The following is a 221,675-nucleotide window of genomic DNA, read 5'->3' on the forward strand; positions in this document are numbered from 1 at the left end:
AGCGCCGACGACATCCGCCGCGCGATGATCAGCGTGATCGATCCGATGATCAGCATCACCAGCATGGCGGCAATGAACACGCTGCGCTTGCTCTCCCACATCTGGGCTTCGAGATCGTCGACATAGACACCGGTGCCGATGATCCAGCCCCAGGGCTCGAAGCCGGCGACATAGGACATCTTCGGCTGTGGCGCATCCTTGCCGGGCTTCGGCCACATGTAGTCGACGACGCCGGCGCCCTGGCGCTTGACGACGTCGACCATTTCGACGAACAGCCGCTTGCCGGTCGGGTCCTTGTTGTCAGCGAGGTTCTGACCATTCAGCTCCGGCTTGATCGGATGCATGACCATCTTTGGACCCATGTCGTTGATCCAGAAGTAGTCGCCGCTGCCGTAGCGCAGCTTGCCGATCCGCTCGGCCGCCTTCTTCTGCGCGACCTCGGGCGCCACCTTGTCGCGCGCGATCGCGTCATATTCCTCGCGGGCGATGCTGACTGCCGTCTGCGCCAGATGGCTCAGCTCGCTCTGCCGCTGATCCTTGAGAGCGGTCTCGAGGTTCTGGCTCTGCGTTGCGGCGAGCCCGACAAGTCCACAGAACGACAGGCCGATGATCGCGTAGATGCGGAAAGCGAGAGAGAAACGCGGCTGAGCCATGGGGCGGTCCGGGCAAATGAGGGAGCTAGATGCGAGTGATTTTAAGGATTCGCAGTTGATGCCCGGTTAAGTGTGGATGGTAACTAATTGCCGCACCCGCGAGGCGTTCCCGTAGTAGTACGGGCGCCATCTTGTGAGTGAGTTGAGTAGTTGCGTAGTTCTGGGTCAGGACATGTCGGGCCTGATCAGCTCGGTCGCGGTTTCATCCTTCAGTCGTGCGACCAGATTGGCGCGGCGGGTGAGCACCGCGCGCTGGTTGATATAGCCCTTGTCAGTGATCTCGCCGGCATCGAGCAAGGGCGGCTCCGCCATCAACAGCGCACGGGTCGCATAGCGGGAAGAGCCGACCGCCTCGGTGCGAAGCCTGGCCAATCCTCGCGCGATGGCGGTGCGCACCGATGGATGTGCCAGAACGTCGCCGGCCGGGACGGCCTCGGTCATCCCGGCAGCGCCGCGGCACGCTGCGATGTTGGGCACGATGAGAAAGTGCACCTCGTCGGTGCCGTGGCCGGCGATCACGATATCCTGCGCCAACGGCGCCAGCGCCGCGATGCCGGCGACGCGCAGCGCGCCCACGTTCACCCATGTCCCGGAGCTGAGCTTGAAATCCTCGGTGATGCGGCCGTCGAAGAACAGGCCGCGCTCCGGATGCTCGGGATCTGCGAGCTTCACGGCGTCGCCGATCTTGTAGAAGCCCTCCTCGTCGAAAGCCGCGGCCGTGAGTTCGGGCGCCTTCCAATAGCCCGGCATCACGTTCGGCCCGCGCACGCGGACCTCGAGCTTCTCGCCGGTCGGCACCAGCTTGAGCTCTGTGCCGGGGATGGGCACGCCGATGTTGCCGGCGCGCTCGGCGAAAAAGTGGCAGTCGGTCGCGAGCGGCGATGTCTCGGTGGCGCCCCACGCCGACACCAGCGGTGCAGGACGGCCGATCGTGGCCCGGCTCATCTCGTTGAGCGCATCCCACAGATTTTGCGGCAAGGCCGCGGCCGCATAGAGGATGCACCTGACGCCGGAGAAAAATCTGCGGCGCAGATCGTCGTCGGACCTGAGTGCCGCGACCAGCATGTCGAAGCCGCGCGGCACGTTGAAATAGATCGTCGGCACCAGGCTGCGCAGATTGGCGAGCGACGTCTCGAACAGGCCCGGCGCCGGCTTGCCGCCGTCGATGTAGATCGACCCGCCGTGGCTCAGCACCAGGTTGAAATTGTGGTTGGCGCCGAAGGTGTGACTCCATGGCAGCCAGTCGACGATGACGGGGCCGCCCTCGACCTCGCGCAGGAACGTCCACAACTGCGCCTTGGCCTGCTGGCTCATGGTCAGCATCCGGTGCGTGTTGATCACCGCTTTCGGCTGCCCGGTCGAGCCGGAGGTGAACAGCAGCTTGGCCACCGTGTCCGGCGTGACCGCGGCGAAGGCGCGGTCGACCTCCGGCCCGGGCTTTGTCGCGAGCAGGGCCTGCAGCGACAGCGCGCGCGTTGCATCGCCGTCGCCGGCGATGACCGTCGCCCGATGCAGGCCGTCGACAGCGGCGAGCGCGCGCGCGAACGGCTCGCGCTGCGCGACGAAGATGGCGCCGGGATCGAGCAGACGGATCATCGCACGCAGCTTCTCGTGGTCCGTCGACATCAGCGAATAGGCCGGGGAGATCGCGCAGACGGGGATGCCGACGTGCTGCGCGGCGAGCGCCAGCACGGCATGCGCGATGCTGTTGTCGGACAGGATCGCCAGCGGACGCTCGGGACCGAGGCCCTGCGCGAGCATCCAGGCCGCGGCGGCGCGGACCTGCATCAATGTTTCGCCGTAGGTGAGCCAGGTCCAGTTGTCGCCACGACGTTCGGCCAGGAACGTGCGATCCGGGAAATGGCGGCCCCAATGCTCCAGCCATTCGCCGGTGCAGCGCGCGGCCGGCTGCAGCGGCATGCGCGAGCGCAGGATGATCGCGCCGTCGTCGCGCCTGACAGCCTCGATCGACGGCTCGGCGAACATCGCAGGCTCGGAGGCGCGGCGTTCTGCATCAGCCATGGCGTGTCTCCGGGCTGCGGGAGGTGATCGCTGAAGCTGCAGTGCGGGAGGAACACGCTGCGCGGCGGGCGCCGCGATCGGGTGTAATGCGCCGCCGCATTGCGGTTGCAATGCAGGCAACCATCGCCATCGATGACGGCATGCGTTTCCCTCCCATGTTGTATTCGTTGACCGCGAGACTAACAGAATGGTTGTACTTTGCAATTATTGTGGATGTGACCGATTGGAGCGGCTTGCCCCTGCGACGGCATCGGTCTAGGCAGGGATGCCTCATGTCAGCGAGCCAGCATGCCCAAGAGCGCGAGCCCCGGAGCGCAGCGAGACACAACCAGCCAGGATTCCGGGATCGGTCTCGGTGAGCTCGAGAACCATCTCGGCTATTTCGTCCGCCGCCTGCAGCACTGGATTTTCCGCGATGTCAACGCCGCGCTCGCGACGATCGACCTCGACGTCATCCTCTATTCGATCCTGGAGACGATCGCGGCCAATCCCGGCGCCGCGCAGATCGCGATCGCTGGCGCGCTGGGCATCGAGCGCGCGCGCATGGTCGCGCTGCTCGACGACCTGCAGCAGGCCGGCTTGATCGTGCGCGAGCGCTCCGAGCACGACCGCAGGGCCCATGCGCTCGGCCTGACGCCGCGTGGCCGCCTGATGCTCAAGAAGGCCAATGCACTGGTCGCCGCGCACGAGAAGCGGGTGGCACGCCGGCTTGGGGGCGACAATTATCGCCGCGCGCTCACGGCGCTGTCGCAGTTCGAGACGGACTAGGCTCGTCGCGAACGGGCCATGTCGCGAGCCTTCTGCCCCGCAAGCACGCATCGGTCATCACTCACACGGCACCCTTTACGCGGTACCGCGGTAACTCTACCTCAAACGAAGCAAAATGAAAGATGCATCCTGAGGCTGTTGCCATCCGGGATGCATTGCAGCCTCAGCTCGCCGCTTCCAGCCGCTCTTCCGTGAGAAGCCGCATCGCGGCGTCGGCGTCCATCGGCTCGCCGAAGGCGTAGCCCTGGGCGTATTCGCAGCCGAGCTGATAGAGCTCGACGGCATCGGAGTCGGTCTCCGCGCCTTCCGCCACCACGTCCATGCCGAGGTCGTGCGCCAGCGCAATGATCGATTTGAGGATGACGGGACGGGTGCCGCGCGCGGTGGTGCGCACGAACGACTGGTCGATCTTCAAGGTGTCGAACGGGAAGCGCTGCAGATAGGCCAGCGAGGAATGGCCGGTGCCGAAATCGTCGATCGAGAGGCCGACGCCGAGCTCGCGGATGCGCGCCAGCATCTGCGCGGCGTGCTCGGGGTTTTCCATCACCAGCGACTCCGTCAGCTCGATCTTGAGCGAGCCGCGCGCCACCGAAGAGCGCGCCAGCACCGAGCGGATGTCGTGGATCAGGTCGTGGCGCAGGAGCTGGCGGGAGGAGACGTTGACGCTGGCGAAGATCGGCTCGCGCAGCCGTGTCGCGCGCTGCCACACCGAGAGCTGCCGCGCCGTCTGGTCGAGCACGAAGGTGCCGAGATCGACGATCAGGCCGATCTCTTCCGCGATGGTGATGAACTCGATCGGCGACATCCGGCCGAGCTTCGGATGGTCCCAGCGTGCCAACGCCTCGAAGCCGGCGATCGAGCGATCCTCCAGCCGCACGATCGGCTGGTACAGGATGGTGATCTCCTGGCGCTCGATCGAGCGGCGCAGCTCGCTCTCCAGGGTCAGGCGGTCGTTCTTGCGCGCGCGCATCGCCGGCTTGTAGACGTCGATGCGGTCGCCGCCGATGCGCTTGGAATGATACATCGCAAGCTCGGCATCCTTGATGATGTCCTCCGACAGCTGCGTCTGCGGGTCGGACAAAGCGAGGCCGATCGAGGCGGTCAGGAAGATCTCGCGCTCGTTGAAGGCGATCGGCGCGCGGATGGTCTTGCGGATGGTCTCGGCGAAGGCGGTGATGCGGGCGGGGTCCTGCTCGGACAGCAGGATCAGGCCGAACTGATCGCCGGCCAGCCGCGCCAGCGTGTCCTGGGGCTTGAGGATGCGCGACAGCCGCCGCGCCAGGGTCAGCAGAATGGAATCGCCGACCGCGATGCCGACGGAGTCGTTGACCTGCTTGAAGCGGTCGAGATCGATCACCATCAGGGTCGGCCGCATGGCCGGCATCGACTTGGCGAAATTGGCGACCGCGGCAAGACGGTCGATGAACAGCTTGCGGTTGGGCAGGCCGGTCAGATTGTCGTGCACGCTGTCGTGGAGCAGGCGCTCCTCGGCATTCTTGAACTCGGTCACGTCCGTCAAGGTGCCGACCACGCGCGAGACCTCGCCGTCGGAGCCGACCACGGGGCGCGCCTTCAGCGCGAACCACATGAAATGGCCATCGGGCGTGCGCAGCCGGAAGTCCTGCACCAGGCGGCCGCGGCGCTGGTCGAGGACACTGTCGAGCGCGGCGCGGAAGCGGTCCTGATCGAGCGGATGCAGCACCTCGAGCCATTTCGCGGCCGGACCTTCGAGCGTGCCGCGCTTGAGGCCGAGCAGGCTCTCGGTCTCCGGGCTGGTGAACACCTTGTCGGCGGAGACGTCCCAGTCCCAGATCAGGTCGCCGGAGCCGGCGAGCGCCAGTGCGCGGCGCTCGACGTCGGAGACGATGCCGGTGGTGGCGCCGCCGCCGGCGAAGGCGTGCTGCATCACGGTGAAGCCGATCAGCATCACGATCAGCACGAGGCCGCCGAGCAGCGCCGGGCCGACGATGTCGTTGGTGACCTGGCCCGCGACCGTCATGCCGGCGGCGGCGACCCACACCGTGAGCAGGAACCAGGTCGGGATCAGCAGCACCGCGCGGTCGAAGCCGTGGCTGGAGAGATAGACGATCAGCGCAAAGCCCAGCACGGCGATCAAGAGCAACGACATGCGCGCGATGCCCGAGGCCACCGCCGGGTCGAACAGCGCCACCGCGACCAGCGAGCCCAGGAAGAACAGCCAGCCCAGCGTGATGTGCGAGTAGCGAACGTGCCAGCGCGACAAATTGAGATAGGCGAACAGGAACACCAGCAGGGTCGCGGCGAGGATCGCCTCGCCCGCCGCGCGCCAGACGCGCTCGGCATTGTTCGACATGTCCAGGACCTTGCCCCAGAAGCCGAAATCGACGCCGATATAGACCAGCACCGCCCAGGCCAGCGCCGCGGCCGCCGGAAACATGATACTGCCCTTGACCACGAACAGGATCGTGAGAACGAGGGCGAGAAGACCGGAGATGCCGATCACGATGCCCTGGTACAGCGTGAACGAGTTGACCTTGTCCTTGTAGGCCTCGGGCTCCCACAGATAGAGCTGCGGCAGCTTGTCCGTGCGCAGCTCGGCCACGAAGGTGACGACCGAGCCCGGATCGAGGGTGACGCGGAAGACGTCGGCGGTCGGACTCTCCTGCCGCTCCGGCAGGTCGCCGACCGAGGGCGTGATGGTGGCGATGCGCGACAGGCCGAGATCGGGCCACAACACGCCGGAGCCGACCACGCGGTAGTGCGGTGCCACGATCAGGCGGTCGAGCTGGTCGTCGGTGTTGTTGGCCAGTGCGAACACGATCCAGTTCTGGCCGCCCTCGCGCGCCCGCACCTCGATGCGGCGGACGATGCCGTCGGTGCCGGGCGCGGTCGAGACCTGGATGCGGTCGTTCTCACTGCGCTGATGATCGAGGATGCCCGTGAGGTCGATCGCAGGCGCGTCGCTGCGAACGCTGACGGCGTCAACGGCCTGAGCGGGGGCAGCGGCACCACACATCACGAGGCCCAGCGCCGCCAACGACGCAAGGCACCTGATCAGACGCAATGTCAAATCTCCGCGTTCGACACCAATCCAAAGCGAAACAAGCCAAATCGAAAGAGGTCGTCGCCGGGCTAATTGGAGCCGTTCCAGGCACGGTTCAGCTGTGCGCGATCATTGGCACGAAAGCGAGGAGAATCAAAGAGTTTCCAAACACGCTGTGTTTAGACTGCGCCTAGATTTCCAACACAATTTTGCCAATATGTTGGCTCGTCTCCATGCGTGCATGCGCTTTGGCTGCATCTGCGAGGGGAAAGGTCGAGTCCATCAATGGCTTGATGCGGCCCTCGCGCAGGAACGGCATCACCTTGGCCTCGATCGCCGCCACCATCGCCGCCTTGTCGGCGTTGCTGCGCGGGCGCAGCGTGGATCCGGTATGGGTCAGGCGCTTCACCATCAGCTTGACGAAATTGACTGACGCCTTGGGGCTGGCGAGGAAGGCGATCTGGACGATGCGGCCATCGGTGGCCGCGGCGTCGTAGTTGCGCTCGATGTAGTCGCCGCCGACCATGTCGAGGATGACGTTGGCGCCCTTGCCGCCGGTCGCTTCCTTGACCACGGCGACGAAGTCCTCCGTCTTGTAGTTGATGGCGCGGTCGGCGCCGAGCTTCACGCAGGCGTCGGCCTTGTCCTGCGAGCCGACGGTGACCAGCACCTTGGCGCCGAATGCCTTGCCGAGCTGGATCGCCATGGTGCCGATGCCGGAGGAGCCGCCATGCACCAGCAGGGTCTCGCCCGCCTTCAGGCCGCCGCGCTCGAACACGTTGTGCCAGACCGTCATCAGGGTCTCGGGCAGGGCGCCGGCTTCCAGGAGGGACAGCGCCGGCGGCACCGCCATCGCCTGCGCGTCTTGTGCGATGCAATATTGCGCATAGCCGCCGCCGGCGACCAGGGACATCACGGTGTCGCCGAGCTTGTGCCGGACGGCGCCCTCGCCGAGCGCCACGACCTCCCCGGCCACTTCCAGCCCCGGCAGGTCGCTGGCGCCGGGCGGCGGCGGATAGCTGCCGGAGCGCTGGGCGACGTCGGGACGGTTAACGCCGGCGGCCTTCACCTTGATCAGGATCTCGCCGGGGCCGGGCTTGGGCACGGGCCGGGTTTCCGGCTTGAGCACCTCGGGTCCGCCCGGCTGGCTGATGGCGACCACGGTCATTTGCGCGGGCAGCTGTTCCATGAGAAATCCTTCGGCGAGGGCTGAAAGCGGGTGCTGCCGCGTGCTTAAGCCAGCCGGGGCATGGCTGGCAACCGGGAGGAGGGTGAGATGGCGAACGAGGACGACGATCGGCCGCGCAAGGCCGTTTCGCACGAGATCGGGCAGGATCTGTCGATGCTGTCGGTCGAGGAGCTGACCAGCCGGGTGGCGCTGCTCCGCGCCGAGATCGAGCGCATCGAGCAGGCGGTGGCGAAAAAGCGCGCCTCGCGTGATGCCGCCGCCAGCATCTTCAAGTCGTGAACCTCGCGGCCGTAGAAACGCGGTCGGCCAGTGGCCGACATGGCTAACGAAGATTGAAAAATTTTCGCCATTTACGGTTGATTAAGCTTTCGCGTTTACAACCGGAACCGTCCTCGTTTGGACACCGAGTGGCTCCTGTCCACTCTGTTTGACGCCTCCCTGTTATCAACTTCAAAGCCGCCGGAAACGGCGGCTCTTTTTTTGCGCCCGCGCCGAGCCGGGCGAACCGGGCGGTCGCCCGTGGCGCGCTCCCCCATGCGCAGGCGGCGATCGTGGAACGAACGTCGTGCCGGCTCATTGCGCCCGTGCCGGTCTTCGGTCGCCAGCAGGTCAGGCGCGAAAATCCTGTGCGCCGCGGCAGGCGTGACGATCCTCGTTTCGACGACTGCAAACTATTGCCGTGATCATGGTTGCTAGTTGAGCTGATCGTGCGACTCGGCCGCGATCGGCCGTGTTGCAGTCGCAAATGGTACGAGGGCACGGCATGGCCCACGCCGTGGAAACCATAAAAGGCGTTGCTGCTGGACTCTCGAAACCGGCCGCGCAATGATTTGTTCATCATACCGGCGACGTTGCCGGGTTGCGTAAACAGTCGCGTTTAAGAGGCGTTAACCATGTCGGACCGTTTGCTGGGCGATGGCGCTCTGGTTCAGTTCAACGAGCGGCTCACCAATTCTGCTGCATTCGGCGCGCTGTTCCGGGAAGGCATGGATCTGGTCGAGGAGACCGCCGCCTATCTCGATGGCGACGGCCGCAACGAGGCCAAGGCGCTCGACCGCGCCGTCAGCCTGACCTACGCGACCGAGAGCATGCGTCTCACCACCCGCCTGATGCAACTGGCGTCCTGGCTGCTCCTGCACCGCGCGGTGAAGGAGGGCGAGATGACCCTGAGCCAGGCCAACCGCGAGAAGACCAAGGTCAAGCTCACCGCCGCAGATCCCGGGCCGGATGATCTGCTGGAGAAGCTGCCGCAGCAGCTGCAGAGCCTGATCTCGCGCTCGATGAGCCTGCAGGTGCGGGTCCGCCGGCTCGACTCGACCATTCATTCCCCGCCGCCGGACCAGAGCGCGATCGGCAATCCGCTGGTGCCGCATCTCAACCGGCTGAAGGCCGCGTTCGAGCAGTAGGCTCCGGCATCGGGCGGCCCCCGCCGGGGCCGCTCCCCTAGCCGAAGTCTCGTTGCGACCAGCTCAGAAACAAAAACGCCCCCGTTTCCGGGGGCGTTTTGCTGTGAGCTCTCGATCAGGCGCAGGCCAGGAAGGCCGGTGCCGAGGGCAAGAAGGCATCAATCCTTCTTGAGGAAGCCCTGGAACTTCTTCTGGAAGCGCGAGACACGGCCGCCGCGATCCATGATCTGCTGGGTGCCACCGGTCCAGGCCGGGTGCGACTTGGGGTCGATGTCGAGGTTGAGCTTGTCGCCCTCTTTGCCCCAGGTCGAGCGGGTCTGGTACTCGGTGCCATCGGTCATCACGACCGTAATCGTATGATAATTCGGGTGAATGTCGGCTTTCATGGCTGATCCTACGGCACGATGCGAAGACATGATGCGACGCGGCCGCGCCTGATCCTGTCGTCACTGAAGGGGGACAATTGGCGCGCTCTATAGCCCAAGGTTCTGCCCAAAACAAGCCAAGGTCGCGGATGAACACCTTGGTACGTTTCCGGATTTGCCAAGCCCGGCCCGGCGGGCCTATCAGGACGGCAGATCGGTATTTGGAAGAATTCTCAGGTGGCCCATGAGCGCAGTGGAACGGCTTGACGAGCGGCAGGGCGCTGCCCCAGGGCAGGATCCGGTTGGAGATGCCGTTGCGGCCGTCGAGGCATTGGCCGAGCCGGCAAGCCCTGTGCGGCGCTCGAAGCTGCGCCCGCTGCTGGCGCTGTCTCCCTATGTCCTGCGCTATCGCGGCCGCGCCCTGCTGGCGCTGATCGCGCTCACGGTCGCGGCCCTGACCACGCTTCTGGTGCCGATCGCGGTCCGCCGCATGATCGATTTCGGCTTCACGCCGAAAGGCATCGAGCTGATCAACAGCTATTTCAGCGTCATGATCGCCGTCGTGGCGGTGCTCGCGCTGGCAAGCGCGGCCCGCTACTACCTCGTCATGACGATCGGCGAGCGCATCGTCGCCGATCTCCGGCGCGACGTGTTCGCGCATCTGATGTCGCTGTCGCCGTCGTTCTTCGATTCCGCGCGCTCCGGCGAGCTGGTGTCGCGGCTCACCGCCGACACCACCCAGATCAAATCGGCGGCGGGCGCCTCCGTTTCCATCGCGCTGCGCAATCTGCTGCTGTTCATCGGCGCCACCGCGATGATGGTGATCACGAGCCCGAAGCTGTCCGGCTTCGTGCTGCTGGCGATCCCGCTGATCGTGCTGCCGCTGGTGGCGTTCGGGCGCTGGGTCCGGCGGCTGTCGCGCAACGCCCAGGACACGCTCGCCGACGCCTCGGCCTATGCGTCCGAGCTGATCGGCTCGATCAGGACGGTGCAGGCCTATACCAGCGAGAGGCTCGCGGCGGCGCGTTTCGGCGGCGAGGTCGAGCAGGCCTACGAGGCGGCGCGGGTCTCGACCCAGGCGCGCGGCGTGCTCACCGCGATCATCATCTTCATCGTGTTCTCCAGCGTCGTCGCGATCCTCTGGGTCGGCTCCCACGACGTGCTGACCGGTGCGATCAGCGCCGGCCGGCTCGGTCAGTTCGTGCTCTACGCGGCCTTCGCCGCCGCCGGGCTCGGCCAGCTCTCGGAGGTCTGGGGCGAAGTGTCGGCGGCGTCCGGCGCCGCCGAGCGGCTGTTCGAGCTGTTGTACGTGCAGCCGGAAATCACGGCGCCGGCGCAGCCGCGCCCGATGCCGGAGCCGGCGCGTGGCGACCTCGGCTTCGAGCGGGTCAGCTTCGCCTATCCGGGTCGCCCCGATGTCCGCGTCCTCGATGACGTCTCGTTTGCGATCCGCGCCGGTGAGAAGGTCGCGATCGTCGGCCCCTCCGGCGCCGGCAAGAGCACGCTGTTCCATCTTCTGCTGCGCTTCTACGATCCCGCCTCCGGCTCGATCTCGTTCGACGGTGTGCCGGTGCGCGCGGCCGACCCGCGCAGGATGCGCGAGCGCATCGCGCTGGTGCCGCAGGAATCCGTGGTGTTCGCCGCCAGTGCGCGCGAGAACATCCGCTTCGGCCGGCCGGAGGCGACCGACGCCGAGGTCGAGCGCGCCGCCGATCTCGCTCATGCCAGCGAATTCATCCGCCGCTTGCCGGACGGCTTCGACACCTCGCTCGGCGAGCGCGGCGTCACGCTCTCGGGCGGCCAGCGCCAGCGCATCGCCATCGCGCGCGCCATCCTGCGCGATGCGCCGCTGCTGCTGCTCGACGAGGCGACCTCGGCGCTCGACGCCGAGAGCGAGACGCTGGTGCAGACCGCGCTCGAGGGGCTGATGAAGGACCGTACCACCCTGGTGATCGCGCATCGCCTCGCGACGGTGCTGTCCTGCGACCGCATCCTGGTCATGGATCGCGGCCGCATCGTCGAGCAGGGCACCCACACGTCGCTGGTTGCGGCCAACGGCCTCTATGCGCGGCTGGCTCGGCTGCAGTTCGAGGGCGTGTAGTTCCTGCAACACCGTGGACGGCCGGCAACACCCTCGGAATTCTCGTTCCCGACCCTGCAACCTTTCTCCCGCCTTGTACGTTCCCTGCCGGAACAGATGGCGCGCCGCTCGTAGCAGGCGTGCCGGGTCCCAACAGGAGCAACGGACATGCCTTATCGTCGTGGCAGTTTTGCCCTCACGCCGCCCTCGTTCGTCATCTTCGCAATTGCGCTGGTGCTCGCCCTCGTCGCGATGCTCGCGCACTACATGCACGCCTCGGTGCCGCTGCTGTCGGCCGCCCACGCCTTCGACGCGCTGGCGATCGCGTTCGTGGTGCTGACGATCGGTGTGCTGTTTCGCGGCGTTTGAGGACAATACGAAACGGGTCGAGCAGAGAAGTCGTTAGCTCCCTGCGCCAGCAATTGTGTGAATAGAAATCGCGGCGCGCTCGGTGCACCTCGCCCCGCGTGCGGGGAGAGGTCGGATTGCATCGTCAGATGCAATCCGGGTGAGGGGGGCTCTCCGCACGGTCGGTGCGCGTGGCTGCCCCTCACCCCAACACTCTCCCCGTAAGAACGGGGAGAGGGAGCGCAGCGTTATTGCGGCACCATCTCGGATTCAACAGATTGTGTTGGCATCCACACCATCCGCAGCACGGGACGGCCCGAGGTCGGGTTGACGTCCTCGCCGGCTTCAATGAAGCCGTTGCGCTTGTAGAAGCGGATCGCGCGCGCGTTGTCTTTGTTCACAAGCAGCGTGATGCCGTGAGGTGATCGCTCCTTCGCTGCATCGACCAACTGAGTAGCGAGCGGCGAGCCCCAATGCTCGGGCGAGACGACCAGCTGGTCGAGATAGCCCGTCGCATCGATCGTGACGAACCCGGCGAGCACGCCCTCCGCCTCGGCCACGATCACATCGGCCTTCGGCACCAGCTCGCTGCGCCAGCGTTCGCGCCACCACGGCACCCGCGCAGCGAAGTCGATCGCGGGATAGGCGAGCTGCCAGGTCTCCTGCCACAGCGCGATTGCCGCGTCCTCGTCGTCGGCGCGATAGGGGCGCAGGGTGGAGCTCGACGTCACCGCTCCGTCAGCTTCAGCTCGATACGCCGGTTGCGGCGGAAGGCGTCCTCTGTGTTCGCGGGGTCGAGCGGCTGGAATTCGGCGAAGCCCGCCGCGACCAGGCGCTGCGCAGGGACGCCGAGCGAGATCAGATACTGCACCACCGAGATGGCGCGCGCCGAGGACAACTCCCAGTTCGACTTGAACACCGGGCTGTTGATCGGACGAACGTCGGTGTGGCCGTCGACCCGCAGCACCCAGGAGATCTCAGCGGGGATCTGCTTGTCGAGATCGACCAGCGCCGTCGCCACCGAGTTCAGCTCCTGCTGGCCCTCGGGCAGCAGGGTGGCTTGCCCCGTGTCGAAGAAAACCTCGGACTGGAACACGAAGCGGTCGCCGACGACGCGAATGTCGGGACGGTTGCCGAGGATGGCGCGCAGCCGGCCGAAGAACTCCGAGCGGTACCGGGTCAGCTCCTGGACCCGCTGTGCCAGCGCGACGTTGAGGCGCGAGCCGAGATCGGCGATGCGGCTCTGCGATTCCTTGTCGCGCTTCTCCGAGGCATCCAGCGCATCCTCGAGCGCGGCGAGCTGGCGGCGCAGTGCGCTGATCTGCTGGTTGAGCACCTCGATCTGGGCCAGCGCCCGCGCCGTGACCTGCTTCTCGGAATCGAGTGCCCGGTTGAGTTCGTTGGCGCGGCCGGCGGCATTGCTGCCGGCATTGGCGAGCCCGTCATAGAGGCCCTTGACGCGGTCGCGCTCAGCTTCGGCGCTTGCGAGCCCGGCGCGCAGTTGCGCAACCTGGTCGTCGAGCGAGAGCTTGCCGAGCTTCTCCAGGGACAGCATCTCGTTGAGCTGCGCGATCTTGGCGTTGAGCTGCTCCAGCGCCTTGTCCTTGCCGGTGACCTCCTGCGACAGGAAGAACTGCACCACCAGGAACACGGTCAGCAGGAACACGATCGACAGCACCAGCGTCGACAGCGCATCGACGAAGCCCGGCCAGTAGTTGAGGCCGGAATCTCCACGGCGGGTACGGGCAAGCGCCATTCAGCGTCTCCTAGTTCGTCTTCGGCCGGCCGGTCGAGCAGCTCAACTCTTCTCGGTCTGCCGCGCCAGCCGCTCCAGCAGCCGCTTGATCTCGCGGTTCTGCTCGCCCTGGCCGTCGGCCCATTCGCGGATCATCTGCTGCTCGGTGCGCATGTGCCCGACCAGGCCCTGGATCGCCTCGGCGAGGTTGGCCATCGCCGCGGTGGCGCCGCGGTTGGAGCCGTCCTCCATCGCGGTGCGCAGCCGCTCGATGGCAACCGAGAGGTCGGCACCGGTGTCGCCGCTGCCGCCATATTCCCGCACGGTGCCGGCGAGCCAGTCCTCCAGATCAGTATAGAAGCGGTTCTGCGCCTGGCTCGATTGCAGGTCGAGGAAACCGAGGATCAGCGAGCCGGCGAGGCCGAACAGCGAGGACGAGAACGAGATGCCCATGCCGCCCAGCGGCGCGGCAAGGCCGCCCTTCAGCGTATCGAACAGCGCGCCGGCGTCGCCACCGACCTTGAGCCCCTCGATCACCTTGCCGACCGAGCCGACCGTTTCGATCAGGCCCCAGAACGTGCCGAGCAGGCCCAGGAACACCAGGAGGCCGGTCATGTAGCGCGAGATGTCGCGGGCCTCGTCGAGCCGGGTGGCGATCGAGTCGAGCAGGTGGCGCATGGTCTGCTGCGAGATCGACATTCGCCCCGAGCGCTCGCGGCCGAGGATCGCGGCCATCGGCGCCAGCAGGACCGGGTGGCGAGGCACCGCCAGGCCGGGATCGGCGATGCGGAAATTGTTGACCCAGGACACTTCCGGATAGAGCCGGACCACCTGGCGGAACGCCAGGATGACGCCGATCAACAGTACCGCCCCGATCAGCGCGTTCAGGCCGGGATTGGCGAAGAACGCCAGGATGATCTGCTTGTACAGCACGACACCGACCAGGGCGCACAGCACCAGGAAGACCAGCATCCGCACCAGGAAGATCCGGGGCGTGGACAGCTTGGTCGGTTCGAGATCCATCGCGGAGCGGGAAGGGGAGCCTTGAGGCATTGTCGATGACATCCGTTGCGGGGACCGGTCCCTGAAATCCACTATGGCACAGCAGCGGCGGGAAAAAAGCCGCGATCAGCGCAATCCCGTCCCTGCGCGGAACTATGGCTGAAACCGGCGGGCATCCGCGGCGTAGTTAGTCCCGTGGCTCATATCTAACGGGAACGCCCTGGCTTTGTCATGACCGTCGTTGAATATCTGCAGGCGCTGCTGGCGATGGCCGTGGCGATGTCGGTGCTGATGGGGCTCGCCTGGGTCGTGCAGCAGCGCACCGGCAACTCCGGCTGGGTCGACACGATCTGGACATTTTCCGTCGGGCTGGTCGGCGCCGCCGGCGCGATCTGGCCCGCCGGCGGCGCCGCCCCCAACGCGCGGCAGTGGCTGGTCGCGGTGCTGGTGGCGGTCTGGTCGCTGCGGCTCGGCGGCCATGTCGCAGCGCGCAGCCGCGGCATCTCCGACGATCCGCGCTACGCGGAGTTTGCCCGGCAATGGGGTGCGGCCGCACCGCGAAAGATGTTCCTGTTCCTGCAGCAGCAGGCCTGGGGCTCGATCCCGCTGGTGTTCGCGATGTTCGTCGCCGCCCATGCGCCGGCCGCCGAGCTTCGGCTGCAGGACTATCTCGGCATCCTCGTGCTGTTCGCAGGCATCGCCGGCGAGGGCGTCGCCGACGCTCAGCTCAAGGCGTTTCGCGCCGATCCCGCCAACAAGGGCAAGGTGTGCGACGTCGGCCTGTGGCGCTGGTCGCGCCATCCCAACTATTTCTTCGAGTGGGTGTGCTGGCTGTCCTATCCGGTCATCGCGCTGTCGTTCGACCATCCGTGGGGCCTCGCCAGCCTGCTCGCGCCATTGTTCATGTACTGGATCCTGGTCCACGTCACGGGCATCCCGCCGCTGGAACAGCAGATGCTGCGCTCGCGCGGCGATCGTTACCGGGCCTATCAGGCGCGCACCAGCGCATTCTTTCCCCTGCCGCCAAATCCTTTTACGAAGTAACGGAGCCACCGCATGAGCTTCATCTCGACCATCATCGGCGCCGCCGAGCGCGTGCCGCTGCCCGATGCCGTCATCCGCTCCGCGATCTCCGAATTGTGCGCGCGCACGGCGGCGCGGCTCGGCGGGGCCGATGCGATGGGTGACGCGGAGTTCGCCCGCCTGCTGACGACGCGGCCGATCGCCGAGCATACCGACGCGGCGAACAGCCAGCACTATGAGGTGCCGGCGGCGTTCTTCGCCCGCGTGCTCGGGCCGAACCGCAAATACTCCTGCTGCTTCTACAAGGAGCCGGTCTCGACCCTGCGGGAGGCGGAGGAGGAGGCGCTGCGCCAGACCGTCGCCAATGCCGATCTCCAGGATGGCCAGACCATTCTGGAGCTCGGCTGCGGCTGGGGCTCGCTGTCGCTGTTCATGGCCCGGCAGTTCCCGCGTGCGAAGATCACGGCGGTCTCCAACTCGCACTCGCAGCGCCGCGCGATCGAGGAGATGGCGGCCGCGCGCGGCCTGCTCAACCTGCGGGTCGTCACCGCCGACATGAACGGGTTCGCTCCCGACGCGCGCTTTGATCGCATCGTCTCGGTCGAGATGTTCGAGCACATGATGAACTGGCGCGAGCTGCTGTCGCGGGTCCAGTCATGGCTCCTGCCGGACGGCCGCCTGTTCATGCACATCTTCACCCACCGCACCGGATCCTACCTGTTCGACCGCAACGATCGCGAGGACTGGATCGCGCAGCACTTCTTCACCGGCGGCATCATGCCGAGCCACGGCCTGATCCGGCAGTACGCGGATCTGTTCGCGGTCGAGAAGGAATGGCGCTGGAGCGGCACGCATTATCAGCGCACGGCACGGGACTGGCTCGCCAATTTCGATGCCGATTACAACCGCATCCTGCAGGTGCTGCAGCCGGTCTATGGCGACGACACGGCGCTGTGGATGCGCCGCTGGCGCTGGTTCTTCCTCGCCACCGCGGGTCTGTTCGGGCACGACGAAGGCCGTGAATGGGGCGTCAGTCACTACCGCCTGCGGCCGGCGAACTAATTTGTTCGCTGCGGCGGGATGCCGCAGTGCTGGAGGGGGATTCGCGTTTCGCTCCGCGGAACCTGCTGGGAACCTGCTGCCACAAAGCACTCACAATTGGGTGAGTCCCGAAAAAGCTTGATCTATCAGTTATGTAGTTCGTGTGACATCAAGCCGCCCGGGTTTCGCGTTGCGTCGCAGCAGCTCTTTTCTATGTTGCAGCAAGGCGAGCGCCAGAATGGCGCCATGACTGGGCCGTCCGGTCGACTGGTTTTCATCATCATCGAGGGGGCTCCTCCACGCATGTCACGTTTTCGCGCGTCGCTGGTCAGCAGTGCATTGATGCTCGCGGCCGCCGCGCCGCTGCTGGCCGGCTGTAACGACCCCATCCAGGCTCAGGCCTCCGCCAATGAGCAGATCGTCATTCCGGACGTCGGCATCGTGACCGTCGAGCAGAAGGCGCGAGCGATCGTGCGCGAGCTGCCCGGCCGCATCGCGCCGACCCGCGTCTCCGACGTCCGTCCGCGCGTCTCGGGCATCATCGTCGAGCGGCTGTTCCGCCAGGGCAGCGAGGTCAAGGCGGGCGATCCGCTCTATCGCATCGATCCGAAGCCGTTCGAGGTGGAGATCCTGTCGAGCCGGGCGGCGCTGGCCAAGGCCGAGGCGGTGCATGAGCGCGCGGTGCAGCAGGCCCACCGCATCAGCCTGCTGTTCAAGGAGCGCGCAGCCCCGGCGGTCGAGAACGAAAAGGCGATCTCGACCGAGCGCGAGGCAGCGGCCGACATCGAGGCCCGCAAGGCCGATCTTGCGCGTGCCCAGCTCAATCTCGACTATGCGACCGTGCGCGCGCCGATCGACGGCATCGTCGGCGCGGCCCAGGTCAGCGAGGGCGCCATCGCGGTCCAGAACGAGACCTCGCTGGTCACGATCCAGCAGCTCGATCCGATCTATGCCGACTTCACCCAGTCGGTGAGCGAGCTCAACCGCCTGCGCCGGGCGTTCGAGTCCGGCGACCTCGACCAGATCGCGCCCGACGCGATCAAGGTCCGTCTCGTGCTCGACGACGGCACGCCGTATTCGATTCCGGGCAAGCTCCTGTTCTCCGACGCCAAGGTCGATGCCGCCACCGGTCAGGTCACCTTGCGCGGCGAGTTCGCCAATCCGAAGCGCGAGCTCCTGCCGGGCATGTATGTCCGCGTCCGCATCGAGCAGGGCATCGACAGCGACTCCGTCGGCGTGCCGCAGCAGGCGGTGCAGCGCAACGCGGCCGGCGGGTCCGAGGTCTACGTCATCCGCGACGACAACCGCGCGATCGCCAGGCCGGTGCGCACCGGCCCGACCCAGGATGGCCTGGTGCTGATCACCGACGGTCTGCGCGCCGGCGACAAGGTCGTGGTGGACGGCTTCCAGAAGTTCGCCGCCGGCGACAGGGTCGCGCCGCAGGTCTGGACCGAGGTCAGCGCCGCGACGCAGCTCGAATCGAAGTCGGCGACGCGGTAAGTCGCCATGCCGAGCTTCTTCATCGACAGGCCGATCTTCGCCTGGGTGGTCGCGCTGTTCATCTGCCTGATCGGCGCGATCGCGATTCCGCTGCTGGCGGTGGCGCAATATCCGATCATCGCGCCGCCCTCGATCTCGATCTCGACCAGCTACCCCGGCGCGTCGCCGGAGAATCTCTACAACAGCGTGACGCGGCTGATCGAGGAGGAGCTCAACGGCGCCTCCGGCATTCTCAACTTCGAATCCACCAGCGATTCGCTCGGCCAGGTCGAGATCACGGCGAACTTCGTGCCGGGCACGTCGACCAATGACGCCTCGGTCGAGGTGCAGAACCGCCTCAAGCGTGTCGAGGCGCGGCTGCCGCGCGCCGTCATCCAGCAGGGCATCCTGGTCGAGGAAGCCTCCGCCGCCGTGCTGCAGATCATCACGCTGCAGTCGACCGACGGCAGCCTCGACGAGGTCGGCCTCGGCGACTTCATGATCCGCAACGTGCTCGGCGAAGTCAGGCGCATTCCCGGCGTCGGCCGCGCCACGCTGTATTCGACCGAGCGCTCGCTGCGCGTCTGGCTCGATCCCGCCAAGCTGATCGGCTACGGCCTCACTGCCGACGACGTCACCAAGGCGATCGGCGCGCAGAACGCGCAGGTCGCCTCGGGCAGCATCGGCGCCGAGCCCGCGACGACCTCGCAGCGCACCTCGGCTCTGGTGCTGGTCAAGGGCCAGCTCGATTCGCCCGACGAGTTCGGATCGATCATCCTGCGCGCCAATCCCGATGGCTCGACGGTGCGGCTGCGCGATGTCGCGCGCGTCGAAATCGGCGGCCTCAGCTATCAGTTCAACACCCGCCTCAACGGCAGGCCGACCGCGGGTCTCTCGGTGCTGCTGTCGCCGACCGGCAATGCGCTGGCGACCGCGAGCGCGGTCGAGGCCAAGATGAAGGAGCTGTCGCGCTTCTTCCCCTCCAACATCAGCTATGAGATTCCCTACGACATCACGCCGGTGGTGAAGGCGTCGATCAAGCGGGTGCTGATGACCCTGGTCGAAGCCGTGGTGCTGGTGTTCGTGGTGATGTTCCTGTTCCTGCAGAACATCCGTTATACCATCATCCCGACCATCGTCGTCCCCGTGGCGCTGCTCGGCACCTGCGCGACGCTGATGCTGGTCGGCTACTCCATCAACATGCTGACGATGTTCGGCATGGTGCTCGCGGTCGGCATCCTCGTCGACGACGCCATCGTCGTGGTCGAGAACGTCGAGCGCATCATGACCGAGGAGGGGCTGTCGCCGAAGGAGGCGACGCGCAAGGCGATGGGCCAGATCACCGGCGCCATCATCGGCATCACGCTGGTGCTGATGGCGGTGTTCGTGCCGATGGCGTTCTTCCCCGGCTCGGTCGGCATCATCTACCGCCAGTTCTCGGTCACCATGGTGGCGGCGATCGGCTTCTCGGCGCTGCTGGCGCTGTCGCTGACCCCGGCGTTGTGCGCGACGCTGCTGAAGCCGGTCACGGCCGGCCACGGCCACGCGAAGAAGGGCGTGTTCGGCTGGTTCAACCGCTTCATGGACAACAGCCGCAACCGCTACACCGGCGTGGTCGGCGGCGCGCTGAAGCGCACCGGACGGCTGATGCTGATCTATGCGATCTTCCTGGTCGGGCTGACCTTCGCCTTCATTCAGTTGCCCGGCGGCTTCCTGCCGGTCGACGACCAGGGCTTCATCACCACCGACGTCCAGACGCCGGCGGACTCGTCCTACGCGCGGACGCAGGCCGCGGTGGAGGCGGTCGAGAAGTATCTCGCCAAGCGCGAAGGGATCGAGGACGTCACCTTCCTGACCGGCTTCAGCTATGCCGGCCAGGGCGTCAACACCGCGCAGGCCTTCATTTCGCTGAAGGACTGGTCGGAGCGCGGCAAGCGTGACAGTGCCGCGGCGCTGGTCGCCGACATCAATCGCGATCTCGCCGGCTTGCGCGACGCCAAGATCACGGCGCTGCAGCCGCCGCCGATCGACAATCTCGGCAACTCCTCGGGCTTCAGCTTCCGCCTGCAGGACCGCGGCCAGAAGGGCTATGCTGCGCTGACCGCTGCCGCCGACCAGCTGATCGCGGAAGCCAATGCGAGCCCGGTGCTGCAGAAGGTCTATGTCGAGGGTCTGCCGCCGGGACCCCAGGTCAATCTGATGATCGACCGCGAGAAGGCCGGCGCCTTCGGCGTCACCTTCGAGGACATCAACACCACGATCTCGACCAATCTCGGCTCTACTTACGTGAACGACTTCCCGAACCGCGGCCGCATGCAACGCGTCGTGGTGCAGGCCGACCGCATCAGCCGCATGAACGCGGACGACATCCTCAACTACAGCGTCAAGAACGCCAAGGGGCAGCTGGTGCCGTTCTCGTCGTTCGCGACCATCCAATGGGCCAAGGGACCGAGCCAGATCGCCGGCTTCAACTACTATCCGGCGATCCGCATCTCCGGCGAGGCCAAGCCGGGCTACACCTCGGGCGATGCGCTCAAGGAAATGGAGCGGCTCGCCGGCAAGCTGCCGCGTGGCTTCGGCTATGAATGGACCGGACAGTCGCTGCAGGAGAAGCTGTCGGGCTCGCAGGCGCCGCTGCTGCTCGGTCTCTCGGCGCTGGTCGTGTTCCTGTGTCTCGCTGCGCTCTACGAGAGCTGGACGATCCCGCTCGCGGTGCTCTTGACCGTGCCGCTCGGCATCCTCGGCGCCGTCGTCGCCGCCAATCTGCGCGGCCTGTCCAACGACGTGTACTTCACGGTGGCGCTGATCACCATCATCGGTCTCGCCGCCAAGGACGCGATCCTGATCATCGAGTTCGCCAAGGATCTGCGCGCCCACGGCAAGCCGCTGGTCGCGGCGACGATCGAGGCCTGCTCCTTGCGCTTCCGCCCGATCATCATGACCGGTCTCGCCTTCGTCTGCGGCGTGCTGCCGATGTCGATGGCGACGGGCGCCGGCGGTGCCAGCCAGCAGGCGCTCGGCACCAACGTGATGGGCGGCATGATCGCGGTGGTGATCCTGGCGCTGTTGATGGTCCCCGTGTTCTTCGTCTCGGTCCAGCGCGTGCTCGCGGGGGATCGGGAGAAGACGGAGCCGGTGGCGGAGCTTGAGGCTTATGGGCCGCCGGCGCCGGTGAAGCCGTGAGTGAGGTTGAATAGGCCTTTTCGGAGGATTGTGCCGCGGTCTTGCCTCGCAGGCGATCCGCTCCCCTCTCCGCAAGGGGGAGGGGAGCACACCGCTCGTGCCGGGAGAACGGAACTCCACCGACGCCGGCTGGAGTTCGCCGCTCTCCGCGTGTATGCTCCCACAGCATGTAAACGGTCACGGCATGTCGATGGTCTCTCGCAAATCTGTCTTCGCAATCGCGCTTGCTGGTCTCTCCTTCGTCAGCCACGCGGCTCACGCCCAATCAGGTCCCGTCAAATACTGGCTGCCGGGCTGGCCGGTCGGCTTCAGCGATGCCGGCAGCCTCGACTCCTACGGCAACTTTCCGAGCTTCACGACGAACGGCAGCGACAGCGGCTTCTTCGCGCGGCGCTACAGCGTGACGAACAATTGGGCGGCGCTTTCGGGAGTCGGCCTGAGTTCGAACATCGTCAATCGCTATGGGGCGCTCGGCTCGTACACCACCGAGGGCGCGCAGTACGGCTACACGTTCAAGAGCGGGGTCAGCCTCTACGGCGGCTTCGACACGCTGAAATACAATCCCGGCCTGGGCGGCCCGTTCGCAACATTCGACGGACGCTCGACGTCTACGCCGGCCTACGCGATCAATGGCGGCGTCGAGTTCAAGCCGACGTCCAATGTCAGCCTGTCGCTCGGCTTCAGCTATGCCGGCCAGTCGTCCGATCGCATCGACAGCGACATCAATTCCCCGGCATTGCCCGGCGCGACGCCGCAGGCGTTCACCAGCGGGCGCAGATAGCGTTCAGGCTGTAGATAGCTTTCCGGCGGTAGAGCTCGGCCGCCAACTCCATCCTCGGCGTCGTCCCGGACAAGCGCGCGTATGCGCGCGCAGATCCGGGACCCATACCCCCAGGGAGATGTTTGAGGCGCGCAGGTCGCCCCATCTCGCTCCATCAGAACAGCCGGTGGTTATGGGTCCCGGCTCAAGGCCGGGACGACACCGTATGTGACGCGAGCGGTGTGGCATTCTATAAGAAGGCGAACGGCGTGGCCGCGCAGAATCAAAACTACGCCGCCGCCTTCAGCACCTTCACGAGCTCGCGGTGAATGACCTCGTTGCCGCACACGACGTGCCCAGTCGCCAGCGCGTCCTCCTTGCCGTCGATGCCCGATACGGTGCCGCCGGCCTCGCGCACCATGATCAGGCCGGCCGCGATGTCCCAGGGCTGCAGGTCGCGTTCCCAATAGGCGTCGAAGCGACCGGCGGCGACGAAGGCGAGGTCGAGCGAGGCGGCGCCGAAGCGGCGGAGCCCTGCGACCTTGACCTGCAGCGAGGTCATCTCGCGCAGGAACAGCTGGTGGTCGCCGCGGCCGATATGCGGCAGGCCGCAGGCGATGACGCATTCATGGAGCTGGCGCCGTGCGGCGACGCGCAGCCGCTGGTCGTTGAGGAACGCGCCCTTGCCGCGCTCGGCGATGTAGAGCTCGTCATTGGCGGGGTTGTAGATCACGCCGGCGATCACGGTGTCCTCGCGCTGGAGCGCGATCGAGATCGCGAATTGCGGGATGCCGTGCAGGAAGTTGGTGGTGCCGTCGAGCGGATCGACGATCCAGGTGTGCGACTTGTCGCTGCCTTCCCGCTTGCCGCCTTCCTCGCCGAGAAAGCCGTAGCCGGGCCGGGCCTTGGAGAGATCCTCGTACAGCATCTCCTCGGCCTTCTTGTCGGCGCGCGAGACGAAGTTCGCCGGTCCCTTCAGCGACACCTGCAGATGCTCGATCTCGCCGAGATCGCGCTTGAGGTTGCGGCCGGCGCGGCGCGCGGCCTTGACCATGACATTGATGAGGGCGGAATGGATCATGAGCTCGATGCGCTGGGCTGACCGCACCTCGCGGTGCGCGCCTTCCCCGGAAGCGGACGAAGGCGGGTGAAATGGCTGGCTGTGGGTGCCCTGCCGGGGCCGCCGCGTCAAGGCCGGATCAGCGGCCGATCACTTGATGGTGCCCAGCCAGCGCTTGGCGGCCTGTTCGCCCTTGGCGCGGTCTTCGGGGGGCATGTCGGCGAATTTCTCGTCGAGCTTGGGGTCGCCCTTGCCGGCGGTCTTGGCCACCAGGTGCCATTTGTAGGCCTCGACCTTGTCCATCTGGGTGGCGATTCCATACAGCAGCACCCATGCCAGTCGGTTCTGGGCGACCGGGCTGTTCTGCCGCGCGGCCCTGCGCAGCAGCGCGATCGCCGCGGGCTGGTCCTTCGGCACGCCGGTGCCGTTGAATAGCGCGATCGCGTATTCGACCTCGGCGTCGACATTGTCGGCGATCGCCGCGGCCTGCAGCAGGCGAGCGGCCTTCTCGAGGTCTTTCGGCACGCCGGTTCCTTCCTTGTAGAAGGTCGCCAGCGCGTATTGCGCCTCGGCGTTGCCGGCATCCGCAGCAAGGCGCAGCAGCTCGGCCGAGCGTCTGAGGTCCTGCGGAAAGGTCTGGCCGTCGAGATAGAGCAGCGCGAGATTGTAGGCCGCCTTGGGCTCGCCGAGCTTGGCGGCGGAGGCCAGCAGCTTGACCGCCTCGAGCTTGTCGACAGGGCCGCCGCGCCCGGCCAGCCGCATCATCGCCAGCGCGAACATCGCTTCGCGGTCGCCGGCCTCGGCGGCGCGTTTGTACCAGATCGCCGCCTTGTCGTAGTCGCGGCGGATGCCCATGGCGTTTTCGTAGAGCTGGCCGAGCATCGCCATGGCCTTGGGATCGCCGGCCTGCGCCCGCGGCGTGGCGAGATCGAAGGCGGTCTTGTACTGGCCGCGCTGATAGGCGCCGTAGACCACGTCGACATTGGGATCATTGGCGGCGGGCTGTGGCGTCGCGGTCGGCGCCGGGGCGGCCGGCTTGGCCGGCGGGGCAGGAGCAGGCTTCTTCGCAGCGGACGGTGCCGGCGGCTTGGGCCTCTCCGCCGGCCTTTCGACCGGCTTGGGCTTTTCCGTCGGCGGCTGCTGAGCAGGCGGCGTCAACGAGATCTGCGCGGCCGCGCCCGTCGTCGCCATGGCGAGCGCAGCAACAAGACATGTCAAGCGCAGGATCGTCATCGGCAGCGGTTCAGCTCTGTCCCGGCGCGTCGGCCGGCACGGCCGTATGCGCGCTCCGGATCGCGGCGCTGATCTCGTCAAGAGCAGGGGCCGGACCGCGGGCGTCGTTCCAGACGAGGTCGTCGACCAGCACGAAATCGGCTCCCGCGGCGACGAAGTCCGCGGCTTCCTTGAGCGAAATCGCATAGCCCACGCAGGGCGGCTCGAACAGCTCGGCCCACCAGGCCAGGCGCTCATTGACGGCATCCGGCGAGGGCCGCCGTCCCTGCGCGTCGCGCTCGCCGAACAGCACATAGTCGGCGCCGAGCTCACCGGCGCGCATCGAATCATGGCGTGTCGACAGGCCGCCGCAGCCGGCGATGCGGTCCGGCTTCAGGCCGGGCAGCGCCTCCTCCAGCGCGGCGACGCCGGTCAGATGCGCGCCATCGGCGCCGGCGCGGGCCACGATGTCGGGATGGCCGTCGATCAGCAGCGCCGCACCGGCGCCCTGGATCGCCGGCGCCAGCGTCTTGACCGTCGTGATCATGCTGCGGGGATCGCTCTCCTTCAGCCGCACCAGCACCGCCGCCACATCGGCGCTGGCGAGGATCGCCGGCAGGCCGGCGGCCAGCGCCGCCGCGTCGGTTACGACCGGCGTTGCCAGATACAGGCGCGGCGCGGGCCGCGCGGATGTCGTCTTGCCGGACACTAGGCGGCCTCTTTCTCGAGCGCGGCGGTCCACTGGCCGCGGCTGGCAAGCGCGTTCATGCGAGCGCGGTGGGTGAAGGCCCGCTGGCCGACGGGGATGTTCGCCGCCTTGCCGGCCCATGCCTGTTGCGGCGCGGCCTGCAAGGCACGGCCATAGGAGAAGGTCAGCCTCCAGGGCAGCGGACCGAGCCGGTTCATCGCGTCGAGATGCGCGGTCGCGCTCTCGTCGGATTGTCCGCCGGACAGGAAGGCGATGCCGGGCACCGCCGCAGGCACGCATTCCTTCAGCAGTTGGACGGTCCTTTCGGCGACCTCCTGCACCCCGGCCTGGTCCGGCGATTGCTTGCCCGGGACCGCCATGTTGGGCTTCAGGATCATGCCTTCCAACGCGACGCGCTGGATGCGCAATTCACGAAACACCTCGTTCAGGACGCGGCGCGTGACGTCGAAGCAGCGAGCGATGTCATGATCGCCGTCCATCAGCACCTCCGGTTCGACGATCGGCACGATGTTCGCGGCCTGGCACAGGGCGGCATAGCGGCCGAGCGCATGCGCGTTGACATGGATCGCTGTCATCGAAGGGATGTTGTCCTTGTCGATATCGATCACGGCCCGCCATTTGGCGAAGCGCGCACCCAGCGCGTAGTACGTCGCCAGCCGATCCGCAAGCCTGTCGAGCCCGGCCGTGACCCGCTCGCCGGGGCAGCCGGGCAGCGGTTGCGTTCCCTCGTCGACCTTGATGCCGGGAATGGCGCCGGCCGCTTCGATCAGCTTCACCAGCGGGGTGCCGTCGGCGGCGTTCTGCCGGATGGTTTCGTCATAGAGAATGACGCCGGAGATGAACGACATGCCTGCGCTGCGGAACAGCATCTCGCGATAGTCGCGGCGGTTCTGTTCGGTCGATTCGACCTTGATGGCATCGAAGCGCTTCTTGATCGTCCCGGTGGATTCATCGGCGGCGAGAATGCCCTTGCCCGGCGCGACCATGGCAAGGGCCGTGGTGTTCAGTGCGGAGAGGTTCATGCTTGGCTCCAGACGCACCTGCCCTGCCCATCAAAATAGACGGTTCTCGGGCGGTTGCCGAGCAAACATTGGCCGCAGGTGAGGCGGACTCTCGGAGAGGTGAAGGAAGGTTGCTGATGGGGCAACCTTGTCAACTCAGCGGCAGTCCCCTCCCCGCACGGGCAGGGCGATCGCATTTGACGAAATTCGGCAATCGCGGCACGAACTGCTGCCAACGAGTTATTCCCTCATGGCCGGGACAAGCCCGGCCATGACGAAGTGGAAAAAGGCGGGCGCAAGACGTAAAGCGCCAGATGCGATAGCCCTACCCGCAAGGGGGAGGGGAGCACACCGAGTTCAGGGCGAAGGTCGAACTACACGACGAACGCTCACGCGACCTTCGGGGCGAGCTCGCCCTTGGCGTAGCGCTTGGCCATCTCGGCCGTCGTCAGCACGCGCTTGATCTTCGAGGCCTGGCCGGCGGTGTTGAACTCCTGCAGGCGCTGCTTGCACAGCTTGGCCATCGCCTCCATCGCCGGCTTCAGGTACTTGCGCGGATCGAATTCCTCCGGGTGCTCCGACAGCACCTTGCGGATCTGGCCGGTCATCGCCATGCGGTTGTCGGTGTCGATGTTGATTTTGCGGACGCCGTTCTTGATGCCGCGCTGGATCTCGCTGACCGGCACGCCCCAGGTCGGCTTCATCTTGCCGCCATAGGTGTTGATGATCTCCTGCAGATCCTGCGGCACCGAGGACGAGCCGTGCATCACCAGATGCGTGTTCGGCAGCTTGCGGTGGATCTCCTCGATCACGTTCATGGCGAGGATGTCGCCGTCCGGCTTGCGCGTGAATTTGTAAGCACCGTGCGACGTTCCCATTGCGATCGCGAGCGCGTCGACCTGCGTCTCACGCACGAACTTCACGGCCTCGTCCGGATTGGTCAGCAGCTGGTCGTGCGACAGCTTGCCCTCGGCGCCGTGGCCGTCCTCCTTGTCGCCCATGCCGGTCTCGAGCGAGCCGAGCACGCCGAGCTCGCCCTCGACCGAGATGCCGCCGAGATGCGCCATGGTGGCGACCGTCTTGGTGACGCCGACATTGTAGTCCCAGTCAGCCGGGGTCTTGCCGTCGGCCTTCAGCGAGCCGTCCATCATCACCGAGGTGAAGCCGGACTGGATCGCGGTCATGCAGGTGTCGGGACCGTTGCCATGATCGAGATGCACGCACACCGGAATGTGCGGATAGATCTCGGTGACCGCGTCCATCATGTGCTTGAGCATGACGTCGTTGGCATAGGAGCGGGCGCCGCGCGAGGCCTGGATGATGACCGGCGCGTCGACCGCATTGGCCGCCTCCATGATCGCCAGCGCCTGCTCCATGTTGTTGATGTTGAACGCCGGGACGCCGTAGTCATTTTCCGCCGCGTGGTCGAGCAATTGACGCAACGTGATACGAGCCATGGCTGGAACTCCCTGAGATTAAGGATTGGACCGTGCGGCAGGATGCGCACGCGCCGAAACTGCTGCACCGTGCATAACGCGGTGGTGGGCGGATTCCAAGGGCAGTGGCGACGCAGCCTGGAGGAGGAGGCGGTCAGGATACGTCTAGGGTTAGCGCGTAGGGCTGGCGCGTTGCCGGTAGCTCAACGATGGGAGATCAGGTCTTCCTGGCTTCAAGAGCGGTGATGCGTTCCTCGACCTCGGTGACACGCACGTCTAAGTCACCGGCGGCCGCGCGCATCATCACCAGCATGCCGGCAGAGTCCCGACGCTGCCTGCGGATCAAGGCTTCCATGCGCTCGTGCTCGGCTCGATTATCCAGCCTGAACTGTCCGACCTCTGTCCGGAGCGCAGCAATGCTCTCCTGGATCTTGATCAGGATCGAATGGTCTGTCGGAGTCTCGACCATGGATGGAACATAACGGAAACATCCATGGCCGACAAGGTCCGAGAAATCAGATCTTCAGCACCTCGACGCCCGGCAGCGGCTTGCCTTCCATCCACTCCAGGAAGGCGCCGCCGGCGGTCGAGACATAGGTGAAGTCCGAGGCAACTCCGGCCTGGTTGAGCGCGGCGACGGTATCGCCGCCGCCGGCCACCGAAACCAGCTTCTTGGCCTTGGTGCGCTCGGCCGCGTGCTTGGCGGCGACCATCGTGCCGCGGTCGAACGGGGTCAGCTCGAAGGCGCCGAGCGGACCGTTCCACACCAGCGTCGCGGCGTCGTCGATCGCGGCATGGATGCGGGCGGTCGATTGCGGGCCGACGTCGAGGATCATGCTGTCCGGCGGGATGGCGTCGAGGCCATAGGCGAAGGACGGCGAGTTGGCCGCGAAGTGATAGGAGACGGTGGCATCCACCGGCAGGATGATGGCGCAGTTCGAGGCCTCGGCCTTCTCCATGATCCTGAGCGCGGTGGCGGCGAGATCCTTCTCAGCCAGCGACTTGCCGATCTGCACGCCCTGGGCATGCAGGAAGGTGTTGGCCATGCCGCCGCCGATCACCAGTGCATCGACCTTGGTGACGAGGTTTTCCAGCAGGTCGATCTTGGTAGAGACCTTGGCGCCGCCGACGATCGCGATGACCGGCTTGGCCGGCCGTCCCAGCGCCTTGTCGAGCGCGTCGAGCTCGGCCTGCATGGTGCGGCCGGCATAGGCCGGCAGCTTGTGACCGAGGCCTTCGGTCGAGGCGTGGGCGCGGTGCGCGGCGGAGAAGGCGTCGTTGACCCAGATGTCGCCGAGCTTGGCGAGCTCGGCGACGAACGCCGGATCGTTCTTCTCTTCCTCCTTGTGGAAGCGCGTGTTCTCCAGGCACAGCACGTCGCCGTCCTTCATCGCGGCGATCGCGGTCGCCGCCGGCTCGCCGATGCAATCGTCGGCAAAGGCGACGGGACGCTTGATCACCTGCGAGAGCGCAGTGGCGACCGGCTTCAGCGAGTCCTTGGCATCGCGCCCCTTCGGCCGGCCGAAATGCGCGAGCAGGATGACCTTGCCGCCCTTGGTCGCGATCTCATTGATGGTCGGCGCGACGCGCTCCAGGCGCGTCGCATCGCTGACGTGGCCATTCTCCATGGGCACGTTCAGGTCGACGCGCAGCAGCACGCGTTTGCCTTTGACGTCGACGTCGTCGAGGGTGCGGAATTGTTTCATTGAAGCCACCGTTGAACGAGGGACTATCAGGGCTGATTGTAGCCGTTGGTGTTTTCCGGCGGATCGCCTTCCTGCTTCGTCGTCACCCGCATGCCTTGGCGGAAACCATAGGCAATCAGGCCGATCAGCAGCAGCGCGCCGGGGATTCCAAGCCAGTTGGGAAGGGTCATCGCGCTTCCTCAGCCGTCGTTCCGGGACGGTCCGCAGGACCGCACCCGGATCTCGAGATTCCGGGGGCCTCTCTGCAAGGCGCCCCGGAATGACTGGGCGAGAGTTAGAGCAGCTTGCCGATCGCGACGGCGGTGTCGGCCATGCGGTTGGAGAAGCCCCACTCGTTGTCGTACCAGGACATCACGCGCACGAGGTTGCCGTTCATCACCTTGGTCTGGTCCATGTGGAACGTCGAGGAGTGCGGATCGTGGTTGAAGTCGATCGAGACGTTCGGCGCGGTGGTGTAGCCGAGCACGCCCTTGAGCTCCTGCTCGGCGGCGCGCTTCATCGCCTCGTTGATTTCCTTCGGATCGGTGTTGCGCTTGGCGACGATCTTGAGGTCGACGACCGAGACGTTCGGGGTCGGCACGCGGATCGCGACGCCGTCGAGCTTGCCCTTCAGCTCGGGCAGCACCAGGCCGATCGCCTTGGCCGCGCCGGTCGAGGTCGGGATCATCGACATCGCCGCCGCGCGGCCGCGATAGAGATCCTTGTGCATGGTGTCGAGTGTCGGCTGGTCGCCGGTGTAGGCGTGGATCGTGGTCATGAAGCCGGTCTCGATGCCGACGGTGTCGTTCAGCACCTTGGCGATCGGCGCCAGACAGTTGGTGGTGCAGGAGCCGTTGGAGACGACGAGGTGATCCTTGGTCAGCGTCGTGTGATTGACGCCGTAGACGATGGTGGCGTCGGCGCCGTCGGCCGGGGCCGAGACCAGCACGCGCTTGGCGCCGGCGGTCAGATGCGCGGAGGCCTTGTCCTTGGAGGTGAAGATGCCGGTGCATTCCAGCGCGATGTCGACGCCAAGGTCCTTCCAGGGCAGCTTCGACGGATCACGCTCGGCGGTGACCTTGATCTTGCCGTTGCCGATATCGATCGTGTCGCCGTCGACGGTCACGGTATGGGGGAAGCGGCCGTGCACGCTGTCGAAGCGCAGCAGGTGGGCGTTGGTCTCGACCGGGCCGAGATCGTTGATGCCGACCACCACGATGTCCTTGCGACCCGATTCCGCGATGGCGCGCAGAACGTTGCGGCCGATGCGGCCAAACCCGTTGATCCCGACCCGGACTGCCATTTTCGTCTCCTTCAATGACGTTTCTCGTCCCTCGCAGCCGGCCCCTGGCAAGGGCTCTACGAGGGTTTGGACCTGTTGACGCCCGGTTCTGCCGGGCGCGAGCGGACGATATGGCCCTTTCGTAGTCCTTTTTTTGCGCTCGCTCAACCGTCGCGAATCATGTTCGCGCGGCGCTCCTGATTTGGTGAACCGCCGCGCAGGAGCGAGCGGGCTTTACGCCAGCCGCTGTACGGCCGCCGCGACAGCCGCCTCGGCGGTGATGCCGAAATGCTTGTAGAGCTCCTTGGCCGGGCCACTCTCGCCGAACGAATGCATGCCGATGAAGATGCCGTCCTGGCCGATCACCGCACCCCAGCCCCAGCGCACCGCGGCCTCGATGGCGATCTTGACCGGAGCATTGCCGATGATCTTGGCCCTGGCTTCGGCCGGCTGCTCGAGCAGCAGCTCCAGCGACGGCACCGAGACGACGCGGGCTGGGATGCCACGCTCGGCGAGCTGCTTCTGCGCCGCAACGGCGATCTCGACCTCGGAGCCGGTCGCGAACAGCGAGACCTTGGCCTCGCCCTGCGCGGCGACGAGCTCGTAGCCGCCCCGGCTGCAGGGGTTGTCCGCCGGCGCATTGGTGCGCAGCTGCGGCAGGTTCTGCCGCGTCAGCGCCAGCACGGTCGGGCCGTTGGTGCGGTTCAGCGCCAGCTCCCAGCATTCGGCGGTCTCGACCGCGTCGCACGGCCGGAACACGCGCATGTTCGGGATCGCGCGCAGCGCGGCCAGATGCTCGACCGGCTGGTGCGTCGGGCCGTCCTCGCCGAGGCCGATCGAATCATGCGTCAGCACATAGACGACGCCCGCGCCCATCAGCGCCGACAGGCGCATAGCACCGCGCGCGTAGTCCGAGAACACCAGGAAGGTGGCGCCGTTCGGCGCGAAGCCGCCATGCAGGAAGATGCCGTTCATGCAGGCGGCCATGCCGTGCTCGCGGATGCCGTAATGGATGAAGCGTCCCTTCGGCGTCTTGGCCGAGAACGAGACGGCCGACTTCGCCTTGTTGTTGTTGGAGCCGGTGAGGTCGGCGGAGCCGGCCACGAACTCGAACGGCATGGCGGCTGCGATCACCTCGATCGCGGCCTCCGACGATTTGCGGGTGGCGACGTTGAGCGGGGTCTCCAGCAGCGCCTTCTTGTGGTCCTTCAGCGCCTTCGCCAGCGCGGCGGGCCGCTCGTGGCGCAGCCGCCGTTCGAACTCGGCGCGCTTGCGCGGGCCCATCTCGCCGAGCCGGGTCTCCCACTCCGCCCGTGCGGTTGCGCCGCGGCGGCCGGCCTCGCGCCAGGCGGCGAGCACGTCGTCGGGCACGGAGAACGGCTCCTGCGAAATGCCGAGCTTCTCCTTGGCGCCCTTCAATTCCTCCGCGCCGAGCGCCTCGCCATGCACCTTGGAGGTGCCGGCCTTGGTCGGCGCGCCGTAGCCGATGGTGGTCTTGCAGGCGATCAGCGACGGCTTCGACGACTTCTGCGCCCGCGCGATCGCGGCCGCAATCGCCTCGGGATCATGGCCGTCGATCAGCTCGGCGGCCCAGCCGCACGCCTTGAAGCGCTTCACCTGGTCGACCGAGTCGGCGATCGACAGCGGGCCGTCGATCGAGATCCCGTTGTCGTCCCACAGCACGATCAGCTTGTTGAGCTTCCAGTGCCCGGCCATCGCGATCGCTTCCTGGGAGATGCCCTCCATCAGGTCGCCGTCCGAGGCCAGCACATAGGTGTGGTGGTCGACGATCTTCTTGCCGTATTCCGCCTGCAGCATCTTCTCGGCCAGCGCCATGCCGACCGCGGTGGAGATGCCCTGGCCGAGCGGGCCGGTGGTGGTCTCGATGCCCTTGGTGCGGAAATTCTCCGGATGGCCGGGGGTGAGCGAACCGACCTGGCGGAAGCGCTTGATCTGGTCGAGCGTCATCTCCTCGTTGCCGGTCAGATACAGCAGCGCATAGAGCAGCATCGAGCCGTGGCCGGCCGACAGCACGAAGCGGTCGCGGTCCGGCCAGGCGGGCGCTGCGGCATCGTATTTCAGCACGCGGGTGAACAGCACAGTGGCGACGTCCGCCGCGCCCATCGGCAGGCCAGGATGGCCCGATTTCGCCTTCTCGACGGCGTCCATTGCGAGCCCGCGGATGGCGTTGGCCATGCGGGAATGATCGACCTGCGTCATGCTGGAATCCGTCCAAACGTGAAATGCTGATGACAGGAGCGCCGCCGGTATTGCTGGCGGGCCGGGATTTTGCGGGCTGATTAGCACCTCGGTTCCGGGAATCAAAGGTTCTGCAACGCCGGGAACCTCCCAAAAGTTGCTTAGTAGTGCATAGTTTCGGCCGAGCGTTGCGCTTGGCTCGCCCACCACGTAAGATTTTGCCCGTAACCGCTTGCCGGACAGCGCTTTTGTCGCATCCCGCTTGCTCCGAGGGCCTCGCATCCGTGCCATGAACGATCACCCTGCCAATCTTACCGGCCAGGTGGAACCCGGCGCCGCCGATCTCGAGGCGGCGACGCGGCGACTGATGACGGCCCTCGACGCGCTGGAGAGCGCGGTCGAGCGGCGGCGCGAGGCGGATCGTGACGAGGACGAGCTGGCGACGCGCATCCAGGCGCTCGGCGCCGACCGCTCGCGTCTCGCCGACGAGCTCGACGGCTCCCTGATGAAGACGCGCCGGCTCGAGCGTACCAACCGCGAGATCGCCGAACGCCTGGACACCGCGATCGGCACCATCCGCGCGGTGCTCGCTGGTGGCGACGGCCAGGACGCCGCGCATGATGATGAGGACGAGGAATGAGCCACATCAACGTCACCATCAACGGCCGCCAATATCGCATGGCCTGCGAGGAGGGCCAGGAGCTGCGGCTGCTGAAGCTCGCGGAGAGTCTCGAGACGCGCATCACCAATCTGCGCGGCAAGTTCGGCGAGATCGGCGACGCCCGGCTCACCGTGATGGCGGCGCTCACCGTGTGCGATGAGCTGATCGATGCCAATCAGCGCGTCCAGGTGCTGGAGCAGGAGCTCGAAGGCCTGCGCAACGTCCGCAACCAGGCCAGCGACCGCGCCCGTGCCACGCAGGTCGCGGTGGCGAAGGCGCTGAACGCCGCCGCCGAGCGCATCGAGCGCACCACACAGGTGCTGAACCGCACCATCGGCGGTGGTGTGGCGATCGGGTGAGACGATTCAAGCCCTCGCGACAACGTATCATCGTGTTGTGGGTCTCTCCATCAGCGATTGTCTGACCTGCCGCCTCATCCAAGGTGTCGTCCCGGCCTTGAGCCCATTGGGGCGGCTGGTGCCGCCACGCGTTCGCATTCACAGCTGCGCCTCGATTGCGGCCTTGTCGATGACCGACCACACCTCCACGATCTTGCGCTCGCGGAATTCGTAGAACACGTTCTCGGTGAAGGCGACGCGCTGGCCGTCGATGGCGAGCCCGAGAAATTCGCCGGATGGCGTGCAGTCGAAGTACAGCCGGCTCGCGACGCGGGGCGGGTCTGATAGCAGCAGGCCGATGTTGAAACGGAGATCGGGAATGTCGGCGAAGTTTCCGATCAGCATGTCGCGATAGCCGGAGAGTCCGAGCTGCCGGCCGTTGTGAACGACGTGCTCGTGCACGAAATCGCCGAGCTGCGGCCAAGCCTGCGCATTCAGGCACACGATATAGCCGCGATAGTGATTGGCGAGCTCGGGTCCGGTCATGGCGCGGCTGTTTGGACGAACGCGTTGCATCGAACAACACGGGGCCGGCATGGCGGTTCCCAGCCCGTAGCCTCAATGAAGGTCAGCGATATCCGAGACCATCTCGGTGCCCGCGCTTTCCCGGACGTCGCTTCGCTCATGCGGGCTACATGGCCCTCGCGTCAAAGACCCTCCAACAGCGTCGCGATCGTCTCCAGCGGGTAGGCCGCCGCCAGGCTACCGACGCCCAGGCCGATGACGCCGAGGACAATGGCGCCGATCCAGCCATGATAGTGAAAGCCGACGGCTGCGCCGACGAAGGCTCCGGTCGCAAGCGTACAAATGGCCCAGAGCGTGTGAAGGATGAGTCCGATTGTCCTCAGCATGCGTGATCTCGCGTGTCAGCGGTCTCACCCGTCCCCTCCGATTGGTCGCGCGGATACGCCGTTGTGCGGCAGCGAAGCCGATCACGTCATCGCGATGCGATCGTGTTGCGACCGCTTGTCGTTCCTCCCTGTGTCCTCTACTCATTGTCCAGGCGGAGCCATTGAATCCCGTGGCGACAAACGGGATCGCCCGCGCATCAGGGAGTGCCCATGAAGACGCTGCTCAAGGCGGCCGTAGCCACAGCCTTCACCATGATCATCACGCAGCTCGCGGCCGCGCCGCTGCCCGAAGCCAAGCCCGACGAGGTCGGCTTCTCGCCGGCGGGTCTCGCGCGAATGGATGATTTCTTCGCCCGCGAGATCGCCGCCAAGCGCGTGCCCGGCGCGGTCGTGGCGATCGCGCGCGACGGCAAGCTCGTGCATTACAAGGCCTACGGCCAGCTCGATCCGGTCAAGGGCACGCCGATGCCGCTCGACGCGATCTTCGCCCTGGCCTCGATGACCAAGCCGATGACTGCGGTCGGCGGGCTGATGCTGATGGAGCAGGGGCGGCTGCCGCTGCAGGCCAGGCTCGCCGACTACTATCCGGCATTCGCCGACATGAAGGTCGGCGTCACCCAGGAGAACGGAGCGCTGCTGCTGGTGCCGCAGGCTCGCCCCATCCTGATCCATGATCTCTACCGCCACACCTCGGGCCTGATGTATGGCGGCCGGCCGGACAGCTCGAGCGCGGTGGCGCGGCTCTATCCCGACGGCACCGCGCCTGCGATCGAAGGCGACACCCAGGCGTTCATCGAGCGCATCACCAAGCTGCCGCTGGCGCATCAGCCCGGCACGCAGTTCGAATACGGCTTCTCCATCGACGTGCTCGGCGCCGTGATCGAGAAGGTCAGCGAGCAGCGGCTCGGGGAATATCTGTCGGCCAATCTCTGGAAGCCGCTCGGCATGGCCGATGCGACGTTCGCGCCGACCGACGCACAGCGCCCGCGGCTGGCGCATCCGTTTCCGAACAATCCGCTGACCGGCAAGCCGCAGGCGATCAAGCTGCTGGACACGCCGACCAAGTCGGACTGCGGCGGCGTCTGCTCGTTCGCCACCATCGGCGACTACGTCCGCTTCGGCCAGATGCTGCTCAATGGCGGCGAGCTCGACGGCGCGCGCATCCTGAGTCCGAAGACGGTGCACCACATGACCTCCAACCATCTCGGGCCCGAGATCAAGAACACCGTCGCCAATGTGGAGCCGCATCGCGCCGGCTTCAGCTTCGGGCTCGGCGTCGCCGTGCGCGTCAGCGAGGGCCTGTCGGCGGTGCCCGGCAATCCCGGTGAGTTCAGCTGGAACGGCGCCTATGGCACGCAGTTCTTCTGCGATCCCAGGGAGCGTCTCGTCGTCGTGGTCGGCACGGCGGCGCCCGGGGACTTGCGCAAATATTATCGCGAGCAGGTGCAGGACATCGTCTATGGCGCGATGGTGAAATAGCGCATGCTCACGGTTCATCACCTCGGCAAGTCGCAGTCCGAACGTATCGTCTGGCTCTGCGAGGAGCTGGAAATTCCGTACGAACTGAAATGCTACACGCGCGACGCCCGGACGATGCTGGCGCCGCCCGAGTACAAGGCGCTGCATCCGATCGGCGCGGCGCCCGTGATCACCGATGGCGATCTCGTGCTCGCCGAATCCGGCGCGATCGTCGACTACGTTACCGCGACCTACGGCCAAGACCGCTTGCGGCCTGGGCCTGATGATCCCAGCTTCGCGCCGTTCCTCTACTGGCTTCATTTCGCCAACGGTACGTTGCAGGCGGCGATGGGCCGACTGATGATCCTCAACCGGCTGCATCTGCCCGACGACAATCCGGTTCTCGGCGCCATCAGGGCGAGGCTCGACCGTGCCTTCGCGCTGGTCGAGGCGCGTTGCGGCGAGGTGGATTATCTCGCGGGAAACGCGCTCACCACCGCCGACATCATGACCGTGTTCTCGCTTACCACCATGCGCTACTTCCTGCCCTACGATCTCGGACCCTTCCCCAACATCCGCGCCTATCTCGCCCGCATCGCTGCGCGCCCGGCCTATCAGCGCGCGATGGCCAAGGGGGATCCGGGGATGGCGTTGTTGTTGAGCTGATCGTCGCGGGTCGGAAGATCGCTTTGGCGGCTTGCTCGGTGTACCTCGCCCCGCTTGCGGGGAGAGGTCGGATTGCATCGTCAGATGCAATCCGGGTGAGGGAGTACAGGTCTCACGACGTGCACTCCCCGTGCGTCGGCCCCTCACCCCAACCCTCTCCCCGCGAGAACAGGGAGAGAGAGCTGACTGCCCGAGCCGCCATATCTCGTCTCACTATTTTTCAGCGTCTCGCAACACGCCAGCGTTAGGGCGAGAATGCAAATGAACTTATGGTCGACAGCCCACCACCTCGCCCGCTGTCATCAGCCCATCGCCTGCTCACTTCTGCCGCTTGCGGCTCCAGTCCAGGAAGGAGCGATACAGCTCCTCCTTCTCCGCCTTCGAGGTCGGCGCCTTGGCCTGCGATTCGAGAAAGGCATCGAAGCGCTCCTGCTGCGAGAGACTGCCGGCCGCGGCGGGCGGCAGGCCGACATTGGCCTCCTTCTTCATCCGCTCCAGCACGGCGTCGACATACGGATAGCGCTGCCAGCCCGGCACCTGGGCCTCGAGATTGAGATCCTTCCAGCCCGGATGGAACGGCGGCTGCTGCAGCCGCGCGAGGTTGGTGAACAGCGTGTCGACGAAGCGGTTGACGCGGTCGGCGCGGTCGCTGCCGGGCTTCCAGTTGTAGACGGCCAGCACCGACGGCACGGCGATGGTTTCCACGGCGGTGTCGGGTGCGACCAGCCCTGGATAGGTGTCGGCCTTGATGCTGGTCGGATAGTAGAAGTCCGAGAATTGCTGCGTGTACGGCACCGGCACGAAGTGGAATCCAGGATCCGCCTTCTTGCCGCTGAACAGTTCGCCGGGCTTGGAGGCGACATATACCATCGCGGCGATCTCGCCCTTGTGCAGCTTCTCCAGTGCGACGGGGCCACCGACCGCGACCGGCTCGATGTCGATGCCGAGGCGCCGGAAGATCAGTGGGCCGGTGTGGGCGGCGGCCACGCCCGCCGTGCCCACCGCGACCTTCTGGCCCTTCAGGTCCTGCAGCGACTTGAACTCCTCGCGCGCATAGATGTGCACGTCGGAGATGAAGAAGCGCAGCACGTAGCGGATGCGGTCGTTGATGTTGGAAAGGCCTGCCTGCCTGGCATAGAAGTCGAATGCATCGGCATAGGTGATCGCGACGTCGACACCGCGCAGATAGAGCAGGTCGGCGATGTTCGAGGTGGTGCCGCGCGTCACCATCGGGATCAGGCGCATGTTGTCGCCGTCGTCCATGGTCCGCGCCATCTCGCTGGCGAAGCGCACGAAGCCACCGTCGGGCAGGCCCGCGGCCAGGCCGACGGTCCATTGGTTCATGCGCGTCTTGATGGCGGCTTCGTCCGAGGCGCTCCGTGGCTCGGGCGCGCGGGTCTCGGAGACCCGAGGCTCGACGGCCCGCCGTTCCGACGCGCGCGCAGGCTTGATCGAGAGCGGAGCGGCGGACTGCCCTTGCGCAAGCACCGCGCCGACGGGGGTGAGCAAGGCAGCCGAAAGCGTTGCCAGCGCCAGCAGCGCCGGCCGGGCGAGTACTCTGTGCATGTGACTAGTCCCCGATCGCGTCTGCTCGCCATCCCCCGAGCAGACTGATGACACAGCTCAATCCAAGGTCGTATCTCAATGAGCCCTAAAGCTGGCAGTTTTGGGGCAGAAACTACCTAAGGTTTCAGGTAGCTCCAGCCGCTCTCCTGCAGTTCCATCAGCCTGACGGCGCCCGATGGCACCAGGCTCGCTTCGGTGACGATCGCAATCGGATGTCCTTCGCGTTTCTCCATGCCGCGCTTGGTGATGTTGCAGGCGGAGAACTTGATCTTGGCGGGAAAGCTGAGCTCGGCGATCTGCTTGAGCCGGTCCTTCACCGGCGAGGTATCCTCGCGCAGCATGTTCAGCCCGGGTCCATAGGTGACGAGTTCGATCTCGACCTCCTCGCCCTTCTCCTTGAACGTCTCCATGATGTTGGTGGCGTTGTTCAGCGCGAGATTCATGATCGCCGGATCGTTCTGATCGACCTGGATCGAGACGCGATGAATCTTGACGTCGGCGGCGAGGCTCGCAGCAGCCGACGCGATCAGTAGCGCGCAGGCGGCCGTGACGGTTTTGAGATCGAAGCGCATGCCAGGACTCCAATGTACGATACAGGGCATTGGGATGTAGGCATGATCTGCCACAACCTCAGCTCCAAGTCGATGAGCCTGAATCGTGGCAAGACTATGCGCTGCCGACGCGGCGCTGCCGCGGGAGCGCCGTCATCACCACGGCGTCATTGCGAGCGCAGTGGCGAGGCGAAGCAATCCAGGCTGCATCTGCGGAGAGATCCTGAATTGCCTCGGCGCAAGGGCGCGCGAGGCCGGGACGACGGCGGAATGTTGAGCTGGCGGCACGGGAGCAGATGCACGTCGTAAACTGCACGACGGGCAAACCGCGCATGTCGATCATGCGTAAACTGCCCGTCGCGTTACGATGTCGCAGGCCGCATGGCTTGCCGTGTCGGGCAAATCAGGCGGATGCTTCCGCTCGTCCTGCTGCCGCATGAGGGGCGTGTCGCGACCGTCACGAGGCGTTGGCAGTGGGATGCGATGGGCGTGGATTGCCGCAGCGTGAGTTGATCGCGCGGACGAACGGCGATGCACGTACGGTCAAGTCGCGTGGTCCTGACACCCCGATGCTGGTGTCCCGCGCAACGCGCGCAAGCGCGTTGTCGCGCATGGTGGCCAACAAGCCCGGCGCACCAGGGAGATCGCGAAGCAGCCGTTCAAACCGTCGCGCAGGGAAGGCCGGGTGTTTCCGGCTGCACCTGTGGTACCTGCCGCCTGCATTTTTTACGCAGGCGGGCCACGGGCGTCAGCCGACGCCCGGCCTTCCCTGTGCCCTCTGTGTCGAGAGGGCGAGCCAAATGAACAACTCGGACGCCGAGCGCCACGAGGACGCGATGCCATGCCTATTCTGATCTGCTCTGCCGTGTTCGGCCCGGCTCCTACCACCCGACAACTGTCATCGCCCGCGAAAAGCGGGCGATCCGGTACGCCGCGGCCTGTCGGCTCAACCACTGCTGCCTCGGCGTACGGGGGCGCCCGGTCAAGCCGGGCGACGACGCCGAGGTTGGACAACGGCAGCGCGCGTCAATCCGCTTCCACCGCTGGCAAAATCACCCCGCCATGGTTACATTGCGTCAGCGAGGCTGCGACGCGCGTCCGGAACCAACATATCCCCGGGGCCTTATCGATCCTTTAGGGAACTGTCCCTGGCCAGGTCCGTGGACCTGGACATATGGTGCCCACCTACTTTCGTAGGGAACTCCGGGATCGAGCGTTTCAACGGCGATTGCGGCTTCGCGCTTGTCTCTCTCCTCTGGTCTGTCCCCTTGATTGCCGACCTGCTGCGTTTCTGAGAACGTTGGAGTGCCCGCGTCCGCGAGCTCTTGACGGAGATCCCGCCGCATGCCGATGAAGGCCGTCCAGCACACCAAGCAGCAGCTGCGAGCTGCGGCCCTCGCCGCGCGCGACGCGCTGAGCGACGAGGCGCGCAGCGCCGCCGCGCAGGCCATCGCGGCGCGCGGGCTCCCCTTCGCGCTGGAGCCGGGCCAGGTGGTCTCGGGCTATGCGCCGATTCGCAACGAGCTCGATCCGGTGCCGCTGATGCGCGTGCTGGCGGCGAAGGGCGCGCGGCTGGCGCTGCCGGTCATCCTGGCCCGCGGCCATTCGCTCTCCTTCCGGGCGTGGTCGCCGGGTGATCGGCTGACATTGGGCTCGCTCGGTATCCCCGAGCCGTCGCCCGTTGCGGCCGAGCTGGTGCCGGACGTGATGCTGGTCCCGCTCGCCGCCTTCGACCGCACCGGCCATCGCATCGGTTACGGCGGCGGCTACTACGACTACACCTTCTCGCACTTGCGTAAATCGCATCACCTCATCGGCGTCGGCCTCGGCTTTGCCGTGCAGGAAACCGAGGCGATCCCGGCCTTGGCCCACGACGCGGCGCTGGATTATGTGCTAACCGAGCGCGAGACCTTGGATTTCCGGAGCAATTGAGTTGCGAATTCTCTTCGTCGGCGACGTCGTCGGCCGGGCCGGCCGCAGCGCCGTCTCGGACCACCTGCCAGGCCTGATCCGCGATTGGGCGCTCGATCTCGTCATCGTCAATGGCGAGAACGCGGCCGGCGGATTCGGCATCACCGAGGCGATCTATCAGGAGCTGGTCGACGCCGGCGCCGACGCGGTCACGCTCGGCAACCACTCCTGGGACCAGCGCGAGGCGCTGGTGTTCATCGAGCGCGCGCCGCGCCTGGTGCGCCCTGCGAATTATCCGGCGGGCACGCCCGGCCGTGGCGCGGCGCTGGTCGACGCCAAGAACGGCGCCCGCGCGCTGGTGGTCAACGTGCTCGGGCGCGTGTTCATGACGCCGTTCGACGATCCGTTCGCGGCTGTCGGCCGCGAGCTCGGCGCCTGCCCGCTGCGCGAGGCGGCGGATGCGATCGTGGTCGACGTGCATTGCGAGGCCTCCAGCGAGAAGCAGGGGCTGGGCTATTTCTGCGACGGCCGCGCCAGCCTCGTCGTCGGCACCCATACGCATGTGCCAACGGCCGATCACCAGATCCTGCCCGGCGGCACCGCCTACATGACCGATGCCGGCATGACCGGCGATTACGACTCCATCATCGGCATGCAGAAGGACGAGCCGCTGCGCCGCTTCCAGTCTGGCATCCCGTCGGCGCGGTTCGAGCCGGCCTCCGGCGAGGCGACGTTGAGCGGCGTGGCGGTCGAGACCGACAACGGCACCGGGCTTGCGATCAAGATCGCGCCGGTGCGCATCGGCGGCCGGCTGTCGCCGGCGAAGCCTTCGTTCTGGGGAGGATGAGAGCCTGGGTCAGGCCTTGAGCCGAAAACCCATTCGGAACGCGCCCCAATGCCGGCCCTTGATGAAGATCGGCGCCGAGAGGTCCTTCATCAGCACGAACTGCCCGCCGCCCATGTCACGGCGGTAGGTCTGCAGCAGAAACGGCTTGTTGCTGGCGGCGGCGACCTTCTTCACCGCGCGGTCCTCGAACAGCCGGCGGTTGCGGCAGTTGGCGTTGTTCCAGACCGGATCGGGCCCCTGCGGCTTGCGGTAGTTCGGATTGTGCGTCGGCAGGTAGCCGCCGCGCGCCCAGGCGACGCAGAACACGATGCGCGGATCGCTGCCCTGGATCGGGTCCTGGATCGCCGGCAGGACGCGGTCGGTGAATTCGACGTAGCGCGTCATGTACTGCTTGGGATTGGTGCCGGGGATCTCGCGATAGCTCTCGTCCATCAGGTCGGCGAGCGTGATCTCGCCGCGGTCGATCGCCGCCTCGAAGGTCGCCGAGATCTGCCGGGCGGTGTCGACGACGGTCTTGATCAGCGGCGCGTCCGCGGTCTGTACGCCGCTCTCGGCGATCAGCCCGATCAGCGCCTCGGAATGATCGAGCAGCTTGGCGATCCGGCTGTCGGCCTGTTTGAGCTCGACCGAGGACTGGTCGACGCCCTTGGCGAGCTCGTTGAGCTCGCTGATCACGGCGTCGCAATGCGCGAGGTTGGAGGTCGCGGCCTTCGCCACGCCGTCGATCTCCTGGCCGACGCTGGTGAAGCCGTCCTGGACGCGGACGATGATGCCGCCGATCTGCTGGGCGCCTTCACCCGCGGTCTTGGCGCGGGAGGAGGCCTGGCCGCTCTCGCCGAGCAGGCTCTTCACCTGCGAGTCGAGCCCGCGCAGGGTATCGCCGATCTCCTGGGTGGCCTGCCGCGTCGCCTCGGCGAGCGACTTCACCTCGCTCGCGACGACAGCGAAGCCCCGGCCGGCGCTGCCGGCACGGGCCGCCTCGATGGTTGCGTTCAGCGCCAGCAGGTTGGTCTGCTTGGCGATCGCCTCGATCGCGACCGAGACCTTGGCGACCTGCGACAGCGCATCGCCGACCGAGCCGAGCCGCTGCTCGATGCGCTCGACGGACTCGACCAATTCGGCGATGTGCCGCACCGCGGTGTCGACCACGTTGCGCGACTGGGCGATGTCGCCGACCGCGGCGGTCGTGGCCGATTGCACCGCCTGCGAGGCGGTGGCGATGTCGTGATTGGCCGCGACCATGGTCTTGGCGGTGGCCTGGAGATGCCCGAACCGCTGCGACTGGTAGCTGACGCGGTTGGCGACCTCCTGGACGTTGCCGGCGACGTCGGCGAGCTCGACGCCGAGACCGCCGATGCGGTCGGCGATCTCGTCCATCAGCCGTTCGGCGCCGGTGCGCGCGTCGTGACTTTCCAGAATGGCGCGTTGCGCGACCGACATGTCCAGACTCCCGGGCTTGAAAGGATCAGAAAATCACGGCTTGGCTCACAATTTGTAGGCGGTGCGGAAGCCGCCCCAGTGCCGGCCGCGAACCCGGATCGGCACGTCGATTTCGCGCATCATGACGGTGTTGCCGTTGCCCATGTCGCGCGCGTAGCTCTGGATCAGATAGGGCCGCTGGTTGCGGCCTGCCGCGAGCCCGGCCGGATCGTTGAAGATGCGGCGGTTGCGGCTGTTGGCGGTGTTGAAGGCCGTATCGCCCGGCCGCTGCGGATGCGAATAGATCCGGTTGTGCACCGGCAGATAGCCGTTGCGGTCGATCGCCACGCAGAACGCCATGCGCTGGTCCTTGGCAAGGAAGGCCTCCTGGAACGACGGCAGCACGCGCTCGGCCCAGTCGAGGATCCGGCTGCGGTGCTGCTGCGGATTGGTGCCGGGGATCTCGACATAGTTGGTATCGAACATGTCCTCGAGCGTGATCTCGCCGCGCGCAACGGCGCTCTCGAACATCCGGTTCAGCTCGGTGCCGGCTTCCATGGCGCGGGTGACGAACTCGTTGTTCTCCTCGTGCAGCGCCCAGAGCTTGTCCTCGATCTTCTCGCGCAGCTCGGCACTGGGCGCATCGAACCGCGCCTGGGCGCCGGCCTTGACCTGCTCGGTGACGCGCAGGCGGCACGGGCCGACGTCCTCCAGCACGGCGTCGAGACGCTCGTTCACGGGCAGGCGGCTCGCATCCGGACCGGTGATCAGAAGGCCGTCGTTGGAAATCTCATAGACCGGCGCACCGATCGTGCGTGCGCCCGACTTGATCTCGATCCTGAGGTGACAGGGCAGACGCTCGCTGCCGCTGCGCACGGGCCGATCGCCCTGCCGCAGCAGCACGGCGCAGCGCGCCTTCAGCTTCTGGGCGTACATCGTCACGGCGCGGCCGGCGTTCGTGACGCGCTCGCCATAGCTCTCGGCCTGCTGGGTGGCGCTGCTGATGTCGGCGGCGCTGTCGACCACCGAGGATATGAACTGCGAGGCCTGGGCCGCATTGTTCGACATCTCGCCGGTGGTCTGGTTCTGCTCGGCGACGGCGCCGTTGACGTTGGTGAAGACGGGGCGGATCGCCTCGATCGCCTGGACGATGCGGTGGACGGCGTCGGCCGAGCCGGCGGCGTCCTTCTGCAGTGCCTCGATCTTGCGGGTGATTTCCTCGGTCGCGTTCTGGGTCTGGACAGCAAGCGCCTTGACCTCGGTGGCCACCACGGCAAAGCCGCGGCCGGCCTCGCCGGCGCGGGCGGCCTCGATGGTCGAGTTGAGCGCGAGCAAGGTGGTCTGGCGCGCGATCTGGGAGATCAGGTTGACGACGTTGCCGATCGCCGCCGAGGATTCGCGCAGGCGGTCGACGTTGGCCCGGGCTTCCGAGGCGGCGGCGCTGGCCTGGTCGGCGAGCTGGCCGGCGTCCTGGACCTGGGCACGGATACCGTGGGCGGACTGGGTCACCTTCTCTGCGGCGTGGGCGAACGTCGCCGCCGTTCCCTGCGCGGTGCTGCTGCGTCCGCTCAGCGCATCGGCGCGCTGGCGAATGTCCGTCAGCGTCCCCGCCGTCGCCTCGGCGCCGCTGGCGACCGCATCGGCGGCGCGCTCCAGCTGGCGAATCATGCCGCCGAGTTCCAGCTCCAGCAGGTCGAGGATGGCCTTGGCCGAATCGGCATCCGACGACGCCAGCGGCTCCGGCGCGGCTACCGGCTTCGGTTCGGCCACCGGCTCGGGCGCAGAGGCTCGTCTTGCAAAGAAACCAAACGCCATGGGGTAGGCCCCGGTGCGGGTGAAAAGGTGCAGAGGGGCGGCATCGTTGCACTTGACTGTGAAGCCATGGTTAACATTTGGCTTATGGTGCGGGGCAGCCAACTGACTCTCCGAGGCGGGACAGCCACCCTGAAACCACCTCAAATCTTTGATTTTGACGATTCCCGGCCTATAAGGCCGCGCTTCCCCCACTGATCCCCTACGATTGCAAGAGACCTCGCATGGCCGGCCATTCCCAATTCAAGAACATCATGCATCGCAAGGGCCGGCAGGATGCGATGAAGTCCAAGCTGTTCGGCAAGCTGGCGCGCGAAATTACCGTCGCCGCCAAGCTCGGCACGCCCGACCCGGCGATGAACCCGCGGCTGCGCGCCGCCGTGGTCGCCGCCCGGGCCGAGAACATGCCCAAGGACAACATCGAGCGGGCCATCAAGAAGGCGCTCGGCGGCGAGGGCGACAACTATGCCGAGATCCGCTACGAGGGCTACGGCCCGGGCGGCGTCGCCGTCATCGTCGAGGCGCTGACCGACAACCGCAACCGCGCCGCGTCCGACATCCGCTCCTTCTTCACCAAATCAGGCGGCAACCTCGGCGAGACCGGCTCGGTCTCGTTCATGTTCGATCGCGTCGGAATCATTGAATTCGACCGCAGCGTCGCCTCTGACGATGCCGTGTTGGACGCCGCGATCGAGGCCGGCGCCGACGACGTGATCTCGGGCGAGGGCGGCCACGAGGTCTATGCCTCGCCGGACAGTTTCCATGAAGTCGCCAAGAACCTCGAAGCCAAGTTCGGCGAGCCGCGCAAGGCGGCGCTGACCTGGAAGCCGCAGAACACGGTCGCGGTCGACGACGAGACCGGCGAGAAGCTGCTGAAGCTGATGGACCTCCTGAACGAACACGACGACGTTCAGAACGTCTACGCCAATTTCGAGATCTCGGACGCCCTGATGGCGAAGATGGGCGGTTGACGGACGCTCAACCACGTCGTTCGTGCGTTCCGTTTATGTTTCCATCGGTGCGGCGCGAGGCTATCTCTAATCCATGAAAGCCCAGCCGATTCGCGCAGCAATCCGCATCATCGGGATCGATCCCGGCCTCCGCCGCACCGGTTGGGGCGTGATCGAGAGCGAGGGCAACCGGCTGATCTATGTCGGTTGCGGCTCGGTCGAGCCGCCCGATGATCTGCCGCTGGCGAGCCGGCTGCTGGCGATCCATGAGGGGCTCTCGGCGGTACTCGGCCGGTTCGCGCCGATGGAAGCTGCGGTCGAGCAGACATTCGTCAACAAGGACGGCGTCGCCACCCTGAAGCTCGGCCAGGCCCGCGGCATCGCCATGCTGGCGCCGGCGATGTTCGGAATTTCGGTCGCCGAATACGCCCCCAACCAGGTCAAGAAGACCGTGGTCGGCGCCGGTCATGCCGACAAGGGCCAGATCGCGGTGATGCTGAAGATCCTGCTGCCGAAGGCCGAGCCGCCGTCGGCCGACGCGGCGGACGCGCTCGCCATCGCCATCACCCACGCCCATCACCGCCAGGGCCAGGCGCCGCGCATGAAGGTGGCCGGGCTATGATCGGCAAGCTGAAGGGGCTGATCGATTCCTACGCGGAGGATTTCGTCATCCTCGACGTCGGCGGCGTCGGCTACCAGGTGCACTGCTCGGCGCGCACGCTGCAGGCCTTGCCGTCGCCCGGTGAAGCCGCCACATTGTCGATCGAGACCTATGTGCGCGAGGACCAGATCAAGCTGTTCGGTTTTCGCTCGGATGTCGAACGGGAATGGTTTCGCCTTTTGCAGACGGTGCAGGGCGTCGGCGCCAAGGTCGCCCTCGCCGTGCTGGGCACCTTGCCGCCGTCCGATCTCGCCAACGCCATCGCGCTGCGCGACAAGGCCGCGGTGGCGCGCACGCCGGGCGTCGGCCCCAAGGTCGCCGAGCGCATCGTCACGGAGCTGAAGGACAAGGCGCCGGCTTTTGCCGATGTCGATCCCGGTGTCGTCAGGCTGTCCGGCGCCATCGAAGAATCCCGCGCGCCGCAGCCGATCGCGGACGCGATCTCCGCGCTCATCAATCTCGGCTATGGCCAGCCGCAGGCGGCTGCCGCCATTGCCGCCGCGTCACGCGCGGCCGGCGACAAGGCCGAGACCGCGCAACTCATTCGCCTCGGCCTCAAGGAGCTGGCGAAATAGGCTATCGTCGCCCGGCCGGGCGAGCAGAAGGACATCCGTTTCCCCCATGGTGAGCAAGAAGGACAAGGAGCTGATCGAGGCGGCCGCATCAGCGGTCAAGAGCCGCTATCGCAACGATTGGCAGGAGGTCGGCGCCGCCATGCGCACGCGCGACGGCCGCATCATCACTGGCGTCAACATCGATGCCTATCTCGGCCGCAACGCTGTCTGCGCCGAGGCCATCGCGATCGGCCGCGCCATCACCGAGTTTGGCGACCACGGCATCGAGACCATCGTTGCCGTGCGCCATCCCAAGCCCGGCGAGCCCGGCGAGGTCGCCGTGGTCTCGCCCTGCGGCACCTGCCGCGAGCTGATCCACGACTATGATGCCAAGGCGCGCGTCATCGTGCCGTCGAACGGCAAGGGGCCTGCGGCGGTGACCATCGGCGAATTGCTGCCGAACAAATACAGGCGCGGCAACGAATGAAGCCGCCGGCGCGCATGGTCAGTCCGGAGCGGCGCTCCGACGATGTCGGCGACACCGCGCTGCGTCCGCAGCAGCTGTCGGAGTTCGTCGGGCAGCAGCAGGCGCGCGCCAACCTCTCGATCTTCATCGAGGCGGCGCGCAAGCGCGGCGAGGCGCTCGACCATGTGCTGTTCGTCGGTCCGCCCGGACTTGGCAAGACGACGCTGGCGCAGATCGTGGCGCGTGAGCTCGGCGTCGGCTTCCGCGCCACCTCGGGCCCGGTCATCGCCAAGGCCGGCGATCTCGCCGCGCTGCTGACCAATCTCGAAGAGCGCGACGTGCTGTTCATCGACGAGATCCATCGTCTCAGCCCGGCGGTCGAGGAGGTCCTTTATCCGGCGATGGAGGATTTCCAGCTCGATCTCATCATCGGCGAAGGCCCCGCGGCCCGCTCGGTCAAGATCGACCTGTCGAAGTTCACGCTGGTCGGCGCGACGACGCGCGCAGGCCTGCTGACCAATCCGTTGCGTGACCGGTTCGGCATTCCGATCCGACTGAACTTCTACACGGTGGAGGAGCTCGAAGGCATCGTCACGCGCGGTGCCCGCGTGCTCGGGGTCGGCATGACCGCCGACGGCGCCAACGAGATCGCGCGGCGCGCCCGCGGCACGCCACGGATCGCCGGCCGCCTGCTGCGCCGCGTGCGCGACTTCGCGTCGGCGGCCAACGCCAGTGCGATCGATCGTGCCATTGCCGATCACGCGCTGAGCGCGCTCGAAGTGGATGCCGCCGGGCTGGACGCGATGGACCGGCGCTATCTCTCGACCATCGCGCTGAACTACGGCGGCGGGCCGGTCGGCGTCGAGACCATGGCGGCAGCGCTGTCGGAGCCGCGCGATGCCATCGAGGACATCATCGAGCCGTATCTGATCCAATGCGGCTATCTGCAGCGTACGCCGCGCGGCCGGCTGCTGACGTCGCACGCGTTCAGGCATCTTGGCCTGGCCGAGCCTTCGAACCGCGATCCCGGCCAGTTCGGTCTGTTCGGCAGCGAGGACGATGATTAACGAAACTGCTGACAATCTGCACAGACGCACCCGAAATCGGTTGCAATGATCAGGGAGAAGGGAGCCGCTGCGAGGAGTTTATCGATGCTGTCACGCCGTCGCTTTCTGTCATTCTCAGGCGGTCTCGCCGCCACCGGTTTTTCGACCGCGACCTACGGCGTCGGCGTCGAGCCGCTCCGCTTGGGCGTCACCGACTATCACATCCATCCACGCAACTGGCCGGCTGGGCTAAGACTGAAGATCGCGGCCATCGCCGACATCCATGCCTGCGATCCCTGGATGTCGCTCGCTCATATCGACGGGATCGTGCAGCGAACCAACGCGCTTCAGCCGGATCTGATCGTTCTGCTCGGCGACTACGTCGCCGGTCATCGTCATCACATCGGACGCATCGACGCCGATGCCTGGGCGCCGGTGCTCGGTGGCCTGAGGGCGCCGTTGGGCGTGCACGCCATCCTGGGCAATCATGATTATTGGGATGATCGAACCGTGCAGCGTGACGGCCGCGGCGCGCCGTATGCCCAGAAGGCGCTCGAGGCCGCCGGCATTCCCGTCTACGAGAACGACGTCGTGCGTCTCACCAAGAATGGCCATGCCTTCTGGCTTGCCGGCCTTGGCGATCAGTTGGCCTACATGCCAGCGCGGCGCTTCCGGCCGATGCCGCGGATCGGCATCGATGATCTCGCAGGGACGCTGCGCAAGGTGACGGACAGCGCCCCGGTAATTCTGCTGGCGCACGAGCCCGACGTCGCGCTCCGCGTGCCCGCGCGGGTGTCGCTGCAACTGTCCGGGCATACGCATGGCGGCCAGATCCGCGTGCTCGGCTGGTCGCCGGCCGTTCCCGCGCGTAATGGCGTCAATCTGGCCTACGGCCACATCCGCACCCAATGCGACGTGATCGTCTCCGGCGGCCTCGGCTGCAGCATCATGCCAGTCCGGATCGGCATGCCGCCGGAGATCGTGCTGGTCAACGTCGGCAGGGAACCCGTCGAGGTGACGTCCTAGCCGGCTCGTGCTCGCCTGCTCTTGCGCTGGCCGTTGAACTGGGCGAAACGATCGCCATTTCCGGCTATCGAGGGCTTCCCTTGACCCAACGACATCTCGACGGCGCGATCCGCGACGGCCGCCACCACATGCAGGTGCGGGTCTACTACGAGGACACGGATTTCTCCGGAATCGTCTATCACGCCAACTACCTCCGCTTCATGGAGCGCGGCCGCACCAATCATCTGCGGCTGATGGGCGCCGAGCAGCACGCGCTGTTCGCGGAGGCGGCAAGCGAGGCCCCGGGCTTCGCCTTCGTGGTGCGCTCGATGACGCTCGACTTCCTGCGGCCGGCCCGTATGGACGACGTGCTCGACGTCGTCACCTGGCCCGTGGCGGTGAAGGGCGCGTCGATCACGCTGGCGCAGGAGGTCAGGCGCGGCGAGGAGGTGCTCGTCAAGGCCGACGTGAGAGTTGCGTTCGTCAGCGGCGGCAGGGCGCAGCCCATACCGAAAGCGCTGCGCGACCTGATGAAGGCGGACCTCGCCTAAAGACGTCCTAACGGTGGGCGGGCGGAGGGATGAGGATGCGCCCGCCGGCGATCGCGACCTCGCCGCGGTCCAGTCGGCCGCGCCATCTGCGCAGCGAATGCGACGGCAGCTGTATCGCCGCGGCGTAGGCACGGAAGCCATTCCGCTACGGTTCAGCGCAAGCCAGCTGGCGAGCACCGCCGCACTACGGTAGAGCGTAGACGGCGACCTGATCGCCGACCTGGTCCTTGAGGATCGTGTTGCCGCCCGCGATGAAGGCGACGTATTCGCGGCCCTTGTACTCATAGACGGCGGGATTGGCGACCGCGGGGGCCTGGACGATGTCGGACCAGAGCTCCTTGCCGTCGGCCAGCGCGTAGGCCCGCACCTTGGCGTCCATCGAGGCTCCGATGAAGATCACGCCTCCGGCCGTAACCGCCGGGCCGCCGATCGTCACCGATCCCATCGACTCCGGCATGTAGAAGCCCCACTTCTGGGAGGCGCCGATGGGACGGCGCCATTTGATGTCACCGGTGGTCATGTCGATGGCGGCGATCTCGCCGAATGGCGGCTTCCAGCAGGGCATGCCGAGCCAGTTCAGCGCGTTGTCGAGTGACATGCCGTATGGCGCACCCTCTTGAGGATAGAAGCCTTGCTCGTTGCCCGAGCCGGCTGCGCGCTGCTCATATTCTTTCCGGGGGTAGAGCTTGATGGATTGCACCACGTGCGAGAAGTTGACGATCGCGGTCTTGCCGCGCGGATCGAAGGCTACGCCGCCCCATTGCACGCCGCCGGCCGAGTCGGGATAGGCGAGCACGCCGCTGTCCTTGTGAGTCGGCGGCGAGTACATGCCGGCGTAATTGAGGCTCTTCCAGAGCCTCGAGCATTGGCCGAGCCCGAGGGCGTCGGCGACCCACCAGATGGGAGGCTTCTTCGACTGGTCGAGCAGCGGCGCCGGCCTGATCGGAAACGGCTGCGTCGGCGCGTAGATTTCGCCCTGGATCGAGCCGTCGCCACCAGGCACCTTGCGCTCCTCGATCGGCCAGACGTCCTTGCCAGTGCGTCGGTCGACGACGAAGAGGAACCCCATCTTGGTTGCCTGCATCAGCGCTGGGATCTGCTTCCCATCGACGGTGATGTCCATCAACGTCGGCGCGGAGTTGATGTCGTAGTCCCAGATGTCATGGTGCACCCACTGGCGAGACCAAACGACCTCGCCGGTTTCGAGGTTGAGGGCCGTTGTCGATGTGGCCAACGGGATCGGCTCGGTGCGGTTGCCGCCCCAGTAGTTCGGGGAGGGGCTGGAGACCGGGAGATAGACCAATCCAAGTCCCTCGTCGACCGACATGCCCGTCCACACATTGGCGGTGCCGGTGCGGGACGCGATCTTCGGCGGCAGCGTAGCGAAGGACCATTGTCGCTTGCCCGTTTGCGGATCGAGCGAGAATACGGTGCCGGGCGGTGCTTCAGCATAGGCCCAGTCCTTGCCGGCCCAGCCCAGGATCACGTGATTGCCCGCGACCGTCGGCGGCTGAAGCAACGAAAGCGGATATTTGTTGTTCACGTCGTTCCACTGATCGACGTTGAGGACGCCGCCGTTCGCGAAATCACGACAGAGCTTGCCAGTATCCGCGTCCATGGCAAAGAGCTGCGCGTCCATGGTGCCGAGATAGACGATCTTCTGGCACGGCTGGCCCGCGACGGGATTCGCTGCCTCCCAATAGGCGACCCCGCGGTTCTTCAGCGCCGGCTGGGTCAAGGCCTTGAGCGTCGATTTGGAGTCGAAGGTCCATTTGACCTTTCCGGTCGCGGGCTCCAGCGCAACAACGCGATAGAACGGCGTGCCGATGTAGAGCGTGTCATTGGCAAAGATCGGCGTGGCGGACCAGACGCTGGTCGGCAGCTTGCCCGACCCATCCGAAACGTCGCCGGTGTGATACTCCCACACCTTTACCAGCGATCGGACATTGTCGGCTGTGATCTGGGTCAGGGGAGAGTACTTCTGGGCATTGAGCTGACCGTGAAACGTATTCCAGACGGCATGGGTCGGGACGAGCGGGATCGGCTTCGGCGTGGGCAAGCTGCCGGACGGCAGCTGAGCGCCTGCGTCGGCAGCTCCCGATTGCTCGTTGCCCGGTGCTGACGATGCGCGACCGGCATTGCTGTGGGGCTGCTCCGAGTCAGTGCTCGAAGGCCCATGCTGCTCTGGGCCTGGAATGCTTCCGGGGGTGGCAGCCGGATGAGCAGTGTCGTTCTGTGCAATCGCCGGCGGCAGCGCGACCATGACCGCAGCGTGAGCGCCGCAAATGGGGCGCTACGGCAGAATGAACGGATTCTCATGCCACGGCTCTTCTTGGCTGGGGTGGGGCGGCAAGCGTCACAATCAATCCGACGAGTGCGACGACCGTGGCCGCCGCCAGCCACCACGCATGCAGAAAGCAGGCGGCGGTTATTGTGCCGAGCGCGCCGAGCAGCCCGAGGGACCAGAACACCCAGAAGAGCCACCCGCTTCGACCAAACCACAGGACGAAGGCGTCGACGACGAGTGCCAGACTGGATCCGATGACGAGCAACGCGCCCGGGGCGCCAGTGACCCCGGTCAAAGGAGCTAGGTAGTCGTAGAGGCCGAGCAGCGTGCCGGCGGCGGCTGCCACGAGGATGATGATCGGGCCGAGCGGCCTCTGCTCAAATGAGGTCAAGTCAACGCTCCAAGATTCATGGCCGACGAGCGCGGGGCAGCGGCGGTGATTCAACGGACGAGAAAAGAATGTCTCGTCGAAGCAGGGGTTCCACGCGCCGCATCCGTACCCGTTCGGGGCCGAGAAGGGCCCCCATCCGGTTTGCCAACCCAATTCCTCGGCGCATGGCGGACTATCTCTGGCACTGTCGGTATAGCGGGGGGCGTGAGACAATCCGCAGCTCGATACCAAACGGGCCTCGATCGGCCGCGGAGGTCGCTACTTCTTCTCCTTCGAGCCCCGAGTCAGAAGCCACCAGTTCGCCGGGTGGGAAGGAACCCAGGAGCACGGAACTCCGGGCTGCTGACCTTCACGAGCCGTAGACCTCCAGTCGCGTGCCGAGCACGTGTCGGAGGCCGTGGAAATGGCAAGTGTGACGCCGTGCATTCCAACCTGCCAAGACGCGATCGAAATCGTATCGGCCTTGGCGGCCGCGATAAGCCCCTGGCCGAGCGACAGACCTCGCATCGGCGCAATCGTGAAATACCCGCTGCGCAAGGCGCATCGGAGAGGCTGCCGGGGATCACGCTGCGCTGACCCGCCAGACGGACTGCCGCTCAATCAGACCGTGGCCGGGGAGGAACTCGCGCGTTGAAACCGTCAGTATCGCCCGCCGCTGCGCTCTTGTTGCTTGATCCAATCCGACAAGGTCCGGGGCGACGATCCTTGTCCGGGGCGCGATGGCTTCGCGGTGGCAGTCCTGTTGCTCCGGTTCGTCGTCTCCGTCGGCCCGCGCGGGCGCGTCGCGGCATGGGCGCCAGAGACGCCCCTCGGCGCCGTTGTGAGCTTCTCCGCTTCCTCCTTCTCCAGCCGCAGCTTGCGCAGCCGCTCCATCTTCTCGCGCTCCGGATCGACGGGCGGCGGTGGCAGCTCGCGCTGGCGGGCTTCCTCGGCGGAGATCAGCAGACCCATGATGGCGCTTTCGCCGAGGGCCTTGCAGGCTTCGAGGCGGTGCAGACCTTCGACCAGGACAAAATGGTCCTTGTCGCGGCGGACGAGGATCGGCTCGCGCTGGCCGACCTCCAAAATGCTTTCGGCCAGCGCGTCGACCGCGTCCTGCTTCAGCGCCTTGCGCTTCTTGTCGGGGATGTGGATCTTGTCGATGGGGAAGCTTTCCGGTGCGGACACAGTCGAAACTCCGTCGTGGGCGCGCCGTCCGGCGTCAGGGTCGGAGGGGGCACGATCCCCGGATCCGCACCGCAGGGCGGAGGGAGGCAGACCGGGCACGTGCGGCTACAATAGAGACATTCGCCATCTCGCCGCAAGGAGCGGTGATGGGGCGTGATGGCTCCTGTCAGACCGCAAGGTGGATCATGCCGCTGTGATCGGCGCCCAATCGGCCGCGCTCGAAAATCGCTCACGCGTCAATTCATGCTGCTATGCTGCATCGCTCATACAGGAGGACGCCGCTCATGACGATACGCACACTCGTTGCCGCGCTGGCCGGGATTGCTCTCGCGCTGCCCGCCGCTGCCCTCGCGCAGGAACCGCCGGTCGAGGAGCAACTCGTCAACGCGATGAACAAGGTGTTCGGCGTGCACGCCGGCTTTCGCGCCAATCACGCCAAGGGCGTCGTGGTCGAGGGCAAGTTCAAGCCGTCGACCGAGGCGACGACCTTGAGCAAGGCGTCGCTGTTCAGCGGCGGCGAGATTCCGGTGACGGTGCGGTTCTCGGACTCCACCGGCGTGCCGAACCTGCCGGACGGATCCGGCGACGCCAATCCGCACGGCATGGCGGTGAAGTTTCATCTCGCCGACGGCAGCGACATGGACCTCGTGATCAACTCGCTGAAATTCTTCCCCGTCTCGACCGGTGCGGAGCTGCGCGATCTGTTCCTGGCGATCGCGGACTCTGGACCGAACGCGGCCAAGCCGACCAGGCTCGAGCAGTTCGTCGCCAGCCATCCCTCGGTGCCGGCGGCGCTCGGCACCATCGCGACGCCGGACAGTCTTGCCGACGAGGCCTATTTCGGCGTCAACGCCTTCGTCCTCGTCAACAGGGCCGGCGAGAAGCAGGCGGTGCGCTGGCAGATGCTGCCGGAGAAGGTCGTGCATATCGACCAGGAGGACGCGGCGAAACGCGCGCCGGACTTCCTGATGGCCGAGCTGCCGGCGCGGCTGAAGCAGGGGCCGGTGACGTTCCGCTTCAAGGCGCAGCTCGCCGCGGCCGGCGACGACACCAAGGATCCGGCAAAGCCGTGGCCTGACGATCGCAAGCTGGTCGAGCTCGGCGTGCTGACGATCGACAAGGCGGTCGAAGACAGTGACGCCGCGCAGAAGAAGCTGCTGTTCCTGCCGGGCCAGCTCACCGACGGCATCGAGGCCTCCGACGATCCGATGATCGACATCCGCAACGGCGCCTATGCCATCTCGTTCTCCCGGCGCAATCCGTGATGATGGTGGCATGACACGCCATGTGCCGTGCGCACCGCGCGGTGCGGCGGATCACGCTGCGCTGATCCGCCTGACGGGCCTCAGTCTGTCGTCATGGCCGAGGCGAGCCCCGCCATGATGCTGCGCGCCGCAGGCGGCGCTTGTGCTGATGACCGGACGATTTGGCGGCGAGCTCAAATCCGTATTTCCGGACGCGATCGGCCGTGACCTAGCTTCGTTCCATCCTCATCGCAATCCAGAACGAGCGGAAATGGGTGCATCTCTTCGGAGTGCAGGATCGGATCGACACCCTCTGCGGGGCCTTCGAGCCCGGCGAGTGAGCACGACACAACCGGCCGCAATTATGGATGCTTCGCGGCACGCGCCCCCGATGAGTTGCCGCAACGTTGACGAAGCCACGCCTCATTCGGTGCGATTGCGGCGGCGTCCGCCGCTTTCTCTCCCGATCGATGACGTCGCACAAGCTGCGCGATAACGGCGAAACCAAGAGCAGGGGTTGTCGACACGCATGGACCGCCGAGCGTCGGCGCGTCGAAGACGATGGCGACCGTGCAGCCGATGTGCCGCCCCGCTCGATGTGATGCAATCGAGGCGTGTAGTAGATGTGAAGGACGACGATCGCGAGGTGCGCGCGATCAGGAAGCATGCCGTCGAGCGCGGGGCCGCGCGCTGCGCCTCCAGTGAGTTCGGTGCGCACGTTCGTCTACGAATGAACTCATGAGCCGCGACGGCATCGCGCATCGCGCCGTTTGTCGCAATCGTGTCGCGCGCTGCTTCTTTTCGCCAGAATCCTGCATCTTGCGTGCAACAGTCAAAGCCGAATCTCGATCGCGTCGGGGGCCCGATCTGCATTCCTTCCGAATGACATTTTTCAATTCAGTTCGCGACACAATCTCACCCTCCTGATGCGGCCGCCGTTTGTTGCGGCACGTGTTCAGGAGTTGTGAGTTCGATGCGTCGCGTATTTGGCGTATGCCTTTGCCTATCTACTTTCGCAGGAAGTACGACATCGGTCTGGGCGACTGATCTCGCCCTGCCTCCCCCGCTCCCGCCGCCTGACGTCTTCGCCTACAGGTGGAGTGGCTGCCATGCCGGCGCGAATGCCGGGATGGCCTGGTCGCGCCAGCAGCAGACGTGGAGCCAGGTCGCCAATGCCGCCGCCGCGCCCGTTCAGCCCGTGCAGCAGCCGGTCGGCAACGCGAACAACCCGCCTGTGGTCAAACCGCCTGTGGTTGCAAACCCTGCGCCGAACCCGCCGCCGCCGAACAACCCCGGCGGGAATAACGGCGGATGGAAGCCGCCGCATAAGCCGCCGCAAAAGCCCCCGATCTGTGAGCGCGGCGACAAGGGCTGGTGGCAGCCCGGCAAGCCGTACGGCGACAAGGATCACGACTGGCCAAAGGTTGGATCGAAAGGCGGCGACAACAAGTCGTCCTGGCCGTCGGCGCCATCCAAGAACAAGGACAACAACTACAACGACGTCAAATATGGTGGCGGCTGGTTCGACAAGCATCACGACGACGACCATGACAAGTCGAGCGGCTGGTCGCAGCTGCATTCAAACGGCTACTCCGACAGATCGGCTTGGCTGCACCGTGATCGGCAGGACGATCACGACAAGCCGGCTTCCGGATGGGGTGGGAAGAAGGACGACGGATACGACAAGCCACTCGGTTTCGGCTGGTCGAAGCAGCCGCTGAAAAGCGAGCGTGACAGCTACGCCTGGCTGAAGCCGGATCAACGCGACGACGACAAGCATGGCGGCTATGGCTGGGGCGGCAAGCCGCGCGACAATGATGACGGCAAGGGCGGCTATGGCGACAAGCAGCCCGACAAGGATCATTGGCAGCAGCAGGGCGGCAACTACCATCATGGCGGATGGCCGTATCATCCGGACAAGCCCTGGCCGCCGAAGAATCCGCCGCCGAACAATGGCGGCGGCCAGCCGAACCCGCCGCCGCAGGGCAACAATGGCAACCCGCCGCCGCAGAACCAGCCGCCGGTGGCAGGCGGCGGCAACGTGGCGCCGCTGCCCGTCGCTGCCGTGCAGATTCCGACCGCCATCTCGAGCAATGGCAGCGACGTCATCGGCGGCCTGCAGCTCGGCTGCGATTATCAGATGGACCGCTTCGTCGTCGGCATCCAGGCCATGGCCGATATCGGCATCATCAACGCGTCGAGCCCGCTCGGGCCGGCGCTGACGATGAACACGCGGACGAGCAACCTCTACACCGCCACGGTGCGTGCCGGCTATCTCGTGACACCTGAGATCCTGGCCTACGTGCGCGGTGGTGCGGCGTGGACACGGACCAACGTTTCGGTCGTCAACACCGCCACCGGGCAGTCGGCGAGCGTGGCGTTCAACCGCAGCGGATGGACGGTCGGCGCCGGCGTCGAGTGGATGTTCGCCCGCAACTGGTCGGCCTTCGCCGAATATGATTACGCCGATTTCGGCACCGTGACCGGCACGCTGCCGGGAGCAGCCGCGATCACCGGAGGGCCGAACGTCGTCAGCCAGAAGACCCAGCTCCACACGGCGATGGTCGGTGTCAACTACCGCTTCGAGATGCTGTCGCGCGGCGGCCGCTGAGATCAGCAGCAGACGCATTGCATCCCACACGACAAAGGCCGCCTGGCTCATCCAGGCGGCCTTTTCGGTTTTGGTCGGCCGGCGCTCAGCTCGCGCGGACCGAGCTCAGGAACTTGCCGACCTCGTCCCTCAGGCGGCCACTGTCACGCGACAGCAGCTTCGCGGCCGACAGCACCTCGGAGGACGCGGTCCCGGTGCTGCTTGCGCCGCGCTGCACATCGGTGATGTTCGAGGAGACCTGCTGCGTGCCCTGGGCCGCCTGCTGGACGTTGCGTGAGATCTCCTGCGTCGCCGCGCCCTGTTGCTCGACTGCGGCGGCGATGGTGGCCGAGATCTCCGACAGGCGTTCGATGGTCTCGCTGATCTCGCGGATCGCGCCGACGGACTCCTGGGTGGCGGTCTGGATGCCCGCGATCTGCTGGCCGATGTCGCCGGTCGCCTTCGCGGTCTGCTCGGCAAGCGCCTTGACCTCGGTGGCGACCACGGCAAAGCCGCGTCCGGCGTCGCCCGCCCGTGCCGCCTCGATGGTGGCGTTGAGGGCGAGCAGGTTGGTCTGGCCGGCGATGCTGTTGATGAGCTCGACGACGTCGCCGATCCGCGCGGCCGCCTTCGACAGCTCGCCGACCCGCCCCGTGGTGGAGCGTGCCTGCGTGACGGCCTCGTTGGCCATGCGCGCGGACTGCTGCACCTGGCGGCTGATCTCGGTCACCGAGGAGGCCATCTCCTCGGTCGCGGACGCCACCGACTGCACGTTGGTGGACGCCTGCTCCGATGCCACGGCGACCGTCGTAGCCAGCGTCTGCGCCCGCTCCGCGGTGGCGCTCAACGAGCCGGCCGACGTCTCCAGCGTGCTCGAGGCAGCCGACACGGTTTCGACGATGCTGCCGACGGACGCCTCGAACTGATCCGCCATCTGGCTCATCTCGTGGCGACGCTGGGCGTCGGCGGCGGCCTGGTCCTCGGCGCGCTGCGCGATGCTCTGCTTCAGGTCGCCCTGCATGGCTTTCAGGGAGGTGGCGAGGGCTCCGACCTCGTCGGCCTGCTCGATGGTGAGGGTCTGGTTGAAGTCGCCTTTGGCGATGCCATTGGCAAACGCGGCGCAATCCTGGATCGGACGGGCAATGCCCCGTGCCGCCACCCAGATGAGGAAGATCGCAAGCGCCGTGATCACCGTTCCGACCCCGAGCTGCCACAGCGTGTTGTTGGTCGAGCGGCCGCTGAGCGAGGCGTCGAGCTGCCGTGCGGAGGCGAGAACGACGTCGCGCGGGACGGAGATCACGACCGACCAGGGCGTGTCGGTGAGACCGAATGTGATCGGGGCGTAGATGTCGACGTTGGGATTGTTGGGCTCGTCGAGAACGGTGCCCTTGCGGGTTCGAACGATGGCGGCGCTGTCGGCCCAGCGCGAGTCGGCCTCGGCGGCGGATTTGCCGATGACGTTCTGGTCGGCGCTGTCGGCGACGACGAGGCCGGTGTCGTTGAGGATCACGACCTTGCCCTTGCCGTCGAACAGCGAGGTGTTGATCTTGACCGCCAGCTTCTGCACGAAGTCGAGATTGTAGTCGGCGCCGGCGAGACCGCGGAATTTGCCGTCAATCATGACGGGAACGGACATCGTGGCCAGGAACACCGGCTTGCCCTGGACGATGTAGGGCAGCGGTCCTAGGATGTTCTCCCTCCCGGTGGTGCTCGGGTTGATGTACCAGGCGCCCTTCACGAGGCCATTCTGATGGCGCTCGCTGCTGTCGTATTCGACCAGCGGCTGCACGGCGATTGCGCCGCCGGCGCTTCGCGTCCAATAGGGGAGGAAGCGGCCGGTGTGGTCGGAGCCCATTTCCTTGTTGGCCTTGAAGGCCGCATCGTTGCCGTCCAGCCCGTCGGGCTCCCAGGCCGAATAGGTGCCGTTGAAGGCGGGATTGAGCTCCAGCACGTGCCGCAGCACGGCGTTGAGCTGCGCGCGGCGGGCGCTCGTGGCGGTCCCGTTCTTGGCGTCAGCCAACACCGCAAAGGACTGCGCCAGCGTGCGCGCGGCGTCGAACCCGACCTCCAGCTCGGCCTTGATGACGTTGGCCTCGGTGGAGGCCCGGTTCATCAGGCTCTCCTTGGTCTGGCGATCGACCAGCTGCATCACCTCGTGGTTGACGTACTGGTTCATGCTCTGCGTCGAGAACAGACCGTAGCCGATCAGGATGACGCAGGTGAGCGCCAGGCAGAAGCCGGCGATCAAGGCGATCTTGGTCTGGATGGAGCGTATTGCCGCAAAGTATAGGCGCATGTTTCCCTCTCATGGTTGCCTCGCGACACCGGGCAATGACGTTCGTCGGTGCGAAGCGCGTGCGGGAACCATCCGGACTGAGGATTAATGCGCTTTAAGGCACCGGCTCCATTTCAGGGCGCACGGACCAGTTCGGGCGAGGGAGTGTCGCAGTGTTGCGACACCCCCGTAGTCGTCCGGGGAAAGTGAGGCATCGGTCGCGGCCCCGGCGGCGAGCGAAGGATTGCAGCCTGGTCGGCGTTCCTTGACGCCGGTCAAACCGCGGTGCTGTAGTTGCGCTAGTCTAGCAGTAAGCTGCGCCAACGCGGGCAGAGCCGGGAGGAGGGACATGGGGCGTTCGCCCGGGAATGCCCATTCGGATCGCGTCCTGGCGGCCTTGGCCAAGGGGGATGCGAAGGCTGACGCTGACAGCAGAGCCGACAGAGGCGCGCCGGCGGTCTCGGCGCTCGCGGCATCATGGCGCCGCTCCGGCCATCTCCATGCGCTCGATCCCGCCACGCCGAAGCTGCCGGCTCGCCTGACGGCCGCCGAAATCGCGGACGCGCGCGCGCGGCTCGGGCGGCTGCTCGCGATCGCGCAGGCGAGCCTCGACCGGCTGTTCCTGGCGGTTGGGGGCGTCGGCTGCTCGGTGCTGCTCGCCGATGCCGACGGCACCGTGCTCGAGCGCCGCGGCGCCCGCGGGGACGACGCCACCTTCGAATCCTGGGGCCTGTGGACCGGCGCGGTGTGGAGCGAGCGGCGCGAGGGCACCAACGCCATCGGCACCTGCCTGGTCGAGAAGCGGCCGCTGACCATCGACCGAGATCAGCACTACCTGTCGCGCAACGCGCGCCTGTTCTGCACCACGGCGCCGATCTTCGACGAGCACGGTCAGCTCAAGGCCGCGCTCGACGTCTCCTCCTGTCGTGCCGATCTGACCGAAGGCTTCAGCCGGCTGATCGCGACCACCGTCGCGGATGCCGCGCGCCTGATCGAGGCGGAGAATTTCCGCCAGGCCTTTCCGCACGCCCGCATCGTGCTCACGCCGGACAGCGAGCGCGAGATCAACTCGCTGCTGGCAGTCGATCGCAACGACCTCGTCATCGGTGCCACACGGGCGGCGCGCCGTGCGCTCAACCTTTCTTCGTCCGCGCTGGCGCGCCCGGTGCCAGCCGGCGACCTGATCAAGGACGCAACCACCGAGGGCGACGACATCGACGCCGCCGAGCGTGCTGTTCTGAAGCGCGCGCTGGCGCGCGCCGGCGGCAACGTCTCGAAGGCGGCGAAGGAGCTCGACATGTCGCGCGCCACCCTGCACCGGAAGATGAAGCGGCTCGGGCTCGAGCGGTGAACGCGCCGCGGCTGTCGAATCGCAGCCAAGATGTCGCAGAACTGCGACACTTCCTCGGACGCGCTCGCTCCGGCCTCTGGTCTGTTGCGTCGGTTTGATCGAGCCTGTCTCCAACGCCGTGTGCATCGGCGTGAATGGGAGAGACAGATGACCAAGGTTGACGTCAATGCGGCGTTCAAGCCGCCGTTCGCTGCGCGTTACGACAATTTCATCGGCGGCGCCTGGAAGGCCCCCAACGCCGGCAAATATTTCGACAACATCTCGCCGATCACCGGCCAGCCGGTGTGCCAGATCGCGCGCTCCGATGCCTCTGACATCGAGGCCGCGCTCGACGCCGCGCATGCCGCCAAGGACGGCTGGGCCCGCGCCAGCGTCACCGAGCGCGCGATGGTCCTCAACCGGATCGCCGACCGCATGGAGGCCAATCTCGACAAGCTCGCGCTCGCCGAGACCTGGGACAATGGCAAGCCGATCCGCGAGACGACCGCCGCCGATATCCCGCTCGCCATCGATCACTTCCGCTATTTCGCCGGCGTGATCCGCGCGCAGGAAGGCTCGATCGCCGAGATCGACCACGATACCATCGCCTATCACTTCCACGAGCCGCTCGGCGTCGTCGGCCAGATCATTCCGTGGAATTTCCCGATCCTGATGGCGGCCTGGAAGCTCGCGCCCGCGCTCGCCGCCGGCAACTGCGTCGTGCTCAAGCCGGCCGAGCAGACACCGGCCTCGATCCTCGTGCTGATGGAGATCGTCGGCGACCTGCTGCCGCCGGGCGTGCTCAACGTCGTCAACGGGTTCGGCCTCGAAGCAGGCAAGCCGCTGGCATCGTCGAACCGCATCGCCAAGATCGCCTTCACCGGCGAGACCTCGACGGGGCGGCTGATCATGCAATACGCGTCGCAGAACCTGATCCCGGTTACCCTCGAGCTCGGCGGCAAGTCGCCCAACATCTTCTTCAAGGACGTCTGCGCCGAGGACGACGACTTCCTCGACAAGGCGATCGAGGGCTTCGTGATGTTCGCGCTCAACCAGGGCGAGGTCTGCACCTGCCCGAGCCGCGCGCTGATCCATGAATCGATCTATGAACGCTTCATGGAGCGTGCGCTCAAGCGCGTCGGAGCGATCGTGCAGGGCAGCCCGCTCGATCCCGCCACCATGATCGGCGCGCAGGCCTCCTCGGAGCAGCTCACCAAGATCCTGTCCTACATCGACATCGGCAAGAACGAGGGTGCGCAGCTCCTGATCGGCGGCGAGCGCAACATGCTCGGCGGCGATCTCGCCGGCGGCTATTACGTCAAGCCGACGGTGTTCAAGGGACACAACAAGATGCGCGTGTTCCAGGAGGAGATCTTCGGACCCGTCGTCTCGGTCACGACCTTCAAGACCGAGGACGAGGCGCTGGCGATCGCCAACGACACGCTCTACGGCCTGGGGGCCGGCGTGTGGAGCCGCGACGCCAACACATGCTACCGCTTCGGCCGCAACATCCAGGCGGGGCGCGTCTGGACCAACTGCTATCACGCCTATCCGGCGCATGCGGCGTTCGGCGGTTACAAGCAGTCCGGCGTCGGACGCGAGACCCACAAGGTGATGCTCGACCACTACCAGCAGACCAAGAACATGCTGGTCAGCTACAGCCCGAAGAAGCTCGGCTTCTTCTGAGGCAGGGGGCGCCGGGCCGGTCGGGCATGAGCGCCCCGACCGGCCCGTGCGCGTCTCACGAGGTTGCGTGGCGTCACGTACGCACCTCCTGGTCCTTGTGCCACATCTTCCGACAAGGCGACGGCCGATGCGATCCTCCGGCCAGCGGTCCAGACCCAACGCCGACCATCGAGCCGGCGCGTCCCGTCCCTGCCGCGGGCGGTCTCTGTCGTTTGGCGGACCTCCCGGTTAACGCGATGTTTGACAGTTAACGTCAGATTGAGGCCGGTGAGGCGGACAGCCTTTTTCCTGAGCCGACGAAAGCCGGTCGATGGGGGTCTCGGCGACACCCGGCCGCATGCCGGACGACGCCGGTTCCGCCAGCGCGTCGACCGGACCGTCCGTGAAGGCCGGGACATCCCGTCTGTCCGCCCCGCATCGTGATGACCGCAAGGAGGACCAGCCATGGCCCACGTTGTGAAGCCGACGGGAATCGAGCACATGCTCGGCGAAGAAGACCTGATCGTCTCGAAGACCGACCGCAAGGGACGCATCACCTACGCCAACGACGTCTTCGTTCGCATGGCCAGGTATAGCTATGACGAGCTCCTGGGAGCGCCTCACAGCCTGATCCGCCATCCCGAGATGCCGCGCTGCGTCTTCAAGCTGCTGTGGGACACGCTGGAGGCCAAGCGCGAGATCTTCGCCTATGTCGTCAACCTGGCCAAGGACGGCAGCCATTATTGGGTGCTCGCCCATGTGACGCCGACGCTGGACGACCAGGGCAATATCATCGGCTACCATTCCAACCGCCGCAGACCCGAGCGTGCGCCGATCGAGCGGCTCAAGTCCATCTACAAGGCGCTGTGCGACGAAGAGGCGCGCCACGCCAATGCCAAGGACGGCCTGCGCGCAAGCTTTGACATGATGGTCGCGGTGATCAAACAACAAGGCGTTGAATATGATGAGTTCGTGCTCTCTCTCTAAGGCGCAGATCGCGATCGCGGCCGCTGCGCTGCTGGCGCTTGGCGCGCTGGCCTGGCTCGTCGTCGCCGGCGCGACCCCGCCCGCGGCAGGCGGAGCGCTGCTCATCGCGGTCGCGCTGCTGCTCGGCCTTGCCCTGTGGCAGCTGCGCTTGGCGGCCGCCGTGGTCGCGGAGGCGGCCATGGTGTGTCACAGCGCGGCCAAAGGCAACCTTGAGCCGCGGGTGCTGAGCCGGCGCCAGCACGGCGACATCGGTTTGTTGCAGAAATCGATCAACGACATGCTCGACATCACCGACGCCTTCGTGCGCGAAGCGTCGGCCTCGATGGACTATGCCAGCCGCGGCAAGCATTTCCGCAAGATCATGGCGCGAGGCCTGCCTGGCGCATTCCGCCGGTCCGCGGCGATCATCAACCAGGGCACCGACAGCCTGGGCCGCCGGGTGGTCGACATTGCGGGTCTGGCCCGGCAGTTCGGCACCCAACTCGATCAGATCGTCGTCAGCCTCGTCGGTGCGGCGGAGGATCTCGAGTCCGATGCCGGCCACGTCGCGACGGCCGCGACGGAAACCAGCCGCCAGACCGAGGATGTGATCGCCGCCTCGGGGCGCGCGTCGTCCAATGTTCAGACGGCGGCGGGCGCGGCCGATCAGCTCGCGTCCTCGATCGCCGAAATTGGCCGGCAGGTTTCACGCTCCACCGAAAGTGCCGGGCGTGCGGTCAGCGAGGCCAATCGTGCCGGCGGGGAGATCCGCGAACTTGCCGATGCCGCGGTCCGGATCGGCGACGTGGTCAAGCTGATCAGCGAGATCGCTGAACAGACCAATCTCCTGGCGCTGAATGCGTCGATCGAAGCGGCGCGGGCCGGCGACGCCGGGCGTGGTTTTTCCGTCGTTGCGGCCGAGGTCAAGAGTCTTGCCGATCAGACCGCCAAGGCGACCGAAGAGATCAGCGCCAAGGTCAACGAGATGCAGCACTCGACCTCCACGTCGGTCGCGTCGGTCGAGGCGATCGCGCGAACGATCGCCGAGATCGACGAGATCGCTTCCGCCATTTCGGCCGCGGTCGACCAGCAGGCGGCGGCGACGCGAGACATCGCGCACAACGTTCAGGAAGCCTCGTCCGGCACGGCACGGGTCGCGTCCAATGTCGGCGCGATCAGCAGCGCTGCCGCCGACACCGGCCGGATCGCGGCGCGGGTCAACAATGCCTCCGAGCGGGTCCATGGTGAGGTCGAGACGCTGCGTCGCGAGGTCGACCAGTTCATGAAGCGGCTGATGGCAACGGGATAGCTGCGGCGGCGTGCGGGCAGGTGTCTGCCGCGCGACCGTCGAGCGCCCCGCGGCCGGCCTGGGCCCGATCAGCTCGCGGCGCGCGCCGGCTTCACCGGCCCGACATCCACCTGGATCTCATCGCCCTCGACCTGCAGCGGGTAGGCGTGCAGCGCATTGCGGACGAGATGGGTGACGCACTTGCCATGGGTGGCGTCGAAGCCCCATTGATGGTGCGGGCAGGTGATCGTCCGGCCGTCGAAGGTCGCTTCCGCCAGCGGCACGTCGGCATGCGGGCAGCGGCCGCGATAGGCCTTCAGCTCGCCGCCACGGGGCCAGAGCAGCAGCACGCTCTTCTTGCCGACCTGGTACAGGCCCATGCCGCCTTCGGTCATGGCGCTTGTCGGACAGACTGCGGTGAAAGCCATCGGATCGCCTGCTGATTGATGCCGTCAGGCAGGCCCACGCAAGTTCCGGACCAGCGGAAAGCGGGGACAAACAGGGGAGTCTTGTCGCAAACGCGACAGGGCGCTGATTGAGCGCGGTCCTATGCGCGGCCGAGCGCGGCGAGGAATTCCTGCTGTGGAATGGAACAGGCCCTGCGCCCGCACCAGGCCGCGGCCGAGATCGTCGAGCTTGGCAGCCATCCCCGGGAGGAACCGCCAGCTCCAATGCCACCAGCGCAGGTTGAATTCCGCCGTCGAGAACGTTGATTGCCACATCTGCCATCGACGCGCGAGTCCGCGGCGATCGGTCGTTGAGGGCACGCCGACGAGACAGAATGTGGTTCCAAGCACAACGCCGCCCCAGAGAGGGCGGCGCTTCTCGATGCTTTCAATCAGATGCGGGTCGACGATCGAACTCTATTCCTTCCGCTCCGAGGTCCAACCCTTGTACTCGCCGACATTGTCGCGCGTGATCAGCTTGGAGGGCAGCAGCTCGACCGTCGAGGCCGGCTTCTGGCCATTGAGCAGGCCGACGCCGATCTGCACGGCGCGGCGGGCCATGAAGAACGGATCCTGCGAGGCCGAGGCTTGGATCTGCTGCGAGGCCGGATCCTTCAGCGCCGCCTCGATGTCGGGGGCGCCGTCGACCGCGGTGATGATGATGCCGGTGCGCTGCTGCTGACGCGCAGCGAGATCGGTGCCGATCGCCTGCGGATCGTTGATGGCAAAGATGGCGTCGATCTTCGGGAAGCGGGTGAGATAGCCCTGCGTCACCGTGAGGCCGCCCTCTCGCGAGCCCTTGCCGTCCTGGTCGCTGGAGAGAACCTTGATGCCGGGGGCCTTGGCGAACACGCTCTTGCAGCCGTTGACGCGGTCGATCACCGCCGACACCTGCGGCCCGTTCTCGATGATCACGTCACCCTTGCCGCCGAGTTTGTCGACGATGTACTGGCACGAGATCTCGCCGGCCTGCACGTTGTTGGTCGTCACGGTGGCATCGGCGCCCTCGGCGGCGGTGTCGACCGCAACGACGAGGATGCCGGCCGCCTGCGCCTTCTTGATCGCCGGGCCGATCGCCTTGGGATCTCCCGGGTTGAGCAGGATCATGTCGACGCCGGCGGCGATGAAATTGTCGATCTGGGTGACCTGCTTGCCGAGATCATATTCGAAGCCGACCGCGGTGATCTTGACGTTGGGATTGGTCTTCTTGGCCTCGAACTCGGCGCCCTTCGACAACGCGACGAAGAACGGGTTGCCGAGTGAGCCCAGCGACACGCCGATCGATTTCAGCTCCTTGGCCGATGACGGCGCGGAGCTCATCACGAGCGCCAGCGCGGCACCGGCTGATAACATCGACTTGACCATGTGTTTCCTCCCTGGTCCTTCCTGTTCGTCTACGCACGGCGGACCAGTGGCCGTGGAAGAATGCGTTGTGGCGGGCCCCGGTGGCGCCCGCCATGTTGTCTCAGGTGCGGGCCGAGCCCTGCAGCCGGTAGCGGTCGAGCGCGACGGCGCCGATGATCACGAGGCCCTTGATGACGTATTGCCAGATGTCGGACACGCCGACCAAGATGAGCCCGTTCGACAACACCGCGATGATGAGCGCGCCGACCAGCGTGCCCCAGATCGAGCCGATGCCGCCGACGAACGACGTGCCGCCGAGAATGACGGCGGTGATCGCGTCGAGCTCGTAGGACTGGCCGAGCTGCAGACCGTTCGCCGCATAGAGCCGCGCCGCCTGCATGCCGCCGCCGAGGCCGGCGAGCAGGCCGGACATGCCGTAGACGAAGATCAGCACCGCCCAGACCTTGATGCCGGCGAGTCGCGCGGCGCTCTCATTGCCGCCGACGGCATAGATGTGCACGCCGAGCACGGTCCGGCGCAGGATCAGCCAGGAGCCCAGGATCACCAGCAGCGCGATCACCGACAGCCAGGGGATCGAGACGACGCCGGGAATGATCGTCAGCGAGGCGTTGCCGATGAAGGCGTAGGGAATCGATGGGTTGAACACGGTGGTGTCGCCACCCATCAGGCGGGCGAGACCGCGCACCGCCGTGAGCGACCCGAGTGTCACGATGAACGGCGGCAGCCGCAATAGCGCGATCAACGCGCCATTGACGACGCCGAAGGCAAGGCCCGTCAGCACCGCGGCCGGCAGCCACAGTGCGCCGAGATCGGGCATCTTCGACAGTGTCAGGCCGGCCATGGCAGCCGCGGCGAGGATCGAGCCGACCGACAAATCGATGCCGCCGGTCAGGATGACGAAGGTCATGCCGGCGGCGAGCACGGTATTCACGGCGGCCTGCTGCAGCACGATGCCGAGATTCTGTCCTGAGAAGAAGCGTCCGTCGGACAGCATGTGGAAGCCGACGCAGAGGATCAGCAGCACCGGCAGCATGCCGGCGGCGCGGATCATCAGCCGTAGCCGCTGCTGCTTGTTGTCCGATGCGGACGGCAGGCCGGATGAAGGCGCGGTCTTGGCTTGCGACGAACTGTTGTCAGGCATCGACGTGCTCCGTCCCGGTGGCCAGCGCCATGATGTCTTCCTGGGTGATGGGGGATGTCGCGCTCTGCTGCAACTCGCCGGCCAGATGCCCTTCGCGCATCACCAGCACGCGGTCGCAGATGCCGAGAATCTCCGGCAGATCGGACGAGATCACCAGGATCGCGGTGCCGGACTTGGCGAGATTGTCGATGATCGAATAGATCTCGGACTTGGCGCCGACATCGACGCCGCGGGTCGGCTCGTCCAGGATCAGGACCTTCGGCGCGGTCGCAAGCAGGCGGGACAGCAGCACCTTCTGCTGATTGCCGCCCGACAGGCCGCCGACGGTGACGCCAGGATTGGGAGCGCGGATGCCGAGCGCGCTGAACGCCTCGTCGGCGCGTGCGCGCGCCTTGTCGCGGTCGAGAATGCCGCCGGGCTTCGCGTCCCGTCCGATCACGGCGAGGTTGATGTTGTCGGCGCAGGACATGTCGAGGAACAGCCCGAGCGCCTTCCTGTCCTCGGTCAGATAGGCGATGCCGGCATCGAGCGCATCGCGCGGCGTGTCGATGCTGACTTTCTCACCGTCGAGCTCGATGTGTCCGGTCGTCTTCGGCGCGGCTCCGATGATGAGATGCGCGAGCTCGGTGCGTCCGGCGCCGATCAGCCCGGCGAGGCCGACCACCTCGCCGGCATGAACGGTCAACGAGCAATTCTTGACGCGATGGCCGTCGCCGAGGTCGACGGCGCTGAGCACCGCGCGATCACGCTTGGCGTGCGGGTCGTGGTCCTTCTTGTAGAACGACGACACGTCGCGACCGACCATCATGCGGACGATGCTGTCGGCGCGGATCTCCGGCTTGTCGAGCGAGCCGACCAGCCGGCCGTCGCGCAGCACGGTGACGCGGTCGCCGAGCGCATAGACCTCGTCCATGCGATGCGAGATGTAGATGATGGCGAGCCCTTCGGCGCGGAGCTGGCGGATCAGCGCGAACAGCTTCTCGCTCTCGCCGGCCGACAGCGAGGTGGTCGGCTCGTCCATGATCAGGATCTTGGATCGTGCATGCAGCGCGCGGGCAATCTCCACCAGCTGGCGCTGGCCCATCGACAACTCGGCCACCAAGGTGGAGGCCGTGAAATCGGCGCCGAGCCGGTCCAGGATCGGTCCGACGCCCTCGCGCATCGTGCTGCGCGCGAGCAGGCCGCTCTGCGACAGCTCGCGGCCGAGATAGATGTTTTCGGCGACCGTCAGGTTCGGCGCCAGCGACAACTCTTGGTAGATGATCGAAATGCCGGCGTTGCGGCCGCCCATCGGCCCTTCGATGCGCACCGGCCGGCCCTCGATGCGGATCTCACCGCCGGGATCCGGGCGATAGGCGCCGGAGAGAATCTTCATCAGCGTGGATTTGCCGGCACCGTTCTCGCCCATCAGCGCATGGACTTCGCCGGCGTAGACGGTGAGGTCGACCTTGTGCAGGGCCTTGATGGTGAAGAATGACTTCGACACCCCGCGCATCTCGAGGATCGGACCGCTCATCGTGCCTCCCAATGCACGTCGTCTCGTCGTCCGCGGCTCGTTGATCGCTGGCGCGGGAAGCCATTAAACTAGAGGCTGTTGCCGAATACAATATGAAAGAGACGCCGCCGCAACACGTCGCCGCGACGAATGCCTTTCGGAGATCCGGTTAGCTCGGCCGACGATAGAGCTGTCGCCAGCGCGGCCGCCGCTCGGCATAGGCTGCCGACAGCGCGACGTCCGGAGCGAAGGTCCGCACGCGCGCCGGCGGCGTGCAGACCGCGCCGATGTCCTCACCGGTGACGGCAAGACGTGCCAGCCGCGCCGCGCCGAAGGCGGCGCCGGTCTCGCCCTCGGCCAGCCGATGAACGGGAATGCCGAGCACATTCGCCAGGATCGCCAGCCAAAGGTCCGAGCGCGATCCGCCGCCGATCGCATCCGCTTCGGCAATGACGAGCCCGGTTTCCGTCAGCGCGTCGCGGCAGTCGGCCAGTGCGAAGGCAACGCCCTCGAGCACTGCCTGGACGATGGCGTTGCGGTCGGTGGCGTGGCTCAGGCCGTCGAGCAGGCCGCGGACATGGGGATCGTCATGCGGCGTGCGCTCGCCCGCGAGATAGGGCAGGAAGCTGACCGGCGACGGCGCGGCGGGCCCCGCGCCCAGCGGGGCGAGCAGCTCGGTCTCGCTCGCGCCGAGCAGCCGCGCGACCCAGGCGAGGCATGAGGCCGCCGACAGCATCGCGCCAGCCTGCAGCCACATCGCCGGGATGGCATGACAGAAGGTGTGAACGACGCGCTCGGGATTGGCCGTGACGGCGTCGACCGGCGAGATCACGGCGCCGGACGTGCCGAGCGTGATGAACGTGGCGCCCGGCCGGATCGCGCCGATGCCGATGGCGCCGGCCGGGTTGTCGCCGGCGCCTCCCGCGATGGTTGGGCGCTTCGTCATGCCCCAGCGTTCCGCGAGGTTACTGCGCAGCCGGCCTGCCGGCGCGCAGCCTTCGACGAGGCGCGGCATCTGCGCACGGGTGAGGCCGGTGGCGGCGAGGCCCTCGTCGCACCAGTCGCGCCTGGTGACATCGAGCCAGAGCGAGCCGGACGCATCGGACATGTCCTCGATCGCATCGCCCGTCAGCACCAGCCGGACATAGGCCTTCGGCAGCAGAACCAGCCGCGTGGCCGCGAAGATCTCGGGCTCGTGCGCCGCGATCCACATCAGCTTCGGCGCGGCGAAGCCGGGCATCGCCTTGTTGCCGGTGATCGTGCGCAAGGCGGACCAGCGCTGCTCCAGCGCAGCGCATTCGCGCTCCGACCGGCCGTCGTTCCAGAGAATGCAGGGCCGCAACGGATTCATCGCGGCATCGAGCAGCACCGGGCCATGCATCTGGCCCGACAGGCCGATGGCGTCCACCGCCGCCAACGCGCCGGGATGATCCGCCTTCAGCGCATCGAGCGTGGCGAATACCGCGCCGATCCATGCGGCGGGGTCCTGCTCGGCCCGGCCCGGTCGCGGCACGTCCATCGTCAAGGCGTGGCTGCGGCTCGCAACGACGCGCTGCGTGTCATCGACGATGATCGTCTTGACCGCGGATGTTCCAAGATCGATGCCGAGATACATGACGTCTCACGCCTGCGTGCGCAACGACGGATACGGAGTGGAGCGATACCAGACTCCTGATAGCCTTGTCATCCGAACGCGAGTCATCGCAGCGTGCTGAGGCGAGATCATTTTCACGGAGTCGAGACATGGAGCCATCTGACCAACCAGCCGAACGGGCGTCGCGTCTCGTCGGACACTACGCGCTGGTGACGGGCGCAACGCAAGGCATCGGCCGCGCGATCGCGGTGCGGTTTGCCGAGGAGGGTGCGCATGTCGCGATCAATTTCGGCGGCCCGTCGCCGTCCGGCGACGAAACCCTGGCGCTGGTGCAGGCCGCCTCTGCCGCGCATGGTCACGGCTCGCGTGATCACGTTGCCGTGAAGGCCGACATCGGCGTCGAGGCCGAGATCGCCGAGATGTTCGAGACGGTGCTGAAGCGCTGGCCCCGGCTCGACTGCCTGGTCAACAATGCCGGCTTTCAGCGGGAATCGCCCAGCGAGGCGCTCGACGTCGACACGTATCGCAAGATCCTCGAGGTCAACCTCAACGGTGCCGTGCTCTGCGCGCGTCACGCGCTGGCGCATTTCGTCACGCGCGGCGGCGGCAACATCATCAACACCTCAAGCGTGCACCAGATCATTCCGAAGCCCGGCTATCTCGCTTATTCGATCAGTAAGAGCGCGATGGCGGGCCTCACGCGGACCCTGGCGCTCGAATTCGCCGGGCGCGGCATCCGCGTCAATTCGGTCGGGCCGGGCGCCGTCGACACGCCGATCAACGCGGCCTGGACCGGGGACCCGGCCAAGCGCGCGGCGGTCGAGTCCCACATTCCGATGGGGCGGGTGGCGAGCCCGGAAGAGATCGCCGGCGTGTTCGCCTTTCTCGCCTCGTCCGAAGCGAGCTACATCACCGGACAGACGATCTATGCATGCGGCGGCATCACGCTGTTCGGCGAATTCCGAGACAATTGGGCGAGCTGATCCCGGCCCTGCATCGCTCATGCGCGCGTGCGCGTACCATCATTCGCATTCTATCCACTTGCATTGTCATCGTCGCAGTGAGGATCTCTTAAGCATCCGCGGCGCATGGCAGCCCTTCGCGGGTGCAGCGAGATTTCGTTAAGGCGTGGGTACGAGAGTGCGCGCGCTTGGCGAACTGGAATTGCGATGCATCGATTGGACCCGGACATTCGTCGCGATCTCGCGCATCTGCTGTACAGCTCGATGCCGCTGGTCGGGACGATCTCGGCCGCCGCCGTCGTGATCGGCAGCGTGATGGCCTGGGTTGCGCGCGATCCGGGCTACGCCGCGATCACGGTGGTGCTGCTGGTGATCGGTGCCCTTCGTGTGATCAAGCTGCGGATGTTCGCGGCGCGCTTCGATCGGCTCGATCACGATGCGATCATTCGCTGGGAACGCCTCTACGGCCTCGGCGCTGCCGCCTTCGGTCTGGCCGTCGGTGCGTTGTCGTCACGCGCGTTTCAGATCGGCGACGGGCCCGGCATCTGGATGTGCTTCGGCCTGTCGATGGCCTTCTGCGTCGGCATCGTGTCGCGTGTCAGCCCATGGATCGTCATGACCTCCTCGGCGGTGCTGCTGATTCCGACCGTGGTGGCCTGCCTGATGCAGCCCGAGCCGGTGTACCGGATGGGCGCCGGCATGGTGGTGCTGTTCTGGATCACGCTGCGCGGCACGTCGTATCGACTCACGTCCGCCTTCACCGAGCGGATCACGGCGCAGCAGGCCTTGGCGCGGCAGGCGCTGCGCGATTTCCTCACCGGCCTGCCGAACCGCGCCGCGTTCATCGCCGCGCTCGGCCGGTGCGATCGCCCCGTCGCCATCATCGCGGTCGATCTCGATGGCTTCAAGCTCGTCAACGACCGGTTCGGCCATCAGGCCGGTGACGAGCTGCTGTGCCAGGTCGGCGCACGTCTGCAGGATTGCCTCGGCGAAACGGGCCTGGCGGCGCGGTTCGGCGGCGACGAATTCATGCTGCTGCTGCCCGCAGTGGGACGTGACGCCGCTCTCGCGTTCGCGCAAGCGGCGGTGACGGCGCTGTCGCAACCCTTCACGCTGGCTGGAACCCGCGTTCAGATCGGCGCCAGCGCCGGCATCCTGGTCACCGAGGATCGGCAGGCGGACACCGAGGCGCTGCTCGACCAGGCCGATCGCGCGCTCTATGCGGCCAAGCGTGCCGGCGGCCAGCGTTGGTGCTGGGCCGACGAGCACATGGCCGTTGCCGTCGCATGCACGGCGAGCAGCGAGGCGCCGACGCTGGCGCTCGCGGACTAGCAGCACGATCGCAGCCTGACCGTTCCACGCGGACGCTGGCAAGCTCGGACCGCGGCCGCTAATGTGGCCGGCAGAAGCCGACGAACGGCGCACGATGTCAGGAGGAGCGGCCGATGCGGAGCATCAGGATCGGCGCCGGAGCGGGCTATTCCGGTGACCGGATCGAGCCTGCGGTGGAGCTCGCGGCGAAGGGCGGCCTGGACTATCTCGTGTTCGAGTGCCTGGCGGAGCGCACGATCGCGCTGGCGCAGCAGGCGCGCATGAAGGATCCGGCCGCCGGCTATGATCCGCTGCTGGCGGCGCGCATGCAGGCCGTGCTGCCGATCTGCCGCGCCAACAAGGTCCGTATCATCACCAACATGGGGGCGGCCAATCCGGTCGCCGCGGCCGAAGCCACCCGCACCATCGCGCGCCGGCTTGGACTGACGGGGCTGAAGATCGCGGCCGTGACCGGCGACGATGTTCTGGAGCCGTTGAAGACAGCGGATGTCGTGCTCGACACCGGCGACACGATCCGGGCCCTCGGCAATCGGGTCGTCTCGGCCAACGCCTATGTCGGGGCGGGCGCGATCGCGGAGGCGCTCGCGGCCGGCGCGGATGTCGTGATCACCGGGCGCGCCGCCGACCCGGCGCTGTTTCTCGGACCTTTGATCCACGAGTTCGGCTGGGCCCTGGATGATTGGGACCGGCTCGGGCAGGGCACCGTCGTCGGTCATCTGCTCGAATGCGCTGGACAGATCACCGGCGGCTATTTCGCCGATCCCGGAGCGAAGGATGTTCCCGATCTCGCCCGGCTCGGCTTTCCGATCGGCGAGGTGCGCGAGGATGGCGAACTGATCGTGACCAAGGTCGCGGGCTCCGGCGGCTGCGTCACGCCGGCGACCGTGAAGGAGCAACTGCTCTATGAGATCCACGATCCCGTGCAATATTTCCAACCCGACGTCGTGGCGGATTTCTCGCAGGTGACCGTCGAGGAGCTTGGTCCGGACCGGGTCAGGGTGGTCGGCGGTCGCGGCCGGCCGAAGACGGGACTGCTGAAGACCTCGGTCGGCTATCTCGATTCCTATGTCGGCGAGGGTCAGATCTCCTATGCCGGCCCTGGCGCGGTCACGCGCGGCCGCCTTGCGCTCGATGTCGTCAGGGAGCGCCTCGCGCTCACCGGCGTGGCGGTGAACGAGCTGCGCTGCGACCTGATCGGGTTGAATGCGCTGCATGGCGACGATCGCGCACAGGGCGCCGAGCCCTACGAGGTGCGCGTTCGTGTCGCCGGGCGGACCGAGACGATGGCGGAGGCGATCCGCATCGGCAACGAGGTCGAGACGCTCTACACCAATGGCCCGGCAGGTGGCGGCGGCGCCTGGAAATCGGCGCGCGAGGTGATCGCCGTCGCCTCCTGTCTCGTTGCCGAGGATGCGCCGCAGCTCTGCGTCGGCATGCTGACGGCCTGAGTTTTCAAGGGCTTCACGGATCGCTCTCGGCAGCGCAAGCTGGCCGTCATGGTTGCGGTGCCTGAGAACAGCGAGAATTCAGTCCATGTATGACGTCATTGTGGTCGGCGGCGGCTCCGCGGGAGCGGTCGTCGCTGCGCGCCTGTCCGAAGACCCCCGGACGCGGGTCCTGCTGCTCGAAGCCGGCGCGGACTGGCGCGCGGACGACGCGCCGTGGGAGATCGTGACGCCCAACCCGATTCCGATCATCCATGATCGCGCCTTCCAGGAGAAATGGCAGTGGCCGGAGTTGATGTCCCGCCGCGTCGCCGGGCAGGACATGCGTTTCTACTGGCGCGGAAAGGGGCTGGGCGGCAGCTCGATGATGAACGGCCAGATCGCGATCCGCGGCGTGGCCGATGCGTTCGATGAATGGGCGGCCAATGGTTGCAAGGGATGGTCGGCCAAGGACATCATGCCGCTGTTCGCGGTGATCGAGGACGATCTCGCATTCGGTGATCGCGAGGGGCACGGTCGCGGCGGCCCGCTTCCAGTCACTCGCGCACCGCCTGACACATGGGGCCCGATCGATCGTGGCTTGCGCGAAGCCGCGCTGGCGAGCGGCTATCGCTGGTGCGACGATCTCAACGGGCCCGATGGCGAGGGCGTCGCCTGCTATCCGATCAACAGCCGCAACGGCCGCCGTATCTCCACCAATGAGGGCTATCTCGAGCCGGCCCGCGGCCGTCCGAACCTCGAGATCCGCGGACGGGCGCTGGTCGATCGGCTGCTGATCAGCGACGGCAGGGCGACCGGCGTGCGCGTCCACGTCGAAGGTGAAGGCGTGAAAAACGTCGCGGCGCGCGAGGTCGTGCTGTGTGCCGGCGCGATCCACAGCCCCGCGATCCTGCTGCGCTCGGGTATCGGCCCTGCGACCGATCTGCTGGCGATGGGAATTGCGGTCGTGCGTGATCTTCCGGTCGGCCGGCACTTCTTCGATCATCCGCTGTTCCGCACCACCATCCAGCTCCGCGAGGCGCTGCGTCCGACCGACCGCGACACGCGCCATACCAATTGCTGCGTCACCTACTCGTCGGGCCTCGCCGGCGGCGGCAAGCGCGACATGATCCTGATCGCGTTCAACCATCGCGGCATCGGCGTGCCCGGCGCGATCGGCGCCGGACTGTTCAACGCCTTCTCGCGCGGTACGCTCAAGCTCGCCTCGACCGATCCGAGCGTGGATCCGATCGTCGAGGAGAACATGCTGGCCGATCCGCGCGACGTGGCGCGAATGCGGGACGCGGTGAAGCGGCTGGCCGTGATCACGGTGCAGCCGGCGCTGCGCGACATCGCCGACTGGATTCGCCTCGGCGATACGGAGTTCACGCTGCCGCAGGCGGCTGCGCTGCCCGAGGCCGAGCTCGATGCGCTGCTGCGGCAGGTCACCGGCGACATCCAGCATGCGGCGGGGAGCTGCCGCATGAGCGGATTCGACGATGGCGACGGCGTGGTCGATCCGGACGGCCGCGTGAAGGGCATTGCCGGCCTGCGCGTCGCCGATGCCTCGATCATGCCGTCCGATTGCCGCGCCAACACGCATTTCACCACCGTCGTGATCGGCGAGGCGATCGCGCGGATGATGCGAGAGCGCCTGTAGAGCTCACGCGATGGCGAAGCGAAGCCCGGCGCGGGCGCGCCCGCCGGAGATCGCGATCGGGGTGCCGTCGGCGCGCCAGCACGCGGCTCCCGTCAGCGTGCCGTCGTCGCCGAACGCGATCGCGTTCATGCCGCCGGCCACGACCGGCTCGCGTTTGATCTCGTGCCCGCGTGCGGCGAGCTCCCGCGCCACATGGTCGGGAAACGCCGGCTCGAGCTCGAGCACGCCGCCCTGCGTCCAGAGCCGCGGCGCCTCGACCGCCTCCTGCAGCGACATGCCGTGGTCGATCAGGTTGACCAGCGCCTGGAAGGCCGAGGGAAAGATGCGCAGGCCGCCGGGCAGGCCGAGCGCATAGCGCAAGCGGCCGTCGCGCAGCGCCATCATCGGCGCCATCGAGGTGAAGACGCGCTTGCCCGGCTGGATCGACAGCGCGCGGCCCGGATGCGGATCGAAATTGTACATGTAGTTGTTGGCGGTCATGCCGGTGCCCGGGATCTGTACGCAGGCGCCGAACAGGCCGTTGATGGTCTGGGTCGCCGCGACGACGTTGCCCTCGGCATCGGCGACCGTGACATGGGTGGTGTTGGCGGACTCCGTCGGCGCAAGGCCCGGGCCGAAGCTCCGGGCCCGGCTCATGTCGATCTGCGCCCGCCGCTGCGCGGCATAGGCCTTCGACGTCAGCCGCTCGACCGGCACGTCGACGAAAGCGGGATCGGCGGTGGCGACCGCCCGGTCGGCAAAGGCGATCTTCAAGGCTTCGGCAAGCACGTGCACGCCATCGGCCGAACCGAAGCCGAGCCCGCCGACGTCGAAACCCTCGAGGATGTTCAGCATCTGCACGATGTGCACGCCGCTGGAGGAGGGCGGCGGCGGGCCGATGATCTCATGGCCGCGATAGTGGCCGCGGATCGGCGCGCGTTCGATCACCTTGTAGGCGGCGAGGTCGCTCGCATCGATCAGCCCGCCATTGTCGGCCGTGTAGTCGGCCAGCGCGATCCCGAGCGGCCCGCCATAGAGAGCGTCCGGTCCTTGCTCCGCGATCAGCCGCAGCGATGCCGCATAGTCGGTCTGGATCACGCGCGTGCCTGGCCTGACGGGCTCGCCGCCCGGCAGGAACAGCGTCGACAGATGCGGGTCACGCGCGAGGTCGTCCGCGACCAGCCGCACGCAATCGTTGAGATAGGGACTGGCGATGAAGCCGTGCTCAGCGAGCCGGATCGCCGGCGCCATCACTTCGGCCAGCGGCAGCCGGCCGAAGCGCGACAGGGCCTCGCACCATCCCTTCAGCGCGCCGGGCACGGCGACCGCGAGCGCGCCTGCGACGTTGCGGCGGCCGCGGGTCTCGCGCGCCAGCGTGATCTCGTCGGAGACCGGATCATACATTCCTGGCGTGGCGCGCCGCGGCGCGGTGCTCAATCCGTCGAGCACGATGTGCCGTCCATCCGCAAGGCGGATGTGCGACAGCCCGCCGCCGAGAATGCCGACCATCATCGGCTCGACCACCGTCAGCGCGAACAGCGCGGCGACCGCGGCATCGATCGCGTTGCCGTCACGCATCAGCATCTCGGCACCGGCGCTGGAGGCGAGCGGATGATTGGTCACCACCATGCCGCGCGAGCCCGTCGCCGGCTGCTTCTCGCAGGTGAAGTCGGCGATGCGCCGTATGTGCGAAGCCATTCGGGTCTCCTCTGTCGAACGGCGGATGCCGAGAGGTCGTCTTTCGCAATCCTGCCCGATCCCTTGCGCAAGGGGAAGAGCGGCGCCCCAGCTCGACGAACTGATAAGTGCGCCACGCATGGCTCGGAGAGCATCGATCTCTCCCGCCGCGTTCTCATCGCCGCGCATCTGTGTTAGGCCTGGGCGCAGTTCCACCTCGCGAGCCCAGCTGATTTCATGCCTCACTACGATCTGATCATTCGCGGCGGTCGCGTGCTCGACCCGGAAACGAAGCTCGACGCCACGGCCGATGTCGCCATCAAGGATGGCGCGATCGCTGCCGTGGGCGATGTCGGCGGGGCCGCCGATCAGGTGGTCGATGCGGCCGGCCTCGCCGTCGTGCCCGGCTTCATCGATCTGCACGCGCATGGCCAGTCGCTGCCGGCCGACCGCATGCAGGCCTTCGACGGCGTCACCACCACGCTCGAGCTCGAGATCGGCGTGATGCCGGTGGCGCGCTGGTATGACGAGCAGGCGGCGATCGGCCGCCTTCTGAACTACGGCGCAGCGTCGGGCTGGGTGTTCGCGCGGATCGCGACGATGACGACGCAGCAGACCGCGTCCAACATCGCCGGCATGGGCGAGGCGATGCGCGACAAGCGTTGGGTCGAGGAGGTCGCCACGGCTGCCGAGACCGCCGAGATCGTCGAGCGCACGCGGCAGGGTCTGGAGCAGGGCGGTCTCGGCATTGCCTTCCCGAACGCCTACGCGCCCGGCACCGGCATGAAGGAGCTGTCGGAGCTGTGCAGCCTGGCGGCCAAGCACGACGTGCCGACCTACACGCACATCGCCTATATGTCGAACGTCGATCCGCGCAGCTCAGTCGATGCCTACACGCGGCTGATCGGGCTGGCCGGCTCGACCGGCGCCCACATGCACATCTGCCATTTCAACAGCACCAGCCTGCAGGATGTCGAGCGCTGCGCCGAGCTGGTGCAGACCGCGCAGAAGCAAGGCCTGAAGGTCACGACCGAAGCCTATCCCTACGGCACCGGCTCGACCGTGGTCGGCGCCGGCTTCTTCGCCGATCCCGCGTTCTGCCAGCGCATGGGCACCGGCTATGACGCAATCGAGATGGTCGCCGAGCGCCATCGGCTCGGCAGCCGTGACGAATTGCTGGCGCGGCAGCAGGACGATCCCGGCGCATTGGTGCTGATCCATTTCCTCGATGTCGCCGTCAACCAGCGCCACCGCGACCTGCTCGACGTCTCCGTGCTGTTTCCGGGCGGCGCCATCGCCTCCGATGCGATGCCGTGGATCCTGTCCAACGGCACGGACTACACCGGCGACGCCTGGCCGCTGCCGGATGACGCGGTGTCGCATCCGCGCTCATCGGCGACGTTCACGAAATTCCTGCGCGAATGGGTGCTGGACCGCAAGGCGGTGCCGCTGATGGAGGGCCTCGCCAAGTGCACGCTGATCCCGGCCCGGATTCTGGAACCGTCGACGCCCGCGATGCGCAAGAAGGGACGGCTGCAGGCCGGCTGCGACGCCGACATCGCCGTGCTCGATCTCGCCAGCCTGCGCGACCGCGCCGACTTCCTCAACATGAACCGGCCGTCCGAGGGCGTACGGCATCTGCTCGTCAATGGCCGCGCCGTCATCACCGATGGCGAGCTCGTTCGCGACGTCCGGCCGGGGCAGGCGGTACGCCGTCCGGTCCTGTCATGATCGTCCCGGTCCTGCTGGTCGCCGGATCGCTCGGTGCCGGCAAGACGACCCTGCTCAATCATCTGCTCGCCAATCCGGACGGACGGCGCATCGCCGCTGTTGTCAACGACTTCGGCGCGGTCGATATCGACGCGCAATTGCTCGGCACCGTCACCGAGGAGGTGATCAGCCTCAAGAACGGCTGCATTTGCTGCTCGCTGCAGGGCGACCTGCTGCGCACGCTGTCCTCCGTCATCAAGCGCGATCCGGCACCCGACGCGATTGCGATCGAGACATCGGGCATTTCCGATCCCGCCGAAATCATTCGCAGCCTGATGGATCCCGTGATCTTCAAGGTGGCGCCGCTCGAGACGGTCGTCACCTTGGTCGACCCGCAGCGGCTGCGCGATGACCCCGAGATCGAACAGGATGTGCTGTGGCGCTCGCAGTTGCGGGCCGCGGATTTCGTGCTGCTGACCAAGGCCGATCTGCTCGACCGCGCCGCGCTCGATGCGGCCCGCGCCGTCGTCGGCGGCACCAAGCCGCAATCGGCGATCTTCGAGATCGCGCATGGCGTCGTCGCGCCGGACCTGCTGTTCAGCCGCGACATTCGCGCGCCGCGAGAGCTGCCCAAGCAGGTGCCGACGATGTCGCAACCTTTCGCAACCCTCACCTGGACCTCCCGTGCTCAGCTGTCGCTGGCCCGCTTCCAGCAGGTGATCGGAAAGCTCGCGCCGCGCACCCTGCGCATCAAGGGCATCCTGCTGTTCACCGACCATCCGGGACAGCCGATCCTGTTTCAGTCGGTGGCGACGCGCGGCACCTTGGCGCCGTCGCCGGTGTCGCCCGCCGATGGCCTCACGGCCCAGCTCGTGCTGATCGGACGCGAAGGTGAGCTCGACGCCGGCGAGATCGACGCGCTGCTGCACGAGGTGATCGTCGCCTGAGATCGAAGGCCGCGCGTCAGCCCGCCTGCCGCAATGCGCCGTCCGCGGCCTCGGCCCAGGTGCAGCAGCCGCCCCCGGCGCGCTTGGCGGCATAGAGCGCGCTGTCGACCTGGCGCAGCACCTCGTCCATGGACTCGTCCGTGAGCGGCCGGTCGTTCACCAGCAGGCCGGCGCTGGCGCCGATCACCACGGGGATGTCGGACAGCAGGAATGGCATCGACAGCGAGCGGATTGCTTCGCGCGCCAGCGCCAGCGCCTCGTCGCGTCCGTCCGCGCCGCCCGTCACCGGCTTCAGCAGCATGAACTCATCGCCGCCGAAGCGCGCGGCGAGACCGCCCTGGCCGACACAGCTCGATAGCCGGGCTGCGACCTGACGCAGCAGGTCGTCGCCGGCGTGGTGGCCATGGCGGTCGTTGACGGGCTTGAAGCCGTCGAGATCGATGGCAATGATCGCGACAGTCCGGGTCGTGCGTTCGAGCGCAGCCAGGAAGGCCGCCCGGTTGGGCAGGTCGGTCAGGAAATCATGGTTGGCCTGGCGGGCCAGCGCGTGCTTGGCCTCGAGCCGCTCGATGAACGCGGTGCTGAGATGGCGCGAGGCTTCGCGGATCGAGAACCAGAACAGCACCAGCAGGACGGCCCCGAGCTGATAGGGCAGCTCCGGGCGCATCAACCCGGCGATGAGCGTCGGGGCGAGCAGCACGGCGGTTGTCGTCAGCACGACCCACGGGCGGATCGCCGCGCGCGACACCATGCCGACGCAATAGGACATCGACAGGCCGAAGGCGATCCATGCGCCCGGAGCATCGTTGAGCTGGAACGCGCGGAAGGTGAGAGCGCCAAGCGCAAGGCCGAAGGCGGCGGCGCCCGCGGCGTAGACTTTCTCCCAGAGGATCACGTCGCGATCGGACAGGCGTCCCGCATATTGTTTGTAGCGCAGCAGGCTGACCACGCGACCGATGGCGTTGACGATGATCGCGAACGTGATCGCGATGTAGCCGGGATCGCCGTGCAGGACCGCAAGCGTGACCGAGCCGGTGATGGCGGCCGCGTTGATCGACATGACCTGCGGCAGAGACGTGTACAGCAGATCGACGAGCTCGCGCCGGATCGCCGGGTTCGGATGGATGAATCTGGAAAGCAGCCCATGTCCCATGGGAACACCATGGGACACCTTTCCTAACAGTTGATGGGCGCGAACGATTCGCGCGACGAAGGTTCGGAGTTACCTTAAATCTTCGTCAATCGCTCAGGGGGCGCGGCTGGGGTCGGTGGTTGGATAGACCGGCGTCGCCGTCGACATCCGCGAGGGCATCGGCGCCGCCGCCGCCACTTTCGGTGCCTCTGCCTTCGGCGTCTCCGCCTTGATGTCGGACTTTGGCGGCTCGAGCTTCAGCGGCCGCAGCGGCTGACGCTTCGCCATCGCGTCGAGTACGGCGCGGTTCGTCTTCTCGATGCGCTTTGCGGCCGCGACGTCGGCAAAGGCGCGGTCGAACTTGCGCATGCGATAGAACACGATGCCGCGGTCGATATAGGCCTCATGGTAGCGGGGATCGAGCTGGATCGCCGCGTCGAGATCGGCCAGCGCCGCCGCGAAGTCGCCCTTCTGGAACGCGGCCATGCCGCGATCGTGATGGGCCTGGGCCTCGTTCGAAGCCGTACCCCCGGCGAGCATTGTATCCGCCGTGCATGGCGCGGTCGCGCCTGCCGCGCAGGGCGCACGCTCCTGCTCGGCAGAATAGACCGTGTCGATCTTGCTGACGCGTAGCGGAAGCGGATCGGATACCGAGGCATTGCTGCCCGATGCGCTGCCGACCGTTGCGCTGGCAGCCGTCTCGCCGCCGGAATTCGCGGCCGCATCGCCGGTCGTCGCCGCGTCGGTGGCGCTATCGATCGGTTTGGCGGGAACCTCGTTCGGCTTGACCTTGTTGGTCGCAACCACGATCGGCTTGAGCGGCGCGACGGAAGCCGACGACATGTGGGTGAACAGCAGGTAGCCGGTTAGCGCCACGGCGGACGCACCGGCCAGCGCCATTACGCCGGACGCGACCTTGTGGACCTTGGCGACGACGGCCAGCTTGGAATCCTGCTGATGCTCGTCCTGCGCGGCGCCGAGCAGCCGGTCATAGGCCGTGCGCTGCTCCTTGTCGCCGAGAATGTCGTTGGCGCGGATGATCTGTCGAAACCGCAGCGCGGCATCCGGATCGCCGGGATTGACGTCGGGGTGGCTCTCTTTGACCGCTTTGCGGAAGGCCGCCCGGATATCGTCAGCGTCATCGTCCGGAAGAGCTCCGAGTAAATCGTAAAGCGTCTTCATCGTCGTTCTCGCTGCAGGCTTCCCTCGTCTCCGATCGAAATTCCTACGGCGAATTTACGCTGGAGCACTCGTACTAACTCTTTCCGCTTCGCATGATGGTTGGTCAATCCGGCGGAAAAATGACTGAAAATGGCGAAGTTCGTAGCCATTTTTGCCGTGTTTGAGGTCATCGCGCTCGTCCTTCTTCGCCACGGTGCGCGCAATCCCAGATTGAATCGCTGCCCTCTGACCGCCTCCGCCGCGGGACATGCACCTATGGTGGAGAGAAAGTTTGAAGCCGGATTTAACGTGAGCTGATTGGCAGCTCGGTTTGCGGCAACACCCCGCATTCCATCGCGGCAGTGTGGCGCTGCTACACACCGGCTCTTGTCCGCTGGTGTCAGGTCCCTGAGGCAGATGTCGCTGCGGGCAACAGGCCGGGCCTGAGAAGGGCGCCTCTCGCTTCGGCGGCCGCCTTGCGGAACCAGCGACCCGGCCGCTATACCGGCCGCATGACTGAATTTCATGGTGTCTTTCCCTACCTGGCCTCGCCGATCGGCGCGGATGGAACGATCCGTACGGAGGTGCTGGGGCGTCTTTGCGACGATCTGATCCTTGCCGGTGTGCACGGCCTGACGCCGCTCGGCTCCACCGGCGAGTTCGCCTATCTCGATCGTGCCCAGCGCATGACCGTCGTGGAGACAACCATCGATGCCGCCCAGGGCCGCGTTCCCGTGATCGCAGGCGTGGCCTCGACTGCGATCGCTGACGCGGTGGCGCAGGCCAAGGCTTACCAGAAGCGCGGCGCAACCGGCATCCTGGCGGTGCTCGAAGCCTACTTCCCGGTCAACGACGCCGGCATCGAGGCATATTTCCGGGCGATTGCCGATGCCGTCGACGTTCCCGTCGTCATCTACACCAATCCCCAGTTCCAGCGTTCCGACCTGTCGCTCGACGTCATCGCTGATCTCGCCGAGCATCCGCGCATCAACTACATCAAGGACGCTTCGACCAACACCGGCCGGCTGTTGTCGATCATCAATCGCTGCGGCGACGCCATCAAGGTGTTCGCGGCGTCCTCACACATTCCGGCCGCGGTGATGCTGATCGGCGGCAAGGGCTGGATGGCCGGGCCGGCCTGCATCATCCCGCGCCAGAGCGTCGAGCTCTACAATCTCTGCAAGGCGTCGTGCTGGGACGATGCGATGCTGCTGCAGAAGAAGCTGTGGCGCGTCAACGAGGCCTTCGCCCGCTTCAACCTCGCGGCCTGCATCAAGGCCGGCCTGTCGATCCAGGGCTACGACGTCGGCGATCCCGTGCCGCCGCAGGCCCCGCTCTCGCCCGAGCAGCGCAAGGTCGTCGAAGAGGTGCTGCGCAGCCTGGGGTGAGCTAGCCCCGGCTTTGGCCCCCGCTCTCTCCTCATCGTCATTCCGGGGCAGCCCAAAGGGCTGAGCCCGGAATCCATACTCCGCGACCTCTCGGGTGGGCAGACCGGGAGACATCGAGCCTCCAAACTACCGGTCGTGGTTATGGATTCCGGGCTCGCGCTGCGCGCGCCCCGGAATGACGGTTCGTCATGACGCACCAGCTTAAACACGTGTTGGCCACCGCAACGCCGATCCGCTAAGACCCTGCCAAATTCATTGAACTCACCAAGGACTGACGAATGAACATTCTTCCCAACAATATGCGGTTTGGTGCGGGGCAGCCCCTCAGGCGCCTGGAGGATCAGCGGCTGCTGACCGGGAAGGGGCAGTTCATCGACGACAAGGCGGAGGACGGCGCGCTGTGGCTCTACGTGCTGCGCTCCCCGCATGCGCATGCCAGGATCCTGTCGATCGACACCGCCGCCGCCCGCGAGATCGCGGGGGTGCAGGCGATTTACACCGGCGCGGACCTCGTCGCTGACGATGTCGGCACCATTCCGACCCTGGCAATCTTCAAGCGTCCTGACGGCAAGCCGATGACGGTGCCGCCGCGCCGCCTGCTTGCCCATGAGATCGTCCGCTTCACCGGCGAGGCGGTCGCCGCCGTGGTCGCGACCTCGCGCACGGTCGCGCAGGAGGCCGCGGAAGCGATCGTCGTCGATTACGAGGTGCTGCCGGCGGTGACCGATCCGGTGAAGGCGATCGAGCCCGGCGCGCCCGTCGTCTGGGCGGAGGCGCCCGACAACGTCGTCGCCGCGATGAGCTATGGCGATGCCGCCAAGGTCGAGGCGGCGTTCGCCGGCGCTGCGCACAAGGTCTCGCTCGACATCACCAGCCAGCGCCTGGTGCCCTCGGCGATGGAGCCGCGCTCGACCATCGCCGAGATCGAGAAGAAGACCGGCCGGCTGCTGCTGCACGTGCAGTCGCAGACCCCGGCCTCGACCCGCGACGTGCTGGCGGAAGCCGTGCTGAAGCGCCCGAAGGAGAGCGTGCGCGTGCTGGTGGGCGACATCGGCGGCGGCTTCGGCCAGAAGACCAACCTCTATCCTGAGGACGGCATCGTCGCCTATGCCGCCACCAAGCTTAACAAGAAGATCCGCTGGCGCGCCGAGCGCACCGACGAGTTCGTCGGCGGCACGCATGGCCGCGACCTCACCTCCACCGCCGAGTTCGCTTTGGACGCCAAGGGCAGGGTGCTGGCCTATCGCGTGCGCTCGATCGGCGCCACCGGCGCCTATTCGTCGGGCGCGGCCAACATCATCCCGCTGGTGCTCGGGCCATTCGTGCAGACCGGCGTCTATGATCTGCCGCTGGTGCATTTCGAGGTCAAGACCGTGATGACGCATACGGCGCCGGTCGGCGCCTATCGCGGTGCCGGACGCCCCGAGGCGGTGTTCATCGTCGAGCGGCTGTTCGATGCGGCCGCGCGCCAGATCGGGATCGATCCGCGCGCCATCCGCAAGACCAACTACATCAAGCCGGCGCAGCTCCCCTACACCAACGCCGTCGGCCAGGTGTATGATTCCGGCGCCTTCGCCCACATGCTGGAGCGCGCGTCCAAGCTTGCCGATTGGGACGGCTTCAACGCGCGCAAGCGCGAGGCGAAGAAGCGCGGCATGCTCTACGGCCGCGGCCTGACCAGCTACATCGAATGGACCGGCGGCCGCGCCCACACCGAGAAGGTGTCGCTGCACGCGACCTCCGAGGGCCGCGTCATCCTGCATTCCGGCACCATGGCGATGGGGCAGGGCCTGCAGACCACCTATACGCAGATGATCTCCGACACGCTCGGCATTCCGCTGGACAAGATCGACGTCGTGCAGGGCGACACCGATCTCGCCACCGGCTTCGGCAGCGTCGGCTCGCGCTCGCTGTTCGTCGGCGGCACGGCGGTGGCGGTGTCGTCGAACGACCTGATTGCGAAGGCGCGGGAAAAGGCGTCGAACCTGCTGGAGACCGCGGTCGAGGACATCGAGTATCGCGACGGCTTCCTCACCGTCGTCGGCACCGACCGCCGCATCAGCCTGTTCGACATCGCCGGGAAGGAGCAGGGCGCCAAGCTGTCGGTCGACAGCGAGGGCGAGGTCGACGGTCCGAGCTGGCCGAACGGCACGCATGTCTGCGAGGTCGAGATCGATCCGGAGACCGGCATCAGCCGCGTGGTGCGCTACACCACCGTCGACGACGTCGGCGTCGCGGTCAATCCGATGCTGGTCGCCGGCCAGATCCATGGCGGCGTCGCCCAGGGCATCGGCCAGGCGCTGTACGAGAACGTCGCCTACGATGCCGACGGCCAGCTCCTGACCGCCACCTATCAGGACTACTGCATCCCGCGCGCCGACGACGTGCCGCCGATCGTGGTCACGCTCGACGATTCCGCGCCGTGCAAGACCAACCCGCTGGGCGCCAAGGGCTGCGGCGAATCCGGCGCCATCGGCGGCCCGCCCTGCGTCACCAACGGCGTGATGGACGCGCTGTTCGAGCTCGGGATCACCAACCTGCAGACGCCGCTGACCCCGGAGAAGGTGTGGGCGGCGATCTCCGAGGCGAAGGCGGCAAAGGTCAAAGCGCCGGCCTGATCGAGCGCGCGCGACGCTCCCGCGCCGGACATGCTCCTGTTGCGTCGCTCAACGCGCCGATCTGCGCCGAGCTGTTCGGTGACGAGGACGGCGAGGGTTACGCCCGCATCTGGCCGCGCCCCTGCATGCGCAGCGGCGACTGATCTCGCTGCGTCATAGTCCGCCATTCCGGGCCAGCCCGTCAGGGTTGAATCCGGAGTCTCGAGATTTCCGGTGCAATTGTGCATCTGAGGGGACGATGCCGTCGGATCGCCCCGCCGCGCCCGGCAAGACAACGATCTCATGCGAATCGTCGCGGCGCCGCGACCGACGATGATTGACCCAGATCAAGGTCGCCGACGCGCACTCGCCTCTAGATTGTATCCAACACAACGAGGGGCGCGACCATGCGGCGGTGTGCGGACGTGATGAGCGGGGCGATGGCTCTGGCAATCGTCGTGTTTGGATCATCTCTGGCGGACGCGTGTTCGCGCGTCCTCTGGGCCGATAATGGTCAAGCCGTTGTCACCGGGCGCAACATGGATTGGCCCGAAGACATGCGCACCGATCTCTGGGCCTTCCCACGCGGCCTTGCGCGCAAAGGCGAGAGCGGCGACGACAACGAACTGAGCTGGACGTCGAAATACGGCAGCGTCGGCGGGGCGGTTTATAATCTGGCGATCGCCGACGGCATGAATGAAAAAGGTCTTGTCGCCAACCTGCTGTGGCTCTCCGAGAGCGATTACGGAAAGCGCGATCTCAAGCGCCCCGGCCTCGCGCTGTCGCTCTGGGCGCAATACAACCTCGACAACTTTGCCACCGTTGCCGAGGCGGTGGCCGACATCGAAACCGGTCGCTATCAACTCATCGCCGCCGGCATGCCCGGATACGCGACGGCGACCGTGCATTTGTCGCTTTCGGACGCGACGGGCGATTCGGCGATCATCGAAATCGTCGATGGCGGCAAGGTGCGCGTTCATCACGACCGCCGCTATCTGGTCATGACGAACTCGCCGCCCTTCCCCGAGCAGCTCGCCAATCTGAAGAAATACCACGTCTTTGGCGGCACCGAAGCGCTGCCGGGGACGAGCGAAGCGGCCGACCGCTTCGTCCGCGCCGCCTATTACATCCAGAACCAGACCAAGCCGTCGGACACCCGCCAGACCGTGGCCCGCATGTTGTCGGTCATGCGCAACGTGGCGCAGCCTTTCGTGCGGCCAGAACCGAAGCGACCGGAGGCGTCGCATACGATCTGGCGCGCCGTCGCCGACTCGACCGACCGGCTCTATTTCTTCGAATCGACCCTCAGCCCGAACATCGTCTGGGTCAACTTGCCGCTGTTGGACCTTTCCGTCGGCGCTCCGATCCGCAAGCTCGACCTGTCCGGGGCGGACGGGGATCTGGTCGGCGAGGTGAGCAGCCAGTTCAAGCCGGCCGCGCCGCTGGAATTCAAGAAAGGCGGCTCCTGACAGGGCAGAGCCCTACGGACAGATACAACGTCATCTTTATATCCGCGTTGTGGCGCTCGCACGCCGCGCGACATGACTGCGGAGCGCTCGCCGTGAAGCCCTGCCACCGCACTGGGCTGGAAGCGCCGCGCCGTTTGTTAAGGACGGATTGTGGTGCATTGCTGCACTGAGGCTATGCGCCGGCGATGCTACCGCACTAGAGTATTCGTGCCACATCAGCACCTCTTGCTTTGGTCATGCCATGATCACGCACGACAGCGGCCCGGATGCCGACCGCAAGGTAAGGATTTCTCCGGTCAACTCGCACAATGAGTGGGATCCACTCGAGGAAGTGATTGTCGGAAGGCTCGAAGGCGCGACGATTCCATCCGCTCATCCGGTCGTCGCCTGTAACATTCCGGGAATGGCTGCACGGGCGCAAGCGCTGCTCGGGGGCTTTCGCTATCCAAGGATGATGATTGAACCGGCTCAGCGCGAGCTCGATGGCTTTATTGCGCTGTTGCAGTCGCTTGGCGTGGTGGTCACCCGGCCGGAACCGGTTGATTTCAAGAAGCGCTTCAGCACGCCCGAATGGTCTTCGCGCGGTTTCTGCAACTCCTGCCCGCGCGATAGCATGCTGGTGATCGGAGACGAAATCATTGAAACGCCTATGGCGTGGCCCAGCCGCTATTTCGAGACCCATTCCTTTCGTCCGGTCCTGAAGGACTATTTCCGTCGCGGCGCCCGCTGGACTGCCGCGCCACGGCCGCAACTCACGGACGAACTGTATAACGCCGATTTCAGACGGCCCGAAAACGGTGAGCCGATGTCGTATATTCTGACTGAATTCGAACCGGTGTTCGACGCTGCCGATTTCGTCCGCTGCGGGCGCGATCTGTTTGTAACCCTCAGCAATGTCACCAATGCATCCGGCATCGAATGGCTGCGCCGCCATCTCGGCGACGGCTATCGCATCCACGAGATCGAGAGCCGCTGTCGTAACCCGATGCACATCGACACGACCATTTTGCCGCTGGGGCCGGGCAGGCTTCTGATCAATCCCGAATACATCGACGTCAGCCGCCTCCCGGACATACTGAAGAAATGGGACATTCTCGTCGCTCCCGAGCCTGATCCGATCACCGATCGCTTGCTCAGTATCACGTCGCTCTGCGGAAAATGGCTCAACATGAATGTACTGATGGTGGACGAAAAGCGCATCATCGTTGATCCGCATCATGTGCGAACGATGCGTGCGATCGAGCAATGGGGTTTCGAGCCGATCCCCTGCGAATTCCTGCATTACGCCGCATTTGGCGGCGCATTCCATTGCGCGACACTCGACATCAGGCGGCGCGGGGCGCTCGAGAGCTATTTTTGAGGATTGGCACGCCTATCCGGACTCGAGGCGCAGTCCGACGATGCCAAGTACAATGAGACCAATCGAGGCGAGCCGGGTCGCGGTCGTCGGCTCGTCGAACAGATAGATTCCGAAGAGAGTGGCGACGGCGATGCTCGCGCCGGTCCACGCGGCGTAGGCCGTGCCCATCGGGATCGTCTTCACGGCGAGGCCAAGACAACCGACGCTGGCGCCCATAAAACCCACGGTGACCAGGATCGACGGCAGGCGCGAGAGACCTTCGGAATATTTGAGAGCGATCAGCCAACCCACCTCGCAAAGGCTGCCAATGAATAAGATCACCCAGGCCATGAGAGGTTCTCCCAAAAGATGGGCTTAACGATCCTCGACGGAGTTCGTGTCAGAATTCCACGGTCTCGCTATTCTGCCAACTCATTCCGCCAAGCCCTTACACTTTGCAAGTGCACGCTGGAAGGCTCCCGGCCTTCCCTGCGCGCTCTCGATCTTCGAAAGGGCATGTCGATCGCAAGACCCGGGCGTGATCCGCCGCGGGACGACGACGTCATGTCTGCTGCTGTTTGAGCTGTGAATCTGGACGTGGATCGACTGCTGTCGACCGATCCACCGGCAGCTCCAGTCGCACACTGAAGTCGCCTGCCACTCCGCTGAACCGCAGCCGGCCACCATGGGCCTGCGCGACCTCGCTCGCAATGGCGAGGCCAAGGCCTGAGCCGTGGGAGCCGTCGCCCTTCTGGAACGGGGTCAGCAGGCGTTGCTGCGCGTCGGCTGCGATCCCAGGTCCGTCGTCCCAGACCATGATCGCAACATGCGTCGCGGTTCTTTCCACCGTCACCATCAGCCGGGTCCGCGCGCCATGCGCCAGTGCGTTGTGGATGAGATTGGCGAGCGCCTCGCGCAGGCTGATGGCGTCGGCGGCGAGCATCACCTCGTCCTCCGATGGCACGAAGCTGACGGAGACCTCGCGATCGAGAGAGAGCGGCACGCTCTGCGACAGCACCGATTTCGCCAGCGCGTTGATATCGACCGCGGCGAAGCGCGGTGCTTGGGCGCGGTGCTGGATCATGGCGTGATCGAGCAGTTGGCTGGTGAGGCGGGCGAGATCCGCGATGCGGCCGCGCAGCCTGTCGAGCGCCCTCGGGTCCTTGGTCTGATCGCTCAGCAGCTCGACCTCGGCATCGATCGCCGCCAGCGGCGTGCGCAGCTGGTGGGTGGCGTCGGCGATGAAGCGCTGCATCAGCGCGATGCGCTCGGCGAGGCGCTGCATGAAGCCGTCGATCGCGCCGACCAGCGCGCGCACCTCGCGCGGCGGCGTGATCGCGATCGGGCTGAGATCGTCCGGCCGTCGCTTGACGATCTCGGCCTCGATCCGCGTCAGCGGCGCGAACACCAGCCGCAGGCAGAGCGCAGTCGCCACCAGCGCCAGCAGGCTCATCGCAGCGATCAGGCCGATCGCCTTGGAGGCGAGATCCCAGGTCAGCGCGTCGCGGGCGCGCAGGGTCTGCGCCAGCACGATCTCGCTCCAGCCGTCGCCGGGCGCGCCGTCGAGCTTGCGCGCCACGGCCGCGATGCGCACCGCCTGGTCGCGATAGATGCCGTCTCGCAGGACGACGCCCTCACGCAGCGCCCTGGCGGGCGCGGTGACGGCGAGATCGTCATAGCCGGCGACGACGACGCCGCGCGGATCGGTGACGCGATAGAACACGAGGTCATAGGCCGACAATGTCGCAAACGCCGCCGCCGGCGGATCCAGCGTCACGACGCCACCCTGCATGTAGATGTTCTCGGCGATCTGCACGGCGCCGCCGGCGAGCAGCTTGTCATAGGCGTCGCGCGCGGCGGTGGCTGCATATTGCCAGGCGGCGAGGCTCAGCACGACGGCGCCGACGGCCAGGATCGCGCCGATCGCGATCAGCAGCCGCGCGCGCAGCGAGGTCCTGAGGTCACGAAGCGTGGAGCTGATAGCCAAGGCCGCGCTCGGTCTTGATCTCGACGGATGTCGCCGCCAGCTTGCGCCTGAGACGCGCGACGAACTGCTCGACGGCGTTGGGGCTCGGATCCTGGTCGAAGCTGAAGAGCTGCTCGACCAGCTCCTCCTTGGCGACGTAACGCCCAGGGCGTGCGGCGAGGATTTCCAGCACGGTCAGCTCGCGCCGCGTCAGGTCCAGCGGTTGGCCGGCGACGCTGGCGGTGCGCCCGGCGCGGTCGATCACCAGCGGCCCCAGGGTCAGCAGATTGTCGGACTGGCCGGCGGCCCGGCGCAGCAGCGCCCGCGCCCGCGCCTCCAGCTCGCGATAGTCGAACGGCTTGATCAGGTAGTCGTCGGCGCCGAGGTCGAGCGCGCCGATCCGGTCGTCGACCGCCGAGCGCGCGGTCAGCACCAGCACCGGCGTGCGCAGGCCGCGCTTGCGCAGGTGCTTGAGCACGGCAAAGCCGTCCATGTTCGGCAGCATCACGTCGAGCACGATAAGGTCATAGGTCTGCACCTCGATCAGCTCGCTCGCGGTGCGGCCGTCCTTTTCCCAGTCGACGGCATAGCCGATCCGTTCGAACCGGCTGGTCACGGCGGCGCCGATCTCGGGCGTGTCTTCCACCAGCAGGATGCGCAAGGTCTTGTTGTCCGCCTCGGAGTCAGGTTCGCGTCAGTCTCCTCCTCTATCACTTCGAATAAGGGCGCCGAAGTGCACCGAGCGAAATTTCGCATTGCAATATAAAGGAGGGGAGGACGATGACCGTCCATCAATCGCCATCTCAGTTCGAGCCGCTGCTCTCGGTCGAGGGCGTGACGCTCCAGTACAAGACGCCGGACACCTTGGTCACGGCGACCTACCGCGTCGACTTCAAGGTCTTCGATTCCGACCGTTTCGTGCTGCTCGGCCCCTCCGGCTGCGGCAAATCCACGCTTCTCAAGGCGATCGGCGGCTATCTGAAGCCGACCGAGGGCCGCATCCGCCTCAAGGGCCACGATGTCAGCGAGCCCGGCCCGGACCGCATGATGGTATTCCAGGAGTTCGACCAGCTGCTGCCGTGGAAGACGGTGCGCGAGAACGTCGTGTTCGCGCTGACCGCCAGCGGCCGGCTCGGCACCGCGGAAGCCAACGAGCGCGCCAAGTCCTATATCGACAAGGTCGGCCTCACCAAGTTCATCGACTCCTATCCGCATATGCTCTCCGGCGGCATGAAGCAGCGGGTCGCGATCGCCAGGGGCATGGCGATGGAGCCCGACGTGCTCTTGATGGACGAGCCGTTCGCCGCCTTGGACGCGCTGACCCGGCGCAAGATGCAGGACGAGCTGCTGCAGCTCTGGCAGGACACCCGCTTCACCGTGCTGTTCGTGACGCATTCGATCGAGGAGGCGATCAAGATCGGCTCCCGCATCCTGCTGCTGTCGCCGCATCCCGGCCGCGTCCGCGCCGAGCTCAACAGCGTGCCGCCGGGCACGATGGGCTCGCCCGAACAGGTCGCCCTCGAAGGGCGCATCAACGACATGCTGTTCGGCCAACACTGAGACGAGGAGAGCATCCATGAGCGAGACGCTGGCGCTGCGCCCCGAAATCGTCAATGCAGACACGCCCCTCGGCGACGTCAAGGTCGAGGCGAGCCTGTCCTGGCTGGAACGCATCTACCACGTCGGTGCGGTCCGCAAGGCCATCATCCTGGTGGCGCTCGCCGCGCTGTGGCAGGCCTATGGCCTGTGGCTCGGCAATCCCCTGTTGTTTCCGACCTTCACCGACACGCTCTCAGCCTTCTTCGAGAACATCGGCAACGGCATCATCCCTGCGCGCACCCTCGTGTCGCTGGAGACGCTGCTGATCGGCTACGGCATCGGCATCGCGCTGGCGGCCGTGCTGACCACGATCGCGATCGGCTCGCGGATCGGCGCCGACATGCTGGAGGCGCTGACCTCGATGTTCAATCCGCTGCCGGCGATCGCATTGCTGCCGCTGGCGCTGATCTGGTTCGGCCTCGGCAAGGGCAGCATCATCTTCGTGCTGGTGCATTCGGTGTTGTGGGCGATCGCGCTCAACACCCATTCCGGCTTCCGCTCGGTGTCGAACACCTTGCGCATGGTCGGCCTGAACTACGGCCTGCGCGGGTTGAAGCTGGTGCGCTTCATCCTGATCCCCGCCGCATTTCCGGCCATCCTCACCGGCCTGAAGGTGGGCTGGGCCTTCGCTTGGCGCACCCTGATCGCGGCCGAGCTGGTGTTCGGCGTGTCCTCGGGGTCCGGCGGCCTCGGCTGGTTCATCTTCGAGAACCGCAACCAGTTGGAGACGGCCAACGTCTTCGCCGGCCTGTTCACCGTGATCTTCATCGGCCTCGTCGTCGAGAACGTCGTGTTCGCGACCATCGAGCGCAAGACGGTGCGGCGCTGGGGCATGCAGCACTGAATTTCGAGTTATAAGCACAACAACAGGGAAGGAGACGACCATGTCCTGGAGCAAATCATTCACGGCCGCCGCGCTCGGCCTCACCGCGCTGCTCGGCGCCACCGGTGCTTCGCAGGCCGAGGTCAAGGAGATCAGGCTCTCCAAGGGCTACGGCATCCTCTATCTGCCGCTGATCGTGATGGAGGATCAGAAGCTGATGGAGAAGCAGGCGGAGAAGGCCGGGCTCGGTCCGTTCAAGGTTAACTGGCAGATGCTCGACGGCGGCAACATCATCAACGACGCGATGATGGCCGGCTCGCTCGACATCGCCGGCACCGGCGCCCCCGGCTTCATCACGCTGTGGGCCAAGGCCAAGGGCATTCCGGCGGTGGAGGTGGTCGGCGTCAGCGGCCTCAGCTCGACCTCGCTGTGGATGAATACCAACAATCCTGAGATCAAGTCGCTGAAGGATTTCAAGCCGAGCGACAAGATCGCCCTGCCGGGCATCAAGACCTCGCTGTCGGCGGTCATGCTGCAGATGATGGCGGCGCAGGAGTTCGGCAAGGAGAATTACGCCAAGCTCGATCCGATGACCGTCGGCCTGCCGCATCCGGAGGCGCTGGCGGCGCTCACCTCGGGCAAGACCGAGATCACGGCGCATTTCACCTCGCCGCCGTTCTCCTACATCGAGCTGAAGGATTCGAAGATTCGCCGCGTTGCCAATTCCGCCGACGTGCTCGGACGGATGACGATGGACGTGGTGTTCGCGCCCAAGCGCTTCGTCGACGCCAATCCCAAGGTCGTGCAGGCGTTCCTCGATGCGCTCGACGAGGCCTGCACGCTGATCGCCAACGACAAGGCTGCCGCAGCCGAGATCTATGCCCGCACCGCCAAGGTGAAGACCACCAAGGAGGACGTGCTGGAGATGCTGCAGGACAAGGACACCTGGTTCTCGTCGACGCCGGAGGGCGTGCTGAAGATCGCCGAGTTCATGCACGGCGTCGGCTCGATCAAGGTCAAACCGGCGAGCTGGCAGGACATGTTCGTGACCCAGCTACGCGACCGCAAGGGCAGTTGAGCGTAAGCGCCTATGGTGTCGTCCGGGGCGCGCGGATGCCCCGGAATGACGGGGTGTGTGGTTGGCGCAGGCCCATCATCCAGCCGCGAGTCCCGCTGCAAAGACGACATTGCCTCTCTCCGCCGGTCATTCCGCGCGAATGACCCGCATCCGCGGCAGACCCGGAACCTCCCTGAACCGACGCACCGGCCGCCGCGACCCATGTCCGGCGGCCGGCTGCCGTCATTGCGCCGTCGCCAAAGCTGTGCTGTGTGAAGGCGGTACAACCGGATGAAGAGGGGGACGCGCGATGCGGAGATTGCTGACCGTGCTGGCGGCACTGATGACGCTGAGCCTGACCAATTGCGGCTACAACGCCATCCAGACCAATGACGAGCAGGTCAAGGCGGCTTGGTCCGAGGTCGTCAACCAGTATCAACGCCGCGCCGACCTCGTGCCCAACCTGGTCAACAGCGTCAAGGGCTTTGCCCAGCAGGAGAAGGACGTGCTGCTCGGCGTCACCAACGCCCGCGCCAAGGTCGGCAGCGTGCAGGCCACGCCCGACGTCGTCAACGATCCCGCGGCGCTGCAGAAGTTCCAGGCGGCGCAGAGCGAACTGACCGGAGCATTGTCGCGGCTGCTGGTCGTCACCGAGAATTACCCCCAGCTCAAATCGGACGCGCTGTTCCGCGACCTGATGTCCCAGCTCGAAGGCACCGAGAACCGCATCACGGTGGCGCGCAACCGCTACATCAAGGCGGTGCAGGAGTACAACGTCGGCATCCGCACCTTCCCGAACAACCTGACCGCGATGGTCTTCGGCTACAAGGAAAAGGCCAACTTCACCGTCGAGAACGAGCGCGAGATATCGGTCGCGCCGAAGGTCGATTTCAACGCGCCGTCGCCTGCTCCGTCGAAATAGCCGGAGCAGGGAATCGTGCGCGCGCTGCCCGTCCTCAAGGCGCTGCTTGCGACGCTGTTGGTCTGCCTCGCGACGATCGTGCTGGCGGACGTCGCGGTGCCGCAGCTCACCGGCCGCGTCGTCGACCAGACCGGCACGCTGTCCTCCTCGGAGATCGCAGGCCTCACGCAGAAGCTGAAGGACCTGGAAACCCGCAAGGGGAGCCAGGTCGCGGTGCTGATCGTGCCGACGACGCAGCCGGAGACCATCGAGCAGTTTTCGCTCCGCGTCGCCGAGGCCTGGAAGATCGGGCGCAAGAAGGTCGACGACGGCGCGCTGCTGGTGATCGCCAAGAACGACCGCAAGCTGCGCATCGAGGTCGGCTACGGCCTCGAAGGCAGCCTCACCGACGTCACCGCGCGGCGCATCATCGACGAGGTCATCACGCCAAGATTTCGCAGCGGCGATTTCGCCGGCGGCATCGACGCCGGCGTCGACCGCATCATCGGCGTGATCAATGGCGAGAGTCTGCCGGTGCCGCAGCCGCAGGCCTCGCACGGCACGGATCTTGATATCGACACCATCTCCTCGTTCGCACCTGTCGCCTTCTTCGGTGCGATCTTTATTGGTGGCGTGCTGCGGGCCTTGTTCGGGCGGCTGCTGGGTTCGCTTGCGACCGGCGGCGCGCTGGGGATTCTGACCTGGGTGCTCGTGGGATCGATCACGCTTGCGCTGCTGTCCAGCGTGGCCGGCATCGTCATTGCCTTCATCGCCGGCGGCTTGTCCTCGTCGATGCCGACGTCGGGCGGGCGCCGCGGCAGCGGCTGGTCGAGCGGCTCGTCATCCGGCGGCTGGAGCAGCGGCAGCTCGAGCGACAGCGGCAGCTTCTCGGGCGGCGGCGGCAGTTTTGGTGGCGGCGGCGCCTCGGGCAACTGGTGAGGACGAGGCGCGCGACCATGAGCATCAGGCGGATCGGCCGGCATCTCCTGCATCATCACTGGCAGCTGAAGCGCATCTTCACGCCGGCTGTGCTGGCACGCATCGAGCAGGCGATCAAGGACGGCGAGCGCACCCATGCCGGCCAGCTTCGCTTCGTCGTCGAGGGCGCGCTCGACGGCCGGCCGTTGTGGCGCGACCAGCCGCCGCGCGAGCGCGCGCTGGACATCTTTTCCAACCTGCGGATCTGGGACACCGCGCACAACAATGGCGTCCTGATCTACCTGCTCTTGGCCGATCGCGACGTCGAGATCATCGCCGATCGCGGCATTCATCGACATGTCGGCGCCGAAGGCTGGGAGACGATCTGCCGCGCGATGGAAGCGGAGTTTCGCGCAGGCCGCTTTGAGCGGGGCGTGGTCGATGGCATTGCCGCGGTGTCACGCGAGCTCGCCAGGCACTACCCGCCGCATGCCGGCGATCCCAACGAGCTGCCCGACACACCAGTGGTGCTTTAGCTCCGATCATACCGGTCGCGCTCACTTGCCGGTCGCGCTCATCCTGGCTGGACGTGAGCGCGCACCCCTCTCGCCAATGATGCGGATGGAAAATACGTCCGCAACTCACGCCGTCGCAGCTCATGCGCCGTAGCGTTCCGCCATCGCCCGCGCCAGCTCGGCCATTTTCGCACGCAGCTCGGGCGGGTCGAGCACCTCGGCCTCGGGCCCGAAGCGCAGCAGCTCGCCGGCGGCATGCCACAGCGTCGTTCCGATCGGGATCGTCACGATGCGCCAGCCGTCGGCATCGGTGTCGTCGGCGAGGCGCGTGCGGGCGCGCACGTAAGGCTGGCTCCACACCTCCAGCAGCTTCACACCGAGCGCTGACAGGCGCACCGTCGCCTGCTTCGGATGCAGCTCCGCCTCCAGCCGCTCCGTCGCGGCGCGCCAATAGGCGGCGAGGTCAAAGTCTGCAGGTCGCGCGAAGCACTCGTCGGTCACGGCACAGTCGAGAATGCGCGCGACGCGATAGGTGCGCACGCTGCGCTCGACCTGCCCGGCGAGATACCAATTGCCGCCCTTCAGCACGAGGCCGAGCGGCGCGACGCGGCGGCGCTTCTCGGCACGCCAGGTCTGATAGCGGACGTCGACCATGACGTCGCGGAGCAGGGCGTCGGCAATGGCGCGCAGATGCGTCGGCTCCTCGGACTCGCCGAACCAGCCAGGCGCGTCGAGATGGAAGCGCGCCTGCATGCGGCCGGCATTGGCGCGCAGGCTTTGCGGCAGTGCCGCCACCAGCTTGGTCTGCGCCGCGCTCATCGCGCCATCGAGCCCGAGCGCGGCGGCGGGGCCCGGCAGGCCCGCCATGAACAGTGCGTCGGTTTCCGTCGGCGACAGCCCGTTCAGCCGCACGCGATAGCCGTCGAGCAGGCGGAATCCGCCTTCGGCGCCGCGCTCGGCATAGACCGGGATGCCCGCCGCGGCGAGCGCGTCGATGTCGCGATAGATCGTGCGCACCGAGACCTCGCAGGCGCCTGCGAGTTCGGGCGCCGTGACCTGTCCCTTGGCCTGCAAGGTGGTGAGGATGGAGAGCAGCCGGCTCGCGCGCATGCCCTTCTTTAAACATACCTGACACACCTTGTCAGGTATGGTGTGCGACAAGCCAGCACCGCAGCCGGCAATGGGAGGACACCATCATGACCGCCGACGACAAGATCACGCTGTATTACTCGCCGCAGACCCGCGCCGCCGGCACCCGCGTCCTGCTCGAGGAGCTGGGCGCGCCCTACGATCTGCATGTCCTCAACATGAAGGCGGGCGAGCAGCGCAAGCCGGAGTTCCTGGCCGTCAATCCGCTCGGCAAGGTGCCGACGATCGGACATCGCGGCCAGATCGTGACCGAGCAGGTCGCGATCTTCATCTATCTCGCCGATCTGTTTCCGCAAGCGGGCCTGACGCCGGCGCTCGATGATGCCATGCGCGGGCCCTATCTGCGCTGGATCGCCTATTACGGTGCGTCGTTCGAGCCCGCCGTGATCGACCATTTCATGAAGCGCGAACCGGCCCCGATCACGCAGTCACCCTATGCCGACTACGATACGATGCTGGGCGCGCTGGAGCAGCAGCTCGCCAAGGGGCCGTATCTCCTCGGCGAGCGCATGACCGCCGCCGACGTGTTGTGGGGCGTCGCCTTCAACTGGACCATGATGTTCGGCGTCGTGCCGCGCAAGGACGTGTTCGCGCGTTACGCCGAGCGCATCACCCAGCGTCCGGCGTTCCAGCGCGTCACCGCCGCGGATGCCGAGATGGCGGCCCAGCACGCGGCCGCCACCGGCGTTTGAGCGCCAGCATTGACGCAATCGAGCGAGGTCCCGCCGGCAACGGGACCTCACTGATGTGATTGCACGTTGTCCGGCAGGCGCAGCTCGCCAAATGCCGGGTTTCCCGCGGCGGCGTCGCTAGTTCAGGCTGATCCCCGTGAGCGGCGTGCCGTCGACGCCGTTGTTGCTGATTGCGTTGTTCTTGAAGGACGAGACGGAGCCGCCGCCGGTCTGGACGACGCCGTTGGAATTGCCCTGGATGACGGAATTTCCCAACGTCACGATGGCGCCGCTGCCGCTCGCCAGAACGCCGGTGTTGTTGAACTCGGAGGTCAGCCGGTCGAGAAACACGCCCATCCCCGGCTTTCCGGCCGGGACCGTGGCGGATATCCCGGCATTGCCATTTTCGATGGCCTTGGTGTTCGAGACGAGCACGCTGATCGCGCTGCTCGAATTCGCGGTCGAGACCGTGACGCCGAACGCGGACGCCTTGAGCGAGGAGTCCGCGATCACCACCTGGGCCGCACCGGTCGGCGCGACCGAGATCGCGCTTTGCGAGAAGTTCTCGAAGGTACAGTTCTCGACGACGAGCTTTCGGCCGGCCAGGAAATTGACGCCATTGAGGCCGAGGGTCGTGCCGGCGCCGTTGATGCTCAAATTGCGCAGGATGATGACGTCGTTGGCGCCGGCATTCACGTTGATGCCGTTGGTCGCCGATGCCAGGATCGAGGCCATCGTCCCCCCGCCGTCGATCGTGATCGATTTGGTGATCGTGACGGCGCCGTAGCCGCCGGGATCGAGCACGTCGATCTCACCGCCCGCGGCGGTCTTCGAGATCGCTCCGGCGAAGGTCTTGCAGGGCGCCGTGCGGCTGCACGGGTTGACGTCGTCGCCGACGCCGGACACCCAGGTCCGCGTCGCCTGCGCGTGAGCCCCTGGCGAGGCAAGGATCAAAAACGCGGCGCACAAAAATCCGATCGAAGAAATGAGCTTTCGCATGAGCGCTCCCCTTGAAATGCTGGAAATGAAAAATAGCCCGAACGCAGAGTGTTAGTCTACGAAAGCAACCAGAGCGTTCATCGAAAACGGCGGGCTGTACGGGACATTATGCAATCGGTGGTTGCCGCTTCGGCCGGAGGTGATTTCGCTGACGGTGCACGCCTTCCATCTGTCGATTGCATTGCAGGACTACAACATTCGCGAGCCTGCAGTCGCCCATCGCCCACCCACCCGACGGGCAATTCCGGCAATCCGTCCATGCGCCAACTGCCCGTCGAGCCAGTTTGTCGCATGTGTGCCGCCTTGCAGCGTCGGGCAAATCACGACGATGATCCCGGCCATCCCGTTCGCGATGAGGAGGGGCGGCTCGGCCGATCGTCACGAGGCGTAGCAGCGGGGAGCGGTGGCCGTATCAGGCTTGGGGCTCTGCGCGAGCGGGCCGGCGAGCAAGCGAGGTACGGACGGTCAAGTCGTAGGGTCCTGGCATCCCGACGCCGATGCCAAGTTCGCATGCAGGCTTCGCCTCGTGCGGATGACGGTGACCAGAAAGCCCGGCGCACCGGGGAGACTACGAAGCAGCCGTAACACCATCGCGCAGGGAAGGCTGGGTCGCTCCGGCTGAACCTGTGGTTCCTGCCCCGTGCAATCTTTCCGCACGGGGGCCACGGGTGCCAGTCGGCACCCGGCCTTCCCTGCGCCCTCCGACTGACGAGGAGGGAATGATCGGCAAAGCTCGGGCGCAATCGCGCCGCGAGAGCGGCTCCGTTTGACGCCGCGTCGACCGCGCTGCGCCGCGTGCCGATCGAGCTTGCTGCCCCCGGGCGCGTCCGCCAGAGCTGAATAATCGGGCAACGTCCGCCACATCTGCTCCACTTTGTCGGCGCAAATCCGCCCCGTATGAATCCCTAAAACTCAGGTAAGCCTTCCAAAAGTAAGATTTTGGCAATCAATCGAACGCTAACTAAGGTTACCAAGTGCTCAACGTCATGCGGAGACTCTGAACGTGAGCGACCAAAAGCCCGAACGGGCCAGCCTTGGCGTGGCCGGTACCACTGGCAAGGCCAGTGCGAGTGTCGACCCGATGCCGAAGACATCCGCAGTCCCCGATGCAGTCGATCTGGCCGTGCCTGCGATCGCGACCGTCGCCCCGCCCATGATCGCGCCGGATCACGAAGCGCCGGCGGCTGACCGTCCGGGCATCGACCCGAAGGCGAAGATCGTGGAAGCGGTGACCGCGCCCGAGCCACAGCCGGAGGCCAGCCAGTCCGAGATCAAGACCGAGGTGATGGCCGACACCGAGATCGGGACGACCAAGGTCGAGCCGGTCAAGCCCGAGCAGGTCAAGGTCGAAACCCTCACGGCCGAGCAGGAAAAAATCGAGCCCTCCAAGATCGAAGCGGTGAAGCCGGAGCGAGCCAAACCCGAGCCCGCGCGGCTCGACCTGGTCAAGTCCGACAAGGGCAAATCCGACAAGGTCAAGCCGGAGCTGACCAAGCCCCAGGCGGTGGGGGGCAACGTTGCGGCGCCGGGCAAAGTCGAAGCTGCAGTAGCCTCGAGTGCTGCGAAACCTCCCTCGACGATCCTGGATCTGATCAGGACGGAGCCGGTCAAGTCGGACCCGATCAAGACGGCTGCGGCCGGTGAGCTCCTCAAGGTCGAGACACCAAAGCTGTCGATGCTCGCGGCCAATGCGCCGAAAGTCGGCCCGATGGCAGCGGCCGCGCCGAAGCCGGAGACGGCCATCAAGCCGGACGCGCCGATCAAGTCGGTGGCTGCCACCAAGACAGAAGCCGTCGTTCGGCCTGAGCCGGCTGCCAAGCCGGAGACTGTTGCCAAGTCGGAGCCCGTTGCCAAGCAGGCATCCGCGGCCAAACCCGGGGCGTCCGCGACGCGCCCGGTCACGCCAGTCCAGGCGGATGCCGGACCGGCGACCAGGGCGGGTGCTTTTGCCGCGGTCGACAAGGCCGCGGCCTGGGCCAAAGCGAAGTTCAAGACCGAGCCCTTCAAGTTCAATGCGGCGTCCAAGCCGGCGGCCGCTGCCGCAACGGCGGCCAGCACGGCCGCTGCGGGAGCGACGCTGCCACCTCCGCAGCCGGGCCAGACCCCGCCGCCGCATGCCGTGAACGGCAGGCTCGGCCTACCGGCCATGGCTGCGATCCTGCTGCTGTCGATGGTTGTCGGCGGCGTTGCCGGTGGTCTGGTCACGGCCAAATTCGTCACGCGCTCCGGCGGCGGCGACGCGGCCGATGCGACGGCCGGCGAGGCTGCGGATTCCACGCTTGGCGCGACCGTGGCGCGAATCGACAATGATGTCGCCGCGCTGAAGGCGAGCCTCGACCAGACCAATCAGACGAGCCTCGTCGAGCTCAACAAGTCCGCGGAGCGTCTCGACCGGCTCGAGAAGATCCTCGGTGATCTGTCGACGAAATCGTCGGCCAAGCCGAGCGAGTTGCAGCGTCTGAGCGAGGCCGTGGACCGGCTGCGCGCCGCGCAGGCGTCCGCGACCGCGCAAGCCCCCGCGCGTGACAGCGCCGCGTCCGCGCCGCAGGCGGTGGGGGCGATCAATGCGGCGGCGCCGCCCGCGGGCGTGGCGAGCCGGGCCGACGCGGCCAGGACCACCGAGGCAGCCAGGACCGAAGCAGCAAGGGCAGAGGCGAGCCGGGCCGAGCCGGCCAGGGCGGAGACCGCTCGCCCCGAGCCGAACCGCACGGAGGCCACCAAGCCCAAGGTCGTCGAGGGCTGGGTGCTGCGCGACGTCGGTCGTGGCGGCGCGCTGATCGAGGGCCGCGGTGGCCTCTACGAGGTCTATGCCGGCGATCCCGTGCCGGGCCTCGGCAAGGTCGACGCGATTCGCAAGCAGGACGGTCGCTGGGTGGTCGTCACCACCAAGGGGCTTGTCGTCGCGCGCTGACGGACCATCTGTTTTTGGAGACGAATCTGGACGAGGCGCCTCACCGCGACGTGAGGCGCCTCGTCGCACAATTGTCCGAAGCCGCCCGCCTTTCGGCTATCTTCGAGGACTAGCAGGCCCTCAATTGCATGTTCGTGGAAGTGAGGAGGCGCGTCTTGCGACTGTCGGTATTCGGCCTTGTCATGCTGTGCTGCGGCCCGCTCGCTCATGCGGACGAGAGCCCGCCGGTCGAGCGCGGCGCCGCCATCCTCGAGCCGTTCGCGCTGCGTGAGCTCGACAACGGCGCGTTCGGCCTCGGGAAGATGCTTGCGCACGCCAGTGATGCGCCGCTGACCGACGCGGCGTTGTTTGCGCTGCCGTCGATGATGCCCGTACGCAAGGCGCTCGACACGGAGTTCGACCGCTACGTCGACAAGCACAAGACGACGTTGCCGAACGAGAGCATCGGCATCGGTACGTCCTACGCGTTCCAGCTGTTCGACCGCACTGTGCTCGATTCGCCCGATGCCCGCTTCGTGCTGGCCGGCGTCGTCAATCGCATGGATCGCGCCTTCGTCGATCCCGACCATTGCGGCGAGGTGCGGCTGTTGTACCGCCTGACGCGGACCACGCCGCCCGAGGCCAAAGATGGCGAGGTCGCCTCGCCGCGGCTGCCGATGACGCTCAACATCGTGCTCAAGGCGCGCAGCGATGCGGAGGCCAAGAGCAATTCGCCGAGTTGTGCCGAGATCGCCAAGCGGTGGCTGGCGACGTCCGATCTGCAACTGACCGGGCCTGAGCTTGCCGCGAAGCTGACGGCGCCGGACGGCCCGCTGGCGCTGATCAGGTCGGAGAACATCCATCGCATCGAGACCAACCTGCAGATCGCGCATGCGCCGAAATCGGCGATCCGCGATTTCCGCACCGACTACATGATGAAGGTGTTCGACTATCAGGCCGCGAGCGGGACGTTCGAGGAGGCGGTGCTGGAGGATCAGGTCGATCGCGACCGGCTGCTGGCGGATGCCGCGCTGGCGCGCGAGTTCAAGGCCTGGCTGCTCGACCCCGTCCATCTCGGTGAGCTCGACCGCGGCACCGCGGTGATCCCCGAGCAGTTCCTGGCCAAGGTTGCGGTGGCGCCGACCCCGGTCGGATTCGTCAATTCCGATCTGCTGCCGGCCTACGGGCTGGTGCAGGGGAGCGCGGCCGGGCAGGGCGCGGTGTTCACCGAGGCCGACGTGGTCGGTGCGCTGGAGAAGGCGGCCGCGCAGGGCATCGTGCTGCAGAACATCCGGTCGGTCGCGGGCTTCGAGCGACGCCTCAACGATTCGAGCTGCGGCGGCTGCCATCAGACCCGCGGCATCGGCGGCTTTCACTTTCCCGGCGTCGACTGGATGGCGGAGAAGCCGTCCAACACCGTCGTGGTGCCGGGCTCGCCGCACTTCTTCGGCGACCAGGTCCGCCGGCGCGACATCCTTACCGCCTTTGCCGAGGGGCGGACTCCGGATTTCTCGCGCGGCTTCGCCAGCCGCCCGCAATTGCGCGGCAGCGATGAGCTCGCCGGCACGGTCTACAACGACGGCTGGGGCGGGCATTGCTACGCGAGCCACGCCGCGGCCGAGGACAACGACAAGAGCTTCTCGAGCTGGACCTGCGCCGCGAACCTGTCCTGTCAGACCGGCCCGGCGACGCGGTTCGGCATGTGCTTCATCGCGACGCGCTAGCTCAGGCCACCGCACCGCGCGCGCGCAGGTCGCGGATGGCCTCGTCGTCGAAGCCGGCGCTGCGCAGGATCTCGTCGCTGTGCTGGCCTATGCCGGGCGGCTTGCGCGGGGTGACCTTGCGCTGGCCGTCGATGAAGATCGGGCTGTTGACCGTCAGCATGGTGTCGTTCTCGAACGGCACCAGCACCTCGTTCTCGATCATCTGCCTGTCGTTTGGAATGTCGTCGAGAATCCCGACCACCCCGAACACGAGCCCGCTGCCGTCGAGGATCCGGCGCCATTCGGCCAGCGGCCTGGTCGCGAACACCGCGTCGAACTCGTGGATCAGTTCGACCGAGCGGGCGTGGCGATCAGCCTTGGTGACGAAGCGCGGATCGTCGATCAGCTCCTCCCGGCCGAGGCAGCGGGCGAGGATCGGCCACTGCTTCTCCTCATTGAGGAGCGACAGCATGATCCAGCGGCCGTCCTGGCATTTGTAGTGATTGGCGACTGCGTTCAGCGCGCGTTCGCGCGGCCGCCGCTCGACGAAGGTCGCGCCGCAAAGCTTGGCCTGAGCAAGCACGGAGGCCGCCCAGACCCCGTTGGCCATCAGGTTGGAGGCGACGTGGCAGCCCTTGCCGGTCTTCTCGCGCTGGTAAAGCGCCGTGACGATCGCGCCATAGAACGCCATTGCGCAGGGGTGGTCGCCCATCCCGGCGACGGAGCGGGCGGGTGTCGTGCTCTCGTCGGCACGGACCAGGTCCATCAGTCCGGAGCGCGCCCAATAGGCATTGCTATCGAAGCCGGGTTTGTCGGCTTCCTCGCCTTTCTCGCCATACCCGGTAAACGACGCATAGATCAGCCGCGGATTGAGCGGCGCCAGCTTTTCGTGGGTGAGGCCGAGCTTGGCGCGGACCGACGGCGGGAAATTGGTGATGAAGACATCGGCTTCACTTACCAGCCGTTGCAGCACGGTCTGCGCTTCCGGCTTCGACAGGTCGAGTGCGAGGCTGCGCTTGTTGCGGGCTTCGAGATACCACGCGTAGTTATGCTCGCTGCGCGGATAGCCCGGCAGGTTCGGCAGGTTGCGGTAGGGATCGCCGGCGCCGGGCGGCTCGATCTTGATGACGTCAGCGCCGAAATCGGAAAGAACGGTGGCGGCTGCGGGGGCCGCGATGAAGCTCGCGCAGTCCAGCACCTTCAGGCCATGGAAAATGCCCTTGTCGTCCATGTTGCGTCGCTCCCGTCGCTTGTTTCCGCGCGCTGGAATTACGTTGCCGGCGCGGTTCGAGGCGCATTTGACCCGGGTCGGGCGGGTGAGGCAATGGCGGGGAGGGAGCTGAAACTACAAACAAACGCAAAGATGTGATCAGGAGCGGGCACCGCTCCTGTCTATTTCGACGTGTCGACAATCATGCTGGCTTGGTGAGGGAAACGATCGCGCCGAATAGCCGCGAGGCGGAATGGCGCGCCAATTGATCCGCTACACTTTCAGGTTCTCGGCCGAACTCCTGCCGCGGTTGGCAATCTCGTCGTACTCGATGGTCTGGCCCTCGTTGAGGGTCGCCAGCCCGGCCTTCTGCACTGCGGAGATGTGAACGAAAATGTCCTTGCCCCCGGCCGCGGGCTGGATGAAGCCATAGCCCTTGGTCGGGTTGAACCACTTGACCGTACCTTTAGCCATACGTCGCCTCCGCGGGACCAATCCGAGTACGAGCCGCGGTCCCCGCAAACCGTCAGGCCCGGAATTCGAGACTACTGCGGTTGTGACAGGCGTGATAGCGCAAACAGCGGGCGGTTTTGGCCCGAAATGATCGATATCGTGGCGACTTTGCGGCTTTTGACCGCAGTGCCACCGTTCCGCCAGTCACCGCGGACCCGCTGCAACCGTTCTCGGTATGACAGCGCGGGCTGCAAAGAGGTTCAACGCAACTTGTCATGCAGCCGTCCCCTCGTCCGAGAGCATTGCGAGTTCAGCGGCGTCCATGGCCGTCCTGACGCGCATCGGCTCGGCGCGGCCGCGAATCTCGACCTCGCGCTGCGGCAGCACGTCGGAGCCGAGTCGCGCCCGCGCGTAGACCTCGTCCGAGATGATGACCTGGCAGCCGAGGGTCTTCGTCATGTCTTGCAGTCGTGACGCGACGTTGACGGCATCGCCCAGCGCGGTGAACACCATGTGGTCCCGATAGCCGATCTCGCCCACGATCACCTCGCCGCCGTGAATGCCGATGCCGAAGCGGATCGGGTCATGCAGATCATGGCTGAGGAACGCGTTCAGCTCGGCGATGTTGGCCGCGATGTCACGCGCCGCCTGGATCGCCTGGCCGCAGGCGACATGTGAATCGGTGGCTAGTCCGAACAGCGCGAGCATACCGTCACCGACGAACTGATTGGGCTGCCCGCCATTCGCCAGCACGGCCTGGGAGACGGCGCTGAGGAAGCGGTTGACGATGAACACCACGTCGAACGGCAGCCGTTTCTCAGCGAGGCCGGTCGATCCACGCATGTCGACGAACAGGCTGACGAGGTAGCGCTCCTGCCCGATTCCGGCGCGCGAGCTGCCGCGCTCGCCGGGTGTCGGGTTCGGCATGAACAGTTGGAAGAATGAAAGATCGCCGGTGGGGCGCAACTGGCAGGCCAGCCTGACCGACGGGTCCGCCGCGCCGATCTGCGCGAGCACGAAGGCCTCGCGAGGCGAGGGCGGCGGCAGCGCGCCGGGATCTCCGATCACCCTGATGCGGCAGGTCGAGCAACGTGCGCGGCCGCCGCACATGCTGGCATGCGGTACGTTGTTGCGCAGACTGGCCTCGAGCACGGACAAACCCTTTGGCACCCGGATGGAGCGGCCATTGTTGTAGGATAGCGTGACCATGCCGCCACGTCGCTCATGCACCGCGCGCACGCCGCGCGCGGCGAGCGCCAAGCCGATCAGGCCGCCATAGCCGACCAAGAAGCCGTTCATGATGGTCTCCAGCACCGCCTGTTCAGATGGCGTGCCGGTCTGCCTTAATGAAAGATTTTCGGCGCGCCACCGCGGTGTTGCGTTGGCGGCGATGACGTCTCGGCCCCCACGATAGAAGCCGAGCAGCGCCAGCGCCGGGAGCAGCACGGCGCAGGCGAGCAGCCACGGCGCCGCGCGCTTGTAGAACGGCTTGAGCCGCAGCCAGAAGTGCAGCCCGATGCAGCCATGCGTCCATGACGTCAGCAGGGCTGCCGACATCAACCAGATCCGCCAGGACGGGCCGGTCCAATACGAGTACAGAACCTGCGGGTACAGCTTCTCCTGTCCGTACAGGGTCTGTCCGATGCGGACGCCGGCGATGTGGCTGAAGATCAGCGCCGGAATGCTTAGGCCGAGCAGCAGTTGCAGCGGCTCCATCGTGTTGCGGCTGAATTGCCGGCGCTGATAAAGCGCCCACACGCCGAGCCCGCCATGGGTAAGAGCGGCCGCATAGAACAGCACGGCGATCGGAAGAAACTGCCAGAACGCCACATGATAGGACACGCCCTCGGCGAGCGCCTGCAGCGAGATGTTGCCGAGCGCATGGTTGAAAAAATGACTGAGCAGGTAGCTGAAGAGTATGAAGCCGCAGATCAGCCGCACCTGCCGCACACCGATGCCGCGACAGGTCGACCGCAAACGATGGTAAATCGAAATGGTCATGTGGTCCGTATGATCTGGAGCCGCAATGCTAGAGATTTATTCCCTGTTGTCCTAGAGGGCTGGTGGCGGCGGTCATCCGGCGGCGCGAGCTGCGCGCGAACGTTGACTCGCCCGGCGGAGTCGGGGAAAAGCACCGCGTGACGGCCATTTCCCCAGGCATCGACAGCCCAAAGTCTCGATCCACGCGCGCTGCGTGGCTGATGGCTGCGGCCGTGATCGCAAGCATGACGATCATCCGCATCGTCTATGCCGGGACGCTCGATCTGCGCACCGACGAGGCCTATTACTGGACCTGGTCGAAGGAGCTGCAGCTCTGCTTCCTCGATCATCCGCCCATGATCGCCTGGTTCATCCGGCTGGGCACTGCCCTGTTCGGCGATACCAATCTCGGCGTTCGCTTTGCCGGCATCCTCGCGATGGGGGTGACGCAGCTCCTGCTCGCCGACATCGTTCGCCGTACCACTCACGATATGCGGGCCGTGATCCTCGCGGTGCTGCTGCCCGAGGCCGCGCTCTACTATGGCCTGCTGATGGCCAAGGTGGCGCCGGACGTCGCGGCGATCCCGTTTGCACTCGCGGTGATCTGGGCGCTGGTGCGCCTCGCCGAGAGCGGCGATGAACGCTGGTGGCTCGCCGCCGGACTGTTCGGCGGACTGGCGTTGTTGTCCAAATTCACGGTGGTCATGCTGCTGCCGGGCGTGGCGGCGTTCCTGCTCGTTCCGGCCTGGCGCAGCCGCTGGCTTCTCAGTCCCTATCCATGGTGCGGAGCATTGATTGCGCTGGCGGTGTTCTCGCCGGTGCTGATCTGGAACGTACAGCACGACTGGGCCTCGTTCCGCTTCCAGTTCGTTCGCGCCACCGCGCCGCATGAGTTTTCGTTGCGGACGCTTGGCGATTATCTCGGATTGCAGTTCGGACAGGTCGGCTTCGTCCTGCTGCCGGTCACATTGTCGGCGCTGAGTTTCACGGCCTGGCGCGGCTACCGCACGCGTGAGCCGGTCGCCATCCTGCTGTCGACGGCGGTGCTGGTGCCGTTTCTCTACTTCCTCTGGAAATCGTTTACCTTGCGGATCGGCGACACCTGGCCGATGTTCATGTGGCCGATCGGGTTTGCGGCGGTCGCGATCAACATCGTCAAGCTGCCGCAGGACGGCGCGTCCGCCTGGTTCGTCCGATCGACCGTGCGCTGGGCGCGGATCGCCGTCGTCAGCGGCATTGCCATGGTGGTCCTGATCTTTCTCTACTATGTCGTCGCGCCGTGGAATTTTCTCGGGCGGGCCGATCCGATCGGCGCCGAGGCGGGCTATCAGCAGGTGGCGTCGCGGGTCGAGCAGGAGCTGCAAAAGACCGGCGCGACCTGGATCGCGACCTCCGACTATCGCACCTATGCGATGATGCGGTGGTTCTTTCGCGGCCGCGTGCCGGTGCTCCAGATCAACGAGCGGGCCCGCTTCATCGGCTTCCGTGATCCTGGCATGGACCTGATCGCAGGACATGCCGGCCTCTATGTCGTGCGCGAGCCGGACAATACCGGCCCGCTGCTGGCGGACACGACCGCGCACCGCGAGCCGCTCGGACACGTCGAGCGGAGCTGGCGCGGCCGCGTCATGGACAGTTACGCGTTCGGCAGGCTGACGGGCTGGACTCCTGAACTGGCGCCGCCACCGGACTCGCCATTGTACCAATGGCGCTGGCTCGCCGGCGCCCTCGATTCCACGCCGCGGGCCTGAGCCTCATTCCCGGTCGTCCTGCTTGCGCAGCAGATCCTTGGCGAGATCCGCCAGCGCCGGCCGCGGCAGCGCGGCGAACGGCATCGGCCGCGTCACGTCGATGGCCGCGAGGCCGAGCCGCGCCGTGAGCAGTCCGTTGAGCACGCCTTCGCCGAGCCGCTGCGACAGTTTTGCCGCGATGCCATGGCCCAGCACCTGCTGGATCAGGCTGTCGCTCGCGGCCATGCCGCCGGTGATGGCGAGATGCGCGACGACGTGGCGCAACAGGCTGATCATGCCAAGCGCGCCGGGACGGCCGCCATAGAGCCGCGCGAGCTGCCGGATCATCCGCAAGCTTGCCACGAAGACGAACAGCACGTCGATCAGCGCGCGCGGGCTCACGGCCGTGACCACGGAAACCCGTTGCGCCGCAACCGACACCAGACGCCGCGCCTCGCTGTCGAGCGGCGCCATCAGCTCGCGCTCGGCAAGCTTGATCATGTCGCCGCCGTCGATGATGTCGTCGGCGTGGCCGGCGAGCGCGGCACGCGGACGCGCCAGGCGGGGATTGGCATGTGCGATCCGCAACAGCTCGGCGACCACTTCGCGGCTCTCGGCGCGATCGTCGGACAGCAGCACCGCGGCCGCGCGCTGGTGCAGCTTCTCGATGGTGGCGAGACGCACCAGCCCGTAAGTCTCTCGGGCAATGACGGCCGCCAATGCGATCGCGGCTGCGGCCGCGAACCCCGCGCCGACATAGCCGAGGGCCTCGCTGCGTGCGAACAGATCCTCGATCAGTCTGACGACGCCGAGGCCGAGGCCGAGCAGGACGAGGCCTGCGACCGAGCCCCAAAAAAGTGCGCCCCAGCCGAAGCTGCGCCGCGCCGGCAGGACGGTCTCGACCGGCACCGGCAATTGCGCCGGATCAGCCTCTGGCGTGACCTGGATGGTGCCGCGGCCCGGCCGGGCGGCCTCTTCGGCATCGACCACGACGACGTCGGGATCATCGAGCCGGAAGGTCTGGGGACGACGATGCTTGGCGCGTTCGCTCATTGCAGCCGGTCTCCGATCAGGAACTGAAGGGCGCGGTCCATGCGGATATGGGGCAAAGCGGGCTCGCCGCCAGGATCGGGGGCCAGCAAAGGCGGACGGAAGCGAAGAAAGCGGAAGTCGGTGCCGTCGGCGGCGGCGCTCGACAGGCCGCGATAGGCGCCGCCCTTGAACAGCTCCTCTGCATCGGCCGGCAGCTCGCCCGGAAAGGTTGCCACCTCGGTGTCGCCGTCGAAGATCTCGCCATTGGCGCTTTCGCCGGCCGCCGGCGTGCCAAGCAGCGACGGCAGCTTGTCGCGGCCGCGGGCGACCAGCGCCTCGCGCGTCGCCCTGACGGCGGCCAGCGCCACCACGTCGATTGCGGCGCCCGTGCTCTCGGCTCGGGCCACCGCGCGGTTGACCGCGCGCCGCAGCACAGCTTCGAGCCGGTCGTGGCTGGTGTGATGCAGATGGTCGGCCTTGGTCGCCGCGAACAGGATGCGGTCGATGCGCGGCCGAAACAGCGCCGTCAGCATGTTTCCGCGTCCGACGCGGAAGCAATCGAGAATGCCGGTCAGCGCGGCCTCGAGATCGTGCAGCGCCTCGGGGCCGGCATTGAACGCCGCCAGCGCGTCGACCAGCACGATCTGGCGATCGAGCCGGGCGAAATGGTCGCGAAAGAACGGCCTGACAACGATGTCCTTGTAGGACTCGTAGCGGCGCGCCATCATCGCCCATAGCGAGCCGGCCGGCGCCTGGCCGTCGGCCGGGACATCGAGCGGCGCGAAGGTCAGCGCCGGCGAGCCCGCGAGATTCCCCGGCATCAGGAAGCGGCCGGGCGGCAGCAGGCTCATGGCGAAGCGCTCGTCGCGGCAGGCACGCAAGTAGTCGGTGAACAGCCGTGCGGCCTCAAGTGTCGCCGACTCGTCCTCGCGGCCTTCGGGGGCGAGCGTCGCCAGATGCGCGTGCCAGTCCTTGGCGACATGCGCGCGCGGCTCGCTGCGCGACAGCGCGAGGCTTTCCCGCGCCCACTGCTCATAGCTCTTGTTCAGCAGCGGCAGGTCGAGCAGCCATTCGCCGGGATAGTCGACGATGTCGAGCGTGAGCGTCCGCTCGGCGCCATTGGCGCGCTGGAATTCGATCACCAGTCTGAGCTCGCTGATGTCGACGGTCGAGCTCGGCCAGCGTCGCTCGGTGACCAGCGCCCGCATATGGCTCTCATAGGCAAAGCGCGGCACGCCGTCGTCGGGTTGCGGCGTCAGATATGCGCGGGCGATGCGGCCCGATGCCAAGGCCTCGAACACCGGCATGCGCCCGCCGCGAACGAGGTCGTGGATCAGCGCCGTGATGAACACGGTCTTACCGGCCCGCGACAGCCCGGTGACGCCAAGGCGGACGGTCGGGTTGAGGAAGCTCTCGCCATAATCGAGCAGGGCACGGGCCGACAGCCGCGCTTCCTCGACGAGTTCGGAAAAGGTCACCATGGGAGGAGGGGAATTCGCCAGTTGAAAAGGGCGTGAGCGATTTTTGACAGGTGGCGATGCAAAACGCCGGATTCAAGCTCACAATTCCGGCCCGTTTCCGGATAGAACCAGACTTTGAACGGAACGTTGACCACTGGAAACCATAATCCTTCCGGCACAATTGTCCCGGAAAACCGGCACCAGGTTCTGACATGACCGTATTTCAACTGAAGCAGTTCGCCTCGACCTCCGTCCATGCCGCCACCGGCGCGATGCGTTGGAACTACGACAAGGTCGAGATGATCGCGGACGGCGTCGTCCACGTCGTCGGCATCGCCGCCGGCCTGGTCGCCGCAACCGTGCTCGTCGTGCTGACCTCGATCTATGCCAGCGCCGTCGACATCGTGGTGGTGTCGATCTACGTCGCGGGACTGCTCTCGATGCTGACGCTGTCGGCAACCTATAATCTGTGGCCGGTGTCGCCGACCAAATGGGTGCTGCGCCGCTTCGACCACTCCGCCATCTACGTGCTGATCGCAGCCACCTATACGCCGTTCATCGCCGCCCTGAAGGATACGGTGTTCTCGGCCGCGCTGCTGCTCGGGGTCTGGGGCGTCGCCATCTTCGGCATCGTGCTGAAGCTGCGCTGGCCGGGCCGCTTCGACGCGCTCTCGATCGGGCTGTATCTCGCGCTCGGCTGGAGCGGCGTCATGATGTACGACCGGGTGATCTCGGTGATGCCGCCCTCGGTCCTGGCCTGCGTGCTCACAGGCGGCATCCTCTACAGCCTCGGCGTCATCTTCCACTCGTGGCGGCGCTTGCGCTTCCAGAACGCGATCTGGCATGGTTTCGTGTTGCTGGGCGCCGGCTTTCATTATACCGCAGTGCTCGACCTGGTCTTGACCTAGAAAATTCCACGAGGAGGGCTTTGCATGCAGGTGACCGGCAAGATTGTTGTGGTCACCGGCGGAGCCCGCGGCATCGGCAAGGCGCTGTGCGAGGCCTTCGCGGCCGCCGGTGCGGCCAAGGTGATCGTAGCCGATCTCGACGAAGCCGGCGCCAAGGCCGTCGCTGATGGCATCGGCGCCGCCGCCTTCAGATGCGACGTCTCCCAGGAAGCCGACATCCGGCACGTGATCGAGGAAACCGAGCGGCAGTTCGGGCCCATTGCGCTGTTCTGCTCCAATGCCGGCATCGGCGGCGGCTTCGACCCGCTGTCGGTCAATGTCGGCGGCACCTCCGACGAGCCGTGGGCGCGCAGTTGGGCCATTCACGTGATGGCGCATGTCTACGCGGCGCGGCATCTGATCCCGCGCTACAAGGCGCGCGGCGGCGGCTATTTCCTCAACACGATCTCGGCGGCCGGCCTGCTGTCGCAGGTCGGCAGCGCGCCTTACTCCACCACCAAGCATGCCGCGGTGGGATTTGCGGAGAATCTCGCGATCTCGCACAAGGCCGACAACATCAAGGTCTCGATCCTGTGCCCGCAGGGCGTCGACACCGACATGCTGCGATCGATTCCGAAGGGCCCGCAATCCGGCGACGGCGATCTGACACCGGAGCAGGTCGCGCAGGACGTGCTGAAAGGCCTTGCCGAGGAGAGCTTCCTGATCCTGCCGCATCCGCAGGTCCTCGGCTACATGCGCAAGAAGACCGAGAATTACGACCGCTGGCTCGGCGGCATGGCGAAGATCCAGGCAAAGATGCGCGAGGAGTTCGGGAAGTAGGTCTGCGACCATCGTCGGTCGACGTGACGGCGCCCGGCCTCAACGCCCTCCGCGGTCGTCCCCGCGACCACGGAGACCCATAGTCCCAGGGTGCAGTTCGAGCCACGCGCGTCGACCATCTCGCCCGAGGTTTTCGACCGCGGCGTATGGATCCGGCGTTCGCCGGAATGACGCTAAGGAGAGATCGTGCGGACATCATGGGCAGCGGACTTGATCCGACATCGATAGACATCATTGCGCCTTCTCGCGGCACATCATGCCCGAGCTGTACAGTTGACTTGTCCCTTCAAGATTCGAAGGGCGCAGGGAATGCCGGGTGAAGGCCTCACCCATGGCCCGCCTGCAGCAAAAAATGCAGGCGGCAGGTACCACAGGTGCAGCCGATCACCGGCATTCCCTGCGCGATGGTCTTCACGCTTATACGCAGTCTCCCTGGTGCGCCGGGCTGTTGGCCACCATTGTCCGCGCGGTGCATCAGCGCCATCGCGAACGTAACACCAGCATCGGGGTGTCAGGACGCTGCGACTTCACGTCCGCGGCCACGCCGTTCGTCCGCGTAGCAAGCTACGCTGCGGCATGGCCACGGCCATCGCATCCCGCCTCGCGTGTCGTGACGATCGCGCGCAACGCCCCTCCGTGGTGAGGCGGGATGCGCGGAAAGATCGTCCTGATTTGCCCGACGGCGCAAGGCCGCATGCTGCGGCATTTCAACACGACGGGCAGTTTCGTCATGGTGTGTATGCGCAATCTGCCCGTCGGGCGCCCTCATGGCTCCGACGGTTGCATGTCCTGCTCTGCCGCGCGCCAGGCTTCGAGCGCGCGGGCGTACAGCAACAGGCCCTCGCGCACCGTGCGCCGCTCGGTCTTCGACAGGGCCGACAGGGCGCCGCGGACCTGCTGGCGGCCGAAGGCGTGCAGCGTGGCCACCCTCTTCCGTCCCTTCGCGGTGAGGCAGAGCGGCTTGATGCGGGCGTCGCCGGAATCGATTGTCTCCTGCAACTCGCCGCTGTCGATCAGCTTGCGGACCATGCGGCTGACGCCGGATTTTTCCAGGTGCAGGACCGCGCCGAGCTGCATCGCGGTGAGACGCGTCGCCCTACGTCGTCGGCCACGTCCTGGCGGCCGACGGCGGCTTCCTCGCGGTCTGAATCTGAAAGGCGTCGGCTGTCGCCGATGGCGCAAGGCCCGCGATCGCCGAGCGGTCTCGGACGCGAGCGATCGTGGTCGAAACAGCTTCATGCTGAAGTCGGAATTTCGCCAGCTTCCGCGAAGCCGCGCAGCGATCGTCACCGTTTCAACTAATTAGTGCTTTCTACGAACGCGAAGATGCTTAGGCGCCGCTCCGCGGCGGCTCGTTGCGAACAGCTCTCAATCTCGCCTGAAATGTTCCCAGCTCGGCAAAACTTCCGCCGACGTTTGCCGGCTATCTCCAAGGCAAGGGGCTTCGTCGCGTGCATGCGCTGCGTATTCATCGCGACGGCGCCCTGACCCGACCTCGTCGCGTGATATTGGCATACCCCGGCATTTGCTTTGCAGGCTCATTCACCACACAAGACCGGCGCGTTCGCGGTGCGGACCAAGCGGCTCATGGTGACGCGATCCCACCGCGGGGTCACGCTCGCGCTCGTCGAGGTGCTGCTGCTGACCGTGATGGTGGTGGACGGCGCGTCCGCGCAGCAGACCATCAAGGCCAAGCCGACGGACGTCGTCCCGGGACGCGCCGACCGGCTGTTCTTTCGTCACGTGACGGCGCGCAGCATCTACTACAACGTTCCGCGGATCACCAACGACAGCCGGACGCTGATGATGCGCCAGGACCCGCGTGGCGTGAGCGCATTGCTGCGTCCGGTGCGCGAGGCCGGTGCGCCGTCGCTGGCCGCGCCGGGCAGGCCCGGCGCGCCGGTCGGCAGCTTCGGATTCTCCGCGTTTCAGCCCGCCCGTGGCGCGCGCGTGGCCACGGCCGAGCCGGCGGGAGACGCTCAACGCGCCGCGCCGCAACCGGCTGCGCGGCAGATCGCGGCAAAGCCCGCGGCAGCCGCCGAGGCGCCGCCGGCCAAGCCAGACGAGACCGTGGCAACCGCCCAGCCCGCGGCCGTGCTGCGCAACCGTGACGTTCTTCCCGATCGCAACCTGAATACGGTGAAGCCGCAGCCGGTGACCGCCGACGCGAAGCCCTATGATCCGACGGGCGTGACGGTCGGGGCGTTCCTGGTGAAACCGGCCGTCGAGATCCAGGCCGGTTATGACACCAATCCCACGCGGCGCAACGGCGGGCAGGGCTCACCGGTCGCCATCGTGGCGACGGAGGTCGCGGTCCGCTCGCAATGGGAGCGGCATCAGCTCAACGCCGATTTCCGCGGCGCCTACACCGAGGACAGCAACGTCCGCTCGCTCAGTCATCCGACGTTCGAGGCGCGGGCGCAAGGACGCTACGACGTCACCGAGGGCACCGCGATCACCGGCGAGGCGCGTTTCGTCAACGATGCATTGGCGCTTCCGGGCGCGCTCAAGCTGCCGCGCGCCACGACGTTCGGCGGCAGCGCCGGCGTGCTGCAGAAGATCGGTCCCGCCGAGATCGCATTCAAGGGATCGGCCGACCGCGTCATGTTCAACGACGCGCTGATCTTGGCCAACGTGCCGTTGCGGACGCAGGACCGCAACTACACCCAGCCGGGCGCGCAGGTCCGCGTCACCTATGTGCTCACGCCGAACATCTCGCCGTTCGTCGACATGAGCTTCGATCGGCGCAACCACGATCTGCAGGTCGACTTCAACGGCCAGCGCCGCGATTCCAGCGGCATCACCGCGCGCGGCGGCGCCGTCGTCAACATGGGATCGCTGACCGGCGAGGCCTCGGTCGGCTATCTCTCGCGCCGCATGGACTCGCCGCTGATGCCGAACATCAACGGCGTGATCGCGGATGCGACGCTCGCTTGGGCCGCGACCGACGCCACGACGTTCGTGCTGGTGGCGCGCTCGCAGGCCTCGGAGACGCCGGCGATGAACGTCTCGGGCATCCTGTCGCGCGACGTGATCCTGCAGATGGACCATCAGTTCGAGCCGTGGCTGATCGGAACGCTGCGCGGCGGCTACGGCCAGGATCAGTTCGTCGGCATCGGCCGCGTCGACCAGCGCATGTTCGTCGCCGCCGGCGGCACCTACAAGATGAACCGCAACGTTCAGCTCAAGAGCGAGGTCCGGACCGAATGGACCCGCTCCAACATCGCTCTCAACAACTTCATGACGGTGGTCGGCGTCGTCGGCGTGCGATTCCAATATTGAGCAGCGGCCGGGTCCGGTGGCGCACCTTCGCCGCCCTGCATCTCCGCCGTCGTCCCGGGCAAGCCGCGCGACAGCGCGGGTGCGACGCCGACGGGGACCCAGACGCCGCGACGGATGTCTGACCGGATTGCGAACGACGCGGCTGGTCTGCATCGACCACAAGCGGCTGGTCGCGCTCAAAAGAAAAGCCCCGCAGGGGACGGGGCTTGAAGGCAATGCATGCCGGTCGGGTGGGGGGGGACCCGGGCGTCTCACGCGGCGGGATGAGGTCAGGTCGCCGACGCGTGGGTCGTCCCGGATTGGTTCGGCATGCGGCTGGTGATGGTCTTGTTATCGTTATCCGTGTCCGCGCCGCCCGGCGTAAGCCGACAGGCGGCGCGGAGCGCAGCGGTCTCACTGTTCGAGCGCGGCCAGGGCAGCGTTGCCGATCTGCTGCGCCTCGGCCCAGGCGGCCTGGGTGGCCTGCTGGGCGGCGGTGTAGCCGGCCTGGATCTGCTGCTGAGCCGCGGCCCGCAGCGCCTGCTCCTGCTGCTCGCCGGTCTCGCGGGCCTGGGTCAGGGCCTGATTGTCGGCATTCAGCGTCGCATTGGCCTGGTTGAAGGCGTTGGCGGTGGTCTGCGCCTTGGCCTGGGCCGCCGCCAGTGCGGCCTGGTTGGCCGCATTGTTGGCGCGTTCGAGGACCTCGGCGGCCTCCTGTGCGTCCTGCTTGGCCTGCTGCGCGGCCTGACGCGCCTGCTCCAGCGCCTGCCTGTCGGCGTTCACCTTCTGCTCGGCCGCTTCCACCGTCGCATCGATCGTGCCGATCTTCTGGTTCAGCGCGGCCTCGACCGTCTTCTGGTTCTGGGTCGCAGCCGCCTGCGCGGCCTGGGTCTTCTGCTGGGCGACCGCGCGTGCCTGCTCGCCGGTCTTCAACGCCGCCTGCAGCGCGGCCTGCTCGGCGGCTTCCTGGGCCGCCTGGTTCTGCTGATTGTTGTTATTGTTGTTGCCGTTGCCGGCCGCCGCTCCGCCATTGTTGGCATTGCCGCCATTGTTGGCGTTGCCGGCCGCCTGGCCGGCCTGCTGGGCCGCCTTGCCGGCGGCCTCGGCCGTCTCGCGCGCGGTGTCCTTGGCGGCGTTGGCGGCTTCCTTGGCCTCGTTGGAGACGTCGATGTCCTTGTCGAGCTTCTGGAACGCGGCCTGCAGCGCGGCCGAGGCTGCCGTCAGCTTCGCAGCGTTCGCGGTCGCCGCGGCCTGGTTGGCGGCGGTCGGGTTCTTCTCGGCCTGCTCCTGGGCCTCGATCGCGGCGCCGCGTGCGTTCTGCTCGGCCTGACGCGCGACGTCGATTGCCTTGCGGTCGGCAGCGACCTGCGCCTCGGCGGCGGCGGCGGTCTGCGCGGCGGCCGCGGCCGCTGCGTTGGCCTTGGCGACGGCATCGGTGCTGCTCGACGCCGCGGCAGCCGCCTTGGCCGGCGTCGCTGCGGCTGCGGGTGTCGCGGTGGCCTTGGCGACCGCGACGGTGGTGGTCGCTGCCGCGGCGGCCGCAGCGGCCGGCTTCGCCGCGCTCGTCGTGGTGCTGGTCGCGGCTGCGGTCTTGGCCGCACCGGTCGTCGTCGTTGCGGCGGTGGCGGCAGCGGCGGGCTTGGCGGCGGTCGTCGCGGCCGTGGCGACGGCAGCGACGGGCTTGGCCGCAGCCGTGCCGGTCGTTACGGCCGCCGTCTTGGCGGCGGTGCTCGCCGCGGTCGCCGCGGCGGTGGTGGCGGCCGTGGTCGCAGCGGTGTTCGCAGCCTTGGCGGCGGCGCCGGCCGCGGCCTTCGCAGCGGCGCCGGCCGCGGCCTTCGCAGCGGCGCTGGCTGCGGCCTTCGCTGCCGCGTCGGTCGCCGCCTTCGCGGCAGCATTCGCTGCAGCCTTGGCGGCAGCGTTTGCCGCAGCCTTGGCGGCGGCGTCCTGCGCGGCCTTGGCGGCGGCAGCGGCTGCAGCCTTGGCAGCGGCATCCTGGGCCGCCTTGGCGGCTGCCTGGGCTGCGGCCTTCGCCGCCGCCTCCTGCGCCGCCTTCGCGGCGGCGTTGGTGGTGGCCGAAGTGGCAAGGGCGGTGGTCATGGCCTGCGCATTGGCCGCCTGATGCGGCAGCGCCGTCACCGCCAGAGCGGACATTAGGGCCAGCACGCTGACATGGCGATAGAGATCGGTCCTCGACGCCGCGGTTTGAAGATTCTTCTTATCCGCCATCAGCTCAACTCCCTTGGTACGCTGGATTGGATGATGGAACCTTTTGAAAATGATTTTGGCTTGCAGAATGGTCGGACCTTGCAAGCAGCAAGGCGTCTGCCTGCAAGCTGACGGCAGGATTTCGCGATGTTTGCGGCAAGCCGGCCGCGACGAGATGGCGCAGGGGAACAGAAAGCTTTTGAAACAAACGGTTGCAGTCGGAACGCCGGTTGCACGGTTGGGGCGGGCCGATGAGCATTTCGCGGCGAGCCATGCCGCCGCCATTGAAGGTGCGACGCATTGTCGCATATGCCGTGAAAGTCGTCCGCTGTGCGAACGGCGGCTCAGCCCTTCTGGGCGTAGAGCAGCGGGACCGCGGCGTCGACCATCACCTCAACGAGGCTCGTGCCGGCATGGGCGAGGGCTCGCGTCAGCGCACCGGCGAGATCGGCGGCATGGTTCACGCGCACTGCGTCGCAGCCCATGCCTTCCGCGAGCTTGACGAAATCGAGGCCGGGCAGCTCGAGCCCGGGCACGTTGCGCACCTGCATGACCTGGCTGAACGAGCGCATCGCGCCATAGCCGGAATTGTTGATGACGACGACCGTCAGCGGCAGCCTGCGCTGCGTGGCGGTCCACAGCGCCTGCAGCGAATACATCGCCGAGCCGTCGCCGATCAGGCACACCGTGCGGCCGGTGCTACGGCCCAGCGCCATGCCGACCGCCGCCGGCAGGCTGTAGCCGAGCCCGCCGCTCGCCATCGTGTAGAACGACTCCGCGCCGGGCATTGGCATGTACTTGTGCATCACCGGCCGGTGCGAGGGGATCTCCTCGACCACGGCGCTGCCCGCCGGAAGCGCCTGCGCCAGCGTATGCAGGAGATAGTCGACCGGAATCGGATCGGATGGCTTCGGTGCGTCGGGTAGCACGCGGCCCTTCGGCGCCGCGCGCCTGGTCTCCGGCAGCAGCTCCAGCAGCAGCGACAGCGCCGGCCGCATCGTGGCGATGATGCTGGTGCCGACCGGCGGCACCGCGGCGCCTTCGGCGTCGTCGGTGATCTGATAAAGCGTGGTGGCGCCGTCGAAGATCGCGGCGTGGCCCTCGACATGGAAGGTGAACACCGGCGCGCCGATCACGACGACGAGGTCGTGCGGTTTCAGGGCGTCGGACAATTGTCCGGGCGAGGCGTGCAGAAAGCCCTGGAATTGCGGATGGCGCTCGGGAAATGAGCAGCGCGCCGAGAACGGGCTGACCCAGACCGCGGCCTTGGCCTTCTCGGCGACCTCGACCATCAGTTCGACGCAGCCGGCGCGGTCGATGCCGGGGCCGACCACGAGCGCGGGATTCTTCGCGGCGGCAAGTGCGCTCACCAGTTCGTCCATGGCGGCGCGATCGGGGCCGAGCTCGCGGCTTACCTTGCGCGCGGTGATCGGTTGCGCCGGATGCATCCAGTCGTCGATCGGGATCGAGACGAAGGTCGGCCCGCAAGGCGGCTGCATCGCGGTGTAGTAGGCGCGGGCGATCGCGCCCGGCACGTCCTCGGGCCGCGCCGGCTCGACGCTGTATTTGACGTAAGGGCGCGGGAATTCGGACGGGCGTTCGGCATAGAGAAAGGCCTGCAGCGGCAGGATCGAGCGCGCCTGCTGGCCGGCGGTGATGACCAGCGGCGTCTGGTTGCGGTGCGCGGTGTAGATGTTGCCGAGCGCGTTGCCGACGCCGGCCGCCGAATGCAGATTGACGAAGCCGGCATTGCGCGTCGCCTGGGCATAGCCGTCGGCCATGCCGACGACGGAAGCCTCCTGCAGGCCGAGCACGTAGTCGATGTCCTCGGGCCAGTCGCTGAGGAACGGCAGCTCGGTCGAGCCGGGATTGCCGAACACCTTTTTGATGCCGAAGGCGCGCAGCAGCTCGAAGGTGGCCTGCTTGACGGTGACGGATTTGGTTGTTGTTTTCGTTGTTTTGGCCAAAGGCGTTCCCTCGGGTGCTTTTTTTGGGTTCGTCATTCCGGGGCGATGCGAAGCATCGAACCCGGAATCTCGAGCGGTTCTTCTCCCTCACCTCGAGGTTCCGGGTTCGATGCTCTGCGCCAAAATGGCTTCGCCATTCTGTTGCGACGCACCGCCCCGGAACGACAGAGTCTATGTCACCAATTCGCGATGCCCTTCATCGTCGGCTGCCGCTCGGCGTTGGCGGTCCACAGCTCCAGGCCGCCATCCTTGTCATTCGCATTCACCGAGAACGCGCTGCCCTCGAACAATGGCTGCACGCCGCGATAGGCGAACTTGGCCGGCGGCTTGCCCTTGAGTCTGGCGGCGAACTCGACCAGCAGCGCGGCCTGCAAAGGTCCGTGGAAGATCAGGCCCGGATAGCCTTCGACCCTGGTGACGTAGTCGCGGTCGTAATGGATGCGATGGCCGTTGAAGGTCAGGGCGGAATAGCGAAACAGCAGCACGGCATCGGAGACGCGCGTCTCGCTGTGCTGCGCGACCGGCGGAGGCGGCGGCGCCTTCGCCGGCGCAGCCTGCGCGCCGCCCATGTCGCGATAGACGATGTCCTGGCGCTCGCGGATCGCGACGCCGCGCGGCGTCGATACGACATGCTCCACCGACACGAAGCAGAGCTGGCCGGTCGAGCCGCTCTTCAGGGTGACGTCGGTGATGGTCGACACGCGCGTCGCGACATCGCCGACGCGCAAGGGATCGATGAACTGCACCTCGCCGCCCGCCCACATGCGGCGCGGCAGCGGCACCGGCGGCAGGAAGTCGCCGCGGGTCGGATGGCCGTCGGGGCCGAGCTGATCGTGTGGAAACACCGGCTGGCCCAAACACCAGTGCACGGTGTAGGGCGCGATGTCGCCGGCTGTCGGTTCGCCGATCTCCTGGAACAGCGTCGCGCGCAGCCCCTTGGTGAGCTGCGGGGTGACGAGGTCGGTCGCCTCGGCGCTGCGGCCGACCCATTGCCGGAGGTGATCGAGATCGAGCGTGTCCGTCATGATCATCCCTTTCGCTGATGCGGCGAGGCGGCCTCGCCGATCGCGGGCACGGCGCCGTAATGCCTGTCGTCGCCGACCACGATCGCCGCCGGCGCGGGATAGCTGACGACGCCGTTCGGCGTGTTCACCTCGATCCGCCGCAGATGCGGATGAACCGCGAGGTCGGCCATGCTGTTGACCTCGGCAAAGGCGATGTCGGCGCTCGCGAGCTTGCCCAGCAGCTCATCGCGCGACAGCGCCGCGAAGCGCTCCGCGACGATGCCGTCGGTCAGCGCACGGTTGCGCACGCGCTCGACCATGTTGGCGAAGCGCGGATCGTCCGGCAATGTGGGCTGGTCCAGCACCTTGGCGCACAGCGTCTTCCACTCGCGCTCGCTCTGGATCGAGATCAGGATGTCCTTGCCGTCCTTCGAGGTGAACACGCCATAGGGCGCGATCGAGGGGTGGGCGAGGCCGATGCGCTTCGGCGCATTGCCGGCTTCCGCGTTGAGCAGCGGCACGGTGAGCCAGTCGGCCATCACGTCGAACATCGAGATCCTGATGTCGGCGCCTTCGCCAGTGCGGCCGCGCCTGATCAGCGCCTCCAGGATCGCGGCATGCGCCGTCGCGCCGGTCGCGACGTCGACGATCGACATGCCGACGCGGGAGGGGCCGTCCGGCCCGCCGGTGATCGAGGCCAGCCCGCTCTCGGCCTGGATCAGCAGGTCATAGGCCTTGCGATCGGCGTAGGGACCGGAGTCGCCATAGCCGGTGATGGTGCAGCAGATCAGCTTCGGATAGTCCTTGCGCAGCCGCTCACGGGCAAAGCCCATTCTGTCCATCGAGCCGGGTTTCAGGTTCTGCAGCAGCACGTCGGCGCCGGCGATCAGCTTCTCCAGTTCGGCGCGACCTTCCGGCCTTGAGAGGTCGACGACGACGGAATCCTTGCCGCGGTTGAGCCACACGAAATAGCTGCTCTGACCCTTGGCGGCGGCGTCGTAGCCGCGGGCGAAATCGCCCTCGGGCCGCTCGATCTTGATCACGTGAGCGCCGGCATCGGCGAGACGCGACGAGCAGAACGGTGCGGCCACCGCCTGCTCGACGGCGACGACAATGATCCCTTCAAGCGGCAGCATGGCCCGACCTCAATACGAGCGCGGCATGCCGAGCACGTGCTCGGCGACGTAGGAGAGAATGAGGTTGGTCGAGATCGGCGCCACCTGATACAGCCGCGTCTCGCGGAATTTGCGCTCCACGTCGTACTCCTCGGCGAAGCCGAAGCCGCCATGGGTCTGGATGCAGGCATTGGCCGCCTCGAACGACGCATCGGCCGCGAGCATCTTGGCCATATTGGCCTCGGCGCCGCAGTCGAGCCCGGCCTCGTATTTGCGCGTGGCCTCCTTGACCATCAGCTCGGCCGCGCGCATCGACGCATAGGCCTTGGCGATCGGGAACTGGATGCCTTGATTCTGGCCGATCGGCCGGCCGAACACGACGCGCTCCTTGGCATAGGCGGTGGCTTTCGCGATGAACCATTTGGCGTCGCCGACGCATTCGGCCGCGATCAGGATGCGCTCGGCGTTCATGCCGGAGAGGATGTAGCGGAAGCCCTTGCCTTCCTCGCCGATCAGGTTCTCCGCCGGCACCCGCATGTCGGTGAAGAACACTTCCGTCGTGGCGTGGTTCATCATCGTCCGGATCGGGCGGATGGTGAGCCCGGCCTTCTTGGCCTCGCGCATGTCGACGATGAAGACGGAGAGACCATCGGTGCGCTTCTGCGCCTGCTCTTTCGGCGTGGTGCGCGCGAGCAGGATCATCAGGTCGGAATGCTCCGCGCGGCTGGTCCAGATCTTCTGGCCGTTGACGACATAGCTGTCGCCGTCGCGCTTCGCGACCGTCTTCAGCGACGTCGTGTCGGTGCCCGAAGTGGGTTCGGTGACGCCGAAAGCCTGCAGCCGCAACTCGCCGCTGGCGACCTTCGGCAGCCACTTCGCCTTCTGCTCGGCGGAGCCGTGGCGCAGCACCGTGCCCATCGTGTACATCTGGGCGTGACAACCGCCGCCATTGCAGCCGGCACGCTGGATCTCCTCGAGGATCGCCGCAGCGGCCGACAGCTTCAATCCCGCGCCGCCATATTCCTCGGGAATCAGCACGGAGAGATAGCCCGCCTCGGTCAGCGCATCGACGAAGGCCGAGGGATAGGCCATCTCGCGATCGAGCTTGCGCCAATATTCACCAGGGAACTGCGCGCACAGCTTGGCCACCGCGTCGCGGATATCGGCGTAATCGTCGTGCTGATGCTGGTCTGTCATGTGTTGCTCCGCCGGCCGCCGTGACGCGGCCTGGGCTCTCTCCCTGGACTTGTTTCCTGATAGCCTATGACCAAGCGGGTCACGCTTGGCAAGCTTGGAATGCCAGCGTTGCAGCCGAGCAGCCTTGCCGGAGCGACAGAGCAGGCCGCCTGCGGCGACGTTCTAGCTGACGGGAAATCCGAGATGACCGCGGAAACGGTTTTTGAGGAAGACACCGTCGCGTGCGGGCAGCGCGCGGTCAACGTGATCGGTCGAGATCGCGACGCGGGCGAAGTGCGGCCCGGAGAACGCGTGCAGCTTTGGCCGGAAGGCGTCGAGCGCCGCGCTGTCCTCGAGCGTGCTGACGGAGGGAAAGCCGGCTCCGGTCGCGATCAGCTCGAGATTTGCGCCGAGCCCGGAATGGCTCATCTGCATCCCGGTCTCGCCGAAATGGGCGTTGTCGAGCACGACGATCGAGAGATTCTTGGGCTTCTTCGCGGCTGCAGTCGCGAGGCTGCCGAGCCCCATCAGTTGTTCGCCGTCGCCGGTGATGACGACGACCGGGCGCGATGGCTGCGCCAGTGCGAGACCCAGGCCGATCGTGGCCGCGCCGCCCATCGCGCCCCAGAGATAGAAGTTGGCGTCGTGATCGCCCGCGGCGAACACGTCGTAGGACGATGAGCCGAGGCCGCTGACGACCAGCAGGTCGCCACGGTTCTGCAGCAGCGCCTTGACGGCGGTGCGGCGGTCGAGCGGTGCTCCCATCACTTCGCCTCCGTCCACTTCTTGGCGCCGATCATGCGCTGGGAGATCAGCACCGCGATCGGCTGATCGCTGTCGAACGCGAGCCTCGCTGCAGCGGCCGCCATCTCGCCGGCGTCTTCGGGACGTTCCAGCCGGAACACCGTGACGCCCATGATCTCGAAGGCCGCCTGCGTCGCCTTGCCCATCGGCACCTGCCACGGATTGAACTCGGCCCACTCGCCGCGCATCGTCACGAAGGCGAGGAACGGGAAGCGGCAGCTCTGAAGCAACGACAGCATGTTGACGCAATTGCCGACGCCGCTCGACTGCATCAGCAGCACTGCGCGCTGCCCGCCGAGCCAGGCGCCGGCGGAGAGCGCGACACCTTCCTCTTCGGTGGTCAGGACCGTGGTGGCGATCGCGGGATCGTCATGGGCGAGGCCGATCAGGCGGGAATGGCCGGCGTCGGGGACGTAGCACAGCTGACGGACGTCGGCCGCCTTCAGCGCCTCGTAGATGGCGAGCGGCCAGTCGGTGGTGGGCGTGTCGGAAGCGGCCATGGCGTCCTGAGGTTCATGAGCACCGATGGTGCAGCGGATGATTTAGCCAGAAACGACCGTCGAAGCCCATTGAATCTCGTTCAACCCGCCATGCCGGATTCTCATAGGCAGCCTAGGGCCTCGTGGTCCGGCTGGGGAGGCCTCATGGTTCGAGACGCCGGTGCGCGGCTCCTCACCCTCATGGTGAGGAGCGCCGCTCGCGGGCGCGTCTCGAACCATGAGGCCCCATGCGGCCGACCACGCGATCGTCATGTGGAGTGGCGGGAGCAACAGGAACTCACCCCGGGATCCGCACCGGCAGCGATTCATAGCCGCGGACGAAGCTGGAATAGACCCGCTTCGGCTCGCCCACGACCTCGATGCGGTCGAAGCGCTTGAGGATCTCTTGCCAGACGATGCGCAGCTGCAACTCGGCGAGTCGCATGCCGACGCAGCGGTGGATGCCGAAGCCGAATGAGAGATGAATGCGCGGCCGCTTGCGGTCGATGATGAAGGCGTCGGGGTTCTCGATCACCTCCCCGTCGCGGTTGCCCGAGACGTACCACATCACGACGCGGTCCCCCTTCTTGATCGTCTTCCCGCCGAGCTCGGTATCGACCAGCGCGGTGCGGCGCATGTGGGCGAGCGGCGTCTGCCAGCGGATCACCTCGGGCACCATGGTCTCGATCAGCGCCGGATTGTCGCGCAGCTTCTGATACTCGGCCGGGTTCTCGTTCAACGCCAGCACCGATGCCGTCATCGTATTGCGGGTGGTGTCGTTGCCGCCGACGATGAGCAGGATCAGGTTGCCCATCAGATTGTCCGGCGTCATGTGCCGCGTCGCCTCGCTGTGCGCCATCATCGAGATCAGGTCGCGGCCGGGCTCGGCCTGACGCGCCTTCCACATCCGGCCGAAGGTCTCGGCGCATTCGCCGAGCTCGCGGCGGCGCTCCTCCTCCGACGAAACGATGCCGCTCTTGGGCAGGGCGGTGGAGACATCCGACCAGCGCGTCAGCTTGCGGCGCTCCTCGAACGGGAAGTCGAACAGGGTCGCCAGCATCTGTGTCGTCAGCTCGATCGAGACCTTCTCGACCCAGTTGAAGGTCTCGTTGCGCGGCAGCGAATCCAGCACCTTGGCCGAGCGCTGCCGGATCAGCACCGCCATCTCGTCGAGATGGTCCGGCGTGAACATCGGCTGCACGGTCTTGCGCTGCTCGCCATGGCGGGGCTCGTCCATCGCGATGAAGCTCGGCCACTCATAGCCCGGCGGCACGTCGCGGATCATGATTCCGCCATTGCTGACGTCCGACGAGAAGACCGCGTGGTTGGTATCGACATGCATGATGTCGTGATAGCGCGTCACCGACCAATAGGGCTCGATCGGCGCCTTGGTGCAGTAGTGCACGGGCGCCTCCTTGCGCAGCCGCTCGAACCACGGCCAGATCGTGTCGTTCTGGAACAGCCGGGGCGCGCCGGGATGGAAGTCCTCGATCGGCGTCGAGTAGGCCTCGAGGCGCGCGTCGCGCAGCAGATCGGCCTTATCGGAGCGAAGCGCGGCCTGGACGGTCATGGGGTGGTCCTTTTCTTGCTGCTGTTTCTTGCTGCCGTACCGATCGTACTCACGTCATCCTCCGCAAAGGCGGACGATCCAGTACGTCGAGACGTCAATCATATTGCAATATCGTTCTCCGGAATACGGGATGCCCCGCCTGCGCGGGGCATGACGGCAAAGTTGATCTGCACCGCGATCAGTTCACACTGCAATCCGTACCGGCAACGTCTCATATCCCTTCACGAAGCTCGAATAGACCCGCTTCGGCTCGTCCATCACGTCGATATGATCGAATCGTTTCAGGATCTCCTCCCAGATGATCTTGAGTTGCAGTTCGGCCAATCGCAAGCCGACACAGCGGTGGATGCCGAAGCCAAATGACAGATGCTGGCGCGGCCTGACACGGTCGATGATGAAGTCGTAGGGACGCTCGATGGCGGCCTCGTCGCGGTTGCCCGAGACGTACCACATCACGACCTTGTCGCCTTTCTTGATCTGCTTGCCGCGGAACTCGATGTCTTCCAGCGCGGTACGGCGCATGTGGGCGAGCGGGGTCTGCCAGCGGATGACCTCGGGGACGAAGCTGTCGATCAGCGCGGGGTTGTCCTTGAGCTTGCGGTACTGATCAAGGTTCTGACTGAGCGCATAGATGCTGCCGGACATGGTATTGCGCGTGGTGTCGTTGCCGCCGACGATCAGGAGCACGAGATTGCCGAGGAAGTTCTTCGGGTCCATGTTCCGGGTCGCCTCGCTGTGGGCCATCATCGACAGCAGGTCGCTCTTCGGCGGCTGGTTGACGCGCTCCTGCCAGAGCCGGGCGAAATAGCGCGCACAGTCCATCAGTTCGGCCTGCCGTTCGTCCTCGGTCGCGACAAGCCCATCGGGGCCGGGGATCGTGGTCGCGATATCCGACCAGCGCGTCAGCTTGCGGCGGTCTTCCCAGGGGAAGTCGAACAGCACCGCCAGCATCTGCGTGGTCAGCTCGATCGAGACGCGATCGACCCAGTCGAACACCTCGCCGACAGGCAGATTGTCCAGGCATTCGGCGGAGCGCTTGCGGATGTTGATCGCGAGCTCGTCGAGATGTGTCGGCGTGAACATCGGTGCCACGGTCTTGCGCTGCGCGGCATGGCGCGGCGGATCCATCGCGATGAAGCTCTCGCGGCGCAGGTCAGGATCGACGTCGCGAATGGTGATGCCGCCGAGCGCGGACGCCGAGGAGAACACCGCGTGGTTTGTCTCGATCTCCATGATGTCGTCGTATCGGGTGATCGACCAGTAGGGACCGAACATCGACTCCTTGCAGTAGTGCACCGGATCCTCGCGACGCAGCCGGTCGAAATAGGGCCAGTGCGTGTCGGTACGGAACAACTCCGGATGACCGGGGTCGAATTCGGCGAGCGGCAACGATGCGGCGCGGCTGGCGGCCGTGTCGTCGACGCGCTCGCCTGCTGCGGCGTGTCGCTGTGCCTCGGCCGTCGTGGTGGTCCCGTGCATGGACGTCTCCCTGATGGCCGGATTTGAGCTGTCCGGCGATGTTGGGTGCGATTACATCCTGCCCGGGAGCGCGGGGCAAGCGCGGAGTGGGGCCGCCGGGCCGGTCTTGCGTCGCAACGCTGGTATTTGTCCGGACGTCGGGCGTGACAAGCGCCACGTCACGGAATATGGCTTTGGGCGATTGTTGCAAAGCAGAAGACTAGCAGGAGGCCGCCCCATGATCGCCAACGCGCAGCGCATGTTCAATTTCGATCTCGGCGAGACCGCAGACGCGATTCGCGAGACGGTGGCGAGCTTTTCGCAAGAGCAGATCGCGCCGCGCGCTGCCGAGATCGACCGCTCCAACCAGTTTCCGCGCGATCTCTGGCCCAGGATCGGCGAGCTCGGTCTGCACGGCATCACGGTGGAGGAAGAGTATGGCGGTGCCGGCCTCGGCTATCTCGAGCACTGCATCGCCATGGAAGAGATCTCGCGCGCCTCGGCCTCGGTGGGCCTGTCCTACGGCGCCCACTCCAACCTCTGCGTCAACCAGATCCGCCGCAACGGCAACGAGGCGCAGAAGCGCAAATATCTGCCGAAGCTGATCTCGGGCGAGCATGTCGGCTCGCTGGCGATGTCCGAGCCGCAGGCCGGCTCCGACGTGGTGTCGATGAAGACCCGCGCCGACAAGAAGGGAGACCGCTTCGTCCTCAACGGCAACAAGATGTGGATCACCAATGGTCCGATCGCCGAGACGCTGGTGGTCTATGCCAAGACCGATCCGCAAGGAGGCCCGCGCGGCATCACCGCGTTCATCATCGAGAAGGGCATGAAGGGCTTCTCGACCGCGCAGAAGCTCGACAAGCTCGGCATGCGCGGCTCCGACACCTGTGAGCTGGTGTTCGAGGATTGCGAGGTCCCGGAGGAGAACGTGCTGGGGCAGGTCGGCCGCGGCGTCAACGTGCTGATGAGTGGCCTCGATTACGAGCGCGCGGTGCTCGCGGCAGGTCCGCTCGGCATCATGCAGGCCTGCATGGACGCGGTGCTACCCTACGTGCACGAGCGCAAGCAGTTCGGCCAGCCGATCGGCACCTTCCAGCTCGTGCAGGGCAAGGTTGCCGACATGTACACGACGATGAATGCCGCGCGCGCCTATGTCTATGCCGTGGCCAAGGCCTGCGATCGGGGCGAGACGACGCGTGAGGACGCCGCCGGCGCGATTCTGTTCGCCGCCGAAAAGGCGACGCAATGTGCGCTCGATGCGATCCAGCTGCTCGGCGGCAACGGCTATATCAACGACTATGCGACCGGGCGGCTGCTGCGCGACGCCAAGCTCTACGAGATCGGCGCCGGCACCAGCGAGATCCGCCGCATGCTGATCGGGCGGGAATTGTTCGAGAAGACGTCTTGAGGCGCAGACCAAGCGGTTGGCGTATGCGGGACATGCGTTCGCCAACCGGCCGGATGCAGATATTTTAGTCATCCTCGTCGAGGCCGGTGTTTTTTTCCGGCCGACTTGCGTAGAAAATACGTCGAACCTCGAAGTCGTCCCGGCGACGAACCATCGAGGTATATTGTAGATCTTTTGCGGGTGTCGGAGGCTTGAGCCGTGAACCAGATGAGCTACGTTCCGGAGCAGCCGCCGCCGCTTCCGCCTCTCACCGCCACCTTCTCAGGTGCGCGTGGCGAGTTCTTCCGGCTGGTCAGCCGCGGGGCGGCCATCGAACTGATCACGCTGGGCTTCTACCGGTTCTGGCTCGCGACCGACATCCGCCGTCATCTCTGGGTCAACACGGCCGTCGACGGTGATGCCGCCGAATATACCGGCCGCGGCAAGGAGCTCCTGATTGGCTTCCTGTTCGCGATGGCGATCCTGGTCCCGATCTACCTTGCCTACTTCCTCGTCGGCGTCGAGGCCGAGCGCTTCAAGGCCTTCGCCAGCGTGCCGCTGGTGATCGCCTTCTACGCCTTCGGCCAGTTCGCGATCTTCCGCGCGCGCCGCTACCGCCTGACGCGCACGGTCTGGCGCGGCATCCGATTCTGGATGACCGGCTCGGGCTGGGCCTATGCCGGGCGCGCCATGCTGTGGACCTTGTTGACGGTGGTCACGCTGGGGCTGGCCTGGCCGTGGCGCGCCGCCGCGCTCGAGCGCTACAAGATGCGGCATTCGCACTATGGCGATCTCAGCGGCGACTTCGAGGGACGCGGCTGGGAGTTCTTCAAGCGCGCCTGGTATCTGTGGGTCATCGCGCCGTTTGCGCTGCTGCTGTTTCCGTTGTTTCCGTTCGTCTATGCGCAGTTCAAAGCGATCGAGTGGCGCTGGTGGCTGTCGGGCATCCGCTTCGGCGGCGTGCGTCTGGAATCGGACCTGCCCGGCAACGCGTTCTATGGTCTGTATTGGAAGGTGATCGGCTGGTGGTTTCTGCTGTCGGTCGCCTCCGGCGCCTATTTCAGTGGCGTCGCCGCGCTGATGATCAAACTGCTGGGGCCGGGAAGCGACGGCCTGTCTCAGGTGCAGGCGCTGTCTGACAACATACCGATGCTGGTGCTGGTCGGATTGGGCTACGTCGCCTGGATCCTGGCGCTCAACGTCGTGATGCGGCTCTATCTGGTGCGCGACATGTGGGCGACCGTGCTGCAGTCGGTTCAAGTGCATGGCATCGAGGCCATGGCCAATGTCGCCGCCAAGGGCGATCTGGCCAGCGCGCTCGGCGAAGGATTTGCCGATGGACTCGACGTCGCCGGATTCTGATTCCGGGCCGGCGGGCGCTGCTGCGCCGGCCGCCGCCACGCCGGTCGAGCTTGCCGCTCCGCTCGGCGGCCCTGCGGTCTATTTCGACGGCCTGTCCAACCGGCGGCAGGTGGTCACGATCGGCTTTGCCAATCAGCTGGTGATGCGCAGCGCCGACAATTTCGTCTCCTGGCCCTATGCCGACATCCGCCGCGTCGATGGGCCGAGCGGCACGCTGCGCGTGAGCTGCCTGTCGGCGTCGCCGCTGGCGCGGCTGGAGATCCGCGACGCAGCGCTGTCGGCCGAGCTGATCGCGCGCTGCAGCCACATCGACCAGAACAGGATGACCCGCGGCGCCATCACGCGCATCGTCGGCTGGTCGCTGGCCGCCGCCGCCTCGATCGTCGCCGTCGTGCTGGTGGTGATTCCGTTCGCCTCCGACCGGCTGACGCCCCTGGTGCCGCCGACCATGGAGCGGCATCTCGGCGAGGCCGCCGTGGTGCAGATCCAGACCGTGTTCGGCGACAAGCTCTGCAGCGAGGCGGCGGGGCAGGCCGCGTTCGCCAAGCTAGTCACGGCGCTGCGCCGCCCCGCCGGCCTCGACGACAGCATCGCGTCGCAGGTGCTGGACACGCCGATCCCCAACGCCTTCGCGCTGCCGGGCGGGCGATTCTTCCTGTTCAGGGGGCTGCTCGACAAGGCCAATGACCCCGACGAGGTCGCCGGCGTGCTGGCGCATGAGCTCGGCCACCTCAAGCACCGCGACAACCTGCGGCAGATGATCCACAATGGCGGCAGCTCGTTCCTGATCGGCCTGCTGTTCGGCGACGTCACCGGCGCGGGTGCGGCGATCTTCGCCTCGCGGGCCATGATCAACGCGTCCTATTCGCGCGAGGCGGAGGCGGCCGCGGACGGCTTCGCGATCGAGGTGATGCACAAGCTCGGACGGCCGACGCGCCCGATGGGCGAATTGCTGTTCCGCATCACCGGCAAGGAGGACGGCAAGCGCCCGTCGCTGTGGGCCAGTCATCCGCTCAGCGAGGACCGTCTCGCCCGCATGCGCGCCGAGGACCGGCCGCCGAGCGGCCCGCCGCTGCTCAGTGCGGAGGAGTGGCGGGCGCTGAAGGGGATTTGTCGCTAGGCATTGGGACGCGTTTGGCGTTCGGGCGACGGCTGCGCTTGGCGTCGATTTGTGCCGACAGCGTTGCCATACATTCGGTGTCGTCCCTGCGAACGCAGGGACCCATAACCACCGAACCTTGTTGTTGGAAGCGGGCGTCGCTCAGCTTGCCACTTGCAGAGGCCGCGGCGTATGGGTCCCTGCGTTCGCAGGGACGACAGCGGAGGCTGAGGCGGCGTCCGGGCTCTCAATGAGGCGATCAAAAGCGCGTTCGGATCAACCGACCGCTCACTCCGCCAGATTGTTGGTCTTCCTCACCCAGGCCCGCACATCGGCCAGCACGTCCGGCAGCACCGCCTTGACGTCGGCGAGCGTCATGCCGGCCTTGACGCGCGGGTCGTACAGCAGGTTGAGGATGTACTGGTCGTAGACGTCGAAATAGCCCATCGAGACGTTGTCGTTGAACATCGTCCAGGGCACGCTCGAGGTGTCGTTGATCGGCCCGAGCGACTGCAGCAGCTCCTCATAGGCGCAATCGAGGAAGACGAAATCGCCGTTGTCGACGGTGAGGATGACGTCGGAGCGCTCGATCTCGAACGCCTCGTTCTTGCGGAAGCCGGACAGGCATTGCGGATCCAGCGAGGTCTTGATCTCGCGCGCGCGCTCGCTGCCATAGGCTTGGCTGATGGTGTGGTAGAGGTCGCGGTCGCGCACCAGCTTGACGCGGACATTGGCGTCGCCGTCGGTCTCGGTCATCGCAATGTCGAGGTTGCGGATGCGGGCGGCGATATCTTTGACGACCTTGGCGAGCTGCGCCTTGCGGTCGGCGCGGCGGCCGTCGGCAAACACCCGCACCGGCGCGCTGTATTTCCGGATGCGGTCAACCCGGCCCGCCAGGTGATACTCGGCGCCGAAGGCGGTCTTGAAGAAGCCGTCGGTGATCTCGGCGTCGGTGAAGCTCTTCTTCTCGATGCGCTGGCGGGCGGCGATCGCCGGAATTTCGGCGGCCGACGCCGGCAGCGGGACCACCACGGTCACGAGCGCAGCCAGCGCGGCAGCCACCGCGCTCCGCAGGGGACGCCCGGAGCACCGGTGCTGCCGGCGAGGATGCGCGCTGTGACATTGCCTCATCGTCGTGGTCGCGTGCGGCTCTCAGTTCTTGACGATCACGGTGGCGCCGACCGAGACGCGGTCGTAGAGGTCGGCGACGTCGTCATTGGTCATGCGGAAGCAGCCCGACGATACCGCCTGGCCGATCGTCTCGGGCTCGTTCGAGCCGTGGATGCGGTACAGCGTGGAGCCGAGATACATCGCGCGGGCGCCGAGCGGGTTCTCGATGCCGCCGGCCATGTGGCGCGGCAGGTCGGGCCGGCGCCGCAGCATCTGCGACGGCGGGGTCCAGGCCGGCCATTCCTTCTTCGCGGTGATGCGGTGCACGCCGCTCCAGCGGAACCCGTCACGGCCGACACCGATGCCGTAGCGCAACGCCTGGCCGCCGGGCAGGACCAGATAGAGCCGGCGCTCGCTGGTGTTCACGATGATCGTGCCGGGCGCATACTGGCTCTGGAACATCACGGTCTGGCGCGGAATCGGGCTCACGCCGCTCTGGTAGAAGTTCGGCCCGCCGCCGAAGAGGTCCCTGGTGTCGAACATTTCCGCCCGTGCCATCCCGGCGCTTGCCACCGACGCGACCGCAGCAATTCCCAAAGCCAAACAGCGCTTCATTTCCATCCCCTGGCAAACATCAAATTCCGTTCGCAGACAGGCCATAAACGGTTGCACTTCGCAACCCACGGCGGCGTGAGGCCGGTATGTGGCGACGGTCCGTGACCCAAATCCCACGGAAAATCGCGCGCGTCCTGGACCAACATCCTGTTAGCCAAGCCCGCGCATGAGCACCGCGGCGATGGCAGCAATGCGGCCAGCCCCTTTGACGCCGCGGGCGAACAATGATTGATCTGCCCAGCATTGCAAATGGCGCGCGGAATCAGCAGGAGAATAGGATGAACGGTGCGGAAAGCCTGGTGCGGACCTTGGTCGCGGGCGGCGTTGACGTCTGCTTTACCAATCCGGGCACCTCCGAGATGCACTTCGTCGCCGCGCTCGACCGTGTCGAGGGCATGCGCTGCGTGCTCGGCCTGTTCGAAGGCGTGGTGACCGGCGCCGCCGACGGCTATTTCCGCATGAAGGGCACGCCGGCCTCGACGCTTCTCCATCTCGGCCCCGGCCTCGCCAACGGCCTTGCCAATTTGCACAACGCCAAGAAGGCCCGCTCGGGCATCGTCAACATCGTCGGCCAGCACGCCACCTACCACATCGGCTTCAACGCGCCGCTGACCTCGGACATTGAGGGCCTGGCGCGGCCGATGTCGGACTGGGTGCGGACCTCGCCGAGCGCCAAGGCCGTGGCCGCCGACGGCGCCGCCGCGATCGCCGCCGCCAAGAGCGCGCCGCCGCAGATCGCCACCCTGATCCTACCCGCCGACACCGCCTGGAACGAGGCCGACGGCATTGCCCAGGTTCCGGGAGAGGCGCAGCGCCCGAGCTATTCGGCTGACGCGGTGGAGAAGGCGGCCAAGATCCTGCATGCCCACGGCCCCGAGACCCTGGTGCTGATGACGGCGGGCGCGCTGACCGAGCAGGCGCTGACCTTCGCCCAGCAGATTGCCGGCAAGACCGGCTGCCGCGTGATGGGCCAGACCTATCACCCGCGCATGGCGCGCGGCGCCGGCCGCTTCTCGATCGACCGCATCCCTTACGTGATCGAGCAGGCGCTGCCGATCCTGAAGAACTACAAGCACATCGTGCTGGTCGAGGCCAACGACCCCGTCGCCTTCTTCGCCTATCCGAACAAGCCGAGCATGCTCAAGGCCGAGGGCACCGAGGTACACCGCATGACCGCCTGGGGCGAGAACTCGGCCGCGGCGCTCGAGGCGCTGGCCGGCCATCTCGGCGCCAAGCCGGCCGACGTGAAGCCGCAGCCGCTCGCCGAGCTGATCAAGCCCACCGGCGCGCTGAACCACACCACCATCGCCCAGGCGATCGCCTATGCGATCCCCGAGAACGCGATCGTCGTCGACGAATCCATCACCACGGGCCGCGGCTTCTTCCCGCCGACAGCGGCCGCCAAGCCGCATGACTGGCTGCAGAACATGGGCGGCTCGATCGGCTTCTCGACCCCGGTCGCGACCGGCGCCGCGGTGGCCTGCCCGGACCGCAAGGTCATGTGCCTCGTGGGCGACGGCAGCGCGATGTACACGATCCAGTCGCTGTGGACCCAGGCGCGCGAGAACCTCAACGTCGTCACGGTGGTGTTCGCCAACAGGATCTACCAGATCCTGCGCGGCGAGTTCGACGGCGTCGGCGCCGGCGAGCCCGGCCAGCGCGCCCAGGACATGCTCAAGATCGACCGTCCGACGCTCGACTTCGTCGCCATGGCCAAGGGCATGGGCGTCCCTGGCCGCGCTGTCACCTCGGCCGACGAGTTCAATGCCGCGCTGGCCGAGGCGAACGCCGATTATGGTCCGCGCCTGATCGAAGTGCAGATGTAGGTTCCTCCGCCCGCAACCCGGCGGCCGTAAATCGGCCGCCGGTTGATGGCAGCGTCATCGCCGCATTTATGTGGTTGGCGACTCAGCACGATCGCGTGTTGATGGTGACGTCTCCACCGTTTGTTTTGTTTGGGCGGCATGCACAGCGAATTGAACCGGCTGATCTCCGCGTTGCAGGAGTTCTATGCGCGCGAGCGCTTCATCCTCGACCGCGATCTCGGTGAGCGCGCTTTGACGCACCGGCTCGCGGTGCATCTGGAGCGCAACTTCCTCGGCTGGGACGTCGATTGCGACTACAACCGGCTCGGCGACCGCGCCATGCTGCTGCCGCGCGGGACCATCGTCTCGACCGATGACGAGCTGGGAAAATCGATCTACCCGGACATCGTCGTCCACAAGCGCGCCGTGCCCGACAATCTGCTGGCGATCGAGGTCCGCAAGGCCGGCAACCACCAGCCGTTGGCGCACGACCGCCACAAGCTGATGGCGCTGACCGACCCGCATCTGTGGTTTGCGTATTGGATCGGCGTGCTGGTGATTCTCGACCGCCGGAGCGTGATCACACCCGAGGTCTATGTCGGCGCCCGGATCGATCCGGTCTTGTCGGCCTGGTTCGCGGGGCGATTGCAGCAGATGGGACTCGCCGCCGGCTGAGACATCTCGCAGAAGAGGTGCGCGATCGCCGGTCGACGCGAATGAACAAGGGCCGCCCCTGAGAGGAGCGGCCCGATCTCGTCGCGCATGTGGAGCCTGCGGACAGGCGCTCCCACGCCTTACTTCGACATGGCGTCGCCGGACGACTTCTTCGCCGACTTCTTCTTCGTCTTGCTCATCTTCATGTCGTCGCCCCCGCCCATGGCGTCGCCGCTCTTCGCCGACTGGCCGGTGGTCGTCATCGGCTTCTCGGTGGACTGGGCAAGAGCGGCCGACGAGACGAACGCGAGGGCGGCGGTAGCGATGATCAGTTTACGCATGCGGAAAACCTCCGTGGGTTGGAAACGCGCCGGACCATAGGCGAATTCGACCAGCGGCGTTCTGACGCAGGAATCAGGAAAACGTGAGAGTTCCGCCCCGCAAAAGCCGACTTGCACCGGCGGCACGGGCAGCGGCGAGGGCATTCTGTGACGATTGTGCCGGACGCAGGGAGCCCATGCGCGGGTGAGCGAGGCCAATTTGGCCCAGTGCATCGACACAGCAGCCTCCAACTGCGGCTGCGAGCTTCGGGCTCTCATCGCGGTGCGGTGGGCTCGCGGCGTCATGGGAATGAATGGCATGCCAATCGGCCTCAGCGCGGTGCCGAGATCCTGGCGGAGGTCGCTCGAGCCCACGACCAGGACCTCGGCATGCCCGCCAAGCTCGGGCGCTGCCTGGAAGCTGCGCGCGACATCGATGATCTCGCATCGACGCCGCTACGGAGAGCCAGGAGCGCCGCCGTCAGATCTACGCCGGATCTCTGCGCGGGCGGCGGGACTGTTGGAGCGCGAGGCGATCGATCGGCGGCGGTTCGATCTGCCGATGAGAGGCTAGTCCGGCCGACATTCACGGACGAATTCGCCCATGGATCCTCTGTGGCGCCGGATCGGCTTAGGTCGCGCTTTCGCCTCAAGTCATCAGTTGGTGCAGTCCCAGCCAACCCGTATAGGTCCCGACCAGTACGATCAGAGCAGCCGAGAGATAGGGCGCCTGGTGCGCGAGGCGGCTGAAGCCGGACCAGTGGCGCTCGACATGCCGAAGGCTGAGTGCGGCCAGAACGCCGACGGACACCATGGTGATGGCCAGGCCGATGCCGAAGCAGAGCACCAGGATGAAGCCCAGGCTGAACTGCTTCAGTTGAAGGCACAACAGCAGGACCGTGATGGCGGCGGGGCAAGGGATCAGACCGCCGCTCAGTCCGAAGAGGACGATCTGTGCGGTCGTGACCGTACGGCCGGCGAAGCGCCGTCGAATGTCGTCGGCGTGGGCGCGCGCATGGGCATCGTCCTCGTCGCCGAGGTCCATGTGATCGTGGGTATGCTCCTCGAACAGGATCTCGACGGAGGCGCCAGCAAGCGTGATCCGCGCCTTGAACGCGTGCGGCTCCGGGATCTCCTCGATGCTCTCCAAGGCGTCGCCGCTGGCCCGGAAACTGAACTGCTGCTCGCGGCCGTCTCCACGAACGGTCGTGACGTGGAGCGTGTCGGCGGGTGGGAGTGCGCCGGTGTCGTTCCGGATCCGCCAACGCGGCGGCACGCCATCTTCGAAGATCTCCACCGACAGCGCGTGGCCGGCAAGCGCGACCGATCGCAGCGCGTCGTGATGGTGATGATGGTCATGGTCATGGTCATGGTGTCCACTCTGGTCCCGCCAGGTGCGCCAGACCATCCAGGCCGCGATGCCGATGATGACGACGGCCGAGATCAGTTGCAGAAGGGCTTCGCTGCGCTCGCCCGAAAGCTCCTGACCGAAGTGAAGACCGGCGAGTGCGATCACCCATACGATCGCGGTGTGGGAGATGGTCGCCGAGAGGCCGAGCAGCACGGCCTGCAGGACGGTGCCGCGGATTGCGACGATGAAGGCGGCCATCATGGTCTTGGAATGACCGGGCTCCAGGCCATGCAGCGCACCCAGGGCAATCGCGCTGGGCACGAACAGCCACGCATGCGCGCTGCCTTGCTGGAGCAGTTGAGACAGATCGGTCATGCCAGTCTCACTTCAGATAGGTCCGGACCACTTCGATCAGGTCGGCGGCGCCCTTGGCTTTGTCGGGATCGCTTTCGTGGGCGGGGTCCACGACATGGTGCCGGATGTGATCTTCCAGCAGCTCGGTGGTCAGGCCTCCGATTGCGCCCCTGACCGACGCGACGAGCATGAGCACGTCGGCGCAGCCCAACTCCGCTTCGAGCGCGCGCTCCACCGCATCGATCTGGCCCTTGATGCGCCGGACCCGGGCGAGGAGCTTGGACTTGTGTTTGATGGTGTGCGACATCGGGATAATATAGGGGGGTACCCTATATAGGTCAACTTCCCATGTCGACCGCAGACGTCGAATGCGACGCTCGCGGCGTATCCCCTTGCCGATCGGCCCCCGGCAGCCCTGTCGTACCGGTCATTGCATGAAACCGACGAGCGCCGCGGATCCCCCGTTCGGATTGACGACTGCCAGGCGGAGGCGGAGTCGACGGCTTCATGGAGCAGGTCCTCTCCTAATGGCCCCGCTGCATCCGCATGGAGCTCATTCGGCCGCCCTGCATCCCCATCGGCGGCGTGCCGAGATTGGGCGCGAGCAGTTCGTCGGCCACCTTTCGCTGCTCGTCGGAAAAGGTTGCGACGAGGTCGCTCAGGGCGGTCTTGATCGCTCGCGTGGCGTCGAGGCGAGCCGATAGCGATTTTTCCTGTGCGGTCAGCTGGTCGAGCACCGTCTCCGAGCCGGCCTGCGACATCATCGCAGTCCGCAGATCGCCGAGCGTCTTCGCACGCGCGCGAAACGCGTCGGCGAAGCCGTTCCATGCCGGCATCTGGGCGTCCGTGATCTTGAGCTCCGCCCGCAGGAATGCGATTCGTCCCTCCACATGATCGAGCACCTCCATGCCGCCCATACAATCGTCGGACGGCCGCGTCATGCCGGACATCATCGGCATCATGTTGGACATCGGCATGCCGTCCATCATCTTCATCATGCCGCCGCCCATCATGGTCTGTGACGAACTCGCCCCGCTGGTCGATTTGCCGGCATCCGTTGCTGGCGCTTCCTTCTGATCAGGATGATGGGCCGAATGGTCACTAGAGGATTGAGCAAAGGCGGGATGCGCCAAAGCAGAAAACGCCAACAGAAAAGCCAGGGGCAATTTTTGCATGACCAAGTCCTCCTTCAGGGGGCGATCAACAATGGCCAGACGTGGGCCATTCAGGTTGATCCACATCAACGGTCGGCGGGCTCAGGGGTGACGATCGTTCGTTGTCAGCGCCGGTACGGCTAGTCGCTGACCGTGATCGGGCGCCTTAGCCGCGCCGCCGCGACCACCGGAGCTCCTGTCGCGAAATTTCTCATCGTCTCTCCTCTCGCTGTCGGTGGATCAAGCTGCCCTTTGCACGTCCTGCGACCCGCTCGAGGCGCTTGCCGCCGTCCCGGTTCTGGTCGACAGGCTGCGTCCCTTGACCAGACCGAAGATGGCCGGAATCACGATGAGGGTGAGCAGGGTCGACGAAATCATGCCGCCGATCATCGGCACGGCGATGCGCTGCATGATCTCTGACCCTGTGCCCGTACTCCACATGATCGGCAGCAGGCCCGCCATGATCGCGACAACGGTCATCATCTTCGGGCGCACGCGCTCGACCGCGCCTTCCATGATCGCGTCCTGGAGATCCTGCCGATTCACCGGACAGCCTTCGACGCTGCGCCTCGCCTTCACCGCGGCCAGCGCGTGATCGAGATAGATCAGCATCACGACGCCGGTCTCTGCGGCGACGCCGGCAAGCGCAATGAAGCCGACGGCGACGGCGACCGACAGATTGAAGCCGAGCCACCACATCATCCAGATGCCGCCCACCAGCGCGAACGGCAGCGACAGCATCACGATCAGGGTTTCGGTCATGGCCCTGAAGTTCAGATACAGCAGCAGGAAGATGATGGTGAGCGTCACGGGAATGACGATCTTGAGCCGGGCAGTCGCGCGTTGCAGATACTCATACTGCCCGCTCCAGAGTACATAGGTCCCGGCCGGAAACTGGATGCTCTCGGTGACGGCGCGCTGCGCGTCCGCGACGTAGCTGCCGATGTCGCGGTCGCGGATGTCGACATAGATGTATGTCGCGAGCTGTCCGTTCTCGGTCCGGATCGAAGTGGGGCCCCTGGCCGGCTCGACCTTCGCGACCTCGCCGAGCGGCACGGCGCCGCCTGAGGGCATCGGCACCAGGACATCGCTGGCGATGGCCTTCGGATTGTCGCGGAGATCGCGCGGATAGCGCATGTTCACGCTGAAGCGCTGGCGGCCCTCCACGGTCGTGGTGATCGTCTGGCCGCCGAGCGCGGCCGCGATCGTATCCTGGACGTCCTGGACCAGGAGTCCGTAGCGGGCGAGGGCCTCGCGGTCGGGCGTGATCTCAAGGTAATAGCCGCCGATGCCGCGCTCGGCATAGGCCGAGGAGGTTCCGGGGACGGTCTTGATCACCCGCTCGATCTGCTTGGCCAGACGATCGATCTCGGTCAGGTCCGTGCCTATTACCTTGACGCCGATCGGCGTGCGGATGCCGGTCGAGAGCATGTCGATGCGCGCCTTGATCGGCATCGTCCAGGCGTTGGAGACGCCGGGGAATTGCAGCGCCTTGTCCATCTCGGCAACGAGGCTGTCGATCGTGACGCCGGGACGCCACTGCTCCCTGGGCTTGAGGTTGACGACCGTCTCGAACATCTCTGTCGGCGCAGGGTCGGTGGCGGTCGCCGCTCGCCCGGCCTTGCCGTAGACAGAGGCGACCTCGGGGAACGACTTGATGATCCGATCCTGCATCTGCATCAGCTCGGCGGCCTTGGTGACGGAGATGCCGGGCAGGGTGGTCGGCATGTAGAGCAGCGTGCCCTCGTTCAGGCTCGGCATGAATTCGGTGCCGAGCTGGCGTGCCGGCCAGACGGTGATGGCGAGCACGGCGGCCGCGGCGAGGATCACGAGCGTCTTGGCCCGCAGCACACCCTTGATGACCGGCCGGTAGATCCAGATCAGCAAGCGGTTGATCGGATTGCGATGCTCGGGAACGATCCTGCCGCGCACGAAGATCACCATCAGCGCCGGCACCAGCGTCACCGAGAGTAGCGCCGCTGCCGCCATCGAGAACGTCTTGGTGAAGGCGAGCGGGCTGAACAGCCGGCCCTCCTGCGATTCCAACGTGAAGATCGGCATGAACGACACGGTGATGATCAGCAGGCTGAAGAACAGGGCGGGGCCGACCTCCGCGGCCGCGTCGATCAGGATCTGGACGCGTGATGCGTCGGGCTCGGCACGCTCCAGATGCTTGTGGGCGTTCTCGATCATGACGATCGCGGCATCCACCATGGCGCCGATCGCGATCGCGATGCCCCCCAGGCTCATGATGTTCGAGCCGAGTCCGAGCAGCTTCATCGCGCCGAACGCCATCAGCACGCCGACCGGCAACATCAGGATGGCGACCAGGGCGCTGCGGACGTGCAGCAGGAACACGATGCAGACGAAGGCGACGACGATGCTCTCCTCGAGCAGCGTGTGCTTCAGCGTGTCGATGGCGGCATAGATCAGGTTCGAGCGGTCGTAGACCGGAACGATCTCGACCGATTTGGGCAGGCTGCTCGCGATCTCATGCAGGCGCTTCTTGACGTTCTCGATCACGTCGAGCGCGTTGACGCCGAAGCGCTGTAGTACGATGCCGCTGGCGACCTCGCCCTCGCCATTGAGCTCGGCGATGCCGCGCCGTTCGTCGGGGCCAAGCTCGACATTGGCGACGTCGCGCAGCAGCACGGGCGTGCCGCCTGAGCTCTTGAGCACGATGTTGCCGAGATCGTTGATGCTCTTCAGATAGCCCTTGCCGCGGATGACGTATTCGAACTCGGACAGCTCGACCGTCCGGCCGCCGACATCGGCATTGCTGGCGCGGATCGCATCGCGGATCTTCTGCAGGCTGATGCCGCGGTCGCGCATGCGCTGCGGGTCGAGCACGACGTTGTACTGCTTGACGAAGCCGCCGATGCTCGCGACCTCGGCGACACCCTCGGCCTTGGCGAGCGCGAACTTCAGGTTCCAGTCCTGGATCGTGCGGGTGTCGGCGAGATTCAGCTCCTTCGACATGACGGCGTATTGGTAGACCCAGCCGACGCCGGTCGCGTCCGGGCCGATCGTCGGCGTGATCCCCGCCGGAAGCCGCGAGGCCGCGCTGTTCAGGAACTCCATCACGCGCGAGCGCGCCCAGTAGATGTCGGTGCCGTCTTCGAAGATGACGTAGACGAACGACACGCCGAAGAACGAGAAGCCGCGCACGACCTTCGACTTCGGCACCGTGAGCATCGCGGTCGTCAGGGGATAGGTGACCTGGTCTTCGATGACCTCAGGCGCCTGACCGGGATACTCGGTGTAGACGATCACCTGGGTGTCCGACAGATCGGGAATTGCGTCGAGCGGCAGGTGAATGAGTGCGTAGAGCCCGGCTGCTGCGGCGAAGCCGGTCCCGAACAGGACCAGCAGCAGGTTGCGCGCCGACCAGGCAATGATGCGGGCGATCATTTGTGGTCTCCCATGCCGGCGTGGTCGCTGCCGGCGGATTGCGCTTCGTCGGAGTCCGCGAAGCTCTTCAGCGCGGCCTTCAGGTTGCTTTCGGCGTCGATCAGGAAGTTGGCCGAGGTGACGACCGCCTCGCCATCCGACAGGCCATCGCGCACCTCGACATAGCCGGCGCCGCGCCGGCCGAGCGTCACGGCGCGCGGCTCGTAGCGGCCGCCGCCCTTGTCGATGAGGACCGCCTGGCGCCTGCCGGTGTCGAGCACGGCATCAGCGGGCACGGCCAAGAGCGGCGCCGGGTCCGCGGTGTCGATCTCGGCATCGACATACATGTCGGGGAGCAGCGCGAGGTCCGGATTGGCGAGCTCGATCCGTAGGCGCGCCGTCCGCGTGTCCTTGTTCACCTGGGGATAGACGACTGCGATCGTGCCGGCGAAGGTTCGGCCCGCGAAGCTGCGCGCATGGATCGTCACGGGCTGTCCGACGGCGATGCTGCCGAGGTCGCGTTCGGCGACATCGACCAAGGCCCAGACCGTCGAGATGTCGGCGATCCGGAACAGCACGTCGCCCGGATTGGCGCGCATGCCTTCGGTCGCATTGCGCTCCAGCACGACGCCATCGCGCGGCGCCGACCATTGAACCGTGATCGGTGCGACGCGCGACCTCTCCATCGCCATGATCACCGGCTCCGGGACGTCCAGATTGGTCAAGCGCTGGCGCGCGCCGCGGCCGTAGGCTGCGTTGCCGCCGACGATGTTGGAATTGATGGTGGAGAGATACTCGGCTGCGGCCGCGGCCATCGCCGAGCTGTAGATCTCCATCAGCGGCTGGCCCGCCTTCACGCGCGTGCCCGTGGTCACGTCGGCGACCTTCTGCACGAAGCTTTCGGCCCGCATCGCGATCACGGAGACTCGGCGCTCGTCGAGCTGGATCGTTCCCGGTGCCTTGACGGCGATGCGGAGCGTGCGCCGCTCGACCGGCGTGGATCTCACGCCCGTCCGCTGGATCTTGCCGGGCGACAGCTTCACCACGCCATCCTCGGCATCGTCGCCCTCGTAGACGGGAACGTAGTCCATTCCCATCGGGTCCTTCTTCGGAGAAGGCGACGTGTCAGGTAGGCCCATGGGATTGCGGTAGTAGAGAATCCGGCGCGAGGAGTCCGCCTGCTGCTTCGGCTTGGCGGGGGCGGGCGCGGCTTGATCGTCGTCGTAGACCGGCAGGTAGTCCCGCCCGCGCTCGTCCTTCCTGGGGCCTGCCGACCAGGCAGGGGCGCCGCTGGGATCGCGATAATACAGCGGCATCCGCTCCGCCGCCGTGGCGGCAAGATGGGGGCGGAGCGACGGCGGCGATGTCTGGATCGACCAGAGACCACCCAAACCAAGGCCGGCGCCGAGCGTAACGGCCGCGAGCAGACGCAATGTGTTCATGACATCACCGTGAGGCGCGCGACGCGCGCGATCCGTTGGGAAGGGCGGGGCGCTCGTCGGGGAGCGCCCCGCAGGCTCACTTCGTCGCCTTGACGACGACCTTGCCGGTGACCGTCTCCGGCTCGCCCTGCACCTTCGCGGAGAGTGTGACCTGGTAGCGCCCGGCCATCGGCAGGTCGGTCTTGAAGGCGTAGACGCCGGGCTCCTTGGACGGCAGCGGCGCCACCTCCGACACCATGTCGGCCATCCCATCCGGCGCCATGTCGACGCGTGTCTTGAAAATGACCGCGTCAGTTACGGCCTTGCCGGTCTGCTTATGGGTGAGACGAACGGCGACCGTGACGTCGTCGCCCTTCTTCATCTCGGCCGTGACGGGCTCGAAGCTGTAGTCGGCGGCGCCGGCGATGGCGGCCGGTGCGGCGAGCGAAAGGGTGGCGGCGAGGGCCGCGGTGCTGATTCTGGAAAGCATGGTCCTGTCCTCATGAATGGATCTCGGCCGTGGCGCCCGCGGCGCGCACGTCAGTCATCGGCGCGCAGACATTGTGCGCGTCGGCTCGTGCGAGATCAGACTCGAGGAGGTCGGAACGGAGGACTGCCGCTGTGAAGAGAAGCGACCTGATCGGCGGGAATGGCGATCCTGGTCGCGCTCACGGCGAGGGGCGCGAAGGCAACGGCCCTGACATCGCCGAGCGCAACCGTCCCTCCCGCGCAGCAGAAACCCATGCTGCATTTGGTGTTGTGCGACGGGGAGCCGGTGCCCTTCATGTCGTCGGGGCAGCATTCGTCCATCGACATGCCGGCCCCGTCGTCCATCTGCATGCTCGTCTGCATCTCGTCCGACGACGCCATCACAGCCGCCGATGCGCCGATCGGCAGCATCGCCACGGACAGGGCAATCGCGAACGCCAGGATGGTACGGACGAGCCGCATCGAGATGGAGTTACCTTTCCGGTCGCAGAGCAAGACAGCTAACATAAGCCAGGCGCCGACGCAGTCGTTGATCCCGCTCAATCCTGCGTGACCATCGCGTCGCCGGAGGCATGACGACGGGCCAGACCAGCACAAGCGATCGCATGAAAGGAAAAGGATGGCGACGGCAAATGGTGGGCGCACAAGGGATCGAACCTTGGACCTCTCCCGTGTGAAGGGAACGCTCTCCCGCTGAGCTATGCGCCCGGTTGCCGGTGGCGGTCGTGGCTGTGAGCCAGCGAGCCGCCGAAGCAGTCCGTCGGAGCCCGCGATTTACGAAGCGCGGGCAGGGGGTGTCAAGGATTTGCGGCGGAGATGGCGAGGAAAACTGCCGGGGTGCGGTGGCCCGTCCTCGATCGGGGCCGAAACCGGCCCTCTCGCGGGCCAGCCTCCATACTGAAGCGAGGGGCAGATATCCGCCGCACTCGGCTCCGATCCGGCGGCCTCAGGCCCCGAGCTGCCGTGCTCGCGAGGCATGAGACTGCAGCGCGCGGATGCGGTCGGCCAGGGTACCGCCCTGGGGCGCACCGCCGGCCGCAGCAGCCGGCGCCGCGGCGACGCCATTGGCGTTGGCAGGCTTGGCGGGGGCCGGCTCGGCAGCCAGCATGGCCTCGATCGTCGAGTTCGGGCCCTCGATCTGCATCGCGAGCTTGGCGACCTCGGCGGCGATGTCGTTGATACGTTCGCGCAACAGCGCGTTCTCCATCCGCTCCTGGGCCCAGGTGCTCTCGGCCTGCTGCTGGATGGCGTTCATCTCGCGCTGCAGCTTGGTGCGCTCGTCGCGGGCGGCCTGCAGCTGCTGTTCGAGGGCGGCCTTCTCGGATTTGAGCCGCTCGAACGCGGCCGACTTGCCGCTGCCCATGCCGGCCAGCTCCTCGCGCAGCTCCTTCAAGGCGCGGTCGGCGGCCACGTTGGCCTCGCGCAACTGGTTGTTCTCGAAATCACGTTCGGCAAGCAGCTTGCCCTGGGTCGACAGCCGGCCCTCGAGGTCGGCGACGCGGCTCGCCAGCATCTCGGCTTCCTTGACCTGGACGATCAGCTGGCGGTCGAGCTCGGTGACGCGCTGGCTGAGATTCTCGACCCGAGCGCGGGCGTCGTTGAGCGCCTTGGTCGCGGTGTCGGATTCGTCGCGCTCCAGCGCGAGCCGCGTCTGGGTCGCGGAGAATTCCTTCTCGGCGTCGGCCACGCGGCTGCGCAGCTCCTCGACCTGGGTCCTAACGGACACCAGCTCGACCTGCCGGCTGTCGGCCAGCAAAGCCTTGTCGTTGAGCTCGGCAGTCAGGCGCACCTGCTCGGCCTGCTTCTCCTTCAGCGCCTGCTCGGCGGCGCGCAGCGCCTCCGTCTTGGCGGCGAATTCTTCCTCGGTGGCGCGCAGCTGATCCTTCAGCGCCTTCTCGCGCGCCTCCAGCGCAAAGATCGCGGCGTTCTTCTCGCCGAGCTCGATCTTCATGCGGTTGATGGCGTCGGTCTTCTTGCCGAGGTCGGCGAGCTGGCCGGTGGCCTTATTCTTGAGCGCGTCGACGCTCATCTCCAGCCGCCGCGCCGACATCGCGAACTCCGCGCGCAGCTGGTCCTTGTCGGCCTGGATCTCGGCCATCGACAGCGGCGTCGCCGCCTCGAGCCGGCGCGTCGTCAGCCGCACCGCACGATTGTGCACCAGCGGCACGATCATCAGCGCACAGAGCATGGCGATCAGAAAACCGATCGCAAAATACATGATCGGCTCGACCATGACGCACAACTCCCGGTCAGAAATGATTAACGGAATCACAATGCACGGCGGGCTGATTCAACGCCAGCCCAATGCCGTGTTAACCTTGATCCGTCACGGGAGAACGTGTCCTCGCGGCATCAATTGGCGGTATCGGCGGCGGCCTCAGAACGGGTTCCAGGTCGCGCTCGGCGTGAACTTGAGGTAGCCGACATTGGCGCCGAGCCGCAGGCCGATGCCGGACCTGATCGGGACCAGCACGATGTTGTTGGCGGTGAGCGCCGTCATGCCGAAGCCGCCAACGATATAGGCCGAGCCGTCGATGCCGACGAAGCGCTGGTAGATCGCGCTGGTGGCCGGCAGGTTGTAGACCAGCGTCATGGTGCGGGCGCCGTCGCCGCCCCAGTCGAAGCCGAGCGAGGGGCCCTGCCAATAGACGCGGAGGTCGCCGGCGTTCTTGGTGTAGAGCGTGCCTTCGCCGTAACGGAGACCGGCGACGAAGGCACCGGCGCCTTCCTCACCCAGGATGTAGCCATTCGGCAGGCCCCATTGGCTGACGGCGCGCTCGATCACCGAGGCGAGGCCGCGCGAAACGTTGCCGAAGAAGCGGTGGCCGGCATTGACGAGCTCGTCCGGGTTGAAGCTGTCCGGGCTCGGCGCAGGGCGCGGCGGGGGTGCGGGCTGCTGATACGGCGGCGCGGCAGGCGGGGGCGCCTGCTGCGCGGCGACCGACGCGGTCATGGCCAGCACGGCCGCGAACGTCGTGGCGGCAAGGCGGGATGCGAAACTCATCGATGGAAATCCCCTGCTATCGGCTGCCCGAGCCTCGCCTTAACCTGACGCCAACCACATCGGGCGATTGTCGGGCGAGGGGCGATGCCCCTGCGACTCTCATGTTATCGGCACCAACTATGACCGCACAACGGCAACAACCGCCCCAGACCGGGTCAAAGTCGCTGTTTCGCCTTGTAATTGCCGCTATCGCGCTCGCTGGGCTGCCGCCGGTCGGCGCGCCGGCGGCCACGACGCAGCGCATCATCTCCGACCGCTTCAGCGGGCTGGCGATCGACGGCTTCGACCCTGTTTCCTATTTCGTGGATGGCAGGGCCATGCCGGGGCTGCCGGATTTCGAGGCGTCCCAGGGTGGAGTGGTCTGGCGGTTTCGCAACGAGGGCAATCGCGCCTCGTTCCTGGCCCATCCGGAGGTCTACGGCCCGCAATTCGGCGGCTACGACCCGACCGATGTGGCTCGCGGCGTAACGGTGGCCGGCAACCCGCGCTTCTTCGTCGTGGTCGAGGAACGGCTGTTCCTGTTCAACCGAGAAGAGAGCCGCGACGCTTTCGCGGCCGACCCGAGCCGCTATCTGCCGGGTGCGGAGGCCCGTTGGCCGGCGCTCGAGGGCGACCTGCCGCAATAGCGCGGCAGCGCTGTCTCAAACCTTCACCGCAGCCGGGTCGCCCCAGGCGATGAAGGACGGCACGATGAAGCCGTCGGGGCGCTCGCCATAGCGCAACGGCGCGCCGGTCTCGCTGGTGACGGTGCCGCCGGCGGCTGCGACCACGGCATGGCCTGCCGCCACGTCCCATTCCGAGGTCGGGCCGAGCCGCGGATAGATGTCGGCCAGACCTTCGGCGAGCCGCCCGAACTTCACGGCCGAGCCGAGCGGCAGGCGCACCGCGCCCGGACGCGCCGCAATGAAGGCTTCGGTGCGGGCATCGCCATGCGACCGGCTGACCGCGGCGACCCATGCCGCGCCTTGCGGCGGCATCGGCCGGGTGCGGATCGGCTCGGCGGCCGCCAGACCCGCCTCCGTGAACGACAGCCGCTCGGCGCCACGGCCGACCAGGCCGCGCCAGATCTGGCCGATGGCCGGCGCGCAGACGATGCCGAGCAGCGGGCTGCCGTCGGTAACCAGCGCCAGATTGACCGTGAACTCGCCGCGCCCGGCGACGAACTCCTTGGTGCCGTCGAGCGGATCGATCAGGAAGAAGCTGCCCTCGAACGGTCCTGCGCTCGTTCCGACCCGCTCCTCCGACAGCGCGGGGATCGCGGGCGCCAGCCGCGCCAGCCCCTCGGCAATGACCCGGTCGGCGGCAAGATCGGCCTCGGTGACCGGCGAGCCGTCGGATTTGTCGGTGACGGCCATGGCGCGGCGGTTGACGGCGAGGATCGCGTAGGCCGCCTCGACGACGAGCTCCGTCAGGGGCGTCATCAGCGCCGCGGCGGCCTCGACCCCGACGGTTCCTGCAGTCGGTGCCGTCGTCATTGCGCGGTGCTCCTTCCGGCCATTCCGTACGCAGCTGGCATCATCGTATCCCTGTTCTGGCGCCCGGCGCATCCGGGTACGGCCGTTCGCACGTTCATTGCGGCTGCCGGGAAAACCGCTACGTACTTTCCCGTGTGCCGCTCTCAGTTCGGTGGCGGTCCATGCTTTCGCAGTGTATCAAGCGTTAACGCAAGCATGATTCGCCCAGGTTCGCGGATTTCAGGAACATCGAATGTCCGGCACGTCCTCTCCCGAGATCGCCAATCCGATTCCCGCTCCCGATACGCTCGAACTTGCCGCTCTGCTCTGCTCGAAGGTCTGCCACGACCTGATTAGTCCGGTCGGGGCCATCGTCAATGGGCTCGAGGTGCTCGACGACAATCCGAAGCCGGAGGATCGCGACTTCGCGCTGGAGCTGATCCGCAAGAGCGCCAAGACGGCGTCGGCCCGGCTGCAATTCTGCCGCCTCGCCTTTGGTGCGGCCGGCTCTGCGGGCGCGCAGATCGATCTCGGCGACGCCCAGACCATGGCGCGCGGCCACATCGAGGACGCCAAGACCTCGATCACCTGGAATCTGCCGCGGCTGCTGTTGCCCAAGAACCGGGTCAAGCTGCTGCTCAACATGATGGTGGTGGCGCAGCAGACGATCCCGCGCGGCGGCATGCTGACCGTCGACCCGATCGGCGATGGCGAGACCATGAGCTTCCGCGTCGCCGCCACCGGGCTCAATGCCCGGCTGCCGCAGAACATCGTCAATCTGCTCGGTGGCGACTTGCAATCGACCATCGATGCCCACGCGGTGCAGCCCTACTACACCCGTCTGCTCGCCGATGCCTGCGGCCTCAAGGTGACGCTCACCGCCGACGGCAATGCGATGGTCGTGCAGGCGGCCTGATCGGGCGGACGTCCTGCCGCGTCAGTCCCTGCGGCCTCGTGTCGTGGGACAGACGCAACAATCCCTTCACCATGGTTAATCAAGCCTTGCCGATGTGTCCGAACTTGTCCGGATGCATCTTATCTCTTTGTTGAGTCCGTTCATTTGCGCTTACTCAACTAATATTAAACGCTTTGCACCGAAACTGGCCACGGTTTGAAGGGCGCGTCATGTCGCGTTCCGTTGCGTGCGAAGGCCAGTTTCATGGATGACCTGTTGCGTGAGTTCCTGACGGAGACCAGCGAGAGCCTGGACACCGTCGACAATCAATTGGTGCGGTTCGAGCAGGAGCCGAACAACGCCAAGATCCTCGATAACATCTTCCGGCTGGTGCACACGATCAAGGGGACCTGCGGCTTCCTCGGCCTGCCGCGGCTCGAAGCGCTGGCGCACGCCGCCGAAACATTGATGGGCAAATTCCGCGACGGCATGCCGGTGACCGGCGAGGCCGTGACGCTGATCCTGACCACGATCGACCGCATCAAGGACATCCTGGGACAGCTCGAGGCCAACGAGGCCGAGCCCGAGGGCGAGGACCGCGACCTCATCAGCGAGCTCGAAGCCATGGTCGAGCGCGGCATGGCGGCGATGGCCGCCGGCGAGGCGGCCCCGCCGCTGGTGCCGGCCGCGCCGCCCGCCCCCGCGGTGACGCACGGCTCGCTGATCGACCAGACGCTGGAGCGTCCGCTGCGTCCGGGCGAAGTGTCGCTCGACGAGCTCGAGCGGGCCTTCCGCGAGACCGCGATCGAGTTGCCGCCCGCGCATGAGAAGGCGCCTGAGCCCAAGGCCGCTGCCCCGGCGCCGGTCGCCAAGGCCGGGCCTGCCAAGGCGGAAGCAGAGGCCAAGGCCGAGCCGAAGAAGGCGGCGCGGCCGAAGGTCAATGCCGACGGCGAGGTGCACGAGAACGACAAGGTCGCCAACCAGTCGATCCGCGTCAACGTCGACACGCTCGAACATCTGATGACGATGGTCTCGGAGCTGGTGCTGACGCGCAACCAGCTCCTGGAGATCGCCCGCCGCAACGAGGACACCGAGTTCAAGGTGCCGCTGCAGCGGCTGTCCAACGTCACCGCCGAGCTGCAGGAGGGCGTCATGAAGACGCGCATGCAGCCGATCGGCAATGCCTGGCAGAAGCTGCCGCGCATCGTCCGCGACCTCGCCACCGAACTCGGCAAGCAGATCGAGCTCGAGATGCACGGCGCCGACACCGAGCTCGACCGCCAGGTGCTCGACCTGATCAAGGACCCGCTCACCCACATGGTGCGCAACTCCGCCGATCACGGCCTGGAGACGATGGCCGAGCGCGCCGCGGCCGGCAAGGCCGAGCAGGGCACCATCCGGCTGTCCGCCTATCACGAAGGCGGCCATATCATCATCTGCATCGCCGACAACGGCCGCGGCCTCAACACCGAGCGCATCAAGGCCAAGGCCTTGGCGAACGGCCTCGTCACCGAGGCCGAGCTCGAGAAGATGACGGAAGCGCAGATCCACAAGTTCATCTTCGAGCCGGGCTTCTCGACCGCGGCCGCCGTCACCTCGGTCTCGGGCCGCGGCGTCGGCATGGACGTGGTGCGCACCAACATCGACCAGATCGGCGGCACCATCGACATCAAGTCGGTGCTCGGCGAGGGCACCTCGGTCACCATCAAGATCCCGCTGACGCTCGCGATCGTCTCGGCGCTGATCGTCGAAGCCGGCGGCGACCGCTTCGCGATCCCGCAATTGTCGGTCGTCGAGCTGGTGCGTGCGCGCGCCAACTCCGAGCACCGCATCGAGCGCATCAAGGACACCGCGGTCTTGCGCTTGCGCAACAAGCTGCTGCCGCTGATGCATCTGAAGAAGCTCCTGAAGATCGACGACGGCTCGTCGACCGATCCGGAGAACGGATTCATCGTGGTGACGCAGGTCGGCAACCAGACCTTCGGCATCGTGGTCGACTGCGTGTTCCACACCGAGGAAATCGTGGTCAAGCCGATGTCGACCAAGCTGCGTCACATCGACATGTTCTCGGGCAACACCATCCTGGGCGACGGCGCCGTGATCATGATCATCGATCCGAACGGCATTGCGAAAGCGCTCGGCGCCGCCGGCTCGGCCTCGCAGGCGGTGTCCGACGAGCACGCCGCGCATCACGCCATCGGCGGCGAGCAGCTCACCTCGCTCTTGGTGTTCCGCGCCGGCACGGCGCAGCCCAAGGCGGTGCCGTTGGCGCTGGTCACGCGCCTGGAGGAGATCGCGGCCGACAAGATCGAGATCTCCAACGGCCGCTACATGGTGCAGTACCGCGACCAGCTGATGCCCCTGGTGCAGATGGAAGGCGTGTCGGTGCAGACGTCGGGCTCGCAGCCGATCCTGGTGTTCGCCGACGAGACCCGCGCGATGGGCCTCGTGGTCGACGAGATCATCGACATCGTCGAGGAGCGGCTCAACATCCAGGTCTCCGGCGCCAAGGACGGCATCCTTGGCTCGGCGGTGATCAAGGGCCAGGCGACCGAGGTGATCGACGTCGGCCACTTCCTGCCGATGGCCTTCGCCGACTGGTTCATCCGCAAGGAGATGCACACCGACGCGCAGACGCAGTCGGTGCTGCTGGTCGACGACTCGCCGTTCTTCCGCAACATGCTGGCGCCGGTGTTGAAGTCGGCCGGCTACAAGGTGCGCACGGCGGCCTCGGCGATCGAGGGCCTGGCCACGCTGCGCTCCGGGCACAGCTTCGACATCGTCGTCACCGACATCGAGATGCCGGAGATGAACGGCTTCGAGTTCACCGAGGCGATCCGCGCCGACCAGAACCTGAGCCAGATGCCGGTCATCGCGGTGTCGTCGCTGGTGTCGCCGGCGGCGATCGAGCGCGGCCGCCAGGCCGGCCTCTACGACTACATCGCCAAGTTCGACCGGCCCGGCCTGATCGCGGCGCTGAAGGAACAGATCGAGGAACGGGCCCGCGCCGAAGCCAACCGGCGGGCCGCGTGACAGCAAGCGGACAGGAGTAGCGTGCGATGAGCAGCAAGATCGAAACCACCGAGGGCGCCGCCGTCGAATACGTCACTGCGATGATCGGCGGCCAGCTGTTCGGCCTGCCGATCTCCCGGGTACAGGACGTGTTCATGCCGGAGCGGGTGACGCGGGTGCCGCTGTCATCGGCGGAGATCGCCGGGGTCCTGAACCTGCGCGGCCGCATCGTGACCGTCGTCGACATGCGGGCGCGGCTCGGCCTTGCCCGCGCCGAGGACGGCAAGCCGCCGATGGCGGTCGGCGTCGATCTGCGCGGCGAGTCCTACGGTCTCCTGATCGACCAGATCGGCGAGGTGCTGCGGCTGCCCGAGGAGGGCCGGGAGGAGAACCCCGTCAATCTCGACCCGCGCATGGCGAAGCTTGCCGGCGGCGTGCACCGCCTCGACGGCCAGCTGATGGTCATTCTCGACGTCGATCGCGTGCTCGAGCTCGCCGCCGACAAGATGGCGGCCTGAACACTGCAACGTGCGGGCAGCGGCGCATCATGCGTCGTTGCATTGGATCCTGATCTCGTGAGGCTGATATGAGAACGTGTCTGGTAGTTGACGATTCCAGCGTCATTCGAAAGGTGGCGCGACGGATTCTGGAAGGTCTGGATTTCCAGATCGTGGAAGCGGAGGACGGCGAGCAGGCGCTGGAGATCTGCAAGCGGGGCCTCCCGGATGCGGTGCTGCTCGACTGGAACATGCCCGTCATGGACGGCTACGAGTTCCTCGGCAATCTCCGGCGCATGCCCGGCGGCGACGCGCCGAAGGTGGTGTTCTGCACGACCGAGAACGATGTCGCGCACATCGCGCGCGCGCTGCACGCCGGCGCCAACGAGTACATCATGAAGCCCTTCGACAAGGACATCGTGACGGCGAAGTTTCAGGAAGTCGGGCTGATCTGATCTCCGTCGCGAGCGTCGGTCCCGTGGTCGTCCGGGCTTGCCGTCACCCCGTGCCTCTGTCCTGTTGGTGAACTATGAGCGTCGCGTTGGCCAGTTCTTCGATCCCAAGTTCGACCAGGCAGGAACCTCTCCGCGTGATGGTCGTGGACGATTCCGTGGTCATTCGCGGCATGATCTCGCGCTGGATCGCGTCTGAGCCCGACATGGTCGTGGCGGCGTCGCTGCGCACGGGCCTCGAAGCCGTGAACCAGATCGATCGCGTCAATCCCGACGTCGCCGTGCTCGACATCGAGATGCCCGAGCTCGACGGCATCGCCGCCCTGCCGAAGCTGCTTGCCAAGAAGAAGAACCTCGCCGTCATCATGGCGTCGACGCTGACCCGCCGCAACGCGGAGATCAGCTTCAAGGCGCTGTCGCTCGGCGCGGCCGACTACATTCCGAAACCCGAGAGCACGCGCGAGGCCTCGGCGGCCGACAATTTCCACTACGATTTGATTCAGAAGATCCGCAATCTCGGCGCCAAGGCGCGCCGCGCCGCTCCCGCCCCGCATGCGCCGGCCGCCTCGCCGATCGTCCCGCAAGTCCAGGGGCTCCGGCCTGCGCCAACGGCGCGGCCGATGGTCGCTCCCGTGGCGCCCGCCGCGCCGGCCCAGCTGGCGCGCCGCTCCTTCAGCACGCAGATGCCGAAGGTGCTGCTGATCGGATCGTCGACCGGCGGCCCGCAGGCGCTGATGTCGCTGGTGACCGAGCTCGGTCCCGTGATCGACCGCTTTCCGGTGCTGATCACCCAGCATATGCCGCCGACCTTCACCACCATCCTCGCCGAGCATCTGGCGCGCTCGAGCCGCAGGCCGGCCCATGAGGCCGTCGACGGTGAAGTGGTGAAGCCGGGTCAGATCTACCTTGCCCCCGGCGGCCGCCACATGCGTGTGGCGCGCCATGGCGCCGATGTGGTGATCGCGCTGGACAACGGTCCTCCGGTCAATTTCTGCAAGCCCGCCGTCGATCCCTTGTTCATGTCGGCGATCGAGGTCTGGCAGGGCTCGACCCTGGCCGTGATCCTGACCGGCATGGGATCCGACGGCATGCGCGGCGGCAAGGACATCGTCGCCGCCGGCGGCAGCGTGATCGCGCAGGACGAGGCGACCAGCGTGGTCTGGGGCATGCCGGGCGCAGCAGCCAATGCCGGCATCTGCGCGGCCGTCCTTCCCTTGAATCAGATTGGACCGAAGCTGGTTCGTCTGTTTGCTGGAGACCGTTCGTGACACCCCTGGACTATGAGTTCTTGCGTAAGGTCCTGAAGGATCGCTCCGGCCTCGATCTGTCGGCCGATAAGCAGTACCTGGTCGAAAGCCGGTTGCTGCCGCTGGCCCGCCGCTCCAACCTGCCGGGCATCACGGAGCTGGTGCAGAAGATCAAGAGCGGCGCGGAGCAGCTCACGACGCAGGTGGTCGAGGCGATGACCACCAACGAGACGTTTTTCTTCCGCGACAAGATTCCGTTCGATCATCTCCGTGAGGGCATCCTGCCGGCGCTGATCCAGTCGCGCGCCAATCGTCGTTCCCTGCGCATCTGGTCGGCCGCCTGCTCGACCGGACAGGAGCCGTATTCGATCGCGATGTGCCTGCGCGAATTCGGTCCCGCTCTGGCGGGCTGGCGCATCGAGATCGTTGCCACCGACCTGTCGCAGGAGGTGCTGGAGAAATCGAAGGCCGGCCTCTACAGCCAGTTCGAGGTGCAGCGTGGATTGCCGATCCAGCTGCTGGTGAAATATTTCACGCAGCTCGGCGAGCTCTGGCAGCTCAGCGCCGACATCCGCGGCATGGTCCAGCATCGCCAGCTCAATCTGCTGCAGGACTTCTCGCATCTCGGCAAGTTCGACATCATCTTCTGCCGCAACGTGCTGATCTATTTCGATCAGGAGACCAAGGCCTCGATCTTCGAGCGAATGGCCAAGGTGATGGAGCCGGACGGCACGCTGTTGCTGGGAGCCGCCGAATCGGTCGTCGGCATCACCGACGCGTTCCGGCCCAACCAGGAGCGGCGGGGTCTGTACCAGATCAATCCGGTGCGCAGCCCGCGCGGCGGCGCGGCGCTGCTGCCCGGCCTCAAGGTGGTCGCGGCGCGCTGACGCCGGCCGGAGCCGTCTGTGACCGGGGGGCGCTTCGACCGGTCGGGCGGTCGGCCGTTCCGTCCCGCTTGCGTCCGTCCCGCGCGGGCGGCCGGTCCTTTCTGCGCCCGCAGGCCTCCTTCCGAAGCAAATCTCGCCGACCCATGGAACTTTTCGGTTCCTGACGCGTCTAATCACGCCTTGGTGTGGACTCACGCGTGTTGAATTGGTGGCGGGGGATTGGATGAAAACGAGTGTGCGTCCTCGAATCGTGACGCGGGATCTCCCTGTCATCGCCAAATCGCCGACCGGGATCGACGGCCTCGACGAGGTCACCTACGGTGGCCTGCCGCAAGGGCGGCCGACGCTGCTGTGCGGCGCGGCCGGTTGCGGCAAGACGTTGTTTGCGATGACGTTTCTCTACAATGGCGCGGTCGCCTACGACGAGCCGGGCGTGTTCATCGCGTTCGAGGAGCAGCCCGAGGACCTGATCAAGAACGTCGGCTCGCTCAGCTACGACATCGATAGGCTGATCGAGCAGAAGAAGATCGTGGTCGATCACATCCATCTCGATCGCAACGAGATCGAGGAGGCCGGCGACTACGATCTCGACGGCCTGTTCATCCGCATCGGCTTCGCGATCGATTCGATCGGCGCCAAGCGCGTCGTGATCGATACGATCGAGACCCTGTTCGGCGGCCTCGACAATCAGGCGGTGCTGCGCTCCGAGTTGCGCCGGCTGTTCGAATGGCTGAAGAGCAAGGGCGTCACCGCCATCATCACCGGCGAGCGCGGTGATGGTACGCTGACGCGCTACGGCCTCGAGGAATACGTCGCCGACTGCGTCATCCTGCTCGACAACCGCGTGCACGATCAGCTCTCGACCCGCCGGCTGCGCGTCGTGAAGTATCGCGGCACGGCGCATGGCACCAACGAATACCCCTTCATCATCGACCAGGAAGGCATCACGGTGATGCCGATCACCTCGTCGGGGCTCGCGCATGATGCGTGGACGGAGCGGGTCTCCACCGGCATTGCCGATCTCGACGACATGCTCGAAGGCCAGGGCTACTACAAAGGGTCGAGCATCCTGATCTCGGGCATGGCCGGCTCGGGCAAGTCGACGGTGTCGGCACACTTCGCCAATTCGATCTGCAAGAGCGGGCAACGCTGCATCTATTTCGCGCTGGAGGAATCCCCGCAGCAGATCATCCGCAACATGAAGTCGGTCGGTCTCGACCTGCAGCAATGGGTTGATCGCGGCCTGCTGCGGTTCTCGGCCCGGCGCCCCAATCTGTACGGACTGGAAACGCATCTCGCCGCCATGCATCGCGAGGTCAAGGAGTTCGATCCCGCCGCCGTCGTGGTCGATCCCATCTCGGCGCTCATGGGCGCCGGCATTGCCGGCGACGTGCATTCGATGACGTTGCGCCTCATCGATTTCCTGAAGGCGCGCGGCGTCACGGCGCTGTTCACCAATCTCGGCGCCGGCAGCGCGGAGACGGCGACCACGGAGATGCAGATCTCGTCGCTCACCGACACCTGGCTGCTGCTCTACAATCGCGAGAGCAACGGCGAGCACAACCGCCAGCTCTATCTGCTGAAGTCGCGCGGCATGGCGCATTCCAACCAGGTCCGCGAATTCCTGATGAGTGCCGACGGCATCTCGCTGCGCGAGGTCTATGTCGGCCCGGAGGGCGTGCTCACGGGATCGGCCAGGGTGGCGCAGGAGGCGAGAGATCGCGTCGAGCGCCTGCTGCGCATGCAGGATACGGAACGACGCACGCGCGAGATCGAACGTCGCCGCCGCGACCTCGCGGCTCAGATCGAAACGCTCAAGGCTCAGCTGGCCAACGAGGAGAGCGAGATGGAGCTCATCAATCTGGAAGGCGCTGCCCGCGAGGATCAGCGCGCAGCCGCTCGCCTCGCGCAGATCGAGAGCCGCTCGTCCAGGCCTCGTCCGAGCTCCCCAGCCAACCCGCTGACATCCAGAAAATGACGGCGGCTCCGATGGAACAGGATGGCTACAATCTCCGGCTCTATGTCGCCGGTCAGACGCCGAAATCGCTGGCGGCGCTCGCCAACCTCAAGAAGCTGTGCGAGACGCATCTGCCGGGCCGCTACACGATCGAGGTGATCGACCTGATGAAGGATCCGGCCCTCGCACAACGAGATCAGATCGTCGCAATCCCGACCTTGATCCGTCAACTGCCCGAGCCCCTCAAGCGAATCATCGGCGATCTCTCCAATGCGGAGAAGGTGCTGGTTGGTCTGGACATCGCACCGAGCTGAACGGAGGACGCGTGGCATCAACAGACGCGATGCAGGCGGGACGGCCGCGTAACGAGGCGGAGGAGACGGTCGAGGCCATTCATCGCGGCAACGTCGATGCCGTGGTGGTGCAGGGCCCGACCGGACCCCAGGTCATCATGCTGCAGGGCGCGGACGCGCCCTATCATGTTCTGGTCGAGCGCATGAGCGACGGCGCTCTGACGCTCGATGCCGACGGCTGCATCGTCTATGTCAATTCCAGGCTGTGCGCGCTGACCGGCCTCGGCGTACAGCAATTGGTGGGACGCAGCTTTGCCTCGCTGTTTGCGGGAGCGGTGCCCGAGCAGCGCGCCGACGATGCGGCAACCGACGCTCAACTGTGCCGCGCTGACGGCGGCCAACTGCCAGTGTCGGTGTGGATGCGCCAGATGGCGATGGGCGGCGTGGTGGCCACGCTCGTGACGCTGACCGACATGTCGATTCAGCGGCGCGCCGAGGAGGTCGCCAATGCCGAGCGCTTTGCGCGCTCGATCCTGGAGCAGGCGACCGATGCGGTCGTGGTGCTGGCGCTCGACGGCCGGATCACCCATGCGAGCTGGGTCGCGGAGCAGCTCGCGGAACGACCGCCGGTCGGCCAGTTGTTTTCTGAGGCGTTCCCGCTCGATGGGCAGAGCGCCAGCCAGCGAGGCACGTTGACGCGCTTCTCGCGCGAGAGCCTTGATCAGGCGCTGGCGACCAAGCCCTTCCATGGCGTCGAGGTCGCCTTGCGCAACGCGCGGGCGTCGGGGCGGTCGTTCCTGCTGTCCGGCGGGCCCCTGGTGAACGATCTCAAGGAGACGGTCGGCTCGATCGTCACCCTGACCGACATCACCGAACGCAAGCGCGCGGAAGAGCAGCAGACCGTGCTGGTCGCCGAGCTCAATCACCGCGTGAAGAACATCCTGGCGATCGTGCAGTCGGTGGCGGGGCAGACCTTGCGGACCTCACCGTCGCTGCCGGCCTTCAACAAGGCGTTCTCCGGGCGCATCCAGGCGGTCTCGATCGCGCATGACATCCTGACGCAGACCCGTTGGATCGGCATCGGACTGAACGAACTGCTCACCACCGTGCTGGCGCCCTATGGCATCGGCGAAGGGCGGATCGCCATCGACGGCCCTCCGGTGCTCCTGGAGGCACGGCTGGTGCTGCCGCTTTCGATGGTGCTGCACGAGCTTGCGACCAACGCCTCCAAATATGGCGCGTTGTCCGCCTCCCACGGCCAGGTCACGATCTCCTGGCGCCTGCGCGACGATGGCCGCCGGCTGGAGCTGGTCTGGCTCGAGCGCGGCGGACCGCTGATCGAAGGCGGCGGTGGGCGCGGCTTCGGCACCACGCTGATCGACCGCGTCGTCCGCTTCGATCTCGAGGGCGAAGCCCTGCTCGACTTCGAGCCCGCGGGCATTCGCTGCTCGCTGACCTTTGCGCTGACCGCGGAGACGACCCCCGAGCATCTGCCGGCATCGGCCGTGCAGCCGGACTGATCGGATGCCCGCCTCAGCGCGCGATCGGAACGGAGCGTGCCGCCTTGCGGCGCCAGACGTCGTGGTCCCTTTCCGTCGCCTCACGCGCGGCGCGCGCTGCTCGGCGCAGCCAGCCTGAACCGCGCTGCTTCAGGTCCGCCGCGATCCCGGCGCCGGCGCGGCGGTCGGCGGCATGGATGGAGGCGAGGTCGGTGCCCATGCCGCGCAGAAGCTCCAGCTTGAGATCGGCGCCGGCTTCCTTGCCGAGATCGATCTTGCGCGAGTCCGCGGACAGGCGTCGGACCACGTAGTCCCCGTCATTGGTTCTGTGAACGTGCAGGAATGGATCGGGCGCGCGATAGGTCCCGGTCGACAGCTCGACGAATCGGTGCGGCGGCGCCGGCTTTGGCTGCATCCTGCCCTTCGTCCTGTTCTTGGCCCAGGTCCAGGCCGAAGGGACCAGCGCCTTGGCCTCGCGGACGACGCGGCCGCCGCGCCATGTCGCGACGACGACGTAGCGCGTGCGTCCGCGGCTGCCGCCGCCGGCGAAGCGATGGAAGAATGCGGCATTCTTCGCCTGCTCCGGAAGGCTGGCGGTGAGCAGCTTCTGCACCGCGGATGGAATCGCATCGGCGGCCGCGAGGCCGTTGATCTCCTCCCAGAACGCGCGGCGGCAATCATCCGAGCATTTGACGTAGGGCCTGATCCAGATCTCGTGTTCGTCGAGCAGCGCCGGCCGCGGGTGTTTGAGACCGTCGCGATAGCCTTGGAGGATCGCGTCTGCGGCGTCGCGGCTGTCGATTGCCATGTCGGGCGCGAGCTCGATGCTGGTCGTGAGCCGGACCAGATCGAAGGCGTAGGGCATCCTCGCGGCCTCGTCGAAATCGTTGACGCCCCACACCCAGCGCCCGTCGGCATCACGCCACGTGCCGAAATTCTCCAGATGGATGTCGCCGACGCACAGCGCGACCGGCGCCTCGGCCAGCTCCGGGCAGATCTCCTCGATGCGCCGCGCCCAGCGATAGTAGGTGGCGCGCAGCAGGGCGAACGGAGACTTTCGCATCCGCTGGTGCTTGGCGAGAAGGTCGTCCTCGACCACTTTGCATTGGCTGCGAAGCCAGGCCTCGTAGGCCGCGGTATCTTCGATGATGGACACGCGATGCCTCCCGATGCGCCGGGCGTGAGCGAGGCGTTATGAGTTGCGTTGACGCCGAACGAACGTGGCCTCGCACATCGCGCGCAGCGCGCGCTCGTCGAACGGCTTGGCGAGCCGGGCCAGGCTGCGGAACTCCGGCGGAAACAGCGTCGCATCGTCATAGCCGGAGGTGATCACGATCTTGAGCTCGCGCGCGATCAGCTGCGGCAGGACGGCGAAGATCTGCTCGCCGCGCAGGTTGACGTCGAGCAGCGCGCCGTCCAGGCCGCCGCGCTCGGCCTCGCGCAGCACGTCGCCGACGCGCGAGACGGGACCAACCACCTCGCAGCCGAATCCCTGCAACACCGTTTCCAGCTCGAGCGCGATCAGGCCCTCGTCCTCGGCGACCAGGATACGCAAGCCTTCGAGTTCGGGTTTGTCCGTCGCCATGCCTCGTCCCGGTCATGTCCCGGTCATGCGCGCCCATCGCGCAGGGAGTTCACCCTCGGTCTATCTAATCCTCTCGACCGGCGTGTCGAGGCGTTTTCGTCGGCGGTCGTTAATATCCTACAGGATTGCGTGCGGCAAAAAGCGCGAGCGGTTGCCCGTGATCGGGCTCGTGTCTTCGCGGATCGACAGGCCGCAGGGCTGATGGTCGACGAGCCAGCTGCCGATCACCGGGAACACACCGCCGAAATCCGGCAGCGGCGCCGGCGCCTGGCGGATGAAGCCTTCGGCGCCGTAGGGACCCTCCTGCGTAGAGACGGCGACGCCGTCGGACACCAGGCTGACATTGGCGCCCTCGCGCGAGTAGATCGGCTTGCGTACGAAGCTCGGGCCGAGGCCGGCGGCCTTCGGATCGTCCTCGAAATAGGCCGGCAGCAGGTTCGGATGGCCTTCGTGCATCTGCCAGAGCAGGGGCAGGATGCCCTTGTTGGACAGGATGGCCTTCCACGGCGGCTCGATCCATTGCGTCGGCGCCTCCGCGAGCTTGACGCCGAACGCATCGCGAAACATCCATTCCCAGGGATACAACTTGAAGGCGAGCGCGATGTCGCCGTTCTCGAGATCGACGAAGCCGCCGCCGGTCTCGCGCCAGCCGATGTCGGCGACGTCAAGGATGGTTGTCGACAGGCCCGCTTGGGCTGCCGTGTCGGCCAGATAGGCCAGGGTCGTGGCGTCCTCGGCGTTGGCGGTCAGCCCGGCCAGATGCACGCGGCGCCGCTTGCCGAGGGCGCGCCAGCGTTCGATCAGGCGCTCATGGATTGAGTTGTACTGGTCCGCGCGCCCCGGCAGGATGCGGCGCTCGATCGCTTGCTCGAGCCACGTCCATTGGAAGACGGCGGCCTCGAAGATCGACGTCGGCGTGTCGGCGTTGTATTCGAGCAGCTTCGCCGGCGTACGGCCGCCCTGATAGCTGAGGTCGAACCGCCCATAGAGGCTGCCGTCCCTCCGGCGCCAGCTCTCCGCCAGCAGCGGCCAGACCGCTTGCGGGATCTTCAGCCGGCGCAGCAGCGCCTCGTCACCGACGACGCGCGCGACCAGCGCGAGGCACATCTGCTCGAGCTCGGCCGTCGGCTCCTCGATGCCGAGCTCGATCTCGGCGATCGTGAATGCGTAGTAGGCGCGCTCGTCCCAATAGCGCTCGCCGTCGAGTTCGTAGAAGTCGAATCCGCATCGTGCCGCGGTCTCGCGCCAGTCGTCACGTTCGGGACAGGGGATGCGCTGCATCGGCGTCAGCCCAAGGCAGCAGCGAACAAGCCGTGCCCGTGGCAACAGGGCGCAGCACGACCGCGGCCGCCATCAATGATGCGGCCATGATCACGTCCGCGCGGTCCCGGCGCCATCCCGCGCCGGCGACCACGCGATCGCCTGCCAGCAGATTGCTGCGAGGCGGCGGCGGTCGCCGCAGCCCTCATCGTCGCTGGCACCATCAGGTGCCGACATTGCATCGGATCGCTTCCGATCAGTAGGTAGGCCAGTTTTTTATGATTTTGAGTCTGTGTCAAAGATCCGAATCCGAGATAACAGCATGAACGCGGTGTTTTCACGGCGCCGGCGCGACGAAAATCAGCCGCCGCCTCCGAAGCCGTGTCCGAACGAGCCAAAGCCGCCGCGCGAGACATGTGCGGAGGAGGCCTCGGCGACATGGCTCGATCCGCTGCTTCTGGAATCGCTGTCGCCGCTGGAAAATCCCCAGCGGCCGGAGCCGCTGCCGCCGCCACCACCGCCGCTCGAGCGGCGCGTCGTGCATTCGCTCGTCTGCGGCTGGCCGGCGATGGTCGGCGTCTCGGCGCCTGGCTGCGGGCAGCTCTGATGCCGCGGCATCAGCGCATAGGCAGTGCTGCCGACGGCGAGCGTGCCCATCAAGAGCAGCGCGACATGGCCGGAGCGCTTCACCGGCGGCGTCGCGGGCGGGGGCGGCATCGGCCGGCGCTTGCCGAATTCGCGGCGTTTCTCGGCCATGGTCAGATGATCATCGAGGCGGCGTTCAGCGCGCCGGCGGAGAGCGACGCGAGACCGAGCCAGATCGCCGAAGCCAGCTCGCCGGCGACGATGCGTTGGGCGAGATCCGGCACCGGAATGCGGACGAGGTAATAGACGATCACCTGGACGATCAGCGCGACCAGCGCCCAAACCAGGCAGTCCAGCACGTTGGCGGAATGGGCGATGGCGCTGACCAGCGGCAGGGTGAAGCCGAGCAGGCTGAGGCCGAGCGCGATCGCGGCCGAGGGGTGATTGTCCCGGATCAGCTGGAATTCATTGTAGGGCGTGACGCGGGTGTAGACGAACAGGTAGGCCGTCACCGCGGCCAGCGCGGTACAGAAGTACACCAGAAAGGCCGGCAGGCCGGCGAGCGATTGCAGGATCATGATCAGGCCAAGCGTGTGGAGCTCTCATCTGTCGCTATGCCAGCATGCCCGGTTCGACGTGAACAAAGTCTATCCGCCCTTCGCCAGATCCCGCCTGGCCTGGTCCAGCATCTGCAGCACCGAATCCCCGGTCTTGCGGGTGTGCTCGGAGAGCGCCTGCGCGAAGCCGTCGCCGTCTCGGGCCCGCAGCAACGCCATGAAGGCCTCGTGCTCCCGGATCGACTCGTCCCAGCGCCGCGCATCGTAATTGGCCACGGCGCGGGCGCGGAAGACGCTCGCGTGCAGCGTGCCCCACATGTTGAGCAGCACGGCGTTGCCGGCGAGCTTGGTGATCTCGGCATGGATCTGCTGGTTGAGCCGGAAATAGGCGGCGCGCTCGGCGGCACGATGCAGCGCCACCAGCTCGGCATGCATGGCCTCGAGCCTGGCGAGGTCGTCCGCCGTCGCACGCGCGGCCGCGGCGCGGCCCGCGGCGGCATCGAGCGACACCATCACGTCGAAGATCTCGGCGATCTCGCGGGCGTCGATCGGCGCCACCACGGGCGTGCGATGCGGCCGCAGCTCGATGAGGCCCTCGGCGGCGAGGATCTTGAAGGCCTCGCGCAGCGGCGTGCGCGACACGCCGAAAGTCTCGCATAGCATGCGCTCGGGCAAGGCAGCGCCGGCGGCGAGCTCGCCGTCCACGATCATCTCGCGCACCCTGGCGACGACCTGATCGTGCAGCGACAGCCGCTCGAGCGGCCGCTTGGAGTGGTCGGACGACAGCTTCAGCCGCGCCGGCTTGAAGCGCGTCTTCAGTCTGGGCCGGGGTGCTGGTGGGGTCATGTCGGCGCGGCTGCTCCGCTGCGAGATGCCTGAAATTCGGGCGATGCGCCCGCGGATCAGGCAGATCCTTCAAGATTGGATGGCTGTTAAATACTGATTTTATTGTATAAAATCAACATTGCATATCGCATCCAGTTGGCATGTCGCTTGCTGATGAGAGCACAAGCCATGAGAGACAAGCCCGTGGATCGACCTGCCCTGGAGATGGATGTGAAACGTTTCGTGCTGCTCATTCTCGCCCTGCTCGCGCTGCCCTCGCTCAGCTTCGCCGACGACGCCGCCAAGATCAAACTCGGCTACGCCAAATGCGCGCATTGCACGCCGATGTCGCTGACGCCGCAATTCGCGGAAGGCGTCGCGATCGATGCCGTCAGCTTCAACACCGGCACGGACGCGCTGACCGCGCTGGTCTCGAAGAACATCGACGTCGCGCAGGTGACCTATCTGCATTACGCCATCGCGCTCGACAAAGGCTTCGACGTGGTCGCGATCTCCGGCCAGGTCAATGGCGGCTCGGCGATCCTGCTCGGCAACGATCTCGAGGTCGCGCCGGGCGATTGGAGCGCGCTGAAGGCGCTCATCGCCAAATACAAGGCCGACGGCAAGCCGTTCCGCGTCGCCGCCTCGCGCGGCAATGCGCAGGACATCCACATGCGCGGCGCCTTCGCCAAGCAGGGCATCGACATCAACAAGGACGTGCAGTTCGTCAACATCCCCAATCCGTCCGACCATCTGCAGGCGCTGCGCCGTGGCGAGGTCGAGCTGATCTGCACCGTCGAGCCGTTCGCGACCCAGATCATGCAGGCCAAGGCGGCGAAGTTCTTCGGTTTCCCCTATGACCAGGCCGCCGGCAAGCTGACCAACCTGATCCTGACCCGCTCCGACGTCATCGCGTCGAACCCGAAGGCGCTGGAGGGCGTGGTGCGCGCGGTCGTCAAGGTCGATGCGCACATCGCCGCCGACAAGCCGGCGCTGATCGAGGTCATCTCCAAGATCACCGGCCTCGACAAGGCGATCGCGACCGGCGCGGTCGAGAATCTCGATCCCGACCCGAAGATGTACCGCGCCTCGGCGCTCGCCATCGCCGCGATGATGCGCGACCTGAAATACATCAACTCGGACGTCACGGCCGCCGTCGAGAAGAACCTCGACTACCGCTTCCTGGAAGCGGCCACGGGCAAGCCGAAGACCGAGCTCGGCTACTGAGATGACGGCGCTCGCCCAGCTCAGGAAGCTCGACCGCTATGTCGTGCCGGTGCTCGTGCTCGCCGGCTGGGAGGCGTTCTCGCGCTCCGGCGCGCTGCCGGCAGCGCTGCTGCCGGCGCCGTCGACGGTCGTGTGGGCGTGGGCGGACTGGCTGGTCGGCACCGACGGCAACACCCAGACCTACAGCGGCCATTGGCTCGCCGACATGCTGGCGAGCCTGTCGCGCGTTGCCGCAGGCTTTGCGATTGCCACCGTGCTCGGCGTCTCGCTCGGGGTCGCCATCGGGTGGTCGCGCAAGATAGAGATCGTGATCGAGCCGACGCTTCAGATGCTGCGGCCGATCCCGCCGGTGTCGTGGATCCCGCTCGCCATCATCTGGTTCGGCATCGCCAACAAGCCGGCGATCTTCCTGGTGTTCCTCGGCGCGTTCTTTCCGATCCTGCTCAACACCATCCACGGCGTGAAGACCTGCGACCGCAATCTGATCCGCGCCGGCGCCATGGTCGGCGGCAGCGAGCGCAAGCTGCTGCGCTACATCGTCGTGCCCGCGGCGATGCCGAGCATCTTTGCAGGGCTGCGCATCGGCATCGGCTCGGCCTGGATGCTCACGGTCACTGCGGAGATGGTCGCGGTGAAAAGCGGGCTCGGCTACGTGCTGTGGGACAGCTACTACTTCCTGCGCTACGATCTGGTGCTGGCGGCGATGGCGAGCATCGGCCTGCTCGGCTTCTGCAGCGACCTCGCCATCCGCTTCGTGATGGCGCGCGTGCTGCACTGGCAGCGCAACACCACGCTTCGTGGCGGAGAATGACGATGGCCACGATCGAGATCTCCGGCGTCTCCAAGATCTTCACCGACAAGAAGCGCAACGCCGACGTCACCGCGCTCGCCGACATCAATCTGTCCATTGCCCGCAACGAGCTCGTCTGCCTGCTCGGTCCCTCCGGCTGCGGCAAGTCGACATTGCTCAACATGATTGCCGGCTTCGAGAAGCCGAGCGCCGGCAACATCACCGTCGACGGCCGGCCGGTGATCGCGCCCGGCGCCGATCGCGGCGTCGTGTTCCAGCATGCCAATCTGATGCCGTGGCTGCCGGTGTGGGAGAACGTCGCCTTTCATCTCTTGCTCGGCGGCGGCCAGAAGGCCGAGCGCCGGGCGCGGGCGCAGGTCTATATCGACATGGTCGGCCTGACCGGCTTCGAGAACCACTATCCGTCGGAGCTGTCGGGCGGCATGAACCAGCGCGTCGGCATCGCCCGGGCGCTGCTGATGAATCCGCAAGTGATCCTGATGGACGAGCCGTTCGGCGCGCTCGACGAGCAGACCCGCATGGACATGCAGACCGAGCTGGTGCGCATCTGGCAGCAGCACCAGGGCACGATCGTGTTCGTCACCCATGGCATCGACGAGGCGCTGACCTTGGGCACGCATGTTGCGGTGATGAGCGCACGGCCGGGGCGCATCGTCGAGATCATCCCGATCGATCTGCCGCGGCCGCGTGATATCACCAGCCCGCAGTTCAACGCGCTGAAGCGCCACATCCTGGCGCTGTTGCGCGGGGAGCGGGCGGAGCAGGGAGAACGGGTGTGATGCTGCCAAGATCGCACTCACTCGAACGCTGTATGCTGGACGTGCGCCATCTCGACGCGCGCAGTGCGCTCCCTCTCCCGCCTGCGGGGGAGGGCTGGGGTGGGGGCGCCGCACGGCGCGCTGCCCGAGCGGATAGAGTTCCCCCATCCGGATCGCATCTGCGATGCGATCCGGCCTCCCCCGCAAACGGGGAAGGCTCTCCCGCTCGCCATCCGCGATCGAACGAGGTCGTTCACCCATGACCAAACGCACGCTGCTCGGCATGCTCACGCCGTCGTCCAACACCGCGCTGGAGCCGATCACCTCGGCGATGGTCGCGAGCCTGCCCAACGTCTCCGCGCATTTCTCGCGCTTCAAGGTCACCGAGATCGCGCTCTCGTCCGACGCGCTCGCGCAGTTCGACATTTCCAACATCCTGCGCGCCGCCGAGCTGCTGGCGCATGCCAAGGTCGACGTCATCGGCTGGAACGGCACCTCGTCGGGCTGGCTCGGCTTCGAGGCCGACGTGAAACTGTGCGAGCATATCACCGCAGCCACCGGCATCCCTGCGACCACCTCGATGCTGGCGCTGAACGAGATCCTGGCGGCGGCGAAGGCCACCTCGCTCGGCCTCGTCACGCCCTACCGCGACGACGTCCAGGCGCGCATCATCGCCAACTACGACAAGCTCGGCATCGCCTGCCGCGGCGACCGGCACCTCAACCTGCAGGACAATTTCTCCTTCGCGGAAGTGACGCCGTCCGAGATCGAGACCATGATCCGCGAGGTCGCGCGCGAGAAGCCGGATGCGATCGCGGTGGTCTGCACCAACATGCGCGCCGCGCCGCTGGTCGCGCGGCTCGAGCTGGAGACCGGCATTCCCATTCTCGACACCATCGCCACCGTGGTATGGAAATCGCTGAAACTGGCAGGGGTCGATGTCAGCGGCGTCAGCGGGTGGGGATCGCTGTTTCAGAAATTCGCTTGAATCTGGACTAGGGAGAGCGCGTCACATGGCTGCCTTCGACACCGTCATCCGCAACGGCACCGTCGCCACCGCGAGCGATACGTTCAAGGCCGATGTCGCCATCAAGAGCGGCCGCATCGTCGCGATCGGCGAGGCCATCACCGATGCCGACGAGATCGTCGATGCCACGGGCCTGCTGGTGCTGCCGGGCGGCATCGACAGCCATGTCCATATCAGCCAGCCCTCCGGCCCCGGCATCGTCATGGCCGACGATTTCGAGAGCGCGACGCGCGCCGCCGCCTTCGGCGGCAACACGTTCGTCATGCCCTACTGCCTGCAGGAGAAGGGCCAGCCCTTGCGATCAGCGCTGAAGGACTATCACGCGCTCGCCGACAACGCCTGCTACGTCGATCACTCCTTCCATCTCATCATCGCCGATCCCACCGACGCCGTGCTCGGCCAGGAGCTGCCGGCGCTGGTCGCCGACGGCTATTCGTCGCTGAAGATCTTCATGACCTATGAGGGGCTCGCGCTGAACGACTACGAGATCCTCGGCGTGCTGCAGGTCGCGCGCGAGCAAGGCGCGCTGGTGCAGATCCATGCCGAGAACTACGACGCCATCCGCTTCCTCACCGACCGCCTCGAGCGCGCCGGCCACATCGCGCCGTACTATCACGGAAAGTCGCGCCCGATTCCGGTCGAGCGCGAGGCCACCCATCGCGCGATCTCGCTGGCCGAGCTGATCGACGTGCCGATCGTGATCGTCCACGTCTCCAACCGCGAGGCGATGGAGGAGATCCGCCGCGCGCAGGCTCGGGGCCTGAAGATCCATGGCGAGACCTGCCCGCAATATCTGGTGCTGACGGAGGAGGACATGCAGGGCCTCAACATGGAAGGCGCCAAATATGTCTGCTCGCCGCCGCCGCGCGACAAAGCCAGCCAGGAGGCCTGCTGGGAGGGATTGCAGCAGGGCGTGTTCTCGCTGTTCTCGTCGGACCACTGCCCGTTCCGCTACGACGACGAGGCCGGCAAGCTGACGCCGAAGGGCCGCACCAGCTTTCGCTGGGTGCCGAACGGCATCCCCGGCGTGGAGACCCGGCTGCCGATCCTGTTCTCCGAAGGCGTCAGCAAGGGCCGCATCACCCTGAACCAGTTCGTCGCCTTCACCGCCACCAACCATGCCAAGACCTACGGCCTGAAGGGCAAGGGCTCCATCGCGATCGGCTACGACGCCGACATCGCGCTGTGGGACCCGGCGAAGACCGCGAAGATCAGCCAGTCCGGCCTGCACCACGGCTCCGACTACACGCCCTATGAAGGCATCGAGATCACCGGCTGGCCGGTGGCGACCATGCTGCGCGGAAAATTCGTCGTGCGCGACGGCGAGTTGATCGGCGCCAAGGGCAGTGGCCGCTACGTCACCCGCGGCAAGCCGGGCGGCCTGGCCTGAGCGGCCTGAGCGCGCTCTCTCGACGCGTCGTTGCGAGCGAAGCGAAGCAATCCAGAGTCGTGAACGGGACTCTGGATTGCTTCGTCGCTGCGCTCATCGCAATGACGAGTTGGACACAGGTGCCCACCCTCCCCTGGACGGCAGGGCGATCGCATATGACGAATGCGACAATCGCGGCAGCGACGCCTGCCGGCTAGTTACTCCGTCATGCCCGGGCTTGTCCCGGGCATCCACGTTGCTCCCAGGGCGCCGGACGACGTGGAAACAGACGAGAGCAATACGTAGGGGGCCATATGCGATCGCTCTGCCCGGGAGGGTGAGGCTACGCGCGTCGTCCATCCGGAAAGCTTCCTCGCCAATCCATCCCATTTACCTCATGTGTGGGTAGTCTGTCCCCCACCCCGGCTCTCCGGAGGAGGGTGAGCAGCGATCCGGTCGAGCCACTGCTCTCCCGCACCGCACCATCTTCCCTCGCGACCTCCGACTAGCCACTTCTTGTTCCGGATGTGTCGAACCCTTGTCACAACCGCACGACATATCCTTGTCAGACAAGGAGTGCCGCCATGCCCGCGCTTGCCTTTTCGAACAATGATATTGCCGTCATCGCCTGGACCTTCGATCGCCGTCTCGACGGCTGTCTCGGCTTCGCCATTCATCGCATCGATCTCGCCGATCACACCGACACCGTGCTGCCGGCGCTGGCACGGTTTGCCGGGCAGACCGCGGACAAGCTCACCACCGAGCAGGCGCCGATCCAGAAGTTCTGGTGGAAGGATCTGTTCGCCAAGCGCGGCGGCACCTACAAATATCGCATCGTGCCGATGGCCGGCACGCCCGGCCAGGCGCTGACGCCGCTCGAAGGCGTCGCGCCGCTGGAGAGCAATCCGGTCACGCTGACGCCGGAGCGGCCGCCGTTCCACGTCTATTTCAACCGCGGCATCACCGCGACCCAGGCGCTCAGCCATGCGCTGAACGACAAGCCGAGCGTGTCGGCGCTGGCCCCGCACATCCTCGATCCTGCCGATCCCATTCGCATCCGCCTGATGGGCCAGCTTCAAGACGGCCTGACCTCGCTGCTCGCGCGTGCCGATGCCGGCGGCGGCGCCATCCATGCCGCCCTCTACGAGCTCAACGATCCCGACGGACTGGAGAAGCAGCTCCACCAGAACCCCGCGAGCCGCACGGTCATCCTCGGCAACGAGCAGGGCAAGGACTCTGACGATGCCGACGCCGAGAACCGCGCCAATCTGAAGGCGGCCGGCGTCGCCGTGATCGACCGCATCCTCGGCAAGGGCAGCATCCCGCACAACAAGTTCATGGTGCTCACCGAGAACGGCAAGCCGAGCGCGGTGCTGTCCGGCTCGACCAACTGGACCTCGACCGGCCTGTGCACCCAGACCAACAACGCGCTGGTGGTGGAGAGCCCAGCGCTGGCGCAGCGCTATGTCGGCTATTGGAACGCGCTGAAGGCTGACGTCGACGCCGCCGCCGGCGACAAGTCGGCGCTGCAGTCGAAGACCTTGCGCGACTTCGCCCGCGCCAACAATGCCGACGCGATCCAGGCGCCGGTCGACCTGGGCCACGGCGTCACCATCGAGCCGATGTTCTCGCCGAACACGCCGGGCAAGCTCGGCAAGAATCCCGATACGCCCGGTGACATGGGCCGCGTGTTCGAGCTGATGCGATCGGCCAAGCACGCCGTGCTGTTCCTGGCCTTCGATCCCGGCAACAACTCGATCCTCGACGTCGCCGGCCAGTTGCTCAAGGACAAGCCCGATCTGTTCGTGCGGGGCGCGCTGACCAGCCCAGTGCGCGCGACGAATTTCTCCGCCGCGCTGCATTCCGGTGGCCATTCGGAGGTGCCGGCGGAGGAGGGAGCGGACGACACCGCGCCCCAGGTGACGGTGGTCGGCGAGGCCGGCAAGCCGAAGAAGCCGGGCGCCAAGGGCAGCATCGATTTCCGCGCCGTGCCGGCCGGTGCGGTGCAGGACGCGTTCGGCAAGTGGGAGAGGGAGCTCGGCAAATACGGCTTCGCCATCATCCACAGCAAGATCGTGGTGATCGATCCGTTCAGCGACGACTGCGTCGTCGTCACCGGCTCGCACAATCTCGGCTTCCGCGCCTCGCACAACAACGACGAGAACATGCTGATCATCCGCGGTCACCGCGGTCTCGCCGAGGCCTATGCCTGCCACGTCCTCGACCTCTACGACCACTACGCCTGGCGCTTCCTCTTGCAGCAGCACCCGGAGATCTTCGGCAAGCCGCTGCAATCCGACGACAGCTGGCAGGACCGCTACATCAAGGGCGCCGAGGAGAAATCGCCGGAGCTGCGCTTCTGGCTGTCGGCGGCGGGTGGCGGCGGGGCGGTCGAAACGCCACCGACGCCGAAGAAGCCCGCCAAGCCAACCGGCACCACCAAGCCGGCCAAGACACCGGCTGCGACGACGAAGCCCGCGAGGCCGTCGACCAAGCCGGCCAAGAAGGCCCAAAAGAAGACCGCCGCTGCAGCCAAGACCTCGGCCGGCCGCAAGACAACCACGACAAAGAAGGTCGCGAAGAAGGCGTCGAAAACGGCAAGCCAGCGTGCCGCCTCAGCGAAGAAGGCGAAGGCCAAGGCGACCAAGACGGCGGCCAAGCGTCCGGCGAAGAAGACCGCGACCAAGACCGCCAGGCGAGCCAAGACGAGCGCCAAGAGGAAAGGGCGCTGAGCGTTGCGCCCGCGCTGAACCGTCGCCGCGCAGACGAGGCCATGGGATCGTGATGCGAGTCCGCGGGATCGCGCATGATCTCGTCTCTTGCCCGAAGCGGATCGCGGGCACACGAGCGTTCCAGTCCTCAGAGCATGATCCAAAAAATTGGAAACCGGTTTTCCGAAAAGATCATGCTCTAGCCGTCTTGAAGCGGGCTCAGTAGGCCGTCCATCCGCCATCCGTCGCGTAGAACGCGCCGGTCAGGTTCGACGCCTCGGGCGACAGCAGGAACAGCATCACCGCGACCTGCTCCCACACGGTGGCCGGACGATGCCTGGGATCGGCATAACTGAGGATCGAGTTCGTCTTCAGCCGTCCCATGCCGCCGTCGGCCGGCGACCGCTGCATCTTGGCCGCGACGGCCTGCGCGGCCCGCGCGATCATCGGCGTGTCCGTCGCCGCCATGTTGACCGAGTTGATGCGAATGCCGTGGGGCGCGTAGTCGACCGCGGCGTTGGCGGTCAATCCGTTGACGGCGTGCTTGCTGGCGACATAGGCCGGATTGCCGGCCAGTCCGGTCAGGCCGGCGATCGAGGCCACGTTGACGATCGCCCCGCCGCGCTTCTGCGCCACCATCTGCCGCAGCTCGGCCCGCATGGCGCGAAACACGCCGGTGGCGTTGGTGGCGAGGACATTGTCCCAATAGGCATCGGAGGCCTCGTGGATCGGCGCGAACAGCAGATCCTTCTGCTTGTCGTAGTCGAATGCCTCCCCGGAAAACACGCCGTCCATGACGCCGGCATTGTTGATGGCAAAATCCAGTCCGCCGAACTTCTCGACCGCCCGCCTGACCATCATGTCGCAGGTGTCGCCCTTCGCGACATCGCCGACGAGAAATTCGATCGCGCCACCCTCGCGCTGGATCATGGCCGCCGTCTCGCGCGCCGTGTCCGGCAGCCAGTCGATCCCGACGATGTTGGCGCCCTCGCGCGCCGCCCGCAGCGCGGCGGCGCGGCCCATGCCGCGGGCAAATCCGGTGATGGCGATCGTCCGTGACTTGAAGCGATCCTTGATGAAGTAGTCCGGATCGATCGGGCTGATCGCGAGGTTGGCCGGGCCGACGGGCTCAGCCGCCTCAGCGCCTCCCGGAAGCAGTTGCGCCAGCGGAATCGTCACGGCCCCCGAACCCAGGCTCTGCAACATGCTGCGGCGATCCATCGACATCTCCCCTCAGAAGCTGATCCGGGCCAGCGACATCGCGCTGAACCACGGGCGGGTGTTGCCGGCAACGGCCTGGCTGACGCCGGACAGCGGCGCCGTCAGCGCGACGCCCGACTGGAACATCACGTTGCGGCTCATGAAATACTTCACCGTCAAATTGACCTCGTAGCCGAGCAGATGCCTGGCCAGCGTCGAGGTGGTGCCGCCGATATTGTTGAGCTGCTGCGCCTGGAACAGCCAGGCCTGCGGCACGAGCTCCCATTGCGGCGCCGGCCGCAGGATCGCCTGCAGGCGATGGGCGATCAGGTTGGTGTCCTGAAACAGCTTGTAGTGGTTCAGCCCCTGCACCCATTCCTCGCCGGTGCCGCCCGACAACAGCGGATCCCAGCGCTCATAGGTCCGCGTCGCCGGATTGTCGCCGCTGAATCCGGACAGCCGATAGCTCAAAGTGGGGCGCCACAGCGCCTCGTTGAAGGTGTAGCCCGCCTCGACATAGCCGCCCCAGGCGCGCATCGGAAACGCGTTGCGGTCGTTCCATTGCAACGCCAGCTCCGTCTTCGCATAGGGACCGGACGCGCCGATGGCCGGCGTCCAGTAGTAGCGCACGTCGGCGACCTGCAGCCCCTGGCGCGTGCCCTGCGCCGTCGCCGTGTACCAGCCGTAGTCGGAGCGCGGCACGGTCAGATAGGTCAGTCCGAGCTGATGCGGCGTGCCCAGGCCCGTCTCGAGGTTCGCGCCGGCGATGACGGTGTGGGTATCGATCGCCGGCAGCTCGTCGGGGGCGAGACGGAAGGCCTCGAATTTCGTGGTGTTGTAGCGAGCCTGCGCGAGGAACAAACTGTCGGCAGCCCAGCGCGGATTGAGCTGCAGCGCGGCGCGGTCAAAACCGTTGGCTGCCGTGATCCTGATCAGCATGCCGTCGGCAATCTGGAACGGCTGCCGTCCGCCGGACAGGTTGATCACCAGCCGCGAGCCGTCGTCGCCCGTGATCCCCGTGACGAGGCCCGCATAGGCGTCCTCGATCGCGCCATGGCGGCGCGGGCCGGTGACGAACAGGTCCGTGCCGGTCGAGCCGCTGGCCAGATAGGAGAGGCTGCCATAGGCATAGATGTTGTTGCCGACCGGTCCGATGCCCTGCAGCCCGCTCTCCAGCGCGGCTTCGCCGAACGACGACCAGCCGGCGCCGGCCGGTCCCTTGGCGAGTGGATTGGCGCCGACGAAGGCCTGCGGCCGGCCATACCAGGCATCGTGATTGGCGTAGCCGAGCGTCGCGGCCGTCAGCTTGAGCTTCAGCAGGCTGTCGTCGCCCTGATGAAGATAGGGGAAATCGACGCGGCCCGGATCCGCCTGCGGCCGGTCGCCGACGACGACGCTGAGCTCGACCGCAACGCCGCCGGTGTTGCCGTCGACGTAGTTGATCGAGGCCGTGGCCACGCCGGGGATGCGCTTCACCTTGGCGAGCCCGAAATCGACCATCAGGTCGTGAAGCTGCGACCCCGGATAGATGTTGAGTGCCCGCCGAATGCGATCCTCGAACGCGACCCGCTGCGCCCCACCGGGCACCACGCCCGACAGCACCAGACGCACCGACTCGATCGGCCGGTTCTCGAACGTGGGCCCCAGTGCCTGGGCGCCGGCGGCAGAAACGAGCAGCAGCGAGAACAGCCACGCCGCCAGGTGCGGACCGAGGCTTCCGCGCATTGGGAGACGTCTGCCGTCCGGCATGGCTCTGCCACCAGCTCATTGCGTGATCCGATGATCGGCGAGGCCAAGGTAGCGCGATTGATCTTGATCAACCAGAGCGAAATGTGCCGCAGGCCACCCATCCGGTCCGCGCCGCTGCAGCGAAAGCGACCGGACGGACTCATGGGCGTGCTTTGGCGAGGCTCGCCGTTAGAGGACGATCGCGTGATAGTTTTCCGATAGTTTTCTGCAGCGTCACCGTAATCGCCAGCGCGACCGCCCAGACTCATGAGCCCGCCGTTACACAACGGCCGAGATGATAGTTTTGTGCAGTCGAGCAGCGTCACCGTAATCGCTGTCGGTCAATGCAAGGACCGCTAGTTTTCGTGGACGTGAAAGCCCGGTGCGCGGAACGCTCCGGGCCAATCACGTGGTCGCAAGAAACGACTATTGATGCACCCGCAGGGTCCCGTCCGCGTTGTAGTCACTCTTGGGATTGTAACCGGAATCGCGGTGCGTTCTACGATGTAGGGCAGCGTTGCTGCCGCTTACGCCCGGAGTTCCGCTATCAACCCGCATGGTCCCGTCTGCATTGTAGTCACTCTTCGGCCCGTAGCCGGAATCGCGATGCGTTTTTGCATGTAGGGCAGCGTTGCTGCCGCTCAGGCCCGGAGTTCCGGGATTGACCTGCATATTTCCATATTGGTCGCGATCACTTTTGCTCGCCCCGACCTGCTGAGCCGCACTGGCTTTTGCATGAGTACCTTTTGCATGATGAGTACGATGTCCGGCCAAGGCCGCAGATGTAGAGACGGCGAGAATAGCAAGACCAACAGCAATGCTTCTAGCCATAGTGAACTCCTCACGTTGAAGGACCATTGATGACGGATACGCCGTCAGTGCTAGCCTGCCACGGAAATTGCTGGCCGTCTTTGATGCAACTCAAGGTAATAAGGGCGGGTGCGACGTCACGGTCCGCACACCTTTTGGCATCATTTCTTCGGCTCTGGTGCGGTGCCCGGCGGAGCCGATGTCGCTCCGCAACATGCCTCTGACGTTGGGACCGATCTCTGCGCCGCATGGGCATCGCAGGTGACTTGCGCGAAGCCGCACATGGCAGATCGTCGATCCGAAACAGGAGCGTTCGACAGAGTCTCGATCGGGAACGCAAGCCTTCACGGTGGCCGTTCGAACGGCTGGAAGAAATATGATTTCTGTTTATCGAAATTCTATTTTGTTTTTACGAAAAATGTGCTTTACTCCGCGCGTCCCGCCCCAACGAGGGGACGCTTCGCGGTCGTCACGGACGTCGGGTGTGGGATGCGATGGGCGCTTGGGATCGCAGCATGGTTCGCCGTGCCGACGAACGATCCCGGGCGCACGGTGAAGTCGCGTGGTCCTGGCCTCCCGGTGCTGAGGTCGAGCCTGCGGGCGTTGCTGATGAGCTGCCTGCGGGTGATGGGGGCAAGACAGCCGGTCCCCAGGGAGATCGCGTATAAATCGTAAAGCCATCGCGCAGGGAGGGCCGGGTGTTCGGCCAGACCTGTGGTGACTGCCGCCTGCTTTCTTTTCTGCAGGCGGGCCACGGGCGCGGCCGGCGCCCGGCCTTCCCTGCGCCCTCGGTTAGGAGAGGGCGGTGAGAATGGCACATAGCTCGGGCGCTGGGCGCCGCGAGATCGCGAGGGTTTGTCCGCAGGGTCGCATAAGGCGCATCCGCAGATGTCGTGCGTGCTTCTCGGGTTGAACGTCGCCCCCTGGCGTCATTGCGAGCGCGAAGCAATCCAGGGGCCAGGGTGGGACTCTGGATTGCTTCGTCGCTTCGCTCCTCGCAATGACGGAGATGAGGCGCAGCAGATCGCGCCCGACTGCCAGGCTTGCCCTGCCGGGACAGGCGATGCGCCGCAACCGCTGGAGAAGGGGAGTGCAATGTTCGCTAAGCCGCAGCCTGTGCGCGACGTTCTTCGCCTCGATCGACCCAGCCCACAAACAAAAACCCCGCCATTCGCGGCGGGGCCCAGTCTGGGAGGAGCAAGCCGTGAGGCTCGCCGGTGGACCCAGTGAAAGATCAGGCGGGGATGCGTTCGTCCATGTCGTGCGGCTCGCGCAGCACGTAGCCGCGGCCCCAGACGGTTTCGATGAAGTTGCGGCCTTCGGAGGCGTTGGCGAGCTTCTTGCGCAGCTTGCAGATGAAGACGTCGATGATCTTCAGCTCGGGCTCGTCCATGCCGCCGTAGAGATGGTTGAGGAACATCTCCTTGGTCAGGGTGGTGCCTTTGCGCAGCGAGAGCAGCTCCAGCATCTGGTATTCCTTGCCGGTCAGATGCACGCGCTGGCCGCCGACTTCGACCGTCTTGGTGTCGAGGTTGACGACGAGGTCGCCGGTCTGGATGACCGACTGGGCGTGGCCCTTGGAACGGCGGACGATCGCGTGGATGCGGGCGATCAGCTCGTCCTTGTGGAACGGCTTGGTCATGTAGTCGTCGGCGCCGAAGCCGAGACCCTTGACCTTGTCCTCGATGCCGGCGAGGCCGGACAGGATGAGGATCGGCGTCTTGATCTTCGAGACACGCAGCTGCTTCAGCACGTCGTAACCGGACATGTCGGGCAGATTGAGGTCGAGAAGGATGATGTCGTAGTCGTACAACTTGCCGAGGTCGACGCCTTCTTCGCCCAGGTCAGTCGTGTAGACATTGAAGCTTTCGGACTTCAACATCAGTTCGATCGACTGCGCGACGGCGCTGTCATCCTCAATCAGCAAAACGCGCATGCCAGTTCCCCATAGTCGCCGCTCCGGGCGTCAGGTCGGCCGCCATCTGCGGCACTCAAAACGCCTTTGAACAACTGATTCGGATCCTGACGAGAGATGGTTAACAAATCCTGATTCCCCTCCGCAAGCTCTATCCGTGCAATTTTTATCGAATCGCCGTAAGGTGTTGCGATGAAGCAGTTTTTCTTAGCCGCTCTCGTTCAAGCTCCATGTTAAGAGATGGACCTAACCGACTCTCGGATCTCACCGCTTTTTGAGGGCGGCAAAGCGAAGCACGTCAGTCACTCCAGACCATGACGTAATGATTAATGATGCGAGTAAACACAGAGTTAAGCCGACGACGCGAATCTGCCCCTACTTAAGGTTTTCGCAATGAAGGCTCTGGCCCAATGACAGCTCTCTCGCAATGAAGGCGCTTTGGCAATGAAGGCTCTGGCCGAGCAGATCAGCGACATCGACGCCGTGAACACCTATGGGCGTGTCGTCGGCGTGAAGGGACTCATGGTGGAGATCGCCGGGCCGATTCATGCGATGTCGGTCGGCGCGCGCATCGTGATCGAGACCGGCAACAATTACATCCCTGCCGAAGTGATCGGTTTCTCCGGCAAGAATGCCGTGGTGATGCCGTTCGCCGGGCTGGAGGGCGTGCGCCGCGGCTGCCGCGCCGTGATCGCCAATGCCGCCAATCAGGTGCGGCCGTCGCCGGCCTGGCTCGGCCGAGTCATCAATGCGATGGGCGAGCCGATCGACGGCAAGGGGCCGCTGCCGCAGGGCGCCTCGCCGGTTCCTTATCGGAACAATCCGCCGCCGGCGCATTCGCGCCGGCGCGTCGGCTCGCCGCTCGATCTCGGCGTCCGTGCATTGAACACCTTTCTCACCTGTTGCCGCGGCCAGCGACTCGGCATCTTCGCCGGTTCCGGCGTCGGCAAATCGGTGCTGCTGTCGATGCTGGCGCGCAACGTCGACGCGGCGGTGTCGGTGATCGGGCTGATCGGCGAGCGCGGCCGTGAGGTGCAGGAGTTCCTGCAGGACGATCTCGGCGAGGAGGGTCTCGCGCGCTCGGTCGTCGTGGTCGCGACGTCCGACGAACCGGCGCTGATGCGAAGGCAGGCGGCGTATCTGACGCTCGCGATCTCGGAATATTTTCGCGACGAGGGCAAGGATGTCCTTTGTCTGATGGACTCGGTCACGCGCTTTGCGATGGCGCAGCGCGAGATCGGGCTGTCGGCCGGCGAACCGCCGACCGCGAAGGGCTACACGCCGACGGTGTTCACGGAGCTGCCGAAGCTGCTCGAGCGGGCGGGGCCGGGCAGCGGCGAGGGCACCATCACCGGGATCTTCACGGTGCTGGTCGATGGCGACGATCACAACGAGCCGGTGGCGGATGCGGTGCGCGGCATTCTCGACGGCCACGTCGTGATGCAGCGTTCGATCGCCGAACGCGGCCGCTATCCGGCGATCAACGTCCTGAAATCGGTGTCGCGCACGATGCCGAAATCGGCCGACCCCGTATTCTTGCCGACGATCATGCGGGCGCGCCAGGTGATGGCGACCTATGCCGACATGGAGGAACTGATCCGGCTCGGTGCCTATCGCGCCGGTTCCAGTCCGGAGGTCGACGAGGCGATCCGGCTGCACGAGCCGCTGGAGGCGTTCCTGCGCCAGCGCAAGGACGAGGTCTCGACGCTGCAGAACGGGTATCGGGAGCTGGAACAGATCCTGGGGCGCTTGGAAACGGAAAGCTAACTTTGTCGGGTAATCATCCCCTCCATGTAACGAGCCTAGTCGGCGAGCCCAGCAAGGGCGGCCGGCCCTGTCCCGCGCCGTACACGGGACTTCTGGGGAGTATGAGTCGATGAAGTCGCGCGAAACGCTGATCCGTCTAAAGAAATTTCAGGTGGATGAGAAACGCCGCCGGGTGACGCAGATCGAGGGCATGATCGCTGACTTCCAGCGCATGTCGGCTGAGCTCGAGCGGGAGATCCAGACCGAGCAGGAGCGGGCCGGCATCAACGACCCGACCCATTTTGCCTATCCGACCTACGCCAAGGCCGCGATCCAGCGCCGGGAAAACCTGACGCGCTCGGCCGACGAGCTGCGCACCCAGCTCGAGGACGCCAAGGCCGCGTTGTCCGAGGCGTTCGAGGAAATGAAGAAGGTCGAGCTGCTCGACGAGCGTGACCAGGCCCGCGAGAAGGCCGAGGAGAGCGCCCGCGAGCAGGCCGACATGGACTCTATCGGCCTGATGCGCGCCCGGCTCGGCGTCATCGCCTGAGCCTGTCGCCGTCACGGCTGTCGCTTTCGAAAACCCGGGCCGCGAGGTCCGGGTTTTTCGTCGCGCCCGCCCCGGTGGAGAGTTGCCCAGGACTTGTGCTACGGGAGGACGTAGGCTCGAACGAGGGAGTGGGGCGATTTTCGGGGACGCTGAATGCTGACGCCGGCAGAGCTGGTCTGGTTGCTTGCCGCTGTTGCCAAAGGGGACGAGGCCGCCTTCGAGCGCCTCTACGCGGCGACGCGCGCGAAACTCTATGGCGTCGTGCTCCGTATCTTGCACCGACAGGACCTCGCCGAGGAGGTCGTCCAGGAGACCTATGTGAAGGTCTGGAACAACGCCGCACAGTTCAACCCGGCCGTTTCTTCCCCGATCACCTGGATGGCCGCCATCGCTCGCAACCGCGCCATCGACTTGGTGCGAAAGCGCGGTGAGCTGTCTTTGGAGGATGAGCCCTCCGCGCTGGAGGTTGCGGCCGAGACGCCGGATCCGCTGGCGCGCCGCGAGATGTCGGAGGAGCTCAAGCGTCTTTTGGAATGCGTCGGCCAGCTAGAGCCCGACCGCCAGAAGCTCGTGCTGCTCGCCTACTATAACGGCTGGAGCCGCGAGCAATTGGCGACCAAGTTCGAGGCGCCGGTGAACACGGTGAAGACCTGGCTGAGGCGGAGCATGATGGACATCCGCCAATGCCTCGGTCTCGGATGAGGTGCTGTTGGACCGGCGAGAGACCTTGTAGGACGTGACCTGGACCTGTGATGGCGTATAGCGAAGACCATATCGCGCTGGCGGCGGAATACGCGCTCGGGACGCTCGACGCCGCCGAACGGGCGCAGGTCGAGACCATGATGGCGGTCGACAAGGATTTTGTCGCGCTGGTCCAGGCGTGGGAATTTCGCCTCGGTCCGCTCAATCAGATGGTCGGGCTGGTCGAGCCGCGTCCCGAACTGTGGGAGCGCATCAAGGCCGAGATTGCGCGGTTGCGCGCGACCGCGGAGAGCGCGCCGGCTGGACAGGTGACGATCGTCGAGGCTCCGGTCGTTGCCGCTCAGCCCGAGCCCGCGCCTCCCGAGGTCCCGCCTGTCGAAGCGGAAGCTGCGCCGATCCATGCGTCTCCCGTCAGCGAACCAGAGCCTGAGGTCGCGGCGCCGGTCATCACGCCGACACGCAGCACGTTCGCGGCTGGCGAGATCGCGAACGACGACACCAATGTCGTTCAGCTTTCGTCCAAGGTCCGGCAATTGCGCGCGGTTGCCAACATCATGACCGCGCTCGCGGCCGTGCTGCTCGCGCTGGTCGGTGTCCAGGTTTACCGACCCGACCTCCTGCCGCGGCCATTGCAGCCGAAGCCGCGGATTCAGACTGTCGAGGTCAAGGTGCCGGTCGCGCAACCCTCCGCCCAGTTCGTTGCCCTCCTGCAGAAGGACGCGGCGTCGCCGGCCTTCATCCTGACCGTCGATGCCGCCAGCAAGAGCTACACCGTGCGCCGGGTCGGCGCCGCGCCGGAGCCGGGCAAGAGCTTCGAGCTGTGGCTCGTGTCCGACAAGCTGCAGAAGCCTCGGTCGCTCGGCGTGATCGGCGGCAGCGACTTTACCAGCCGTCCCGTTCTCTCGTCCTACGACGCCGACACCGTCAACCGCGCAACCTACGCGGTCACGGTCGAGCCGGAGGGCGGGTCGCCGACCGGGCAGGCGACCGGGCCGATCGTTTTCACCGGCAAGCTGATCGAGACGGTGCCGTCGGCGCGGTGATTCAACGCCCACAAGAGAAAACGCCCGTGGGGAGCGGGCGTTTTCAGTAGTCGACTTGGGGTTGGGTCTACTACATATCCACGCGGCCAGTTGGGGGGCTGTGAGAACCGCGTGAATTCCGGGAATTCCTGTCAGCGAACCACCGACATCTCCGAGCTCGTCACCACGACCGGCTTACCGGCCTTGAGGACCTTTGCCGTCTGCGCGTAGTTCGGCTCCGCATTCAGTCGGGCGGAGATGCCGAGGCCGGCCACTGCGATGCCAGCCACGAGCGCAACCACCACGATCTTGAGGTGGGTCGTACGATCCGCGCTGTAAATCGAGTGGTTCATGGAAGCCTCCTGCCGTCTTCCGTCCTTCGCTGATTCGTGTGAGCCGGGGGCTTTCCGGTTCATCGTCTCGCGTGAACTAACGTAGGAAACCTCAATTCTGTTTCGTAGGCCACATCACAAGTGTGTGATAAGGCGTGATGCTTCGCGATCGAAAGTCGATAAAATATGAATTTATATAGCTATATCAATAACTTGATTTGTTGTTCGGTATGCGGATGAAATTTCAGCCACCTAACGCAAAATTAAGAATTCGTTTGCCTGTGGCGGTAAAGCAAGGGGTGGTCCGCCGGTAAAAACGGCAAAAGCCGACGCCTCGCGCCGGCCCCGCCGATCAAACGCGCCCGGAATTCTGCGGTTCCGCAACGCCAGCCGTCACACGCTCCCCACCGTCTTCAGCCGCGCGCGCGGATGGATCTCGGCCTGCGACAGCACCGTGGTCTGGGCGCGGAAGCGCTCGACCAGCGAGCGGACGAACGGCCGGATCGCCGCCGACGTCACCAGCACCGGCGATTCGCCCTCGCGCGCGGCGCGCTCGAACGCATCGCGCGTCGCGGTCATGAACTCCGACAGCTTCGACGGCTGCATCGCGAGGCTGCGCTCCTCGCCTTGGCCGATCAGCGATTCCGCAAACGCCTGCTCCCACCTGGCCGACAGCGCGATCAGCGGCAGGTAGCCCATCGGCGAGGTGTTCTGGGCGCAGATCTGGCGGGCGAGGCGGGCGCGCACGTGCTCGACGATCGTTGCCGGGTTGCGCGAGAACGCGAGCGCGTCGGCGATGCCTTCGAGGATGGTCGAGAGGTCGCGGATCGAGATGCGCTCCGATAACAGCAGTTGCAGCACGCGCTGGATGCCGGAAATCGTGATCTGCGTCGGCACGATGTCCTTGACCAGCTCGCTCTGCTCCTTCGGCAGCTCCTTCAGGAGCTTCTGCACCTCGCCGTAGGACAGCAGGTCGCTCATATTGGCCTTGAGCAGCTCGGTCAGGTGCGTCGACAGCACGGTCGCCGCGTCGACGACCGTGTAGCCCTTGAGCGTCGCCTCTTCCTTCAGGCCGGCGTCGACCCAGGTGGCGGGCAGGCCGAAGGTCGGCTCCGTCGTGTGGATGCCGGGCACCGCGACCTGGTTGCCGCCGGGGTCCATGACCATGAACTGGCTCGGCCAGATCTTGCCGGAGCCGGCGTCGACCTCCTTGATCTTGATGATGTAGGTGTTGGCCTCGAGCTGCACGTTGTCGAGGATGCGCACCGACGGCATCACGAAACCCATCTCGATCGCCAGCGACCGGCGCAGCGCCTTGATCTGGTCGGTCAGGCGGTCGGTGCCGTCGGGTGCGTTCACGAGCGGCAGCAGCGCATAGCCGAGCTCGATCTTGAGGTCGTCGATCTTGAGCGCGGCCGAGATCGGCTCCTCGGCGGCCGCGGCGGTGGCAGCCGCCGCCGGCGCTGCAGCCGCGGCGACCTCCTCGGCCTTCGCGACCTCCTTCTGCTTGCGCGCCTTGAGGGCGAGCGCGGCGGCGCCGCCGCCGAGCGCCAGGAACGGAAGGGTCGGGATGCCCGGCAGCAGCGCCAGCACCAGCATCACGGCGGCCGACATGCCGAGCGCCTGCGGATAGCCCGAGAACTGCTTGATCAGCGCCTTGTCGGCGGCACCGCTGACGCCGGCCTTGGAGACCAGGAGGCCCGCGGCGGTCGAGACGATCAGCGCCGGCACCTGGGTGACGAGGCCGTCGCCGACGGTCAGCGTGGTGTAGGTGCGGGCGGCCTCGGCAAAGCCGAGACCCTGCTGGGCGACGCCGATGATGATGCCGCCGATGATGTTGATGAAGACGACGAGCAGGCCGGCGACCGCGTCGCCGCGGACGAATTTGGAGGCACCGTCCATGGCGCCGAAGAAGCCGCTTTCGTCCTCCAGCTCCTTGCGCCTGATCTTGGCGACCTTCTCGTCGATCAGGCCGGCGGAGAGGTCGGCGTCGATCGCCATCTGCTTGCCGGGCATGGAGTCCAGATGGAAGCGCGCCGCGACCTCGGCGATGCGGCCCGAACCCTTGGTGATGACGACGAAGTTCACCGTCACCAGGATCGCGAACACGATGATGCCGATGACGAAATTGCCGCTCATCACGAAGTTGCCGAACGCCTCGATGACGTGGCCGGCGGCATCGGTGCCCTCGTGGCCACGCGACAGGATCAGCCGGGTCGAGGCCAGGTTCAGCGACAGCCGGAGCATCGTCGAGATCAGCAGGATGGTCGGAAAGGAGGAGAATTCCAGCGGCGCCTGGATGAACAAGGCGGTCATCAGGATCAGGATCGACAGGGTGATCGAGATCGCCAGGAACAGATCGAGCACCAGCGAGGGCAGCGGCAGGATCAGCACCACCAGGATGGTGAGGATGCCGAGCGCCAGCGCGATGTCGCCGCGCAGGACTGCTGTCTTGAGGTCAGCGAATGAGAACCCGCCGGCCGGAGATCCGACCCCCTGACCCGCCGTGACGTCGACCATGGCTTTCGCCCCTTCCCGCGGGCCGCGTGTGCCGGCCCCAAACGACTGCGCGACGGCCGCAGGGCCGCCGTTCCGAAACTGAGGTACCGCGCCGGCGTCCACGGAAGGTCTCCTCCGTCAACTGCACCCAACCACGACACGCACATTCCACCCGGCAATTTTTGCCCGGTGGTTGGTTAGCGTTCGGTTAATGGCGGTTAACAAAGGGTTGCGGGGGCAGGAGAGCGGGCGCACTTGGCGAGCCAGGCGCTGGTCTGCATCGGTCGGTCTCCTGCATCGGCTTGGTTGGCGTGCGCCCACGGTCTCGCGGCGCCGCGCGCCCGAGTTGTGCGTCAGGTCCGCCCTCGATCGGATGGAGGGCGCAGGGAAGGCCGGGCGCTGGCCGCGCCCGTGGCCCGCCTGCAGCAAAAAAAGCAGGCGGCAGTCACCACAGGTCTGGCCGAAACACCCGGCCTTCCCTGCGCGACGGTTGGAACGGCTTATACGTGGTCTCCCTGGTGCGCCGGGCTTGTTGGCCACCATCACAGGCGCAATGCGTGAGCACCGCCACCCGCTTGATACCAGCGTCGGGGTATCAGGACCGCACGACTTCGCCGTGCGCAACGAACCGTTCGTCCGCGCGGCCATAGGCCACGCTGCGATTCCCTGCGCCCATCGCATCCCACCTCCCACGTCTCGTGACGGTCGCGACACGCCCCTCCGGCGGAAGCAGGATGGGAGATCATATACACGATTTCGGAAAAAATGAAACAAGAATATTTCGCCAAATCAAAATTCAGGTTTTCTGCTGACCCGGGTCTCGGCTCTTGCGCGTCGTCCGGTTGCGCGCGTGGCGCCGAGCAATGTGTCGATATCGTGCGTGTCGCGCGGCGCGCGGCATCAAGTTTTTCTGATCGCTGCGATCAGCGTTTGCGATTGGCGGCGGGGGATGCTGCTCTTTAGAAGGCTTCTAAATTGAATTCAGGAGAACCGAAAATGCGTCGACAGAAGCTCCCCCATGGTCTGCGGCTGACAGCGACGGCCGCTGGCCTGGCCGGGCTTGCATCGCTCATCGCGGTCGCCGCGCCCAGGGCGGAGACGCCGACACCGACCCCGGCGCCAGCCTACCTGCCGACCGTCAGCGACCTGATGATCGCGACCATCCAGCCGCGCCATCTCAGGCTCTGGATCGCCGGCCATAGCGGCAACTGGGCGTTCAGCGCCTATGAGCTCGGCAATCTCAAGGGCGCGTTCAACCGCGTCAGCCGGGCGCAGCCACTGGTCGAGGGCAATTCGTTTGCCGACATGACGACGGCCGTGACGCAGCAGCCGTTCGACGAACTGGCGCAGGCCATCAAGCAGAAGGACATCGGCCGCTTCGAGCGCTCCTATGCCGACCTCACCGCCGCCTGCAATTCCTGCCACCAGGCGCTCAATCGCGCCGCCGTGGTCATCAAGGTGCCGCAGACCGCCAGCGTTGCCGACCAGGACTTCACGGCCGGTGCGGAGTGACAGCAGGGGGACGGTGAGGCACGATCGGTCACGCGCCGTCCGGCGCTGCTGCCGGCCGGGGCCACGCGTGCGGATCAGCGAGGCGTGATCGACCCCTCGGTTTGTTGCGTGGGTTGATTCCAACCCGGAGAGATTGTGCCAACTCCGGGGGGGATGCGCTTTCCGGCGTCGCAGATCGGCGAAGTGCTCACATCCTCTCGCCTATAGCTTCACAACGATCTTGCCGAAGTGCGAGCCGGACCGGAGACGGGCGAACGCTTCGGGAGCGTCGTCAAAGTCGTAGACCCGATCGACGATCGGGTGGATCGCGTGTTCGGCCAGGAATCGATTCATGGCCGTGAAATGTTCGACCGAACCCACGGTGACGCCGATGATGTCGGCATTCTCCCACTGCAGGCGGGCGAGGTCGGGCTTGGGGCCGAACCCCGTCAAGACACCGATCTGGACGATCTTGCCACCCGACGCGACCGACCGCAGCGATCGGTCGTAGGTGCCGGGGCCGCCGAGCTCGAGGACATGCGTGGCGCCTTCGCCGTCCGTCGCTTTCATCACGGCCACATCCCAATCGGGCGTGTCGCGGTAGTTGATCAGGATCGAGGCGCCGAGCGCCTGGGCGCGGGCGAGCTTCTCATCCGAGGACGAGATGACGATCGCGCGCGCGCCCAGCGCGGCCGCGAACTGAAGGCCGAACAGCGCGACGCCGCCGGTTCCCTGGACCAGCAGCGTGTCGGCCTTGCCCATTCCGCCACGGGTGATGAGGCCGTGCCAGGCCGTCACGCCGGCACAGGGCAAGGTCGCGGCTTCGATCGACGTGAGGTGCGCCGGCACGGGGACCAGCGCCGTCGCCGGCAGCACCACGTACTCCGCCAGCATGCCATCCATCGTGCTGCCGCCGAGGGCTGACGGAACATAGCTCGCCTTGAACGGCCCGGAAATCCAATCGCGAAAGAACGATGCGGCCACACGGTCGCCCGGGCGCCATTGAACGACATCGGAGCCTACGGCATCAACGATGCCTGCGCCGTCGGAGAGCGGGACGCGGCGGTCGAAACCGCCTTCACCCGCTCGGTCGAGGATCAGGAGGTCGCGGTAGTTGAGACTTGCCGCCTCGACCCGAATGCGGACCTCGCCAGGGGCGGGTTCAGGTTTGATGACGTCGGTGCGCACCAGGCGACCCGCGCCCGCATGGCCATTCAAATGATAGGCTTTCATCGTTGCTCCCGTCACAAGGGGACTCCACTTGGATGAGCACGATCTGTAAGGTCTGACAGCGCTGTCAGGGTCAAGAGGTTTTCAGGTGAAGATCGGCGAACTTTCCCGGAGGACGGGAGTCAGCATCCGGATGCTGCGTTACTACGAGGACGAAGGCTTGCTTGCGCCGCACCGAACCTCGTCCGGTTACCGCGACTACGGGCCGGCGGACGAGGAAGCCGTGCGCCGGATCAAACTGCTCGGCTCCGCCGGCATGACGCTCGAGACGATCAAGCAGTTGCTCCCCTGCGTGCGCAACAACCGTCCAGATTTCAGGCCTTGCGACAATTTGCGAAGAATACTGGCGCAGCAGGTCGGCATCATCGATCAACGCATCGAGGCACTCAGCCAGAGCCGGACGATTCTCGCAGGCTTCATCTCGAGCGTGAACTGATCGCCGGATATCGAATGTCGACCGTGGGCGACGGATCGATCGAAGACGTCGACATTCACTCGCCCGCCCAGGGGGACCCGCATGAAGCTCTATTCGTTCTGGCAGTCGCTGGCGAGCTTTCGCGTGCGCATCGCGCTCAACCTCAAGGGCATCGCCTATCAGCAGGTCGCGGTCGATGTCGACCGGCAGCAGCATCGCGACGAGGCCTATGCCGCGCTCAACCCGCAGATGGCGCTGCCGGCGCTGGTGCTCGACGACGGCACCGTGCTGACGCAGTCGCTGGCGATCCTCGAATATCTCGACGAAGCCTGTCCGGGCGCTGCGCTGCTGCCTGCCGATGCCAAGGGGCGCGCGCGGGTGAGGGCGCTGGCGGCGATGATCGCCTGCGATGCGCATCCGCTGACGACGCCGCGGGTGCAGCGCTATCTCACCGAGGTGCTGCACGTGGACGACGCGGCGCGCGCGGCCTGGCTCAGGCACTGGGCGTCGGAGATGCTGGTCGCGATCGAGGCCCAGCTTGCAGGCCATGTCGCGACCGGCCGGTTCTGCCATGGCGATGCGCCGACGATGGCCGACATCTGCCTCGCCGGCCACGCCGTCTTCGCGCGCAATAAAGGCCTCGACCTCGCCGCGACGCCGACGGTGCAGCGCGTCGTCGAGGCCGCGATGGCGCTGCCGGCGTTCGCGTCCGCCCATCCGCTGGCGCAACCCGACACGCCGGCGGCGCTGCGCCGCAAGCCGGCGGTGTCGTAGTCGACGCCACGACCATCGGCGCTATCGCGCCGGCTGGCCGCCGTCCCGCTTCATCCAGTCGCGGAACTGCTCGAACAGGACCCTGGTCTCGTCCTCGCTCATCCGCCGGCCGCCGGTCGGCGCCCGCGTGCTCATCCACTCGTCGAACTGCTGCTTGATGGCGGCGCCGTCGGCCTGCGGCGGGCGCGTGCTGGCCAAAAGCTCCTCCGCGGCGCGGAAGCGGGTCCAGCCGGGCAGCGAGGAGGCGAGGTTGATCTCGTTCCATTTCGGATGGAACGGCGGCTGCTTGAACTGGTCGAACCGCTTGAACAGATAGTCGACGAAGCGCGCGACGCGGCGGTAGCGCTCGGTCTCCGGCGGCCAGTTGTAGACCGCCAGCACCTGCGGCACGCCGATCGTCTCGACGCTCTCGCCGGGCTTGAGCAGATTGGGATAGTCCTGCGAGGTCAGCTTGGTCGGCACGTAGTAGTCCTGCAGGCTGCGCGCAAACGGAATCGGAAGGAAGTGGAAGCCCGGCTCGGGCTTGAACTTGGCGAACAGGTCGGTCGGCTTGCCCGTGACGTGGACGACGCCGGCGATCTCGCCACTGCGCATCTTCTCCAGCGCCACCGAATTGTTGATGAACACCTTTTCCGCGCCGATCTTGAGCCGGTCGAACACGATGCCGCCGGTGAGGTTGGCGGCGCTGCCCACGGTGTTGAAGGAGACCTTCTTGCCGGCGAGATCCTCCAGCGTCCTGATCTCCGGGCGGACGTAGACATGCATCTCGTTGATGTAGAACGAGCAGATGTAGCGGATCCGGTTCTTGATGTTGGCGAGCGTGCCGTTGCGGACGAACTCGTCGAGCACGTCGGCCGAGGTGATGGTGACGTCGACGCCGCGCAGATACAGCAGGTCCTCGATGTTGCCGAGCGCGCCGTAGGTCACCATCGGCAGCACGCGCAGGTTCGGGCGGTCGTCGAGCACCTTGGCCATCTCGGCGGCAAAACGGATGTTGGTGCCTTCGAGCAGGCCGCCGGCGACGCCGACCGTCCATTCGTTGGACTCCTGCAGCTTGCCGCCTTCGCCGGCCGCAGCGGCCGTTGCCGCCGCCGGCCTTCCGGTCCGCGCCGTCTGTGCCATGGCCGGCAGCAACGGTGCCGCCAGACTCAATCCCGCCGCAACGACGCAACTCAACAACGCGACCCGCATGCCCCAAATTCCTCCGTTGCCGGCCACACGGCGATCGCGAGGCGCGGCCGATTTTCGCGCATTATCTCCTTGGTTGAGGAATGAGGTCTACTACTCGCCGGTTGGGCGCAACCGGAGCTGCTGCGAGGCGCATCCTCGCCACCAAAAAGCCATGGGCTTGATTGCGCCTTGGTCTGGACGGAGAAACGCCGTGGTATCAGTCCGAGAGTCGTCGCCTCATCGCACGCGGCCAAAATGGCACAGCGGAAATCGATGCAGCTTGCGGTTGCAGGGGGCGGTCGAAGCCGGACGTTCGTGCGATCGGTCGTCGAGGGCTGCTGCGAGATCGAGGCCTTGGCACGGCGCGATCAGGCGCCGGCCTTGCTTCCCTTGGCGCAATAGTCCCGCCAGAACTGCCGATAGCCGGCTTCGACGCAGCGCGTGTAGTTGGCGACGTCGCCAGCCGCCGAGCGCGCGACCAGGCCGGGTAGTTCGGGCCGCAGCTTCACCAGCAGCTCGGGCTGCGCGGCAAAGCTCTTGGCGATCCGGATGTAGCCGTCATCATCGCCGGCGACCCAGTCGGCGAGGCCGGCCGCGGTCAGGATGCCGCCGGCGGCGCGCGAGGCCGCGCCGGCGCCGAGCTTGGCGACGACCGGCACGCCCATGTAGAGCGATTCGAACGTCGAGATGCCGCCGTTCTGCGGGAACGGGTCGAGCGAGATGTCGATGCGCTCGTAGGACTTGAGATGCTCGACGCGCTCGCTGGCGCCGAGGCAGAGGATGCGCGCCTCGGGCACGCCGTGTGCGACGAAGCGGGCGAGCAGCCCGTCGCGCACCGCGGGATCGTTCAGCGCGAGATGCTTGACGACGAGCTTCGCGTCAGGGATCTCGGCGAGCAGCCGCGCCCACAGCGCGATCGCCGCGTCGGAGATCTTGTCGATGCGGTTGTAGACGCCGAAGGTGACGTGGCCGTTCGTCAGCATCGGCAGCGGCGACGGCGGAACGTCGAGCACCGGATCGATCGTGATCACCGAGGGCAGGTCGTGGACGTGCTCGGCGAACAGCGGCCGGACGCTCTCGGGCACCGTGACCGGATCGGCGAAGAAGTAGTCCATGGTGGCAAGGCCCGTGCCGGTGCCGCTGCCCCAGGCCGTGACCTGGATCGGCGCCGGCTTGCGCGCGAACACCGGCATGCGCGTGCCCGTGGTGTAGCCGGAGAGATCGACCAGGATGTCGACGCCGTCGGCCTGGATGCGGTCGGCGAGCTCGTCGTCGGACAGGCTCGAGGCCTCGACCCAGACGTCGGCGATCGACTGGAACGTCGCGGTGTAGGAATCGTGCCGCGGCGAGGTCGAGTAGCAGTTGACCTGGACCTGCGTCTTGTCGTGGCCGCGCAGCACGGGCAGGAAGGCGAAGGCCGCCGAATGCATGCGGAAGTCGGCCGAGACGTAGCCGACGACGATGCGCCGGTCGGGATCGAGCGAACGCGGCGCAAGTTTGCGGCGCGGGAATTTGGAGCCGACCGCCATCCACCAATATTGCCGCGCCGCCTGCTGGACCGCGAAGTCGGCGCCGGGCAGGAAGTCGAGATAGAAGATCTTCTTGGTGATCGCCTCGTCATAGTCCGGCTGCACCGCGAGCGCCTGGTCGAACTGGGCGATGGCGCCTGCGACGTCGCCGAGCCGGCCGCGACAGGCGCCGAGCAAAGTGAGCGCGACCTGCGCCTTCGGATTGGTGTCGAGCACGCGCTTGCAGGCGGCCATCGCCTGCGCGACGTTGCCGTTGAGGATGCAGATCTGCGCCTTGCCCTGCCATCCCAGTTGCAGATTGGGATCGAGCGTCACGGCGGCGTCGAAATCGGCTTCGGCTTCCGCCGTGCGTCCGGAGATCATGTAGAGCCGGCCGCGATGCGCCCGCAGCTCGGCGTGGGCCGGGCGTGCCGCCAGCGCCGCATTGAAGGTCGCTTCCGCCAGCTCGAAATGGTGCAGCTCGAGATGGGCGAGGCCCTTGTTGACCGTGGCCTCGAAATGGTTCGGGTTGAAGGCCAGCGCGCGCTCGGCGCTGGCGGCAGCGGCGTCCCACCGCCGCAGCATCAGCTCGGCGACGCTGCGATTGCACCAGGCATCGACGTCGTCCGGCTTGAGCTCGAGGGCGCGGGTCGCGGCCGCGAGCGAGGCCTCGCCCTGTCCGAGCCGCAGCAGCGCGATTGCGAGGTTGCGCAAGGTGATCGGCGCATTCGGGCGCAGCGCCAGCGATCGCTCCAGCGCGGCGCGCGCCTCCTCGTAGCGCTCGCAATTGATCAGCGCCCAGCCGAGATTGGACTGCGCGTCGGCGGAATTCGGCTCCATCGCGACGGCCTGCGTCAGGAAGGCGGTGGCCTCGGCGAAGCGCGCCGATGACACCAGCGACACGCCGAGCAGATGCATGGCATCGAAGCAGCCGGGGACCTCCTGCAGCAGCTTCGCGCACAGCGCCTGCGCCTCCGCCTGGCGTCCGGCCTGGAAGGCCTTGTACGCCGTCGTCAGCTGCGTCTCGACGAGCTTCTTCTGCTTCTTTTCCTGCCGCGCCTTCTGGAAGGCGCGCGAACCGACGGTGCTCAAGGACTTGGGTCTCCGGACAGACAGGACGGCATGGCGTCGGACGCCGCAGCGGCGCGCTGCGGCCGGCAACCGGCCCGCCGCCATGCCCGGCGGCAGCAAAGCCCAGGATGTCCTGTGGTCGTCCGGTCGCCGGCCACGCGCAGCGCGACGCGGCGAAGCTTGCCCGCGCCATGGTTAGCAAATGGTTAACGGCACGATGGCGAACGGTCTTTGCGCCCGAATGACAGGGGCAGCTCGCGTACGGCGGATCAGCGCAGCGTGATCCGCCGCTTGCGGATGTCGCGCCGGGCTATAGGGGTCTTGCCAAGCTGTGCGCTGTCCACCTGCACAACATTGCAACGCACGCTCACTCGGTGCAGCCGTCGACCAGCACCAGCCGGCTCGTCGTGGTGCGGTGCCGGATCGCGAACAGCTCCTGGATGTCGGGATCGCTGAGAAAGCCGGTCGCGTTCTGCCGCGACGGGAATTCGAGGATCACCATCCGCTCCGGCGTCCAGTTGCCTTCGACCGGAGTCGGCATCGCACCTTGCACGATATAACGGCCGCCGTGCCTGGCGATGAAAGCGGGGATCGCCTCGATGTAGACCTTGAATGCTGCGAAGTCGTGAACGGCGAGATCGAGGACGAGATAGGCTTTCATGGCATGCTCCGCGCAGGGAGCCGCGATCATACGATCCGAACTTGGAAAGCAAACCGGCCACCGGTTCGTGGCCTGATCCATCCGCACGTCATTCCGGGCTCGCGCTGTCCGGCGACGTCGTCGCCGCGCGCGCCCCGGAATGGCGGTGGAGAAGGGGACGGCTCGAAACGCTGCCGCCTACTTGCCCTTCTCGATCTTGGTCACCGTGTAGCCGGAGGCGTCCTCGACCGCCTCGAACTTCACCTTGTCGCCGGCCTTGAGGCCTCTCAGCAGCGCAGCGTCCTTGACGCGGTAGACCATGGTCATGGCCCCGTCCATGCCAAGACTCTTGGCCGGGCCGTGGTGGAGCGTGATCTTGGCGTTGGCCTCATCGACCTTCTTGACGTCGCCGCTGATGGCCTCGGCGGCGAGGGCAGGGGTCGCGAGAGCGAGAACCAACGCGGCGGCGGTCGCGAGCTGAGAGAACGACTTCATGATGTGTTTCCTTCTACTGGTGAACTCATGGCGAGGCGTAGGGCGGATGACGCGGCGATGATCCGCCCTACGCGTTGTCGGGACGGCTTCATCCGTCACTTCACGGCGACGTGGCCGGTCATGCCGTACTCGCGGTGGTCCGGGATCAGGCAGGAATATTCGAACGTGCCGGGCTTGGTGAACCGCCACAGCAGCTCGGCGGTCTTGTTCGGCGCGAGCCGGGCGCCGTTGGGCTCGTCGTGCTCCATATGCGGGTGCTTCTTCATGACCGCGGCGTGCTTCAGGTTCTCGGCCTTGGTGGCGAGCAGGAACTCGTGATCCTCCTTGCCGGTGTTGCGCAGCACGAAGCGGATCTGCTCGCCGCGCTTCACCTCGATGCGCGCCGGCGTGAACTCCATCTCGCTCAGCAGCACCTCGATGGTGCGTGACGGCTGTTTGGGATCACCCGGCTCACCGGCGGAATAGCCGCGCGATCCGTGCTGCTCATGGCCACGGGCCGGTGCTACGATCAGAGCGGCCGCCGCCATTGCGCTGATCGCGAATGCAGTCTTCATGGATATCTCCTGATGGTGGTCGTCGGTTGATGCGGTGTTTGGTGAATTCAGCGCTGGGTGCGGACCTGCGTCGGTGTGCCGTCGCTTCGCCGCACCGGCTCCGGCGCGCTTGCGACCTCATAGGCCACAGTGCCCTTGGGAAACTGATACGGGCCGGGATCGCGGTAGTCGTCGCGGGCGAGGCCCTCGCGCACCTTCACGGTCGTGAACATGCCGCCCATCTCGATCGGCCCGAACTGGCCGCTGCCGGTCATCATCGGCAGCGTGTTGTCGGGGGCCGGCATCTCCATGTTGCCCATCGCCATGCCGGTGTTGCCCATCACCATGCCGTCGGGCGCGAGCTTGCCGACGGCGGCGGCCAGCTCCTTGCGCGGTACGCCGATCAGGTTGCGCATGTCGTGGCCCATCGCATTCATCGTGTGATGCGACTTGTGGCAATGGAACGCCCAGTCGCCGGGGTTGTCGGCGGTGAAGTCGAGTACGCGCACCGCGCCGACCGGCACGTCGGTCGTGGTCTCCGGGAATTGCGCCGTTTCGGGAAGCCAGCCGCCGTCGGTGCCGATCACCTTGAACTTGTGGCCGTGGAGGTGGATCGGATGGTTGGTCATGGTGAGATTGCCGATGCGGATGCGGACGCGATCGCCGAGCCGCACCGGCAAGGAATCGATGCCGGGAAACACCCGCGCATTCCAGGTCCACATGTTGAAGTCGGTCATCTCGTTGACCTTCGGCAGATAGCTGCCGGGCTCGATGCGGTAGGTCGACATCACGAACACGAAGTCGCGGTCGACCGGCGGCGGCAGGTTGTCGCGCGGATGCACGACGATCATGCCCATCATGCCCATCGCCATCTGCACCATCTCGTCGGCGTGCGGGTGATACATGAAGGTGCCGGCATGCTTCATCTCGAACTCGTAGACGAAGGTCTTGCCGGGCTTGATGTGCGGCTGCGTCAGGCCGCCGACGCCGTCCATGCCGCAGGGCAGGATCACGCCATGCCAATGTACGGTGGTATATTCCGGCAATCTGTTGGTGACGAAGATGCGGAGCTTGTCGCCCTCGACCGCCTCGATGGTCGGGCCCGGCGATTGGCCGTTGTAGCCCCACAGATGCGTGGTCATGCCGGGCGCGAACTCGCGTGTGACCGGCTCGGCGACGAGATGGAATTCCTTCCAGTCGCCGTTCATGCGGAACGGCAGCGACCAGCCGTTGAGCGTGACCACGGGCTGATAGTCCGGGCCGGCGCTGGGATGCAACGGCGGCTGCATCACGGCCTTGTCCATGGTCGGCGCCTCCGGAATGGAGGCAGCCTGGACGCGGCCGGAGACGGCGGAGGCGCCGGCCAGCGCCGCGGAGCCGAGCAGGGTTCGGCGGGACAACATGTTGGCTCTCCTCTCAGTCGTTGCTTGGCGCGAGCGCGCTCGCGGTCTGCTGTGCGCTGTCTTCGCCGCTCGCGACTCCGCCGTTGACGGCGGCCGACAGCTCGGCCTCGGCGAGGAAGAAGTCTCTGACGGCGTCGATCGCGGCGCGGCGCGAGGCCAGGCGCTGCCGCGCCTCGAGCAGCAGCGCGAAGATGTCGACCTGCATGCTGGAATAGCGCAGCTGCATCTCCTCGCTGATGATCCGGCGCAGCGGCAGCACCTCGCGGGCGTAATGGCCGGCGATGTCGAAGGCCGCGCGGTAGCTGCGATAGGCGTCGCGCGCCTCGGAGCGGACGGTGACGGCGCGCTCGGTCAGGCGGTTGAAGGCGATGTTGTAGGTCTCGGCCGCCTGCCGCACGCGGACCTCGCCGCCGTCGAAGATCGGGATCTGGAACTGCACGTCGTAGCCGCGTTCACGGATGATGCGGCCGTCGGGCTCGACGGTCTTGCGGTCGAGGCCGGCGAGATCGAGCAGGGTGACGAAGCGCGTGGCCTCGCTGAGCTGCAGCGCGGTGGCGAGCGCCGTGAGCTCGAGGCGGGCGACCTGCAGATCGATGCGATGGCCGACGGCATCGGCCTCGACGAAGGGCTGGCTCAGCGGGCGGCGCGGCAGCGCCGGCAACCGATCGGGCAGGCGGAAATTCAGATCGTCGCCCCACAGGCCCATCAGACGGATCAGCCGCTCGCGGGCGCTTCCTGCGGCACGGCGGGCGGTGGCGAGCTCGGCCGTGGTCTCGGCATAGAACACCTGCTCGCGCGCCTGATCGAGCCGGTTGAGCGCGCCGGTCTCGCCGAGCTTCGAGGCGAGCTTCGCGGTCGCCTCCGCGGCCGATTGCGCCTCGACGAGCAGGGCCACCAGCTCGTTGGCGGCGACGGCGCGCACATGCGCGCGGCGGACCTCCGCGGCGAGCCGCAGTGTCGCCAGCGCGGCCTTCAATTGTGCCTGGCGAAACCGCTCGCGCGCGATCTCCGAGCGCAGCGGCAAGGTGGCGAGCGCCAGGATGTCGCCGGCGACCTGACGCTCGGCCTCCAGCGCGCCGTCGCCGCTGATGCGCATCAGGGAGAAGGTCGGGTTGGGCGGCAGGCTGGCCTCCACCATGTCCGCCTCGCTGAGCGCGAGGGCGTTGTAGGCGGCCTGCAGGCCCTTGTTGTTGAACAGCGCGACCTGCACGGCGGCATCGGCCGACAAGGGCCGGGCGAGCAGCCGGCGCGTCGCAGCGCGGACGCGCTCAGCATCGTCATCGCCTCTCACCGAGGCGACCTCCTTGCCGGTGATGTGGCCGGCGATGTCCGCGACGGCGCTCATGCCGCCGTCCGGCGAGAACGAGGCGCAGCCTGCGAGCGCAAGTGCTGCGGCGAGCGCCGCGAGCCTGATGGTCCCCTGCATGTGGCGCTCCTTAGCGGCTCGGCTCAGGGCGCGGTGCGCCGGGGTCGGTGCGCTGGCCCCATGCGGCCGGCGCGGCCGGGCGCAGCGGCGTGTAGGGCCTGACGACGCCCGACATGCGCACGGGCGCAGCGTTCGCCGCCGGATCGGCCGGATCAGCCCCGGCTAACGCGACCGTGCGCGGCTGGCAGGCGGCGAGGCTCGTCGCGGCAAGCAGCGTCAATGCGCCGGCGACGACGGAGAATGGCAGGCTGCGCCGCGCCGGACATGCGGCAGCGGGCGTCGCCCTGGATTGCGACAACATGAGGTATCCTTGGTCTGATGAAACGCGAGCGGCCGCGCGTCATTTGCGCGCGAAGCCGGGGTCGTTCGCTCAGGCCAGGACGATGGGGGGACGGTACAGGCGCGGCGGCGTGCGGCTGGGCAGGCCTTCGTCGCGCGCAACGACGCCGATGGCAGCGAGGCGGGCGGGGAGGGCGACTGCCGGCAGCGTGGCGGCCAGGCCCACGGCGCACATCATGGCGCAGCACGGGCCTGGCATCTTGCCATGATCGTGGTGCGACGGTGCGGGAGCTGGAGCGTGCATCCCGGCGTCTGCGACAGGGTGATCATGATGATGGACGTGCGCCGCAATTGTCTGTGGCATCGCCGTCATGACCATCTCGTGGCGAGCCGTATCATGAGGCGAGACCACGGCGCCAACGACGGTCTCGTCGAGACAGGGCGCCGCCCCCGCGCCGAGCGCGAGCGCCACGCCGGGGCTGACCACGCAGACGAGGTAAGCAAGGACGAGCAGCCGTCCCGCCACCATCAGCATCTTCCGTGTCAGTCCAAACGACATGCGCGGCCAATCACTCCAACCCGGCGCGCAACCTAATGATAAAGCGTTGCGCCGCCAAGAGGGCCGAACCGTGATCGTGCAGATCCCTCCTGTTGCGCTGCTTCTGCATGCCCATTGCCGCAGCAATGTGGCTTGACCTGATGCGGTGCGGCAACGAAGTTGCTGAAATCGTGCACGGACCCAATACAAGATTCGAGGAAGCGCCTCATTTCATTCCGGACTCGCGCCAGGCCTGGGCGCGGCTGGCGCTTGCGCTCGTCATCGGTTCCATCGGCGGCGCGGGGATGTGGACCGTCGTCGTCGTCCTGCCGGTCGTGCAGGCCGAGTTCGCCGCCAGCCGCGGCGCGGTCTCGCTGGCCTACACGCTGACGATGTTCGGCTTCGGCCTCGGCGGCGTCATCGTCGGCCGGATCACCGACCGCTTCGGCATCGTCACCGCAATGGCGCTCAGCATCGCGACGACGGCCGCGGCCTATCTGCTCGCCGGCGCCTCGGTGACGCTGTGGCAGTTTCAGGCGGTGTATTTCCTGGTCGGGCTCGGCTCGTCCGTCACCTTCGCGCCGCTGATGGCGGAGGCGTCGCACTGGTTCGTGCGCTATCGCGGCCTCGCCGTCACCATCGTCGCCTCCGGCAACTACGTCGCCGGCACGGTATGGCCGCCGCTGGTGAATTGGGGCGTGCAGCAGATCGGCTGGCGCGCCAGCCATGTCGCGCTCGGTGTGTTCTGCGCGGTGACGATGAGCGCGCTGCTCCTGGTGTTGCGCGCCCGCATGGATGGTGCCGGCGCGCAGAATCATGCCAGCGCGGCGCCGCCGCAACTGGAGTTGCCGATCTCCACCAATGCGCTGACGGTGCTGCTCAGCGTCGCCGCGATCGCCTGCTGCGTGGCGATGGCGATGCCGCAGGTGCACATCGTCGCCTATTGCGGCGACCTCGGCTACGGCGTCGCCATCGGCGCGCAGATGCTGTCCTTGATGATGGCGCTCGGCATCGTCAGCCGGATCGGCTCCGGCTTTCTCGCCGATCGCATCGGCGGCGTCAGGACCTTGCTGATCGGCTCGCTGGCGCAGGGTTTTGCGCTGCTGTTCTATCTGTTCTTCGACGGCCTGACGTCGCTCTATCTGATCTCGGGCATGTTCGGCCTGTTCCAGGGCGGTATCGTACCGAGCTATGCGATCATCGTGCGTGAGGCGATGCCGGCGCGCGAGGCCGCCACCCGGGTCGGCATCATCATCTTCGCCTCGGTGTTCGGCATGTCGTTCGGCGGCTGGGTCTCGGGCGTCATCTTCGACGCCACCGGGTCCTATTCGGCGGCCTTCGCCAACGGCGTCGCGTGGAATGGTCTGAACCTGGCCATCGTCGTGACGCTGCTCATCCTGGCACGACGGCAACACCGGCTGGCAGCCTGAAACAAGAGGCGTTGCACGAGAGCCACAGCCGGAGCCCAATATCCGGCTTATATGCACGTCGTCATACAAAATCCCGGCGGCCGCCGCAAATCGATCGAATCACGTCACGCAACTATGGAACTCGATCGGAGCCGATCGCGGCCATTTGGCCTCGGGCGCGCTCCGCATCGCGAGGTTGGTTGTCGCGAGGTCTCAGCCGAGGCCGCGGTCGCCCGTCGCATGCCTGACGCAGGCAGGCCTCGAGGTGAATGCTCCGGACGGGTCGAGAACGCTGCGGCGGCATCGCGATGGTGCAGGAGGCCGTTGCGCTATGTCCATCGTCACGAAGGCAGCTTCGCAAGTCGCGCTCGCCGCGCTCGCAGCCGGACTTATGCTGAGCCAGGCATCGGCGCAGGCCTGGCCGCAGCTGCAACAACAACCGCCGCAGCCGCCGCGCCCGGCAGCGACCCGCTCCATCATCGTGCCCGTCGCCCCGGCCGCCCGGCCGAACGGCGCGCCCGTGATCCCCGCGCCGCCACGTCCCGCCGGCCTGCCGGCGTCGCTGTCGCCCGCGCCCGGCAGCGGGCCGGACGTGTGGCGGCTGCCCAACCCGACCGACGTCAACGACGGCACCGTCACCATCATCACCGCGCCGGCCGGGGGCGCCACCTCCGTGTTCGGCTCGGACATGGCGCGCGTGCTCGATGATCAGACCAACGTCCGCGTGCTGCCGGTGCTCGGCAAGGGACCGGTGCGCAACGTCTCGGATATTCTGTTCCTGAAGAGCATCGACATGGGCGCGGTCGCCGCCGACGTGCCCGAATTCTACCGCCTGCAATACGGCATTCCCGACATCACCTCGCAACTCCGCTACATCGCGCGGCTCTATCACAACGAGATCCATGTCATCGCGCGCTCCTCGATCCGCTCGATCTTCGATCTCAACGGCAAGCGCGTCATCGCGCCGACCGATGTCGGCTTCTATTCCGCGCGCGTGATCTTCAACCGGCTGGGCCTGACAGCGTCATTCGACTACGCGACCGATGACGCCAAATCGATCCAGAAGCTGATCGATGGCGACGCCGACGCCTACATCGTCTCCACCGGCAAGGTGTTCCAGCTCGCCCGCAACATCAGGAACGACAACCGCGCCCTGCATCTGGTGACGATCCCCTACGACCGCCGGCTGCAGGACCTCTATCTGCCGACGACATTGTCCTCCGAGGAATATCCGAACCTGCTCAACCCCGGCGAGACGATCGAGACGGTGGCGATCGGCATGCTGCTCGTCAGCTACAATTGGCCGGAGAATACCGAGCGCTACCGAAAGGTGGCGCGCTTCGTCGAGGCGTTCTTCGCCAACTACGACGAGTTCATGAAGCCGCCGCGGCATCCGAAATGGCGGGAGTCGAGCATCGTCGCCGCGATCCCGAACTGGAAGCGGTTCAAGGCCGCGGACGAGTGGCTGCTGGCGCACAACATGGTGCCGCGACCGCAGGTCGCCGACGTGCGCCAGACCCAGTTCGAGAGCTTCGTGCGCCAGAGCGGGGGACAGCTGTCGAACGATCCGGCTGAGCGCAGCGCTCTGTTCCGCCAGTTCCTGCAATGGCGCCAGCAGCATGGCGGGCCGCCGACGCCGTCGCGCTGAGCTGTCAGCTCGCGGTTGTCTACTTCGCGAGCTCTTTCGAACGCGCCGTGGCCGCGGCGACCGCCTTGGTCAGCAGCGGCTGGAAGCCGTCGGCTCCCATCAGCACCGACAGCGCCGCCGCTGTGGTGCCGCCCGGCGACGTGACGTTCTGGCGCAGGGTGGCGGACGGCAGGTCCGATTGGCGCAGCAGCTCGCCGGCGCCCGACACGGTGTGGCGCGCGAGCTTCGTCGCCAGGGACTCGGGCAGGCCGGCGGCGACGCCGGCGCGGGCGAGTTCCTCGGCGAGCAGGAACACATAGGCGGGCCCCGAGCCGGACACGGCAGTCACCGCGTCCATCAGCGCCTCCTCGTCGACCCATTCCACTGCGCCGGTGGCACGCAGCAGCGCGTCCGTCAGCCCCCGCTGCGCGGCGCTGACGTTGCCGGCCGGCACGGCCACGGTGATGCCGCGGCCGATCGCGGCGGGCGTATTCGGCATCGCGCGCACGACCGCGCCGCCGATCGTTTGCTGCAGGCCGGCGATCGTCGTCCCCGCCATGATCGACAGCACCAGCGTCGCGTCGCCGACCCACGGCTTCAAGGCGGGGCCGGCGTCGGGGAACATCTGCGGCTTGACGGCAACGATGACGACCTCGGCCGGCGCAGTTGCCGTCGGATTGAGGCGGACGCCTCGGGCCTTTAGCGCCGTGATCTCGGCCGACGGCATCGGCTCGATCACGACCACGCGCGCGGGATCAAGGCCGCCGGCCAGCCACCCGGTCAGCATCGCCCCGCCCATCTTGCCGGCGCCGGCCAGCACGATGGTGCCGGTGAGCTGATGAAGCAGGTTGTTGTCCGCTGATGTCACGACGCACTCCGCTGTCGTCCCTGCGAAAGCAGGGACCCATAACCACCGGCGGTTCTAGTGGAGCAGGGGCAGAGCGACAAGCGTCGCGCGCCACACGGACATCACGCGGTATGGGTCCCTGCGTGCGCAGGGACGACACCGCGTGTGATGGAGCGGCGGCGGCTTACGCCTCGCCCTCTGTATCGAACAGCGCCGCCGCCATGGCCTCCTGGGTCGACTTGCCGGCCCAGACCACGAACTGGAAGGCCGGGAAATAGCGCTCGCAGGCGTGGATGGCGCCCGCCAGCATGCTCTCGCATTGCAGTCCCGACGCGGTGATCCCGCCGGGCAGCACCAGGGCCTGGCGGTGCATCACCATGCCGGTGTGGGTCCAGATGTCGAAATGGCCGAGCCAGAGCTGCTCGTTGATCGCGGCGATCAGCCGCTGCACCTCGGCGCGGCGCGCCTCGGGAATCTTCATGTCGAAGGCACAGGCCAGATGCAGCGCCTCGATCTCCGCCATCCAGGTGAAGGAAAGCTGATAGTCGGTCCACTGGCCCTTGGAGGCGATCGTGATCTCGTCCTCGCCGGAGCGCTCGAACATCCAATTATTGTCGGCCGCAATGGTCTCGACCACGCTCAGCGGATGATCTGCGGAATCGATAGTGCTTTCGAGCAGGGACATGCCGTCTCGACCTCGTCTTCTTGATCTCGTTGGTACATACGCGGCGACCCGGCCCACGCCCTCTCGGCGCTTCGCGACCCGGCTTGCAGTCCCGGAGGTACCCCGAGGCGTGCGAGGACAAACTGATGTGATTTGCGGAATCTGCGCAACGGGGGGGCGAGTCCGTCCACAGCCAAACACCGCTTCGTCCACAACTCCTGTCCGGCCTGTGGAATCATCGGCGAACGAGAACAAAACGGAATCGGACACGCCGCAGCCGCTCGGTCTGAGGTGATTTGGCCGCGGGAACGGCCGTGAGCGGCTGCATGGCCGCCCGTCGCGGACCGCGGGCGTGAGGCCTTGCCGCAGCCGCCGACCGCCTGCATAGTTCATTCAGGCCGTCCATCCGGGCGGCCGATGTTCTCAGGGCGGGGCGAAATTCCCCACCGGCGGTAAGCGTTCTCGGTCGAGCGCGAGCCCGCGAGCGCTTTCTCGGCAAGGCACGGTCTGGAGAATTCTGTTCTCCGGAACGCGTCGCGCAGAGAAGGGTCAGCAGATTCGGTGCGATTCCGAAGCCGACGGTCACAGTCCGGATGAAAGAGAACGGGTCCCGGCACCCCGCGCAATCCAGCGTGGGGGCGTCGTCGTTCCGTGTGCCCTGATTCTGGTCTCTGACGAGGACAACCATGAATCAGATGTTGCAAGACGCGCCTACTGATACGCCCACCGACACCATCACCGCAGGAACGTCGCCGCCGGCGGATACGTCGGTCGCGTCACCGCCCGACGAGTCGCCACCGGCGCCGTCGCATCCGCGCTTCAGCAAGCCGCAGCGCGTCGCCTTCGTGCAATCGGCCTGGCATCGCGATGTCGTCGCCGAATGCCGTCTGGCCTTCCTCGACGAGATCGAGGCGCGCCACATCCCGCGCGATCGTGTCGACATCTTCGAGGTGCCGGGCTCGTTCGAGATCCCGCTGCATGCGCAGCTCCTGGCCAAGACGCGGCGCTATACCGCCATCGTCGCGGCCGGGCTCGTCGTCGACGGCGGCATCTACCGCCACGAATTCGTCGCCGACACCGTCATCAAGGCGCTGATGGACGTGCAATTGCGCACCGAGGTGCCGGTGTTCTCCGCGGTGCTGACGCCGCAGCAATTCCACGAGACGCAGGCGCATTTCGAGTTCTTCCGCAAGCATTTTGCGACCAAGGGCATCGAGGTGGCGACCGCCTGCGCCGAGACGCTGCTGAGCCTGGAGCGGCTGCGCAGCCAGGTCGCGGCGGGGATTATCTGAGGCGGACGGTGTGTGGCCGGTCACGGCCGGCCACACATGCTTCAGTGTCGGGAGCCGAGGTCTCACCGCGACGGCGGCCTGCTCCCCTCCCCGCAAGGGGGAGGGGAACTCACCGCGTTCGCCGCTCCAGATCGAATCCAACGTCTGGCGCCACGCCAATCAAGCTTGCCGCCCTCGCTTGTCCCCCAGCGACAACACGCCCCCTCACGCTCCCCGCCTTGTGTTGTCAATTTCCTCGCCACCCCTGTAAAATCTCCCCTGGGAGGAGGCTGGCCCGTGGCGACGGGCGGCCGACAAGGATGATCGAAGGATACGATCCTTATCTCGTCGCGCTCTCGGTCGTGATCGCGAGCCTGGGTGGCTATACCGGTTTCAGTCTCACCGCGCGCATCCGCAGCGGGCCGGGAGAGAATGCGCGCGTGCTGCTGTCCGGCGCCGCCGGCATTCTGGCCGTGGGCATATGGACCATGCATTTCGTGGGCATGATGGCGGCGCCACTGCCGCCTGATGCCGTCTATCTGGTGCTGCCGACCATCATCTCGTTCCTGATCTGCGCGCTCGTGATCGGCATCTCGCTGTTCTTCGTCAGCATCGGCGATCCCTCCCCCCGGCGCGTCGTCCCTTCCGCGCTGCTGCTCGGCGCCGGCATCGCCAGCATGCATTATGTCGGCATGCACGGCCTGTCCGGCTCATTCGGGCTGACGCATGATCCGGCGCTGGTGGCGCTGTCGGTGGCGATTGCGATCGGCGCCGCCTATGGCGGCCTGCGCATCTTCCTGGCGCGGCAGGACGGGCTACGGCTCGCCATCAGCGCGGTTGCGTTCGGCATCGCCGTGTCCGGCATGCATTACACGGCGATGCTGGGAATGCATGTCGTGCCGATGGGCGAGGGACACCACCACGCCGCACCGGGACTTGCTGCGTCGCCGCAAGCGCTCGCGATCGTCGTCGCCGTGCTGTGCTTCGTCATCGCCGCCGGATTTTTGCTGTCGCTGGTGCCGGACCCGCGCCGTCAATCGCAGCCGATGCCGGCCGTTGCCGAGGCTGCGCCGCAATTGGCGCCGGAGCCGGCCGCGACGGCGGCCGAGCCGGTGGTCGAGGTCGCCGCCATGAGCCGGGCGACGGCGGCGCCGCTGGGGGGCATCGGCCAGCCGCCGCGCGCGACCGCGGCGCGATTGCCGCTGGAGGGCGCCAACGGCACCCATTTCATCGATGCCGGGGACGTGCGCAGCGTGCGCGCCGATGCGCACTACACGCGGATCCACGACGGCACCCGCGAGCGGATGTGCCCATGGTCGATCTCCGAGGCTGAGGCGCAGCTCGATCCCGGCCGCTTCATCCGCGTGCACCGCAGCCACATCGTCGCGATCGAGCACGTGATCTACGTCGGTCGGGAAGGCGAGGGCGCGATCATCGAGCTCGATGGCCCCTCGAAGCCGCGCGTGCCGGTGAGCCGCGCCAAGGTCGCCGAGGTCAAGGCGCGGCTCGGGCTGCGGCGGCCGGCCTGAGTTCAGCGCTCGTTTCGCTGCTGCAACAGAGCGCCGCCATTCTCCCCAACGCATGCAACACCGCGCGCGCGTCTTGCGCGGCCGCTCACGCCGTCACTCGCGCGATTGGGTCGCCCTCGCTGACGCAATTCGTGCGCGATCAGCCGCAATTCGTGCGATTTCGCCGCTCTCCGTGCCGGCTTCGTTGCGCGGCCATCGATCCCGATCGACGCTCCGCGCCAATCCGCGATGCGTCCGCGTTCGCACTTCGCTCTCGCAGCACGAACGCCCGCCGCAACAACGCGACGGCCTTGCCGATAAGGCAGGCCAGCACAGGAGAGGAAATGTCATGATTCCTGGCCCGTTCGACTATCACCGGCCGGCGAGCGTCAGCGATGCGATCAAGCTGCTCGCCGACCTCGGCGATGACGCGCGACCGCTCGCCGGCGGCCACAGCCTGCTGCCGATGATGAAGCTGCGACTGGCGACCCCGGCGCATCTGATCGATCTGCACGGCATCGCCGGGCTCAAGGGCATCCGCCGCGATGGCGACCGCATCGTCATCGGCGCGATGACCACGCAGGCCGAGCTGCTGGCCTCGACCGAGATCGGAGCCAGCCTGCCGATCCTGCACGAAACGGCGCTTTTGATCGCCGATCCGCAGGTGCGCTACCGCGGCACGCTCGGCGGCAACGTCGCCAATGGCGATCCCGGCAACGACATGCCGGCGCTGATGCTGGCGCTCGATGCAAGCTACCGTCTGGAGGGGCCGAACGGCGCCCGTGAGGTCGCGGCGCGGGAGTTCTACCAGGGCGCCTATTTCACCGCGCTGGAGCCGGGCGAGATCCTCACCGGGATGAGCATTCCCGTTCCGCCTGCGGGACACGGCTACGCCTATGAGAAGCTGAAGCGCAAGGTCGGCGACTACGCGACCGCCGCGGCGGCCGTCGTGCTGACCATGGCCGGCGGCAAGGTGGCGAGCTGTGTGATCGCGCTCACCAATCTGCACGAGACGCCGCTGCTCGCGACCGACGCGGCCAACGCCGTGATCGGCACGGCGCTCGACGATGCCACGCTGAAGGCCGCCGCGACGGCGGCGCGCGCGATCATGCAGCCGGCGTCCGATGCGCGCGGCCCGGCCGAGTACCGCATCCATGTCGGCGGCATCATGGTGATGCGCGCCCTGCAGCGCGCGGCGGCGAGGGCGAAGTAGCAGGGTGTGCTGACACCGCGGGCCCGCATGCGGTGCCTTCTCGCCCCCGGCACGTCCTCTCATCTCCCCCCCTTTGTGGGGGAGGGGCGGGGAGGGGGGTAGCCCCAAGCGAGACTGCCGCCGTGGACCCCCACCCCCGACCCCTCCCCGCAAGGGGGAGGGGAGCTCACCGCCCGGGAGGCTGATAGCCGGGCCAAAGCTCAAACAAATTTCAAGGGAGCAACCAAATGCCCAAAACCCACATCATGATGAAGGTGAACGGCAGCGAGGTCGAAGGCCTCGCCGAGCCGCGCACCTTGCTGGTTCATTTCCTGCGCGAGCAGGCGCAGCTCACCGGCACCCATATCGGCTGCGAGACCAGCCATTGCGGGGCCTGCACCATCGACATCGACGGCATGAGCGTGAAGAGCTGCACCATGCTCGCCGTGCAGGCCAACGGCTGCGAGATCACCACGATCGAGGGCATGGCCAACGCCGACGGCACGCTGTCGCCGCTGCAGGAAGGCTTCCGCATGATGCACGGCCTGCAATGCGGCTTCTGCACGCCCGGCATGATCATCCGCGCGCATCGGCTGCTGCAGGAGAATCCGTCGCCGACGGAGGCGGAAATCCGCGCCGGCATCTCCGGCAACATCTGCCGCTGCACCGGCTACCAGAACATCGTCAAGGCGATCCAATACGCCGCCGCCAAGATCAACGGCGTGGAATTCCAGGAGGCCGCGGAATGAACGACCTGACTCCCACGCGGGAACAACGCGAAGCCGCGCTCGAAGGCATGGGCTGCCGGCGCAAGCGCGTCGAGGACATTCGCTTTACCCAGGGCAAGGGCAACTACGTCGACGACGTCAAGCTGCCGGGCATGCTGCACGGCGACTTCGTGCGCTCGCCGCATGCGCATGCGCGGGTGAAGGCGATCCACACCGAGGAGGCGCTGAAAGTGCCCGGCGTGCTCGCGGTCATCACCGCCGAGACGCTGAAGACCGTCAACCTCGCCTGGATGCCGACCTTGGCCGGCGACGTGCAGATGGTGCTCGCCGACGGCAAGGTGCTGTTCCAGAACCAGGAGGTTGCCTTCGTCGTCGCGACCGACCGCTATGCCGCCGATGACGGCGTCTCCAAGGTGGTGGTCGAATACGAGCCGCTGCCGGTGCTGGTCGATCCGTTCAAGGCGATGGACCCGGACGCCCCCGTTCTGCGCGAGGATCTCGCCGGCAAGACCACAGGCGCACACGGCCCGCGCAAGCATCACAACCACATCTTCGAATGGAGTGTCGGTGACAAGGAACTCACCGACGCCGCGTTCAAGAAGGCCGACGTCACCATCAAGGAGATGATCTCGTATCACCGCACCCATCCGTCGCCGCTCGAGACCTGCCAGTGCGTCTGCGCGTTCGACAAGATCAAGGGCGAGCTGACGATCTGGGGCACCTTCCAGGCGCCGCATGTGATCCGCACCGTGGTGTCGCTGATCGCCAAGATCCCCGAGCAGAAGATCCACGTCATCGCGCCGGACATCGGCGGCGGCTTCGGCAACAAGGTCGGCGCCTATCCCGGCTATATCTGCGCCGCGGTGGCCTCGATCGTCACCGGCAAGCCGGTGAAATGGGTCGAGGACCGCATCGAGAACCTGACCGCGACGGCGTTCGCGCGCGACTATCACATGACCACCGAGATCGCGGCGACCAAGGACGGCAAGGTCACCGGCCTGCGCGTCCACGTGCTCGCCGATCATGGCGGCTTCGACGCCTGCGCCGACCCGTCGAAATGGCCGGCCGGCTTCTTCAACATCGTCACCGGCTCCTATGACTTCCCGGTCGCGCATCTCTCCGTCGACGGCGTCTACACCAACAAGGCGCCGGGCGGCGTCGCGTATCGCTGCTCGTTCCGCGTCACCGAGGCGGCCTATTGCATCGAGCGCGGCATGGACATTCTCGCGCAGAAGCTCGGCATGGACCCGGCGGAGCTGCGCCTGAAGAATTTCGTCAAGCCGGAGCAGTTTCCCTATCACTCGGCGCTCGGCTGGGAGTACGATTCCGGCGACTACCACACCGCCATGCGCAAGATGATGGAAGCGGTGGACTACGCAGGCCTGCGCAAGGAGCAGGCCGAGAAGCGCGCGGCGTTCAAGCGCGGCGAGACCCGCGAGATCATGGGCATCGGCGTCTCCTTCTTCACCGAGATCGTCGGCGCCGGTCCGTCGAAGAACTGCGACATCCTGGGCATCGCGATGTTCGATTCCTGCGAGATCCGGCTGCACCCGACCGGCGCCGGCATCGCGCGGATGGGCACCAAGAGCCAGGGCCAGGGGCACGAGACCACCTGGGCGCAGATCATCGCCAGCGAGATCGGCATTCCCGCCGACAACATCATGGTCGAGGAGGGCAACACCGACACCGCGCCTTATGGCTTGGGCACCTACGGCTCGCGCTCGACGCCGGTGGCCGGCGCGGCCATCGCGATGGCCGCGCGCAAGATCAAGGCCAAGGCGCAGATGATCGCGGCCTACAAGCTCGAGGTCCATGAAGACGATCTCGAATGGGACATCGACGGCTTCCGGGTCAAGGGCCTGCCCGAGAAGGTGATGTCGATGAAGGATATCTGCTGGGCGGCCTACAACTCGGTGCCGCCCGGCATGGAGCCGGGGCTGGAGGCGGTGAGCTATTACGATCCGCCCAACATGACCTATCCATTCGGCGCCTATCTCTGCGTGATGGACATCGATGTGGATACGGGCGTGTACAAGGTCCGACGCTTCTATGCGCTGGATGATTGCGGCACCCGCATCAACCCGATGATCATCGAGGGCCAGATCCATGGCGGCCTCACCGAAGCCTTCGCCATCGCGATGGGCCAGGAGATCCGCTACGACGCCGAGGGCAATGTCGTCACCGGCTCGTTCATGGACTTCTTCATGCCGACCGCGGTGGAGACGCCGCATTGGGAGACCGACTTCACGGTGACGCCTTCGCCGCACCATCCGATCGGCGCCAAGGGCGTCGGCGAAAGCCCCAATGTCGGCGGCGTGCCGGCGTTCTCCAATGCGGTCAATGACGCGTTCTCGTTCCTGGGCGCGACGCACATCCAGATGCCCCACGACTTCTGGCGCAACTGGCAGGCGGCGAAGAATTTGGGTGTGGTGGCGTAGACTGAAGGCGCTGGCGTTTACCGCGCGAGCGGTGCGTTCCCTCCCCCCTTGTGGGGGAGGGCTAGGGAGGGGGGTACCCCACGGGCAGTGTGCCGTGGAGACCCCCACCCCCAACCCCTCCCCACAAGGGGGAGGGGAGTTCACCTCCGATGACGCTGCAGTCGAACTTGACATGAAAGCCCGCGACGACATCGCACAATCGCTCTCCGCCTGCGGTTATATCGCCGACGGCGAGCTCGCGACTGCCATCACCTTGATGCAGCTCCTCAGGCGGCCGCTGCTGCTGGAAGGCGAGGCCGGGGTCGGCAAGACCGAGGTCGCCAAGGCGCTCGCCTGCGTCCACGGCACCGAGCTGATCCGTCTGCAATGCTATGAAGGCCTCGATCAGAGCTCCGCGCTCTACGAGTGGAACTACCAGCGCCAGCTGCTCGCGATCGAGGCGCATCGCGGCCAGCCGGACACCATCGAGGACCAGATCTTCTCCGAGAAATATCTGCTGGAGCGGCCGCTGCTTGCGGCGATCCGCCGCGCCACGCCGCCGGTGCTGCTGATCGATGAGATCGACCGCGCCGACGACGAATTCGAGGCGTTCCTGCTGGAGCTCCTGTCGGACTTCCAAGTCTCGATTCCGGAGCTCGGCACCATCAAAGCAATCAGCATCCCGCACGTGGTGCTGACCTCCAACGGCACCCGCGAATTGTCCGACGCGCTGCGCCGGCGCTGCCTCTATCACTACGTCGACTATCCCGACGTCGATCGCGAGGCGCGCATCATCCTGGCGCGGATCGACGGCGCCTCGGCGCAACTGGCTCTGCAGATCGCGCGCCTTGTCGACTCCTTGCGCAAGGAGGAACTGCGCAAGGTGCCCGGCGTCGCCGAGACGCTGGACTGGGCGGCGGCACTGGTCGGGCTCGACGTGCGCGATCTCAAGGACCAGCCGGAGATGGTGCATGACACCTTGATGTGCCTGCTCAAGACCCATGAGGACCGCGCGCGGATCACGCGCGAGGTCACGGCGCGGCTGCTGGGGAAGGTCGCATGAGCTGCTGTGGCACCACACCCGACCACGAGGACATGAACGCGGTCGCGCGGCTGGTCGCGGGACGCCTCGGTGCATTTCTCAAGACGTTGCGCGATAACGGCTTTGCGGTCGGCCTGTCGGAGGGGCAGGATGCGGCGGCCGTGATGAGTGCGGGCTATGCCGATAAGCCCGGCCTGTTGCGCTCCGCCTTCAAGCACCTGTTTTCGGCGCGCAAGAGCGAGTGGGATCGCTTCGACGGCCTGTTCGACGCGTTCTGGCTCGGCAAGCGCGTGCGCTCGCGCTCGCTGGTCTCCGGCGCGACGGCGAGAGCGAACAGCCCGTCCCTGAAGAGTCTGCAGGATGCGAATGCCGGTCAGCCGGAGCCTCACGGCGCGACCGATCAGATTCCCTCTGACGAAACCCCACGCGACGCGGGCGGCGAGGGCCTGCGCGAAGGAGCATCGCGCGTGGAGTCCATCAGCGATACCGACTTCCGCAAGCTCGCAGATCCTGACCAGGTCGCGCTGGCGCACGAGGCCGCGGCGCGGCTCGCCCGGGCGATGCGGACACGGCTGACGCGCCGCGATCAGTTGCGGCGCAAGGGCGAGCGGCTCGACCTGCGCCGCACCATCCACCGCAACATCAGCCATGGCGGCGTGCCGATTGCGCTGGTGCACCGGCGACGCAAGCACAAGCCGCTGCGGCTGGTGGTGCTGCTCGACGCCTCCGGCTCGATGAGCCCCTACACCGCGGTGTTCCTGCGCTTCATCCACGGTGTGCTCGACGCCTTCCACGAGGCCGAAGCGTTCCTGTTTCACACCCGGCTTGCCTATGTCTCGGATGCGATGAGGGAGAAGGATGCCGCGCGGGCGCTCGACCGTCTCTCGATGATGGCGCAGGGCGCCGGCGGCGGGACGCGGATCGGCGAGAGCCTGCAGACCTTCAATCGCTGGCACGCGCCCCGCGTCATTCATTCGCGGACCTGCGTGATGATCGTCTCCGACGGCTACGACACCGGTGACCCAGCCTTGCTCGGCCGCGAGATGGCGCAACTGTCGCGCCGCTGCCGCCGCATCGTCTGGCTCAATCCGATGCTCGGCTGGGACGGCTATGCGCCGGAAGCGCGCGGCATCAAGGCCGCGCTGCCCTTCGTCGATCTCTACGCGCCCGCGCATACGTTGAGCTCGCTCGCGGCGCTGGAGCCTTATTTGGCGAGGTTGTGAGGATGCGGATGCGCGGCATCGTTGTGAGCTCAAGGCGCGCTGTCGCAGCATCGGTGGTGCGCTCCCTCCCCCCTTGTGGGGGAGGGCTGGGGAGGGGGGTACCCCGACATCGGTGCAAGACGCCCCCCTCCCTAGCCCTCCCCCACAAGGGGGGAGGGAACATACCTTCTCTGTCGAAGCAGTGTGCTTCCGACAGTCCGCAGAGGAGGCAGTCATGACCGCTGCTCCCGAACTGCTCGATCTCGCCGCGCAACTGAAAGCCAACGACGAGAGCTTCGTGCTCGCCACCGTCGTCCGTACGGTGTCGGTGACCGCCGCGAAGGCCGGCGCCAAGGCGATCATCCGCCCCGACGGCAGCATCGTCGCGGGCTGGATCGGCGGCGGCTGCGCCCGCGGCGCGGTGCTGAAGGCGGCGCGCGAGGCGCTCGCCGACGGCATCCCGCGCATGGTCTCGGTGCAGCCTGAGAACCTGCTCGCCGAGCTCGGCGTCAAGCCGGGCGAAACCAGGGAGGGCGTGCGCTTCGCCGCCAACATGTGCCCGAGCAAGGGCACCATGGACATCTTCGTCGAGCCGGTGCTGCCGCATCCCGCGCTGGTCATCCTCGGCGCGAGCCCGGTCGCGATCGCGCTCGCGGCGCAGGCGCGGCCGCTCGGCTATCACGTGACGCTGGCGGCGCCGGCGTCCGATCTCGTCACGACACCGGAGGCCGATGTGCTGATCGATGGCTTCGCGCTGGATCAACCGGCCGGGAGCAGCCGCTTCGTCGTGGTGTCGACGCAAGGCAAGGGCGACGAGGCGGCCTTGCGCGCCGCGCTCGCCTGCGATGCGGCCTACCATGCCTTCGTCGGCAGTCGCCGCAAGATGGACAGCCTGCGCGACAAGCTGATCAGGGCCGGCATCGACGCCGCGCTGCTCGACAAGGTCAAGGCACCGGCCGGCCTCGATCTCGGCGCCATCACGCCGGAGGAGATCGCGATGTCGATTCTGGCCGAGATCACGCTGACGCGCCGGCGCGGCCAGCGCGGCTGAATTCCGTCATGGCGCGAGCGGCAGGTCGAACGAAACCCTGAGCCCATCCGGCGCGAAGTCGCGCGTGACCTCGCCTTTCAGGGCCGCGCCGAGAATGCGCTCGAACAGCAGCGAGCCGAAGCCGTTGCTCGCAGGTGGGGAGACCTGCGGGCCGCCGTTCTCCTCCCAGGACAGCTTGAGCCGTCCGTCGGCATGGGTCCAGCTCAGCGTCACCCGTCCTGCATCGTTCGACAGCGCGCCGTATTTCACCGCGTTGGTGACGAGCTCGTGCAGCCCCATCGACAGATACAGCGCGACGCCCGGCGGAAGCGGCACGCCAGGACCGTCGACCGTGACACGGTCGCCTTGCAGCGGCGCCAGTTCGGCGCAGACCAGCTCATCGAGCGCGATCGCCTCGCGGCCGCGGTCCAGCGCCAGCGCGTGGCTGCGGGTCAGCGCGGCAATGCGGCCGCGCAGCACCTCGCCGAACGCGGCCAGCGCCGAATCGGCGCGGATGCTGAGCGCGATCACGCTGTCGACCAGCGCCAGCGTGTTCTTGACACGGTGATTGAGCTCATGGACGAGCACGCGATGGTGCTGCTCGATCGTGCGCCGCCGTGCATTCTCGGTGCGCAGCGCGATCTCGTCCATCACGATCTCGCTGAGCTCGGTGAGCTGGGCGATGTCGTCGTCGCTCCACGGCCGCGGCTCGTGATCGATGGCGCAGAGCGCGCCGATCACCTCGCCGCTCGGCAGCCGCAGGGGGACGCCGAGATAGGCGATCACGCCGAAAACCGGCACCGCGAGATTGTCCTTCACCAGCGGATGCTCGTTGGCGTCGCTGATCACCAGCGGCTGCGCCGAGGTCACGACGTGCTGGCAGAAGGAGTGGCTGAGCGGCGTCTCGCGCAGCGACGCCCACGGCTCGCACAGGCCGACCGAGCTCTTGAAGAACTGCCGGTCGCGATCGACCAGCGCGATGATCGCCGCCGGAGCCTGCAGCAGCCGCGAGGTCAAGCGGGTGACGCGATCGAAGCCCGGCTCCGGCGGCGAGTCGAGCAGCTCGGTCTGCAACAGGGCAGTCAATCGGTCTGGCGCGGAGGCGTCGCGATCGGACGTCATGCAGCTTTCGTCGGTCGGGCGTTCAGCCAGTGACAGGTTGCAAGACGGACCGGACGGAGCGCAAATCCGGAGCCGGTCGATCGTGCGGCGCAGTGGTATTCGGCTGGAACGAAGCCGGCGCAGAGACGAGATGAAGCCATCAACGCGGCCATCGCCGCGCCTCAGGGGCGGGGCGAATCCCGGTTCCACGCAGGTAACCAAGTGGCAGACTATGGCCTGACCAAGGCAAGTTTGGCATTCCGCCGCAGGTTCTCTTTGGTATGCATTATACCCGTCAGCCCCCCTTGACCGCACCCGCCGTCAGGCCGGCCACGATCTGCCGCTGCGCGAACACGGTCAGCAGCAGCACCGGCAGGGTCACGATCAGCGCGGCCGCCGCGAGCGGCCCCCACGAGAGCTGATCGAACGAGATCATGTTGTAGACCGCGACCGGCAAGGTGCGGGTCTCGCGTCCGGCCAGCACGATGCCGAACACGAAATTATTCCAGGAGAAGATCACCGCGAGGATGAAGGCGACGGCGAGGCCGGGCTTCGCCACCGGCAATGCCACGTGACGGAAAACCTGCCAGCGCGTCGCGCCATCGATACGCGCGGCTTCTTCGAGCTCGATCGGCGTGGTCTCGAAATAGCCGATCATGATCCAGATCACGATCGGCACGGTGACGACGAGATGGATGATGATCTGCGGCCATAGCGTGCCGAGCAGGCCGAGCCACTGAAACAAGAGGAACAGCGGGATCAGATAGGACAGGCCCGGCGTGATGCGCGCGATCAGGATCACGATCGCGGACTTGTGCGCGGCCATGCGGGCGATGCCGTAGCCGGCGGGCACGCCGACCAGCATCGCGAGCGCCGTCGCGCCGCCGGTCACCACCAGACTGTTCTTGAAGTAGGTGAAGAAGCGGTTGGACGACAGCACGTCGGCATAGTTCTTCCAGGCGAAATGCTCCGGCCAGAACACCGGCGGATACGCGGCGTTGTCGACCTCGTACTTCACCGACAGCGAGATCATCCAGAGGAAGAACAGGATCGCCGGCGAGACGATGAGGAAGACGCCGAGCGCGAGCCCGAGCCGGCCGAGGATGGTCTGCGCGCTCATGTGTCGCTCCCCAGCGCATTCCACTGCGCGCGGCGGCGCAGCACCAGCAAGAGCGCAGTCAGCGCGATGATCAGCGCGAAGAACACCACCGCGATCGCCGACGCATAGCCGAGGTCGTAATAGACGAAGGCGACGCTGTAGAGATAGAGGTTGATGGTCTCCGACGCCGAGCCGGGCCCGCCTTGGGTGATCGCGAAGATGATGTCGAAGCTCTTGATCGCGTCGATGGCGCGGATCATCGCGGCGATGAACAGGAACGGCATGATCAAGGGCAGGGTGATGTAGCGGAACATCTGCCAGGTGCTGGCGCCGTCGATCTGTGCGCTCTCGTACGGCTCCGTCGGCAGCGAGGCGATGCCGCCGAGCACGATCAGCATCACCAGCGGCGTCCACTGCCAGGTCTCGACCAGCACCAGCGAGGGGATCACCGTACCCGGATGGAAGACCCAGAGCTGCGGCGGCAGGCCGACCAGCGACAGCAGGTAGTTGAGGATGCCGAGCTGCGGATGGAACATCATCGTCCACACCAGGGCGATCGCCACCGGCGTCGCCATCATCGGCATGATGAACAGCGCCCGCAGCAGTCCCCGGCCGGGGAAGCGGGCATGGAAGATCACCGCCGCGAAGGTGCCGAGCACCAGCGGCAGCAGCACCGATAGAGCCGTATAGGACAGCGTGTGCCCGACCGACTCGACGAAGCGGGGATCGGCCGGCAGCCTGAGATAGTTCGACAGCCCGACGAAAGTCGTTGGCGAACCGACCTTCCACTCCTGGAAGCTCATCCAGATCGTGAACAGCCAGGGGAAGATGATCACCGCCAGCACGGTGACCAGCGCCGGGATGACGAACGGCCAGTACGACGGCGGCCGCAGCGCACGTTCCGGCGCAGCCGCCTCCGCTGCCGCGCCGGCCTGTTCGACGATCGTGCTCACGCTTTCTCGCTGCGCTCCAGGATGGGGCGGAACTGTTCGTGCGCCTTCTTTAGCTCGGTGGCGGGATCGGCGCCCGACAGCGTCGCGGTCAGCGCCGCACCGACGAGATCGCGGAATTCGGCGACCGGGATGATCACGGGCAGGCCGAGCTTGGAGATCTTGCCGGAGTCGATCGCCGACTGCAGCCACTCCTTCGGCATCTTCACGCCGCCCTGGACCCCGGGGTCGTTGAGCACCGAGTTGCGGAACGGCACGCCGCCGCCGGCCTGCACCAGGCGGGCGCCCTGCGGCTTCGACACCAGCCACTGGCACAGCAGCCAAGCGGCTTCCTTGTTCTTGCTCGCGGCCGCAATGCCGATGCCGTCGCCATAGGTCGCCGAGTACTGCCCCCTCGGTCCTGCGGGCACCACGGTGTAGCCGACCTTGCCGACCACGCGCGAGGCGTTGGGATCCTCCAGCGGCGGCGCCCAGCCGACGCCGTCGATCCACATCGCCGAGCGGCCTTGCGTGAACGAGGCCATCGACTCCATCCAGTTGAAGCCGGCCACGCCCGGAGGCGCGCAGGTCGTCAGCAGATTCTGATACAGCTTGGTGGCCTCGATTGCCTCGGGGCCGTCGGTCAGGATGTTGCCCTTGGCGTCCAGGAACTCGCCGCCATAGTTGAGGAAGAAGTTCGTCCACAGGGTCATGTTGGCGTTGCGCAGGCCGCGTCCGACAAATCCGAACGTGCCGTCCTTGGCATCGGTCAGCTTCTGCGCCGCCGTGACCATCTCGTCGAGCGTCTTCGGCACTTCGACGCCCTTCTTCGCGAACAGCTCCTTGTTGTAGTAGAGGATGAAGTAGTCCACCGACCATGGCAGCGAGAACATCCGGCCCTTGTCGTTGCTGGCGTAACTGAGGCCAGCGGCGGAGAAATCGCTCTGCACGAGGTCCGGCGCGGTGAGGTTCGGGTCCTTCATGAAGTCGGTGATGTCGGCGAGCCAGCCGGCCTTCTCGAACTGCCGCTTCTGCACGTGATAGCTGAGATGGACGACGTCGAAGCTCGGCTTGCCCGACGACAGTTCGATCACGACCTTCTGTCGCTGCTGCTGCTCCGGGATCTGCTCGGATTCCACCTCGATGCCGGTCAGCGCGGTGAATTCCTTGATGTTCTTCTGCAGATTGTCGCCGCGCGGCCCCTTGGCCAGGATCACCTCGAGCTTGGTACCGGCATATTTCTTCCACTGCGGCTCCGACCAGGCGGGCTGGCCGGTGAGCGCAAGCGCGCCTGCTGCTGCCGTACCCGCAAGCATGTTGCGGCGCGTGATCGCGGTCATCATATCCTCCCAGAAGACTTCTTGTTTGGTCGTGAAGTGTAGCGCGATCCAGCGGCGCTGCAACAGCATGGTGCCCGTTCGACTGGGGATGCGACGACAGCGCGTGGTGCGATGCGGCAATCCGTTATGCGCCCGATGCGGCTGTGAAATCCGTCCGCTCCAGCAGCCACGACAGTGCAAAGCCGGCGACGAGCCCCCAGAACGCGGCGCCGATGTTGAGCAGGGGCACGTCGGCGACGGTGACGAGGAAGGCGATCAGGGCGCCGAGCGAGAAGTTCGTTCTGAACGCGGTCACGAACGCCGTTTGCAGCACGCGCAGCATAGCGAGGCCCGCCAGCGCGGTGATCAATGATTTCGGCGCGATCAGCAGCAGCGTGGTGAAGGTCGGCGCCAGCAGGCCGAAGCCGAGCGCCAGCACGCCCACGACCATCGCCGCGGTATAGTGGCGCTTGCGCTCGCCGCCGGAGACGACGATGGCGTTGGTCGGTCCGGTCAGGCAGGTCGACACGCCGCCCACGACAGCCGCGAGCGCCGAGCCGATGCCGCAGGCGACGGTCACCACATTGACCGGCGGCTTGTGCCCGGCGGCGGTCAGCACCGCAAAGCCCTGGCCGTTCTGCACCACCAGCACGGTGACCGCGAGCGGCACGATCAGCTCGATCATGGCCGCGAGCGACCAGGATGGCGTCGGGATCACCGGATGGATCAGCGCGATCTGCACCGACGCATTCTGATCATATTTGCCGAACAGGAGAGCCGCGAGCGTGCCGATGACGAGCGCGCCGATGATCGGCGGGCAGCGCCGGCCCAGCGCAGGGAGCGCGGTCAGCAGCAGCCAGAGCACGACCATCGGCCCGGCGATGGCAAAGTCGGCGAACACGGCGCGGACGAGATCGAGGCCGAAGCGCAGGAATACGCCGGCGACCATGCCCATCACGATCGGCATCGGCACCAGTTGCATCGCGCGCTTGACCCAGCCGGTGAGCCCGAGCACCAGCATCAACAGCGCCGTGCCGTAGAACGCGCCGACCACCTGCGGGAAGCTGAGATGCGTCAGCGACTGGCCGACCAGGACGGTGCCCGGAATGGTCCAGAACAGCACCAGTGGCTCGCGATAGCGCCACGACAGCGCAAGCGTGATCAGGCCGTTGATGAAGAACACGCCGAAGATCCACGACGCGATCTCCGCCTGCGACAGCCCGCCATTGGCGCCGACCGACAGGATGATGGCGACCGGTCCGGTGATCGCGAACAGCCAGCCGATGAAGCCGTGCGAGGCGTAGAGCGGACCGAAGTCGTCGGCGATCCGGGCGGCGCTGGGCGGCGGTCCGGCCGGGCGTTCGATGGCGCTGAACATGAGGGCGGGGCTCGGCTGTGTTCTTGTTGTTGTCCTTGGCGTCTCGTGGGATGTTGTGAACCAACCGCATCAGGTGTGCAAGGCGCCCGCCCATCGCCCATGCGGCTGGCTCTGCGCGGCGGCAACGGTTTCGATTGACGGGTTGGGACTCATCCGGGCTATCTTTGGCCATGAGCTGGTTCATGAGAAAACGTCTCCGTGCCGTCTTTGGAGACTTTGTGTCTGAAGAGACCTTGGAGGCGCTCGGCCAGCGCGACCTATCCGTCCCTCCACTCCAGCGCACGAGAGTGTGCCATGTGCTGCTTCAGGTTCGCGACGATACGGCCGAGACGATCCCGACCTATCGCTCCGATGCCATCGAGCTGATCCTGCGCGAGGGCGCGATCGTCGAGAACGTCCTGTCCTCGTTCGTGTCGGCTGTCTTCATGTTGGAGACCAAGACGCCTTTGGATCCGATCAAGGCAACGCTCGATCGGCTCGGCCCGAACGTCCGCGCGGTGTATCACCTCAGCGACCATCTGCGTGGGGTGATCGCGTCGACCAGCCGCTTAGACTATGGCACCATCGTTCCGAACATGGGGGCGGCGCTGGAGATGCTGCTGCGCCTGGAGTTCGGTTCTGTAGAGCGGCTCGAGGATGAGGCGGGATCGGCGTAGCTCGAGCTCATCAGCAAATTCTGACAGGCTCAGACTGCCCGCCGGGCAAATCGTCTTGTCCTCGCAAAATCCTGTCCACCCCTTCGGATAAAAATAAATCGCTTGACGGTTTCGTAAAATCAGCATTATGGTCCCGCTCGTTCCGTTGCGTCGGAGGGGACGTATCGCGGTCGTCATGGACGTCGGCAGCGGAATGCGATGGGCGGGTCGGGTCGCAGCGTGATTCAGTTCGCGTCGACGAACGATGCGGCCCGCACGGTCAAGTCGCGCGGTCCTGGCACCCCGAAGCTGGTGTCCCGCGTAACGCGCGCAAGCGCGTTGCGCGCACGGTGGCCAACAAGCCGGCGCACCGGGGAGAACGCGAAGCAGCCGTCAAAACCATCGCGCAGGGAGGGCCGGGGGCGGATTCAATTGGTCGTCGCAACACTCGATGAGGAGGTTGCGATGGGCATTCGAAAGAAACGGTCAACGCGGGGC

At 66.5% G+C, this 221,675-nt stretch carries 192 protein-coding genes, 1 tRNA gene, 1 other RNA gene and 1 riboswitch (1 of these 195 running past the window's edge); of the genes, 93 read left to right on the forward strand and 101 right to left on the reverse strand.

All coding sequences use genetic code 11. The annotated features are described in order from the left end of the window. Together QW861_RS23215 and QW861_RS23220 are read right to left on the reverse strand one after the other, a co-directional pair. A protein-coding gene (locus tag QW861_RS23215) for a cache domain-containing protein (protein ID WP_316165782.1) crosses the window boundary here: on the reverse strand, window positions 1-653 show its start. Its footprint begins 1,333 nt before the window's first position; the window shows 653 of its 1,986 coding nt (coding positions 1-653); it begins with the start codon at window positions 651-653; the stop codon falls past the left edge of the window. Between the two features lie 165 nt (window positions 654-818). Further along, window positions 819-2,675: a feruloyl-CoA synthase gene (locus tag QW861_RS23220; RefSeq protein WP_316193518.1), complete on the reverse strand. Its 1,857-nt coding sequence runs from the start codon at window positions 2,673-2,675 to the stop codon at window positions 819-821. Window positions 2,676-2,963: 288 nt separating this feature from the next. Between QW861_RS23220 and QW861_RS23225 the strand changes: the two genes are divergently transcribed. Continuing rightward, on the forward strand, window positions 2,964-3,443 hold the full coding sequence (locus tag QW861_RS23225; RefSeq protein WP_316193519.1) for a MarR family winged helix-turn-helix transcriptional regulator: 480 nt from the start codon (window positions 2,964-2,966) through the stop codon (window positions 3,441-3,443). Between the two features lie 163 nt (window positions 3,444-3,606). Here QW861_RS23225 and QW861_RS23230 read toward each other — a convergent pair whose 3' ends face one another. Both QW861_RS23230 and QW861_RS23235 read right to left on the reverse strand, forming a co-directional pair. Beyond that, complete coding sequence (locus QW861_RS23230) at window positions 3,607-6,486, reverse strand: EAL domain-containing protein (protein ID WP_315713890.1); 2,880 nt, start codon at window positions 6,484-6,486, stop codon at window positions 3,607-3,609. Between the two features lie 169 nt (window positions 6,487-6,655). Next, a complete protein-coding gene (locus QW861_RS23235) occupies window positions 6,656-7,654 on the reverse strand; it encodes an NAD(P)H-quinone oxidoreductase (RefSeq protein ID WP_316193520.1) in 999 nt (332 codons plus the stop codon). A gap of 87 nt (window positions 7,655-7,741) precedes the next feature. Between QW861_RS23235 and QW861_RS23240 the strand changes: the two genes are divergently transcribed. Next, entirely contained in the window at window positions 7,742-7,933 is a 192-nt protein-coding gene (locus QW861_RS23240) for a DUF1192 domain-containing protein (RefSeq protein ID WP_315713892.1), read from the forward strand. 614 nt (window positions 7,934-8,547) lie between these two features. Next, complete coding sequence (locus tag QW861_RS23245; protein WP_315713893.1) at window positions 8,548-9,060, forward strand: DUF1465 family protein; 513 nt, start codon at window positions 8,548-8,550, stop codon at window positions 9,058-9,060. Between the two features lie 158 nt (window positions 9,061-9,218). On the opposite strand, the gene rpmE is transcribed toward QW861_RS23245, so the two are convergent. Continuing rightward, complete coding sequence (gene rpmE / locus QW861_RS23250; RefSeq protein ID WP_012046762.1) at window positions 9,219-9,446, reverse strand: 50S ribosomal protein L31; 228 nt, start codon at window positions 9,444-9,446, stop codon at window positions 9,219-9,221. A gap of 223 nt (window positions 9,447-9,669) precedes the next feature. On the opposite strand from rpmE, the gene QW861_RS23255 reads away from it, so the two are divergent. Beyond that, the gene (locus QW861_RS23255; RefSeq protein ID WP_316193521.1) at window positions 9,670-11,526 is read left to right on the forward strand and encodes an ABC transporter ATP-binding protein/permease; all 1,857 of its coding nucleotides are present in this window, start codon (window positions 9,670-9,672) and stop codon (window positions 11,524-11,526) included. 147 nt (window positions 11,527-11,673) lie between these two features. Beyond that, a complete protein-coding gene (locus tag QW861_RS23260; protein ID WP_006614616.1) occupies window positions 11,674-11,874 on the forward strand; it encodes a hypothetical protein in 201 nt (66 codons plus the stop codon). 227 nt (window positions 11,875-12,101) lie between these two features. Here QW861_RS23260 and QW861_RS23265 read toward each other — a convergent pair whose 3' ends face one another. The 3 genes from QW861_RS23265 to QW861_RS23275 are packed head-to-tail and all read right to left on the reverse strand — an operon-like array spanning window position 12,102 to window position 14,641. Continuing rightward, window positions 12,102-12,584, reverse strand: a complete 483-nt coding sequence (locus QW861_RS23265; RefSeq protein ID WP_315713895.1) for a GNAT family N-acetyltransferase — start codon at window positions 12,582-12,584, stop codon at window positions 12,102-12,104. Further along, the gene (locus tag QW861_RS23270) at window positions 12,581-13,609 is read right to left on the reverse strand and encodes a peptidoglycan -binding protein (RefSeq protein ID WP_315734445.1); all 1,029 of its coding nucleotides are present in this window, start codon (window positions 13,607-13,609) and stop codon (window positions 12,581-12,583) included. Before QW861_RS23270 ends, QW861_RS23265 begins: the two co-directional genes overlap by 4 nt. A 42-nt stretch (window positions 13,610-13,651) precedes the next feature. Then, window positions 13,652-14,641 carry a flagellar motor protein MotA gene (locus QW861_RS23275; RefSeq protein ID WP_315826018.1) on the reverse strand — a complete coding sequence of 330 codons (990 nt, stop codon included), beginning with the start codon at window positions 14,639-14,641 and terminating at the stop codon, window positions 13,652-13,654. A gap of 180 nt (window positions 14,642-14,821) precedes the next feature. Here QW861_RS23275 and QW861_RS23280 point away from each other — a divergent pair, with 180 nt between their 5' ends. The 5 genes from QW861_RS23280 (at window position 14,822) to QW861_RS23300 (ending at window position 22,097) form a co-directional block, all read left to right on the forward strand. Then, the gene (locus QW861_RS23280; protein ID WP_315826019.1) at window positions 14,822-15,634 is read left to right on the forward strand and encodes a DUF1295 domain-containing protein; all 813 of its coding nucleotides are present in this window, start codon (window positions 14,822-14,824) and stop codon (window positions 15,632-15,634) included. 12 nt (window positions 15,635-15,646) lie between these two features. Then, a complete protein-coding gene (locus QW861_RS23285) occupies window positions 15,647-16,675 on the forward strand; it encodes a cyclopropane-fatty-acyl-phospholipid synthase family protein (protein ID WP_316169476.1) in 1,029 nt (342 codons plus the stop codon). 282 nt (window positions 16,676-16,957) lie between these two features. Further along, a complete protein-coding gene (locus QW861_RS23290; RefSeq protein WP_315713900.1) occupies window positions 16,958-18,154 on the forward strand; it encodes an efflux RND transporter periplasmic adaptor subunit in 1,197 nt (398 codons plus the stop codon). 6 nt (window positions 18,155-18,160) lie between these two features. After that, window positions 18,161-21,316, forward strand: a complete 3,156-nt coding sequence (locus QW861_RS23295; RefSeq protein WP_316193522.1) for a multidrug efflux RND transporter permease subunit — start codon at window positions 18,161-18,163, stop codon at window positions 21,314-21,316. A 184-nt stretch (window positions 21,317-21,500) separates the two neighbouring features. After that, window positions 21,501-22,097 carry a hypothetical protein gene (locus tag QW861_RS23300; protein WP_316188049.1) on the forward strand — a complete coding sequence of 199 codons (597 nt, stop codon included), beginning with the start codon at window positions 21,501-21,503 and terminating at the stop codon, window positions 22,095-22,097. A 268-nt stretch (window positions 22,098-22,365) separates the two neighbouring features. Here the strand turns inward: QW861_RS23300 and QW861_RS23305 are convergent, their stop codons facing one another. The 10 genes from QW861_RS23305 to tkt all read right to left on the reverse strand — a co-directional run bounded on the left by QW861_RS23305 (window position 22,366) and on the right by tkt (window position 32,681). Then, window positions 22,366-23,157, reverse strand: a complete 792-nt coding sequence (locus tag QW861_RS23305; RefSeq protein WP_315713903.1) for an inositol monophosphatase family protein — start codon at window positions 23,155-23,157, stop codon at window positions 22,366-22,368. Window positions 23,158-23,286: 129 nt separating this feature from the next. Then, window positions 23,287-24,369, reverse strand: coding sequence for a tetratricopeptide repeat protein (locus tag QW861_RS23310; RefSeq protein WP_316193523.1), 1,083 nt, complete (start codon window positions 24,367-24,369; stop codon window positions 23,287-23,289). A gap of 10 nt (window positions 24,370-24,379) precedes the next feature. Next, window positions 24,380-25,057 carry a thiamine phosphate synthase gene (locus QW861_RS23315; RefSeq protein ID WP_316169472.1) on the reverse strand — a complete coding sequence of 226 codons (678 nt, stop codon included), beginning with the start codon at window positions 25,055-25,057 and terminating at the stop codon, window positions 24,380-24,382. Then, window positions 25,057-26,079 (reverse strand): class I fructose-bisphosphate aldolase, encoded by a 1,023-nt coding sequence (locus tag QW861_RS23320; RefSeq protein ID WP_315713906.1) that lies wholly within the window; start codon window positions 26,077-26,079, stop codon window positions 25,057-25,059. The genes QW861_RS23315 and QW861_RS23320 overlap by 1 nt, the downstream gene beginning before the upstream one ends. Window positions 26,080-26,447: 368 nt before the next feature. Beyond that, complete coding sequence (fba, locus tag QW861_RS23325) at window positions 26,448-27,515, reverse strand: class II fructose-bisphosphate aldolase (protein ID WP_316175432.1); 1,068 nt, start codon at window positions 27,513-27,515, stop codon at window positions 26,448-26,450. A gap of 196 nt (window positions 27,516-27,711) precedes the next feature. Beyond that, window positions 27,712-27,963, reverse strand: a complete 252-nt coding sequence (locus tag QW861_RS23330) for a hypothetical protein (protein WP_315713908.1) — start codon at window positions 27,961-27,963, stop codon at window positions 27,712-27,714. Between the two features lie 46 nt (window positions 27,964-28,009). Further along, window positions 28,010-29,200, reverse strand: coding sequence for a phosphoglycerate kinase (locus tag QW861_RS23335; protein WP_315713909.1), 1,191 nt, complete (start codon window positions 29,198-29,200; stop codon window positions 28,010-28,012). A 26-nt stretch (window positions 29,201-29,226) separates the two neighbouring features. Beyond that, entirely contained in the window at window positions 29,227-29,370 is a 144-nt protein-coding gene (locus tag QW861_RS23340; RefSeq protein ID WP_315713910.1) for a hypothetical protein, read from the reverse strand. A gap of 104 nt (window positions 29,371-29,474) precedes the next feature. Continuing rightward, window positions 29,475-30,482, reverse strand: a complete 1,008-nt coding sequence (gap, locus tag QW861_RS23345; RefSeq protein ID WP_316193524.1) for a type I glyceraldehyde-3-phosphate dehydrogenase — start codon at window positions 30,480-30,482, stop codon at window positions 29,475-29,477. A 213-nt stretch (window positions 30,483-30,695) separates the two neighbouring features. Beyond that, window positions 30,696-32,681, reverse strand: coding sequence for a transketolase (gene tkt, locus QW861_RS23350; protein WP_316193525.1), 1,986 nt, complete (start codon window positions 32,679-32,681; stop codon window positions 30,696-30,698). Between the two features lie 268 nt (window positions 32,682-32,949). On the opposite strand from tkt, the gene QW861_RS23355 reads away from it, so the two are divergent. Both QW861_RS23355 and QW861_RS23360 read left to right on the forward strand, forming a co-directional pair. Beyond that, the gene (locus QW861_RS23355) at window positions 32,950-33,300 is read left to right on the forward strand and encodes a DUF4164 domain-containing protein (protein WP_315713913.1); all 351 of its coding nucleotides are present in this window, start codon (window positions 32,950-32,952) and stop codon (window positions 33,298-33,300) included. Beyond that, window positions 33,297-33,680, forward strand: coding sequence for a cell division protein ZapA (locus QW861_RS23360; protein ID WP_284423241.1), 384 nt, complete (start codon window positions 33,297-33,299; stop codon window positions 33,678-33,680). The genes QW861_RS23355 and QW861_RS23360 overlap by 4 nt, the downstream gene beginning before the upstream one ends. Before the next feature lie 138 nt (window positions 33,681-33,818). On the opposite strand, the gene QW861_RS23365 is transcribed toward QW861_RS23360, so the two are convergent. After that, window positions 33,819-34,205: an ester cyclase gene (locus tag QW861_RS23365; RefSeq protein ID WP_315713914.1), complete on the reverse strand. Its 387-nt coding sequence runs from the start codon at window positions 34,203-34,205 to the stop codon at window positions 33,819-33,821. A 161-nt stretch (window positions 34,206-34,366) separates the two neighbouring features. Continuing rightward, complete coding sequence (locus tag QW861_RS23370; RefSeq protein ID WP_315713915.1) at window positions 34,367-34,570, reverse strand: hypothetical protein; 204 nt, start codon at window positions 34,568-34,570, stop codon at window positions 34,367-34,369. Window positions 34,571-34,780: 210 nt separating this feature from the next. Here QW861_RS23370 and QW861_RS23375 point away from each other — a divergent pair, with 210 nt between their 5' ends. Further along, window positions 34,781-36,049 carry a serine hydrolase domain-containing protein gene (locus QW861_RS23375; RefSeq protein WP_316193526.1) on the forward strand — a complete coding sequence of 423 codons (1,269 nt, stop codon included), beginning with the start codon at window positions 34,781-34,783 and terminating at the stop codon, window positions 36,047-36,049. Between the two features lie 3 nt (window positions 36,050-36,052). Next, window positions 36,053-36,694: a glutathione S-transferase family protein gene (locus QW861_RS23380; RefSeq protein WP_316193527.1), complete on the forward strand. Its 642-nt coding sequence runs from the start codon at window positions 36,053-36,055 to the stop codon at window positions 36,692-36,694. A 318-nt stretch (window positions 36,695-37,012) separates the two neighbouring features. Here the strand turns inward: QW861_RS23380 and QW861_RS23385 are convergent, their stop codons facing one another. Together QW861_RS23385 and QW861_RS23390 are read right to left on the reverse strand one after the other, a co-directional pair. Beyond that, on the reverse strand, window positions 37,013-38,260 hold the full coding sequence (locus QW861_RS23385; RefSeq protein ID WP_315713918.1) for a TAXI family TRAP transporter solute-binding subunit: 1,248 nt from the start codon (window positions 38,258-38,260) through the stop codon (window positions 37,013-37,015). Between the two features lie 116 nt (window positions 38,261-38,376). Further along, the gene (locus tag QW861_RS23390; RefSeq protein ID WP_315826031.1) at window positions 38,377-38,832 is read right to left on the reverse strand and encodes a DsrE family protein; all 456 of its coding nucleotides are present in this window, start codon (window positions 38,830-38,832) and stop codon (window positions 38,377-38,379) included. A 1,058-nt stretch (window positions 38,833-39,890) separates the two neighbouring features. On the opposite strand from QW861_RS23390, the gene ssrS reads away from it, so the two are divergent. From ssrS to QW861_RS23405, 3 genes are all read left to right on the forward strand, one after another. Then, window positions 39,891-40,052: non-coding RNA, 6S RNA (ssrS, locus tag QW861_RS23395), on the forward strand. A gap of 109 nt (window positions 40,053-40,161) precedes the next feature. Next, window positions 40,162-40,743, forward strand: coding sequence for a 5-formyltetrahydrofolate cyclo-ligase (locus QW861_RS23400; RefSeq protein WP_315714372.1), 582 nt, complete (start codon window positions 40,162-40,164; stop codon window positions 40,741-40,743). Between the two features lies 1 nt (window position 40,744). Further along, window positions 40,745-41,569 (forward strand): TIGR00282 family metallophosphoesterase, encoded by an 825-nt coding sequence (locus tag QW861_RS23405; protein WP_315713920.1) that lies wholly within the window; start codon window positions 40,745-40,747, stop codon window positions 41,567-41,569. A gap of 9 nt (window positions 41,570-41,578) precedes the next feature. Here QW861_RS23405 and QW861_RS23410 read toward each other — a convergent pair whose 3' ends face one another. Next, window positions 41,579-43,009: a methyl-accepting chemotaxis protein gene (locus tag QW861_RS23410; protein ID WP_315752617.1), complete on the reverse strand. Its 1,431-nt coding sequence runs from the start codon at window positions 43,007-43,009 to the stop codon at window positions 41,579-41,581. Between the two features lie 45 nt (window positions 43,010-43,054). Beyond that, on the reverse strand, window positions 43,055-44,803 hold the full coding sequence (locus QW861_RS23415) for a methyl-accepting chemotaxis protein (RefSeq protein WP_316193528.1): 1,749 nt from the start codon (window positions 44,801-44,803) through the stop codon (window positions 43,055-43,057). A gap of 221 nt (window positions 44,804-45,024) precedes the next feature. Between QW861_RS23415 and QW861_RS23420 the strand changes: the two genes are divergently transcribed. The 7 genes from QW861_RS23420 to ybgC all read left to right on the forward strand — a co-directional run bounded on the left by QW861_RS23420 (window position 45,025) and on the right by ybgC (window position 50,033). Next, window positions 45,025-45,771 carry a YebC/PmpR family DNA-binding transcriptional regulator gene (locus QW861_RS23420; protein WP_315752619.1) on the forward strand — a complete coding sequence of 249 codons (747 nt, stop codon included), beginning with the start codon at window positions 45,025-45,027 and terminating at the stop codon, window positions 45,769-45,771. Window positions 45,772-45,844: 73 nt separating this feature from the next. Then, complete coding sequence (gene ruvC / locus QW861_RS23425; RefSeq protein WP_316193529.1) at window positions 45,845-46,372, forward strand: crossover junction endodeoxyribonuclease RuvC; 528 nt, start codon at window positions 45,845-45,847, stop codon at window positions 46,370-46,372. Then, window positions 46,369-46,986 (forward strand): Holliday junction branch migration protein RuvA, encoded by a 618-nt coding sequence (ruvA, locus tag QW861_RS23430; protein ID WP_316193530.1) that lies wholly within the window; start codon window positions 46,369-46,371, stop codon window positions 46,984-46,986. Before ruvC ends, ruvA begins: the two co-directional genes overlap by 4 nt. 46 nt (window positions 46,987-47,032) lie before the next feature. Further along, window positions 47,033-47,452, forward strand: coding sequence for a cytidine deaminase (locus tag QW861_RS23435; protein WP_315713925.1), 420 nt, complete (start codon window positions 47,033-47,035; stop codon window positions 47,450-47,452). Then, entirely contained in the window at window positions 47,449-48,498 is a 1,050-nt protein-coding gene (gene ruvB, locus QW861_RS23440; protein ID WP_315713926.1) for a Holliday junction branch migration DNA helicase RuvB, read from the forward strand. Before QW861_RS23435 ends, ruvB begins: the two co-directional genes overlap by 4 nt. A gap of 84 nt (window positions 48,499-48,582) precedes the next feature. After that, a complete protein-coding gene (locus QW861_RS23445) occupies window positions 48,583-49,503 on the forward strand; it encodes a metallophosphoesterase (RefSeq protein ID WP_316193531.1) in 921 nt (306 codons plus the stop codon). A gap of 80 nt (window positions 49,504-49,583) precedes the next feature. Further along, a complete protein-coding gene (ybgC, locus tag QW861_RS23450; RefSeq protein WP_316165763.1) occupies window positions 49,584-50,033 on the forward strand; it encodes a tol-pal system-associated acyl-CoA thioesterase in 450 nt (149 codons plus the stop codon). Between the two features lie 184 nt (window positions 50,034-50,217). Here the strand turns inward: ybgC and QW861_RS23455 are convergent, their stop codons facing one another. The 4 genes from QW861_RS23455 to QW861_RS23465 all read right to left on the reverse strand — a co-directional run bounded on the left by QW861_RS23455 (window position 50,218) and on the right by QW861_RS23465 (window position 53,878). Further along, window positions 50,218-52,092, reverse strand: a complete 1,875-nt coding sequence (locus QW861_RS23455) for a pyrroloquinoline quinone-dependent dehydrogenase (protein ID WP_315713929.1) — start codon at window positions 52,090-52,092, stop codon at window positions 50,218-50,220. A gap of 256 nt (window positions 52,093-52,348) precedes the next feature. Further along, window positions 52,349-52,711 (reverse strand): hypothetical protein, encoded by a 363-nt coding sequence (locus QW861_RS23460; RefSeq protein ID WP_315752625.1) that lies wholly within the window; start codon window positions 52,709-52,711, stop codon window positions 52,349-52,351. A 258-nt stretch (window positions 52,712-52,969) separates the two neighbouring features. Beyond that, window positions 52,970-53,218 carry a DUF4396 domain-containing protein gene (locus QW861_RS34055; protein ID WP_410052249.1) on the reverse strand — a complete coding sequence of 83 codons (249 nt, stop codon included), beginning with the start codon at window positions 53,216-53,218 and terminating at the stop codon, window positions 52,970-52,972. A gap of 132 nt (window positions 53,219-53,350) precedes the next feature. Beyond that, a complete protein-coding gene (locus QW861_RS23465; RefSeq protein ID WP_316193532.1) occupies window positions 53,351-53,878 on the reverse strand; it encodes a ParB N-terminal domain-containing protein in 528 nt (175 codons plus the stop codon). A gap of 284 nt (window positions 53,879-54,162) precedes the next feature. Between QW861_RS23465 and QW861_RS23470 the strand changes: the two genes are divergently transcribed. Both QW861_RS23470 and QW861_RS23475 read left to right on the forward strand, forming a co-directional pair. Next, window positions 54,163-55,143, forward strand: a complete 981-nt coding sequence (locus QW861_RS23470) for a catalase family peroxidase (RefSeq protein WP_316193533.1) — start codon at window positions 54,163-54,165, stop codon at window positions 55,141-55,143. Between the two features lie 1,108 nt (window positions 55,144-56,251). After that, complete coding sequence (locus QW861_RS23475; protein WP_315713935.1) at window positions 56,252-57,733, forward strand: outer membrane protein; 1,482 nt, start codon at window positions 56,252-56,254, stop codon at window positions 57,731-57,733. Window positions 57,734-57,818: 85 nt separating this feature from the next. Here QW861_RS23475 and QW861_RS23480 read toward each other — a convergent pair whose 3' ends face one another. Beyond that, window positions 57,819-60,008, reverse strand: coding sequence for a methyl-accepting chemotaxis protein (locus tag QW861_RS23480; RefSeq protein WP_316193534.1), 2,190 nt, complete (start codon window positions 60,006-60,008; stop codon window positions 57,819-57,821). Window positions 60,009-60,336: 328 nt separating this feature from the next. On the opposite strand from QW861_RS23480, the gene QW861_RS23485 reads away from it, so the two are divergent. The 4 genes from QW861_RS23485 to QW861_RS23500 all read left to right on the forward strand — a co-directional run bounded on the left by QW861_RS23485 (window position 60,337) and on the right by QW861_RS23500 (window position 65,257). Beyond that, entirely contained in the window at window positions 60,337-61,338 is a 1,002-nt protein-coding gene (locus QW861_RS23485) for a helix-turn-helix domain-containing protein (RefSeq protein ID WP_316193535.1), read from the forward strand. Window positions 61,339-61,485: 147 nt separating this feature from the next. Beyond that, window positions 61,486-63,003, forward strand: a complete 1,518-nt coding sequence (adh, locus tag QW861_RS23490) for an aldehyde dehydrogenase (RefSeq protein WP_315713938.1) — start codon at window positions 61,486-61,488, stop codon at window positions 63,001-63,003. A 444-nt stretch (window positions 63,004-63,447) separates the two neighbouring features. Next, window positions 63,448-63,969 (forward strand): PAS domain-containing protein, encoded by a 522-nt coding sequence (locus QW861_RS23495; RefSeq protein ID WP_315752630.1) that lies wholly within the window; start codon window positions 63,448-63,450, stop codon window positions 63,967-63,969. Then, window positions 63,947-65,257 (forward strand): methyl-accepting chemotaxis protein, encoded by a 1,311-nt coding sequence (locus QW861_RS23500; protein WP_315713940.1) that lies wholly within the window; start codon window positions 63,947-63,949, stop codon window positions 65,255-65,257. The genes QW861_RS23495 and QW861_RS23500 overlap by 23 nt, the downstream gene beginning before the upstream one ends. Before the next feature lie 68 nt (window positions 65,258-65,325). Here QW861_RS23500 and QW861_RS23505 read toward each other — a convergent pair whose 3' ends face one another. The 5 genes from QW861_RS23505 to xylB form a co-directional block, all read right to left on the reverse strand. Then, window positions 65,326-65,664, reverse strand: coding sequence for a Rieske 2Fe-2S domain-containing protein (locus tag QW861_RS23505; protein WP_315713941.1), 339 nt, complete (start codon window positions 65,662-65,664; stop codon window positions 65,326-65,328). A gap of 435 nt (window positions 65,665-66,099) precedes the next feature. Then, the gene (locus tag QW861_RS23510) at window positions 66,100-67,047 is read right to left on the reverse strand and encodes an ABC transporter substrate-binding protein (RefSeq protein WP_315713942.1); all 948 of its coding nucleotides are present in this window, start codon (window positions 67,045-67,047) and stop codon (window positions 66,100-66,102) included. A gap of 100 nt (window positions 67,048-67,147) precedes the next feature. Beyond that, window positions 67,148-68,188: an ABC transporter permease subunit gene (locus tag QW861_RS23515; RefSeq protein WP_315713943.1), complete on the reverse strand. Its 1,041-nt coding sequence runs from the start codon at window positions 68,186-68,188 to the stop codon at window positions 67,148-67,150. Then, window positions 68,181-69,704, reverse strand: coding sequence for a sugar ABC transporter ATP-binding protein (locus QW861_RS23520; protein WP_315713944.1), 1,524 nt, complete (start codon window positions 69,702-69,704; stop codon window positions 68,181-68,183). Before QW861_RS23520 ends, QW861_RS23515 begins: the two co-directional genes overlap by 8 nt. Before the next feature lie 148 nt (window positions 69,705-69,852). After that, window positions 69,853-71,298 carry a xylulokinase gene (gene xylB, locus QW861_RS23525; RefSeq protein WP_315752631.1) on the reverse strand — a complete coding sequence of 482 codons (1,446 nt, stop codon included), beginning with the start codon at window positions 71,296-71,298 and terminating at the stop codon, window positions 69,853-69,855. A gap of 128 nt (window positions 71,299-71,426) precedes the next feature. Here xylB and QW861_RS23530 point away from each other — a divergent pair, with 128 nt between their 5' ends. The 4 genes from QW861_RS23530 (at window position 71,427) to QW861_RS23545 (ending at window position 76,655) form a co-directional block, all read left to right on the forward strand. Then, window positions 71,427-72,260, forward strand: a complete 834-nt coding sequence (locus QW861_RS23530; protein ID WP_315713946.1) for a glucose 1-dehydrogenase — start codon at window positions 71,427-71,429, stop codon at window positions 72,258-72,260. 186 nt (window positions 72,261-72,446) lie between these two features. Beyond that, the gene (locus tag QW861_RS23535) at window positions 72,447-73,571 is read left to right on the forward strand and encodes a GGDEF domain-containing protein (RefSeq protein WP_315752632.1); all 1,125 of its coding nucleotides are present in this window, start codon (window positions 72,447-72,449) and stop codon (window positions 73,569-73,571) included. Between the two features lie 113 nt (window positions 73,572-73,684). Beyond that, entirely contained in the window at window positions 73,685-75,019 is a 1,335-nt protein-coding gene (locus QW861_RS23540; RefSeq protein ID WP_315713948.1) for an acyclic terpene utilization AtuA family protein, read from the forward strand. 85 nt (window positions 75,020-75,104) lie between these two features. Next, window positions 75,105-76,655, forward strand: coding sequence for a GMC family oxidoreductase (locus QW861_RS23545; protein ID WP_315752633.1), 1,551 nt, complete (start codon window positions 75,105-75,107; stop codon window positions 76,653-76,655). A 3-nt stretch (window positions 76,656-76,658) separates the two neighbouring features. Here QW861_RS23545 and ggt read toward each other — a convergent pair whose 3' ends face one another. Next, window positions 76,659-78,332 carry a gamma-glutamyltransferase gene (gene ggt / locus QW861_RS23550; protein WP_316169455.1) on the reverse strand — a complete coding sequence of 558 codons (1,674 nt, stop codon included), beginning with the start codon at window positions 78,330-78,332 and terminating at the stop codon, window positions 76,659-76,661. Window positions 78,333-78,548: 216 nt separating this feature from the next. On the opposite strand from ggt, the gene QW861_RS23555 reads away from it, so the two are divergent. Together QW861_RS23555 and QW861_RS23560 are read left to right on the forward strand one after the other, a co-directional pair. Then, window positions 78,549-80,042 carry an amidohydrolase family protein gene (locus QW861_RS23555; protein WP_315826045.1) on the forward strand — a complete coding sequence of 498 codons (1,494 nt, stop codon included), beginning with the start codon at window positions 78,549-78,551 and terminating at the stop codon, window positions 80,040-80,042. Next, on the forward strand, window positions 80,039-80,968 hold the full coding sequence (locus tag QW861_RS23560) for a GTP-binding protein (protein WP_315752636.1): 930 nt from the start codon (window positions 80,039-80,041) through the stop codon (window positions 80,966-80,968). Before QW861_RS23555 ends, QW861_RS23560 begins: the two co-directional genes overlap by 4 nt. Window positions 80,969-80,984: 16 nt before the next feature. On the opposite strand, the gene QW861_RS23565 is transcribed toward QW861_RS23560, so the two are convergent. Together QW861_RS23565 and QW861_RS23570 are read right to left on the reverse strand one after the other, a co-directional pair. Beyond that, complete coding sequence (locus QW861_RS23565; protein WP_315713953.1) at window positions 80,985-82,121, reverse strand: GGDEF domain-containing protein; 1,137 nt, start codon at window positions 82,119-82,121, stop codon at window positions 80,985-80,987. A gap of 93 nt (window positions 82,122-82,214) precedes the next feature. Beyond that, window positions 82,215-83,282, reverse strand: coding sequence for a J domain-containing protein (locus QW861_RS23570; protein WP_315752637.1), 1,068 nt, complete (start codon window positions 83,280-83,282; stop codon window positions 82,215-82,217). A gap of 129 nt (window positions 83,283-83,411) precedes the next feature. Between QW861_RS23570 and QW861_RS23575 the strand changes: the two genes are divergently transcribed. The 5 genes from QW861_RS23575 (at window position 83,412) to QW861_RS23595 (ending at window position 90,075) form a co-directional block, all read left to right on the forward strand. After that, window positions 83,412-83,579 carry a hypothetical protein gene (locus QW861_RS23575; RefSeq protein ID WP_315713955.1) on the forward strand — a complete coding sequence of 56 codons (168 nt, stop codon included), beginning with the start codon at window positions 83,412-83,414 and terminating at the stop codon, window positions 83,577-83,579. 194 nt (window positions 83,580-83,773) lie between these two features. Beyond that, window positions 83,774-84,649, forward strand: coding sequence for a dihydrodipicolinate synthase family protein (locus QW861_RS23580; protein WP_316193536.1), 876 nt, complete (start codon window positions 83,774-83,776; stop codon window positions 84,647-84,649). Between the two features lie 278 nt (window positions 84,650-84,927). Then, complete coding sequence (locus QW861_RS23585) at window positions 84,928-87,267, forward strand: xanthine dehydrogenase family protein molybdopterin-binding subunit (RefSeq protein ID WP_315752640.1); 2,340 nt, start codon at window positions 84,928-84,930, stop codon at window positions 87,265-87,267. 419 nt (window positions 87,268-87,686) lie between these two features. After that, a complete protein-coding gene (locus QW861_RS23590) occupies window positions 87,687-88,715 on the forward strand; it encodes a linear amide C-N hydrolase (protein ID WP_315752641.1) in 1,029 nt (342 codons plus the stop codon). A gap of 241 nt (window positions 88,716-88,956) precedes the next feature. Continuing rightward, window positions 88,957-90,075 carry an amidinotransferase gene (locus QW861_RS23595; RefSeq protein WP_315752642.1) on the forward strand — a complete coding sequence of 373 codons (1,119 nt, stop codon included), beginning with the start codon at window positions 88,957-88,959 and terminating at the stop codon, window positions 90,073-90,075. Window positions 90,076-90,087: 12 nt separating this feature from the next. Here QW861_RS23595 and QW861_RS23600 read toward each other — a convergent pair whose 3' ends face one another. The 3 genes from QW861_RS23600 to QW861_RS23610 form a co-directional block, all read right to left on the reverse strand. After that, entirely contained in the window at window positions 90,088-90,405 is a 318-nt protein-coding gene (locus tag QW861_RS23600) for a multidrug efflux SMR transporter (protein WP_315713960.1), read from the reverse strand. Between the two features lie 211 nt (window positions 90,406-90,616). Further along, entirely contained in the window at window positions 90,617-92,041 is a 1,425-nt protein-coding gene (locus tag QW861_RS23605) for a sensor histidine kinase (RefSeq protein ID WP_316193537.1), read from the reverse strand. After that, complete coding sequence (locus tag QW861_RS23610) at window positions 92,016-92,681, reverse strand: response regulator transcription factor (RefSeq protein ID WP_315713962.1); 666 nt, start codon at window positions 92,679-92,681, stop codon at window positions 92,016-92,018. Before QW861_RS23610 ends, QW861_RS23605 begins: the two co-directional genes overlap by 26 nt. Before the next feature lie 119 nt (window positions 92,682-92,800). Here QW861_RS23610 and QW861_RS23615 point away from each other — a divergent pair, with 119 nt between their 5' ends. The 6 genes from QW861_RS23615 to QW861_RS23640 all read left to right on the forward strand — a co-directional run bounded on the left by QW861_RS23615 (window position 92,801) and on the right by QW861_RS23640 (window position 97,854). Then, on the forward strand, window positions 92,801-93,580 hold the full coding sequence (locus QW861_RS23615; protein ID WP_315713963.1) for an ABC transporter ATP-binding protein: 780 nt from the start codon (window positions 92,801-92,803) through the stop codon (window positions 93,578-93,580). Between the two features lie 16 nt (window positions 93,581-93,596). Next, entirely contained in the window at window positions 93,597-94,463 is an 867-nt protein-coding gene (locus QW861_RS23620; RefSeq protein WP_316169448.1) for an ABC transporter permease, read from the forward strand. A gap of 40 nt (window positions 94,464-94,503) precedes the next feature. Next, entirely contained in the window at window positions 94,504-95,520 is a 1,017-nt protein-coding gene (locus QW861_RS23625) for an ABC transporter substrate-binding protein (protein WP_315713965.1), read from the forward strand. A gap of 289 nt (window positions 95,521-95,809) precedes the next feature. Next, window positions 95,810-96,421: a LemA family protein gene (locus tag QW861_RS23630; RefSeq protein WP_315713966.1), complete on the forward strand. Its 612-nt coding sequence runs from the start codon at window positions 95,810-95,812 to the stop codon at window positions 96,419-96,421. A gap of 15 nt (window positions 96,422-96,436) precedes the next feature. Next, the gene (locus QW861_RS23635; RefSeq protein ID WP_315752644.1) at window positions 96,437-97,339 is read left to right on the forward strand and encodes a YgcG family protein; all 903 of its coding nucleotides are present in this window, start codon (window positions 96,437-96,439) and stop codon (window positions 97,337-97,339) included. 17 nt (window positions 97,340-97,356) lie between these two features. Beyond that, window positions 97,357-97,854, forward strand: coding sequence for a TPM domain-containing protein (locus tag QW861_RS23640; RefSeq protein WP_315713968.1), 498 nt, complete (start codon window positions 97,357-97,359; stop codon window positions 97,852-97,854). Between the two features lie 120 nt (window positions 97,855-97,974). Here the strand turns inward: QW861_RS23640 and QW861_RS23645 are convergent, their stop codons facing one another. After that, on the reverse strand, window positions 97,975-98,943 hold the full coding sequence (locus QW861_RS23645; RefSeq protein WP_315826052.1) for a YafY family protein: 969 nt from the start codon (window positions 98,941-98,943) through the stop codon (window positions 97,975-97,977). 86 nt (window positions 98,944-99,029) lie between these two features. Here QW861_RS23645 and QW861_RS23650 point away from each other — a divergent pair, with 86 nt between their 5' ends. Continuing rightward, window positions 99,030-99,674: a glutathione S-transferase family protein gene (locus QW861_RS23650; RefSeq protein WP_315713970.1), complete on the forward strand. Its 645-nt coding sequence runs from the start codon at window positions 99,030-99,032 to the stop codon at window positions 99,672-99,674. A 117-nt stretch (window positions 99,675-99,791) separates the two neighbouring features. Here the strand turns inward: QW861_RS23650 and QW861_RS23655 are convergent, their stop codons facing one another. Continuing rightward, window positions 99,792-100,652 (reverse strand): hypothetical protein, encoded by an 861-nt coding sequence (locus QW861_RS23655; RefSeq protein ID WP_315752647.1) that lies wholly within the window; start codon window positions 100,650-100,652, stop codon window positions 99,792-99,794. A gap of 1,003 nt (window positions 100,653-101,655) precedes the next feature. Between QW861_RS23655 and QW861_RS23660 the strand changes: the two genes are divergently transcribed. After that, window positions 101,656-103,563, forward strand: coding sequence for a hypothetical protein (locus QW861_RS23660; RefSeq protein ID WP_316193538.1), 1,908 nt, complete (start codon window positions 101,656-101,658; stop codon window positions 103,561-103,563). A gap of 128 nt (window positions 103,564-103,691) precedes the next feature. Continuing rightward, a complete protein-coding gene (locus QW861_RS23665) occupies window positions 103,692-105,266 on the forward strand; it encodes a hypothetical protein (protein WP_410052333.1) in 1,575 nt (524 codons plus the stop codon). Between the two features lies 1 nt (window position 105,267). Here QW861_RS23665 and QW861_RS23670 read toward each other — a convergent pair whose 3' ends face one another. From QW861_RS23670 to QW861_RS23680, 3 genes are all read right to left on the reverse strand, one after another. Further along, a complete protein-coding gene (locus QW861_RS23670) occupies window positions 105,268-106,476 on the reverse strand; it encodes a CoA transferase (RefSeq protein ID WP_315713974.1) in 1,209 nt (402 codons plus the stop codon). 252 nt (window positions 106,477-106,728) lie between these two features. Then, a complete protein-coding gene (locus QW861_RS23675; protein WP_315713975.1) occupies window positions 106,729-106,929 on the reverse strand; it encodes a cold-shock protein in 201 nt (66 codons plus the stop codon). A 252-nt stretch (window positions 106,930-107,181) separates the two neighbouring features. Continuing rightward, a complete protein-coding gene (locus QW861_RS23680) occupies window positions 107,182-108,909 on the reverse strand; it encodes an adenylate/guanylate cyclase domain-containing protein (RefSeq protein WP_316193539.1) in 1,728 nt (575 codons plus the stop codon). A 224-nt stretch (window positions 108,910-109,133) separates the two neighbouring features. Between QW861_RS23680 and QW861_RS23685 the strand changes: the two genes are divergently transcribed. After that, window positions 109,134-110,639 carry a glycosyltransferase family 39 protein gene (locus QW861_RS23685; protein WP_316193540.1) on the forward strand — a complete coding sequence of 502 codons (1,506 nt, stop codon included), beginning with the start codon at window positions 109,134-109,136 and terminating at the stop codon, window positions 110,637-110,639. Between the two features lie 3 nt (window positions 110,640-110,642). Here the strand turns inward: QW861_RS23685 and QW861_RS23690 are convergent, their stop codons facing one another. Both QW861_RS23690 and QW861_RS23695 read right to left on the reverse strand, forming a co-directional pair. Beyond that, the gene (locus QW861_RS23690; RefSeq protein WP_315826057.1) at window positions 110,643-111,671 is read right to left on the reverse strand and encodes a TIGR01620 family protein; all 1,029 of its coding nucleotides are present in this window, start codon (window positions 111,669-111,671) and stop codon (window positions 110,643-110,645) included. Beyond that, a complete protein-coding gene (locus QW861_RS23695; protein WP_315826058.1) occupies window positions 111,668-113,131 on the reverse strand; it encodes a YcjX family protein in 1,464 nt (487 codons plus the stop codon). Before QW861_RS23695 ends, QW861_RS23690 begins: the two co-directional genes overlap by 4 nt. 191 nt (window positions 113,132-113,322) lie before the next feature. Here QW861_RS23695 and trhA point away from each other — a divergent pair, with 191 nt between their 5' ends. Continuing rightward, complete coding sequence (gene trhA / locus QW861_RS23700; RefSeq protein WP_315826059.1) at window positions 113,323-114,018, forward strand: PAQR family membrane homeostasis protein TrhA; 696 nt, start codon at window positions 113,323-113,325, stop codon at window positions 114,016-114,018. Window positions 114,019-114,042: 24 nt separating this feature from the next. After that, window positions 114,043-114,837, forward strand: coding sequence for an SDR family oxidoreductase (locus tag QW861_RS23705; RefSeq protein ID WP_316193541.1), 795 nt, complete (start codon window positions 114,043-114,045; stop codon window positions 114,835-114,837). Between the two features lie 765 nt (window positions 114,838-115,602). Here the strand turns inward: QW861_RS23705 and QW861_RS23710 are convergent. Beyond that, window positions 115,603-115,914 carry a MarR family winged helix-turn-helix transcriptional regulator gene (locus QW861_RS23710; RefSeq protein ID WP_409977923.1) on the reverse strand — a complete coding sequence of 104 codons (312 nt, stop codon included), beginning with the start codon at window positions 115,912-115,914 and terminating at the stop codon, window positions 115,603-115,605. A 510-nt stretch (window positions 115,915-116,424) separates the two neighbouring features. On the opposite strand from QW861_RS23710, the gene QW861_RS23715 reads away from it, so the two are divergent. After that, window positions 116,425-118,119 (forward strand): outer membrane beta-barrel protein, encoded by a 1,695-nt coding sequence (locus tag QW861_RS23715; protein WP_316193542.1) that lies wholly within the window; start codon window positions 116,425-116,427, stop codon window positions 118,117-118,119. 393 nt (window positions 118,120-118,512) lie between these two features. Here QW861_RS23715 and QW861_RS23720 read toward each other — a convergent pair whose 3' ends face one another. The 10 genes from QW861_RS23720 to QW861_RS23765 all read right to left on the reverse strand — a co-directional run bounded on the left by QW861_RS23720 (window position 118,513) and on the right by QW861_RS23765 (window position 129,897). Further along, a complete protein-coding gene (locus QW861_RS23720) occupies window positions 118,513-120,324 on the reverse strand; it encodes a hypothetical protein (RefSeq protein WP_316193543.1) in 1,812 nt (603 codons plus the stop codon). A gap of 4 nt (window positions 120,325-120,328) precedes the next feature. Continuing rightward, window positions 120,329-120,604 (reverse strand): hypothetical protein, encoded by a 276-nt coding sequence (locus QW861_RS23725; protein WP_315752657.1) that lies wholly within the window; start codon window positions 120,602-120,604, stop codon window positions 120,329-120,331. A 43-nt stretch (window positions 120,605-120,647) separates the two neighbouring features. Further along, window positions 120,648-122,270, reverse strand: coding sequence for a benzoylformate decarboxylase (gene mdlC, locus QW861_RS23730; protein ID WP_315752658.1), 1,623 nt, complete (start codon window positions 122,268-122,270; stop codon window positions 120,648-120,650). Window positions 122,271-122,446: 176 nt separating this feature from the next. Next, window positions 122,447-123,295, reverse strand: coding sequence for a MaoC family dehydratase N-terminal domain-containing protein (locus tag QW861_RS23735; protein WP_315752659.1), 849 nt, complete (start codon window positions 123,293-123,295; stop codon window positions 122,447-122,449). 2 nt (window positions 123,296-123,297) lie between these two features. Then, the gene (locus QW861_RS23740) at window positions 123,298-124,410 is read right to left on the reverse strand and encodes a CaiB/BaiF CoA-transferase family protein (RefSeq protein WP_315752660.1); all 1,113 of its coding nucleotides are present in this window, start codon (window positions 124,408-124,410) and stop codon (window positions 123,298-123,300) included. Window positions 124,411-124,419: 9 nt separating this feature from the next. Beyond that, window positions 124,420-125,586, reverse strand: a complete 1,167-nt coding sequence (locus tag QW861_RS23745) for an acyl-CoA dehydrogenase family protein (RefSeq protein WP_315713988.1) — start codon at window positions 125,584-125,586, stop codon at window positions 124,420-124,422. 162 nt (window positions 125,587-125,748) lie between these two features. Further along, window positions 125,749-126,330 carry a thiamine pyrophosphate-dependent enzyme gene (locus tag QW861_RS23750; RefSeq protein WP_315752661.1) on the reverse strand — a complete coding sequence of 194 codons (582 nt, stop codon included), beginning with the start codon at window positions 126,328-126,330 and terminating at the stop codon, window positions 125,749-125,751. Next, on the reverse strand, window positions 126,330-126,869 hold the full coding sequence (locus tag QW861_RS23755; RefSeq protein WP_315752662.1) for a thiamine pyrophosphate-binding protein: 540 nt from the start codon (window positions 126,867-126,869) through the stop codon (window positions 126,330-126,332). The genes QW861_RS23750 and QW861_RS23755 overlap by 1 nt, the downstream gene beginning before the upstream one ends. 277 nt (window positions 126,870-127,146) lie before the next feature. Then, a complete protein-coding gene (locus tag QW861_RS23760) occupies window positions 127,147-128,418 on the reverse strand; it encodes a cytochrome P450 (RefSeq protein ID WP_315713991.1) in 1,272 nt (423 codons plus the stop codon). Between the two features lie 183 nt (window positions 128,419-128,601). Beyond that, on the reverse strand, window positions 128,602-129,897 hold the full coding sequence (locus QW861_RS23765) for a cytochrome P450 (RefSeq protein WP_316193544.1): 1,296 nt from the start codon (window positions 129,895-129,897) through the stop codon (window positions 128,602-128,604). Window positions 129,898-130,114: 217 nt separating this feature from the next. Between QW861_RS23765 and QW861_RS23770 the strand changes: the two genes are divergently transcribed. The 3 genes from QW861_RS23770 to QW861_RS23780 all read left to right on the forward strand — a co-directional run bounded on the left by QW861_RS23770 (window position 130,115) and on the right by QW861_RS23780 (window position 133,748). Beyond that, window positions 130,115-131,287, forward strand: a complete 1,173-nt coding sequence (locus tag QW861_RS23770; RefSeq protein ID WP_315713993.1) for an isovaleryl-CoA dehydrogenase — start codon at window positions 130,115-130,117, stop codon at window positions 131,285-131,287. A 207-nt stretch (window positions 131,288-131,494) separates the two neighbouring features. Then, the gene (locus QW861_RS23775; RefSeq protein ID WP_316193564.1) at window positions 131,495-132,628 is read left to right on the forward strand and encodes a DUF898 family protein; all 1,134 of its coding nucleotides are present in this window, start codon (window positions 131,495-131,497) and stop codon (window positions 132,626-132,628) included. Beyond that, on the forward strand, window positions 132,603-133,748 hold the full coding sequence (locus QW861_RS23780) for a M48 family metallopeptidase (protein WP_315752666.1): 1,146 nt from the start codon (window positions 132,603-132,605) through the stop codon (window positions 133,746-133,748). The genes QW861_RS23775 and QW861_RS23780 overlap by 26 nt, the downstream gene beginning before the upstream one ends. A 267-nt stretch (window positions 133,749-134,015) precedes the next feature. Here QW861_RS23780 and QW861_RS23785 read toward each other — a convergent pair whose 3' ends face one another. Together QW861_RS23785 and QW861_RS23790 are read right to left on the reverse strand one after the other, a co-directional pair. Next, window positions 134,016-134,858: a DUF2927 domain-containing protein gene (locus QW861_RS23785; protein ID WP_409998669.1), complete on the reverse strand. Its 843-nt coding sequence runs from the start codon at window positions 134,856-134,858 to the stop codon at window positions 134,016-134,018. 21 nt (window positions 134,859-134,879) lie between these two features. Further along, window positions 134,880-135,452 carry a L,D-transpeptidase gene (locus QW861_RS23790; protein ID WP_315713996.1) on the reverse strand — a complete coding sequence of 191 codons (573 nt, stop codon included), beginning with the start codon at window positions 135,450-135,452 and terminating at the stop codon, window positions 134,880-134,882. A gap of 278 nt (window positions 135,453-135,730) precedes the next feature. Between QW861_RS23790 and QW861_RS23795 the strand changes: the two genes are divergently transcribed. Further along, the gene (locus QW861_RS23795; RefSeq protein WP_316193545.1) at window positions 135,731-137,278 is read left to right on the forward strand and encodes an acetolactate synthase large subunit; all 1,548 of its coding nucleotides are present in this window, start codon (window positions 135,731-135,733) and stop codon (window positions 137,276-137,278) included. A gap of 138 nt (window positions 137,279-137,416) precedes the next feature. Beyond that, a complete protein-coding gene (locus QW861_RS23800) occupies window positions 137,417-137,932 on the forward strand; it encodes a hypothetical protein (RefSeq protein ID WP_315752668.1) in 516 nt (171 codons plus the stop codon). A 119-nt stretch (window positions 137,933-138,051) separates the two neighbouring features. On the opposite strand, the gene QW861_RS23805 is transcribed toward QW861_RS23800, so the two are convergent. The 11 genes from QW861_RS23805 to QW861_RS23855 all read right to left on the reverse strand — a co-directional run bounded on the left by QW861_RS23805 (window position 138,052) and on the right by QW861_RS23855 (window position 149,394). Next, window positions 138,052-138,396 (reverse strand): hypothetical protein, encoded by a 345-nt coding sequence (locus QW861_RS23805; protein ID WP_315752669.1) that lies wholly within the window; start codon window positions 138,394-138,396, stop codon window positions 138,052-138,054. 484 nt (window positions 138,397-138,880) lie between these two features. Then, window positions 138,881-139,957, reverse strand: coding sequence for a nickel/cobalt efflux transporter (locus QW861_RS23810; RefSeq protein WP_315752670.1), 1,077 nt, complete (start codon window positions 139,955-139,957; stop codon window positions 138,881-138,883). 7 nt (window positions 139,958-139,964) lie between these two features. After that, entirely contained in the window at window positions 139,965-140,243 is a 279-nt protein-coding gene (locus tag QW861_RS23815) for a metal/formaldehyde-sensitive transcriptional repressor (protein ID WP_315714001.1), read from the reverse strand. A 217-nt stretch (window positions 140,244-140,460) separates the two neighbouring features. Then, a complete protein-coding gene (locus QW861_RS23820; RefSeq protein WP_315752671.1) occupies window positions 140,461-141,177 on the reverse strand; it encodes a Spy/CpxP family protein refolding chaperone in 717 nt (238 codons plus the stop codon). Between the two features lie 153 nt (window positions 141,178-141,330). Further along, window positions 141,331-144,501 carry an efflux RND transporter permease subunit gene (locus tag QW861_RS23825; protein ID WP_315752672.1) on the reverse strand — a complete coding sequence of 1,057 codons (3,171 nt, stop codon included), beginning with the start codon at window positions 144,499-144,501 and terminating at the stop codon, window positions 141,331-141,333. Continuing rightward, window positions 144,498-145,922 (reverse strand): efflux RND transporter periplasmic adaptor subunit, encoded by a 1,425-nt coding sequence (locus tag QW861_RS23830; protein WP_315714004.1) that lies wholly within the window; start codon window positions 145,920-145,922, stop codon window positions 144,498-144,500. Before QW861_RS23830 ends, QW861_RS23825 begins: the two co-directional genes overlap by 4 nt. A gap of 76 nt (window positions 145,923-145,998) precedes the next feature. Continuing rightward, window positions 145,999-146,391, reverse strand: coding sequence for a FixH family protein (locus QW861_RS23835; RefSeq protein ID WP_315714005.1), 393 nt, complete (start codon window positions 146,389-146,391; stop codon window positions 145,999-146,001). Between the two features lie 95 nt (window positions 146,392-146,486). Beyond that, a complete protein-coding gene (locus tag QW861_RS23840) occupies window positions 146,487-146,852 on the reverse strand; it encodes a hypothetical protein (protein WP_315752732.1) in 366 nt (121 codons plus the stop codon). 171 nt (window positions 146,853-147,023) lie between these two features. Then, window positions 147,024-147,098: transfer RNA gene (locus tag QW861_RS23845), tRNA-Val, on the reverse strand. Between the two features lie 238 nt (window positions 147,099-147,336). Then, on the reverse strand, window positions 147,337-148,623 hold the full coding sequence (locus QW861_RS23850) for a hypothetical protein (RefSeq protein WP_315714006.1): 1,287 nt from the start codon (window positions 148,621-148,623) through the stop codon (window positions 147,337-147,339). A 144-nt stretch (window positions 148,624-148,767) separates the two neighbouring features. After that, window positions 148,768-149,394, reverse strand: coding sequence for a DUF1134 domain-containing protein (locus QW861_RS23855; RefSeq protein ID WP_315714007.1), 627 nt, complete (start codon window positions 149,392-149,394; stop codon window positions 148,768-148,770). Window positions 149,395-149,513: 119 nt separating this feature from the next. Here QW861_RS23855 and QW861_RS23860 point away from each other — a divergent pair, with 119 nt between their 5' ends. After that, window positions 149,514-150,020, forward strand: coding sequence for a YHS domain-containing (seleno)protein (locus QW861_RS23860; RefSeq protein ID WP_315714008.1), 507 nt, complete (start codon window positions 149,514-149,516; stop codon window positions 150,018-150,020). 15 nt (window positions 150,021-150,035) lie between these two features. Here the strand turns inward: QW861_RS23860 and cysQ are convergent, their stop codons facing one another. Further along, window positions 150,036-150,869, reverse strand: a complete 834-nt coding sequence (cysQ, locus tag QW861_RS23865; protein WP_315714009.1) for a 3'(2'),5'-bisphosphate nucleotidase CysQ — start codon at window positions 150,867-150,869, stop codon at window positions 150,036-150,038. Between the two features lie 232 nt (window positions 150,870-151,101). Between cysQ and chpT the strand changes: the two genes are divergently transcribed. The 9 genes from chpT to QW861_RS23910 all read left to right on the forward strand — a co-directional run bounded on the left by chpT (window position 151,102) and on the right by QW861_RS23910 (window position 161,608). Then, on the forward strand, window positions 151,102-151,764 hold the full coding sequence (gene chpT / locus QW861_RS23870; RefSeq protein WP_315752676.1) for a histidine phosphotransferase ChpT: 663 nt from the start codon (window positions 151,102-151,104) through the stop codon (window positions 151,762-151,764). 243 nt (window positions 151,765-152,007) lie between these two features. After that, complete coding sequence (locus QW861_RS23875) at window positions 152,008-154,776, forward strand: hybrid sensor histidine kinase/response regulator (protein WP_315714011.1); 2,769 nt, start codon at window positions 152,008-152,010, stop codon at window positions 154,774-154,776. Between the two features lie 26 nt (window positions 154,777-154,802). Beyond that, on the forward strand, window positions 154,803-155,273 hold the full coding sequence (locus tag QW861_RS23880) for a chemotaxis protein CheW (protein WP_315714012.1): 471 nt from the start codon (window positions 154,803-154,805) through the stop codon (window positions 155,271-155,273). 68 nt (window positions 155,274-155,341) lie between these two features. Then, complete coding sequence (locus QW861_RS23885; protein ID WP_006613312.1) at window positions 155,342-155,707, forward strand: PleD family two-component system response regulator; 366 nt, start codon at window positions 155,342-155,344, stop codon at window positions 155,705-155,707. 74 nt (window positions 155,708-155,781) lie between these two features. Beyond that, entirely contained in the window at window positions 155,782-156,972 is a 1,191-nt protein-coding gene (locus QW861_RS23890; protein WP_316193546.1) for a chemotaxis response regulator protein-glutamate methylesterase, read from the forward strand. Then, on the forward strand, window positions 156,969-157,838 hold the full coding sequence (locus QW861_RS23895; protein WP_315752677.1) for a protein-glutamate O-methyltransferase CheR: 870 nt from the start codon (window positions 156,969-156,971) through the stop codon (window positions 157,836-157,838). The genes QW861_RS23890 and QW861_RS23895 overlap by 4 nt, the downstream gene beginning before the upstream one ends. Window positions 157,839-158,061: 223 nt before the next feature. Beyond that, a complete protein-coding gene (gene kaiC / locus QW861_RS23900; protein WP_316193547.1) occupies window positions 158,062-159,816 on the forward strand; it encodes a circadian clock protein KaiC in 1,755 nt (584 codons plus the stop codon). Beyond that, complete coding sequence (locus QW861_RS23905) at window positions 159,813-160,109, forward strand: circadian clock KaiB family protein (RefSeq protein ID WP_012046401.1); 297 nt, start codon at window positions 159,813-159,815, stop codon at window positions 160,107-160,109. The genes kaiC and QW861_RS23905 overlap by 4 nt, the downstream gene beginning before the upstream one ends. Window positions 160,110-160,120: 11 nt before the next feature. Beyond that, a complete protein-coding gene (locus tag QW861_RS23910; protein ID WP_315752680.1) occupies window positions 160,121-161,608 on the forward strand; it encodes an HWE histidine kinase domain-containing protein in 1,488 nt (495 codons plus the stop codon). A 13-nt stretch (window positions 161,609-161,621) separates the two neighbouring features. Here the strand turns inward: QW861_RS23910 and QW861_RS23915 are convergent, their stop codons facing one another. From QW861_RS23915 to QW861_RS23940, 6 genes are all read right to left on the reverse strand, one after another. Further along, entirely contained in the window at window positions 161,622-162,743 is a 1,122-nt protein-coding gene (locus tag QW861_RS23915) for a DUF2252 family protein (protein WP_315752681.1), read from the reverse strand. 36 nt (window positions 162,744-162,779) lie between these two features. Next, a complete protein-coding gene (locus QW861_RS23920) occupies window positions 162,780-163,172 on the reverse strand; it encodes a hypothetical protein (protein WP_315714020.1) in 393 nt (130 codons plus the stop codon). Between the two features lie 117 nt (window positions 163,173-163,289). After that, a complete protein-coding gene (locus QW861_RS23925) occupies window positions 163,290-164,453 on the reverse strand; it encodes a glutathionylspermidine synthase family protein (protein ID WP_315752682.1) in 1,164 nt (387 codons plus the stop codon). Window positions 164,454-164,792: 339 nt separating this feature from the next. Beyond that, on the reverse strand, window positions 164,793-165,188 hold the full coding sequence (locus QW861_RS23930) for a hypothetical protein (protein ID WP_315752683.1): 396 nt from the start codon (window positions 165,186-165,188) through the stop codon (window positions 164,793-164,795). Window positions 165,189-165,190: 2 nt separating this feature from the next. Continuing rightward, a complete protein-coding gene (locus QW861_RS23935) occupies window positions 165,191-165,595 on the reverse strand; it encodes a DUF350 domain-containing protein (RefSeq protein ID WP_315714024.1) in 405 nt (134 codons plus the stop codon). Between the two features lie 69 nt (window positions 165,596-165,664). After that, the gene (locus tag QW861_RS23940; protein ID WP_315752684.1) at window positions 165,665-166,420 is read right to left on the reverse strand and encodes a GntR family transcriptional regulator; all 756 of its coding nucleotides are present in this window, start codon (window positions 166,418-166,420) and stop codon (window positions 165,665-165,667) included. Window positions 166,421-166,624: 204 nt separating this feature from the next. Between QW861_RS23940 and QW861_RS23945 the strand changes: the two genes are divergently transcribed. From QW861_RS23945 to QW861_RS23970, 6 genes are all read left to right on the forward strand, one after another. After that, a complete protein-coding gene (locus tag QW861_RS23945) occupies window positions 166,625-167,626 on the forward strand; it encodes an ABC transporter substrate-binding protein (protein WP_316169628.1) in 1,002 nt (333 codons plus the stop codon). Window position 167,627: 1 nt separating this feature from the next. Continuing rightward, entirely contained in the window at window positions 167,628-168,437 is an 810-nt protein-coding gene (locus tag QW861_RS23950) for an ABC transporter permease (RefSeq protein ID WP_315767806.1), read from the forward strand. Window positions 168,438-168,439: 2 nt separating this feature from the next. Continuing rightward, a complete protein-coding gene (locus tag QW861_RS23955; protein WP_316193549.1) occupies window positions 168,440-169,216 on the forward strand; it encodes an ABC transporter ATP-binding protein in 777 nt (258 codons plus the stop codon). Window positions 169,217-169,454: 238 nt separating this feature from the next. Continuing rightward, on the forward strand, window positions 169,455-170,183 hold the full coding sequence (locus QW861_RS23960) for an aspartate/glutamate racemase family protein (protein ID WP_316193550.1): 729 nt from the start codon (window positions 169,455-169,457) through the stop codon (window positions 170,181-170,183). Beyond that, window positions 170,134-171,612, forward strand: coding sequence for a dihydropyrimidinase (gene hydA / locus QW861_RS23965; protein ID WP_316166479.1), 1,479 nt, complete (start codon window positions 170,134-170,136; stop codon window positions 171,610-171,612). The genes QW861_RS23960 and hydA overlap by 50 nt, the downstream gene beginning before the upstream one ends. 563 nt (window positions 171,613-172,175) lie before the next feature. Further along, on the forward strand, window positions 172,176-174,323 hold the full coding sequence (locus QW861_RS23970; RefSeq protein ID WP_316193551.1) for a phospholipase D-like domain-containing protein: 2,148 nt from the start codon (window positions 172,176-172,178) through the stop codon (window positions 174,321-174,323). A gap of 198 nt (window positions 174,324-174,521) precedes the next feature. Here the strand turns inward: QW861_RS23970 and QW861_RS23975 are convergent, their stop codons facing one another. From QW861_RS23975 to ctrA, 4 genes are all read right to left on the reverse strand, one after another. Beyond that, a complete protein-coding gene (locus tag QW861_RS23975; protein ID WP_315752689.1) occupies window positions 174,522-175,523 on the reverse strand; it encodes an SDR family NAD(P)-dependent oxidoreductase in 1,002 nt (333 codons plus the stop codon). A 12-nt stretch (window positions 175,524-175,535) separates the two neighbouring features. Further along, the gene (locus QW861_RS23980) at window positions 175,536-177,227 is read right to left on the reverse strand and encodes an alginate export family protein (protein WP_316193552.1); all 1,692 of its coding nucleotides are present in this window, start codon (window positions 177,225-177,227) and stop codon (window positions 175,536-175,538) included. Window positions 177,228-177,656: 429 nt separating this feature from the next. Beyond that, window positions 177,657-178,061, reverse strand: a complete 405-nt coding sequence (locus QW861_RS23985) for a hypothetical protein (RefSeq protein ID WP_315714033.1) — start codon at window positions 178,059-178,061, stop codon at window positions 177,657-177,659. A gap of 1,213 nt (window positions 178,062-179,274) precedes the next feature. Further along, window positions 179,275-179,976 (reverse strand): response regulator transcription factor CtrA, encoded by a 702-nt coding sequence (gene ctrA / locus QW861_RS23990; protein WP_012046382.1) that lies wholly within the window; start codon window positions 179,974-179,976, stop codon window positions 179,275-179,277. Window positions 179,977-180,399: 423 nt separating this feature from the next. On the opposite strand from ctrA, the gene fliI reads away from it, so the two are divergent. The 4 genes from fliI to QW861_RS24010 all read left to right on the forward strand — a co-directional run bounded on the left by fliI (window position 180,400) and on the right by QW861_RS24010 (window position 183,996). Continuing rightward, entirely contained in the window at window positions 180,400-181,722 is a 1,323-nt protein-coding gene (fliI, locus tag QW861_RS23995) for a flagellar protein export ATPase FliI (protein WP_315714035.1), read from the forward strand. Window positions 181,723-181,831: 109 nt separating this feature from the next. Continuing rightward, window positions 181,832-182,251 (forward strand): flagellar export protein FliJ, encoded by a 420-nt coding sequence (gene fliJ / locus QW861_RS24000; protein ID WP_315714036.1) that lies wholly within the window; start codon window positions 181,832-181,834, stop codon window positions 182,249-182,251. Window positions 182,252-182,404: 153 nt separating this feature from the next. Next, window positions 182,405-182,953 carry a sigma-70 family RNA polymerase sigma factor gene (locus QW861_RS24005; RefSeq protein WP_315714037.1) on the forward strand — a complete coding sequence of 183 codons (549 nt, stop codon included), beginning with the start codon at window positions 182,405-182,407 and terminating at the stop codon, window positions 182,951-182,953. A 50-nt stretch (window positions 182,954-183,003) separates the two neighbouring features. Further along, a complete protein-coding gene (locus QW861_RS24010) occupies window positions 183,004-183,996 on the forward strand; it encodes an anti-sigma factor domain-containing protein (protein WP_315752691.1) in 993 nt (330 codons plus the stop codon). A gap of 131 nt (window positions 183,997-184,127) precedes the next feature. Here QW861_RS24010 and QW861_RS24015 read toward each other — a convergent pair whose 3' ends face one another. Both QW861_RS24015 and flhA read right to left on the reverse strand, forming a co-directional pair. Further along, window positions 184,128-184,328, reverse strand: coding sequence for a hypothetical protein (locus tag QW861_RS24015; RefSeq protein ID WP_315714039.1), 201 nt, complete (start codon window positions 184,326-184,328; stop codon window positions 184,128-184,130). Window positions 184,329-184,700: 372 nt separating this feature from the next. Beyond that, complete coding sequence (flhA, locus tag QW861_RS24020; RefSeq protein ID WP_315714040.1) at window positions 184,701-186,827, reverse strand: flagellar biosynthesis protein FlhA; 2,127 nt, start codon at window positions 186,825-186,827, stop codon at window positions 184,701-184,703. Between the two features lie 975 nt (window positions 186,828-187,802). Here flhA and QW861_RS24025 point away from each other — a divergent pair. Then, on the forward strand, window positions 187,803-188,318 hold the full coding sequence (locus QW861_RS24025; protein ID WP_315752692.1) for a cytochrome family protein: 516 nt from the start codon (window positions 187,803-187,805) through the stop codon (window positions 188,316-188,318). Window positions 188,319-188,519: 201 nt separating this feature from the next. Here QW861_RS24025 and QW861_RS24030 read toward each other — a convergent pair whose 3' ends face one another. Continuing rightward, window positions 188,520-189,530 (reverse strand): NAD(P)-dependent alcohol dehydrogenase, encoded by a 1,011-nt coding sequence (locus QW861_RS24030; RefSeq protein ID WP_316169356.1) that lies wholly within the window; start codon window positions 189,528-189,530, stop codon window positions 188,520-188,522. An 85-nt stretch (window positions 189,531-189,615) separates the two neighbouring features. Between QW861_RS24030 and QW861_RS24035 the strand changes: the two genes are divergently transcribed. Together QW861_RS24035 and maiA are read left to right on the forward strand one after the other, a co-directional pair. Continuing rightward, the gene (locus tag QW861_RS24035; protein WP_315752694.1) at window positions 189,616-189,963 is read left to right on the forward strand and encodes a MerR family transcriptional regulator; all 348 of its coding nucleotides are present in this window, start codon (window positions 189,616-189,618) and stop codon (window positions 189,961-189,963) included. An 81-nt stretch (window positions 189,964-190,044) separates the two neighbouring features. Continuing rightward, a complete protein-coding gene (maiA, locus tag QW861_RS24040; RefSeq protein WP_315752695.1) occupies window positions 190,045-190,716 on the forward strand; it encodes a maleylacetoacetate isomerase in 672 nt (223 codons plus the stop codon). Window positions 190,717-190,737: 21 nt separating this feature from the next. On the opposite strand, the gene QW861_RS24045 is transcribed toward maiA, so the two are convergent. From QW861_RS24045 to QW861_RS24085, 9 genes are all read right to left on the reverse strand, one after another. After that, window positions 190,738-191,907 carry a TAXI family TRAP transporter solute-binding subunit gene (locus tag QW861_RS24045; RefSeq protein WP_316186709.1) on the reverse strand — a complete coding sequence of 390 codons (1,170 nt, stop codon included), beginning with the start codon at window positions 191,905-191,907 and terminating at the stop codon, window positions 190,738-190,740. Window positions 191,908-192,254: 347 nt separating this feature from the next. Further along, window positions 192,255-194,486 carry a tetratricopeptide repeat protein gene (locus QW861_RS24050; RefSeq protein ID WP_316193554.1) on the reverse strand — a complete coding sequence of 744 codons (2,232 nt, stop codon included), beginning with the start codon at window positions 194,484-194,486 and terminating at the stop codon, window positions 192,255-192,257. A 346-nt stretch (window positions 194,487-194,832) separates the two neighbouring features. Next, window positions 194,833-195,126 (reverse strand): DUF1330 domain-containing protein, encoded by a 294-nt coding sequence (locus QW861_RS24055; RefSeq protein WP_316169352.1) that lies wholly within the window; start codon window positions 195,124-195,126, stop codon window positions 194,833-194,835. Window positions 195,127-195,303: 177 nt separating this feature from the next. Further along, window positions 195,304-195,600, reverse strand: coding sequence for a copper-binding protein (locus QW861_RS24060; RefSeq protein WP_316169351.1), 297 nt, complete (start codon window positions 195,598-195,600; stop codon window positions 195,304-195,306). A 95-nt stretch (window positions 195,601-195,695) separates the two neighbouring features. Beyond that, window positions 195,696-196,154 carry a cupredoxin family protein gene (locus QW861_RS24065; protein WP_316193555.1) on the reverse strand — a complete coding sequence of 153 codons (459 nt, stop codon included), beginning with the start codon at window positions 196,152-196,154 and terminating at the stop codon, window positions 195,696-195,698. Between the two features lie 47 nt (window positions 196,155-196,201). Beyond that, complete coding sequence (locus tag QW861_RS24070; protein WP_316193556.1) at window positions 196,202-197,536, reverse strand: copper oxidase; 1,335 nt, start codon at window positions 197,534-197,536, stop codon at window positions 196,202-196,204. Between the two features lie 13 nt (window positions 197,537-197,549). Next, window positions 197,550-198,962, reverse strand: a complete 1,413-nt coding sequence (locus QW861_RS24075; RefSeq protein WP_315752702.1) for a TolC family protein — start codon at window positions 198,960-198,962, stop codon at window positions 197,550-197,552. Window positions 198,963-198,972: 10 nt separating this feature from the next. Further along, complete coding sequence (locus QW861_RS24080) at window positions 198,973-199,263, reverse strand: hypothetical protein (RefSeq protein ID WP_316193557.1); 291 nt, start codon at window positions 199,261-199,263, stop codon at window positions 198,973-198,975. Between the two features lie 69 nt (window positions 199,264-199,332). Beyond that, entirely contained in the window at window positions 199,333-199,800 is a 468-nt protein-coding gene (locus tag QW861_RS24085; protein WP_316193558.1) for a hypothetical protein, read from the reverse strand. A 170-nt stretch (window positions 199,801-199,970) separates the two neighbouring features. On the opposite strand from QW861_RS24085, the gene QW861_RS24090 reads away from it, so the two are divergent. Both QW861_RS24090 and QW861_RS24095 read left to right on the forward strand, forming a co-directional pair. Continuing rightward, on the forward strand, window positions 199,971-201,209 hold the full coding sequence (locus QW861_RS24090; protein ID WP_316169349.1) for an MFS transporter: 1,239 nt from the start codon (window positions 199,971-199,973) through the stop codon (window positions 201,207-201,209). A 310-nt stretch (window positions 201,210-201,519) separates the two neighbouring features. Then, window positions 201,520-202,836, forward strand: coding sequence for a TAXI family TRAP transporter solute-binding subunit (locus QW861_RS24095; RefSeq protein WP_315752705.1), 1,317 nt, complete (start codon window positions 201,520-201,522; stop codon window positions 202,834-202,836). Window positions 202,837-202,855: 19 nt separating this feature from the next. On the opposite strand, the gene proC is transcribed toward QW861_RS24095, so the two are convergent. Both proC and QW861_RS24105 read right to left on the reverse strand, forming a co-directional pair. Next, entirely contained in the window at window positions 202,856-203,683 is an 828-nt protein-coding gene (gene proC, locus QW861_RS24100; protein ID WP_315826166.1) for a pyrroline-5-carboxylate reductase, read from the reverse strand. Window positions 203,684-203,846: 163 nt separating this feature from the next. Then, window positions 203,847-204,347 (reverse strand): YbjN domain-containing protein, encoded by a 501-nt coding sequence (locus tag QW861_RS24105; protein WP_315714059.1) that lies wholly within the window; start codon window positions 204,345-204,347, stop codon window positions 203,847-203,849. Between the two features lie 394 nt (window positions 204,348-204,741). After that, window positions 204,742-204,935, forward strand: a riboswitch (FMN riboswitch). Window positions 204,936-205,012: 77 nt separating this feature from the next. On the opposite strand from QW861_RS24105, the gene QW861_RS24110 reads away from it, so the two are divergent. The 8 genes from QW861_RS24110 to QW861_RS24145 all read left to right on the forward strand — a co-directional run bounded on the left by QW861_RS24110 (window position 205,013) and on the right by QW861_RS24145 (window position 214,737). After that, the gene (locus QW861_RS24110; protein ID WP_315752707.1) at window positions 205,013-205,618 is read left to right on the forward strand and encodes a 6,7-dimethyl-8-ribityllumazine synthase; all 606 of its coding nucleotides are present in this window, start codon (window positions 205,013-205,015) and stop codon (window positions 205,616-205,618) included. A gap of 299 nt (window positions 205,619-205,917) precedes the next feature. Beyond that, the gene (locus QW861_RS24115) at window positions 205,918-207,126 is read left to right on the forward strand and encodes an MHYT domain-containing protein (RefSeq protein WP_315714061.1); all 1,209 of its coding nucleotides are present in this window, start codon (window positions 205,918-205,920) and stop codon (window positions 207,124-207,126) included. 328 nt (window positions 207,127-207,454) lie between these two features. Further along, window positions 207,455-208,318, forward strand: coding sequence for a xanthine dehydrogenase family protein subunit M (locus tag QW861_RS24120; RefSeq protein ID WP_315752708.1), 864 nt, complete (start codon window positions 207,455-207,457; stop codon window positions 208,316-208,318). A 227-nt stretch (window positions 208,319-208,545) separates the two neighbouring features. Continuing rightward, complete coding sequence (locus QW861_RS24125; protein WP_315752709.1) at window positions 208,546-209,046, forward strand: (2Fe-2S)-binding protein; 501 nt, start codon at window positions 208,546-208,548, stop codon at window positions 209,044-209,046. Continuing rightward, complete coding sequence (locus tag QW861_RS24130) at window positions 209,043-211,463, forward strand: aerobic carbon-monoxide dehydrogenase large subunit (RefSeq protein ID WP_315752710.1); 2,421 nt, start codon at window positions 209,043-209,045, stop codon at window positions 211,461-211,463. The genes QW861_RS24125 and QW861_RS24130 overlap by 4 nt, the downstream gene beginning before the upstream one ends. 172 nt (window positions 211,464-211,635) lie before the next feature. Next, the gene (locus tag QW861_RS24135; RefSeq protein WP_315752711.1) at window positions 211,636-212,505 is read left to right on the forward strand and encodes a MoxR family ATPase; all 870 of its coding nucleotides are present in this window, start codon (window positions 211,636-211,638) and stop codon (window positions 212,503-212,505) included. Continuing rightward, window positions 212,502-213,707: a VWA domain-containing protein gene (locus QW861_RS24140; protein WP_315752712.1), complete on the forward strand. Its 1,206-nt coding sequence runs from the start codon at window positions 212,502-212,504 to the stop codon at window positions 213,705-213,707. Before QW861_RS24135 ends, QW861_RS24140 begins: the two co-directional genes overlap by 4 nt. Before the next feature lie 214 nt (window positions 213,708-213,921). Next, on the forward strand, window positions 213,922-214,737 hold the full coding sequence (locus QW861_RS24145; RefSeq protein WP_316169345.1) for an XdhC/CoxI family protein: 816 nt from the start codon (window positions 213,922-213,924) through the stop codon (window positions 214,735-214,737). A 6-nt stretch (window positions 214,738-214,743) separates the two neighbouring features. On the opposite strand, the gene QW861_RS24150 is transcribed toward QW861_RS24145, so the two are convergent. From QW861_RS24150 to QW861_RS24170, 5 genes are all read right to left on the reverse strand, one after another. Then, on the reverse strand, window positions 214,744-215,838 hold the full coding sequence (locus QW861_RS24150; protein WP_316193560.1) for an HWE histidine kinase domain-containing protein: 1,095 nt from the start codon (window positions 215,836-215,838) through the stop codon (window positions 214,744-214,746). Between the two features lie 274 nt (window positions 215,839-216,112). Then, on the reverse strand, window positions 216,113-216,937 hold the full coding sequence (locus tag QW861_RS24155) for a carbohydrate ABC transporter permease (protein WP_315714069.1): 825 nt from the start codon (window positions 216,935-216,937) through the stop codon (window positions 216,113-216,115). Continuing rightward, window positions 216,934-217,869, reverse strand: a complete 936-nt coding sequence (locus QW861_RS24160) for a sugar ABC transporter permease (protein WP_315714070.1) — start codon at window positions 217,867-217,869, stop codon at window positions 216,934-216,936. Before QW861_RS24160 ends, QW861_RS24155 begins: the two co-directional genes overlap by 4 nt. Further along, entirely contained in the window at window positions 217,866-219,185 is a 1,320-nt protein-coding gene (locus QW861_RS24165; protein ID WP_316193561.1) for a sugar ABC transporter substrate-binding protein, read from the reverse strand. Before QW861_RS24165 ends, QW861_RS24160 begins: the two co-directional genes overlap by 4 nt. A gap of 124 nt (window positions 219,186-219,309) precedes the next feature. Continuing rightward, entirely contained in the window at window positions 219,310-220,542 is a 1,233-nt protein-coding gene (locus QW861_RS24170) for a benzoate/H(+) symporter BenE family transporter (protein WP_316166503.1), read from the reverse strand. Window positions 220,543-220,712: 170 nt separating this feature from the next. Between QW861_RS24170 and QW861_RS24175 the strand changes: the two genes are divergently transcribed. After that, a complete protein-coding gene (locus QW861_RS24175) occupies window positions 220,713-221,198 on the forward strand; it encodes a hypothetical protein (protein ID WP_315752718.1) in 486 nt (161 codons plus the stop codon). Window positions 221,199-221,675: the final 477 nt, after the last annotated feature.

This window comes from Bradyrhizobium sp. SZCCHNRI1029 (genome assembly GCF_032487555.1).
Lineage (GTDB): Bacteria > Pseudomonadota > Alphaproteobacteria > Rhizobiales > Xanthobacteraceae > Bradyrhizobium.

Excerpts from the sequence above, each read along its gene's own strand:
- QW861_RS23220 (WP_316193518.1), bottom strand. The coding sequence starts at position 2,675 with ATGGCTGATGCAGAACGCCGCGCCTCCGAGCCTGCGATGTTCGCCGAG.
- QW861_RS23225 (WP_316193519.1), top strand. The coding sequence starts at position 2,964 with ATGCCCAAGAGCGCGAGCCCCGGAGCGCAGCGAGACACAACCAGCCAG.
- QW861_RS23235 (WP_316193520.1), bottom strand. The coding sequence starts at position 7,654 with ATGGAACAGCTGCCCGCGCAAATGACCGTGGTCGCCATCAGCCAGCCG.
- QW861_RS23240 (WP_315713892.1), top strand. The coding sequence starts at position 7,742 with ATGGCGAACGAGGACGACGATCGGCCGCGCAAGGCCGTTTCGCACGAG.
- QW861_RS23245 (WP_315713893.1), top strand. The coding sequence starts at position 8,548 with ATGTCGGACCGTTTGCTGGGCGATGGCGCTCTGGTTCAGTTCAACGAG.
- rpmE (WP_012046762.1), bottom strand. The coding sequence starts at position 9,446 with ATGAAAGCCGACATTCACCCGAATTATCATACGATTACGGTCGTGATG.
- QW861_RS23255 (WP_316193521.1), top strand. The coding sequence starts at position 9,670 with ATGAGCGCAGTGGAACGGCTTGACGAGCGGCAGGGCGCTGCCCCAGGG.
- QW861_RS23260 (WP_006614616.1), top strand. The coding sequence starts at position 11,674 with ATGCCTTATCGTCGTGGCAGTTTTGCCCTCACGCCGCCCTCGTTCGTC.
- QW861_RS23270 (WP_315734445.1), bottom strand. The coding sequence starts at position 13,609 with ATGGCGCTTGCCCGTACCCGCCGTGGAGATTCCGGCCTCAACTACTGG.
- QW861_RS23275 (WP_315826018.1), bottom strand. The coding sequence starts at position 14,641 with ATGCCTCAAGGCTCCCCTTCCCGCTCCGCGATGGATCTCGAACCGACC.
- QW861_RS23280 (WP_315826019.1), top strand. The coding sequence starts at position 14,822 with ATGACCGTCGTTGAATATCTGCAGGCGCTGCTGGCGATGGCCGTGGCG.
- QW861_RS23285 (WP_316169476.1), top strand. The coding sequence starts at position 15,647 with ATGAGCTTCATCTCGACCATCATCGGCGCCGCCGAGCGCGTGCCGCTG.
- QW861_RS23290 (WP_315713900.1), top strand. The coding sequence starts at position 16,958 with ATGTCACGTTTTCGCGCGTCGCTGGTCAGCAGTGCATTGATGCTCGCG.
- QW861_RS23295 (WP_316193522.1), top strand. The coding sequence starts at position 18,161 with ATGCCGAGCTTCTTCATCGACAGGCCGATCTTCGCCTGGGTGGTCGCG.
- QW861_RS23300 (WP_316188049.1), top strand. The coding sequence starts at position 21,501 with ATGTCGATGGTCTCTCGCAAATCTGTCTTCGCAATCGCGCTTGCTGGT.
- QW861_RS23305 (WP_315713903.1), bottom strand. The coding sequence starts at position 23,157 with ATGATCCATTCCGCCCTCATCAATGTCATGGTCAAGGCCGCGCGCCGC.
- QW861_RS23310 (WP_316193523.1), bottom strand. The coding sequence starts at position 24,369 with ATGACGATCCTGCGCTTGACATGTCTTGTTGCTGCGCTCGCCATGGCG.
- QW861_RS23320 (WP_315713906.1), bottom strand. The coding sequence starts at position 26,079 with ATGAACCTCTCCGCACTGAACACCACGGCCCTTGCCATGGTCGCGCCG.
- fba (WP_316175432.1), bottom strand. The coding sequence starts at position 27,515 with ATGGCTCGTATCACGTTGCGTCAATTGCTCGACCACGCGGCGGAAAAT.
- QW861_RS23330 (WP_315713908.1), bottom strand. The coding sequence starts at position 27,963 with ATGGTCGAGACTCCGACAGACCATTCGATCCTGATCAAGATCCAGGAG.
- QW861_RS23335 (WP_315713909.1), bottom strand. The coding sequence starts at position 29,200 with ATGAAACAATTCCGCACCCTCGACGACGTCGACGTCAAAGGCAAACGC.
- QW861_RS23340 (WP_315713910.1), bottom strand. The coding sequence starts at position 29,370 with ATGACCCTTCCCAACTGGCTTGGAATCCCCGGCGCGCTGCTGCTGATC.
- gap (WP_316193524.1), bottom strand. The coding sequence starts at position 30,482 with ATGGCAGTCCGGGTCGGGATCAACGGGTTTGGCCGCATCGGCCGCAAC.
- tkt (WP_316193525.1), bottom strand. The coding sequence starts at position 32,681 with ATGACGCAGGTCGATCATTCCCGCATGGCCAACGCCATCCGCGGGCTC.
- QW861_RS23355 (WP_315713913.1), top strand. The coding sequence starts at position 32,950 with ATGAACGATCACCCTGCCAATCTTACCGGCCAGGTGGAACCCGGCGCC.
- QW861_RS23360 (WP_284423241.1), top strand. The coding sequence starts at position 33,297 with ATGAGCCACATCAACGTCACCATCAACGGCCGCCAATATCGCATGGCC.
- QW861_RS23365 (WP_315713914.1), bottom strand. The coding sequence starts at position 34,205 with ATGACCGGACCCGAGCTCGCCAATCACTATCGCGGCTATATCGTGTGC.
- QW861_RS23370 (WP_315713915.1), bottom strand. The coding sequence starts at position 34,570 with ATGCTGAGGACAATCGGACTCATCCTTCACACGCTCTGGGCCATTTGT.
- QW861_RS23375 (WP_316193526.1), top strand. The coding sequence starts at position 34,781 with ATGAAGACGCTGCTCAAGGCGGCCGTAGCCACAGCCTTCACCATGATC.
- QW861_RS23380 (WP_316193527.1), top strand. The coding sequence starts at position 36,053 with ATGCTCACGGTTCATCACCTCGGCAAGTCGCAGTCCGAACGTATCGTC.
- QW861_RS23385 (WP_315713918.1), bottom strand. The coding sequence starts at position 38,260 with ATGCACAGAGTACTCGCCCGGCCGGCGCTGCTGGCGCTGGCAACGCTT.
- QW861_RS23390 (WP_315826031.1), bottom strand. The coding sequence starts at position 38,832 with ATGCGCTTCGATCTCAAAACCGTCACGGCCGCCTGCGCGCTACTGATC.
- QW861_RS23400 (WP_315714372.1), top strand. The coding sequence starts at position 40,162 with ATGAAGGCCGTCCAGCACACCAAGCAGCAGCTGCGAGCTGCGGCCCTC.
- QW861_RS23410 (WP_315752617.1), bottom strand. The coding sequence starts at position 43,009 with ATGTCGGTCGCGCAACGCGCCATTCTGGAAAGTCACGACGCGCGCACC.
- QW861_RS23415 (WP_316193528.1), bottom strand. The coding sequence starts at position 44,803 with ATGGCGTTTGGTTTCTTTGCAAGACGAGCCTCTGCGCCCGAGCCGGTG.
- QW861_RS23420 (WP_315752619.1), top strand. The coding sequence starts at position 45,025 with ATGGCCGGCCATTCCCAATTCAAGAACATCATGCATCGCAAGGGCCGG.
- ruvC (WP_316193529.1), top strand. The coding sequence starts at position 45,845 with ATGAAAGCCCAGCCGATTCGCGCAGCAATCCGCATCATCGGGATCGAT.
- ruvA (WP_316193530.1), top strand. The coding sequence starts at position 46,369 with ATGATCGGCAAGCTGAAGGGGCTGATCGATTCCTACGCGGAGGATTTC.
- QW861_RS23435 (WP_315713925.1), top strand. The coding sequence starts at position 47,033 with ATGGTGAGCAAGAAGGACAAGGAGCTGATCGAGGCGGCCGCATCAGCG.
- ruvB (WP_315713926.1), top strand. The coding sequence starts at position 47,449 with ATGAAGCCGCCGGCGCGCATGGTCAGTCCGGAGCGGCGCTCCGACGAT.
- QW861_RS23445 (WP_316193531.1), top strand. The coding sequence starts at position 48,583 with ATGCTGTCACGCCGTCGCTTTCTGTCATTCTCAGGCGGTCTCGCCGCC.
- QW861_RS34055 (WP_410052249.1), bottom strand. The coding sequence starts at position 53,218 with ATGCGAGGTCTGTCGCTCGGCCAGGGGCTTATCGCGGCCGCCAAGGCC.
- QW861_RS23470 (WP_316193533.1), top strand. The coding sequence starts at position 54,163 with ATGACGATACGCACACTCGTTGCCGCGCTGGCCGGGATTGCTCTCGCG.
- QW861_RS23475 (WP_315713935.1), top strand. The coding sequence starts at position 56,252 with ATGGCCTGGTCGCGCCAGCAGCAGACGTGGAGCCAGGTCGCCAATGCC.
- QW861_RS23480 (WP_316193534.1), bottom strand. The coding sequence starts at position 60,008 with ATGCGCCTATACTTTGCGGCAATACGCTCCATCCAGACCAAGATCGCC.
- QW861_RS23485 (WP_316193535.1), top strand. The coding sequence starts at position 60,337 with ATGGGGCGTTCGCCCGGGAATGCCCATTCGGATCGCGTCCTGGCGGCC.
- adh (WP_315713938.1), top strand. The coding sequence starts at position 61,486 with ATGACCAAGGTTGACGTCAATGCGGCGTTCAAGCCGCCGTTCGCTGCG.
- QW861_RS23495 (WP_315752630.1), top strand. The coding sequence starts at position 63,448 with ATGGCCCACGTTGTGAAGCCGACGGGAATCGAGCACATGCTCGGCGAA.
- QW861_RS23500 (WP_315713940.1), top strand. The coding sequence starts at position 63,947 with ATGAGTTCGTGCTCTCTCTCTAAGGCGCAGATCGCGATCGCGGCCGCT.
- QW861_RS23505 (WP_315713941.1), bottom strand. The coding sequence starts at position 65,664 with ATGGCTTTCACCGCAGTCTGTCCGACAAGCGCCATGACCGAAGGCGGC.
- QW861_RS23510 (WP_315713942.1), bottom strand. The coding sequence starts at position 67,047 with ATGGTCAAGTCGATGTTATCAGCCGGTGCCGCGCTGGCGCTCGTGATG.
- QW861_RS23515 (WP_315713943.1), bottom strand. The coding sequence starts at position 68,188 with ATGCCTGACAACAGTTCGTCGCAAGCCAAGACCGCGCCTTCATCCGGC.
- QW861_RS23520 (WP_315713944.1), bottom strand. The coding sequence starts at position 69,704 with ATGAGCGGTCCGATCCTCGAGATGCGCGGGGTGTCGAAGTCATTCTTC.
- xylB (WP_315752631.1), bottom strand. The coding sequence starts at position 71,298 with ATGTATCTCGGCATCGATCTTGGAACATCCGCGGTCAAGACGATCATC.
- QW861_RS23530 (WP_315713946.1), top strand. The coding sequence starts at position 71,427 with ATGGAGCCATCTGACCAACCAGCCGAACGGGCGTCGCGTCTCGTCGGA.
- QW861_RS23535 (WP_315752632.1), top strand. The coding sequence starts at position 72,447 with ATGCATCGATTGGACCCGGACATTCGTCGCGATCTCGCGCATCTGCTG.
- QW861_RS23540 (WP_315713948.1), top strand. The coding sequence starts at position 73,685 with ATGCGGAGCATCAGGATCGGCGCCGGAGCGGGCTATTCCGGTGACCGG.
- QW861_RS23545 (WP_315752633.1), top strand. The coding sequence starts at position 75,105 with ATGTATGACGTCATTGTGGTCGGCGGCGGCTCCGCGGGAGCGGTCGTC.
- ggt (WP_316169455.1), bottom strand. The coding sequence starts at position 78,332 with ATGGCTTCGCACATACGGCGCATCGCCGACTTCACCTGCGAGAAGCAG.
- QW861_RS23555 (WP_315826045.1), top strand. The coding sequence starts at position 78,549 with ATGCCTCACTACGATCTGATCATTCGCGGCGGTCGCGTGCTCGACCCG.
- QW861_RS23560 (WP_315752636.1), top strand. The coding sequence starts at position 80,039 with ATGATCGTCCCGGTCCTGCTGGTCGCCGGATCGCTCGGTGCCGGCAAG.
- QW861_RS23565 (WP_315713953.1), bottom strand. The coding sequence starts at position 82,121 with ATGGGACATGGGCTGCTTTCCAGATTCATCCATCCGAACCCGGCGATC.
- QW861_RS23570 (WP_315752637.1), bottom strand. The coding sequence starts at position 83,282 with ATGAAGACGCTTTACGATTTACTCGGAGCTCTTCCGGACGATGACGCT.
- QW861_RS23575 (WP_315713955.1), top strand. The coding sequence starts at position 83,412 with ATGGCGAAGTTCGTAGCCATTTTTGCCGTGTTTGAGGTCATCGCGCTC.
- QW861_RS23580 (WP_316193536.1), top strand. The coding sequence starts at position 83,774 with ATGACTGAATTTCATGGTGTCTTTCCCTACCTGGCCTCGCCGATCGGC.
- QW861_RS23585 (WP_315752640.1), top strand. The coding sequence starts at position 84,928 with ATGAACATTCTTCCCAACAATATGCGGTTTGGTGCGGGGCAGCCCCTC.
- QW861_RS23590 (WP_315752641.1), top strand. The coding sequence starts at position 87,687 with ATGGCTCTGGCAATCGTCGTGTTTGGATCATCTCTGGCGGACGCGTGT.
- QW861_RS23595 (WP_315752642.1), top strand. The coding sequence starts at position 88,957 with ATGATCACGCACGACAGCGGCCCGGATGCCGACCGCAAGGTAAGGATT.
- QW861_RS23600 (WP_315713960.1), bottom strand. The coding sequence starts at position 90,405 with ATGGCCTGGGTGATCTTATTCATTGGCAGCCTTTGCGAGGTGGGTTGG.
- QW861_RS23615 (WP_315713963.1), top strand. The coding sequence starts at position 92,801 with ATGACCGTCCATCAATCGCCATCTCAGTTCGAGCCGCTGCTCTCGGTC.
- QW861_RS23620 (WP_316169448.1), top strand. The coding sequence starts at position 93,597 with ATGAGCGAGACGCTGGCGCTGCGCCCCGAAATCGTCAATGCAGACACG.
- QW861_RS23625 (WP_315713965.1), top strand. The coding sequence starts at position 94,504 with ATGTCCTGGAGCAAATCATTCACGGCCGCCGCGCTCGGCCTCACCGCG.
- QW861_RS23630 (WP_315713966.1), top strand. The coding sequence starts at position 95,810 with ATGCGGAGATTGCTGACCGTGCTGGCGGCACTGATGACGCTGAGCCTG.
- QW861_RS23640 (WP_315713968.1), top strand. The coding sequence starts at position 97,357 with ATGAGCATCAGGCGGATCGGCCGGCATCTCCTGCATCATCACTGGCAG.
- QW861_RS23645 (WP_315826052.1), bottom strand. The coding sequence starts at position 98,943 with ATGCGCGCGAGCCGGCTGCTCTCCATCCTCACCACCTTGCAGGCCAAG.
- QW861_RS23650 (WP_315713970.1), top strand. The coding sequence starts at position 99,030 with ATGACCGCCGACGACAAGATCACGCTGTATTACTCGCCGCAGACCCGC.
- QW861_RS23655 (WP_315752647.1), bottom strand. The coding sequence starts at position 100,652 with ATGCGAAAGCTCATTTCTTCGATCGGATTTTTGTGCGCCGCGTTTTTG.
- QW861_RS23665 (WP_410052333.1), top strand. The coding sequence starts at position 103,692 with ATGTTCGTGGAAGTGAGGAGGCGCGTCTTGCGACTGTCGGTATTCGGC.
- QW861_RS23670 (WP_315713974.1), bottom strand. The coding sequence starts at position 106,476 with ATGGACGACAAGGGCATTTTCCATGGCCTGAAGGTGCTGGACTGCGCG.
- QW861_RS23675 (WP_315713975.1), bottom strand. The coding sequence starts at position 106,929 with ATGGCTAAAGGTACGGTCAAGTGGTTCAACCCGACCAAGGGCTATGGC.
- QW861_RS23680 (WP_316193539.1), bottom strand. The coding sequence starts at position 108,909 with ATGACCATTTCGATTTACCATCGTTTGCGGTCGACCTGTCGCGGCATC.
- QW861_RS23685 (WP_316193540.1), top strand. The coding sequence starts at position 109,134 with ATGACGATCATCCGCATCGTCTATGCCGGGACGCTCGATCTGCGCACC.
- QW861_RS23690 (WP_315826057.1), bottom strand. The coding sequence starts at position 111,671 with ATGAGCGAACGCGCCAAGCATCGTCGTCCCCAGACCTTCCGGCTCGAT.
- QW861_RS23695 (WP_315826058.1), bottom strand. The coding sequence starts at position 113,131 with ATGGTGACCTTTTCCGAACTCGTCGAGGAAGCGCGGCTGTCGGCCCGT.
- trhA (WP_315826059.1), top strand. The coding sequence starts at position 113,323 with ATGACCGTATTTCAACTGAAGCAGTTCGCCTCGACCTCCGTCCATGCC.
- QW861_RS23705 (WP_316193541.1), top strand. The coding sequence starts at position 114,043 with ATGCAGGTGACCGGCAAGATTGTTGTGGTCACCGGCGGAGCCCGCGGC.
- QW861_RS23710 (WP_409977923.1), bottom strand. The coding sequence starts at position 115,914 with ATGCAGCTCGGCGCGGTCCTGCACCTGGAAAAATCCGGCGTCAGCCGC.
- QW861_RS23715 (WP_316193542.1), top strand. The coding sequence starts at position 116,425 with ATGGTGACGCGATCCCACCGCGGGGTCACGCTCGCGCTCGTCGAGGTG.
- QW861_RS23720 (WP_316193543.1), bottom strand. The coding sequence starts at position 120,324 with ATGGCGGATAAGAAGAATCTTCAAACCGCGGCGTCGAGGACCGATCTC.
- QW861_RS23725 (WP_315752657.1), bottom strand. The coding sequence starts at position 120,604 with ATGCGTCGCACCTTCAATGGCGGCGGCATGGCTCGCCGCGAAATGCTC.
- QW861_RS23735 (WP_315752659.1), bottom strand. The coding sequence starts at position 123,295 with ATGACGGACACGCTCGATCTCGATCACCTCCGGCAATGGGTCGGCCGC.
- QW861_RS23740 (WP_315752660.1), bottom strand. The coding sequence starts at position 124,410 with ATGCTGCCGCTTGAAGGGATCATTGTCGTCGCCGTCGAGCAGGCGGTG.
- QW861_RS23745 (WP_315713988.1), bottom strand. The coding sequence starts at position 125,586 with ATGACAGACCAGCATCAGCACGACGATTACGCCGATATCCGCGACGCG.
- QW861_RS23750 (WP_315752661.1), bottom strand. The coding sequence starts at position 126,330 with ATGGGAGCACCGCTCGACCGCCGCACCGCCGTCAAGGCGCTGCTGCAG.
- QW861_RS23755 (WP_315752662.1), bottom strand. The coding sequence starts at position 126,869 with ATGGCCGCTTCCGACACGCCCACCACCGACTGGCCGCTCGCCATCTAC.
- QW861_RS23760 (WP_315713991.1), bottom strand. The coding sequence starts at position 128,418 with ATGACCGTCCAGGCCGCGCTTCGCTCCGATAAGGCCGATCTGCTGCGC.
- QW861_RS23765 (WP_316193544.1), bottom strand. The coding sequence starts at position 129,897 with ATGCACGGGACCACCACGACGGCCGAGGCACAGCGACACGCCGCAGCA.
- QW861_RS23770 (WP_315713993.1), top strand. The coding sequence starts at position 130,115 with ATGATCGCCAACGCGCAGCGCATGTTCAATTTCGATCTCGGCGAGACC.
- QW861_RS23775 (WP_316193564.1), top strand. The coding sequence starts at position 131,495 with ATGAGCTACGTTCCGGAGCAGCCGCCGCCGCTTCCGCCTCTCACCGCC.
- QW861_RS23780 (WP_315752666.1), top strand. The coding sequence starts at position 132,603 with ATGGACTCGACGTCGCCGGATTCTGATTCCGGGCCGGCGGGCGCTGCT.
- QW861_RS23785 (WP_409998669.1), bottom strand. The coding sequence starts at position 134,858 with ATGAGGCAATGTCACAGCGCGCATCCTCGCCGGCAGCACCGGTGCTCC.
- QW861_RS23790 (WP_315713996.1), bottom strand. The coding sequence starts at position 135,452 with ATGAAGCGCTGTTTGGCTTTGGGAATTGCTGCGGTCGCGTCGGTGGCA.
- QW861_RS23795 (WP_316193545.1), top strand. The coding sequence starts at position 135,731 with ATGAACGGTGCGGAAAGCCTGGTGCGGACCTTGGTCGCGGGCGGCGTT.
- QW861_RS23800 (WP_315752668.1), top strand. The coding sequence starts at position 137,417 with ATGCACAGCGAATTGAACCGGCTGATCTCCGCGTTGCAGGAGTTCTAT.
- QW861_RS23805 (WP_315752669.1), bottom strand. The coding sequence starts at position 138,396 with ATGCCCTCGCCGCTGCCCGTGCCGCCGGTGCAAGTCGGCTTTTGCGGG.
- QW861_RS23810 (WP_315752670.1), bottom strand. The coding sequence starts at position 139,957 with ATGACCGATCTGTCTCAACTGCTCCAGCAAGGCAGCGCGCATGCGTGG.
- QW861_RS23815 (WP_315714001.1), bottom strand. The coding sequence starts at position 140,243 with ATGTCGCACACCATCAAACACAAGTCCAAGCTCCTCGCCCGGGTCCGG.
- QW861_RS23820 (WP_315752671.1), bottom strand. The coding sequence starts at position 141,177 with ATGTGGATCAACCTGAATGGCCCACGTCTGGCCATTGTTGATCGCCCC.
- QW861_RS23825 (WP_315752672.1), bottom strand. The coding sequence starts at position 144,501 with ATGATCGCCCGCATCATTGCCTGGTCGGCGCGCAACCTGCTGCTGGTC.
- QW861_RS23830 (WP_315714004.1), bottom strand. The coding sequence starts at position 145,922 with ATGAACACATTGCGTCTGCTCGCGGCCGTTACGCTCGGCGCCGGCCTT.
- QW861_RS23835 (WP_315714005.1), bottom strand. The coding sequence starts at position 146,391 with ATGCTTTCCAGAATCAGCACCGCGGCCCTCGCCGCCACCCTTTCGCTC.
- QW861_RS23840 (WP_315752732.1), bottom strand. The coding sequence starts at position 146,852 with ATGCGGCTCGTCCGTACCATCCTGGCGTTCGCGATTGCCCTGTCCGTG.
- QW861_RS23850 (WP_315714006.1), bottom strand. The coding sequence starts at position 148,623 with ATGGTCGAGCCGATCATGTATTTTGCGATCGGTTTTCTGATCGCCATG.
- QW861_RS23855 (WP_315714007.1), bottom strand. The coding sequence starts at position 149,394 with ATGAGTTTCGCATCCCGCCTTGCCGCCACGACGTTCGCGGCCGTGCTG.
- QW861_RS23860 (WP_315714008.1), top strand. The coding sequence starts at position 149,514 with ATGACCGCACAACGGCAACAACCGCCCCAGACCGGGTCAAAGTCGCTG.
- cysQ (WP_315714009.1), bottom strand. The coding sequence starts at position 150,869 with ATGACGACGGCACCGACTGCAGGAACCGTCGGGGTCGAGGCCGCCGCG.
- chpT (WP_315752676.1), top strand. The coding sequence starts at position 151,102 with ATGTCCGGCACGTCCTCTCCCGAGATCGCCAATCCGATTCCCGCTCCC.
- QW861_RS23875 (WP_315714011.1), top strand. The coding sequence starts at position 152,008 with ATGGATGACCTGTTGCGTGAGTTCCTGACGGAGACCAGCGAGAGCCTG.
- QW861_RS23880 (WP_315714012.1), top strand. The coding sequence starts at position 154,803 with ATGAGCAGCAAGATCGAAACCACCGAGGGCGCCGCCGTCGAATACGTC.
- QW861_RS23885 (WP_006613312.1), top strand. The coding sequence starts at position 155,342 with ATGAGAACGTGTCTGGTAGTTGACGATTCCAGCGTCATTCGAAAGGTG.
- QW861_RS23890 (WP_316193546.1), top strand. The coding sequence starts at position 155,782 with ATGAGCGTCGCGTTGGCCAGTTCTTCGATCCCAAGTTCGACCAGGCAG.
- kaiC (WP_316193547.1), top strand. The coding sequence starts at position 158,062 with ATGAAAACGAGTGTGCGTCCTCGAATCGTGACGCGGGATCTCCCTGTC.
- QW861_RS23905 (WP_012046401.1), top strand. The coding sequence starts at position 159,813 with ATGACGGCGGCTCCGATGGAACAGGATGGCTACAATCTCCGGCTCTAT.
- QW861_RS23920 (WP_315714020.1), bottom strand. The coding sequence starts at position 163,172 with ATGGCGACGGACAAACCCGAACTCGAAGGCTTGCGTATCCTGGTCGCC.
- QW861_RS23925 (WP_315752682.1), bottom strand. The coding sequence starts at position 164,453 with ATGCAGCGCATCCCCTGTCCCGAACGTGACGACTGGCGCGAGACCGCG.
- QW861_RS23930 (WP_315752683.1), bottom strand. The coding sequence starts at position 165,188 with ATGGCCGAGAAACGCCGCGAATTCGGCAAGCGCCGGCCGATGCCGCCC.
- QW861_RS23935 (WP_315714024.1), bottom strand. The coding sequence starts at position 165,595 with ATGATCCTGCAATCGCTCGCCGGCCTGCCGGCCTTTCTGGTGTACTTC.
- QW861_RS23940 (WP_315752684.1), bottom strand. The coding sequence starts at position 166,420 with ATGACCCCACCAGCACCCCGGCCCAGACTGAAGACGCGCTTCAAGCCG.
- QW861_RS23945 (WP_316169628.1), top strand. The coding sequence starts at position 166,625 with ATGGATGTGAAACGTTTCGTGCTGCTCATTCTCGCCCTGCTCGCGCTG.
- QW861_RS23950 (WP_315767806.1), top strand. The coding sequence starts at position 167,628 with ATGACGGCGCTCGCCCAGCTCAGGAAGCTCGACCGCTATGTCGTGCCG.
- QW861_RS23955 (WP_316193549.1), top strand. The coding sequence starts at position 168,440 with ATGGCCACGATCGAGATCTCCGGCGTCTCCAAGATCTTCACCGACAAG.
- QW861_RS23960 (WP_316193550.1), top strand. The coding sequence starts at position 169,455 with ATGACCAAACGCACGCTGCTCGGCATGCTCACGCCGTCGTCCAACACC.
- hydA (WP_316166479.1), top strand. The coding sequence starts at position 170,134 with ATGTCAGCGGCGTCAGCGGGTGGGGATCGCTGTTTCAGAAATTCGCTT.
- QW861_RS23970 (WP_316193551.1), top strand. The coding sequence starts at position 172,176 with ATGCCCGCGCTTGCCTTTTCGAACAATGATATTGCCGTCATCGCCTGG.
- QW861_RS23975 (WP_315752689.1), bottom strand. The coding sequence starts at position 175,523 with ATGGATCGCCGCAGCATGTTGCAGAGCCTGGGTTCGGGGGCCGTGACG.
- QW861_RS23980 (WP_316193552.1), bottom strand. The coding sequence starts at position 177,227 with ATGCGCGGAAGCCTCGGTCCGCACCTGGCGGCGTGGCTGTTCTCGCTG.
- QW861_RS23985 (WP_315714033.1), bottom strand. The coding sequence starts at position 178,061 with ATGGCTAGAAGCATTGCTGTTGGTCTTGCTATTCTCGCCGTCTCTACA.
- ctrA (WP_012046382.1), bottom strand. The coding sequence starts at position 179,976 with ATGCGCGTTTTGCTGATTGAGGATGACAGCGCCGTCGCGCAGTCGATC.
- fliI (WP_315714035.1), top strand. The coding sequence starts at position 180,400 with ATGAAGGCTCTGGCCGAGCAGATCAGCGACATCGACGCCGTGAACACC.
- fliJ (WP_315714036.1), top strand. The coding sequence starts at position 181,832 with ATGAAGTCGCGCGAAACGCTGATCCGTCTAAAGAAATTTCAGGTGGAT.
- QW861_RS24005 (WP_315714037.1), top strand. The coding sequence starts at position 182,405 with ATGCTGACGCCGGCAGAGCTGGTCTGGTTGCTTGCCGCTGTTGCCAAA.
- QW861_RS24010 (WP_315752691.1), top strand. The coding sequence starts at position 183,004 with ATGGCGTATAGCGAAGACCATATCGCGCTGGCGGCGGAATACGCGCTC.
- QW861_RS24015 (WP_315714039.1), bottom strand. The coding sequence starts at position 184,328 with ATGAACCACTCGATTTACAGCGCGGATCGTACGACCCACCTCAAGATC.
- flhA (WP_315714040.1), bottom strand. The coding sequence starts at position 186,827 with ATGGTCGACGTCACGGCGGGTCAGGGGGTCGGATCTCCGGCCGGCGGG.
- QW861_RS24025 (WP_315752692.1), top strand. The coding sequence starts at position 187,803 with ATGCGTCGACAGAAGCTCCCCCATGGTCTGCGGCTGACAGCGACGGCC.
- QW861_RS24030 (WP_316169356.1), bottom strand. The coding sequence starts at position 189,530 with ATGAAAGCCTATCATTTGAATGGCCATGCGGGCGCGGGTCGCCTGGTG.
- maiA (WP_315752695.1), top strand. The coding sequence starts at position 190,045 with ATGAAGCTCTATTCGTTCTGGCAGTCGCTGGCGAGCTTTCGCGTGCGC.
- QW861_RS24045 (WP_316186709.1), bottom strand. The coding sequence starts at position 191,907 with ATGCGGGTCGCGTTGTTGAGTTGCGTCGTTGCGGCGGGATTGAGTCTG.
- QW861_RS24055 (WP_316169352.1), bottom strand. The coding sequence starts at position 195,126 with ATGAAAGCCTATCTCGTCCTCGATCTCGCCGTTCACGACTTCGCAGCA.
- QW861_RS24060 (WP_316169351.1), bottom strand. The coding sequence starts at position 195,600 with ATGAAGTCGTTCTCTCAGCTCGCGACCGCCGCCGCGTTGGTTCTCGCT.
- QW861_RS24065 (WP_316193555.1), bottom strand. The coding sequence starts at position 196,154 with ATGAAGACTGCATTCGCGATCAGCGCAATGGCGGCGGCCGCTCTGATC.
- QW861_RS24070 (WP_316193556.1), bottom strand. The coding sequence starts at position 197,536 with ATGTTGTCCCGCCGAACCCTGCTCGGCTCCGCGGCGCTGGCCGGCGCC.
- QW861_RS24075 (WP_315752702.1), bottom strand. The coding sequence starts at position 198,962 with ATGCAGGGGACCATCAGGCTCGCGGCGCTCGCCGCAGCACTTGCGCTC.
- QW861_RS24080 (WP_316193557.1), bottom strand. The coding sequence starts at position 199,263 with ATGTTGTCGCAATCCAGGGCGACGCCCGCTGCCGCATGTCCGGCGCGG.
- QW861_RS24085 (WP_316193558.1), bottom strand. The coding sequence starts at position 199,800 with ATGTCGTTTGGACTGACACGGAAGATGCTGATGGTGGCGGGACGGCTG.
- QW861_RS24095 (WP_315752705.1), top strand. The coding sequence starts at position 201,520 with ATGTCCATCGTCACGAAGGCAGCTTCGCAAGTCGCGCTCGCCGCGCTC.
- QW861_RS24105 (WP_315714059.1), bottom strand. The coding sequence starts at position 204,347 with ATGTCCCTGCTCGAAAGCACTATCGATTCCGCAGATCATCCGCTGAGC.
- QW861_RS24110 (WP_315752707.1), top strand. The coding sequence starts at position 205,013 with ATGAATCAGATGTTGCAAGACGCGCCTACTGATACGCCCACCGACACC.
- QW861_RS24115 (WP_315714061.1), top strand. The coding sequence starts at position 205,918 with ATGATCGAAGGATACGATCCTTATCTCGTCGCGCTCTCGGTCGTGATC.
- QW861_RS24120 (WP_315752708.1), top strand. The coding sequence starts at position 207,455 with ATGATTCCTGGCCCGTTCGACTATCACCGGCCGGCGAGCGTCAGCGAT.
- QW861_RS24125 (WP_315752709.1), top strand. The coding sequence starts at position 208,546 with ATGCCCAAAACCCACATCATGATGAAGGTGAACGGCAGCGAGGTCGAA.
- QW861_RS24130 (WP_315752710.1), top strand. The coding sequence starts at position 209,043 with ATGAACGACCTGACTCCCACGCGGGAACAACGCGAAGCCGCGCTCGAA.
- QW861_RS24135 (WP_315752711.1), top strand. The coding sequence starts at position 211,636 with ATGAAAGCCCGCGACGACATCGCACAATCGCTCTCCGCCTGCGGTTAT.
- QW861_RS24140 (WP_315752712.1), top strand. The coding sequence starts at position 212,502 with ATGAGCTGCTGTGGCACCACACCCGACCACGAGGACATGAACGCGGTC.
- QW861_RS24145 (WP_316169345.1), top strand. The coding sequence starts at position 213,922 with ATGACCGCTGCTCCCGAACTGCTCGATCTCGCCGCGCAACTGAAAGCC.
- QW861_RS24150 (WP_316193560.1), bottom strand. The coding sequence starts at position 215,838 with ATGACGTCCGATCGCGACGCCTCCGCGCCAGACCGATTGACTGCCCTG.
- QW861_RS24155 (WP_315714069.1), bottom strand. The coding sequence starts at position 216,937 with ATGAGCGCGCAGACCATCCTCGGCCGGCTCGGGCTCGCGCTCGGCGTC.
- QW861_RS24165 (WP_316193561.1), bottom strand. The coding sequence starts at position 219,185 with ATGACCGCGATCACGCGCCGCAACATGCTTGCGGGTACGGCAGCAGCA.
- QW861_RS24170 (WP_316166503.1), bottom strand. The coding sequence starts at position 220,542 with ATGTTCAGCGCCATCGAACGCCCGGCCGGACCGCCGCCCAGCGCCGCC.
- QW861_RS24175 (WP_315752718.1), top strand. The coding sequence starts at position 220,713 with ATGAGCTGGTTCATGAGAAAACGTCTCCGTGCCGTCTTTGGAGACTTT.